Source organism: Thiocystis violascens DSM 198, assembly GCF_000227745.2.
Lineage (GTDB): Bacteria > Pseudomonadota > Gammaproteobacteria > Chromatiales > Chromatiaceae > Chromatium > Chromatium violascens.
This window is the reverse complement of record NC_018012.1, coordinates 115,344-346,029: the sequence shown is the minus strand read 5'-3', so window position 1 is coordinate 346,029 and position 230,686 is coordinate 115,344. Positions and strand designations below refer to the sequence as shown.

General features: G+C 62.2%; 221 protein-coding genes, 2 tRNA genes and 7 pseudogenes (2 of these 230 only partly in view). 108 read left to right on the top strand and 122 right to left on the bottom strand.

Going from position 1 to position 230,686, the window contains the following annotated elements:
- From THIVI_RS01595 to THIVI_RS01460, 28 genes are all read right to left on the bottom strand, one after another.
- Positions 1-39 carry the beginning of an STAS domain-containing protein gene (locus tag THIVI_RS01595; protein ID WP_014776904.1) on the bottom strand. It extends 819 nt beyond the left edge of the window, so 39 of the gene's 858 nt are visible here — the first part of the coding sequence; the start codon lies at positions 37-39; the stop codon falls past the left edge of the window.
- 396 nt (positions 40-435) lie between these two features.
- Positions 436-1,704 (bottom strand): methyl-accepting chemotaxis protein, encoded by a 1,269-nt coding sequence (locus tag THIVI_RS25975; RefSeq protein ID WP_014776903.1) that lies wholly within the window; start codon positions 1,702-1,704, stop codon positions 436-438.
- A gap of 13 nt (positions 1,705-1,717) precedes the next feature.
- Positions 1,718-2,092, bottom strand: coding sequence for a response regulator (locus THIVI_RS01585; RefSeq protein WP_014776902.1), 375 nt, complete (start codon positions 2,090-2,092; stop codon positions 1,718-1,720).
- On the bottom strand, positions 2,067-2,339 hold the full coding sequence (locus THIVI_RS01580; protein ID WP_014776901.1) for a hypothetical protein: 273 nt from the start codon (positions 2,337-2,339) through the stop codon (positions 2,067-2,069). Before THIVI_RS01580 ends, THIVI_RS01585 begins: the two co-directional genes overlap by 26 nt.
- A gap of 190 nt (positions 2,340-2,529) precedes the next feature.
- Positions 2,530-5,238: a chemotaxis protein CheA gene (locus THIVI_RS01575; RefSeq protein ID WP_014776900.1), complete on the bottom strand. Its 2,709-nt coding sequence runs from the start codon at positions 5,236-5,238 to the stop codon at positions 2,530-2,532.
- Complete coding sequence (locus THIVI_RS01570) at positions 5,235-5,651, bottom strand: response regulator (RefSeq protein ID WP_014776899.1); 417 nt, start codon at positions 5,649-5,651, stop codon at positions 5,235-5,237. The genes THIVI_RS01575 and THIVI_RS01570 overlap by 4 nt, the downstream gene beginning before the upstream one ends.
- Positions 5,648-6,493 (bottom strand): CheR family methyltransferase, encoded by an 846-nt coding sequence (locus THIVI_RS01565; protein WP_014776898.1) that lies wholly within the window; start codon positions 6,491-6,493, stop codon positions 5,648-5,650. Before THIVI_RS01565 ends, THIVI_RS01570 begins: the two co-directional genes overlap by 4 nt.
- A gap of 91 nt (positions 6,494-6,584) precedes the next feature.
- Positions 6,585-7,208, bottom strand: coding sequence for a HEAT repeat domain-containing protein (locus tag THIVI_RS01560; RefSeq protein WP_014776897.1), 624 nt, complete (start codon positions 7,206-7,208; stop codon positions 6,585-6,587).
- An 18-nt stretch (positions 7,209-7,226) separates the two neighbouring features.
- Positions 7,227-8,309 (bottom strand): chemotaxis-specific protein-glutamate methyltransferase CheB, encoded by a 1,083-nt coding sequence (gene cheB, locus THIVI_RS01555; protein WP_014776896.1) that lies wholly within the window; start codon positions 8,307-8,309, stop codon positions 7,227-7,229.
- A gap of 126 nt (positions 8,310-8,435) precedes the next feature.
- Positions 8,436-10,019 carry a chemotaxis protein CheW gene (locus tag THIVI_RS01550; RefSeq protein ID WP_014776895.1) on the bottom strand — a complete coding sequence of 528 codons (1,584 nt, stop codon included), beginning with the start codon at positions 10,017-10,019 and terminating at the stop codon, positions 8,436-8,438.
- A 29-nt stretch (positions 10,020-10,048) separates the two neighbouring features.
- Entirely contained in the window at positions 10,049-11,965 is a 1,917-nt protein-coding gene (locus THIVI_RS01545; RefSeq protein ID WP_014776894.1) for a methyl-accepting chemotaxis protein, read from the bottom strand.
- Positions 11,966-12,190: 225 nt separating this feature from the next.
- The gene (locus tag THIVI_RS01540) at positions 12,191-13,309 is read right to left on the bottom strand and encodes a protein-glutamate methylesterase/protein-glutamine glutaminase (protein WP_014776893.1); all 1,119 of its coding nucleotides are present in this window, start codon (positions 13,307-13,309) and stop codon (positions 12,191-12,193) included.
- Between the two features lie 17 nt (positions 13,310-13,326).
- Positions 13,327-13,923 carry a chemotaxis protein CheD gene (locus tag THIVI_RS01535; RefSeq protein WP_014776892.1) on the bottom strand — a complete coding sequence of 199 codons (597 nt, stop codon included), beginning with the start codon at positions 13,921-13,923 and terminating at the stop codon, positions 13,327-13,329.
- A gap of 36 nt (positions 13,924-13,959) precedes the next feature.
- Positions 13,960-14,829, bottom strand: coding sequence for a CheR family methyltransferase (locus tag THIVI_RS01530; protein WP_014776891.1), 870 nt, complete (start codon positions 14,827-14,829; stop codon positions 13,960-13,962).
- Positions 14,816-16,840, bottom strand: coding sequence for a chemotaxis protein CheA (locus THIVI_RS01525; protein WP_014776890.1), 2,025 nt, complete (start codon positions 16,838-16,840; stop codon positions 14,816-14,818). The genes THIVI_RS01530 and THIVI_RS01525 overlap by 14 nt, the downstream gene beginning before the upstream one ends.
- A 67-nt stretch (positions 16,841-16,907) precedes the next feature.
- Complete coding sequence (locus THIVI_RS01520; RefSeq protein WP_014776889.1) at positions 16,908-17,873, bottom strand: diguanylate cyclase domain-containing protein; 966 nt, start codon at positions 17,871-17,873, stop codon at positions 16,908-16,910.
- Positions 17,873-18,487 (bottom strand): chemotaxis protein CheX, encoded by a 615-nt coding sequence (locus tag THIVI_RS01515; RefSeq protein WP_014776888.1) that lies wholly within the window; start codon positions 18,485-18,487, stop codon positions 17,873-17,875. The genes THIVI_RS01520 and THIVI_RS01515 overlap by 1 nt, the downstream gene beginning before the upstream one ends.
- 4 nt (positions 18,488-18,491) lie before the next feature.
- The gene (locus THIVI_RS01510) at positions 18,492-18,857 is read right to left on the bottom strand and encodes a response regulator transcription factor (RefSeq protein ID WP_014776887.1); all 366 of its coding nucleotides are present in this window, start codon (positions 18,855-18,857) and stop codon (positions 18,492-18,494) included.
- An 88-nt stretch (positions 18,858-18,945) separates the two neighbouring features.
- Positions 18,946-19,272: a DMT family transporter gene (locus tag THIVI_RS01505; protein WP_014776886.1), complete on the bottom strand. Its 327-nt coding sequence runs from the start codon at positions 19,270-19,272 to the stop codon at positions 18,946-18,948.
- A 196-nt stretch (positions 19,273-19,468) separates the two neighbouring features.
- Positions 19,469-20,014, bottom strand: coding sequence for a chemotaxis protein CheW (locus THIVI_RS01500; RefSeq protein ID WP_245537346.1), 546 nt, complete (start codon positions 20,012-20,014; stop codon positions 19,469-19,471).
- A gap of 27 nt (positions 20,015-20,041) precedes the next feature.
- Complete coding sequence (locus THIVI_RS01495) at positions 20,042-22,000, bottom strand: methyl-accepting chemotaxis protein (protein WP_014776884.1); 1,959 nt, start codon at positions 21,998-22,000, stop codon at positions 20,042-20,044.
- A 36-nt stretch (positions 22,001-22,036) separates the two neighbouring features.
- Positions 22,037-24,241 (bottom strand): chemotaxis protein CheA, encoded by a 2,205-nt coding sequence (locus tag THIVI_RS01490; protein ID WP_014776883.1) that lies wholly within the window; start codon positions 24,239-24,241, stop codon positions 22,037-22,039.
- A complete protein-coding gene (locus tag THIVI_RS01485; protein WP_014776882.1) occupies positions 24,238-24,567 on the bottom strand; it encodes an STAS domain-containing protein in 330 nt (109 codons plus the stop codon). Before THIVI_RS01485 ends, THIVI_RS01490 begins: the two co-directional genes overlap by 4 nt.
- 37 nt (positions 24,568-24,604) lie before the next feature.
- A complete protein-coding gene (locus THIVI_RS01480) occupies positions 24,605-24,973 on the bottom strand; it encodes a response regulator (protein ID WP_014776881.1) in 369 nt (122 codons plus the stop codon).
- A 17-nt stretch (positions 24,974-24,990) separates the two neighbouring features.
- Complete coding sequence (locus THIVI_RS01475) at positions 24,991-26,199, bottom strand: methyl-accepting chemotaxis protein (protein WP_014776880.1); 1,209 nt, start codon at positions 26,197-26,199, stop codon at positions 24,991-24,993.
- Between the two features lie 237 nt (positions 26,200-26,436).
- Complete coding sequence (locus THIVI_RS01470) at positions 26,437-27,594, bottom strand: DUF5610 domain-containing protein (RefSeq protein WP_014776879.1); 1,158 nt, start codon at positions 27,592-27,594, stop codon at positions 26,437-26,439.
- Between the two features lie 56 nt (positions 27,595-27,650).
- Positions 27,651-27,875, bottom strand: coding sequence for a DUF2835 domain-containing protein (locus THIVI_RS01465; protein WP_014776878.1), 225 nt, complete (start codon positions 27,873-27,875; stop codon positions 27,651-27,653).
- Between the two features lie 62 nt (positions 27,876-27,937).
- Positions 27,938-28,234, bottom strand: coding sequence for a PilZ domain-containing protein (locus THIVI_RS01460; protein ID WP_014776877.1), 297 nt, complete (start codon positions 28,232-28,234; stop codon positions 27,938-27,940).
- Positions 28,235-28,448: 214 nt separating this feature from the next.
- Here THIVI_RS01460 and aroA point away from each other — a divergent pair, with 214 nt between their 5' ends.
- From aroA to THIVI_RS01420, 8 genes are all read left to right on the top strand, one after another.
- Entirely contained in the window at positions 28,449-29,783 is a 1,335-nt protein-coding gene (gene aroA / locus THIVI_RS01455) for a 3-phosphoshikimate 1-carboxyvinyltransferase (RefSeq protein ID WP_014776876.1), read from the top strand.
- Positions 29,780-30,448 carry a (d)CMP kinase gene (gene cmk, locus THIVI_RS01450; RefSeq protein WP_014776875.1) on the top strand — a complete coding sequence of 223 codons (669 nt, stop codon included), beginning with the start codon at positions 29,780-29,782 and terminating at the stop codon, positions 30,446-30,448. The genes aroA and cmk overlap by 4 nt, the downstream gene beginning before the upstream one ends.
- A 166-nt stretch (positions 30,449-30,614) precedes the next feature.
- Complete coding sequence (rpsA, locus tag THIVI_RS01445) at positions 30,615-32,294, top strand: 30S ribosomal protein S1 (RefSeq protein WP_014776874.1); 1,680 nt, start codon at positions 30,615-30,617, stop codon at positions 32,292-32,294.
- A gap of 78 nt (positions 32,295-32,372) precedes the next feature.
- On the top strand, positions 32,373-32,711 hold the full coding sequence (gene ihfB / locus THIVI_RS01440; protein WP_014776873.1) for an integration host factor subunit beta: 339 nt from the start codon (positions 32,373-32,375) through the stop codon (positions 32,709-32,711).
- A gap of 284 nt (positions 32,712-32,995) precedes the next feature.
- The gene (locus THIVI_RS01435; protein WP_014776872.1) at positions 32,996-33,676 is read left to right on the top strand and encodes a TIGR00153 family protein; all 681 of its coding nucleotides are present in this window, start codon (positions 32,996-32,998) and stop codon (positions 33,674-33,676) included.
- A 60-nt stretch (positions 33,677-33,736) separates the two neighbouring features.
- Entirely contained in the window at positions 33,737-35,002 is a 1,266-nt protein-coding gene (locus tag THIVI_RS01430) for an inorganic phosphate transporter (RefSeq protein ID WP_014776871.1), read from the top strand.
- Positions 35,002-35,664, top strand: coding sequence for an ATP-binding cassette domain-containing protein (locus THIVI_RS01425; protein WP_014776870.1), 663 nt, complete (start codon positions 35,002-35,004; stop codon positions 35,662-35,664). The genes THIVI_RS01430 and THIVI_RS01425 overlap by 1 nt, the downstream gene beginning before the upstream one ends.
- Positions 35,636-37,159, top strand: a complete 1,524-nt coding sequence (locus tag THIVI_RS01420) for a metallophosphoesterase (RefSeq protein ID WP_041446764.1) — start codon at positions 35,636-35,638, stop codon at positions 37,157-37,159. Before THIVI_RS01425 ends, THIVI_RS01420 begins: the two co-directional genes overlap by 29 nt.
- 33 nt (positions 37,160-37,192) lie before the next feature.
- Here THIVI_RS01420 and phoR read toward each other — a convergent pair whose 3' ends face one another.
- Entirely contained in the window at positions 37,193-38,518 is a 1,326-nt protein-coding gene (phoR, locus tag THIVI_RS01415; protein ID WP_014776868.1) for a phosphate regulon sensor histidine kinase PhoR, read from the bottom strand.
- Between the two features lie 38 nt (positions 38,519-38,556).
- A complete protein-coding gene (gene phoB, locus THIVI_RS01410; protein WP_014776867.1) occupies positions 38,557-39,243 on the bottom strand; it encodes a phosphate regulon transcriptional regulator PhoB in 687 nt (228 codons plus the stop codon).
- Between the two features lie 325 nt (positions 39,244-39,568).
- Here phoB and THIVI_RS01405 point away from each other — a divergent pair, with 325 nt between their 5' ends.
- Complete coding sequence (locus THIVI_RS01405) at positions 39,569-40,135, top strand: NUDIX domain-containing protein (protein WP_014776866.1); 567 nt, start codon at positions 39,569-39,571, stop codon at positions 40,133-40,135.
- A 139-nt stretch (positions 40,136-40,274) separates the two neighbouring features.
- Here the strand turns inward: THIVI_RS01405 and rapA are convergent, their stop codons facing one another.
- The 19 genes from rapA to THIVI_RS01330 all read right to left on the bottom strand — a co-directional run bounded on the left by rapA (position 40,275) and on the right by THIVI_RS01330 (position 53,931).
- Positions 40,275-43,064 (bottom strand): RNA polymerase-associated protein RapA, encoded by a 2,790-nt coding sequence (rapA, locus tag THIVI_RS01400; RefSeq protein ID WP_014776865.1) that lies wholly within the window; start codon positions 43,062-43,064, stop codon positions 40,275-40,277.
- A 30-nt stretch (positions 43,065-43,094) separates the two neighbouring features.
- Positions 43,095-43,784 (bottom strand): Uma2 family endonuclease, encoded by a 690-nt coding sequence (locus THIVI_RS01395; RefSeq protein ID WP_014776864.1) that lies wholly within the window; start codon positions 43,782-43,784, stop codon positions 43,095-43,097.
- Positions 43,785-43,948: 164 nt separating this feature from the next.
- Positions 43,949-44,584, bottom strand: coding sequence for a response regulator transcription factor (locus THIVI_RS01390; RefSeq protein WP_014776863.1), 636 nt, complete (start codon positions 44,582-44,584; stop codon positions 43,949-43,951).
- Between the two features lie 86 nt (positions 44,585-44,670).
- On the bottom strand, positions 44,671-46,860 hold the full coding sequence (locus tag THIVI_RS22430) for an ATP-binding protein (RefSeq protein ID WP_014776862.1): 2,190 nt from the start codon (positions 46,858-46,860) through the stop codon (positions 44,671-44,673).
- Positions 46,861-46,870: 10 nt separating this feature from the next.
- Positions 46,871-47,272 (bottom strand): circadian clock KaiB family protein, encoded by a 402-nt coding sequence (locus THIVI_RS25470; protein ID WP_014776861.1) that lies wholly within the window; start codon positions 47,270-47,272, stop codon positions 46,871-46,873.
- Between the two features lie 27 nt (positions 47,273-47,299).
- Entirely contained in the window at positions 47,300-47,620 is a 321-nt protein-coding gene (locus THIVI_RS01375; protein ID WP_014776860.1) for a circadian clock KaiB family protein, read from the bottom strand.
- Between the two features lie 17 nt (positions 47,621-47,637).
- Positions 47,638-49,347, bottom strand: a complete 1,710-nt coding sequence (gene kaiC / locus THIVI_RS01370) for a circadian clock protein KaiC (protein ID WP_014776859.1) — start codon at positions 49,345-49,347, stop codon at positions 47,638-47,640.
- 289 nt (positions 49,348-49,636) lie between these two features.
- A complete protein-coding gene (gene pufA, locus THIVI_RS23265; protein ID WP_014776858.1) occupies positions 49,637-49,798 on the bottom strand; it encodes a light-harvesting antenna LH1, alpha subunit in 162 nt (53 codons plus the stop codon).
- A gap of 27 nt (positions 49,799-49,825) precedes the next feature.
- Positions 49,826-49,951 (bottom strand): light-harvesting antenna LH1, beta subunit, encoded by a 126-nt coding sequence (gene pufB, locus THIVI_RS01365; protein ID WP_014776857.1) that lies wholly within the window; start codon positions 49,949-49,951, stop codon positions 49,826-49,828.
- A 242-nt stretch (positions 49,952-50,193) separates the two neighbouring features.
- Positions 50,194-50,766, bottom strand: coding sequence for a helix-turn-helix domain-containing protein (locus THIVI_RS01360; protein ID WP_014776856.1), 573 nt, complete (start codon positions 50,764-50,766; stop codon positions 50,194-50,196).
- Positions 50,767-51,039: 273 nt separating this feature from the next.
- Positions 51,040-51,201, bottom strand: coding sequence for a light-harvesting antenna LH1, alpha subunit (gene pufA, locus THIVI_RS23260; protein ID WP_014776854.1), 162 nt, complete (start codon positions 51,199-51,201; stop codon positions 51,040-51,042).
- Between the two features lie 27 nt (positions 51,202-51,228).
- Positions 51,229-51,354, bottom strand: coding sequence for a light-harvesting antenna LH1, beta subunit (pufB, locus tag THIVI_RS01355; RefSeq protein ID WP_014776857.1), 126 nt, complete (start codon positions 51,352-51,354; stop codon positions 51,229-51,231).
- Between the two features lie 242 nt (positions 51,355-51,596).
- Positions 51,597-52,169, bottom strand: coding sequence for a helix-turn-helix domain-containing protein (locus THIVI_RS01350; RefSeq protein WP_014776856.1), 573 nt, complete (start codon positions 52,167-52,169; stop codon positions 51,597-51,599).
- A gap of 273 nt (positions 52,170-52,442) precedes the next feature.
- Positions 52,443-52,604 carry a light-harvesting antenna LH1, alpha subunit gene (gene pufA / locus THIVI_RS23255; RefSeq protein ID WP_014776854.1) on the bottom strand — a complete coding sequence of 54 codons (162 nt, stop codon included), beginning with the start codon at positions 52,602-52,604 and terminating at the stop codon, positions 52,443-52,445.
- 27 nt (positions 52,605-52,631) lie between these two features.
- Positions 52,632-52,757, bottom strand: a complete 126-nt coding sequence (pufB, locus tag THIVI_RS01345; RefSeq protein WP_041446763.1) for a light-harvesting antenna LH1, beta subunit — start codon at positions 52,755-52,757, stop codon at positions 52,632-52,634.
- A gap of 305 nt (positions 52,758-53,062) precedes the next feature.
- A complete protein-coding gene (pufA, locus tag THIVI_RS23250; RefSeq protein WP_014776854.1) occupies positions 53,063-53,224 on the bottom strand; it encodes a light-harvesting antenna LH1, alpha subunit in 162 nt (53 codons plus the stop codon).
- Between the two features lie 27 nt (positions 53,225-53,251).
- On the bottom strand, positions 53,252-53,386 hold the full coding sequence (pufB, locus tag THIVI_RS01340; protein ID WP_014776853.1) for a light-harvesting antenna LH1, beta subunit: 135 nt from the start codon (positions 53,384-53,386) through the stop codon (positions 53,252-53,254).
- A gap of 112 nt (positions 53,387-53,498) precedes the next feature.
- Positions 53,499-53,732: a light-harvesting antenna LH1, alpha subunit gene (pufA, locus tag THIVI_RS01335; protein WP_014776852.1), complete on the bottom strand. Its 234-nt coding sequence runs from the start codon at positions 53,730-53,732 to the stop codon at positions 53,499-53,501.
- A gap of 40 nt (positions 53,733-53,772) precedes the next feature.
- Positions 53,773-53,931: a light-harvesting protein gene (locus THIVI_RS01330; protein ID WP_014776851.1), complete on the bottom strand. Its 159-nt coding sequence runs from the start codon at positions 53,929-53,931 to the stop codon at positions 53,773-53,775.
- A 310-nt stretch (positions 53,932-54,241) separates the two neighbouring features.
- Between THIVI_RS01330 and polA the strand changes: the two genes are divergently transcribed.
- Together polA and THIVI_RS01320 are read left to right on the top strand one after the other, a co-directional pair.
- Positions 54,242-56,965: a DNA polymerase I gene (gene polA, locus THIVI_RS01325; RefSeq protein WP_014776850.1), complete on the top strand. Its 2,724-nt coding sequence runs from the start codon at positions 54,242-54,244 to the stop codon at positions 56,963-56,965.
- Positions 56,966-57,341: 376 nt separating this feature from the next.
- The gene (locus tag THIVI_RS01320; RefSeq protein ID WP_041447199.1) at positions 57,342-58,451 is read left to right on the top strand and encodes an IS5 family transposase; all 1,110 of its coding nucleotides are present in this window, start codon (positions 57,342-57,344) and stop codon (positions 58,449-58,451) included.
- Between the two features lie 57 nt (positions 58,452-58,508).
- Here the strand turns inward: THIVI_RS01320 and THIVI_RS25465 are convergent, their stop codons facing one another.
- The 4 genes from THIVI_RS25465 to THIVI_RS01300 form a co-directional block, all read right to left on the bottom strand.
- Positions 58,509-59,156, bottom strand: coding sequence for a hypothetical protein (locus THIVI_RS25465; protein WP_014776848.1), 648 nt, complete (start codon positions 59,154-59,156; stop codon positions 58,509-58,511).
- A gap of 584 nt (positions 59,157-59,740) precedes the next feature.
- Positions 59,741-60,640 (bottom strand): glycosyltransferase, encoded by a 900-nt coding sequence (locus THIVI_RS01310; protein WP_014776847.1) that lies wholly within the window; start codon positions 60,638-60,640, stop codon positions 59,741-59,743.
- A 53-nt stretch (positions 60,641-60,693) separates the two neighbouring features.
- Positions 60,694-62,094, bottom strand: coding sequence for a GH1 family beta-glucosidase (locus THIVI_RS01305; RefSeq protein WP_014776846.1), 1,401 nt, complete (start codon positions 62,092-62,094; stop codon positions 60,694-60,696).
- A gap of 29 nt (positions 62,095-62,123) precedes the next feature.
- Positions 62,124-62,336, bottom strand: a complete 213-nt coding sequence (locus THIVI_RS01300) for a hypothetical protein (RefSeq protein WP_014776845.1) — start codon at positions 62,334-62,336, stop codon at positions 62,124-62,126.
- Positions 62,337-62,467: 131 nt separating this feature from the next.
- Here THIVI_RS01300 and THIVI_RS01295 point away from each other — a divergent pair, with 131 nt between their 5' ends.
- Complete coding sequence (locus THIVI_RS01295; RefSeq protein ID WP_014776844.1) at positions 62,468-63,019, top strand: YaeQ family protein; 552 nt, start codon at positions 62,468-62,470, stop codon at positions 63,017-63,019.
- A 90-nt stretch (positions 63,020-63,109) separates the two neighbouring features.
- Here THIVI_RS01295 and THIVI_RS01290 read toward each other — a convergent pair whose 3' ends face one another.
- The gene (locus THIVI_RS01290; protein ID WP_245537344.1) at positions 63,110-64,396 is read right to left on the bottom strand and encodes an MFS transporter; all 1,287 of its coding nucleotides are present in this window, start codon (positions 64,394-64,396) and stop codon (positions 63,110-63,112) included.
- Positions 64,397-64,819: 423 nt separating this feature from the next.
- On the opposite strand from THIVI_RS01290, the gene THIVI_RS01285 reads away from it, so the two are divergent.
- The 3 genes from THIVI_RS01285 to THIVI_RS01275 are packed head-to-tail and all read left to right on the top strand — an operon-like array spanning position 64,820 to position 70,799.
- Positions 64,820-66,127 (top strand): carbohydrate porin, encoded by a 1,308-nt coding sequence (locus THIVI_RS01285; protein WP_014776842.1) that lies wholly within the window; start codon positions 64,820-64,822, stop codon positions 66,125-66,127.
- Between the two features lie 24 nt (positions 66,128-66,151).
- Positions 66,152-68,683, top strand: coding sequence for a phosphoenolpyruvate--protein phosphotransferase (gene ptsP, locus THIVI_RS01280; RefSeq protein ID WP_014776841.1), 2,532 nt, complete (start codon positions 66,152-66,154; stop codon positions 68,681-68,683).
- A 22-nt stretch (positions 68,684-68,705) separates the two neighbouring features.
- The gene (locus tag THIVI_RS01275; RefSeq protein ID WP_014776840.1) at positions 68,706-70,799 is read left to right on the top strand and encodes a PTS sugar transporter subunit IIBC; all 2,094 of its coding nucleotides are present in this window, start codon (positions 68,706-68,708) and stop codon (positions 70,797-70,799) included.
- A gap of 145 nt (positions 70,800-70,944) precedes the next feature.
- On the opposite strand, the gene THIVI_RS01270 is transcribed toward THIVI_RS01275, so the two are convergent.
- The gene (locus THIVI_RS01270) at positions 70,945-72,849 is read right to left on the bottom strand and encodes an ATP-binding cassette domain-containing protein (protein ID WP_014776839.1); all 1,905 of its coding nucleotides are present in this window, start codon (positions 72,847-72,849) and stop codon (positions 70,945-70,947) included.
- Positions 72,850-73,036: 187 nt separating this feature from the next.
- Here THIVI_RS01270 and THIVI_RS01265 point away from each other — a divergent pair, with 187 nt between their 5' ends.
- The 6 genes from THIVI_RS01265 to cydX all read left to right on the top strand — a co-directional run bounded on the left by THIVI_RS01265 (position 73,037) and on the right by cydX (position 77,982).
- Entirely contained in the window at positions 73,037-73,744 is a 708-nt protein-coding gene (locus tag THIVI_RS01265; RefSeq protein WP_014776838.1) for a Crp/Fnr family transcriptional regulator, read from the top strand.
- A gap of 168 nt (positions 73,745-73,912) precedes the next feature.
- Positions 73,913-74,320: a DUF6858 family protein gene (locus THIVI_RS01260; protein WP_014776837.1), complete on the top strand. Its 408-nt coding sequence runs from the start codon at positions 73,913-73,915 to the stop codon at positions 74,318-74,320.
- 32 nt (positions 74,321-74,352) lie between these two features.
- Positions 74,353-74,748: a NifB/NifX family molybdenum-iron cluster-binding protein gene (locus tag THIVI_RS01255; RefSeq protein WP_014776836.1), complete on the top strand. Its 396-nt coding sequence runs from the start codon at positions 74,353-74,355 to the stop codon at positions 74,746-74,748.
- Between the two features lie 249 nt (positions 74,749-74,997).
- On the top strand, positions 74,998-76,602 hold the full coding sequence (locus THIVI_RS01250) for a cytochrome ubiquinol oxidase subunit I (protein WP_014776835.1): 1,605 nt from the start codon (positions 74,998-75,000) through the stop codon (positions 76,600-76,602).
- A gap of 17 nt (positions 76,603-76,619) precedes the next feature.
- The gene (cydB, locus tag THIVI_RS01245) at positions 76,620-77,762 is read left to right on the top strand and encodes a cytochrome d ubiquinol oxidase subunit II (RefSeq protein WP_014776834.1); all 1,143 of its coding nucleotides are present in this window, start codon (positions 76,620-76,622) and stop codon (positions 77,760-77,762) included.
- A 103-nt stretch (positions 77,763-77,865) separates the two neighbouring features.
- Entirely contained in the window at positions 77,866-77,982 is a 117-nt protein-coding gene (gene cydX, locus THIVI_RS23245) for a cytochrome bd-I oxidase subunit CydX (RefSeq protein ID WP_014776833.1), read from the top strand.
- Between the two features lie 141 nt (positions 77,983-78,123).
- Here the strand turns inward: cydX and THIVI_RS01235 are convergent, their stop codons facing one another.
- The gene (locus THIVI_RS01235; RefSeq protein ID WP_014776832.1) at positions 78,124-78,801 is read right to left on the bottom strand and encodes a YiaD family glycine zipper/OmpA-like lipoprotein; all 678 of its coding nucleotides are present in this window, start codon (positions 78,799-78,801) and stop codon (positions 78,124-78,126) included.
- Positions 78,802-79,070: 269 nt separating this feature from the next.
- Here THIVI_RS01235 and THIVI_RS01230 point away from each other — a divergent pair, with 269 nt between their 5' ends.
- The 3 genes from THIVI_RS01230 to THIVI_RS01220 are packed head-to-tail and all read left to right on the top strand — an operon-like array spanning position 79,071 to position 81,010.
- Positions 79,071-79,643: a DUF2878 domain-containing protein gene (locus tag THIVI_RS01230; protein WP_014776830.1), complete on the top strand. Its 573-nt coding sequence runs from the start codon at positions 79,071-79,073 to the stop codon at positions 79,641-79,643.
- Positions 79,636-80,421, top strand: a complete 786-nt coding sequence (locus THIVI_RS01225; RefSeq protein ID WP_014776829.1) for a DUF1295 domain-containing protein — start codon at positions 79,636-79,638, stop codon at positions 80,419-80,421. The genes THIVI_RS01230 and THIVI_RS01225 overlap by 8 nt, the downstream gene beginning before the upstream one ends.
- A 46-nt stretch (positions 80,422-80,467) precedes the next feature.
- Positions 80,468-81,010 carry a lipocalin family protein gene (locus THIVI_RS01220; RefSeq protein WP_014776828.1) on the top strand — a complete coding sequence of 181 codons (543 nt, stop codon included), beginning with the start codon at positions 80,468-80,470 and terminating at the stop codon, positions 81,008-81,010.
- A gap of 99 nt (positions 81,011-81,109) precedes the next feature.
- On the opposite strand, the gene THIVI_RS01215 is transcribed toward THIVI_RS01220, so the two are convergent.
- Together THIVI_RS01215 and thrC are read right to left on the bottom strand one after the other, a co-directional pair.
- Positions 81,110-82,651 (bottom strand): alpha-isopropylmalate synthase regulatory domain-containing protein, encoded by a 1,542-nt coding sequence (locus tag THIVI_RS01215; RefSeq protein ID WP_014776827.1) that lies wholly within the window; start codon positions 82,649-82,651, stop codon positions 81,110-81,112.
- A gap of 169 nt (positions 82,652-82,820) precedes the next feature.
- Positions 82,821-84,224, bottom strand: coding sequence for a threonine synthase (thrC, locus tag THIVI_RS01210; RefSeq protein ID WP_014776826.1), 1,404 nt, complete (start codon positions 84,222-84,224; stop codon positions 82,821-82,823).
- Positions 84,225-84,602: 378 nt separating this feature from the next.
- Here thrC and THIVI_RS01205 point away from each other — a divergent pair, with 378 nt between their 5' ends.
- The 11 genes from THIVI_RS01205 to THIVI_RS01155 all read left to right on the top strand — a co-directional run bounded on the left by THIVI_RS01205 (position 84,603) and on the right by THIVI_RS01155 (position 97,745).
- Positions 84,603-84,860: a DUF4212 domain-containing protein gene (locus THIVI_RS01205; protein WP_014776825.1), complete on the top strand. Its 258-nt coding sequence runs from the start codon at positions 84,603-84,605 to the stop codon at positions 84,858-84,860.
- A 13-nt stretch (positions 84,861-84,873) separates the two neighbouring features.
- Entirely contained in the window at positions 84,874-86,673 is a 1,800-nt protein-coding gene (locus THIVI_RS01200; RefSeq protein WP_014776824.1) for a sodium:solute symporter family protein, read from the top strand.
- Between the two features lie 232 nt (positions 86,674-86,905).
- Complete coding sequence (locus THIVI_RS01195) at positions 86,906-88,771, top strand: DUF294 nucleotidyltransferase-like domain-containing protein (RefSeq protein ID WP_041447197.1); 1,866 nt, start codon at positions 86,906-86,908, stop codon at positions 88,769-88,771.
- A 21-nt stretch (positions 88,772-88,792) separates the two neighbouring features.
- A complete protein-coding gene (locus THIVI_RS01190) occupies positions 88,793-89,470 on the top strand; it encodes an exonuclease domain-containing protein (RefSeq protein ID WP_014776822.1) in 678 nt (225 codons plus the stop codon).
- Between the two features lie 264 nt (positions 89,471-89,734).
- Entirely contained in the window at positions 89,735-91,681 is a 1,947-nt protein-coding gene (acs, locus tag THIVI_RS01185) for an acetate--CoA ligase (protein WP_014776821.1), read from the top strand.
- Between the two features lie 267 nt (positions 91,682-91,948).
- Positions 91,949-92,782 (top strand): LabA-like NYN domain-containing protein, encoded by an 834-nt coding sequence (locus THIVI_RS01180; protein WP_014776820.1) that lies wholly within the window; start codon positions 91,949-91,951, stop codon positions 92,780-92,782.
- A gap of 13 nt (positions 92,783-92,795) precedes the next feature.
- Entirely contained in the window at positions 92,796-94,511 is a 1,716-nt protein-coding gene (gene pilB, locus THIVI_RS01175) for a type IV-A pilus assembly ATPase PilB (protein WP_014776819.1), read from the top strand.
- 20 nt (positions 94,512-94,531) lie between these two features.
- Complete coding sequence (locus tag THIVI_RS01170; protein WP_014776818.1) at positions 94,532-95,788, top strand: type II secretion system F family protein; 1,257 nt, start codon at positions 94,532-94,534, stop codon at positions 95,786-95,788.
- A 5-nt stretch (positions 95,789-95,793) separates the two neighbouring features.
- Positions 95,794-96,696, top strand: a complete 903-nt coding sequence (locus THIVI_RS01165) for a prepilin peptidase (RefSeq protein WP_014776817.1) — start codon at positions 95,794-95,796, stop codon at positions 96,694-96,696.
- 86 nt (positions 96,697-96,782) lie between these two features.
- Positions 96,783-97,382 (top strand): dephospho-CoA kinase, encoded by a 600-nt coding sequence (coaE, locus tag THIVI_RS01160; protein WP_014776816.1) that lies wholly within the window; start codon positions 96,783-96,785, stop codon positions 97,380-97,382.
- 93 nt (positions 97,383-97,475) lie between these two features.
- Positions 97,476-97,745, top strand: coding sequence for a hypothetical protein (locus tag THIVI_RS01155; RefSeq protein WP_014776815.1), 270 nt, complete (start codon positions 97,476-97,478; stop codon positions 97,743-97,745).
- A 125-nt stretch (positions 97,746-97,870) separates the two neighbouring features.
- Here the strand turns inward: THIVI_RS01155 and THIVI_RS01150 are convergent, their stop codons facing one another.
- The gene (locus tag THIVI_RS01150) at positions 97,871-99,751 is read right to left on the bottom strand and encodes a phosphoenolpyruvate carboxykinase (GTP) (protein ID WP_014776814.1); all 1,881 of its coding nucleotides are present in this window, start codon (positions 99,749-99,751) and stop codon (positions 97,871-97,873) included.
- A gap of 439 nt (positions 99,752-100,190) precedes the next feature.
- On the opposite strand from THIVI_RS01150, the gene pyrC reads away from it, so the two are divergent.
- Entirely contained in the window at positions 100,191-101,267 is a 1,077-nt protein-coding gene (pyrC, locus tag THIVI_RS01145; RefSeq protein ID WP_014776813.1) for a dihydroorotase, read from the top strand.
- Here pyrC and THIVI_RS01140 read toward each other — a convergent pair.
- The gene (locus tag THIVI_RS01140) at positions 101,264-102,982 is read right to left on the bottom strand and encodes a L,D-transpeptidase family protein (RefSeq protein WP_014776812.1); all 1,719 of its coding nucleotides are present in this window, start codon (positions 102,980-102,982) and stop codon (positions 101,264-101,266) included. The genes pyrC and THIVI_RS01140 overlap by 4 nt on opposite strands.
- Positions 102,983-103,150: 168 nt before the next feature.
- Between THIVI_RS01140 and THIVI_RS23240 the strand changes: the two genes are divergently transcribed.
- On the top strand, positions 103,151-104,260 hold the full coding sequence (locus THIVI_RS23240; RefSeq protein WP_041447215.1) for an IS5 family transposase: 1,110 nt from the start codon (positions 103,151-103,153) through the stop codon (positions 104,258-104,260).
- Here THIVI_RS23240 and THIVI_RS01130 read toward each other — a convergent pair.
- From THIVI_RS01130 to THIVI_RS01115, 4 genes are all read right to left on the bottom strand, one after another.
- On the bottom strand, positions 104,166-105,767 hold the full coding sequence (locus THIVI_RS01130; RefSeq protein WP_014776810.1) for a SpoVR family protein: 1,602 nt from the start codon (positions 105,765-105,767) through the stop codon (positions 104,166-104,168). The genes THIVI_RS23240 and THIVI_RS01130 overlap by 95 nt on opposite strands.
- Positions 105,764-107,032 (bottom strand): YeaH/YhbH family protein, encoded by a 1,269-nt coding sequence (locus THIVI_RS01125; protein ID WP_014776809.1) that lies wholly within the window; start codon positions 107,030-107,032, stop codon positions 105,764-105,766. The genes THIVI_RS01130 and THIVI_RS01125 overlap by 4 nt, the downstream gene beginning before the upstream one ends.
- Positions 107,033-107,075: 43 nt before the next feature.
- Positions 107,076-108,998: a PrkA family serine protein kinase gene (locus THIVI_RS01120; RefSeq protein ID WP_014776808.1), complete on the bottom strand. Its 1,923-nt coding sequence runs from the start codon at positions 108,996-108,998 to the stop codon at positions 107,076-107,078.
- A 677-nt stretch (positions 108,999-109,675) separates the two neighbouring features.
- A tRNA-Ser gene (locus tag THIVI_RS01115) sits at positions 109,676-109,765 on the bottom strand.
- 222 nt (positions 109,766-109,987) lie between these two features.
- Here THIVI_RS01115 and THIVI_RS01110 point away from each other — a divergent pair.
- Entirely contained in the window at positions 109,988-110,797 is an 810-nt protein-coding gene (locus tag THIVI_RS01110) for a class I SAM-dependent methyltransferase (RefSeq protein WP_014776807.1), read from the top strand.
- Between the two features lie 7 nt (positions 110,798-110,804).
- On the opposite strand, the gene malQ is transcribed toward THIVI_RS01110, so the two are convergent.
- Positions 110,805-112,316, bottom strand: a complete 1,512-nt coding sequence (malQ, locus tag THIVI_RS01105; protein ID WP_014776806.1) for a 4-alpha-glucanotransferase — start codon at positions 112,314-112,316, stop codon at positions 110,805-110,807.
- 269 nt (positions 112,317-112,585) lie between these two features.
- On the opposite strand from malQ, the gene THIVI_RS24375 reads away from it, so the two are divergent.
- Together THIVI_RS24375 and THIVI_RS01100 are read left to right on the top strand one after the other, a co-directional pair.
- Positions 112,586-112,753 carry a hypothetical protein gene (locus tag THIVI_RS24375; protein ID WP_014776805.1) on the top strand — a complete coding sequence of 56 codons (168 nt, stop codon included), beginning with the start codon at positions 112,586-112,588 and terminating at the stop codon, positions 112,751-112,753.
- Positions 112,754-112,768: 15 nt separating this feature from the next.
- On the top strand, positions 112,769-113,743 hold the full coding sequence (locus THIVI_RS01100; RefSeq protein ID WP_014776804.1) for a metallophosphoesterase: 975 nt from the start codon (positions 112,769-112,771) through the stop codon (positions 113,741-113,743).
- On the opposite strand, the gene THIVI_RS01095 is transcribed toward THIVI_RS01100, so the two are convergent.
- The 4 genes from THIVI_RS01095 to efp all read right to left on the bottom strand — a co-directional run bounded on the left by THIVI_RS01095 (position 113,711) and on the right by efp (position 116,312).
- Complete coding sequence (locus tag THIVI_RS01095; protein ID WP_041446761.1) at positions 113,711-114,172, bottom strand: CDP-archaeol synthase; 462 nt, start codon at positions 114,170-114,172, stop codon at positions 113,711-113,713. The two genes, THIVI_RS01100 and THIVI_RS01095, sit on opposite strands and share 33 nt — an antisense overlap.
- 13 nt (positions 114,173-114,185) lie before the next feature.
- Positions 114,186-114,656: an aminoacyl-tRNA deacylase gene (locus THIVI_RS01090; RefSeq protein ID WP_014776802.1), complete on the bottom strand. Its 471-nt coding sequence runs from the start codon at positions 114,654-114,656 to the stop codon at positions 114,186-114,188.
- An 85-nt stretch (positions 114,657-114,741) separates the two neighbouring features.
- A complete protein-coding gene (gene epmA, locus THIVI_RS01085; RefSeq protein ID WP_014776801.1) occupies positions 114,742-115,743 on the bottom strand; it encodes an EF-P lysine aminoacylase EpmA in 1,002 nt (333 codons plus the stop codon).
- A complete protein-coding gene (gene efp / locus THIVI_RS01080; protein ID WP_014776800.1) occupies positions 115,740-116,312 on the bottom strand; it encodes an elongation factor P in 573 nt (190 codons plus the stop codon). Before efp ends, epmA begins: the two co-directional genes overlap by 4 nt.
- Positions 116,313-116,346: 34 nt before the next feature.
- Here efp and epmB point away from each other — a divergent pair, with 34 nt between their 5' ends.
- The 3 genes from epmB (at position 116,347) to THIVI_RS01065 (ending at position 121,235) form a co-directional block, all read left to right on the top strand.
- Positions 116,347-117,369 carry an EF-P beta-lysylation protein EpmB gene (gene epmB / locus THIVI_RS01075; RefSeq protein ID WP_014776799.1) on the top strand — a complete coding sequence of 341 codons (1,023 nt, stop codon included), beginning with the start codon at positions 116,347-116,349 and terminating at the stop codon, positions 117,367-117,369.
- A 370-nt stretch (positions 117,370-117,739) separates the two neighbouring features.
- On the top strand, positions 117,740-119,821 hold the full coding sequence (locus THIVI_RS01070; protein WP_014776798.1) for an EAL domain-containing protein: 2,082 nt from the start codon (positions 117,740-117,742) through the stop codon (positions 119,819-119,821).
- A gap of 49 nt (positions 119,822-119,870) precedes the next feature.
- On the top strand, positions 119,871-121,235 hold the full coding sequence (locus THIVI_RS01065) for a V-type ATP synthase subunit B (protein ID WP_014776797.1): 1,365 nt from the start codon (positions 119,871-119,873) through the stop codon (positions 121,233-121,235).
- Between the two features lie 60 nt (positions 121,236-121,295).
- Here THIVI_RS01065 and THIVI_RS01060 read toward each other — a convergent pair whose 3' ends face one another.
- From THIVI_RS01060 to rpoH, 3 genes are all read right to left on the bottom strand, one after another.
- The gene (locus THIVI_RS01060) at positions 121,296-122,339 is read right to left on the bottom strand and encodes a cytochrome-c peroxidase (RefSeq protein ID WP_014776796.1); all 1,044 of its coding nucleotides are present in this window, start codon (positions 122,337-122,339) and stop codon (positions 121,296-121,298) included.
- 211 nt (positions 122,340-122,550) lie between these two features.
- Positions 122,551-123,777 carry a phosphoserine phosphatase SerB gene (gene serB, locus THIVI_RS01055; RefSeq protein ID WP_014776795.1) on the bottom strand — a complete coding sequence of 409 codons (1,227 nt, stop codon included), beginning with the start codon at positions 123,775-123,777 and terminating at the stop codon, positions 122,551-122,553.
- 47 nt (positions 123,778-123,824) lie between these two features.
- A complete protein-coding gene (gene rpoH / locus THIVI_RS01050) occupies positions 123,825-124,664 on the bottom strand; it encodes an RNA polymerase sigma factor RpoH (protein ID WP_014776794.1) in 840 nt (279 codons plus the stop codon).
- A gap of 392 nt (positions 124,665-125,056) precedes the next feature.
- Here rpoH and THIVI_RS01045 point away from each other — a divergent pair, with 392 nt between their 5' ends.
- Both THIVI_RS01045 and THIVI_RS01040 read left to right on the top strand, forming a co-directional pair.
- On the top strand, positions 125,057-125,701 hold the full coding sequence (locus tag THIVI_RS01045; protein ID WP_014776793.1) for a biliverdin-producing heme oxygenase: 645 nt from the start codon (positions 125,057-125,059) through the stop codon (positions 125,699-125,701).
- Entirely contained in the window at positions 125,698-126,687 is a 990-nt protein-coding gene (locus THIVI_RS01040) for a YhdH/YhfP family quinone oxidoreductase (RefSeq protein WP_014776792.1), read from the top strand. Before THIVI_RS01045 ends, THIVI_RS01040 begins: the two co-directional genes overlap by 4 nt.
- 66 nt (positions 126,688-126,753) lie before the next feature.
- On the opposite strand, the gene THIVI_RS01035 is transcribed toward THIVI_RS01040, so the two are convergent.
- The 11 genes from THIVI_RS01035 to THIVI_RS00990 all read right to left on the bottom strand — a co-directional run bounded on the left by THIVI_RS01035 (position 126,754) and on the right by THIVI_RS00990 (position 134,833).
- On the bottom strand, positions 126,754-127,275 hold the full coding sequence (locus tag THIVI_RS01035; protein ID WP_014776791.1) for a DUF4381 domain-containing protein: 522 nt from the start codon (positions 127,273-127,275) through the stop codon (positions 126,754-126,756).
- Positions 127,272-128,267, bottom strand: a complete 996-nt coding sequence (locus THIVI_RS01030) for a DUF58 domain-containing protein (protein WP_014776790.1) — start codon at positions 128,265-128,267, stop codon at positions 127,272-127,274. Before THIVI_RS01030 ends, THIVI_RS01035 begins: the two co-directional genes overlap by 4 nt.
- Before the next feature lie 15 nt (positions 128,268-128,282).
- Positions 128,283-128,765, bottom strand: coding sequence for a DUF29 domain-containing protein (locus tag THIVI_RS01025; protein WP_014776789.1), 483 nt, complete (start codon positions 128,763-128,765; stop codon positions 128,283-128,285).
- 64 nt (positions 128,766-128,829) lie between these two features.
- Entirely contained in the window at positions 128,830-129,849 is a 1,020-nt protein-coding gene (locus THIVI_RS01020; RefSeq protein WP_014776788.1) for an AAA family ATPase, read from the bottom strand.
- A 286-nt stretch (positions 129,850-130,135) separates the two neighbouring features.
- A complete protein-coding gene (locus tag THIVI_RS01015) occupies positions 130,136-130,771 on the bottom strand; it encodes an HAD-IA family hydrolase (RefSeq protein ID WP_014776787.1) in 636 nt (211 codons plus the stop codon).
- 54 nt (positions 130,772-130,825) lie between these two features.
- On the bottom strand, positions 130,826-131,713 hold the full coding sequence (locus THIVI_RS01010; RefSeq protein ID WP_014776786.1) for an SPFH domain-containing protein: 888 nt from the start codon (positions 131,711-131,713) through the stop codon (positions 130,826-130,828).
- Positions 131,714-131,776: 63 nt separating this feature from the next.
- Positions 131,777-132,271, bottom strand: a complete 495-nt coding sequence (locus THIVI_RS25970; protein WP_281054929.1) for a DUF4351 domain-containing protein — start codon at positions 132,269-132,271, stop codon at positions 131,777-131,779.
- Entirely contained in the window at positions 132,204-132,656 is a 453-nt protein-coding gene (locus THIVI_RS25455) for a DUF2887 domain-containing protein (RefSeq protein WP_014776784.1), read from the bottom strand. Before THIVI_RS25455 ends, THIVI_RS25970 begins: the two co-directional genes overlap by 68 nt.
- Positions 132,657-132,690: 34 nt before the next feature.
- Positions 132,691-133,665, bottom strand: coding sequence for an SPFH domain-containing protein (locus THIVI_RS01000; protein ID WP_014776783.1), 975 nt, complete (start codon positions 133,663-133,665; stop codon positions 132,691-132,693).
- Between the two features lie 132 nt (positions 133,666-133,797).
- Positions 133,798-134,448 (bottom strand): CDGSH iron-sulfur domain-containing protein, encoded by a 651-nt coding sequence (locus THIVI_RS00995; protein ID WP_014776782.1) that lies wholly within the window; start codon positions 134,446-134,448, stop codon positions 133,798-133,800.
- A gap of 202 nt (positions 134,449-134,650) precedes the next feature.
- Positions 134,651-134,833: a hypothetical protein gene (locus THIVI_RS00990; protein WP_014776781.1), complete on the bottom strand. Its 183-nt coding sequence runs from the start codon at positions 134,831-134,833 to the stop codon at positions 134,651-134,653.
- A gap of 161 nt (positions 134,834-134,994) precedes the next feature.
- Between THIVI_RS00990 and THIVI_RS00985 the strand changes: the two genes are divergently transcribed.
- From THIVI_RS00985 to THIVI_RS00970, 4 genes are all read left to right on the top strand, one after another.
- Positions 134,995-135,771 (top strand): DUF2189 domain-containing protein, encoded by a 777-nt coding sequence (locus tag THIVI_RS00985; RefSeq protein ID WP_014776780.1) that lies wholly within the window; start codon positions 134,995-134,997, stop codon positions 135,769-135,771.
- Positions 135,772-135,919: 148 nt separating this feature from the next.
- Positions 135,920-138,529, top strand: a complete 2,610-nt coding sequence (locus tag THIVI_RS22425; RefSeq protein ID WP_014776779.1) for an EAL domain-containing protein — start codon at positions 135,920-135,922, stop codon at positions 138,527-138,529.
- Between the two features lie 56 nt (positions 138,530-138,585).
- Complete coding sequence (locus THIVI_RS00975; protein ID WP_014776778.1) at positions 138,586-140,061, top strand: DUF4139 domain-containing protein; 1,476 nt, start codon at positions 138,586-138,588, stop codon at positions 140,059-140,061.
- 61 nt (positions 140,062-140,122) lie between these two features.
- Positions 140,123-140,198, top strand: a tRNA-Thr gene (locus THIVI_RS00970).
- A 678-nt stretch (positions 140,199-140,876) separates the two neighbouring features.
- On the opposite strand, the gene THIVI_RS00965 is transcribed toward THIVI_RS00970, so the two are convergent.
- Both THIVI_RS00965 and THIVI_RS00960 read right to left on the bottom strand, forming a co-directional pair.
- A complete protein-coding gene (locus tag THIVI_RS00965; RefSeq protein ID WP_245537343.1) occupies positions 140,877-141,158 on the bottom strand; it encodes a hypothetical protein in 282 nt (93 codons plus the stop codon).
- Entirely contained in the window at positions 141,145-141,384 is a 240-nt protein-coding gene (locus tag THIVI_RS00960; RefSeq protein WP_014776776.1) for a hypothetical protein, read from the bottom strand. The genes THIVI_RS00965 and THIVI_RS00960 overlap by 14 nt, the downstream gene beginning before the upstream one ends.
- A gap of 597 nt (positions 141,385-141,981) precedes the next feature.
- On the opposite strand from THIVI_RS00960, the gene THIVI_RS00955 reads away from it, so the two are divergent.
- The 24 genes from THIVI_RS00955 to THIVI_RS00850 all read left to right on the top strand — a co-directional run bounded on the left by THIVI_RS00955 (position 141,982) and on the right by THIVI_RS00850 (position 166,410).
- The gene (locus THIVI_RS00955) at positions 141,982-142,584 is read left to right on the top strand and encodes a recombinase family protein (RefSeq protein WP_014776775.1); all 603 of its coding nucleotides are present in this window, start codon (positions 141,982-141,984) and stop codon (positions 142,582-142,584) included.
- Positions 142,585-142,609: 25 nt separating this feature from the next.
- Positions 142,610-144,247 (top strand): IS481 family transposase, encoded by a 1,638-nt coding sequence (locus THIVI_RS00950; RefSeq protein WP_014776774.1) that lies wholly within the window; start codon positions 142,610-142,612, stop codon positions 144,245-144,247.
- Positions 144,248-144,252: 5 nt separating this feature from the next.
- Positions 144,253-144,900 (top strand): AAA family ATPase, encoded by a 648-nt coding sequence (locus THIVI_RS00945; RefSeq protein ID WP_245537342.1) that lies wholly within the window; start codon positions 144,253-144,255, stop codon positions 144,898-144,900.
- Positions 144,840-145,217 carry a hypothetical protein gene (locus THIVI_RS25450; protein ID WP_245537341.1) on the top strand — a complete coding sequence of 126 codons (378 nt, stop codon included), beginning with the start codon at positions 144,840-144,842 and terminating at the stop codon, positions 145,215-145,217. Before THIVI_RS00945 ends, THIVI_RS25450 begins: the two co-directional genes overlap by 61 nt.
- Before the next feature lie 638 nt (positions 145,218-145,855).
- A complete protein-coding gene (locus THIVI_RS00940; RefSeq protein ID WP_014776773.1) occupies positions 145,856-146,161 on the top strand; it encodes a hypothetical protein in 306 nt (101 codons plus the stop codon).
- Positions 146,162-146,387: 226 nt separating this feature from the next.
- Positions 146,388-146,582, top strand: coding sequence for a hypothetical protein (locus THIVI_RS00935; RefSeq protein WP_014776772.1), 195 nt, complete (start codon positions 146,388-146,390; stop codon positions 146,580-146,582).
- A gap of 256 nt (positions 146,583-146,838) precedes the next feature.
- On the top strand, positions 146,839-147,888 hold the full coding sequence (locus tag THIVI_RS00930) for a type II secretion system protein (RefSeq protein ID WP_014776771.1): 1,050 nt from the start codon (positions 146,839-146,841) through the stop codon (positions 147,886-147,888).
- A 310-nt stretch (positions 147,889-148,198) separates the two neighbouring features.
- Positions 148,199-149,179 (top strand): type II secretion system protein, encoded by a 981-nt coding sequence (locus tag THIVI_RS00925; protein WP_014776770.1) that lies wholly within the window; start codon positions 148,199-148,201, stop codon positions 149,177-149,179.
- 532 nt (positions 149,180-149,711) lie between these two features.
- Positions 149,712-150,254 carry a hypothetical protein gene (locus tag THIVI_RS00920; RefSeq protein ID WP_014776769.1) on the top strand — a complete coding sequence of 181 codons (543 nt, stop codon included), beginning with the start codon at positions 149,712-149,714 and terminating at the stop codon, positions 150,252-150,254.
- Positions 150,251-151,801 (top strand): prepilin-type N-terminal cleavage/methylation domain-containing protein, encoded by a 1,551-nt coding sequence (locus THIVI_RS23235; protein ID WP_014776768.1) that lies wholly within the window; start codon positions 150,251-150,253, stop codon positions 151,799-151,801. The genes THIVI_RS00920 and THIVI_RS23235 overlap by 4 nt, the downstream gene beginning before the upstream one ends.
- A gap of 416 nt (positions 151,802-152,217) precedes the next feature.
- Positions 152,218-154,077, top strand: coding sequence for a hypothetical protein (locus THIVI_RS00910; protein WP_014776767.1), 1,860 nt, complete (start codon positions 152,218-152,220; stop codon positions 154,075-154,077).
- Positions 154,074-154,688, top strand: coding sequence for a hypothetical protein (locus THIVI_RS00905; RefSeq protein WP_014776766.1), 615 nt, complete (start codon positions 154,074-154,076; stop codon positions 154,686-154,688). Before THIVI_RS00910 ends, THIVI_RS00905 begins: the two co-directional genes overlap by 4 nt.
- Before the next feature lie 8 nt (positions 154,689-154,696).
- Positions 154,697-155,881 carry a type IV pilus twitching motility protein PilT gene (locus THIVI_RS00900; protein ID WP_014776765.1) on the top strand — a complete coding sequence of 395 codons (1,185 nt, stop codon included), beginning with the start codon at positions 154,697-154,699 and terminating at the stop codon, positions 155,879-155,881.
- Positions 155,881-157,506, top strand: coding sequence for a GspE/PulE family protein (locus THIVI_RS00895; protein ID WP_014776764.1), 1,626 nt, complete (start codon positions 155,881-155,883; stop codon positions 157,504-157,506). Before THIVI_RS00900 ends, THIVI_RS00895 begins: the two co-directional genes overlap by 1 nt.
- Position 157,507: 1 nt before the next feature.
- Complete coding sequence (locus tag THIVI_RS00890) at positions 157,508-158,725, top strand: type II secretion system F family protein (protein ID WP_014776763.1); 1,218 nt, start codon at positions 157,508-157,510, stop codon at positions 158,723-158,725.
- Between the two features lie 20 nt (positions 158,726-158,745).
- A complete protein-coding gene (locus THIVI_RS00885) occupies positions 158,746-159,204 on the top strand; it encodes a hypothetical protein (protein ID WP_014776762.1) in 459 nt (152 codons plus the stop codon).
- A 314-nt stretch (positions 159,205-159,518) separates the two neighbouring features.
- The gene (locus tag THIVI_RS00880) at positions 159,519-161,699 is read left to right on the top strand and encodes a DUF3438 family protein (protein WP_014776761.1); all 2,181 of its coding nucleotides are present in this window, start codon (positions 159,519-159,521) and stop codon (positions 161,697-161,699) included.
- 216 nt (positions 161,700-161,915) lie between these two features.
- Positions 161,916-162,155: a hypothetical protein gene (locus THIVI_RS00875; protein ID WP_014776760.1), complete on the top strand. Its 240-nt coding sequence runs from the start codon at positions 161,916-161,918 to the stop codon at positions 162,153-162,155.
- Positions 162,156-162,173: 18 nt separating this feature from the next.
- Positions 162,174-162,323: a hypothetical protein gene (locus tag THIVI_RS24370; protein WP_014776759.1), complete on the top strand. Its 150-nt coding sequence runs from the start codon at positions 162,174-162,176 to the stop codon at positions 162,321-162,323.
- Between the two features lie 13 nt (positions 162,324-162,336).
- Complete coding sequence (locus THIVI_RS00870) at positions 162,337-163,431, top strand: imelysin family protein (protein ID WP_014776758.1); 1,095 nt, start codon at positions 162,337-162,339, stop codon at positions 163,429-163,431.
- A gap of 320 nt (positions 163,432-163,751) precedes the next feature.
- Positions 163,752-164,321: an imelysin family protein gene (locus THIVI_RS00865; RefSeq protein ID WP_083845652.1), complete on the top strand. Its 570-nt coding sequence runs from the start codon at positions 163,752-163,754 to the stop codon at positions 164,319-164,321.
- A 78-nt stretch (positions 164,322-164,399) separates the two neighbouring features.
- A complete protein-coding gene (locus THIVI_RS00860) occupies positions 164,400-164,846 on the top strand; it encodes a hypothetical protein (RefSeq protein ID WP_041446756.1) in 447 nt (148 codons plus the stop codon).
- Position 164,847: 1 nt separating this feature from the next.
- The gene (locus tag THIVI_RS00855; protein WP_014776757.1) at positions 164,848-165,834 is read left to right on the top strand and encodes a DUF1513 domain-containing protein; all 987 of its coding nucleotides are present in this window, start codon (positions 164,848-164,850) and stop codon (positions 165,832-165,834) included.
- Positions 165,835-166,077: 243 nt separating this feature from the next.
- Positions 166,078-166,410: a hypothetical protein gene (locus THIVI_RS00850; RefSeq protein ID WP_014776756.1), complete on the top strand. Its 333-nt coding sequence runs from the start codon at positions 166,078-166,080 to the stop codon at positions 166,408-166,410.
- Positions 166,411-166,587: 177 nt separating this feature from the next.
- On the opposite strand, the gene THIVI_RS00845 is transcribed toward THIVI_RS00850, so the two are convergent.
- Entirely contained in the window at positions 166,588-166,878 is a 291-nt protein-coding gene (locus tag THIVI_RS00845; RefSeq protein WP_014776755.1) for a HigA family addiction module antitoxin, read from the bottom strand.
- 321 nt (positions 166,879-167,199) lie between these two features.
- Between THIVI_RS00845 and THIVI_RS00840 the strand changes: the two genes are divergently transcribed.
- Positions 167,200-167,688, top strand: a complete 489-nt coding sequence (locus THIVI_RS00840) for a flavodoxin (RefSeq protein WP_052314928.1) — start codon at positions 167,200-167,202, stop codon at positions 167,686-167,688.
- Positions 167,689-167,786: 98 nt separating this feature from the next.
- Here THIVI_RS00840 and THIVI_RS00835 read toward each other — a convergent pair.
- A pseudogene (locus THIVI_RS00835) lies at positions 167,787-168,044 on the bottom strand (Uma2 family endonuclease); the annotation flags it as partial.
- Between the two features lie 231 nt (positions 168,045-168,275).
- On the opposite strand from THIVI_RS00835, the gene THIVI_RS00830 reads away from it, so the two are divergent.
- On the top strand, positions 168,276-169,619 hold the full coding sequence (locus THIVI_RS00830; RefSeq protein ID WP_014776753.1) for an SPOR domain-containing protein: 1,344 nt from the start codon (positions 168,276-168,278) through the stop codon (positions 169,617-169,619).
- Positions 169,620-169,653: 34 nt separating this feature from the next.
- Here the strand turns inward: THIVI_RS00830 and THIVI_RS00825 are convergent, their stop codons facing one another.
- Positions 169,654-170,031 (bottom strand): hypothetical protein, encoded by a 378-nt coding sequence (locus tag THIVI_RS00825; RefSeq protein WP_014776752.1) that lies wholly within the window; start codon positions 170,029-170,031, stop codon positions 169,654-169,656.
- A 307-nt stretch (positions 170,032-170,338) separates the two neighbouring features.
- Between THIVI_RS00825 and THIVI_RS00820 the strand changes: the two genes are divergently transcribed.
- The 9 genes and pseudogenes from THIVI_RS00820 to THIVI_RS00785 all read left to right on the top strand — a co-directional run bounded on the left by THIVI_RS00820 (position 170,339) and on the right by THIVI_RS00785 (position 176,256).
- Positions 170,339-170,527, top strand: a complete 189-nt coding sequence (locus THIVI_RS00820; protein WP_157174331.1) for a hypothetical protein — start codon at positions 170,339-170,341, stop codon at positions 170,525-170,527.
- 3 nt (positions 170,528-170,530) lie between these two features.
- A complete protein-coding gene (locus THIVI_RS00815; RefSeq protein ID WP_014776750.1) occupies positions 170,531-171,304 on the top strand; it encodes a nuclease-related domain-containing protein in 774 nt (257 codons plus the stop codon).
- A gap of 59 nt (positions 171,305-171,363) precedes the next feature.
- The gene (locus THIVI_RS00810; protein WP_014776749.1) at positions 171,364-171,615 is read left to right on the top strand and encodes a hypothetical protein; all 252 of its coding nucleotides are present in this window, start codon (positions 171,364-171,366) and stop codon (positions 171,613-171,615) included.
- Positions 171,612-172,493, top strand: coding sequence for a lytic transglycosylase domain-containing protein (locus tag THIVI_RS00805; protein WP_014776748.1), 882 nt, complete (start codon positions 171,612-171,614; stop codon positions 172,491-172,493). Before THIVI_RS00810 ends, THIVI_RS00805 begins: the two co-directional genes overlap by 4 nt.
- A gap of 95 nt (positions 172,494-172,588) precedes the next feature.
- The gene (locus tag THIVI_RS00800) at positions 172,589-173,086 is read left to right on the top strand and encodes a hypothetical protein (protein ID WP_041446753.1); all 498 of its coding nucleotides are present in this window, start codon (positions 172,589-172,591) and stop codon (positions 173,084-173,086) included.
- A 23-nt stretch (positions 173,087-173,109) separates the two neighbouring features.
- Positions 173,110-174,460: pseudogene (locus THIVI_RS00795) on the top strand (IS4 family transposase).
- A gap of 18 nt (positions 174,461-174,478) precedes the next feature.
- A pseudogene (locus tag THIVI_RS23230) lies at positions 174,479-174,796 on the top strand (TIR domain-containing protein); the annotation flags it as partial.
- Positions 174,797-174,973: 177 nt separating this feature from the next.
- The gene (locus THIVI_RS00790) at positions 174,974-175,531 is read left to right on the top strand and encodes a cytochrome b (RefSeq protein WP_014776747.1); all 558 of its coding nucleotides are present in this window, start codon (positions 174,974-174,976) and stop codon (positions 175,529-175,531) included.
- 125 nt (positions 175,532-175,656) lie between these two features.
- Complete coding sequence (locus THIVI_RS00785; protein WP_014776746.1) at positions 175,657-176,256, top strand: YceI family protein; 600 nt, start codon at positions 175,657-175,659, stop codon at positions 176,254-176,256.
- A gap of 152 nt (positions 176,257-176,408) precedes the next feature.
- Here THIVI_RS00785 and THIVI_RS00780 read toward each other — a convergent pair whose 3' ends face one another.
- From THIVI_RS00780 to THIVI_RS00765, 4 genes are all read right to left on the bottom strand, one after another.
- On the bottom strand, positions 176,409-177,104 hold the full coding sequence (locus tag THIVI_RS00780) for a phospholipase D family protein (protein ID WP_014776745.1): 696 nt from the start codon (positions 177,102-177,104) through the stop codon (positions 176,409-176,411).
- Positions 177,105-177,340: 236 nt separating this feature from the next.
- Positions 177,341-178,066 carry a DUF2971 domain-containing protein gene (locus THIVI_RS00775; RefSeq protein ID WP_014776744.1) on the bottom strand — a complete coding sequence of 242 codons (726 nt, stop codon included), beginning with the start codon at positions 178,064-178,066 and terminating at the stop codon, positions 177,341-177,343.
- Positions 178,067-178,180: 114 nt separating this feature from the next.
- Positions 178,181-178,954, bottom strand: coding sequence for a hypothetical protein (locus THIVI_RS00770; RefSeq protein ID WP_014776743.1), 774 nt, complete (start codon positions 178,952-178,954; stop codon positions 178,181-178,183).
- Positions 178,955-179,312: 358 nt separating this feature from the next.
- Positions 179,313-179,831: an RDD family protein gene (locus THIVI_RS00765; protein ID WP_014776742.1), complete on the bottom strand. Its 519-nt coding sequence runs from the start codon at positions 179,829-179,831 to the stop codon at positions 179,313-179,315.
- Between the two features lie 415 nt (positions 179,832-180,246).
- Here THIVI_RS00765 and THIVI_RS00760 point away from each other — a divergent pair, with 415 nt between their 5' ends.
- On the top strand, positions 180,247-181,095 hold the full coding sequence (locus THIVI_RS00760) for a class I SAM-dependent methyltransferase (RefSeq protein WP_014776741.1): 849 nt from the start codon (positions 180,247-180,249) through the stop codon (positions 181,093-181,095).
- 32 nt (positions 181,096-181,127) lie between these two features.
- Here THIVI_RS00760 and THIVI_RS00755 read toward each other — a convergent pair whose 3' ends face one another.
- The 6 genes from THIVI_RS00755 to THIVI_RS00730 all read right to left on the bottom strand — a co-directional run bounded on the left by THIVI_RS00755 (position 181,128) and on the right by THIVI_RS00730 (position 187,647).
- Positions 181,128-182,345: an FTR1 family iron permease gene (locus tag THIVI_RS00755; protein WP_014776740.1), complete on the bottom strand. Its 1,218-nt coding sequence runs from the start codon at positions 182,343-182,345 to the stop codon at positions 181,128-181,130.
- A gap of 20 nt (positions 182,346-182,365) precedes the next feature.
- On the bottom strand, positions 182,366-184,447 hold the full coding sequence (locus THIVI_RS00750) for a transglutaminase TgpA family protein (RefSeq protein WP_014776739.1): 2,082 nt from the start codon (positions 184,445-184,447) through the stop codon (positions 182,366-182,368).
- Positions 184,444-185,397, bottom strand: coding sequence for a DUF58 domain-containing protein (locus THIVI_RS00745; RefSeq protein ID WP_014776738.1), 954 nt, complete (start codon positions 185,395-185,397; stop codon positions 184,444-184,446). Before THIVI_RS00745 ends, THIVI_RS00750 begins: the two co-directional genes overlap by 4 nt.
- A 9-nt stretch (positions 185,398-185,406) precedes the next feature.
- On the bottom strand, positions 185,407-186,366 hold the full coding sequence (locus THIVI_RS00740; protein WP_014776737.1) for an AAA family ATPase: 960 nt from the start codon (positions 186,364-186,366) through the stop codon (positions 185,407-185,409).
- Between the two features lie 146 nt (positions 186,367-186,512).
- On the bottom strand, positions 186,513-186,896 hold the full coding sequence (locus THIVI_RS00735; protein WP_014776736.1) for a DUF4129 domain-containing protein: 384 nt from the start codon (positions 186,894-186,896) through the stop codon (positions 186,513-186,515).
- Between the two features lie 49 nt (positions 186,897-186,945).
- A complete protein-coding gene (locus THIVI_RS00730; protein WP_014776735.1) occupies positions 186,946-187,647 on the bottom strand; it encodes a phospholipase D family protein in 702 nt (233 codons plus the stop codon).
- Positions 187,648-187,684: 37 nt separating this feature from the next.
- Here THIVI_RS00730 and THIVI_RS23225 point away from each other — a divergent pair, with 37 nt between their 5' ends.
- Complete coding sequence (locus THIVI_RS23225; RefSeq protein ID WP_014776653.1) at positions 187,685-188,407, top strand: IS1 family transposase; 723 nt, start codon at positions 187,685-187,687, stop codon at positions 188,405-188,407.
- Positions 188,408-188,625: 218 nt separating this feature from the next.
- Here the strand turns inward: THIVI_RS23225 and THIVI_RS00720 are convergent, their stop codons facing one another.
- A complete protein-coding gene (locus tag THIVI_RS00720) occupies positions 188,626-189,546 on the bottom strand; it encodes a hypothetical protein (protein WP_157174330.1) in 921 nt (306 codons plus the stop codon).
- An 85-nt stretch (positions 189,547-189,631) separates the two neighbouring features.
- Between THIVI_RS00720 and THIVI_RS00715 the strand changes: the two genes are divergently transcribed.
- Together THIVI_RS00715 and THIVI_RS25965 are read left to right on the top strand one after the other, a co-directional pair.
- The gene (locus tag THIVI_RS00715; RefSeq protein WP_014776733.1) at positions 189,632-190,441 is read left to right on the top strand and encodes an ISAs1 family transposase; all 810 of its coding nucleotides are present in this window, start codon (positions 189,632-189,634) and stop codon (positions 190,439-190,441) included.
- A complete protein-coding gene (locus THIVI_RS25965; RefSeq protein WP_014776732.1) occupies positions 190,434-190,817 on the top strand; it encodes an ISAs1 family transposase in 384 nt (127 codons plus the stop codon). Before THIVI_RS00715 ends, THIVI_RS25965 begins: the two co-directional genes overlap by 8 nt.
- Positions 190,818-190,975: 158 nt before the next feature.
- On the opposite strand, the pseudogene THIVI_RS00710 reads toward THIVI_RS25965, so the two are convergent.
- The 6 genes and pseudogenes from THIVI_RS00710 to THIVI_RS00685 all read right to left on the bottom strand — a co-directional run bounded on the left by THIVI_RS00710 (position 190,976) and on the right by THIVI_RS00685 (position 197,606).
- Positions 190,976-192,086: pseudogene (locus tag THIVI_RS00710) on the bottom strand (IS5 family transposase).
- Positions 192,087-192,681: 595 nt separating this feature from the next.
- On the bottom strand, positions 192,682-193,002 hold the full coding sequence (locus THIVI_RS00705) for a hypothetical protein (RefSeq protein ID WP_157174329.1): 321 nt from the start codon (positions 193,000-193,002) through the stop codon (positions 192,682-192,684).
- 81 nt (positions 193,003-193,083) lie between these two features.
- On the bottom strand, positions 193,084-193,494 hold the full coding sequence (locus tag THIVI_RS00700; protein ID WP_014776728.1) for a c-type cytochrome: 411 nt from the start codon (positions 193,492-193,494) through the stop codon (positions 193,084-193,086).
- Positions 193,495-193,500: 6 nt separating this feature from the next.
- Complete coding sequence (locus THIVI_RS00695) at positions 193,501-194,970, bottom strand: di-heme oxidoredictase family protein (RefSeq protein ID WP_014776727.1); 1,470 nt, start codon at positions 194,968-194,970, stop codon at positions 193,501-193,503.
- 50 nt (positions 194,971-195,020) lie between these two features.
- Positions 195,021-196,202 carry an imelysin family protein gene (locus THIVI_RS00690; protein WP_245537339.1) on the bottom strand — a complete coding sequence of 394 codons (1,182 nt, stop codon included), beginning with the start codon at positions 196,200-196,202 and terminating at the stop codon, positions 195,021-195,023.
- Positions 196,203-196,340: 138 nt separating this feature from the next.
- Positions 196,341-197,606, bottom strand: a complete 1,266-nt coding sequence (locus tag THIVI_RS00685; RefSeq protein ID WP_014776725.1) for a Rid family hydrolase — start codon at positions 197,604-197,606, stop codon at positions 196,341-196,343.
- Between the two features lie 396 nt (positions 197,607-198,002).
- Between THIVI_RS00685 and THIVI_RS00680 the strand changes: the two genes are divergently transcribed.
- The 5 genes from THIVI_RS00680 (at position 198,003) to THIVI_RS25025 (ending at position 203,798) form a co-directional block, all read left to right on the top strand.
- Positions 198,003-200,078 (top strand): tetratricopeptide repeat protein, encoded by a 2,076-nt coding sequence (locus tag THIVI_RS00680; protein WP_014776724.1) that lies wholly within the window; start codon positions 198,003-198,005, stop codon positions 200,076-200,078.
- A 3-nt stretch (positions 200,079-200,081) separates the two neighbouring features.
- Positions 200,082-200,852: a hypothetical protein gene (locus tag THIVI_RS00675; RefSeq protein WP_014776723.1), complete on the top strand. Its 771-nt coding sequence runs from the start codon at positions 200,082-200,084 to the stop codon at positions 200,850-200,852.
- Positions 200,853-201,055: 203 nt separating this feature from the next.
- Positions 201,056-201,958, top strand: coding sequence for a glycosyltransferase family 2 protein (locus THIVI_RS00670; protein ID WP_014776722.1), 903 nt, complete (start codon positions 201,056-201,058; stop codon positions 201,956-201,958).
- Between the two features lie 56 nt (positions 201,959-202,014).
- Entirely contained in the window at positions 202,015-203,346 is a 1,332-nt protein-coding gene (locus THIVI_RS00665; protein WP_245537338.1) for a glycosyltransferase family 4 protein, read from the top strand.
- Positions 203,343-203,798: a hypothetical protein gene (locus tag THIVI_RS25025; RefSeq protein WP_169315556.1), complete on the top strand. Its 456-nt coding sequence runs from the start codon at positions 203,343-203,345 to the stop codon at positions 203,796-203,798. Before THIVI_RS00665 ends, THIVI_RS25025 begins: the two co-directional genes overlap by 4 nt.
- Positions 203,799-203,807: 9 nt before the next feature.
- Here THIVI_RS25025 and THIVI_RS00660 read toward each other — a convergent pair whose 3' ends face one another.
- Complete coding sequence (locus tag THIVI_RS00660) at positions 203,808-204,947, bottom strand: glycosyltransferase family 4 protein (RefSeq protein WP_014776720.1); 1,140 nt, start codon at positions 204,945-204,947, stop codon at positions 203,808-203,810.
- 131 nt (positions 204,948-205,078) lie between these two features.
- Here THIVI_RS00660 and THIVI_RS00655 point away from each other — a divergent pair, with 131 nt between their 5' ends.
- Both THIVI_RS00655 and THIVI_RS23220 read left to right on the top strand, forming a co-directional pair.
- On the top strand, positions 205,079-206,503 hold the full coding sequence (locus tag THIVI_RS00655) for a protoporphyrinogen/coproporphyrinogen oxidase (protein WP_014776719.1): 1,425 nt from the start codon (positions 205,079-205,081) through the stop codon (positions 206,501-206,503).
- Between the two features lie 18 nt (positions 206,504-206,521).
- Entirely contained in the window at positions 206,522-206,956 is a 435-nt protein-coding gene (locus THIVI_RS23220; protein WP_083845648.1) for a PD-(D/E)XK nuclease family transposase, read from the top strand.
- A gap of 633 nt (positions 206,957-207,589) precedes the next feature.
- Here THIVI_RS23220 and THIVI_RS00640 read toward each other — a convergent pair.
- The 13 genes from THIVI_RS00640 to THIVI_RS00590 form a co-directional block, all read right to left on the bottom strand.
- Positions 207,590-208,534, bottom strand: a complete 945-nt coding sequence (locus tag THIVI_RS00640) for a glycosyltransferase family 2 protein (protein WP_014776716.1) — start codon at positions 208,532-208,534, stop codon at positions 207,590-207,592.
- The gene (locus THIVI_RS00635; RefSeq protein ID WP_157174328.1) at positions 208,534-209,847 is read right to left on the bottom strand and encodes a hypothetical protein; all 1,314 of its coding nucleotides are present in this window, start codon (positions 209,845-209,847) and stop codon (positions 208,534-208,536) included. Before THIVI_RS00635 ends, THIVI_RS00640 begins: the two co-directional genes overlap by 1 nt.
- A 44-nt stretch (positions 209,848-209,891) precedes the next feature.
- Positions 209,892-212,300 (bottom strand): HAD family hydrolase, encoded by a 2,409-nt coding sequence (locus THIVI_RS24365; protein WP_014776714.1) that lies wholly within the window; start codon positions 212,298-212,300, stop codon positions 209,892-209,894.
- Positions 212,287-213,543 carry a glycosyltransferase gene (locus tag THIVI_RS23210; RefSeq protein ID WP_014776713.1) on the bottom strand — a complete coding sequence of 419 codons (1,257 nt, stop codon included), beginning with the start codon at positions 213,541-213,543 and terminating at the stop codon, positions 212,287-212,289. Before THIVI_RS23210 ends, THIVI_RS24365 begins: the two co-directional genes overlap by 14 nt.
- A gap of 39 nt (positions 213,544-213,582) precedes the next feature.
- Positions 213,583-214,803: a hypothetical protein gene (locus tag THIVI_RS24360; RefSeq protein ID WP_014776712.1), complete on the bottom strand. Its 1,221-nt coding sequence runs from the start codon at positions 214,801-214,803 to the stop codon at positions 213,583-213,585.
- Between the two features lie 11 nt (positions 214,804-214,814).
- Positions 214,815-215,465 carry a class I SAM-dependent methyltransferase gene (locus THIVI_RS23205; RefSeq protein ID WP_014776711.1) on the bottom strand — a complete coding sequence of 217 codons (651 nt, stop codon included), beginning with the start codon at positions 215,463-215,465 and terminating at the stop codon, positions 214,815-214,817.
- Between the two features lie 45 nt (positions 215,466-215,510).
- Positions 215,511-216,734, bottom strand: coding sequence for an ABC transporter ATP-binding protein (locus THIVI_RS24355; protein WP_014776710.1), 1,224 nt, complete (start codon positions 216,732-216,734; stop codon positions 215,511-215,513).
- Between the two features lie 532 nt (positions 216,735-217,266).
- The gene (locus THIVI_RS00615; RefSeq protein ID WP_014776709.1) at positions 217,267-217,605 is read right to left on the bottom strand and encodes a type II toxin-antitoxin system PemK/MazF family toxin; all 339 of its coding nucleotides are present in this window, start codon (positions 217,603-217,605) and stop codon (positions 217,267-217,269) included.
- Positions 217,590-217,832, bottom strand: coding sequence for a CopG family ribbon-helix-helix protein (locus THIVI_RS00610; protein ID WP_014776708.1), 243 nt, complete (start codon positions 217,830-217,832; stop codon positions 217,590-217,592). The genes THIVI_RS00615 and THIVI_RS00610 overlap by 16 nt, the downstream gene beginning before the upstream one ends.
- Positions 217,833-218,030: 198 nt before the next feature.
- Positions 218,031-218,330: a DUF4351 domain-containing protein gene (locus tag THIVI_RS00605; protein WP_041446749.1), complete on the bottom strand. Its 300-nt coding sequence runs from the start codon at positions 218,328-218,330 to the stop codon at positions 218,031-218,033.
- A complete protein-coding gene (locus THIVI_RS00600) occupies positions 218,331-219,212 on the bottom strand; it encodes an ABC transporter permease (RefSeq protein WP_014776707.1) in 882 nt (293 codons plus the stop codon).
- A gap of 38 nt (positions 219,213-219,250) precedes the next feature.
- Positions 219,251-219,814, bottom strand: coding sequence for a hypothetical protein (locus THIVI_RS00595; protein ID WP_014776706.1), 564 nt, complete (start codon positions 219,812-219,814; stop codon positions 219,251-219,253).
- A gap of 229 nt (positions 219,815-220,043) precedes the next feature.
- Positions 220,044-220,427 (bottom strand): type II secretion system protein GspG, encoded by a 384-nt coding sequence (locus THIVI_RS00590; protein ID WP_014776705.1) that lies wholly within the window; start codon positions 220,425-220,427, stop codon positions 220,044-220,046.
- A 322-nt stretch (positions 220,428-220,749) separates the two neighbouring features.
- Here THIVI_RS00590 and THIVI_RS00585 point away from each other — a divergent pair, with 322 nt between their 5' ends.
- A complete protein-coding gene (locus THIVI_RS00585; RefSeq protein WP_052314926.1) occupies positions 220,750-221,121 on the top strand; it encodes an NADPH-dependent FMN reductase family protein in 372 nt (123 codons plus the stop codon).
- Between the two features lie 182 nt (positions 221,122-221,303).
- Here THIVI_RS00585 and fur read toward each other — a convergent pair whose 3' ends face one another.
- Positions 221,304-221,867, bottom strand: coding sequence for a ferric iron uptake transcriptional regulator (fur, locus tag THIVI_RS00580; protein ID WP_014776704.1), 564 nt, complete (start codon positions 221,865-221,867; stop codon positions 221,304-221,306).
- A 482-nt stretch (positions 221,868-222,349) separates the two neighbouring features.
- Between fur and THIVI_RS00575 the strand changes: the two genes are divergently transcribed.
- From THIVI_RS00575 to THIVI_RS00550, 8 genes and pseudogenes are all read left to right on the top strand, one after another.
- Positions 222,350-222,784, top strand: a complete 435-nt coding sequence (locus THIVI_RS00575) for a hypothetical protein (RefSeq protein WP_041446748.1) — start codon at positions 222,350-222,352, stop codon at positions 222,782-222,784.
- A 3-nt stretch (positions 222,785-222,787) separates the two neighbouring features.
- Positions 222,788-223,300 carry a heme utilization cystosolic carrier protein HutX gene (gene hutX / locus THIVI_RS00570; RefSeq protein WP_014776703.1) on the top strand — a complete coding sequence of 171 codons (513 nt, stop codon included), beginning with the start codon at positions 222,788-222,790 and terminating at the stop codon, positions 223,298-223,300.
- A gap of 19 nt (positions 223,301-223,319) precedes the next feature.
- Entirely contained in the window at positions 223,320-224,237 is a 918-nt protein-coding gene (locus tag THIVI_RS00565) for an SDR family oxidoreductase (RefSeq protein WP_014776702.1), read from the top strand.
- 97 nt (positions 224,238-224,334) lie between these two features.
- Positions 224,335-224,574: pseudogene (locus tag THIVI_RS25445) on the top strand (antibiotic biosynthesis monooxygenase family protein); the annotation flags it as partial.
- Positions 224,564-224,821, top strand: coding sequence for a hypothetical protein (locus THIVI_RS25440; RefSeq protein ID WP_052314925.1), 258 nt, complete (start codon positions 224,564-224,566; stop codon positions 224,819-224,821). The pseudogene THIVI_RS25445 and the gene THIVI_RS25440, both read left to right, overlap by 11 nt.
- Complete coding sequence (locus THIVI_RS00560; RefSeq protein WP_342610618.1) at positions 224,725-225,462, top strand: heme/hemin ABC transporter substrate-binding protein; 738 nt, start codon at positions 224,725-224,727, stop codon at positions 225,460-225,462. The genes THIVI_RS25440 and THIVI_RS00560 overlap by 97 nt, the downstream gene beginning before the upstream one ends.
- Positions 225,449-226,543 (top strand): annotated as a pseudogene (locus THIVI_RS00555) (FecCD family ABC transporter permease). The gene THIVI_RS00560 and the pseudogene THIVI_RS00555 overlap by 14 nt, the downstream one beginning before the upstream one ends.
- Positions 226,544-226,578: 35 nt before the next feature.
- Positions 226,579-226,914 (top strand): annotated as a pseudogene (locus tag THIVI_RS00550) (ATP-binding cassette domain-containing protein); the annotation flags it as partial.
- Here THIVI_RS00550 and THIVI_RS00545 read toward each other — a convergent pair.
- The gene (locus THIVI_RS00545; RefSeq protein ID WP_014776701.1) at positions 226,891-227,946 is read right to left on the bottom strand and encodes a transposase; all 1,056 of its coding nucleotides are present in this window, start codon (positions 227,944-227,946) and stop codon (positions 226,891-226,893) included. The pseudogene THIVI_RS00550 and the gene THIVI_RS00545 overlap by 24 nt on opposite strands.
- A gap of 81 nt (positions 227,947-228,027) precedes the next feature.
- Between THIVI_RS00545 and THIVI_RS00540 the strand changes: the two genes are divergently transcribed.
- From THIVI_RS00540 to THIVI_RS23190, 4 genes are all read left to right on the top strand, one after another.
- On the top strand, positions 228,028-228,546 hold the full coding sequence (locus THIVI_RS00540; RefSeq protein WP_245537337.1) for an ATP-binding cassette domain-containing protein: 519 nt from the start codon (positions 228,028-228,030) through the stop codon (positions 228,544-228,546).
- A gap of 388 nt (positions 228,547-228,934) precedes the next feature.
- Positions 228,935-229,060 (top strand): hypothetical protein, encoded by a 126-nt coding sequence (locus THIVI_RS25960; RefSeq protein WP_281054906.1) that lies wholly within the window; start codon positions 228,935-228,937, stop codon positions 229,058-229,060.
- Between the two features lie 90 nt (positions 229,061-229,150).
- Positions 229,151-229,471 (top strand): hypothetical protein, encoded by a 321-nt coding sequence (locus THIVI_RS22410; protein WP_052314921.1) that lies wholly within the window; start codon positions 229,151-229,153, stop codon positions 229,469-229,471.
- On the top strand, positions 229,472-229,879 hold the full coding sequence (locus THIVI_RS23190) for a transposase (protein ID WP_083845640.1): 408 nt from the start codon (positions 229,472-229,474) through the stop codon (positions 229,877-229,879).
- A 584-nt stretch (positions 229,880-230,463) separates the two neighbouring features.
- Here the strand turns inward: THIVI_RS23190 and THIVI_RS00530 are convergent.
- Positions 230,464-230,686: the 3' end of a DEAD/DEAH box helicase gene (locus THIVI_RS00530; RefSeq protein WP_014776700.1), read on the bottom strand. 3,917 nt of this gene lie beyond the right edge of the window; only the last 223 of its 4,140 coding nucleotides appear in the window; the start codon falls outside the window, past its right edge; it ends in the stop codon at positions 230,464-230,466.

Genomic DNA, 230,686 nt, shown 5'->3' with positions numbered 1-230,686 from the left:
ATGCTCGCTTAGCAGTTGCTGAAATACGGTTGTCGTCATGGAATTTTTCTCTGTCAAGAATACGCTTAAGGCGCGCCATCAATTGTATTCGCGTGGGACGATCGCCGCCGCGCCACGGTTCAGGGCTCGGATCGATGCGCGCTCGACGCGGATGTTGCGCGGCATCGCCGTAGGGGCGAATTCATTCGCCCCTGCATCTTAGCCCCCGCATCCCTGCATCCGACGTAGCGAATCAATTCGCCCCGACAGGCATCCGGCTCAAGGGATGGAGATGCCCTTGATCTCCCCGCTCAATGCCACACCACGAGAATTGATGACACACCCTAGCTGATTTCCATGAGGCGGATTTCAAAAACATCTTTTCTGGTCTTGCATCGCGCCTCAAGGGCGATGCCTTCATGGTGCCTGCGATACAGGATGGTCTGGAAAACACGTCTAAAACAGCTCGATGCTTGGCCCGATATCGCTCTTTGCGCCAACGCCCGCGGTGGGACGGACATGTTGCGATTCGGTTTCCAGGTAGTTCACATGCAACTGATTCAGGACATCGGGAAGATCGAGCAGGGTGTCCGAGGGTGCGCCGGCGGCGACCAAGAGATCGGCGCGTTGCCGCAGCACCGCTTGGAGCCGGTTCAGACGCTGACCAACGACATCCTGATATTGCAGGGTGCCGAGCATCTCGGCGATCTGACCGGCCAGACTGGCATTGTGCTGAGTGACGACCGAGAACAGCGTTTTGTAGAACTGGCGCATGTCCTCGTAGTTGTCCTTGAGATGATGCACCGCGTCCACGACATGAGTGGCCTGTTCGAGCTGCCGGTCCGAATCGTTCAGGAAATTGAGTTGCAGACTGCGTTTGACCGCATTCAAGGCGCGGTTGAGCCCGGCTTCGATGGTGTCGGCAGCGGCGGTCGCACGGGTCGCCAGCGCCCGCACCTCGGTGGCGACCACGGCAAAACCGCGTCCGGCCTCGCCGGCGCGCGCCGCTTCGATGGCCGCATTGAGAGCCAGCAGGTTGGTCTGCTTGCTGATGTCCTTGATCGATAAGGCCAGCCCTTCGAGCTGGCCGATATCCGCGACGAGTGACTGGATGGACAGCATGTCGTGACGGATCTTGACTGGCAGATCCTGAATGAAACGGGCAATCTCGGTGATGTCGTCAACACCGTGCGTCATATCCGCTTCCATGGCATTGGCGTTGAGATTTGAATGACCCAGATAGTTGAGCAAGGTGCTGGCCGCCTCGTTCAGCAGCGTCACCCGCTGGATGATATCGAGCGCCGATGTCTCGCTGTCCTGCACCACAGCGCTGATCTGCTCATTGAAGGCGTGATCCTGTGCGGCCGTTTGCAGGAGCGCCGACGCACCCGACTGGCTCATTGCTTCAGCACTCCGCAACGCCACGTCGAAGCTGTCGAGTGCCTGGCTGATGGTGCCGGTCGCACGAAAATTGAGCCGGAAAATCACCAACCCACTGAGAAAATTGGTGGCAAGCAGACTAATGCCAACCAGCAGCGCCTCCAGCAATCCCACGTCGATTCCCATCTGGACTGACGCGGAGGCCAGCCAGTCATGGGTCTGATAGACCAACAGCGACAGCACCAGGGTGCCGACCAGGGTCAAAGATGCGATCGTGCGGCGCAATGCGCGGGACTGCGTGAGGGTCGCCTCAATCAGCGAATGACGTGGTTTGACAAAGGTCATCGAAACGCTTTCCTCAGGCGCCAGGCAGGACTTGCTTGATGACCTTGAGCAGATCCGCCCCGCCCACCGGCTTGAGCAACCAGCCGGTCGCGCCGAGTTTTTTGGCCTCGTCGCGCTTGGCCTGCTGACTCTCGGTGGTGAGCGCCAGGATCGGCGTGAAGCGCAGCCCCGGCAGCGCACGGGCGTTGCGGATGAAGTCGATGCCGCCCATGTTGGGCATGTTGATGTCGGTGATGATGAGATCGGGCTTGACCCCGGATTTGAGCTTAGCGATCGCCTGCACGCCGTCACCGGCGGTTTCGACCTTAAAACCGGCGATCTCCAGGCTGGCCTTGAGGCTCATCACCATCGTCGCCGAGTCGTCAACGACCAGAATTGTCTTGGACATGGGTTGTGTCTTCCTGAATCAGAGCCGTCCGCAGCCAGTCAGCCAAGGTATCCTGACGCGGCCAGACGGCGATCTTGGGTCGGGCCGCCATCAGCACTTGGAGATTGGCGGCGTGGAGATGATGACAGGCGGCCAGGTCGAGCCGCCCGCGTGGATGATTGAGCAGCCAGTCAAGCAGCGCTTCGGCATCCTCGACGCCCAGCAGTTCCGCGGCGACCAGCGTGTTTTTCTTGATTTCGAATGGCATTAAACCGCGTCCAGAGCAATATGCGTGATTTTCATTTTGTGTTTAGCCTTTTGGGTTTTCGCGGCATCGGTGGAGACGCGGTTTAAAATTTTATATTTTTTAATATTTTAAACCGCGCCAGCTCCAACATCTGTGGATGCTGCCGAGATTGATCCAATCCAATAACATCGCATACCGTGCTGGGCGCGGTTTAGAGCAGTTCTCTCGGGTTGAGCACCAGCAACACCGAGCCATCGCCGAGCAGTGCCGAGCCGGCATAGCCGCCGAGTCCGCCGAGAAATCCGGCCAACGGCTTGAGGATGATGTCCACCGTCTCGCGGCAGTCATCGACGATGATACCCAGATAGTCGCCGTCGATACGGACCACCAGCACGGCGAACTCGTCATCGCCGTTGGCGAGTTGCGACGCGTCCAATGCCAGCAGTTCATTGAGCGCGATCAGCGGCACCAAACGTTCACGCAGCACCGTGGCCAAGCGGCGCTTGATGGTGCGAATGGCGCGACGCGGAACGCGCACCGTCTCGACCACCGCATCCATCGGCACCCCGAACCGCTGCCCCGCCGATTCGATGATCATGACATGACTGACGGCCATCGATAACGGCAGCGAAAGCCGCAGTTGGGTGCCCTGTCCGACTTGGCTGCGCAGTTCGATGGAGCCGTTGACCTTGGCGATGGCGTCGCGCACCACGTCCATGCCGACGCCGCGTCCCGATACATCGGTGATCTGCTCGGCGGTCGAGAAACCGGCGGCAAACACCAGATTCACCGCGTCCTGATCGGTCAGCCGTTCCAGCGTCGCTTCGTCAACGATGCCCTTTTCATAGGCTTTTTGGCGGATCACGGCGGGATCGATGCCACGCCCGTCGTCGGCGATCTCGATCAGCACCCGATCGGATTCCTGGCGCGCCTGAATCGTCAGCCGCCCTTCGCCTGGCTTGCCCGCCGCCTGCCGCTCGGCGGGCGATTCCAGACCATGATCCAGGCTGTTGCGCACGATGTGCATCAGCGGATCGGCCAGCGCCTCGATGATGTTCTTGTCCGCCTCGGTCGACTCGCCCTCCATGACCAGGCGCACGTCCTTGTTGAGCTTGTGCGCAAGATCGCGCACCAGACGCGGGAAACGCTGGAACACGAAAGACACCGGCAGCAGGCGTACCTGCATGATGGCGTCCTGCATCTCTTCGGCGATGCGGTTGATGACGCTGTACTGGCTCTTGATCTCGCGCGACAGTTCGCGCACCCCGAACGCAACCTCGGCGCGGCCGGCCAGATAGGGCAGCGCGTTCTTGGCGACCACCATCTCGCCGATCAGGTTCATCAGCCGGTCAATTTTGATCTGATCGACCTTGATGGTGCGCGGGCTGGTCAGTTGATCCTCGGCGCGGCGATTGAAACGAACAGGCTCCTCAGACGGGGCGGAGACGGATGCCGCGGTTGCTGGCGCCTGATGCGCTGGAGGCGACGCGAGCGCGTTGCTCGGGACCGGCGGAACAGCCTGCCGATCAAGCCAGGCGAATAGGGCAAGCGGCGAGCGGGCGGCGATGGCGCCATCCAGCGCCTGCTCCAGCCCAGCCAATTCGGTCTCCCGCCCTAAGCTGACACAGGTACCGGCCAGACTCGCGGCGACCGCCCGCAGCCGTCCGGTCAGCCAGGGCGAACTGTCGGCGAGACTCAGAATTTCGCGTTGCGCTTCCAGCACGACTTGAGCCGACCAGCCCGCTTCGGCGCTGATGTTGGGCTGCGTCAATACCGGGGTACCAGATGCTGGCGGGGTGTCTTCCCGGTTTAGTTCATTTCCTCTCGCCGCTGGGGAGCGGGGATCTTCTCGCGGCTTCCCCAGTGGAGAGCTATGTTGATCGATCGCCAGAATCAGCGCCCGCTGCACATCGCTCGACTGTGGCGCGCAATCCAGCACCAGCAGCAGCCAGCGCAGCGCGGAGGCGATCCAGAGATCGGGAGCCGAAAGTTCGAGCAGCGTGCGGGCGGCTTGAGCAAGCGCGGCGCGGTTGCCGGCGTCGAGCTGAGTCAGCGCGGCGCGGGTGAATTCGGCGGACATCGGCTCGCTCTGAACACGTCCCGTCGGAACGATGAGCGGCGCGGCCGTCAGCGGACGGATGTCCACCTGCTCCGCGACATAGCGGAAATGTTCGGCCAGCGCTTCCGGGCGCTCGTGCAGGATCAGCTCGAAGGTCAGGATGCACTGGTAGGCGTCCAGTTCGCTCAGGGGCGGCCACTCCTCGCGCGCCAACACCCGCCGCCAGACGACGCCGGGAAGCTGGATGACCTGAAAGAAGGGATCCTCGCCCTTGAAAAAACAGTCTTCCGCCGCGTGGTAGAGCAGCCAGCAGAACGTCTCGCCCGCGCACAGGCGACGGTAGAGGTCCATGCGCAGCGTCTCAGGCACGGCATCCAGCCGCCAGGCGTTGGTGTCCATCGCCGCGCCTTCGCGCTCCGGCGGGGCGTCTTCCGACTGACCGCCGACCACGGACAAGGGATCTTTTTCGCCCATCAATCCCCGCAGCAACTCGCCGAGCCTGACCGCCTCGCCCGCGTGACGACTGGTATTCGGCGGTTGATCGGTGTCCGACGCGGCAATTTCGTCGAGCAGCGCGGCGACAAAATCCATCGCTTCCAGAAGCCGATCTGCCAGCGCGCCACTGAAGGCGACGCGACCGTCGCGAGTCGCGTCCATCAGATCCTCGGCGGCATGGAGGACACGGGTCATCTCCGGAAGATCGAACAACCCGCTATTGCCTTTGAGGGTGTGTACCAGTCGGAACAGTTCGTCCATTCCCGCGCTGTTCCGGGGATCTTTCTCAAGCTGAAGCAACTTCTCGCCGATGGACTGGAGGAAATCGCGCCCTTCGGCCAGGAATTGGAGGAGCAGCGGATTCATGACCGCTTCCCTTCGACATCGCTCGCGGAACCGCCGCCAGGCGGCAGCGATGCCAGACCAAGCAGGGTCAGCACATGCGCCAGTAGCCGTTCTGGCCGTACCGGCTTGATGAGATAGAGATTGGCGCCGCTGACGTAAGCGAGTTTCTGGTCATTGGCCGCCGCCTCGGTCGAAACCATGATCGCCGGCGCCTGGGGGATGTCCTTGCCGCGCAGTTCGCGCAGAAACCCGTAGCCGTCGAGCTTGGGCATATTGATGTCAACCAGATAGAGGTCAAACGGCGACTCGGCAACCCGCTCCAGCGCTTCCAGTCCATTGACCGCCTCGCTGACCGCGAATCCCGCCGCTTCCAGGATGTTTCGATGATAAAGCCGCACGGTGGCGGCGTCGTCGATGACCAGGATGCGTTTCATCGTGCCTCCCAGGGTTTCTGATAGACGATGGCCTCGGGAAACTTGCGCACCCGAAACAACGAGGAGATCCGGCTCATGGATTCGGAGTGCCCAAGACAGACGAAGCCGCCCGGATTGAGCGCGTCATAAAAGGATTCGGCGGTTTGTTTGCGCGAGAGATCGTCAAAATAGATCAGCAGGTTGCGACAGAAGATGACATCGAAATGACGATGCAGACGCATATCGGCAGGATCGGTGACATTGACCCGGGTGAACTCCACCGCCTCGCGCAGCGTGTCGCCAATCTGATAATACTCGCCGTCGCGCTGGAAATATTTTTTCAGCAGACCCGCGGGAAGATGCTGGATGGCGCGGGGCGTATAGCGCCCTCGGCGCGCCTGGGCCAGGATGCCGGTGTCGATGTCGGAGGAGACGATCTCGACATCCCAGTCGTTGAGATGCGGCCAGTGTTCGAGCAGATAGATGGCGATGCCATAGGGTTCCTCGCCGGACGACGAGGGCACCGACCAGATGCGGATTGGCGTACTGGCGGTCCGCCGCGCCACGATCTCTTCCAGCAGCGAATTGACCAGACACTCGAACTGATATTCCTCGCGGAAAAAATAAGTTTCGTTGACCGTCATCCCGTTGATGAGCGCCTGCAATTCCTCGCCCGACGCCTGGAAACGCAGCATGGTGAAGTAGCCCCGAAAGCTCTCGCTGCCGGTCACGGCGATACGTTCGAGCAGACGCTTGTCGACAAAATAGCGCTTGCTGTCCTCGAACAGGATGCCGGTCTTGCGGTAGAAAAATTCGCGGAATTTATGGAACTCTTCGTTGCTGATCGTGCCGGTTTCAGTCATGCCAAAGCCCCCGCGCACCAACCCTTCGCGCCACTGGGATGAGGGGTTGGGGTGAGGGGGAACGCTCGCCACACGCAGGACGCATCATCGTTTAGCCTGCGGCGATCCGCGTCAGCGCCAGATCGGCGGCGAACTGAATATAGGGTTCCGTGGCAAAACGCTGCTTGAGCGCCAGTAGCGCGGAGACGGCTGACGCGGTGCCAACCTCGCCGAGCAGATCGACCGCCGTGGCGCAGACATTGACATGCCGATCCTGGGTAATGACTTGGATCAACCACTCCTCGACCTGCGGATGACGCAGCGATTCAAGGACATCGACCGCGAAGATCCGCACGTCGGGGTCGGGATCGTCGAGCAGGCGTTCCATCAGTGGCGCAACCTCGTCCGGGAGTTGCTGCATCGCCTCGATCGCGGCGTTGCGCAGCATGGCGTTCTCGCTGCGCAGACAGTCAGCCAGTCCGGCGACCGCTGGCGTATCCGCGATGCGGGTGAGCGTGGTCAGGATGACCTCGATCACGCTCGGCTCGGTCTCGACCCGCAGCCGCGCGACCAGTGTCGGAGAGGACTCGGGATACTCGGCCAGATCGCGCGCCGCCCAGCGCCGCGCCAGTGGATCGGGTGCGGACAATGCCTGTACCAATCCCGGCAGATCGCGCGGCAAGGTGCGTTCGTCAGCGGTTGCGGTTGGTGGCTGATGTGCTTTTTTCAGTGCCATGGCGTGAGTTCCGTCGCGTTATCGCTCAACCCAGATCCGAATCTGATCGGCGATGCGCTCGGCGGGCAACGTCAAGGTTGCCCCGCCGCGCGCGATCAATTCGGCAGGCATGCCGAAAACCACCGCGGTCGCCTCCGATTCGGCGATGGTCCGGGCGCCGCGCTGCTTGAGATCGGCGAACGCCTGCGCGCCATCGTAGCCCATGCCGGTCAGCAACACCGCGATCACATTGACCGGATCGCAATACTCCAGCGCCGAGCGGCCGAGCAGTTCCACCGAGGGATGCCAGAGAAAGTCTGTATTCTCCGGTCGCGCCAGGGCGGTAAGCTTGCCGACGCGCCGCGCCAGCACCATGTCGGCTCCCCCTTTGCCGATATAAATATTGCCCGCGTCCAGCGTGGTGGGACGACTGACCTCCGCAACCTCGAGCGCGCAGAGGCCGTTCATCCGCTCGGCGAAGGGGCGGGTAAAGCTCGGCGGCATGTGCTGGGCGACCAGTACCGGCCAGGGAAAATCGGCGGGCAACAGTGGCAGAATGTCTTCCAGGGTGCGCGGGCCGCCGGTCGAGACGCCGATCAAAACGACGCCATCGCGTTGCGCTCCGCCGCGCAGGATAGTCGGACGGCTTGGCGTCGAGGCAGGACTCGGCGTGGGTCGGCTGGTCATTCCGCCGCGCAGGCGCGCCGCCAACCCGTGCGACGTCTTGAGACGCGCCCGTGACGCCGCCCGGACCTTGCCGATGATTTCGGTCTCGATCTCGGCAATCGACAGCGAGATGGTCCCGCCCGGTTTGGGGATGTAATCCACCGCCCCGAGATTAAGTGCTTCCAGCGTCGCCAGCGCGCCCTTCTCGGTCAGCGAGGACACCATCACCACCGGCACCGGACGCTCGGCCATGAGCAGCGACAGCGCCGTCAAACCGTCCATTTCCGGCATGTTGATGTCGAGCGTGACGACATCCGGCACGAAGGCAAGATTCTCCTCGACCGCCTCACGACCGTTGCGGGCAACCCGAATCTCGAAACCGCCCGCGTCTTGAAAGATCGTCGTGAGCTGACGCCGCATCAGTGCGGAATCATCGACGATCAGCAGCTTGATCACAGCCGTTTCTGCCTCGCTAAAGACGCATGATTAATGTTGATGAGTACGGGGTGCAAGTCGTTTTCTGCAGACATTGGCCTGCTTTGGAACGACAGCGTGTCGCTTGACGTTGGCAACCGACCCCGCTTAACCGTGCGGTGTCGCGTGACTCAATGCCGCCAGTTGCTCCCGCTGTTCCTCGGCGACCAGATGCGCCGGCTCGATCAACTGGATCATGCGATGCTGCCGCTCCAGATTGGCCACCCGCCCGATCAGCCGCGTCTGTTCGAGCGACAGCCGGGGCGAGGGTTCGATGGCGGACTTGGGGATCTTGAGCACCTCGGCCACCGAATCGACGATAAAGCCGGTACGCACCCCGTCAAGCAGAAACACCATGATGCGCTGACGGTCGTTGCGCTCGACCGTCGCCAAACCGAGCCGTCGGCGCTGATCGATCACCGGCAGCACCGCGCCGCGCAGGTTGATGACACCTTCGACAAAGCTCGGTGCCTTGGGCACATGGGTCAATTCATCGGGAATACGCACGATCTCCTGCACGCTCTCGATCGGCACCCCGAATTCTTCCTTGTCGAGCCGGAAGACGACCACCTGCTCCTCGTCGTCGGCCTGCGCCTCGCCGTCCTGATCGTCGTCCAGACGTTCGTCATCGCGCATGGCTGCAACGCTGGTCAGCGCCTCCTGAATGGATGAATGCCGGAACAGATTGTCGGTGGAAATGATCGACACCAGCCGCTGGCCGTCGTCGAGCCGGCAAATGTCGGCAATGTCGGCCAGATCGCCATGACGCGCCAGCAGCTTGGGCATGGCGTCCACCGCCGATTTCGGCACCCGCAGCACCTCGTTCACGCTGTCCATCGCCAGCCCCACCGACATCTCTCCGAGGCGCACCACCACGATGCGACTGCGCTCATCGGCGGCTTGAGCCGGCAGCTCGAACAGACAGCGCAGCGACACCAGCGGCAGCAGCCGATTGCGCAGCGTCATCACCCCCAGTACATGCGCCTCGGCGCGCGGAACATGCACGATCTGGTCGGGAAACTGCACGATCTCCTGCACGTTCTCGATCAGGATGGCATATTCCTGTTCGGCGACTTCAAAACTGACCAACTGCAGTTCGTCCGTGACGGCGTCCTCTTCCGCGTCATGGCTTGCGATCTCGCCAAAGGACGCCCCGCGACCGGTCTGCGACAGCGCCGCGATGGCGGCAAACTCGGTACGGATCAGACGCTCGAAGTCCAGCACCATCACCATCGGATAGCCGCCGACATCCTTGAGAATACCCGACAGCAGTTCGGTTTTGACCGTCGCCGCCAGGGCATCGACGCCTTCGATGCGCCCTGGCTCGACCCCGACCACGCTACTTACCCGATCCACCACGAAACCGAGCGGCTGACCCAGATCGATGACCAGCGCGCGGGTGGCGTCGTCGTCGTCCTGCTCGGCGAAGCCGAAGAGTCGGCGCAGACTGATGATCGGCAGCACCTTGCCGCGCAAATTCGCCAACCCTTCCAGAGTGGAGGGTGCGAGCGGCACCCGCACCACCTCCGGCACCCGGATGATCTCCTGCACCGGCGTCATATCGACCGCGAAAACCTCGCTGTCGCACACAAAGATCACGAATTGACGGATGTCCGACGCGCGCTCCGCCGCAGTTTCATCCATCCCTGCCGCGCTGATCGACGGCGACGGTTCGACCTGTTCGTTGGTCATCTTGTTCTCCCGCGCAACGGCGATGGATCTCAGGCGCTTTGCAGCTCGTCGGCGAGCGAGGCGATTTCCTCGATGGCTGCAGCCAGCTCTTCGGCGCCCTGCGATTGTTGCTTGGCGGCGGCAGCGGATTCGGCGGATGCCTTCTCGGCTTCCTGGGCGGCGGCGGAGATCTGATCGACGCCGGTTTTGATCTGCACGATGGCGCTCGCAATCTCGCTGGCGGCGGCAAGAATGTCGCCGGTTCCCTGTTCAACCACGCCAATATCGGTTTCGATCGTCACCAGGCTGACGGTGATGGCCTTGGCCTTTTCGGCTTCCGCGCTGGCCGAGGAGATGATTTCTTCCAGATCGCGCCCAACGATACCGATCTGATCCTGCACCGCCTTGACCAGATCCTTGATCCGGTCGGCGTTCTCCGCCGAATCGTGCGCCAGGTTGCGAATATCGGTCGCAACGACCACGAAGCCCTTGCCGAACTCACCGGCGCGCGCCGCTTCGATCGAACCGTTGACGGCCAACATGTTGGTCTGAATCGAGACCGTGGTGATGGCGTCGACGATCTTGTCGATGCGCCGCGACACCAGTTCCAGCCCCTTAATCTGCTTGAGGCTCGAACGCGATGCATCGACCGAATCGGAGACGCCGGCAATCAGCGTATTGATACCGCGCTGATTGGTGTCGAGCAGCGCCCGCATGGCCTGTACTTTATCGCCCGCGAGGCGGGCGCGTTGCAGGGCAATTTCCAGTCCCTTTTCGATTTGGGTGATGGCCGCCGCCGATTCCTCGGTTGCCGACGCCTGAACCTGGGCGCTCTTACGGATCTGCTCGACGGCGACCATGATCTGACCGCCCGAACGGTTGATTTCCTGCACCGCCGAGGACAGCTCTTCAGCCGCCGAGGCGACTTCTTCCGCGCTCTTGGCGATATCGGTCGAATTCTTGAGTTCTTCCGCCAGTTCAGAGAGATTCTGAGCGGCCTGCTCGCATTCGGCCAGCGCTTGCGTTTGCTCGGCGACCGTTTTGGCGGATTCCTCCGCGGCGGCTGACTGCTCTTCGGCGGCAGCGGCGATTTCTTCCGTGCCTTTCAGTGCCTGCATGGCCGCGGCACTGGACTGTTGCGCCCCGGCGGCGATCTCTTGCACGCCACGGGTCACTTCGATGGTATCCACCCGAATCTGCTCAAGCTGGGTGTTGATGGCCTTGCTGTTTTCCACCTCGGCCTGAACCTTCGTCGCGGATTCGTTGATGCCATCGGAGATGGTCTTGACCTCCGACTGGATCTGACCGACCAGATCCTGAATCTGCTTGGCGCTTTTCTCGGAGGTCTCGGCCAGGGTACGCACCTCGTCGGCAACCACCGCGAAGCCCTTGCCGTGCTTGCCGGCGCGCGCGGCCTCGATCGCGGCGTTGAGCGCCAGGAGATTGGTCTGATCGGCGATGCGGGCGACCGCCTTGACAATGTCGCCGATATTGGCCGCCTGCTGTTCGAGTTCGGCCACCATCTTGACCGAATCGTTTTGACGCTGCGCCGCCAATCCCACATTCACGATCAGACCCGCCACATCGTCAGTCACTCGCCCGATCAGCGTCTGCGAGGCTTCGACCTTGGTTTGCGACAGCGTCGCGCTCTCGAGCTGACGCCCCAGCGCCGCGCCGACCTGTTTGAAAGCCGCCAGGGATTCCTGCGCCGCACCCGATGCCTCTTCCGCGCCGGTGGCGATCTGATCGGACGACCGCTTGAGTTCCTCCGCCGCCGAAGCCGCTTCGTTGATCCCCGAAGCCAGTTGCGCGGTTGCCGAGGCGACCCGCTCGGCGGCCTGCTGCTGCTTGGCCAGGGTGCGCGCGCGCTTGCGCTGCGCTTCGGCCTCGCGGGTGGTCGCGGCGTTGGAACGACCCTCGGCGGGCGTCGCAGACGTGGAAAGGCTGGTTTTCTTCACGAGTGCCATGGCGGTGTCCTAAAGCTGAATAACTGGGTCATCATGAAAGAGCGTGGTGGAATTTCAAGCGACTCCGAACCGCCTTGACTCGTCGTCATGCGTTTGGCTAAGAATCATGGTGGCTTCCGACAGCATTGTGCGCCACCGGGAAGCGTGCGTGCAATGACCGCCCATTCCAGTCGGCATAGCGCAAGGCGCCCTCCTTCCCGAAGCACGCGGTTGGGGCGATCCTCATCAAGCGTGCCCGACAGACCGGAGATAGCTCTGCCGGGAAGGTGCCTGCACGATCATCTCCGGAATCCGCGGCAGTCCCACCACGGCGTCGACTCCGCCGAGCTTCACCGCCTCCTTGGGCATTCCGTAAACGATGCAGGTCAGCTCGTCCTGGGCGACCGTGAAGGCACCGGCCTCGTGCATCTCCAGCATCCCGCGCGCGCCGTCGTCGCCCATGCCAGTCATGATGATGCCGACCGCGTTCGGACCGGCCGATTGCGCGGTCGAACGAAACAGTACATCCACCGAGGGACGGTGACGACTGACCAGCGGGCCGTTCTTGACCTCGACCCGATACTGGGCGCCGCTGCGCCGCAGCAGCAGATGGTCGGTTCCCGGCGCGATCAGCGCCAGCCCGGCGATCACGCGGTCGCCATTGCGCGCCTCGCGGACCTCGATCCCGCACAATCCATTCAGACGCGCGGCAAAGGCCGCCGTGAATTGCCCCGGCATGTGCTGAACCACGACGATGCCAGGCGCGGTGCGGGGCAGCCGGGTGAGGACGTATTCGAGCGCCTGGGTGCCACCGGTGGAGGTTCCGATCGCGACCACCCGATCGGTGGTCTCGGCCAGCGGCTTGAAACCGCGCTCCGCGACCACCGCCTCCGCGGTCAGCTTGGGGGCCGCTGCCGACGCCCCCGCCGGAGCAAGGCGTCGCGCCGAACCCAACTTGTCCATCCGGGCATGACTCGCGCCCTTGATGGCATCGCCGAGCAGGGTTTTGGACTCTTCCAGAAACTGACGAAGACCGATCTTGGGCTTGGCGATGATATCGACCGCGCCAGCGTTCATCGCCTGCATGGTGACCTCCGCGCCGCGTTCGGTGAGGGTCGAGCAGATGATGACGGGCGTCGGACGCTCCTTCATCAATTGGCGCAGAAAGGTGATGCCGTCCATGCGCGGCATCTCGATGTCGAGCACGATGACATCGGGCCACTCTTTCTCCAGCATCTTTTGGGCAAAGATGGGGTCGCGGGCGGAACCGATCACCTGAATACCGCCAATTGCGTTCAGCTGTTCGGTGAGTACCTGGCGGACGACCGCCGAATCGTCGACGATAAAGACCTTGACTGCCGCCATCGCGTGTCATCCCTCCTCTAAAAAAATTCGGCTGGAACAGAACGCTGCTGGGTCTGCAGGGCACGCTGCAAATAGGCACGCTCCTGCGCCGCGATCTGTTCCGCGTTGCGTCTGGGGATCCGGCGAAGATAGACCGAGAAATCGGCGCCATGAAAGTGGATCTGTCGTCCACTGTCGCCGCCGAGATCCTGAGCGATCAGCGGAATCCCGTCTTTTTCCAGAAAATTCCGCACGAACTGAACATTGGCCGTACCGATGATAAAGCGATCGGGAAGGTTCCTGACCGACGTGTTCAGCACATTCGCGCCGCCAAAGGCCTTGGCGCGCAGATGCTCGCGCCGGGCGCCCAGATTGAAGAGTCCATTGATCAGAAGCTCCATGGCCCAGAGACCATAGCGCCCGGCATCCGATGCGATCACCGGCTCGAGTCCAGAAGAATTACGCGTCGGCAGCAGAAAATGATTCATGCCCATCACCCGCGCCACCGGATCGAACAGACAGACCGAGACACAGGAGCCGAGAAGCGTCGACAACACCATCGGCTCACGGGTGACGTAATGATCGCCCGGATGGAGAAAATGCTTCTGGATCTGGTTGTCGGCGCTTGGCGGCATGGGGTCGGTGGAGCCTGGTGTTCCATGGTGTCCTGATCAGTCAAGCGGCTTGCGAAACACCGAAGGCCGGACCATTTCCAGTTTCGTCTTGAGCGAATGCAGCGACTCCACATGACTGATGAACAGATAGCCGCCGGGCTGGATCGCGCGAGTCAGGCCATCGATGACCTGCTGTTTGGTGGGGATGTCGAAATAGATTAACACGTTACGCAGAAACACCACATCGAAGAGAGCCCCGTCGGCGGGGGGACGCTTGAGATTGCGCTGTTCCAGTTGGACCCGCGCCTTCAGACGCGGATCGATCAGCAGATTGCCCGCCTGCGAACGCACACCCTTGAGACAATATTTACCCAACCAGTCGGTCGGCAACCGCTTGGCCCGCTCCAGCGGATACAGACCCTGACGGGCCGCTTCCACCATCCGCGAGCTGATATCCGATCCCAAAATCCGCCAGTCGCCCATCCCCAAGCCTTCCGCCAGCACCATGGCCAGGGTATAGACCTCCTCGCCCGAGGAACAGGCCGCGCTCCAGACCCGCATCGGACTGCCGCGATAGGCGGGCAGGATGTCTTTCAGCAGAAACTCGAAATGCGCCGGCTCGCGGTAGAAATAGGTCTCGTTGGTCGTCAGCAGATCGATCAGATGCTGACGCTCGCGGTCCTGACTCGGTTCGGAGACATACTCAAGATAGGCGTGGAAACTGCGCAGCCCCAGATGCCGCAGCCGACGCTGCAGACGCGAACTAACCATCTGACGTTTATGCGGCGTCAGACTGATCCCGGCCCGGTCATGGATGAAACGGCGAAAACGCTCGAAATCCTCCTCCGAGAGCGGGACGGCCTCGACGAGTGGTTCAGACTCCGTCTGGATCGGTTGCGGCTTAACGAGCGGGTCAGGTTTCCACATGGGTTGCGTCCGTGCGTCCAGCAAGATCGGATTTTCGATGAATTGGTGCTCGCCCACCCTGCCCGATGGCGGCGAGTTCCGCCACGTCGAGAATCAGCGCGATGTCCCCGGTGCCGAGAATGGTCGCGCCCGCCACCCCGCGCAGGCGCTCGAACAGCTTGCCGAGCGGCTTGATGACGGCCTGCAATTCGCCCAGCAGGGTGTCGACCACCAGCCCGACCTTGTGATGGCCGAAACGCACCACGACCAGGCTCTCGCGCTGACCCGCCGCGCGTTCTCCGGCGTTGCGGAAGAGGTCGGTGAGGCGAATGAAGGGCAGCACCTCGCCGCGCAGGTTGATGTAGTGTTCGCCATGACGCTTGAGCGTGTCGAGCGCGCTCAGCTCGACGCATTCGGCCACCTGCGCGAGCGGGATGACGTATTGGTCGCGCCCGGCGCCGACCAAGAAGCCTTCGATGATGGCGAGCGTGAGCGGCAGGACGATGGTGACCTTGGTGCCTTGGCCAAGCTGGCTGTCGAGATCGACGGTGCCGCGCAGGGCTTCGATGTTGCGCCGCACGACGTCCATGCCGACGCCGCGACCGGACAGGTTGGTGGCCTCTTCCTTGGTGGAGAGGCCGGGGGCGAAGATGAGGCGCAGGGTGTCTTCGTGGCTGAGGCTATCCTCGGGCTTGACCAGGCCCCGGGCCTCGGCCTTGGCACGAATGCGCGCGGTGTCGAGCCCGGCCCCGTCGTCCTGGATTTCGATGACGATGTGCCCGGAGTCGTGGTAGGCGTTGAGATGCACGGTGCCGGTGGCGGGTTTGCCCTGCGCGCGCCGGACCTCGGGCGACTCGATGCCGTGATCCAGCGCGTTGCGGATGAGGTGGGTGAGCGGGTCGGTGATCTTTTCGACCACGGTTTTGTCGAGTTCGGTCTCGCCGCCGGTGATGACCAGCTCGATGGCTTTGCCGAGTCTCTGGCTGGCGTCGCGCACCACGCGCCGGAAACGCGAGAGGCTGTCGCCGATCGGCACCATGCGCAGTTGCAGGGCGTTGTCGCGGATCTCGGAAACCAGGTAGTCGACGCCGTCGACCACTTCGGTCATGTCCTCGATGCCGGCGCGCTGGACCATGACCCGGATCGCCGCGCTGCTGGTCACCAGTTCGCCGACCAGGTCGATCAGGTGCCCGAGCCGCTGGGCGTCGACGCGGATCTGGCGCGTTTCTTCCGGGCGACGGCTGCGCGCGGCATCCTGGGTTTTGGCCGCCTGTCCGATTACCTCCGGCGTCGCCGACCCCTGCTCGATGAGGATCTCGCCGAGCCGTCGCGTGACCGGCGGACCATCCAACGTCGTCGCGATCCGACTGGCGTCTTCTTGCGTCTTCAGCGCGCGCGCCAGTTCCGCCGGGGTCAGGGCGCCGATGCCGACCAGCAGATCCCCGATGCAGCTCACCTGCTCGTCGGGCGGCAGCGACAGGAGATCGAGATAGCGGGTATAGGCCGATCTGGATTCCGGGAAGCGGATCTGGCCCTGCCCATCGGCAACCGTCGGGGTGTCGATAAGCGTTGTGGTCACATCTGGCGCGATGGTCAACCCGCCACTGACGCCAAACACCGCCCGGCGAGGCTGGCCGATACGCGCCAGCAGGGCATCGCTGGCGCGACGCAGATCCGCGTCCAGCGGGGTATCGCCCTCGCTGTCGGCCACGATGAAATCGATCAGGCGCGCCGTGTGGTCCCGGCACTCGAACAGGGTCGCGATCAAGGCTGGGGTCAAGGCCAGGCGGCCGGCGCGAACCTGCTCCATCAGCGTCTCGACCGCGTGGGCGAAGTCCACCACGGAGCGATACCCAAAGACGTCGACCGTGCTCTTGATGGTGTGCATGGTTCGGAACACCGCGTCCAGCGCTTCCGGACCCTGGGGGTTGTCCTCCAACGCGAGGAGCGCGTCCTCCATCGAGCGAAGCAGTTCCGTCACCTCCTCGATGAATGGCTGCAGGAAGAACAGCCGCGTCTGATCCGGATTCACGCCGAACCATCCGCCGCCGGATCGGCGGTATCGACAGCGAACATCGGTGCGCGCGGCGACAAACCGATCAGCTCCACGCTGGCAGCGCGTCGCGCTCCGGGCCATTGAAAAAACAGCAATTACGCCCTGCGTCCTTGGCTCGGTAGAGTGCTCGGTCAGCTAGGCCGAGCAGGTCGCTGGGAGACTGTTCCGGGCCCGGTATCATGGCGGTGACGCCAATGCTCACGGTCACCCGCGTGCCGACACGCGAGGCGGCATGCGGCAAATCGAGCCCCTCGATCAACAGACGCAGACGTTCGGCGATCGCGCAGGCCATGTCCCGATCAGTCTCGGGCAGCGGCAGGGCGAACTCCTCGCCGCCATAACGCGAGACGCAATCGCCCCGCAGGCGCAGTCCCTCCTGCAAGGCCTTGGCGACCAGGATCAGGCAGTCATCGCCCTTGAGATGGCCGAGACTATCGTTGTACGCCTTGAAATCATCGATATCGATCATGAGCAAGGCCAGGGAACTGCGATTTTTCTGCGCGGTGCTGAAGGCTACCGCCAGGTCATGGTCCAGCCGGCGGCGATTGCCCACCCCGGTCAGCGCGTCGCGATAGGTCGTCGCGATCAGTTGCGTGGATTGGGCGCGCAGTCGATGCTCCCGACGCACCGTCGCGGTCATATCCTGAATCTGAATCAAACAGGCGTATGGCTCATGACGCATGGGCGTGACATAGACGAGCGGCTGCATGCGCCGGGCGAGCCGGCGATCTCCGGGCTGATGATCGAGCGGCAGGATCGCGGCATTCAGTCCGGGCGCCAGCATCGACGACAGCCGAAACCGCAAGGCTTGCTCGATCGCGTCCTCAAGCCGGGTGTGTCGCACCTCGGGGAATAACTCGTCGAGACGCTTGGCCGACACCTCGCTCAAGGTCAAGCGGCTATGCCGGGCCATCCATTGATTCCAGGCAAGGATTCGCCCCCGATCATCGAGCAGGATCACGCCGGACTGCAAATGATCGAGCAATTGCGCGCCGAAATCGCTCTCCATCAGGCGAATCCGAACCGTGCCAGATAGGCGTCGACACAATCCAGCAAGGCCGTCAGGGAGCTGACGTTGAGCAAGAAGATCAGGTGTCCCTGGATGCGTTCCTGGCGCATGGTCAGATGAATCTGGAGCAGCAGGACGACCTGCTCCTCGTCATGACCGAAGATCGGCAGCGAATGGGTATCGCTGAAGTAATGCGTCGGCAGGCCGCCCTGGAACTCGACGCCGAACTCATCGGCCAGGGAGCTGATACAGGCGTTGAGAATGATATTGCCGATCTCGCACATCGCCTCCTGCTCGAACTCGGACAGTTCCTCCGGAGACATCCGCGGATCGAGCATGTGACTGACGATCGCCAGGGCGTTGCGTTCCGGAAACAGCAGAATCGCCTCGGCATCGAAGGGGCCGGCGAAGTCGATCGTCACCATACTCAATTGTCTGAACTCCGACCCGAGCAAGGTGGTGGCAACCTCCGCTGGACGGACCAGCAAGACCTCCGGCGTGGACAGTTCGACCTCGTCCTGGACGATGAGGCTCAAGCTGCTCGCGGCCCGCCCGACGCCCAGGTTGAACAACTCCTTCAGCGCGTCGTGCTGCATTTCGTTGAGTTGAAACACCGGGTTATTCCTCGAACAAGGCCACCATCCGCGCGACCGATGCGGGCGTGATCGGTTTGGCGACAAATTTGACGCCCGCTTTTTCGGCGGTCTTACGGACCGCATCCTGGATGTTGGCCGTGCAGAGCACAATACGAATTTCCGGGTAATGCAAACGGATCCGCCCCGCGACCTCCAGTCCGCTCATGCCGGGCATGTTGATGTCCATGCTGACGAGAGACGGCGGCTCCTGTTCGAGCATGGTCAGCGCCTCCGCGCCATTCGCCGCCTCGGCGAGTCGCCAGTCGGGGCGCAGATCCCGCACGATGTGAGCAATCATCATGCGCGCCATCTTGCTGTCATCGACAATCAGAAGGAGAGGACTAGCCATGGAGATTCGGTTTTACCTTAAGAACTTGAAGTCAGGACGCAACGGACGAGACGGCATGCGAGCACCGACAGTGACTGACACCCGCTGTTCAATGTTTCGTCCCACTGAGAAGCAGGCCGACAATACCGATCACAATCAACAGAATGCTGATGAACTTGAGTAACGTCGCCGGCTCGCGGAAATACAGGACGCCAATTGCGACAATCAGGGCGGTACCGACGCCGGACCACACGGCATAGGCGACGCCGACATCGATTTTCTTCAACGCGAGCGTCAGCGCCGCGAACGAGGCGGCATAAAAGACGAACAGAAAGATCGAGGGCACGAGTCTGGTGAACCCTCCAGACAGCTTCATCGCAGTCGTGCCCGCTACCTCTAGGACGATGGCACTCGCCAGAAAAAACCAGTGTTGCATGAATGCTCGTTCGTTGAGTTAGTCGGCAGGAGCAGGATCTGGAGCTGGCGATCGCCAACTCAACACGGCGAGCACAGCAACGCTCAACGCTTGTCTCCAAGCCGCTTGAATGCGTGAACAGACCATCCTGGTCTGTTCCGTCAGGTCTGCAAGCCCTGAAGACGCAAGTTGTTTCCCGGCACACGTCGGCGGCGCCTTACTCGCCAGCCGCCTCCGGTCCGCTCGCTTCCGCCTCCCCGCTCAATTGCCGCAGGGCCGCCAGCTCTTGCACCGACAGGACATGATCGACGCTCAGGATTATAATGAAGACATCGTCCACCCGTCCCATCGCCTCGATGAAGTCGGTACGGATCTCGGAGCCGAACTCGGGCGGCGGCTTCACGTCTTCCCGCGGGATGTCGAGGATATTTTTCACCTCGTCGACCAGCATCCCCAGCACATGCCCCTCGTCACCGACCTGAACCTCGACCAGCACGACGCAACTGCGCTTGGTCAGGGTCAGCGGGCCGCGCCCCAGGCGCGCGCCCAGATCGATGACCGGCACCACGCTTCCGCGCAGATTGATGACGCCGCGAATGTAGTCCGGCGTCATCGGTACCCGAGTGACCTGCGGGGTTTCGATGATCTCCTTGACCGCGTCGATGGACATCGCCAGGCGCTCATCGGACACCGAAAAGGTCAGGTACTGGGTCACCTCATCGGCGGCGTCGCCGCGGCTCGCGCCGGCCGTCTGTTTGCTCACCACGAGTTCTCCCATATCAGCCTCCGGTCAAAACCGCTCGAAGTCCTTGTGGGCGAAGTCCGCGTCGACCGAGATGTCGGCGAAATCCTCGTTCGCCCGACTGGTCTGCCGAGGCGCGCGCGTCTGAGCGCCGGGTCTTGACTTGGCGCGTCCGCTGGATGCGCCGGTGCGGAAGAAGGACATCGTCTCCTGCAACTGGCTGGCCTGGCCGCTGAGTTCCTCGGCGGTGGCGGCCAATTCCTCGGAGGAGGAGGCGTTCTGCTGGGTCGCCTTGTCGAGCTGGCTCATGGCCTCGCTGATCTGGCTGATGCCGGTGGCCTGTTCGCCCGATGCGGCGGTGATTTCCTCGACCAGATCGGCGGTCTTGACGATGTTGGGCACCATCTGTTCGAGCAGCTTGCCGGCCTCCTCGGCAATCGACACGCTGTTAGTCGCCAACTGGTTGATCTCCTGGGCTGTGACACCGCTGTTTTCGGCCAGCTTGCGGACCTCGGCGGCCACGACCGTGAAGCCCTTGCCATGCTCGCCCGCGCGCGCCGCCTCGATGGCGGCATTGAGGGCGAGCAGGTTGGTCTTGTAGGCGATGTCCTCGATCAGCCCGATCTTGCTGGCGATCTCCTTCATGGCGCTGACGGTGCGCTTGACCGCCTCGCCGCCGCGCCGCGCCTCTTCCGCCGAACTCTTGGCGATGCCGTTGGTGACCCGTGCGTTCTCGGTGTTCTGCTGCACCGAAGCGTTCAGTTGCTCGATGCTGGCGGTGGTCTCCTCGACACTGGCGGCCTGTTCGGTGGCGCCCTGACTCAAGGATTGCGCGGTCGAACTCACCTCGCTGGAGGCCGACGACAGGTTGTCGGCGCCGACCCGCACCTCGCCCACGATCTGACGCAGACGCTCGACCATGCCGTGCATGTCCTTGTAGACGCCACGCAGATTGGTCTGGTCGAACTCGATCGCCAGATCGCCGACCGCGACCTTGCGCGTCACCTCGGCGATAATCGCGGGATCCTTACCCAATTGGCCCATGACGGCACGAATGATCAGCCAGGCGATGCCGATCCCCAGCAGCAGGGCGATGGCGGACAGGACCGAGATCATCAAGATGGCCTGATCGTTGGCGGCCTGCACCTCGGGGCCGAGGATGTCCTGCTCGCCCTTGTAGGACAACTTGACCTCGTCGATATCGGCGGCGAACTTGGGTCCCAGGACATCGAGCGTCTCGGTCACGATTTGGTTACGTTCGTTGGTGATCTGTACCAGACGATCAAAGGCGGTCTTGTATTCGCTCTTGTAGCGCATCACTTCGTCGAGCCAGGCGCGACGCTGGGGATCCTGCAGGGTGGCACCCATCTCGCTCATCTGTTTGTCGAGTTCGACCCACTCCTGATTGACCCGATCGACATTGGCTTGGGCATTGTCGCTCATGAAGCCGCGTACATAGATACGCGCCAGCAAGAGATTGCGCATCCCGCGGGCCGACTTCAGGACCGCCTCGCTGTCACCAGACTGGTTTGCGCTCTCCAGGATCTTGTTCAGCCGCTGTTCGATCTCGCGGCCGGTGACGGTCAGGATCTCGGTTTCGAGCCGGCCGCTTTCGCGCGTCGCGGCGACGACCTGCTCGAACGCCTTAGCATAGGCATCGATGTGCGTGCTTGAGGCATTGAGGATGGCCAACCGCTTGGGATCGCGGACAATCTCCGTGATCTCCTTGAGGATCGCGTTGGTCGCGTCCAGATAGGTCTGGAATTCCTTTACGGCTTTATCGCTGTGGGTCTGGAGAAAATCCTTGACCTGCAAGCGGCCCATCAGCAGGCTGGCCTGCATCTCGCCCATGCGGTTAGCCCTGACCGCCTTCTCGCGATAGGAAGCGAAGCCGGTGGAGGCGCTGTCGATCGTGAAGTAGGACAGGACGCCCACCACGACCAGCAGAGTCAGTACAGTGCCAAAACCGAGGATCAGTTTTTTGGCCATCGTCATGGAATGAAACATCAGGCGCTCCTATTGAATCCATTTAGTCAAACAAGATTAAATCTTTGGCGAACGTGGCGAGGTGGCGTGCCGGCCGACCTGCCCGATGGCGGCCAGTTCGGCGACATCCAGGATGAGCGCGATGTCCCCGGTGCCGAGAATGGTCGCGCCCGCCACCCCGCGCAGGCGCTCGAACAGCTTGCCGAGCGGCTTGATGACGGTCTGCAATTCGCCCAGCAGAGTATCCACCACCAGCCCCATCTTGTGATGGCCGAAACGCACCACGACCAGGCTCTCGCGCTGAACCGCGGCGCGCGCGTCGGCGTTCCGGAACAGATCGGTGAGCCGGATGAAGGGCAGCACCTCGCCGCGCAGATTGATGTAATGCTCGCCGTGGCGCTTGATGGTGTCGTTCGCGTTCATCTCGACACATTCGGCCACCTGCGACAGCGGGATCACATATTGATCCCGGCCCGCGCCGACCAGAAAGCCTTCGATGATGGCGAGCGTGAGCGGCAGGACGATGGTGACCTTGGTGCCCTGGCCCAGTTCGCTCTCCAGCTCGACCGAGCCGCGCAGCGCCTCGATGTTGCGCCGCACCACGTCCATGCCGACGCCGCGACCGGACAGGTTGGTGGCCTCTTCCTTGGTGGAGAGGCCGGGGGCGAAGATGAGACGCAGGGTTTCCTCGCGGCTGAGCAGATCCTCGGGCTTGACCAGGCCCCGCGCCTCGGCCTTGGCGCGGATGCGCGCGGGGTCGAGCCCGGCGCCGTCGTCCGCGATTTCGATGACGATGTGCCCGGAGTCGTGGTAGGCGTTGATATGAACGGTTCCGCTCGCCGGTTTGCCCTGACGTTGCCGGACGTCGGGGATTTCGATACCGTGATCGATGGCGTTACGGATCAGATGGGTGAGCGGATCGGTCATCTTCTCGACCACGGTCTTGTCGAGTTCGGTCTCGCCGCCGGTGATGACCAGTTCGATCTCCTTGCCGAGTTCCTGGCAGACATCCCGCACCACGCGGCGGAAGCGCGAGAGGCTGTCGCCGATCGGCACCATGCGCAGTTGCAGGGCGTTGTCGCGGATTTCGGAGACCAGATAGTCGACGCCGTCGACCACCTCGGTCATGTCCTCGATGCCGGCGCGCTGGACCATGACCCGGATCGCCGCGCTGCTGGTCACCAGTTCGCCGACCAGGTCGATCAGGTGCCCGAGCCGCTGGGCGTCGACGCGGATCTGGCGCGTTTCTTCCAGGCGACGGCTGCGCGCGGCATCCTGGGTTTTGGCCGCCTGCTCGATCACGCCCGGTTTGATCGACCCCTGTTCGACGAGAATCTCGCCAATACGCCGCTTGGTGGGCTTTTCATCCGGGGACGCTGGGGCTTGCGCGGTTTCCTCCTGGATCTTTAGCGCGCGCGCCAGCTCGCGCGGAGTCAGCGCGCCGATACTCACCAGGAGATCGCCAATGCAGCCGATCCGATCGTCGGGCAGCGCTTCCAGCAGTTCGAGATAACGGGCGCGGGCCGAGTCAGGCTCCAAAATGCGAATCTCGCAGTCCTCGTCGGCGAACTCGAAGACTCCGGCAATGGTGGGTTTATCGGCATCGCTGCGAAACGCGATGCCGAAACTCAGATAACAGCTTTCCGGATCAAAACCATCGCCATCGGTCGCGGCGACGGGAAACAGGGTCGCGACATGGACCAGTTCTCCCAACGAACCCAGATAACGCAGAAACGACAAGGGATCCATCCCGTCGCGAAACGCATTGCGCCCGAACTCCAGACTGAGCATCCAGAGGTCGCTCGCCACCGGGAGATATTTCGGATCTTCCTCGACGCGGGGAGGCACGGTCTCGGATGTCGGCTCCTGGGGTTGCCCGAGACGTGCCAGCAAGGCATCGCCGGCTCGCCGCAGATCCTCGTCCAGCGGCGCCTCTCCAGTGGCGTCGGCGGCGATAAAATCGAGCAGGCGGGCGGTATGGTCGCGGCACTCGAACAGCGTCTCGATGAGCGGCTTGGTCAGACTCATCCGACCGGAGCGCACCTGATCCATCAAGGTTTCGACAATGTGGGTGAAATCCACCACGGGCGTATACCCGAAGACCCCGCCCGTGCCCTTGATGGTATGCATGGCGCGGAAGACCTCGTCCAGGGATTCCGGATCCTGAGGATTTTCCTCCAGCGCGAGGAGCGCGTCCTCCATGGATTGAAGCAGTTCGGTGACTTCTTCGAGAAAGGCCTGTCTTGCGCTATCGAGATTCATGCCGGATCTTCCACCGCCCTCGTGGCGGAACCGTCGTCGAAAACCGGTTCAAGCTGCAATATCGCGAGCACCTCGGCGACCGCGTCGCTACGGGCCGCCAGATGGAAACGAGCGCCCTGTTCTGCCGCCGTCCGGCGGGTCCACAGCAGCAATTGCAGCCCCGCGCTGTCGATCTCCGTCACCCCCGCGAGATCCAGTTCGCAGGAGTCATGTTCCTTCAGATACGCCCGCAGCCTCGACAGGGTCTCTGTGACGGTATAGATCGTCAACTCGCCGCCCAGGGTCAGCACCGAATTCTGTGCCGATTTCTTTTTTCCAGCACTCATCGCGCGTGCCTCTCGGTTGATCGACTTGCGTTCGAGCTCAGGGGAGCACCAGTTTGGCGACGGCCTCCAGCAGCATCGGCGGCTGAAAAGGCTTGACCAGCCACGCCTTGGCACCCGCGTCGCGCGCGGCCTGTTTCTTTTCGGGCTGGCTCTCGGTGGTGAGCATCATGATCGGCGTGAACTTGTAATTCGGGAGCTTTTTCAGTTCCTGAACCAGGGTGATACCATCCATGTTCGGCATGTTGACATCGCTGACGATCAGATGGACTTTTTGCCCGGTCAGTTTCGCGAGCGCGTCCTTTCCATCGGCCGCTTCGATCACGTCATATCCCGCACCTTTGAGCGCAATACCGACGACATTGCGCAGGGACGCCGAATCGTCGACCACCATGATGGTTTTTGCCATACCCGACTCCATTCAATTCAAAAGAAGGTTAATTCGGAACCCTCTGCCCGCGTCTCGGACGCGCCGCCGCCTTGGTGCAGGTCGAGTTCCTCGACTGTGCTGTAGGAAGCAAGCATCTGGGCCAGAAGCCGGTCGAGCTCCAGTATATCCTGCTGTTGTTGCGTCATGTCGTGTTGGGAGCAAACCATGAGACGTTCGCTCAAATGTTCGAGCCCTTTGCAGACATGGGCCAGCACCTGGCTGGTGCGATCCTGGAATTGAAGGTCGACCAGCGAGGCCCCGATCTGTTCGCGGATAGCCCCGCCCAGTTGGCGCAGGCGGCCCGCGTCCGCGTTGAGCATTTCGGTGGTCTGACGCAAACGTGACAGCACCTCGCCCACCTTCTGCTCGGACGTCTTGACCAGACCATCCGCGCTCCGCATGGATTCCTGCACCAGCGACTGGGTTTGCGCGAGCGAGCGCGCCAATTCCTCGACCTTTTTGCTGATGCGGGCGCCGGTCTCCGCCGAGGTACCCGCCAGCTTGCGCACCTCATCGGCCACCACCGCGAACCCGCGTCCCTGCTCGCCGGCCCGCGCCGCCTCGATCGCGGCATTGAGCGCCAGCAGATTGATCTGCTCGGCGACCGCACGAACACTCTGCGCCATGTTTTGCATCTCGCCGCCAAAACCGGCCAGGCGGTTGACCTGTTCCGACATGGCCAGCTCGCGATGCAGAATACTCTCGAAGTCGCTAATCACCTCGGTCAGAGTGGCCTGACTCTCCTGAAATTGACCGACGATGAGATGGTCCTGACCGCCGCCAGCCTGCGAGGCGGAGATCACCTGTTCCAGATCGAGCACGAGACCGCTGAAGGTTTGCGACAGATGGATGACGCTGTCCTCGGCGAGACGCCGGGAATGCTCGATATGTCGCACGAAGATCGGAAAGAGTTCGATGCCAAGACGTTCGAAGGCATTGGTCCAGACATCGATCTGACGCGTCTTTTCATCCAGATCGCGCCGCGCGTCTTGACGCGCGGCGGACAGGATCGCCGCGACATCTTTCCACTGAAGATATTCGACCAGCACCGCCAGCAGGATGAACAGAAGCGCAAGCGTCCAGGCGGTCAGGGACGCCGGATTCATGGCCACAAGCGCGAGACTCGCGGCCAGACTGAGCAGAATGACTTTCCAGGGCCGGGGAGGAACGGCATGAACTCGATCCGATTGTTCGCTTTTCGCCACCTTCGACCTCTTAAAGATGAGCGCGTGCGGATATCGGATTCCGTGACTCCGGCCAGGCGCCAGTACCCGGAAAACGAATCATGGAACGCCCTGTCGCACAACGCTGTCGCTGGGCGAACGATCCTACGCTGTATACAAGTTCACAGCAAGATAACCAGACCGTGTTAACCGATAAGGTTCGCCGGAGACTGCGAACCTGGCCACACAATCAACACGGCATCCCAGTCCAGAGGCGTATTAGGCCGATGGCTCCGCGACCGCCTTCAAAAACCGCTCCATGTCGCTCTGATACCTCGACTGCCGCTCGGGAGACGCCTCCTGGAAGCGACTGTCCTGCTCGACCAATCCACGCATGATCTGGCTGGCGGCCTCGCGCGCCTGACTCAGGAACTCCAGGGCGGGATTCTGGAAACTGTCGCTCATCTCGCGCATCAGATGCCCCAGACGGCGGCCGGACTGCGCCTGCTCCGGATTTTCCAACTGCTGGGTCTGTTGATACTGCTGGACGGCGCTGTATTGCTCGGTCCGGCTCATGCGCAGATTCATCGACGCCAGTTGCGAATCGTCGAAGGAGACATCCGACACCTGGGCGAAGGCCTTTTCCACGTCCCCCCGGAAAAAATCATTGGCCACCTTGCCGACATCCTCCACCAGTTTCTGAATCGCGTCGATCTCTTCGACGCTTAGATTCCCTTCAACCTTGAATTGATAGCCGCTGCTCTCGCTCTGGCTGACATCCATCAGCGACACCTGATTGCCCTGCTCGTCCATGACGGTGGCATTGCTCTGCTGGGCGGCAAAATCGCGGCTGAAACTGATCTTGACCGTGTCGCCGTCCTTGGTTTGCAAACTCAGCTCGAAATCCTCGGCACGCTGATAGCGCTGGGCGGAGGCGATTCCGAGCGTCGCCGTTCCGGTGACACCCTGCGACTGATTGGCCGGCGATAACTTTTCCAGGGCGGCAAAGGTGGCATCCTCGGTCGCCTTCACCTGCTCGCCGATGCCGCCGCCGAGCAGATCCAGATTCTTGAGGATCTCCTTCGCCTCCTTGAAGCCCTGTTCGAGGCCCTTCATGGCGCTGTCGTAGAGCGACTGCACCTCTTCCTCCGACTTTCCCTGGGCGCGGGCATTTTCCAGACCCAGCGCGACGAATTGGCCGATCCGGTCGGCAATCTTGTCGGGGGTGTATTCGCTGGCGTCCAGATTATTGAACTCGCTGGCCTCCATGCCGGGAATCTCGCGCGCCAGCGCACTGAGCGCGCCAGAATCCTGAAGGCTGGACAGCGCTTTTGCGGGTTCGTTTAAGGTTTTGAGTCCCTGACCCGCGCCCTGGCTCGCGGTTGTCAGGGAACGGAAATTCGCTTGGGATGCGGAATAGGAATGGATGTTGATCACGGCGTGCTCCGAAAACGATGGACTCGGTTCAACTATCGGCGGACACACCTGTTTCTTTAGGTCTGATCGCGCTCCAGGGAGACCATACGATTATCGTCGTCCACGGTCAGCCGGAACCTGCCCCGCACGCCATCGGCCGCGACAAAGCGACGCAGATTCGATGCCGGCAAGGACAGACTCCGCCCATCCTGGGCACGGACGACCACCCTGGCCGCAGCGCCCCGGTAATAACGCAGATACTCGGATGCCGTGATCTCAAGGCTGAAATAGAATCGCTGCATGATTCTGGCCAGGGTGGTGAGCTTCGATCACGACGGCGGAATCGCGCGCCCGCTCACCGGATTCAGTCGGGATCGATCAAAAATTCGACCGCGATGAGATAGCTCGCCTCGCCTTGCGTCACCCTGACCACGCGCCCGACCCGTTTGAGAGGTTCGATGCGTTTGCTCGTGCCTTGCACCGTGAACTCGATTTCCTCGCCCTGCTCCATGGGTGTCTCGGCGAAAAACGCACACCCTGAAGCGCTCAGATTGACCAGCCTGGTCAACAGCGTCAGACCCGTTGCCAGACGGGTGACGCTCGCATCGGCCTCGGTCGCCAGACGCATGAAATCCCGCCGTTCTTCATCTCGTAACTTCATTATTTGCCTTCCCCCTGAGCTAGCACATGATCGATCAGGCCACTACCTCGCACTTGAACCCATTTTGCCACACCATGACCCTGCACCGTGATCGCAAGATGCAGCGAGTGCCTGGAACAATTTTCCTCCGTTCAATAATTGGTTTACCACTCTCTCTTGCAAGACTAAAATCGCGAGTTTGTCTAAATCCGACCGCGCGAGCGCGGGAGTCCCATTGGCCGCGGTAACCGACCTCCGATTTCAGATCGCGCCTGGCGGCGCCTTGACCGGGCGCCTGCGGGTGCCCGGCGACAAGTCGATCTCCCACCGCTCCATCATGCTGGCGGCCCTCGCCGAGGGAGAAACGCACATCGGCGGCTTCCTCGAAGGCGCGGATTCGCTGGCAACCCTGGCAGCCTTCCACCGGATGGGCGTCGCGATCGACGGCCCCGACGCGGGTCGGGTACGCGTACGCGGCGTCGGCATGCGCGGACTGAGCGCACCCGATGGCGCGCTCGACCTGGGCAACTCGGGCACCTCCATGCGACTGCTGGCCGGCTTGCTGGCCGGTCAATCCTTCCCGGTCACGCTCGTCGGCGACGACTCGCTGTCGCGCCGCCCGATGCGCCGCGTGACCGATCCATTGGCGATGATGGGCGCGCGCATCGACTCCAGCGAAACGGGCACCGCGCCACTGCGCATCGAGCCCGTCCCCCATCTGTCGGGCCTCGACTACGCAATGCCGGTGGCCAGCGCCCAGGTGAAATCGAGCGTTCTGCTCGCCGGTCTCTATGCCGCGGGCGAGACCTGCGTGACCGAACCGGCGCGCACCCGCGACCACACCGAACGCATGCTGACCGCCTTCGGGTATTCGGTTCGCCGTCAGGGTTGCAAGGTGTGCCTGACGGGCGGCGGCCGGCTCAGCGGCTGTCGGCTGGCGATTCCGGGCGACATCTCCTCGGCGGCGTTTTTTCTCGTCGGCGCCAGCATCGCGCCGGGGTCCGATCTGCTGCTCGAAGCGGTCGGCATCAACCCCACCCGTGTCGGCGTCATCAATATTCTGCGCGCCATGGGCGCCGACATCGAACTGATCGACCGACGCACCGCGGGCGGCGAACCGCTGGCCGATATCCGGGTCTGCTGCGCTCGACTCAAAGGCATCCGCATCCCGGTGGATCAGGTGCCGCTGGCCATCGACGAATTTCCCGCCATCTTCATCGCCGCCGCCTGCGCCGAGGGCGAAACCGTCCTGACCGGCGCCGAGGAACTGCGAGTAAAGGAAAGCGACCGGATTCAGGTCATGGCGGATGGGCTGAACCAACTCGGCATCCTCGCCGAACCGCTCCCGGACGGCATCCGCATCGTCGGCGGCCAATTGGGCTCCACCATGACCACGGGCGACATCGACGCGCATGGCGACCACCGCATCGCCATGTCCTTCGCGATGGCCGGACTGCGGGCGAGCGGCCCCATCAAGATTCGCGACTGCGCCAATGTGGAGACCTCCTTCCCTGGCTTCGCGGATCTGGCGGCCGGCTGCGGTCTCGGGATCGAGGAGGTCCGGGCATGATTCCGGTCATCACGATCGACGGCCCCTCCGGCACGGGCAAGGGAACGATCGCCGCCCGGCTCGCCGAGCGGCTTGGCTGGCATACCCTGGACAGCGGCGCTCTTTATCGGGTGCTGGGGCTCGCCGCCGAGCGCCGCGGACTGGCACTCGATGACCCGGACGCCCTGGCGACACTCGCGGCCAGCCTCCCGCTCGCCTTCGCCGACGATCGTTTGCTGCTGGACGGCGACGATGTGACCGAGACGATCCGTACCGAGCAAGCGGGCATGTCCGCCTCGCGCGTCGCGGTCCATCCGCCGGTGCGCGCAGCCCTGATGGATTGGCAGCGCCAGCGCGCCCAGCCCCCCGGCCTGGTCGCCGACGGACGCGATATGGGCACGGTGGTGTTCCCGCGCGCACCCTTGAAAATCTTCCTCGACGCCAGCCCCGAGGTGCGTGCGAATCGTCGGTATAAACAGTTGATAGAAAAGGGGTTGGATGCTAATCTTTCACGTCTGATTGAGGACATTCGCGAGCGGGATACCGCTGACCGCGCCCGTTTGGCCGCGCCGCTGTGCGCCGCCGAGGATGCGGTCATGGTGGATTCAACTGCTCTGTCCATTAATGAAGTGCTCGATCGGGTTCTGGAAGAGGTGAGGCGCGTCTTCCCGGAACTGGTCTTTTGATCTTGAGGGGGCAACGCCGCGCCCGTGATCGAGTTAACTCGATCACGGACCGGACAAGCCCAGACAACGGGGTCGGCGCCGATTGCGCCGGCCTTTTCATTTCAACCATACCCCTCGCTCCGGATGGGGCGGGCTAGCGCGCCGTATTTCAGGATAATTGGATCTCATGACCGAAAGCTTTGCCGAACTTTTTGAACAGAGTCTGAATACCACCCAGCTCCAGCCTGGCTCCATCCTCATGGGCACGGTCGTCGAGATCACGGCGGACAATGTCGTGATCAACGCCGGACTCAAGTCCGAGGGCGTGGTTCCGCGCAGCCAGTTCATCAGCCCCGAGGGCCTCCTGGAAGTCGCCGTCGGCGATCAGGTGGAAGTGGCGCTCGACGCCGTCGAGGACGGCTTTGGCATTACCCGTCTCTCGCGCGAGAAGGCGAAGCGCTTCGCGTCGTGGGATTTCCTGGAAAAGGCGTTCGAGAACGCCGACACCGTCAAGGGCATGATCAACGGCAAGGTCAAGGGCGGATTCACCGTCGACCTGGGCGCGGTTCGGGCCTTCTTGCCGGGTTCGCTGGTCGATGTCCGCCCGGTGCGCGACACCGCCTATCTCGAAGGCAAGGAGCAGGAATTCAAGGTCATCAAGCTTGACCGCAAGCGCAACAACGTGGTGGTCTCGCGTCGTGCCGTGGTTGAGGAAGAGTACAGCGCCGAGCGCGATACCCTGCTCAAGAATCTGGAAGAAGGCATGGAGGTCAAGGGTATCGTCAAGAACCTGACCGACTATGGCGCCTTCCTGGACATGGGCGGCATCGACGGCCTGCTGCACATCACCGACATGGCTTGGCGTCGCGTCAAGCATCCGTCCGAAGTGGTCGAGATCGGCGACGAGGTCACCGTCAAGGTGCTCAAGTTCGACCGCGAGCGTCAGCGCGTGTCGCTCGGACTCAAGCAGATGGGCGAGGATCCCTGGGTCAACATCTCGCGCCGCTACCCGGAAAGCACCCGTGTCTTCGGCAAGGTCACCAACATTGCCGACTACGGCTGCTTCGTCGAGATCGAGGAAGGCGTCGAGGGTCTGGTCCACGTCTCCGAAATGGATTGGACCAACAAGAACATCCACCCGAGCAAGATCGTGTCGCTGGGCGACGAGGTCGAAGTCATGGTGCTGGATATCGACGAGGAGCGTCGCCGCATCTCGCTCGGCATCAAGCAGTGCGCCATGAATCCCTGGGACGAGTTCGCGGTCACCCACAAGAAGGGCGACCATGTCTCCGGCAAGATCAAGTCGATCACCGACTTCGGCATCTTCATCGGGCTGGACGGCGGCATCGACGGCCTGGTTCATCTCTCCGACATCTCCTGGGACGAGGCCGGCGAGCAGGCACTGCGTCGCTACAAGAAGGGCGACGAGCTGGAAACCGTCGTGCTGTCGGTCGATCCCGAGCGCGAGCGCATCTCGCTCGGCGTCAAGCAGCTCGACAAGGATCCCTTCTCCAGCTTCGTGGCCCTGCATGAAAAGGGCTGTGTCGTCACGGGCGTGGTGTCCGAAGTCGATCCCAAGGGCGCGACCATTACCCTGGCCGATGGCGTCGAGGGCTACCTGCGCGCCTCCGAGATCAATCGCGACCGTATCGAGGATGCCCGCGCGGTGCTGAAGGTCGGCGAGGAGATCGAGGCCAAGTTCCTCGGGGTCGACCGCAAGAACCGCACCCTCTCGCTCTCCATGAAGGCGAAGGACATGGAAGAAGAGCAGTCGGCGATCAAGGGCTACTCGCGCGACGCCTCCAGCGGCACCAGCCTGGGCGACATTCTCAAGGAACAGATGGAAGAGGCGCAGCGCGGGAACTAAATCCCTGGGTTTCGCCGTTGCCATTTGGATGCGGGATCCAACGCTGGATCCCGCGGGCTTTTTCCAGGAGTCGATACCATGACGAAATCGGAGCTGATCGACATTCTGGCCGCCGAACAGGACCATCTTCCCTACAAAGATGTCGAATTGGCGGTTCGAAAGATCCTCGAGCGCATGACGGGAGCGCTCGCGTCCGGAGAGCGAATCGAGATTCGCGGATTCGGAAGTTTTTCGCTGCATTACCGCCCGCCACGCATCGGGCGCAATCCAAAAACCGGCGACTCGGTCGCCCTCGCCGGCAAGCACGTCCCCCATTTCAAGCCTGGTAAGGAACTCCGGGATCGGGTCAACGAGGCTTTTCAGGAGTCTCAGGAAGCCGAGGCACCGGTGAGGATTCCTGTCGCCGCCACCCGCTGAGGAATTGATCGGCTCGGCGCCACGACAGGCGTTGCCGATCCCTCGCCGTCAATGATCGCGCCGCGTCCGGATTTCTGGCGCGGTATTTTGTCGTTGACCAAGGCAAATCGTCCAAACCGATCCCGAAGTCCAGCGAAAATCACGCTGCGGGCGCACCCCACAGCGCTCTCCGGGAGCGCCGTGGCGCGACGCGCACCGCAAACACAAGAGAGCGGTTCGCGCGATCACATGACCACCAAACAGGTCGCCCGACCTGACCCCGCGTCAAAGAGGCGTATCCGTCCATGAAATCCACCAATCCAATCGGCGCGTTGTTCGGTCGATCCCCCTTCAAGCCTATGCAGGAACACATGCGTTTCGTCAATGACTGCGTCGCGCAAACGCCCCTGCTCTTCGAGGCGCTCATCGCCGGCGATCCGGACAGTTTGGAGACGATCAAGACGACGATCTTCGCGTGGGAGGATCGCGCCAACGGACTCAAGCATCAGATCCGCCTGCATCTGCCGCGCTCGCTCTTCATGCCGGTCGACCGCCGCGATCTGCTGGATCTGCTCGATCGCCAGGACGCCATCGCCGACACCGCTAAGGACATTGCCAGTCTACTGGTTCAGCGCGAGATCCCGGTTCCCCTGGATCTGCGCGACGATCTGCGAGCCCTGGTGCTGAGTTGCACCGCCGCCTGTGCACAGGCGATGGCGGTCATCGACGAACTCGACGAACTGATCGAAACCGGTTTTCAGGGAGCCGAAGCGACACGGGTGGAGCAAATGGTCGAGGAACTCGACCGGCGCGGACGCGCGGCCGACGCGCTGGGCATGGCGCTGGCCCGCAGCCTGTTCCGTCAGGAAGACCGCATGGATCCGGTGACAGTCATCGTCTGGCATCAGCTGATTCAATGGGTGGGCAATCTCGCCGATGGCGCCGAGAAAGTCGGCGACCACCTGCTGCCGCTGATCGCGCGCTAGGCCATTGCACGGCTCGCGCCGCTCGACCCACCGCCCGCTCGGGCGTCTTCTGGAGACATCGTGGACATCATCAACGAATGGGGATCCGTCTTTCTGATCCTCGCCATCCTGTTCGGCTTTTACATGACCTGGGGTATCGGCGCCAATGACGTCGCCAACGCCATGGGCACCTCGGTTGGCTCGGGAGCCATCACCGTCAAGCAGGCGCTCCTGATCGCCGCGATCTGCGAGTTCGCCGGCGCCTTCATCGCCGGCGGCAATGTCACCGAAACCATCCGCAACGGCATCATCGATACCCAGGCGCTGACCGGCCAACCGGAACTTCTGGTCTACGGGATGCTGGCGGCCCTGCTGGCCTCCGGGATCTGGCTGATGATTGCCTCCGCGCGTGGCTGGCCGGTCTCCACCACCCACTCCATCGTCGGCGCCATCGTCGGCTTCGCGATCGCCGGGATCGGCATCGACTCGGTTCGCTGGGGCATGATCGGCCAGATCGTCGCCAGTTGGGTGATCTCGCCGGTTCTGGGCGGGGGCGTGGCGATTTTACTGATGCTCAGCATCCGCCGACTCATCCTGGATGCGGACAATCCCTTCCGACAAGCCAAGCGCTGGGGGCCGGTCTATGTCTTTCTGGTGGGTTGGATCGTCAGTCTGGTCACGCTCTTCAAAGGACTCGATCATCTCAACCTGCACCTATCGGGCGTCGCGAGCACCATTCTGGCCACCCTGATCGGCCTCGCCACCGCCTTCATCGGCAAGCTGCTCATCGACCGGGTTGAGGTGGACGCGGCCGCCGATCGCAGTTTTCATTTTGCCAGCGTCGAAAAAGTCTTCACGCCCATGATGATCTTCACCGCCTGCGCCATGGCCTTCGCGCATGGATCCAACGATGTCGCCAACGGGATCGGGCCGCTCGCCGCCGTCGTCGGCGTCATTCAGTCGGGCGGCGAGATCCCCCAGGAATCCACGCTCCCGCTCTGGATACTGGTCCTCGGCGGTGTCGGTATCATCGTCGGCCTGGCGACCATGGGCTATCGGGTGATGCAGACCATCGGCACCCGGATCACCGAACTGACGCCGACCCGCGGCTTCTCGGCAACCCTGGCGGCGGCGGCCGTGGTGGTGCTCGCCTCCAAGACCGGGCTGCCGGTCTCCACCACCCATATCGCCGTCGGCGCGGTCATGGGCGTGGGTCTGTCGCGTGGGATCGCCGCGCTCGACCTGCGCGTCATCGGCAATATCGTCATCTCCTGGCTGATCACGCTCCCGGCGGGGGCCATCCTGGCCGCGCTCTTTTTCTATCTCTTTAAGGCGATCTTTGGCTGATGGAGCTTGCGAAAACCTGTCCCTTTCTCCCGCTCGCCCCGGTCGGCGAGTTGGAGACGATTCGGGGAATCGCGATTGCCAAGGGTCTGCATTTCGGTCAGATCCTCGTGACCGGGCCGCCGGGCGCGGGCAAATCCACCCTGGTTCAACGTCTCGGCGGCTGGCCGGAGGAAGGGTATATCGACCTTGGGATCAAAGGCTGGTGGCGCGCCCGGGCGCTGGCCCTGCGCCCGCGCGAAATCCATCTCGGCCTGCCCTTCGTCGGGCAGCCCGCCAGCCTGTCGATCGTCGATGCCGAGTGGCTGGCGCACTGGCGAACGCTGCGTCTCGACCTGGCGCGCATCCGGTTACCGCCGGTCAAGCGGCATTTCTATTCCACCAACTGGCGCCGCTGTTACGCCTTCGAGTTTGTCCTGCCGCCGCCGCCGGTCATCGCCGCCGCGCGCACCGCGCGCGCCCAGCGCGGTACCCATCCCATCGACCAGTCGATCGATCCCGAACAGATTGCCGCGCAGGTCGAGCTGTACGCGCGAGTCGCCCTGCATTTGCACCGTCAGGGTATGATCGTGCACTTGCGCGAACGGGTCGCGGACCCGCCACTGCGGATCGACGACCACACCGGCGACCCGGACCATGGCCCCATCGACATCCCATTCCAGTAAAGGTTTTCTCAAACGCTTCCGCGATCTCATGCAGGGCATGGACGCCTGCGAGGACGTGGAACTGCGCGAATCGCTGCGACTGACCGATGCCAAGGTGCGCATCCCGGCCCCGACCCTCCCGCTCCAGATCATGCTCGGCGGTGAGGAAGGCTGCCGGCTGCATCTCTATCCGGAACTGCGCTTCGACCCGGATGGCCGGCTGCGCCACCAGGGCGACTATCTCCTGTTCGATCCGGTCAGCTATTTTTTCGACATCAGCGGCTTTCTCCGACTCCATCCGGGCGATTCGTTGACCCTCGGGCGCAAGGATCCGCTCCAGCGCCTGCAACTGCATTACCCCAAAGTGGTCGACCAGCAGCATCTGCGTCTGAAGCTCTCCGCCAAGGGTCTGGCGTTACGCAACAAATCGCGTACCGACGGGGCCTGCGTGGCCCCGCTCACCAGCGAGGATGTCGTCGAGCGCATGGCGCGTTGGCGCCGCCAGAAGCTCGCGCGTCTGTTGGAAGTGCTCGGCGGTCCGCTGGAGCCGCCATCGCGGTCCGCAGCCCTGGATCTGATCGAGCAGACGATCGCGATCATGGCGCGCGAACCCTATCGCGTGCCCAACGCGCACGGCCGGCCCAGCGGTCTGCTGGCGTTGCCGAACCGCCCACGTCCGGTTTTCGTCGGCGACCTGCATGCGCGACTCGATAATCTGCTGGTGGTCCTGACCCAAAACGGGTTCCTGGAAGCGCTTTTGGACGGCAGCGGACTGCTGATCCTGCTCGGCGACGCGGTGCAGCCCGACACACCCGGCCAGGAAGACCAGATGGACACCTCCATGCTGATGATGGATCTGATCTTCCGGCTCAAACTGCGATTTCCCGGCCGGGTCTTCTATCTGCGGGGCAATCACGACAGCTTTTCCGAGGACATCAACAAAGGCGGCGTCCCGCAGGGACTCGTCTGGGAAAGGGCGCTGCGCGACGGTCGCGGAGTCCAGTACCAGGAAGCCATGCAGCGCTTCTATGACCACCTGCCCTATCTGGCCATGTCATCCGGCTATCTGGCCTGTCACGCCGGACCGCCGACCGGCAAGGTCTCCCGGGAGGCGCTGGTCGACATCCAGAAACACCCCAGGCTGGCCTATCAACTGACGCATGCGCGTCTGCGCCGTCCGCACTCACCCAGCGGCTATGGCCCCGGCGAACTCGCCCGATTGCGCAAACGTCTCGGGGTCAAGGCGGACACCCCCGTCATCGTCGGTCACACACCGCGCTCCGACCGGGAGACCTGCTGGATGAATGTCGGCGGGATCGCGCATCATCACGTCCTCTTCGGCGCCAACCCGGACTGGGTCGGGGTCATCGCGCATGTCGAGAAACGTCTGGCGCCCTTGATCTACCCGACCGAACCGCTGCTCCAGGTCTATAACCAGTTTGCTCGTGGCGGGCGTTTGAGCGAGAACCAAGCGGCGGTGAACGTCGGAATTGGCGCGCGCCCGGACGCTTCCTGATCGATCGCGATGGGCGTCCTGTCCCCTCGTCGATCATGACGTCTTCCCGCCGCCGTCCGATCGGTCGATTCTCATGTCACGACCGGACGGAAAGCGACAGGAGAAGCGGCTCCCCTTGCCGACCTCGCTGGAGACCAACAAACGCGCATCGTGCCGATTCAGAACGTGCTTGACGATCGCCAGCCCCAGTCCGGTCCCGCCGGAATCGCGCGAGCGGGCGCAATCGACGCGATAAAAGCGTTCGGTGAGACGCGGCAGATGTTCCTGAGCAATCCCGGGGCCATTGTCCTCGACCGTAAACAGCGCCCCCTCGACGTCATGCCGCCAGCCAATCGCAATCCGGCTGCCAGGCGGCGTATGCCTGACGGCGTTGAAGATGAGATTCGAGAAGGCGCTGCGTAGCTCCGGCCGATGACCGACCAGTAACAAATCATCCTCGATCCGGGTCTCGAACTGGTGCTGGCCATTGCTGAGCGCCTGTGCCTCCTGCAGGATCAGATGCAGTTCGTCCGGCACATCGACAGGCGCTTGCGCTTCGGGACTGTCTTGCATCTCCAGGCGCGAGAGGGTGAGCAGATCCTCGATGATCGAGCGCATGCGCTCGGTCTGATGAAACATCAGCGAGAGCGGTCGACGATGGCTGTCCGGCGTGATCGGCGCATCGATCAACGGCTCCAGGAAGCCGGCGATCACGGTCAGAGGCGTGCGCAACTCATGCGAGGCATTGGCCACGAAGTCGCGGCGGATCATGTTCAGATGGTAGATCTTGGTGATGTCGCGCCCGACCACCAGACGCTGCTTCTTGCGCTCGCCGAAGGGGGTGATCCGCAGCGAGAGCATGATGGCGCGATTGTGCGCCGGCGCGATGTCCAGGGGGCGCATGTAGTCGCCCGCCTCAATGAAGTGCTCAAGATCCTGGTTCGTCAGGAGTTCCGTAAAAGGACGCTCGTCATCCTCGGGCCAGTGGATATTCATGAGTCTGGCCGCCGCCGGATTCGCCCAGTCGACGCGAAGTTGTTTATCGAGAATGACCAGCGCATCGGGCACGGCGTTGGCGGCCTCGCGAAAACGCCGCGAGAAGCGGATTTGCCGCTTGCGACTCTTGCGCCCGCGCTGTTGATAGCGGGCGATGCTGCGATAGAGATCGCCCCACACCCCGCGCGGGAAAGGGGGTATCAACCGATGGTGACGGCGGATCAGGATGGCGAGCCGAAGCATATGATAGAAATTGCGCGCCAGATAGGGCAGCAGCGCCAGCGGCCAGACCCAGGCGGGACTGACACCGGACAGCCAGAGTCCGATTCCGATCGCCATCGGCACCAGCAGAAAGCTCAGTTCAAAGAGCAGAGCGCTTTGCATGAATTCTCTCCGCGCCCCGAAGACGGCCGACACAGCGTTCAAGATTTGTCTGAAAAACGGTAACCGACGCCGCGCACGGTTTGCAGAAGGCGATCATGGCCAGAGGTCTCCAGCGCCTTGCGCAGTCGGCGAACATGCACATCCACGGTGCGCTCTTCCACATAGACCTGATCGCCCCACACCTGGTCGAGCAGTTGCGAACGGCTGAACGCACGATCGGCATGGGTCATGAAAAAATGCAGCAGACGATATTCGGTCGGCGCGACCTCGACCGCGCGTCCGTCCACGCTGACCCGGTGACTGATATGATCGATGCACAGACCGCCGATCTCGATCTCGTCGGCCAGTTCGTCGGGCCGGGTTCGGCGCAGCACCGCCTTGACGCGGGCGACCATTTCGCGCGGCGAGAACGGCTTGGCGATATAGTCGTCCGCGCCCGTATCCAGCCCCTTGACGCGATCCTCCTCCTCGCCGCGGGCACTGATCATGATGATCGGCACGCTCCGCGTCCTGGGACTCTGTTTGAGCTGCTGGGCGAGTTCCAGACCGGAGCGTCCGGGCAGCATCCAGTCGAGCAGGATCAGATCCGGGCTTTCGTTGGAGAGCAGCTTGCGGGCATCGTCCGCATGCCCGGCCTCAATGACGCGAAACTGTGCGTTTTCCAGTGCGAAACGGATCACCTCGCGGATATCCGGTTCATCGTCGACGACAAGAATAGTTGCCATAGCCATGGATCCTGAAGGGAGACTGGACGCCACACGTGCGGCGTCGCCAGGGAATCGTGATACGCATCGGGTCAGAGTCCAGCGAAGCCGCCCGTCGTGGATCGATTCGCGCTCTAGTTTATTGACGTCCGGTTACAGTCGGATGACCGCGTCGACCTCGGCAGGCTCCCGTCCCGGACGCATGGGTTGCCGTTGGCCACTGGACCGTTTTCGAGAAGCCGCGTCCGGAGTCCTTTAGAATAGAGATCGGCTGGGACTCAAGCGTTCGGTTCATGGACCGGCATGCCCCGCCCGAGATCGCGCCAACTGTCATGAGGAGATTGCAATGAGCGAAGGCCACATCCTGAAGTGCGAACCGATCTATCAGGGTCGCGTGATCCAGGTTGCCCTGGAGACGGTGGAATTACCCAATGGCGCCCAGGTCGAGCTGGAAATCGTGCACCATCCAGGCGGAGCCGCGGCCGTGGCCCTGGACGAGCAGGATCGGGTTTGTCTGCTGCGTCAGTTCCGTCACGCCAGCCAGGGCTGGCTCTGGGAACTCCCGGCCGGACGGATCGATCCGGGCGAAACCCCCTTCGACACCGCCAGCCGCGAACTCTCCGAAGAGGCCGGATTGCAGGCGGCGGACTGGACCAATCTTGGCATGATGCACAGTTCTCCCGGCATTTTCACCGAGGTGATTCATCTCTGGCTCGCGCGCGGGCTGACCAGCCTGCCGCATGAACACGAACATGGCGAGGTGATCGAAATCCATTGGCTGCCGCTGGGCCAGGCACTGGACTGGTGTCACGATGGCACCATCACCGACAGCAAAACCCTGATCGGACTCTATCGCGCCAGCGCGCTGATCAAAAGTGCGGTCGAAATGCTCGCCGAAGATCCCGGCTGCTAACGGTTGCATCGATTGCCGACCGATGGCGATGTCCCCATTCGCCGCGCCCCCCCGGCGGCCACCATCCGACCGGCGGCGGACGCCAATGACCGCGCTGGCGTGAATGGCGGCGTTGTAGAGACAAGGCATTGCCTTGTCTCTACGCCATCACCACCAGCCGCACCGCATCCAAACGCAGATCCGTCCGGGTCAGCGCCTGTCCAAGCGACTCGCGCCGCGTGCGCAAGCGCTCGATCTCGTCCGGGCGTACCGTTGGATTGACCCGCGCCAGGGCGGTCAGACGTTCCAGTTCCGCGCCGAGCAAGACCTGCATGCGCGCCAGCGCGTCCGTCTCCAACGCCCCAAGCGCCTCGTGCGCCAGCCCCTCGCCACGCTTGAGCAGGGTGGCGAGACGGGACGCCTGGGACTGGACCACCGACCGGGCGAGCTTGAGATTCTGGGTCAGACACTCGCCCTGCAAGGCATCGTGCGCGATCTCGCCGGCCCGATCCCGGCCCTCCGCGTCCAGCAACAGACGTAGCACGGTCGGCGGCAGAAAACGCCCGACCTGCAAATCGGGCGGCGCTGGACACTCGGCCACGTAGAGCATCTCCAGCAGGAGCGTCGGCGACTTGCCATGCCCGTCGCGCACGAGGGTCATGGCGGCGGCGCCCAGATCCGAGGCGGTCAGCAGTTCCATGGTCGCGCGCGTCATGGGATGCTCCCAGGTCAGGAATTCGCGATCCTCGTGAACCAGCGCATCGGCGCGCGCGAAGGTCGCCGTGAGCCCCTCTTCCGGCAGGCCGGGATAGGTTTCGTGCAGCATGTGAAGACCGGGACGCACCACCGCGGAACCGCCGGGGCCGGGCTCATGCTCGACCCCGAAGGCGTCCCAGAAGCGCCGCAGATATTCGGCGGCGTCCCCGCTTGTGTCCACCGACTCGATGGTTTCCACCAGCATGGCGGAGACGGCGGGGCGATGCGAATGCAGTTCCAACAGACGATCCCGCCCGGCGGACAGTTCCGCGTCGATCCGGTCGGTGAGACGACGCCCTTCCGCGAGCAGCGCATCCGTCCTGGCGGGATCCTCCAGCGCGGCCAGGAGCGACCCGCGCAGTTGGGCGAAGACGGCCGACGCGGCCGGGCAGATGACATCGAAAGCGCCCAACCCCTCGGCATACCACCGAAACAGCACCTCACCGGGGCCGCCGGTCAGCACCGGGACATGGATGCGGATGGTCTCGGTCTGACCGATGCGGTCGAGCCGACCGATGCGTTGTTCCAGCAGATCCGGTTCCAGGGGCAGATCGAACAGCACCAGATGATGCACGAACTGGAAATTCCGCCCCTCGCTGCCGATCTCCGAGCACAGCAGAATCTGGGTGCCATCCTCGGCGGCGGCGAAATAGGCCGCGGCCCGGTCGCGTTCGACGATCTCCATGCCTTCGTGGAAGATCGCCGCGTGGATGCCGGCGCGCCGCAGCAGCGCCTCGCGCAGCTCCAGCACGGTCCGGGCGTGGGCGCAGATGAGCAGCACCTTGGCCGGACGCAGCGCGCGCAGGGTGGCGATCAGCCAGTCGATGCGCGGATCGAGTTCGACCCAGTCCGCGCCAAGCGCGCGCTCGGGCGTGAGTCGCGCAACGGCATCCGCCGCCAGCGTGCGATAGACGTCCGGCTCGGGCAAGGCATGGGACAACAACCGGCGTTCAGGAAAACCATGGATGGCGGCGCGTGTATTGCGGAAAAGTACCCGACCGGTGCCATGCCGATCCACCAGATGTTCGATGATCGCCTCCCGGCTCAGTCCGTCGAGATCGCCAGGCAGCGCACGCAACAGATTCCGGTCGGCTTCGCTCAGTTCCGCGCCATCCAGCAGCCGCGCGGCCAGTGCAGCGACCGGCGCATAGCCCGACTCCTCGTCCTGGAACGCCGCATAATCATGAAAGCGCGCCGGATCGAGCAGACGCAGACGCCCGAAATGACCGGCCCGCCCCAATTGCTCGGGAGTGGCGGTCAACAGCAGCACGCCGGGCGTGCGTTCAGCTAGGGAGGCGACCAGCGCGTATTCCGGGCTAGCGCCCGACTCGGACCAGGTCAGATGATGGGCCTCGTCGACCACTAGCAGATCCCATTGCCCGTCCAGCACGGCGCGCCCCGCGTCCGGCCGCGAGACCAGCAGATCCAGGCTACAGAGCACCTGTTGCTCGGCCTGAAAGGGATTGGACTCGGCGATGGCCTCGAAACGCCCGCGGTCGAACAGCGCGAAACGCAGATTGAACCGCCGCCGCATCTCCACCAGCCACTGATGCAGCAGCGGCTCGGGCGTGACGATCAAGACCCGCCGCGCCCGTCCGGTGAGCAGCATCCGGTGCAGGATCAGCCCGGCCTCGATGGTCTTGCCGAGTCCCACCTCGTCGGCCAGGAGGACGCGCGGCGCATCGCGCCCGGCCACCTCCGCCGCGAGCGCAAGCTGATGCGGAATCAGGGCGACCCGCGCGCCCAGCAGACCCAGGATCGGCGAATCGGCCTCCCGCATCCCCTGCAACCAGGTCCGATAGCGCAGCGTGAACCACCGATCGCCGTCGAGCCGGCCGGACAGCAGCCGCTGCCGAGGTCGGTTGAGATGCAGACGATCATCCAGTTCGCACTCCGGGAGTTCGCGGACGTCTCCGTCCGGCGTCTCGCAGCGATAGACCAGCAGGCCATCGTGCGACCGGGTCTCCAGCACCCGCAACGCCTGTCCGGCGCGATCGCGGATCCGCTCGCCAGTGGCCAGTTCGACCCGCGCCAGCGGGGCCTCGCGCATCGCGTAGAGACGGGTTTCGCCCGTCGCCGGATACGCCATCCGAACGTGGCGCCCCTCGACGGCTTCGACCAGGCCAAGGCCCAGTTCGCCCTGGGTTTCGCTCAGCCAACGCTGGCCGGGGAGAAATTCACACGCTGTCAACATAACAAAGTTCGGTATCGCCTCATGATTGGCTCAGACATCGGGGTCGATCCCCAACGCCCGCAAACGCGCGGCCAATTTCTCCGCTCGCCGATGTTCCTGTTCCGCGCGCAGATCGGCCTGTTCCGCGCGCGCCCGCTCTTCTCGCGCCAGGAACGCCATTTCCAGCGGCGAACGAAAGGGACTCCCATCGGGATGAAACACCTCCAAACGCTCCCGGCTCAAGGCGAATCGAATGCCGAGCCGCGGGCTGACCCAACCGTTCAGATGCGAGACCGGCTGCAAGCGCTCGCCCTGTCGCAGCCAGACCTCCAGCCGGTTGCGCTCGGGATCGTAGAGGTAGTATTCCTCGACACCATAGGTTTCGTAAAAGTCGCGCTTGTCGCGCAGTTCCTTGGCGCTGTTCGAGGGCGACAGGACTTCAAAGACGACCTGCGGGGCAATGCCGCCCTCCTCCCATTGTTTGTAACAGCCGCGCGGTCCCTTGGGACGCCCGAAGGCGACCATCACATCCGGCGCCAGAGGACCGGTGATGCGGCGATCCGGCACCGGGTACCAGAACAGATCGCCGGCCACGAAGACATCCGGGCGGTCGGCGAAGCGAAGTTCGAGATTTTCCTTGAGCTTGACGATCCAATCGTATTGCAGGGTATTCTCGGCCATCGGTTCGCCATCGCTCTGCGGATAGGGATCGTCGGGATCGATACGGGACAGGGGATTCATGAGGCAACCTCCAGGCATCGGGGATCCACCGATACGCCATTTAAAAACCGACGGTCGCTGACGAAAACCCTCACCGCAGCGCCGCTCCGGCTGGACGCGGTTTCACCCCGGTACGACCGTGATTGAAAACTCAGTATACGATGCCTCGATCCATCGAGCGCAACTCAACCCGCCGATTGCGAGAGCCGATCCTGAATCGTCACCCGAGCGAGCGTGAGATCGGCGAGATTGTGCATCTGCATCTTCTTCATGATCCGCGCGCGGTGAAATTCCGCGGTGCGAACGCTGATCCCAAGCTCGTCGGCCACCATCCGGTTGCTTTGTCCGGCGGTAATGCACTGAAATACCTGCTGTTCGCGCGGCGTCAGCTCCTGAAAGCGCTGTAACAGCAAATCCGCGCCGGCATCCGGGGCCGCCGCCGGGCTGTAGTCGCGCAGGGTATTCTGAACCAACTCCAGCAGCGCCTGATGGTTCACGGGTTTGGTGATGAAATCGATGGCGCCGAGCTTCATGGCCCGCACCGCCATCGGGATATCGCCATATCCCGTGATCAGAATGGTGGGAATCTCGATGCCGTCCTCGCGCAAACGCTCCAGCAGTGCAATCCCGCTGATGCCGGGCATGCGGACATCGGCCAGCAGGCAGGCGGGGCCAGGCTGCGTCAGCGCGCCCGAGTTGAGCAGATCCTCGGCGCGGGCAAAGACGCTGGCGCGGATTTCCACCGACTCCAGGAGCATGGAGAGCGCATCGCGCAGGGCGGGGTCATCGTCGACAATGTAGGCGATCGGTTCGGTGTTCATTGGTTCCACTTTCGGTGACTGGGGGCGACAACCCGCGCTCGCGGATCGCTTCATCGGGAGATCAATCGACCCGCCTCCCTGCGCTCTCAGTCATTGCGCGCGACATCCATGCCATCATCGCTTGAATGACCCGCGAAGGGTAACGCCCTGCCGCGAAACCGCTCGCGCAGACGATCCATGGCCGTGCCGGCAAGCTGGATCTGTTGATCGATCCCGCGGAGCGCCTCGCACAGACGCGCCGGGTCGCCGCCCGATTTGATGGCCAGGTTACGCGCCGCGACGGCATAGCACCCCACGGTATTCAAGGGTTGCGCCAGATCATGGATCAGCGCGGCGAAGATCGGCTCCATGGCATCGGCCTGCCGGTCGCGCTCGGTATCCGTCTCCTGCTCCTGCTCCAGCGCCCGAATCAGCGTCGCGAATCGCTGCCTCGGCGCCGGCCCGGAGGACTCTGGGCATGCGATCCTTGCGATGCCGGACAACTCGGAATCCCCGGATGGTCGATCCTGAAAGGCCAGCAGCAGGGCGTCCAGGACGTCCAGCGGCACCGGCTTGACGAGATGGTGATCGAACCCGGCGTCCAGCGAGCCCTGCCGATCCGTCTCCTGACAGCGTCCGGTCATCGCAATCAGCGTGGTCTCCCGGCACTCCGGACGCGCGCGGATACGGCGGGCCACCTCGTGGCCATCCATACCAGGCATGCCCAGATCGAGAATCGCCAGGTTCGGCCTGAGTTCGTCCATGACCGCGAGGGCCGAGGGTCCGTCATAGGCGACGTGCACGGCGCCACCCTTGAGTTCGAGCAGCGCCGCCAGGCTGTTCGCGGCGTCCCGGTTGTCGTCGACGACCAAAATACGGCAGTCTGGCGACAAGCCGACACCGTCACGAAGGCGGGGTGGCGCGGGCTTCGCTGGTCGCTGCGAGGTCCGCATTCGCCCTTTCGCAAGCGGAAGAGAGACCACCAGCTCGCTCCCCTGCCCTGGCCCGGCGCTCCGCGCCTCGACCCAGCCGTCATGCAGCTCGACCAGGCTGCGCACCAGCGACAACCCAATCCCGAGACCGCCGTGGACCCGCAACTGGTCTGGATCGCCCTGCTGGAAGAGATCGAACACGCGCGGTAAGAGGTCGGCGGGGATGCCCACCCCGGTGTCGCGCACCGTGACCCGAACCGCCCCGTTTTGCCGCCGGACATCGAGCCTGATTTCTCCCCCTGCGCCGGTGTATTTGGTGGCGTTGTTGAGCAGGTTGCCGAAGACCTGGGCCAGGCGCATCTGATCGGCGCCCAGCCACAGCGGTTGACGGGGCAGCTTTACTCTGAGTCGCTGTTGAGCCGCATCGATCAGTGGGCGAACGGTCTCCACAGCGCTGTCGATGATCGTGGCCAACTCGACCGGCTCCCTGCGCAGCGCGATCTTGCCGCGGGTGATGCGCGAGACTTCCAGCAGATCGTCGACCAGTCGCGCCAGATGCGCGAACTGACGTTCCATGACCTCCCGAGCACGGTTGGCGAGGGGATCGCGGACATCGCTCTGGCGCAGGATCTCAAGCGCATTGAGAATCGCGGCGAGCGGATTGCGCAACTCATGGGCGAGCGTGGCGAGAAAAGCATCCTTGCGCTGATCGCTCTCCTGAAGTTCGCGGGCCGATTGCGCCGCCTGCTCGCGCGCCTCCACCGCCTCGGCCATGAGTTCGAGCGCCTCGGCACGGGAGGCGAAGATTGCCCGCTGCTGCTTTTCGAGCTGCGCGACCAGTGCCCGATCGGCCTCAAGCCGGGTGAGATCGGTGCCAACCAGACAGATCAGAGGCTCCTCCGGGCGATCGAGCCGGCTGGCCCAGAGGTGCAGCGGCACCTCTTCGCCGTCCGCGGCAAGGAACACCACCCGATCGTCCGCGGTTTCCCGTGGCGAGGTCGCCAGCACGGCATGCAGCCGGCGCAAATCCCGAGGCGCCACGAACTCGTCGAGCCGGCGACCCAGCAGGCGATTGCGCGGCCGCTTCAGCAGGGTAGCCGCGCATTCGTTGCAGTAGAGCAGCAGACCGTCCGTGGAGATGGCGAGACCGGCCTCGTTCATCGTCTCGACCATCAACCGGTGCAGGTTTTCGGTCTCCATCAGCGAGAAGACGCGATCGCCCTGGCTGCCGCTCACGATGACGGCGTCGACCTCGCCCTCGCGAATCGCCCGCACGGTTTCCTCGGCCTCTTCGAGACGCGCTCGCAGTTCCGCGTTCTCGGCCTGAAGACTGGCAATTGTGGGGTGGCTGGCTGAACCTGGCATTGGGTGCTCCCTAACCCTTGGTGCTTTTGCCGTCGTTCCTGGCACGCAGATCCAGTCCCACCAGCACCCGCTGCTCGTCGGCCATGTCGCCAATCAGGCGGCGCAGCGGCAACGGCAGTTGCTTGATCAGGGTCGGTGCGGCAACGATCTGCTCGCCCTTGGCCAGCGTCGGATGCTCGTAGATATCGATGACCTCCAACTCATAACGACCCTGGAGATGTTTCTCGCAGACCTCCTTGACCGAACGGATCGCGGCCATGGAGCGTGGCGTCAGGCTGGCCACATAGAGCCTGAGGACATAGCCGGCGCTGGCTTGCGCCTGGGCCGCGACCTCGAAGCTGGCGAGGCCATCGCCTCCTTGCGTCGATCCCGATAAGTCGCCCCCTGTTAACGTCTTGCTTTTGCCCGCCATGGTGACCCCTGATTGATCGGTTGACGTTCAGCCCCGCGGACGCAAATCCAGCCCGACCAGCACCCGATCGGTATTCGAGAGATCGCCGATGATCTTGCGCACCGGTTCGGGAAGTTTGCGGACCAGTGTCGGCACCGCGACGATCTGATCGCCCCGAGCCAGTCGCGGATTCTCGATCAGGTCGATGATCTCGATCTCATAACGACCGGCAAGATGCGTCTCGCACAACTCCTTGAGATTCTGAAAAGCCTGGATCGAACGCGGGCTCTGGCCCGCGACATAGAGTCGCAGACACCAGCACTCGGCGTCCTGATCCTGATGACGCGGTTCCGTGACGGATTGATTCATGGTCTCAACGCTCCGTATCAATCGGCATAACGGGCAAGCTTCATGTCAGCCTCGGTCTGGACGGTCGCCGCGAGGCGCTGCGTCTCTTCCGACTCGGCACTCGCCGCGTCCTCTTCCACCCCGGCAAGCTGCGCCTGGAGTGCCTGGATCCGCGCGGCAAGCACGCGCCGCTCCTTTTCCAGAAGGCGTCGGCGCCGTTCGCTGGCCTGGCGTTCGGCGAGTGCCGCGGACTGGTCGCGAGACTGCTGGGCAAGCCGTTCCGAGCCGGTCTGGAGCAGTCCCGTGCCGGTGTAGACATCGGCCAGATCGATGCCGCGATCGCTGAGCAGCAGTTCCCGTACCTGATTGGAATGCGCCATGCCGCGGCTCTTGAGAACATAGAGCAGACGGTTCCGTTCTCCACCGGACTGAACCATCTGTACCAACAGCCAGGTATCGGTCAGGGTGCTGATTCCCTCGTCGGTCTGCTCCAACTGACCATGACCGCCTCCCTGCGTCAGACTGGTGAAGACCGCCGTGATGCCCTCCTTCTTCAGGAAGTCGATCACCCGCGTCAGCATGATCTTGACCTCGGCGGCATCGCCGACCGCCGCGAAGTTGGTGATGGGGTCGAGGATGACCGCCTCGGGCCGCTGTTCGCCCACCAGCTTATGGAGTCGGACCAGATGATTCTCCAGCCCGTAGAGGGTAGGCCGGACGGCGAAACATTGCAGCAATCCGGACTGGATGTGCCGACCGAGATCGATGCCGATCGAGCTCATGTTACGCAGAATCTGATCCGAGGACTCCTCGGACGACCAGTAGAGACAGCGACCGCCCCGCTGACAGACGCTGTCGGCGAACGCCGCCGCGAGGCTGCTCTTGCCGGCGCCGGCGGTTCCGGAGATAAGCACGCTGCTGCCCTTGAAGTAGCCCTGGCCGCTGAGCATGGCATCCAGCCGCGGAATCCCGGTGGACACCCGCTCGCGCGACGCCCGATGGTCGAGACTGACGGAGCTGATCGGCAGGACGCTGAGACCGAACTCGTCGATGAGCGCGGGATATTCGTTGGTTCCGTGTCGGGAGCCGCGATATTTGACGATGCGCAGGCGGCGCGTGGCGACCTGATTGTTGACGCGATGGTCGAGGAAGATGACGCAGTCGCTCACGTATTCCTCCAGACCATGACGGGTGAGCGTGTTCTCGCCCTGCTCGCCTGTGATGACGGCGGTCACGCCCTGATCCTTGAGCCAGCGGAACAGTCGACGCAGTTCGGCGCGCAGGATCCCCTCGCTGGGCAGCGCGGCGAACAACGCCTCGATGCCGTCAAGGGCGACGCGCCGGGCGCCAACCTGTTCGATCATGCCGCCAAGTCGGATAAAAAGCCCGTCGAGTCCATAATCGCCGGTCTCTTCGATCTCGCTACGTTCGATATAGACGTAATCCAGCGCGACCTGATTCCGGGCGACCAGTCCATCGAGATCGAAACCGAGCGAATGGACGTTTGCGGTCAGCTCGCCCTCGGTCTCCTCGAAGGCCATGAAGACACCCGGCTCATCGAGTTCGCGCGCGCCACGGACGATGAACTCCATCGCCAACAGGGTTTTACCGCTGCCCGCCGCGCCGCAGACCAGCGTCGGCCGCCCCCGCGGAAGTCCGCCCTCGGTGATTTCGTCAAGGCCACGAATACCGGTGCGGCATTTCGCGAGCGAAGGGGAGTCAGGGCCGTTATGTGGTCCAGTCTGCATGGATGTACCTGGGATTTGAAGGTCATTCGTCGCTGTCGCGATCTTAGATGACCGTCTTCGGGAACGAGGGAGGTGATGCTCATCAAGGGCACATAGCCCTCAAGCGCTCGTTATTTTAACCCAGCCAGCAGAGAAAGCGGGAGGCTGTCGCACAGCATCCCTGTATTAATGAGGGTGATTCATGGTTCAACCTGTGGGCAATCCCTTGCCACAGGGTTCGGGATCTACAGGAGATGCGCGGTAGGGGATCGCGGCAATCGCAAGGATCGCGACCATCCCCGCGTCAATGTCAGCCCCAGGTAAACCAGCCGAGCGACAGGACGGTGACATGCACGGTCAGCACGATCAGCAGCACGGCAAACAGGATCGGCATCAGCCAGGTCGACGGATTGACCACCAGCCAGATTTTCCAATCGTCATCGGGATTCTTGGGCTTTGCGATTTCGCTCATTGTCTTGTTCTCGTCAGGTGGTCAGGATTAAAACCAGGGATTCGCGGCAAGCACCATCATGTGCGCCAGGGCCGCAAGGCCAACAAAGGCGGTATAGGTAATCTTGAACTGCTCGTGGAACTCTTTCGCCTGCTGTTCGGTTAAGCCATTCATCGAAGGATCTCCCCATCGGGAATTGATGACACGCTGCTTCATGGATGAAACAACGACCAAAAGTCATGACGGAACTCGCCACAACCAAAAACACATGATCGGAGCCGCCTCGACCGCACTTCGCAAACGCCGCCGACCGATCACGCACTACCGAAATAACGAGTCTACGCCAGTCAATAAAACAGGATAGATACGTGATATTACGTGTCAGATTAGCTTGACATGCCAGGATGTCAAGTTTTTTACACTCGCCAGGCAACGGCGGGAATTCCGGCGTTGTCGCCACCCGCACGGACAGCAGACTGCGGCGCTTCTCGACGCGCATCGCGCAAGAAGGGGTTGGCAGACCAGTGTTTGGCCTGCTTCCAGTCGACTCCCAGCCGCTTCAACACCTGCCGAATCGCTTCAATGCACAACAACCGTCCAGTCAGGCCACGCTCGAAGGCAACTTCAGCGATCAAGGACAGGGTCCAGAGATTGGCCGATTTGCCAAACTCCCGCGGATGAAAGTGGAGTAACGCACGGAGTTGCTCGGCTTGCTCGCCCTCCAGCAAGGGACGGTGGAGATTCTTGGGGCGGCGCGACTTCGCGTTGAGACATTCCAGCCCCTCGACAGCAAAGGCGCGCAGGGCACTACGCGCGGTTTCCGAGGCGCAACCGAGCATGACGGAAAGTTTCGGGGCCGTATGACCATCGGCATTGGACAGCAGAATCTGGCAGCGGCGCCGGATGAAGGAATCGGATGCGCAAAGGCCGGCTTCCAGGGTCTGCCGCTCCTCGGCACTCAGGGGGCGGATGAAAAGGGGCTCTTTCATGGGAATTTGAGTGTCGTTTCACCAGGTCGATAGACAGATCGCGAACGGCCCCACTGACACCACGGCCATTCAGTTAAACCGTTCGTGGTGAGGCCATGGCCATTCAGTTAAGCCGTTCGTGGTGAGGCCCTCGAACCATGAACGGCTTAACTGAATGGCCGTGACCCACTGACACGGGATCGCGACGGACGATCACCGCTGACCAGGGAGACGATGACGCAACAATCTCTTGGGACTGCCGCCGCCGTGGCGACCACAGTCCCTGCAACATCCTCAGCCCCAGGTAAACCAACCAAGGTTCAGGACGGTGATGTGCACGGTCAGCACGATCAGCAGCACGGCAAACAGGATCGGCATCAACCAGGTCGACGGATTGACCACCAGCCAGATTTTCCAATCGTCATCGGGGTTCTTCGGCTTTGCGATTTCGCTCATTGTCTTGATCTCGTTAGGTGGTCAGGATTAAAACCAAGGGTTCGCGGCAAGCACCATCATGTGCGCCAGGGCCGCAAGGCCAACAAAGGCGGTATAGGTAATCTTGAACTGCTCGTGGAACTCTTTCGCCTGCTGTTCGGTTAAGCCATTCATCGAAGGATCTCCCCATCGGGAATTGATGACACGCTGCTTCATGGATGAAACAACGACCAAAAGTCATGACGGAACTCGCCACAACCAAAAACACATGATCGGAGCCGCCTCGACCGCACTTCGCAAACGCCGCCGACCGATCACGCACTACCGAAATAACGAGTCTACGCCAGTCAATAAAACAGGATAGATACGTGATATTACGTGTCAGATTAGCTTGACATGCCAGGATGTCAAGTTTTTTACACTCGCCAGGCAACGGCGGGAATTCCGGCGTTGTCGCCACCCGCACGGACAGCAGACTGCGGCGCTTCTCGACGCGCATCGCGCAAGAAGGGGTTGGCAGACCAGTGTTTGGCCTGCTTCCAGTCGACTCCCAGCCGCTTCAACACCTGCCGAATCGCTTCAATGCACAACAACCGTCCAGTCAGGCCACGCTCGAAGGCAACTTCAGCGATCAAGGACAGGGTCCAGAGATTGGCCGATTTGCCAAACTCCCGCGGATGAAAGTGGAGTAACGCACGGAGTTGCTCGGCTTGCTCGCCCTCCAGCAAGGGACGGTGGAGATTCTTGGGGCGGCGCGACTTCGCGTTGAGACATTCCAGCCCCTCGACAGCAAAGGCGCGCAGGGCACTACGCGCGGTTTCCGAGGCGCAACCGAGCATGACGGAAAGTTTCGGGGCCGTATGACCATCGGCATTGGACAGCAGAATCTGGCAGCGGCGCCGGATGAAGGAATCGGATGCGCAAAGGCCGGCTTCCAGGGTCTGCCGCTCCTCGGCACTCAGGGGGCGGATGAAAAGGGGCTCTTTCATGGGAATTTGAGTGTCGTTTCACCAGGTCGATAGACAGATCGCGAACGGCCCCACTGACACCACGGCCATTCAGTTAAACCGTTCGTGGTGAGGCCATGGCCATTCAGTTAAGCCGTTCGTGGTGAGGCCCTCGAACCATGAACGGCTTAACTGAATGGCCGTGACCCACTGACACGGGATCGCGACGGACGATCACCGCTGACCAGGGAGACGATGACGCAACAATCTCTTGGGACTGCCGCCGCCGTGGCGACCACAGTCCCTGCAACATCCTCAGCCCCAGGTAAACCAACCAAGGTTCAGGACGGTGATGTGCACGGTCAGCACGATCAGCAGCACGGCAAACAGGATCGGCATCAACCAGGTCGACGGATTGACCACCAGCCAGATTTTCCAATCGTCATCGGGGTTCTTCGGCTTTGCGATTTCGCTCATTGTCTTGATCTCGTTAGGTGGTCAGGATTAAAACCAAGGGTTCGCGGCAAGCACCATCATGTGCGCCAGGGCCGCAAGGCCAACAAAGGCGGTATAGGTAATCTTGAACTGTGCATGGAACTCTTTTGCTTGCTGTTCAGTTAAGCCATTCATCGACTTATTCCCCACTTAAGGACTCATGAAAATACCGCTTCATTGATGTATGAGACGGCCACTCCGCGCAACGACACTCGCCGCGACGTTAAAAAGCATTGATCGCCATTCCGACCATCGACGTTGAAATTTCGCAGAACGCATACGAGGTCACGATGCACCCCGCGGGCCGTCAACGCAACGGCGATGCCTGAATCCGCTCTGGCCGAGTAGATCGGATTAGGCCGAAACGGCGATCAATGCTCATCACGCGACCTTCATGGGACTGCCGCCAGCCAGTCGGCGGCCGCAGTCCCCGAACAGCCTCAGCCCCAGGTAAACCAACCAAGGTTCAGGACGGTGATATGCACGGTCAGCACGATCAGCAGCACGGCAAACAGGATCGGCATTAACCAGGTCGACGGATTCACCACCAGCCAGATTTTCCAATCGTCATCGGGATTCTTGGGCTTTGCGATTTCGCTCATTGTCTTGTTCTCGTCAGGTGGTCAGGATTAAAACCAGGGATTCGCGGCAAGCACCATCATGTGCGCCAGGGCCGCAAGGCCAACAAAGGCGGTATAGGTAATCTTGAACTGCTCGTGGAACTCTTTTGCTTGTTGTTCGGTCAAGCCGGATAGCGAGGACATTGATTCACCTTCCCTTCAGGGATTAATGACAATACCGCTTCATTCAATCGCTTCATTTGATTACATAAAGCGGTTACCCAGTCATGACGGAGCCCGTCACAACCCTCTCAATTCACTGCGCGGGAGCCGCAACCGGCGCCGCTTCGACAGCCGGAGCCGCTTCGACCACCGGAGCCGCTTCTGCCTTGGCGCTGAATCCCTGACCCGGCAGGGAAAATGCGTACATGTGCACCAGCAGCGCAATCCCCAAAACAACCATCAGAATCGGGATTAGCCAAGTGCCGGGATTGACGACCATCCAGAACCGGTAATCTTGCTCAAGCGGTTTGTAACCCATGAATTCCATTAGTAGATCCTCTTAAATGCCGAATGATTGGAACCGGGGTTCAAAACCAGGGTTTCGCCGCGAGAATGAACAGATGAACGGCGCCAGCCAAACCGACAAACGCGGTATAGGTCACCTTGAACTGTGCATGAAATTCTTTTGCTTGTGCCTCGGTAAGCCCCGAAATGCTCGAAATACTGCTTTTCTGCTGCTCAGCCATGTGCTGGCCTCCCACTTTGATGACATCGCCCTGACTCCCTTCCCGGTTGCCGTGAGCAACCAGCGGAGAAAGTCGCCGTCGGATCAGGTCCAATGGAAAGACCTAGTTGAATCAGGAGGTCTATCAGTGGACTTACTAGTATTCGCAAGTGATCCTACGTGTCAGGATAGACTGACAGAAAATAATGTCAAGTAAATTTGACAACGTCCAAGACTCCGCCGTCGACGGGTCGAGGTCGAAGAGAACGCGGCTTGTGCTAACGTTCGGGCATTCGTCCCCAGCGGGACGCCCTATCCGATCGAGACGCCACATGCCACCCAAATACCCCCTGATCCTGGTCGACGCCTCCGGCTATCTGTTTCGCGCCTATCACGCGCTGCCCAAGCTGACCAACTCCAGGGGCGAGCCGACCGGCGCCCTGCTGGGCGTGCTCAACATGCTGCGCAAACTGATCGAGGAACATCGGCCGGAATATCTCGGGGTGGTCTTCGACGCCGCCGGCAAGAGCTTTCGCAACGATCTTTATCCCGCGTACAAGGCGCATCGCCCGCCGATGCCGGAGGATCTGCGCGAACAGATCCAACCATTACAGGAAGTCATTCGGGCGATGGGTCTGCCGCTGCTGGTGATTCCGGAGGTCGAGGCCGATGACGTCATCGGTACGCTCGCCACCCAGGCAGCCGCCATGGGCATCCCGACCCTGATCTCGACTGGCGACAAGGACATGGCGCAACTCGTTGACGAGCATGTCACCTTGGTCAATACCATGACCGATACTCTGCTGGACCCGGCCGGGGTGCGGGAGAAATTTGGCGTCCCGCCCGAGCGCATCGTCGATTATCTGAGCCTGATGGGCGACAGCGCCGACAATGTGCCCGGCGTGCCGAAGTGCGGCGAAAAGACCGCCGTGAAGTGGATCGCCGAATACGGCGGACTGGAGGGCGTGATCGCCAACGCGGGGACGATCAAGGGTAAGATCGGGGAAAACCTGCGCGCGGCGCTCGACCAGTTACCGCTGTCGCGCCAGCTCACCACCATCAAGCGCGATGTCGCGCTTGAGTATGGCCCCACGGATCTGCGCCGAACCCCGCCCGACGTGGAAACCCTGCGCGGCTGGTACGAACGCTTCGAATCGCGCCGTCTGCTCGCGACCCTCGACGGAATCGCCCAGCAGGCCGACACACCGCCAGCGCCAGAGCCAGTGCCCCCGGCGGCCCTGCCCCACGTCGACTATGATCTGATCCTCACCCCGGACGCCTTCGAGATCTGGATGCGGCGCCTGGAGTCGGCCGCGCTGTTTGCGTTCGATACCGAAACCACCGGTCTCGACTACATGCGCGCCGACCTGGTGGGTCTGTCCTTCGCCATCGAGCCCGGCCAGGCGGCCTATGTTCCGGTCGCCCACGCCTATCCCGGCGCCCCGGATCAGCTCGACCGCGACCGGGTTCTAGCCCGATTGAAACCGCTGCTGGAGGACGCCAGCCGCTCCAAGGTTGGTCAGAATCTCAAGTTCGACATGAGCGTACTGGCCCGTCATGGCATCGAACTGCGCGGCATCGCCCACGACACCATGCTCGAAAGCTATGTGCTCGACAGCACCGCCACCCGGCACAACATGGACGCGCTAGCCAAGAAATATCTGGACTACGACACGGTGCATTTCGAGGACATCGCGGGCAAGGGAGTCAAGCAGCTCAGCTTCGATCAGATCCCGCTGGAGCAGGCCGGCCACTATGCCGCCGAGGACGCCGACATCACGCTGCGGCTACATCGGGCCTTCTGGCCCCGGCTGGAGGCGACCCCCTCGCTGGCCCATCTGTATCGTTCCATCGAGATGCCGCTGGTCCCCATCCTGTCGCGGATCGAGCGTACCGGGGTGCGGATCGACAGCGGCCTGCTGGCCCGTCAGAGCCAGGATCTGGGCCGGCGCATCGCCGAGCTGGAGACCCAGGCATACGCGAGCGCCCGCCATCCGTTCAACATCGGCTCGCCCAAGCAGATCGGGGCCATATTCTTCGAGGAGCTGGGTCTGCCGGTGGTCGCCAAGACCCCCAAGGGCGCGCCGTCCACCTCCGAGGACGTGCTGGAGCGACTGGCGGCGGACGGTCATGAACTCCCCGGTCTCATCCTCCAACACCGCAGTCTTTCGAAACTCAAATCCACCTACACCGACAAGCTGCCCCAGATGGTCAACCCCGAAACCGGGCGGGTGCATACCTCTTACCATCAGGCGGTCGCCGCCACCGGGCGCCTGTCGTCCAGCGATCCGAATCTACAGAACATCCCCATCCGCACCGAGGAAGGCCGGCTGATCCGTCGTGCCTTCATCGCGGAGCCGGGATACCGGATGCTCGCCGCCGACTACTCGCAGATCGAGCTGCGGATCATGGCCCATCTCTCCGGCGACGAACGGCTGCTCAACGCCTTCGTCACGGGCCAGGACATCCACCGCGCCACGGCGGCGGAGATTCTGGGTCTCGCACCCGAGTCAGTGACCAGCGAACAGCGTCGTTCGGCCAAAGCGATCAATTTCGGGCTCATCTATGGCATGTCGGCCTTTGGACTGGCGCGTCAGCTCGGCATCGAGCGGGGCGCCGCCCAGGAGTACGTGGACCGCTATTTCGCCCGCTATCCGGGGGTGCGGGCGTTCATGGACCGCATCCGCGCCCAGGCCCGCGAAGACCGCTATGTCGAAACCCTGTTCGGGCGTCGGCTCTATCTCGCCGACATCGGCCACAGCAACCAGGGGCGACGCGCGGGCGCCGAGCGCACCGCCATCAACGCCCCCATGCAGGGCACCGCCGCCGACATCATCAAGCGCGCCATGATCGCGCTGGATCAATGGATTCAGTCGGAACGCCCGCCGGTTCGCATGATCATGCAGGTCCATGACGAACTGGTGTTCGAGGTGGCGGAGGATGCCGTCGAGATAGCCAGCGTGCGGATTCGGAGCGCCATGGAGTCGGCGGCCGAACTGGCGGTTCCGCTGATCGTGGATATTGGCGTTGGCGAGAATTGGGACGAGGCGCATTGAACCGCGTCCGTCACGGACGCATCGTTACGCGCGATTCGTGGTGACATTGCAGCCGTTCGTGGTGACATTGCAGCCGTTCGTGGTGACATTGCAGCCGTTCGTGGTGACATTGCATCCGTTCGTGGTGAGCTTGTCGAACCATGAACGGATGCAATGTCGGCCTCGGAGCGAGGTTTTCCGTTCGTCCCATTCGACAAGCTCATGACAGGCTTCGACAAGCTCAGGACGAACGGAAAACCGGTCAAATCTTTTCCGGAAAATCACCCTGTCGGACAAATATCGGGAACCTGTAAATGAACAGTTTCTTAGAGGGTGTAGACAAAAATAATTGAGCTGCTATTTGTATACCAGTCTACAACTGAGCTGGTGTGCGCTGATGTCGAAAGCTGGTCGTCCCCCCAAGATTCACGAGGCGGAGCAAGCGGTATTGCGTCAAATTGTCACGGATCGCCCGACCTCCACGCTGTCAGAGATTGCCCGGGAACTCGCGGCACGGACGGGAATCGAGGCTCATGAAGCAACGATTCGCAAGTCCTTGCGGGAGGCGGGCGTCACGCGCCTCCGGGGCGAGAGTGGTCTCGAGGCGCAAGCGCGCGCAACGCCGCGTCGGTATGGGTATACGGATGCGCATCGTCGCCACGACCCCGACCAAAGCTACCCAAGTTGTCTGACCGATGCGGAGTGGGACTTGGTCGCCGCTCTCTTTGAGATGCCGGGCGGGCGGGGTCAACCGCCCCGCGTGTCGCGCCGGAGCATCCTGGAGGCGTGTTGCTACGTGGTGCGCACGGGGTGCGCGTGGCGGATGCTGCCGCACGATTTCGCGCCTTGGCAGAATGTCTACAAGACGTTTCGCCGTTGGAGTGCGGCTGGGAAGTTTGAGCAGATGCATGATCGACTGCGGGGGCAATGGCGCGAACGCGAGGGGCGTGAGATCGCGCCGACGGCGGCGGTGCTGGATGCGCAATCGACCCGCGGCTCGCCGCAGGGTGGACCGAGCGGCTTTGATGCGGGCAAGCAGGTCAAGGGGCGCAAGCGCAGCCTGGTGGTCGATACCTTGGGGTTCGTGTTGGCGGTGAGCGTGGTCGCGGCCAATCTTCAGGACCGCGATGCCGCCTCGGGCGCCGTCGCTGACACGGCCGCCAAGTACCCCCAGATCAACACGCTGTTTGTCGATAGCGCCTACGCCGGTCAATTTGCCCAAACCACCGAGCAGACCCACGCGATCCGCGTGGAAGTCGTGCGCCATCCAGCCAACAAAAGCGTTGGCTCCTGGCACGTGGACGGGGCGCCTGACCGAGTGGTGATCGCCAACGCCGACGGCTTCGTTCCGCTGCCGAAGCGCTGGGTTGTCGAGCGCACCCATGCGTGGAATGAGCGTGCCCGTCGATTGATCATGCATCATGACCGTCTGCCAGCGGTCTCCGAAACCTGGGTTTGGCTGGCGGAGGCGCGCATCCTGCTGCGGCGGTTGACCACAACGGTTTGATTTTGTCTACACCCTCTTAATGGCAGTGGATGAAAGGTGGGAGGCAGAGCGCGGACGCTAGTCCGATCCGATCCGCGCGAGGTTCAACGCCAGCAGGCGGCGCAGAATCTCGGCGTCGGACAAGGCCGGCGTGTCGTCGCTCCAGCCGTAGGCGTTCGCCACCGCCGTATCGAGTGCTTGATGGTGATTGACCAGCCAGGCCGGGGGCGTGTTGTAGAGGTTGGTGAGGGTGCGTTTCTTCAGCTCGGCAGCGTGTTCGGTCTTGGGTACGATCCGCTCCGGGTAGCCGGGGACGACTTCGGGGATGCGTTCGATCCACTCGGGCGGGTTCAGCCAGTTCTCGCGCAGTGCGTTGAGACGGTGCGCGGCCTCGGCGATGGCCTGGGCGTGTGGCCGACGCTCGGTGTCGACGGTCGGGATCACGGCGCCCGATTCGAGTGTCTCGGTTCCTTGGTTGGTATTGGCCGGGGTCAGTCCTTCGGGGAAGGGGAAGGTCCGAAAAGTGCTGGACGATGTATAGCGGAGGCGATCCTCAAGGCTACTGCCCATCTGCAATGCCCATCTCTCATGGAGTCGGGAGTTGTCGGGATCGCGCGGCTTCTCGACGCTGAGCAGTTCGCAGAGGTCGCTAAAGTTTTGTTGCGCGCCGGCACGTTCGTTGAGCCGGTTCCCTTTCCAGTTTGCGATAAATTCTTCCGGTGTCATCCTGATGGTTCCGTGGTGGGCGCGAACAGAACAAGGAAAGCCAGTGCGACAAGCCACGGTCCGCGGGGCATGGCGATGTAATATTGCATCCGTTCGTTGCGACATTGAATCCGTTCATGGTTCGACAAGCTCACCACGAACGGATTCAATGTCGGCTTCGGAGCGCGATTTTCCGTTCGTCCTGAGCGTATCGAAGGATGAACGGAAAATCGGTAAAGTCTTTCCCGGAAATCGCCTTAACTGAATGGCAGCGCCTCGAACGGTACGGAGATCGTTTAGATGAACGGATCGTCCGACTGAACCCATGAGACCTTCGGCTTCGCTCAAGACAGGCTTTGGGACGAACAGATTCAATGTCACCGCGAACGGATCAAGTTTGGGTTGACGTTTCCCGGAAATTCCAAATTCCCAAGAAGATTTCGGACAGCGCCCGCGGAACTTCGCCAAGTGACTCCGGTCACATTTTACGAGCGAAACGGGGCTGTTCATCCCCCTGGCAGCCTCAAGTACCGGCAGCTCTGCCGGGAAAGCATTCCCCCGACGTCTTTACCCCAGGGCGTCGGGGGTTCTTTATGCGACTCGCATCAGCGTGACAGATAGGCCCGCACGGCCTCCTTCAAGGTATCGAAATTGCGCCTGAGTTCGGCCATGGCGTCCTGCACCTCCGGTGCCTGCTTCACGTCACGCGCGACTCGCTTGAGCGTCGCGGCATGCTCGCGTCTCCAGACCGCCATCCGCTCGATCAGCCGCTTCAGTCCCTCGTCCGCTCCGTTATTGTTGCCCGAGGGCGCGTAGCCAAACTGGTAATCGACGATGTCTTCGGTCACCTCGCCCTTGAAAAGTCGGTGCAGTTCGACCTGGAGACACTTGGCGCTGTAGCTGAAGCGACCGTCCTTTTCCAGACGCCGCACGCTCATGCGAATCTGGGTGGATTCGAGCAGATGCAGCGGGGCATGGCGGGCGGCGCGCTTGACGAAGTCGTGATCCTCGGCCAGCCGGAGCGCTTCGTCGAAGCCGCCGACACGGTCGAAAAGTTCGTGATCGACGAAAATGGCGAAACCGCCGGCATGCGGCGCGGTCTTGAGACTGAGCTTGACGAATTGGTTGGCAAGCTCGAAGAGAAGCGCATCGAGCGGATTGTCGGAATCCGGCTCGAACCAACAGGTCGCGAGTCGAATCCCCTCCGCGTCCATCTCTCCAAGCGCCTTTTCCAAAAAATCCGCCGGCGGCAGGACATCGGCGTCGAAAAAAAACAGCCGCTCGCCGCGCGCCACCGCGGCGCCGCGGTTGCGGCCCGCTGCGGGCATTCCGCCCTCGGTCAGGTTCACGCCTCGCGCGCGGCAGATCGCGCGCGTCTCGTCGCTCGACCCGGCATCGGCCACGATGATCTCGAAGTCGCGGAAGGTCTGGCGGTCGAGCCGATCCAGCAATCCGGGGAGGAGTTCGGCTTCGTTCAGGGTTGGGATGATGACACTGGCCTTCATGTTGTCCCCCGATGAAATTGAATCGCGTCTCCAATGACAGGCGCTGGCGCGGGTTAGATCAGTTCCAGCGAGTCGTCGAGCGCCGTGTCAAGCAGCGATCGATACAGAGAGTCGTCGAGATCGAAACCGCCGGTGCGGCACACGTCCGCATACCAGCGCGCACTGAGCTTGGGTGTCCGCCGCAGGCTTCGATAGTCGACATGGATCAACCCAAAGCGCTTCGACAGGCCCAGGGACCATTCAAAATTGTCCAGCAGGCTCCAGACGAAATACCCGCGCACATCGCTGCCCGCGTCCATGGCGCGGTGCAGCATGAACAGATAGCCCTCCAGATAGTCGCGCCGCTGCGGGTCGCGCACGCTCCCGTCCGACTCGACCCGATCGACGAAGGCCGCGCCGTTCTCGGTAATATAGACCGGCGGATTGCCGTAACGCTCGCGCAGCCAGGTCAGGGTATCGAGAAAGCTGCGCGGCTCGATCTGCCAGTCCATGTCGGTGTGCCGGGCGTTCGGATCGAGGCTGCGCGCCAGCCGAAAACCCAGCCAGGGCAGCCAGTTGCGTTCCACGATGAGGTGCGAATAGTGGTTGACGCCGACGAAATCGACCGGCTGGCCGATGAGCGCCAGATCGCCCGGACGCAAGGTCCGTCGGTAGACGGTTAGCAGACGCCGGAGCGACGTCGGATAGCGTCCGGCCAGGATCGGATCGGCGAAGAGTCGATTCGCCAGTGCATCGATCCGCTCGGCCAGACGCACATCCGAGCGCCGACACGGGAGCACCGGGAAGAGGTTGAGCGCCGGCCCGACAGCGGCATCGGCGACGTGCGCGCGCAGACGCTGAAGGCCGGCGCCATGGGCCAGCAGGAGGTGGTGGGCGACGCGAAAGGCGCGCAGCGGATGGCGTCGACCGGGCGCGTGGTCGCCGGAGACATAGCCCGCAGTGGCGATCGTGAGCGGCTCGTTGATGGTGACCCAATGCTTGACCCGATCGCCTAGGGCGCGCGCGACCGCCTCGGCATAGTCGGCAAAGCGCCAGACGGTGTCGCGCGACTCCCAGCCGCCGCGCTGCTGCTCGAACCAGGGCAGATCCCAGTGGTAGAGGGTCGCGAACGGTCGAATCCCGCGTGCGAGCAGTCCATCCACCAGCCGGTCGTAAAAATCGAGGCCCAACCGATTCGCCCGCCGCGCGGGGCTGGAGATCACCCGCGGCCAGGAGATGGAGAAGCGATAGGCGCCCAATCCAAGCGCCGCCATGAGATCCAGATCCTCGCGATAGCGCCGGTAGTGGTCGCAGGCAACGCTGGCGTCCGTGCCGTCCAGAATCCGGCCGCGCCGCGCCGTGAAGCGATCCCAGATCGACGGCGCCTTGCCATCCAGGTCGGCGGCCCCCTCGATCTGAAAGGCCGCCGTCGCCGCGCCCCAGATCAGATGGTCGGGAAACTGGATGCGTTGCATGCGAGCGGCGGCCAGGACTGAATGCAGCGTCAGTCGAGCGACTTTTCGCAATCCGCGATCAAGGCATCGAGCAACTGCACCGACGATGTCGCCTCCTTTTTGATTTCTTTTAGAAAATCCAGTTCGCTCTTGGAAATCCGTCCGTCCGCGAATAACGCCTTACGCAAGACGTCGACTTCTTTCTGACTGATATGGCCATCGGCCAGGGCAAACGCTTTCGCAACGTCACGCCATTGAGCCATGGGAACACCTCATCTCCGATGAATGAATGATCGGCATGACCAAGGATCATGCCGGTATTGGCGCGCTTTCGCGGTTACCATGAGCGTCTGCCCCGCTTGGGGCGTCACTCACTCATTCCAGGATAGACTCCATGGCCCTCAAGGCAACCGTGTTCAAGGCGCAGGTTCAGATCAGCGACATGGACCGTCACTATTACGCTAGCCATGCGCTCACTCTGGCTCGTCATCCCTCCGAAACCGATACCCGGATGATGGTCCGGCTGTTCGCCTTCTGTCTCTTCGCCGACCCGCTGTTGAGCTTCACCAAGGGACTGTCCACCGACGACGAACCGGACCTCTGGCAGCGCAGCCTGAGCGGCGAGATCGAGCGCTGGATCGAACTGGGTCAACCGGACGAGCGGCGGCTCCGCCAGGCCAGCGGACGCGCCCAGGACGTGGTGACGATCAATTTCGCGGGCCGGGCGGGCGACCTCTGGTGGCAACAGAACGGCGCGAGCCTGCAACGTCTGCGCAATCTCCGGGTGCTCGACCTGAACAGCGTCGAGGTGCAGTCACTGACCGGACTGGTGGCGCGCTCCATGGATCTCCAGTGCACCATCGATGGCGGTCAGGTCTGGATCGGCAACGGCCAGACGACGGTGGAGTTGACGCCGACCGTGCGGCAGGACAGGAGCGGCCGATGAACGTCCGCCAACCAAACGCCGACGGTCGCCTGACGCGATAACAGCGGTCAGCGTCCAGCCGCAAGCCATTCGAGATCAGACCGTTATAGACTACGCCCGACCGTTGGAACCGCCAGGAACGACCTCCGGTTTCACCCGCCACAGCAGGAAGCCACCAATCAGAAAGAGGAGCGATAGCGACAGGATGCTGTCGCGCGGACCAGCGCCGGGCACCACCAACGGGGTCAGCGCGATCAGGAGCGGCCCGAGGATTGTGGCGAATTTTCCGACCATGTTGAAGAACCCGAAGAATTCGGCGCTCTTGTCGACCGGGATCAGGCGGGCATAGAGCGATCGCGACAGACTCTGCACGCCGCCCTGCACCAGTCCGATCGCGATGGCGAGGATTAAAAAATCCTCCGCGGTGCGCAGGAAACGCCAGGCATAGACGATCGCCAGAAAATAGACGGCAAGGCCGATGAGGATCGCTGGCCGCGCGCCGATTCGCTGACCCAGCCAGCCAAAAAGGAGTGCGGCGGGAAAGGCGACGAACTGGGTAACCAGCAGCGCGGCGATCAGGGCGCTCTGATCGAGCCCCAACACCCGATCGCCGAAAAACACGGCGGTCTTGATGACCGTGTTGACCCCGTCGATATAGATCCAGTAGGCCACGAGGAATAACAGAATCGCGCGCAGCTTGCGGATTTCCGACAGTGTGCGCCGTAACTGTCGCCAGCCCTCGCGTATCGCGCGCGCCGGCGGCGCCGGATCCTGGGTGGGCGTCTCCTTGACGAACCGCAGCAGCGGCACCGTGAACAGCGCCCACCAGACGGCCACGGAGAGAAAGGAGACGCGAACCGCCTCGCCGGGGTCCGAGAGACCGAACCACTCGGGGTTCTTGACCATCAGCACATTGACGGCAAACAGCAGTCCCCCGCCCACATACCCCAGCGCGTAGCCGAAGGCCGAAACGAGATCGAAATCGCGCGCGCTTGAGACATCCGGGAGCATGGAGTCGTAGAAGACGTTGGCGCCCGAGAACCCCACGGTCCCCAGCGCGAAGAGCGCGAGTCCGAGCGGCCATTGTCCAGCATGGACCCAGACAAGACCGGCGGTCATGAGGATGCCGATCATCGCGAACAGGGCGAGAAAGCGCTTGCGGCTACCGCCGCGATCCGCGATGGCGCCTAAAATTGGAGCGGCGATCGCCACCAGCAGGCTGGCGCCGAAGAGCGCGACGTTGAACCAGAATTGCGCGTCCTGGATGGACAGATCGCCGCTGATGGCGCTGTAGAAAACGGGAAAGAACCCCGCCATCACGGTCGTCGCGAAGGCTGAATTGGCCCAGTCGTAAAGCGCCCAGGCCAGAACCGGGCGATGCATCAGGATGCTCGACACGCTTGAATACATCCGCCGGAGGCTGTGATTGAAAGGTCGGAATGATAGCCGCATCCGCCGTGTCTGGGAAAAACGCTGACATCCGCCATCGTAGGAGCCCGCTTGCGGGCGACATGACCTGTCAAACGCCTATGGGTCTGCCGACCCCGTCGCCCGCAAGCAAACCCGCAGGTCCGCAAGTCGCCCGCAAGCGGGCTCCTACGTCAAAAATCGAGAATTACTGGAGGCATCCCGGCAGACTCGACAGACATGCGTGGAAATGACAGGATGTGGCCGGAACGGCTTCAAGCCGCCGCGACGAGAATCACAACCGGTGCGGGACGTCCGAGGGGATATCGTCCATGGGTCAAGAGCGGCCCGCCGAATCAATCGCTCTCCCCCGCCGCGCCGCCCTCGTGTCAACTTGATCGGAGCGCAGATCGCATGATGGATTGTCCGCACCCTAAATTCGATTTGGCGGCACTGACGATTGCCGCGGCCCTCGCCGCGCCGATGGCCGCGGCAACCGACTTTCCAAATAGCGATTATCTCACCGGCAACTGGGGCGGTGCGCGCGATCGCTGGAAGGAACAAGGCGTGACCATCAATCTGGGCTATACCGCCGAGCCGATGGCCAATGTCTCCGGCGGGGAGATAAAAGGCGGAACCTATGCCGACAATATCGGCCTGAATTTTGGTTTCGACCTCGAACGCCTCCTGGGCATCGGCGGGACCGACCTGCTGATCCAGGTCTCCAAACGTGACGGTCTGAGTGTCTCGGAGCGCTTCGTCGCCCCCTCCGAGGGCGGCAACCTCTTCACCGTCCAGGAACTCTATGGCGGCCAGAACGTCAAGCTCGCCAATGTCCAGTTCAATACCCGCCTGCTCGATGACCGGCTCAACCTCGCCTATGGGCGTCTGATCGCGAACGACGATTTCCTGCGTTCGCCGCTCTACTGCCAGTTCTTCAACAATTCATTCTGCGGCAGTCCCAAGCCGGTGTTCCTGCAGAACCCTTTCACCTTCACCGCCTATCCGCTGGCGACCTGGGGCGCGCGGGCGCGCTATGACACCCCCGCGAGAAACTGGACCATTCAGGCGGCCGTCTACGACGGTGACCCCGAGGGTAAGGAAGGCGACCCGGCGAGCCCCAGCCACAACGATCACGGCACCAGTTGGGGCTTCGGCGACAACGGCGTGACCCTGGCGGGCGAGATTCACTATCACGTCAACCGCGATTCCAAGGACGCCTTGCCGGGGGTCTATAAGATCGGCGGCTACTACATGACCGGCGAGTTCCAGAATGTCGGGCGACTCGACAACGCCACCGAGACGGGCAACGCCATGGGCTGGGTGCTGGCGGATCAGATGCTCTACCGCGAGAGCGCCGGCGCGGATCGCGGGCTCTCAGGCTTCGGGGCGGTCGTCTTCAGCCTGACCGACGACGTCAATCCCATGACCTGGTACTTCAACACCGGCCTGATCTATGAGGGTCTCTTCCGCGCGCGTCCCAGGGACACCACGGGGCTGGCGATCACCAGCGGCTGGTTCGGCGACCGCGTCAATGTGGCGCGTAACGCCCAGGATCTGGCCGAAAAGGATTACGAGGCGGTGATCGAACTCAATCACAAGTTCGTCCTGGGCCACGGCATCGCCATTCAGCCGGATCTTCAGTATGTCATCCGTCCAGCGGGCACCGGCGATATCGACAATGCGCTGCTCATTGGCGCCAAGGTGAGCGTGCAATTCTGACCGTCCATCCACAGGAGAATCGCAGTGGTTACACTTGAGCTTCGCGCGCCCCTGGACGGGATCATCCTTCCACTCGAACAGGTTCCGGACCCGGTTTTTTCGCAGAAAATGGTCGGTGATGGACTCTCGATCGACCCCCTGAGTCAGGTGCTCACGGCACCCTGTCCGGGGACGATCAGCCAGCTCCATCACGCCGGTCATGCGGTGACCCTGACCACCGGCGAAGGAATCGAGATCCTGATGCACATCGGTCTAGACACCGTGACGCTGAAGGGCGAGGGCTTCACCCCGAAGGTGACGCTGGGACAGCAGGTCGCCACGGGCGATGCGCTGATCGCCTTCGAAGCCGACTTTCTGGCCACCCGCGCCAAGAGCCTTCTAACGCTGATGATCGTGACCAATGGCGAGGCGATCGCCGGGATGGTCCAGGCGAGCGGACGGGTGCGGGGCGGTCAGGATCCCTGTCTGACGCTGACCCTGGCGGAAGGCGCTGGCGCTGCCGCCGAGATCGCGGGCAAGCGCGTGACCTCCGACGCCATCCTGATCCCCAATCCAACCGGCCTGCATGCCCGCCCGGCCGCCGTGCTCGCCAACCTGTCCAAAGGGTTCGCGTCCAAAATCCTGCTCCAGCGCGGCGACGATCAGGCCAACGCCAAGAGCGTCACCTCCATCATGGGACTCGAAATCGCCCTGGGGGACAAGGTGGTGCTGATCGCGGAGGGTCCGGACTCCCAGGTGGCCATCGATGCACTCGCGCCGGAGCTGGCCGCCGGACTCGGCGACGAGGGCAGTCGGCCCGCCCCGGCCCCAGCCACCACCGAACCCGATCCGGCCAAGGCCCCGGCCCCCCGCCCCCTGTCGGACGATCCGAATCTGCTGCTGGGCGTAGCCGCGTCCCCCGGCCTGGGGGTCGGCAAGGTCTACCAATTGCGCCGCGAGGAGATCCAGGTTCCCGAGACCGGCGACACCGACCCGCGTAAGGAGCGGCGCAAGCTCGAAGACGCGCTCGACCGTGGCAAGAACGAGCTGGAGGCGTTGCAGACCGAACTGAAGGCGCAGTCGGACGCCAAGAAGGCGGCCATCTTCGCCGCGCATCAGGAACTGCTGGGCGATCCGGACCTGATCGACATCGCCGAGAGCGCCATCGCCAAAGGCAAGGGCGCGGCCTTCGCCTGGCAGCGTGCCTACACGACCCACGCCGAGCGTCTGTCCAGGCTCAAAAACGAGATCATGGCCGGTCGCGCCGCCGATCTGCGCGATGTGGGCCGACGCGTCCTTGGCATCCTCACCGGCCAGCCGGTCGAGGAGCCGAAAATCCCCGCCGGTTCGATCCTGATCGCCGAGGAACTGACCCCATCGGACACCGCCCAGCTCAACCCGGCGGAGGTGCTGGGCTTCGCCACGGTCAGTGGCGGAGCGACCTCGCATGTCGCCATCCTGGCTCGGGCGCTCGACATCCCCGCCGTGGCCGGAATCGAGCCGCGCGCGCTGGATCTGCCGAATGGTTCGGATGTGATCCTGGACGGCGGCCGAGGCCAGTTGCGCATCCATCCCGAGCCGGCTGAGATCGACCGCATCCTCGAGGCCAAGGCGCGCCTGGCCGCGAAAAAGGCCGCCGATCTGGCCGCCGCCTTCGAGCCGGCGACCACTCGCGATGGTCACAACGTGGAGGTCGTGGCCAACATCGGCGGGATCGAGGACGCGCGCAAGGGCATGACCCTGGGCGCCGAAGGGGTCGGACTCCTGCGCTCCGAGTTTCTCTATCTCGACCGCTCTACCGCCCCGACGGAGGACGAGCAGACCCAGATCTATAGCGACATTTCGGCGGCCCTGAACGGCCATCCGCTGATCATCCGCACCCTGGATGTCGGCGGCGACAAGCCGCTGGCCTATCTCCCCATGCCGCGTGAGGAGAACCCCATGCTCGGTATTCGCGGGGTGCGGATCGGGCTCGACCGACCGGAGATCCTTCGCACCCAGGTCCGCGCCATCCTGCGGGCCGGGAAGACCGGCAAGATCCGCATGATGTTCCCCATGATCGCGACCCTGGACGAGATCCGCTCGGTCAAGGGGCTGGTGGAGGAAGAACGGGCCAAGCTCCCCGACGCCGGCGACGTCGAGCTGGGCATCATGGTCGAGGTGCCCGCGGCCGCCGTGCTGGCGCGGCAGTTCGCCCGCGAGGTGAGTTTCTTCTCGATCGGCACCAACGACCTGACCCAGTACGGGCTCGCCATGGATCGCGGGCACCCCAAGCTCGGCGCCAAGGCCGATGCCATGAACCCGGCGATCCTGCGGCTGATCGCGCTCACGGTCGAGGGCGCGGATGCCGAGGGTAAATGGGTGGGCGTCTGCGGCGGCATGGCGAGCGATCCGCAGGCGGTGCCGATCCTGGTCGGACTCGGGGTGAAAGAACTCTCGGTCAGCGTCCCGGCGATCCCGGCCATCAAGGCTGCGGTGCGCGCGCGCGCCTTCGCCGAGTGCCAGACCCTCGCCCAACAGGCACTGGCCCAGGGGACCGCCGCCGAGGTGCGCGCCCTGGTTCAGAGCGATGACTGAGGCGACCACGGGAGACGCAACCATGAGCATTTCATCCGTTTGGGGCAATACCTTCGGCGGTCTGCAAAAGATCGGCAAGGCACTGATGCTGCCGGTGTCGGTGCTGCCGGTCGCCGGCATCCTGCTCGGCGTCGGGGCCTCCATCGCCCGCGAGGCCGGCCCCCCCTGGCTCGCCGAGATCGGGCGGGTCATGTCCGCCTCCGGCGACGCCATCTTCATGATCCTGCCGTTGATCTTCGCCATCGGCGTGGTTCTGGGCTTCACCAAGAACGACGGCGTGGCGGCGCTCGCGGCCACCGTCGGTTATTTCGTCATGCTGGCGGCGCTGGGCGTCATCGGTCTGCAATTCATCGGTCTGACGGCCCCCGTCGAACCGTTGCGGATCAGCGGCGAGGCGGGCAAGGCGATCTATGTCGAGTACGACAGCGCGCGGGCGCGCTTCCAGTGTCTCGACAAGGATGGACGAACGCTGGAGAAACTCAGGGCCGACGAGGTCAAGGACGAGACGCTGGTCTGCGACGGCGCGAGCGTGCCGTTCGCACTCCAGTCTGGCGCGGGTGAGGGCGCGGGTGAGCAGGGCGCCATCGCGGTCTATGACGCGGGCCAGGGCGAGATGGTCACCTTTCCGCCGGCCAAGAGCCGCGCCGAGATCAAGAAGATCTTCGGCATCGAGTCCATCGACACCGGTGTCTTCGGCGGCATCCTCATCGGGCTGATCGCGGCCTATCTGTTCAACCGCTACTACCGTATCTCGCTGCCGCCCTACCTCGGATTCTTCGCTGGCAAGCGCTTCGTGCCGATCGTCGTCTCCTTCGCGGCCATCGGGCTGGCGGCGGTGCTCGCCGTCATCTGGCCGCCGATCGGGGCGGGCATCCGCGACTTTGGCGACTGGGCGGCCTACGGCAATCCGGCGGCGGCGGTCACCATCTACGGCGTGGTGGAGCGCATGCTGTTGCCCTTCGGCCTGCATCACATCTGGAACGTCCCCTTCTTCTTCGAGGTGGGCACCTATGTCGATCCGGAGACCGGCAAGACCGTCCACGGGGTCATCAGCCGCTTTTTCGCGGGCGACTACGAGGCGGCCATCCTGGGCGGCGGTTTCGTCTTCAAGATGTTCGGTCTGCCCGCCGCCGCCTTCGCCATCTACCGGAGCGCCAAGCCCGAGAACAAGGCGCGGGTCGCCGGCATCATGGGCTCCGCCGCGCTGACCGCCTTTCTGACCGGCATCACCGAGCCGCTGGAGTTCGCCTTCCTGTTCGTCGCGCCGCTGCTGTACGCGGTCCATGCCGTGCTGGTGGGCGTGGCCTATCTCATCACCTATCTGCTCGACGCCCGTCTGGGATACAGCTTCAGCCACGGCTTCATCGACTACGCGCTCTACTACGTCAACGACATCCGGCCCTGGGTGGTGCTGATCCTGGGTCCGATCTTCGCGGCCGTCTACTATGTCAGCTTCCGCGTGCTGATCCTGAAGCTCGATCTCAAGACGCCGGGGCGCGAGACGGAAACCCCGGAGATGGCCGATATCAAGTCCGTCATCGCGGACGACTTCACCAAGGAACTGGTGCTTGGCTTCGGCGGCAAGAGCAACATCCTGGGACTCGACGCCTGTATCACGCGACTGCGGGTGGAGGTCGCCGACATGGGCAAGGCCAACCCGGACAAGCTCAAGGCGCTGGGCGCCGCCGGCGTGGTCACGGTCGGCAATAATCTCCAGGCCATCTTCGGACCCAAATCGGACAATCTGAAGACCGACATGGAGGAATATCTGAGCACCGCCGGACCCGAGGCCGAGCTACCGGAGGGCGCCGCCGCGCCTCGGGTGCGCTACAAGAGCGATGACCTCAAGCCGCGCCATCGCGATCCCCTGGCACCGCAAAACGCCCGCGCCATCCTGGCTGGACTGGGCGGGCGCGAGAACGTCCAGTTGGCCGAGTCCTGCGCCGAGACCCGCGTGCGGGTCACGGTCGGCGACGGCGCGAAGCTCGACGAGCCGGCCCTGGCGGCGGCGGGTGTCCAGGGCATCCTCCGGTTGCCGGACAATGTCCTGCATCTGCTGGTCGGATTGAATGCCGATCAGTATGCGGCGGAGATGAAGGCGGCGATGGCCGGGTGATTCGGACACCCGGCACCCGTCGTTGCCAGCGTCGGCGGGTGCCGTGGCTGTTCGGTTAGTACAGTCGCGCCTAAATTTCAGTATGAATCTCGCGATACCGCTCTGCGGTGTCGCGAGTGAACGGTGATTGGAACTTCGGCGAGATCTAACGCCGTGCCTCCAGCGTCTCCCAGCGCGCGTAGGCATCCTCCAGCGCCGCGTCCACGACCTCCAGCCGGGTCTTGACCTTCGCGACCTCGCCCCCGTCCGTCTGATAGAGCGCGGGATCGGCCATCCGCGTGTGCAAAGCCGACTGTTCCTGCTCCAGCGACTCGATGCGCGCCGGCAGTTCGGCCAGTTCGCGGGTCTCCTTGAAACTCAACTTGTCCGCGCCGCGCTTGGATTTGGCGGTCTCCGGGCCGGATTCCGCGGGTTTCGGCTTGGTCTCGGCGGGTCGGGCGGAGGCAACCGGGACTGGACGCTGGCGCAGCCAGTCCTCGTAACCGCCGACGTAATCGTTCACCCGCCCGTCGCCCTCGAACACCAGGGTGCTGGTGACGACATTGTCCAGCATGACGCGGTCATGGCTGACCAGCAGGAGGGTGCCGGCGAATTGCACCAGCAGTTCCTCCAGCAGTTCGAGCGTCTCGGTGTCGAGATCGTTGGTCGGCTCGTCGAGCACCAGCAGATTGGCCGGGCGGGTGAAGAGCTTGGCCAGCAGCAGTCGATTGCGCTCGCCGCCGGACAATGCCTTGACCGGCTGGCGCGCGCGCTCGGGCGTGAAGAGGAAATCCTTAAGATACGAAAGGACATGCCGCGACTGGCCGTCGATCTCGATCTGATCGCTGCCGCCGGCCACGTTGTCCTGAACGCTCTTTTCCAGATCGAGCTGGGCGCGCAGTTGGTCGAAATAGGCCACCTGGAGATTGGTGCCGCGCTGGATGCGTCCGCCTTGGGGCTCCAGATCGCCCAGCAGCAGCTTGAGCAGGGTGCTCTTGCCTACCCCATTGGGTCCGATGATACCGATCTTGTCGCCGCGCAGAATCAGGGTGCTGAAATCGCGGATGACCGGGCGCTCGCCCCAGCCGTAGGTGACGCCCTCGGCCTCCACCACCAACTTGCCCGAGCGCTCCGCGTCGCTCACACGCAGGCGCGCGGTGCCCTGCTGCTCGCGCCGCTCGCGCCGTTCCTCGCGCAGCGCCTTGAGCGCGCGCACCCGGCCTTCGTTGCGGGTCCGTCGCGCCTTGACGCCCTGACGGATCCACACCTCCTCCTCGGCCAGTTTGCGGTCGAATTGCTCGACCGCGATCGACTCGGCGTGCAGACGCTCTTCGCGGCGGCGCAGATAGTTGGCGTAGTCGCCGGGCCAGTCGGTGATGCGCCCGCGATCGATTTCCAGAATCCGGGTCGCGACCCGTTGCAGAAAGCGCCGGTCATGGGTGACGAACAACAGCGAGCCGGGAAAATCCAGCAGAAACTCTTCGAGCCAATTGATGGATTCGATATCCAGATGGTTGGTCGGCTCGTCGAGCAGCAGCAGATCGGGCTCGATGACAAGCGCGCGGGCCAGCAGCACACGGCGTTGAAGGCCGCCCGAGAGCGACTGGAACTGGGCCTCGGCATCCAGTCCGAGCCGCGTGATCACCCGCTCGGTGCGCCGCTCGATCTCCCAGCCGTTGCGATCCTCCAACTGCTGCTGAACGCGCGCCAAGCGGTCGAGTTCGCCCTCGCTGGCACTGGCGCCGAGACCATGGGACAGCCTGAAATATTCCTGCACCAAACCGCCAAGGTCGCCCAGTCCATCCGCGACCACCTCGAAGACCGTGGCGTTAGTCTGTTCGCGCGGAATCTCCTGGGCCAGCTTGGCGATGGTCACGCCCTGCACGACCCGGACCTGGCCGCTGTCGGCCTGCGCCTCGCCGGCGATGATCCGCAGCAGCGTGGACTTGCCGGCACCGTTGCGGCCGATCAGACAGATCCGCTCGCCCCGGTCGATGGTCAAGGTGACATCCTCCAGCAGCGGCGGCTGGCCATAGGAGAGAGAGATCGAATCGAGATTGAGCAGTGGCATCGGGTTTCCTGAAGGTTGAGCACGAGCGACGCCATCCGGTTGCGTCCGAACGGCGGGGCATTTGATTTGCGATTTCGCAATAAGGCGATGATAATTGTTTCTTTGTACGCTTGGTCCGGCAAATAGGGCATCCCGCACCTTAGGTGCCCGCAGGCAGACTTGGTTTTTCAGGAATGACCTTAACCCGATGGCGAAAAGTGTGACATTACGGGATGCCTGGTCCGGCGAGGCAAACTGCCAAAACTGTTCGCTCCGAACGTCGGTTCTCTTTGCTGGGCTCAAGGAATCCGACTTCGAGCGCATTCACGATCCCATCGACCAGTTCACGCTGAGGCCCGGGACGAGCCTCTACCGTGCCGGCGACACCGGCGACCACATGTTCACGGTCCGCGCCGGCGCACTGAAGCTGGTCCAGTATCTGCCGGACGGGAGCCAGCGCATCGTGCGGATTGTCCGCGCGACCGACGTGCTGGGCCTTGAGGCCATCCTTGACGATGCCTACCACCATGACGCCATCGCGCTGCATGTCACCGAAGTCTGCCGCTTTCCGGCGCGGCTCGTGCGCGACCTGGGACGCGAAAACCCGGACCTGCATCACGAACTCATGACACGCTGGCAACGTGCCTTGACCGAGGCCGATGCCTGGCTGACCGAACTCTCCACCGGCGCGGCGCGCCAGCGGGTCGCGCGTCTACTGCTGCGCCTGGTGCTGGATCGCGAAACCAGTGAGTGCAACCTCTTCAGCCGCGAGGACATGGGCGCCATGCTCGGCGTGACCACCGAAACCACCAGCCGCACCATCGCCGAATTCAAGCGTCAGAGTCTGCTGGTCGAAACCGCGCCTAACCTGTTTTTGCTCGACATCCCCAATCTGCGCCGCATTGCCGAGGATTGAAGCCAACCCGTCTCCGGGATTTCCAGTTTGACTGATTTCAATGCCGCGCGTCGAAACAACTCGTACTCTCCGCCTGTTGTGTCGCTCACGGCCGCGCTCCCATCCAATGCGACCGGCGGCAGGAACGAGGTAACCGCCAGAATCCAATCGTTGTCGATGGAGATCGTCATGAAACAAACCCTCACGCTCGCGGAATACCCGCTGTTCACCCTGGAGATCGAGCGCGAGGAGACCCGTTTCGATTCGGTCGACGCGATCTGCGCGTATTTCCGGGACTGTATCGAGTTGCATCGCGGGGCGCAGTTCATCGCCGAGTTCGACCATTACGCGCACACCAGATCCCTGCCGGAAGGCCATATCGGCGAGGGAATCCTCGCCGCCAAGAATGTCGTCTTCTGTCTGGGAATCGCACTGCCGAATCCGCATCTGCTTGCCGACCGTCCGAGATCCATCGGCGTCGCCGAGACCGTTCAGGGTTTCCTGATTACCTTTCTGGAAGCCCCCATGCCGGTCGTGAACGCCGCCATGGAGGATTGGGCGCTTGGACTCTGCGACCGACCGCCGGCATCGACCTGACCCGCTTCAACCCTTCAGCCCTGGAGTCACCCATGCGCATCGCCGTCACCAGCCAGAACTTTCGCACCATCACCGGCCACGCCGGCAAGAGCAGACGCTTTCTCATCCTGGAAGCCGATGGCGTGACCGCCCCGGTCGAGATCGACCGGCTGGATCTACCCATGGATCTGTCGCTGCACGACTATCATGGCGACGACCATCCGCTGTTCGAGTTGCAACTCGATGCCATTGTGACCCAGGGCGCCGGTCAGGGCTTCATCCAGCGGCTGTCGCGTCATGGCATTCGGGTGCACACGACCAGCGCCACCGACCCGGTCGAGGCCGTCAACGCCATCGCGACGGGGAAAGCGCTGCCCGTCGCCGCGCCGCATGAGCATGACCACGAACCTGGCCGTCCGCGCATTTCGCTCTCCACCGACACGCATTAATCCCGCCCCGAGCGGCAGCCACCCGGAACCCCGACGATGCGAGTCATTTTGATGGGGGTATAAAAAGATGCTGCGCTACACTTTGCTTCGGGTCATTCCTGACAACTCCGTTATGGCTTAACCTCTCGCGGTGGAACATCCGGCATAACGCGCGAGACGCCGCGCCAAACACAGGCTCGGCGCTGCAAAAACACCGCCGGATCGTGACTTATCTCTCTTACTTGACGGCTTGGATCAGGAGAATCGTTCATGCTCGACAGCGCCATGGTTGAACTCTCGCGATGGCAGTTCGCCAGTACCGCGATGTATCACTTCCTGTTCGTTCCCCTGACACTGGGGCTCTCCTGGATCCTGGTGATCATGGAAAGCGTCTATGTCATGACCGGACGGGAAATCTACCGGGACATGACCAAGTTCTGGGGCAAGCTCTTCGGCATCAATTTTGCGCTCGGCGTCACCACCGGACTCACCATGGAGTTCCAGTTCGGGACCAACTGGGCCTATTACAGCCACTATGTCGGGGATGTCTTCGGCGCCCCGCTGGCCATCGAGGGTCTGATGGCCTTCTTCCTGGAGTCCACCTTCATCGGGCTCTTCTTCCTCGGCTGGGAGCGTCTGAGCAAACGTCAGCATCTGGCCGTCACCTTCCTGATGGCCTTCGGCTCGAACCTCTCCGCGCTCTGGATCCTGATCGCCAACGGCTGGATGCAGAATCCGGTCGGCTCCGAATTCAGTTTCGAGACCATGCGCATGGAAATGACCAGCTTCGGCGAACTGCTGATGAATCCGGTCGCCCAGGTCAAATTCGTGCACACCGTCGCCGCCGGCTATGTCACCGCCACCATGTTCGTGCTTGGCATCAGCGCCTGGTACATGCTGAAGGGACGGGATCTGGCTTTCGCCAAGCGCTCCTTCTCGGTCGCCGTCGGTTTCGGACTGGCATCGATCCTCTCGGTCATCCTGCTCGGCGACGAGTCCGGCTACGAGGTGGGCGACATCCAGCGGGTGAAGCTCGCGGCGATCGAGGCCGAATGGGAGACCGAGAAGGCGCCCGCCGCCTTCACCATCTACGGCAACCCGAGCAACGAGGACGAAGAGACGCATAACGCCATCAAGGTGCCCTGGCTGCTCGGGCTGATCGCCACCCGCTCGCTCGACACCGAGGTCAAGGGACTGAAAGACCTGATGGTCGATCACGAGGTGCGCATCCGCAGCGGCATGGTCGCCTATGAATACCTGGAGCGTCTGCGCGGCGGCGAGGACACCCCCGGCAACCGCGCCAGCTTCGAGGAGCATAAAGCCGATCTGGGCTATGGCCTGCTGTTGAAGCCCTATACCGAGAATCCCGCCCAGGCCACCGAGGAACAGATCCAGATGGCGGTCAAGGATTCCATCCCCGAGGTCGCGCCCATCTTCTGGGCCTTCCGGGTTATGGTCGGGGCCGGCGTCTGGATGCTGCTGCTGTTGGTGCTTGGTTTCTACTACAACGCCAAGCGCGTGATTCAGGAGAAACGCTGGCTGCTGCGTCTGTTCCTGTGGAGCATCCCGGTGCCCTGGCTCGCGGTCGAAACCGGCTGGTTCGTTGCCGAGTTCGGACGTCAACCCTGGGCCATCGGCGAGGTGCTTCCCACCAGTATCGCCGCGTCGAGCCTGACCGCCAACGACCTCATCATCAGCATGTCCGGCTTTCTCCTCTTCTATACCGTGCTCTTTATCATCGAGATGTTCCTGATGGTCAAATTCGCCCGTCAGGGACCCAGCTCGCTACATACCGGGCGCTATCATCACGAGTGCGAAACCGGCCACGCAGGCGGCATGACACCCGCGACGGCCCCTCAGAAACAGGCTGACTAGCCCCGGAGCGATTGACCATGATTCTTGATTACGAAACGCTGAAGTTCATCTGGTGGGTGCTGGTTGGCGTGCTCTTCATCGGCTTTGCCGTCACCGACGGCATGGACATGGGCGTCGGCACGCTGCTGCCGTTCCTGGGTAAGACCGACGACGAACGGCGCGTCATCATCAATACCATTGGCCCGCACTGGGACGGTAACCAGGTCTGGCTGATCACCGCCGGCGGCGCGATCTTCGCCGCCTGGCCGTTGGTCTACGCCGCGGCCTTCTCCGGCTTTTACTTCGCCATGCTGCTGGCGCTCTTCGCGCTCTTCTTCCGGCCGGTCGGCTTCGACTACCGCAGCAAGATCGAGGATAAGCGCTGGCGCAACGCCTGGGACTGGGGTCTGTTCGTCGGCGGCGCCGTACCCGCGCTGGTGTTCGGCATCGCCTTCGGCAATCTGCTCCAGGGAGTTCCTTTCCATCTGGATAACTTCCTGCGGCCTTTCTACAGCGGCGGTTTCTTTGGGCTGCTGAATCCTTTTGCCCTGCTTGCCGGGCTGATCAGTCTCGGCATGCTGACCATGCATGGCGCGATCTGGCTGCAACTGCGCACCGCCGATCCGATCGCCTCGCGCGCCAAGGTCTGGGCCAAGAAGGTTGGGCTGGCGACCATCGTCGGCTTTGCCATCGCGGGCGTGTGGATGAGTCTGGGTATCGAGGGTTTCCGGGTGGTCTCCATGCCCGAGTTGGGCGCAACCCCGAACCCGCTGACCAAGGAGGTGGTGCAGGAAGCCGGCGCCTGGCTTGCGAACTATGGCAGTCATCCCTGGACACTGATTTTCCCGCTGCTGGGATTTGCCGGACTGGGGCTTGGCGTTCTGTGGTCGATGTCCGATCGGCCCGGACTTGGGCTGGTCGCGAGCAGTCTGGGCCTGACCGGCGTGATCATGACCGCGGGCGCGGCCATGTTCCCCTTCATCATGCCGTCGAGCACGAACCCGAACAGCAGCCTGATCGCCTGGGACGCCGTCTCCAGTCACCTGACACTCACCGTCATGTTCTGGGCCGCGATGATCTTCGTACCGCTGATTCTCGCCTACACCACCTGGACCTACGCCAAGATGTGGCGGCGGGTCACGGTGGAAGAGATCCGGGCGCAGGACCATCTGGCGTATTAGCGCCCAGACCGATCCGCGCGGTTGCGAGCCGTCGCACGCAACCGCGCGGTCACCCAACCCTCGTCAGCCAATTTATTGACGACCGAATCGAGAGGAACATTCCATGTGGTATTTCGCCTGGCTCCTGGGCGTCTTTCTGGCATTGGCCTTCGGCATCATCAACGTGATGTGGTATGAATCCGAGCAGTGCATGGGCGCGAACGACGACCAACCGACTTGACCCGTCCTTGATCGAGACAGAAAAAAACGCGGCTTCGAGCCGCGTTTTTTATGGGATCGATCAGCCCATCTCCATCCCCTTGAGCAGGATGCAGACCGATGCCTTGTAGGGGCGAATGAATTCGCCCCTACTGGAAACCGCTTAAGTCGCCGTGATCGGCACAATGATGATATCGACCCGGCGATTCAAACGCCGACCTGCTTCGGTCGAATTGCTCGCGACCGGCTTGTTCATGCCAAACCCGGCGGACGCGATGCGTTCCTGATAGACGCCAGAACCGGTGAGATAATTCTCGACCGATCCCGCGCGGCGCTCCGACAGAAGCTGATTATGCTGGGCCGATCCGGTGCTATCGGTATGCCCCGCGACCGCCAGCTCGGTCTTGCCATACTGGTTCACGATGGCGGCGATCTTGTCCATGGTGCTGTAGAAACCGGGCTTGATCCGATCCGAATCCACCTCGAAGGCGGTCTCGCCCGTCATGCCCACCAGCAGTTCGTCGTTGGGTAATTTCTGCACCCGAATCATGCCGTTGGCAATCTCGTCGGCCAGCGCTTTCTGGAAGTCCTGATGCTGCTGCTCCATGTAATGACCAACCGCGCTGCCAATCAAGGCGCCACCGACCGCGCCGATCAGGGCGCCGCGTCCCGCGTTGGCGCCCAGCGAGCCAATGAGCGCCCCAGCGGCGGCGCCGGTCGCGGTGCCGATGGCCGCGCCCCGGCCGGTCTGGGACATGCCCGAACCATCGGCAGCACAACCGGCAATCATGACGGCCACGGTTGCCGCGACAGCAATTCGTTTGGAAAAATCTACTTTCATTCGAGACTCCTTGCGGTATGGACAGTGAAGCGCGCGCCAGCCGCTCCGGACAAAAATGGGGAAAACTCCGATGCTCGAAAACCCTGTCGATGGCGGATTGGCTGACTCTAGGTATTGATACCGATCATAACAGAGCATCCCGCGAAGTCGGATCCCCGCAAAATGTCCAGAACCGTTTGGTTGCAACGTCGACTCACAGGGGCCTTGCATATCGAGACCCTGGACATCAATTGGACGAATACCGCGCCGACATTCTCCAAGGAGACCGAGTGACCCGCATCATCACGAACTTGATCGCCTTCCAGATTGGCTGGTTCGCCTGCGTGCTCGGCGGCGCCAACGGCCTGCCCTGGATCGGCGTCGGCGTCGTCGCGCTCGTGGCGGGGCTGCACCTGTCGCAGTCGCGCCATCCCCGGCGAGAGTCGGCGCTTCTGCTGACGATCGGTCTCCTGGGCGCCGGCTGGGACAGCCTGCTGGTCCGCCTCGGATTCCTCGACTATCCCTCCGGCATGCTTCTGCCCTGGCTCGCGCCAGTCTGGATCATTGCCATGTGGATCGCCTTCGCGACGACCCTGAACGTCTCGCTGGGCTGGCTGAAAGACCGCTGGTTTCTCGCGACCGTACTCGGTGCCGTGGGCGGTCCGCTGGCCTACTACGCCGGCCACAAACTGGGCGGGGTACAGTTTCCAGATGTCTTCGTCGGCATGGCCGTGCTGGCCGGCGGCTGGTCGTTCCTGATGCCGCTGTCCGTCTGGATTGCGAAGAAGATCGATGATGTTGACCGGTCAGAACCCGGTCCCTCCGAAGCCTCGAACCTTGATGGAGCATGCCGGCATGTTTGATCTCCAGATCTACAGCCTCGGCCTGGCCGCGGCCCTGACGCTTGGGCTTGGCGGCTGGATCGCGAGCCTCCCGCTGAAGGATGTCAGCATCGTCGACTCGCTCTGGTCGCTGTTTTTTCTGTTGATGGGCGGGATCTATCTGCTGCTTGCCCCCGCGTGGGGAGCACGCGCGCTGCTGGTCTTTGCCTTGATCGCGATTTGGGCGATCCGCTTGAGCGCCTACATTACCCGCCGCAACCACGGCCATGGCGAGGATCGACGTTATCGGGCGATCCGCGCCGATCACGAACCCGGTTTCTGGTGGAAAAGCAGTTATATCGTCTTCGGTCTTCAGGCGCTGCTGGCCTGGGTGATTTCGCTGCCGCTGCTGGCCGCCCTGCTTGGGCAGTCGCCGCTGGGCTGGCTCGATGCCGTGGCCCTGGCGCTCTGGCTGGTCGGTTTCTTCTTCGAAGCGGTGGGCGACCGACAACTCGCCGATTTCAAAGCGCGTCCCGAGAACCGGGGACAAGTCATGGATTTGGGGCTCTGGCGCTATACCCGTCACCCGAACTATTTCGGCGAAGCCTGCATCTGGTGGGGATTTTTTCTCTTCGCGCTGGCCGCGGGCGGCTGGTGGTCCATCCTCGCGCCCATCCTCATGACCTTTTTGCTGCTGCGGGTCTCTGGCGTCTCGCTGCTGGAGAAAGACATCCAGGAACGCCGACCCGCCTACCGGAGCTACATCGAGCGTACCAACGCCTTCTTTCCTGGGCCGCCCCGGCGCTCCAGCGAAGGTTGAGCCCTGGCCGAATAGCGGTTTTTCATGTCTCAACCGGAGGATTGCGATGCAACGCATCCTGGCACTAACCATCGTCGCATTTCTGCTCGCCCTGACGAGCGCCTGTACCGAGGAAGGGGGTTCACCAATGAAGACGGTCAGTCACGTCGATCTCGCAAGCTTCATGGGCGACTGGTATGTCATCGCCAACATCCCGACCTTCATCGAGAAGGGCGCCCACAATGCCGTCGAATCCTATGCCCTGAATGACGACGGATCGATCGCAACGACCTTCCGGTTCAATCAGGATGCCTTCGATGGTCCGGTGAAAACCTATCATCCCACCGGGTTCGTGCGCGATACCTCATCCAATGCGCTCTGGGGAATGCAATTCATCTGGCCCTTCAAGGCGGATTACCGCATCGTCTGGTTGGAACCGGACAACAGCATCACCGTCATCGCCCGCGCCAAACGCGATTATGTCTGGATCATGGCCCGACAGCCCCGGATTCCCGACGACAAATACGCCGAGATCGTCGATTTCATCGGCAAACTCGGCTATGACACCGGGAAAATCGAGAAAGTGCCCCATCAACCGCGTTCGGGATAAACAGGATAGAAGTGATTTAAACCGCGTCTCCACTGAGGCTGGTGAAATTCCCAGAGCCAAACACAAACTGGAAATTACGCATATCGCGCTGTACGCGGTTTAACGCGGATTCATCGCCCGATGCATCAGAATGTTCAACATCCGTAGCGTCGCCGCGATGGCGGCGAACACCTGATTGGCATGGACGCCGCGGGTGCGCAGCTCGCCCTGCCCGGTGTCCCAGGTAATGCTGCATTCGGTCAAGGCATCGGTACGCCCGCCCCGAGGAATCCGCACCTCGTAGTTCGCCAGCGACGGAAGGCTCAGACCGCGCCGTTTTACGACCTTCGCCAGCGCACTCACGAAGGCGTCGAAGCCACCATTGCCGCTACCGACGGCGGTATAGATCTCGTCGTCCAGACGCAGCCGGATACTCGCGGTCGATTCCAGATCCAGGGTCGAGGCCACCGAACAGGCCAGCAGTTCGGCATGGTTGTAGTCTTGACTCTCCAGCACCTCGGCGATGATGAAGGGCAGATCCTCGGTGGTGATGCTCTTTTTGGAGTCGCCCAGTTCGACGATACGCTTGAGCACCTTGCGCTGATTGTCGTCCGACAATTCGATATCGAGGCGTTCCAGATTCTTGGCGAGCGATGCCTTGCCGGCCAGTTTGCCGAGTGCGTAGTTACGCCGCCGGGCGAAGCGCTCGGGCGACAGCCGGCTGTGATAGAGACTGCCCTTTTTGTCGCCATCGGCATGAATGCCAGCGGTCTGGGTGAAAACATCGGCGCCGACGATGGGGGCGTTGTCGGCGATTCGCTTGCCGGAAAAATATTCGACCAGTTCGCTGACCCGCGCCAGATGGGTCTCGTCGACCCCGATCTCGAACCCGAGTTGGTCGCGCAGATTGACCGCGACCTCGGCCAGCGAGGCATTGCCGGCGCGCTCGCCCAGACAATTGACCGTGCAGTGCACCGCCGCCGCGCCCGCCTGGGCCGCGGCGAGCACGTTGGCGGTGGCGAGTCCATAATCGTTGTGCGGATGGAAGTCGAAGTGCAGAGCGGGAAAACGCCCGACCATGTCCGAGATCGCGGCGAACACCCGCTCCGGGGTCATGACACCGAGCGTATCCGGCAGCATGAAGTGACCGATCCCGCACTCGGCGAGCCGCTCGACCAACTCGAAGACATAGGCCGGACAATCGCGGTAGCCGTTGGACCAGTCCTCCAGATAGAGGTTGACGGCCAGCCCGCGGTCCAGCGCCAGCGCGATGGTCTCGCGCACGTCGGCGACATGCCCGTCGAGCGTCTTGCCCAACTGACCGTGGCAGTGCTTTTCGCTCCCCTTGGCGAGCAGGTTGATGACCCGCCCGCCGGCGCCCTGGATCCAGTCGACGCTGATGCCGTGATCGACGAATCCCAACACCTCGACGCGCTCCGCCAGCCCGCGCTCCTCGGCCCACTGGACGATCCGCGACACCGCGTCGGCCTCGCCGGAGGACACGCGCGCCGAGGCCACCTCGATGCGGTCGACCCGCACCAGTTCCAGCAACGCCTTGGCGATATTGACCTTCTCGTCCGGCGAAAAAGACACGCCCTGAGTCTGCTCGCCGTCGCGTAGCGTCGTATCCAGAATGCGCACGTAGCGGCCAGTCTCGGTCATAACAGCGATCTCATTGAAAAACAGTGTGGACAATTAAACCGCGCCTAGCGCGGTATGCGATGTTTTTGGATTGAATCCAATGTCGGCAGCATCCACGACCGCCGGAGCTGGCGCGGTTTAAAATATTAAAAAATATAAAGTTTTAAACCGCGTCTCCACCGATGCCGATTCAGGCATCCCCGCCCGCCAAAGCGCCAAGCGTCACTTCGAGATGGCTCTTGACGGCCCCGACCGTCGCCTCCAGTTCGGCGCAACGCACCTCCTTCTCCATCAACCCCCGCAGCGACGGCGGCGCCGCCGCCTCCCGCCCGATCGCCGCAGTCACCGCCTCGTTGAACTTGGCGGGATGGGCCGTCGCGAGACAGACGACACCGTCCCGGTCGCCCGCCGCCCGCACCCCCACGGCCGTATGCGGACAGAGGATATAACCGCTGGCCGCGTGCGTGGCGCGGATCTGCTCCAGGGTCTCGGGATCGCTCACCGCCACGGCGTCGAAGTCCGAGCGGACCCGCGCCTGCCGCTCGGGCTCGATCTCCAGCCGCCCGGTCGCTTGCAGATCGGCCAGCAAGGCGCGTATCCGAGCCGTGTCGCCATCGTGCAGGAAATAGAGATAGCGCTCGAAGTTGGATGCGATCTGAATATCCATCGCCGGACTCAGAGTTTGGTATACCTCATCCCCGACGGCATAGGCGCCAGTGTGCACGAAGCGCGTCAGGATGTCGTTCCGGTTGGTGGCGATGATCAGACGATCGATCGGTAGCCCCATCCGCTTGGCGAGATAACCAGCGAAAACATCGCCGAAGTTGCCGGTGGGCACCGCGAAACTGACACGCCGCGCGGGATCGCCGCCGCTGATCCGGCCCCAGGCATAAAAGTAGTAAACCGTCTGGGCCAGGATCCGCGCCCAATTGATCGAGTTGACCGCCCCGAGACGATAGGCGGACTTGAAGGGCAGATCGTTGAACAGCGCCTTGACGATATTCTGGGCGTCGTCGAAGGTTCCGCGCACGGCGAGATTGTGCACATTGGCATCCAGCACCGTGGTCATCTGCCGTTCCTGGATCGGCGAGACCCGGCCCTTGGGGTGCAGGATGAAGATCTGGATGCGCTGCTTGCCGCGCACGCCATAAATGGCTGCCGAACCGGTATCGCCGGAGGTCGCGCCGACGATATTGAGCGAACCGCCGTCGCGAGCCAGCAGAGACTCGAACAGATTTCCGAGAAATTGCAACGCCACGTCCTTGAAGGCGGCGGTCGGTCCGTGGAAAAGTTCGAGGATCCGGACGCCGTCGGCCTCCACCACCGGCGTCACCTCGGGGTGCGAGAAGGTCGCGTAGGAGGCGTCGATCAGCGCGCGCAGATCCGCGCGCGGGATCTCCTCGCCGACAAAGGGCGTCATCACCTCCAGTGCCAGTTCCTGGAAGCGCAGCCCCGACCACGCACGCAAGGTACCGGTATCGATTTGGGGAATGTCGGCGGGCACCAGTAGCCCGCCATCGGTGGCGAGCCCCATCATGACCGCGTCCGTGAAACCGACGGGGGCGATTCCGCCCCGTGTGCTCAGATAATGCATGCTGTTCTCTGTGCTGTAATAACGATCGGGTTGTCCAGGCAGCCGTCTGGCGTTTAGCCGGCCAGAGTAAAAAACCCGGCACCGATTGGCAACCGATGTCCGCGAATGATCGAGCTAGAATCCGTTCGATTGCTCTCAAGAGACCCGCCGCGCCTTCCACGTCAATGGCCCTGATCGCGTCTCGATCATTGACAGCATACCGAAGGTGCCCAGAGAATGCCCCGAGCCGCCACACTGGCGGCCAACGCGAATGGAAGAATAATCATTAATCAGGGCGCATTGCCCGTCTCGCCGACACTTGCCGTCAAGACGCAATCGCCGCCCAATGCACACACCCATTTCCGTTCACTAAAAAAACCGATACGGAGTGACAACGCCATGACGCCCGATAAACGCTCGGACTACTGGAGGGCGAACCTACGTCTTCTCGCGGTCCTCTTGATCATCTGGTTCATCGTCTCGTTTGGGTTCGGCATCCTGCTCGTCGAACCGCTGAACGCCATCTCGCTCGGCGGCTATCCGCTTGGCTTCTGGTTCGCTCAGCAAGGTTCGATCTACATCTTCGTCGTGCTCATCTTCGTCTATGCGGCATTGATGGGTCGGCTCGACAAAAAATTCGACGTCGAAGAAGACTAAGGGAGCACACACCATGACCGAACTTGAACTCTGGAGCTACGGTGTGGTTGGCGCGACCTTCGCGCTCTACATCGGCATCGCCGTCTGGGCGCGCGCGTCAACCACCAGCGAATTTTATGTCGCCGGCGGCGGCATCCATCCGATCGCCAACGGCATGGCAACTGCGGCCGACTGGATGTCGGCGGCATCCTTTATCTCCATGGCCGGCATGATCGCCTTCGGCGGCTATGGCGGCTCGGTCTTTCTGATGGGCTGGACCGGCGGTTATGTGCTGCTCGCGCTCCTGCTGGCACCGTATCTGCGCAAATTCGGAAAATTCACGGTGCCGGAATTCATCGGCGACCGCTATTACTCGAAATCCGCGCGCGTAGTAGCCGTCATCTGTCTGATCCTCGCCTCGGTGACCTATGTCATCGGCCAGATGACGGGTGTCGGCGTGGCCTTCTCCCGCTTCCTAGGCGTCTCCTACGAGATGGGCATTCTGGTCGGCATGGGCATCGTCGCCGTCTACGCGATCCTGGGCGGCATGAAGGGCATCACCTACACCCAGATCGCGCAATATATCGTACTGATCGTCGCCTATACGGTCCCTGCCGTCTTCATCGCGCTAACCCTCACCGGTGTCGCCATCCCGCAGATCGGCCTCGGCGGAACTTACATCGGCGACGACAGCGGTCTCTCATTGCTCGCCAAGCTCGACCAGGTGGTGACCGATCTCGGTTTCAAGGAATACACCACCCAGGTCATGGGCAGTTCGCTCAACATGTTCGTCTATACCCTGTCGCTGATGATCGGTACCGCCGGACTGCCGCACGTCATCATCCGTTTCTTCACCGTCCCCAAGGTCAAGGATGCCCGTTACTCGGCGGGCTGGGCACTGGTCTTCATCGCTCTGCTCTACACCACGGCCCCCGCGGTCGGCGCCATGGCGCGTCTGAACCTGATGGATACCATCCAGATCGGCCCAGTCGGCAGCGAAACCGGCAATCTGGTCTATGACGAGCGCCCAGAGTGGTTCAAGCGCTGGGAGACCACCGGGTTGCTCAAGTTCGAGGACAAGAACAACGACGGCCGCATTCAGTACTACAACGACGCCAACCCGGACTTTGCCTCTAAGGCCGAGGAATTCGGCTGGAAAGGCAACGAGATGGTGACGGTCAACAACGACATCATGGTGCTGGCCAACCCGGAGATCGCAAATCTGCCGGCCTGGGTCATCGCGCTGGTGGTCGCCGGCGGTCTCGCCGCGGCACTCTCCACCGCGGCCGGTCTGCTGCTGGCCATCTCCTCGTCGATCTCGCACGACTTGCTCAAGGGCGTGATGATGCCGAAGATCTCGGAAAAGAGCGAACTCATGGCCGGGCGACTGGCCATGATCGGTGCCATCGTGCTGGCCGGCTATCTCGGTCTGAATCCGCCGGGATTCGCCGCCGGGACGGTCGCCATTGCCTTCGGTCTGGCGGCCTCGTCGATCTTCCCGGCGATCATGCTGGGCATTTTCTCGAAGCGGACCAATAATATCGGGGCGATCGTCGGCATGATCACCGGCGTGACGGTGACACTGCTGTATGTGTTCCAGCACAAGGGCATCTTCTTCGTCAAGGGCACCGAGTTCCTGATGCCCGAACTCGGGATGGGCGCCAACTGGTTCTTTGGCATCACGCCCGAGGCCTTTGGCGCGATCGGCGCGCTGGCGAACTTCGTGGCCGCCATCCTGGTCTCCACGCTCACCGCGCCGCCTCCGGAGCACATCCAGCATCTGGTCGAGGATGTGCGGATTCCGCGAGGCGCGGGAGTCGCGACCGGCCACTGATCCACAATCCGGCCATAGCAACCGCAAAGGCGCGACGAACATTCGCGCACTTTGCGGTTCGACAGCGATTGACAGCAGCCCCGCCCCGGCGGGGCTTTTCATTGCCTGACAGGAAGACTTGCCACATACGCCGCGCGACTTTCGGATAAGATCGCCTGAACGACCCATCCCGAAGCCGCTCGCCGCGCCGGGATTCAGTCGCTATCCAAACGAATCCATGGGGTATCGCGCGATGGACATCGAACTGATCGAGATCCAGGAGTTTCTAGCCAACCATCCTCCTTTTGATCAGCTCCCGGAGGAGACGCTCGCACGCCTGCCAAAACGGCTGTCGGTCCGTTATTTCCGTCGCGGCTCGCCGTTTCCGCCCGAGGACGCCGATCAGCCCTATCTCTATATTCTGCGCAAGGGTGCGGTGGAACTGCGCGATCCCCAGGGCGAGCTGGTCGGTAAGCTGGCCGAGGGCGATCTGTGCGACATGCAATGCCGTCAGTCCTCCCAGAATCCCAACGACCAAGGGAGTACCGCCGAGGATACCCTGGTCTATGCGCTACCCTGCACGGATCTGGCGCAACTCTGCCACGATCATCCCGCCTTTGCCGAACACTTCGAGCAATCGGTCTCGAACCGTCTGCGCAAGGCGCTGGATGTCATGGTCGATGCGCCTGCTACCGGCACCGGACTGATGACCGTGCGGGTGCGGGACATGGTCAATCGCGCCCCGATCGTCACCGCGCCCGACACCAGTATCCGCGAGGCGGCCCGGATCATGTCCGAGCATCAGGTCTCCTCGCTGATCGTCATGGACGGCGAGCGTCTGGCCGGCATGATCACCGACCGCGATCTGCGCGGGCGCTGTATCGCCGCCGGTCTGCCGACGGATCGGCCGGTGCGCGAGATCATGACCGAGAAGCTCAAAACCGTGGACATGGACACCCTGGGTTTCCAGGCGCTCATCGCCATGACCCGACTGAACGTCCACCATCTGCCGGTGCTCGACGAGGGGCGCGTGGCGGGGCTGCTGTCATCCACCGATCTGACGCGCTTCCAGAGCAGCAATTCGGTCTATCTGGTCGCGGACATTCACCGCGCCAAATCGGTCGAGGTGCTGGCGCGGATCGGCGCCAGGATCGCGGAATTGCAGGTTCATCTGATCACCGGGGGTGCCACCGCCAACCAGGTCGGACAGGCGGTGAGCGCGATCACGGACGCCATCACGCTACGTCTGATCGAGCTGGCGGAGGCCGAACTCGGCGCGCCGCCCGTGCCCTACGCCTGGCTGGTGGGCGGCTCGCAGGCACGGCGCGAGCAATCATCCCATTCGGATCAGGATAATGCGCTGCTGATCGCGGACCATGCGCGGCCCGAGGACGATGTTTATTTCGCTGCGCTCGCCAAGTTCGTCAACGATGGCCTCGACGCCTGCGGTTTCATCTATTGCCCCGGCGACGTGATGGCGTCCAATCCCAAATGGCGTCAGCCGCTGCGCATCTGGCACAAATATTTCGCGAACTGGATCGTCAAGCCGGAGCCCATGGCTCTGATGCTCTCCAGCGTCTTTTTCGATCTGCGCCCGCTACACGATCCGGAAAATCTCTATGCCGAATTGCAGGAGCGCATGCTGGAAAAGACCAGGTCAAACCGGATCTTTATCGCTTATCTCACCGCGAACGCGGTGAAAAACCGTCCGCCGTTGGGCTTTTTCCGCAATATCGTGCTGATCCATGGCGGCGACCATAATCATACCTTCGACATCAAACACCGCGGCACGGTCCCCATCATCGATCTGGCGCGGGTTTATGCGCTGTCCGCCGGCATTCCCGAGATCAATACCATCGAGCGCCTGCAGGCCGCCGCCGAGTGCGGCGCGCTGAGCAAGGATGGGTCGGCGAACCTGATCGATGCGCTCGAATTCATCGGCACCCTGCGCATGCGCCATCAGGCGCGTCAACTGCGCAACGGGCAGAAGGCCGACAATTTCGTGTCGCCGGACGATCTGTCGCCGCTGGAACGGGGGCACCTCAAGGAGGCGTTTCTGTTGATCAACACCATGCAGGAATCGCTGGGGCAGCGTCATCAGGCCGGCCGCTTCGCCTGAACGCCGCCGCGGGAATCCGACATGCTTTCATTGCTCGACTGGCAGCGCCGCTGGCGCCTGCGCCGCGCGCCGCCAGGCCCCTTGCGCGACTATCTGCAACAGCCCTTCGCGCATCCGCGAACGGATTATCGCGAACTGGAATATCTGGCCATCGATCTGGAGACGACCGGACTCGACAGTCGCCGCGACCTGATCCTGAGCGTCGGCTATGTCGTCGTGCGCGGGGTCCGGATCGACCTGTCCACCGCCCGGCACCAGGTGGTGCGCATCGACCGTTCCATTCCGGAGGCGAGCGCGGTCATCCATCAGATCACCGACGACCAGTCGGCCGATGGCTGCGAACTCGTCGACGCGATCGCGGAACTGCTGCCGGCGCTGGCGGGCAGGATCATGATCGCCCATCATGCCAGCATCGAGCAGAGCTTTATCTCCAATGCCTGCAAACACGCTTGGGGGCAAGGGCTGCCGATGCGGATCGTCGACACCCAGGCGCTGGCCCTGCGCACCTTCGAGCGGCGGCAGATCCCCTTCAAGGTCTCCGATCTCCGTCTGCATGCGCTCGGCAATCGCTACAATCTTCCCCGCTACGGCGCCCACAACGCCTTGAGCGACGCGCTGGCCGCCGCCGAGCTGTTTCTGGCCCAGGCAGCCTATCGGGACGATGGTCGGGGCCTGCCGCTCGCCGATTTCCTGTGTTGAACTCCTAGATACTGATAGTGCGACAGTTTAGTATTGTCGGCCAACGCGAGTACAGCGGCGCCTGCTTGTGGGCAAACGTCCCGCGTCGTCAGGATTTCCAGACCTGACGGGACAGGCCAGGATGGCACTTCTTAGGCAAAGAGCAAGCTTCGTCAGCAAGAGTTAAGCGCAACGGTACTCGCCGGTCATCGGCTTCGAGGATGCCTGGTATGGTATCCACTGACCCCGATCAACACGCAACCCAGAACCGAGGAGACGACACCTATGTCGGAAGAAAAGGTCTATGCAGTGCCTGCGGAAATCGCCGCGAAAGCCCATGTCAACGCCGAGCAGTACGCCGTCATGTACCAACGCTCGGTCGAGGATCCGGCGGGCTTCTGGGCCGAGCAGGCCGAGCAATTCCTGACCTGGTCCAAGCCCTGGGACTCGGTGATGGACTACAGCTTCAAGGCAGACGATCTGCATATCAAGTGGTTCCAGGGCGGCAAGCTCAATGTGTCCTACAACTGTCTGGACCGCCATCTGGCCACACGTGGCGATCAGGTCGCGATCATCTGGGAGAGCGACAACCCCAACGAGGATCGCAAACTGACCTACCGCGAACTGCACGCGGAAGTCTGCAAACTGGCCAATGTCTTCAAGTCGCGCGGCGTCCAGAAGGGCGACCGCGTCTGCATCTACATGCCGATGATCCCCGAGGCCGCAGTCGCCATGCTGGCCTGTACCCGCATCGGCGCGGTGCATTCGATCGTCTTCGGCGGCTTCTCGCCCGACTCGCTGCGCGACCGCGTACTCGACTCCGAGTGCAAGCTGGTCATCACCTCCGACGAGAGCGTGCGCGGCGGACGCCACGTCCCGCTGAAGAAGAACGCCGACACGGCGATGCTGGAATGCCCGAACGTCGAGACCGTGGTCGTGGTGCGGCGCACCGGCGGCAAGGTCGAATGGACCGAGGGCCGCGACATCTGGTACCACGAGGCCATCGCCGCCGCGTCCGCCGAGTGCGTGCCCGAGGAGATGGACGCGGAAGACCCGCTGTTCATCCTCTATACCTCCGGCTCCACCGGCAAGCCCAAGGGCGTGCTGCACACCACCGGCGGCTATCTGGTCTATGCCGCCATGACTCACAAGATCACCTTCGACTATCAGGAAGGCGAGGTCTACTGGTGCACCGCCGACGTCGGCTGGGTCACCGGACACACCTATATCGTCTATGGTCCGCTGGCCAATGGCGCCACCTCGCTGATGTTCGAGGGCATCCCGAACTACCCGGACATGTCGCGTTTCTGGGAGGTCATCGATAAACACAATGTCGCCATCTTCTACACCGCGCCCACCGCCATCCGCTCGCTGATGCGCGCCGGCGAGGAGCCGGTCAAGAAGACCTCGCGTAAGTCGCTGCGGGTGCTGGGCTCGGTCGGCGAGCCGATCAATCCGGAAGCCTGGGAGTGGTACTACCGCATCGTCGGCGACGAGCGTTGCCCGATCGTCGATACCTGGTGGCAGACCGAAACCGGCGGCCATCTCATCACCCCGCTGCCAGGTGCCACGGCGCTCAAGCCCGGCTCGGCCACGCGCCCCTTCTTTGGCGTGGTTCCGGCGCTGGTCGACCCGGCGGAAGGCACACTGATCGAGGGGCCTGGCGAGGGCGCGCTGGTGCTGTCGCGTCCCTGGCCGGCGATGATGCGCACGCTCTATGGCGATCACGCGCGCTTTGCCGACACCTATTTCAGACAGTATCCAGGCTATTACTTCACGGGCGACGGCGCACGCCGTGACGCGGACGGCTATTACTGGATCACCGGACGTATCGACGACGTGCTGAACGTCTCGGGTCATCGTCTCGGCACCGCCGAGATCGAATCGGCGCTGGTACTGCATCCGCATGTCGCCGAGGCCGCCGTGGTTGGCTATCCGCACGACCTCAAGGGTCAGGGCATCTATGCCTATGTCACCCCGATGGCCGGTGTCGAACCGACCGACGAGCTGAAAAAGGAGTTGGTCGCCATGGTACGCGGCGAGATCGGTCCGATCGCCATCGTCGACATCATCCAGTGGGCGCCCAGCCTGCCCAAGACCCGCTCGGGCAAGATCATGCGCCGGATTCTGCGCAAGATCGCCGCCAACGAGATCGACTCGCTGGGCGACACCTCGACCCTCGCGGATCCGACCGTGGTCAACGACCTGATCGAGAATCGCGCCAACCAGTAAGACCGTCCATGCGTCAGCGATGCGCTCCCCGAAAACTCGGAGAGCGCATCGCTGTCTTGAGTGCAATCGCCATCGAATCCATATCACTGAGTAAGGAGCGCCAACGCCGGCGCACGATTTCCTCGCCGGTATCGATTGAGGGTCGTTTTTTGTCTTCATGCAAACATCAGGAAGCACGGATGCCGCACAGGAGTTCGCGACCGCACCCGGTATGCGTACAACGCGCGCCGGGGGTCTTCCTCTTTTTTTAGATCACCGAGGTTTAGTTTGAGTTCTCATTTTCGAGTTGGGGTGTTCGTCGACGCCGAAAACGTTCGTTACAACGGCGGCTATCAGATGCGTTATGACGTGCTGCGCCGCTTCGCGGCCCGTGAGGGCGGCATTCTGCAGCGACTGAACACCTATATGGCCTTCGATGCCGAGCGCGCGCGCGAGGATATCGACTATCGCAAGAAGGCGCAGACCTACCAGCAGATGGTCCGCGATTTCGGCTGGAAGATCACCGTCAAGCTGGTGCGTCGCTATACCGACGAGGCCGGCAATGTCACCACCAAGGCGAACGCCGATCTGGATATGGCCGTGGATGCCATGCTGCAGGCGCAAAAACTTGATCAGGTGCTGCTGGTGACAGGCGACGGCGACTTTCTGCAGGTCGTCGAGGCGCTTCAGAATACCGGCTGCCGGGTCGAGTTGATGGGCTTCAAGAACGTCTCGCGCCAGCTCCAGCAGCAGGTGGATGCCTATTACTCCGGTTTCCTGATCCCCGACCTGCTCCCCGTCTCCTACGAACCCCGCAACGAATGGGGCAAGCCGGGATCCTGCGTGCGTGGGGTCTGTACCAAATGGTTCGCCGACAAGGGCTATGGGTTTCTGCGCATCATGACGGTCATTTCGCCGAATCTCTGGATCACGGACCCGCGCGAATCGGATTCGCCTTATGCCAGCGTCTTCTGTCATGCCAACGAGCTTGCCGAGGATGTCAATGAAGACCTGCTCGCGAATCGGGAGACCGTGCTCGAATTCTATGTCAACGAGAGCGACCAGAAAGACAATGGACTGGTCGCGAATAACGTCAGACTCGCGTTCACGGTGAATCGGTAAACGGAACCGCCCCATGTCAAAGGATCAAGCCACGATCAAACCCTCGGGACTGGCCTGGCGACTGGTCAAGGATCATCTGCTGACCGAACAGCAGATGATGACCGCCTATGAGGAATCGACCCGTCAGGGACGCGCCTTCGTGCGCCATCTGATCGAACAGAAGCTGCTGGACAGCCGGCGCATCGCGGTGGCTGCCTCGCATGAGTTCGGCGTCCCGCTGCTCGATCTCGGCGCCTTTGACCTCGCCTGTCTTCCCCTGAATCTGGTCGACGAACGGCTGATCCGCAAGCATCGCGCACTGCCGCTGCTGCGCCGGGGCAACCGTCTTTTCCTTGCGCTCTCCGACCCCACCAACGACCAGGCGCTGGAGGAAATCCGTTTCAATACTGGACTCTCGACCAGCGCGATCCTGGTGGAAGAGGATCGGCTCAACGTAGCCATCGAAACCGCGATCGCCGCGCAAGACACCACGACCATCAGCGAATTCGTCGATGGGGATCTGGAAAAGCTCGACATCGCGCCGGAGGATGACGAGCAGCGCGACGAATCCGAAGCCAACATCGACGACGCGCCCATCGTGCGTTATGTCAACAAAATCCTCGTGGACGCCATCACGGCCGGTGCCTCCGATATTCATTTCGAGCCCTTCGAGAAATTTTTCCGGATCCGCTTCCGGCAGGATGGCATGCTGCGCGAGGTCGCCAGCCCTCCGCTAAATACCGCCGGACGTCTGACCGCGCGTCTCAAGGTCATGTCGCGCATGAACATCGCCGAACGGCGCGTGCCCCAGGATGGGCGCATCCGGCTGAAGTTGAGCCGTTCGCGCGACATCGATTTCCGTGTCAATACGCTGCCGACGCTCTATGGCGAAAAGGTCGTACTGCGGATCCTGGATTCCTCCTCGGCGCAGGTCGGCATCGAGGCGCTCGGCTTCGAACCCGAACAACGTGAGGCATTTCTCGGCGCGATCAAGAAACCCTATGGCATGATCCTGGTGACTGGCCCCACCGGGTCCGGCAAGACGGTCTCGCTCTATACGGCGCTCAATCTCTTGAATCAGCCCGAAATCAACATCTCCACCGTCGAGGATCCGGTCGAAATCCAGGTGGCCGGCATCAATCAGGTCAACCTGAATCCCAAGACCGGGCTCACCTTCGCGTCCGCCCTGCGCGCCTTTCTGCGCCAAGATCCGGATATCCTCATGGTCGGCGAGATCCGCGACCTGGAAACCGCCGAGATCGCGGTGAAGGCCGCACAGACCGGACATCTGGTGCTCTCCACCCTGCATACCAACGACGCGCCGCAAACCCTGACCCGTCTGGCCAACATGGGGATCCCGCCCTTCAACATCGCCTCCTCGGTGCTGTTGATCATGGCCCAGCGGCTCGCCCGGCGGCTCTGCGTCCATTGTCGGAAGAAACTCGATCTACCGCGCGAGGCGCTGCGCGAAGAGGGGTTCTCCAATGAAGAAATCGACACCGGACTGACCATTTACGGCCCGGTCGGTTGCGAGAAATGCAACAAAGGTTATAAAGGACGGGTTGGGATCTTTCAGGTCATGAAGGTGACGGATGCCATCACCCGCTTGATCCTACAGGGCGGCGACGCCATGCAACTGGCCGATCAGGCACAACGCGAGGGGGTTTCGGATCTGCGCCAGTCCGGTCTGCGCAAGGTCAAGGCCGGACTGATCGGCCTGGAAGAGCTCAATCGGGTCACCAAGGATTAATTCACCGCGGAGTTAGCACCATGGCACTGGCAGTCGCAAGCAAGGTCAAACCGAAACCCAAGGCCGAGGCCGAAAAAGCCCGTGTCTTTGCCTGGGAGGGCATGGATCGGCGCGGAGCCAAGGTCAAGGGCGAGACTCGCGCGGCCAATATCAATCTGGTGCGGGCCGATCTGCGCCGCCAGGGCGTGAACCCGACCAAGGTCAAGATGAAGCCCAAGCCGCTGCTGGGCGGCGGCAAGAAAAAGATCACCAGCGCGGATCTTTCGATCTTCACCCGCCAGTTGGCCACTATGATGGGCGCGGGCGTCCCCTTGGTGCAGGCCTTCGATATCGTTGGACGCGGCCACGAAAACCCCTCGATGCAGGATCTGATCCTGTCCATCAAGGCGGACATCGAGAGCGGCACAGCGATGGCGCTGGCCCTGGGCAAGCATCCGCTCTACTTCGACGATCTGGTTTGCAACCTGGTCGCCGCTGGCGAGCAGGCCGGTATCCTCGACAATCTGCTCGACAAGATCGCGGTCTATAAGGAAAAGACAGAGTCCATCAAGGGCAAGATCAAGAAGGCCATGTTCTACCCGACCGCCGTCATCGGGGTGGCCGTGATCGTGACCGTGGTTATCCTGCTGTTTGTCATCCCGCAGTTCAAGGAACTCTTTTCCAGTTTCGGCGCGGATTTGCCCGCATTCACCCTGATGGTCATCGGACTCTCCGATCTCCTCAAGGAATGGTGGTGGGCCTTCTTCATGGGCATCGGCGGCTTCATCTACAGCTTCGGCTATGCCTACAAGCGCTCGCGGGGAATGCGCGAGGCGATCGATCGCATCGTCCTGAAGATCCCAATCATCGGCACCATCCTGAACAAGGCCGCCATCGCCCGTTTCGCGCGCACCCTCTCCACCATGTTCGCCGCGGGCGTACCGCTGGTGGAGGCGCTCCAGTCGGTCTCGGGCGCGACCGGCAACATCGTCTATCAGGATGCCGTTCTGAAGATGCGCGAGGAGGTCGCCACCGGCCAATCGCTGCAGTTGGCCATGCGTCAGCGCGACCTCTTCCCCCACATGGTGATCCAGATGACCGCCATCGGCGAGGAATCGGGCGCGCTCGACTCGATGCTGGCCAAGGTGGCCGATTTCTACGAGGAACAGGTGGATAACGCGGTGGACAGCCTGAGCAGCCTGCTCGAACCCATGATCATGGTCGTCATCGGCGGTCTGGTCGGCAGTTTGGTCGTTGCCATGTATCTGCCCATCTTCAAACTCGCGTCGGTGGTCTGAGCGCCATGTCCGCATTCGCCTGGATCGAACTACTCGAACAGAACCCCGCGCTGCTCGCCGTCGTGGCCATCCTGTTCGGCCTGATTATCGGCAGTTTCCTGAACGTCGTGATCCTGCGTCTGCCCAGGATGATGGAGGAGGAATGGGCGCGCGACTGCGCCGAACTTGCCGCAGACCGCGCTGCTGCCAACGCGACTGTGCCGGAACCGTCCACGCCCCGGCTGTCGCTGTCCGCGCCGCCCTCCACCTGCCCGGCCTGCGGGCACCGCATTCGCGCCCATGAGAACATCCCGATCCTGAGCTATCTGCTTCTGCGCGGGCGCTGTTCGTCCTGCGGCGTCGGCATCAGTCCGCGCTATCCCATCATTGAGGGCTTCACGGCCCTGCTGACGCTGGCCGTCGTGATGCAATTCGGCCTGACCTGGCAAACGCCGCCGGCCCTGCTGTTGACCTGGGCGCTGATCGCCCTGGCACTCATCGACTACGACACTCAGCTTCTGCCCGACAGCATCGTCCTACCCCTGGTCTGGCTGGGCCTGATCCTGAGCCTGTTCGGACTCTTCGCCGACAGCCAGGCCGCCATCGTGGGCGCGGTGGCCGGGTATCTGAGCCTGTGGAGCGTCTTTCAACTCTTCCGGCTCGCCACTGGCAAGGAGGGCATGGGCTACGGCGACTTCAAGCTGCTGGCGCTCTTTGGTGCCTGGCTCGGCTGGCAGTTCCTGCCGCAGGTCATCCTGCTCTCCGCCCTGACCGGCGCGCTCTTCGGCGTGATCCTGATCGCCGTCGGGCGCCACCACAGGGATAAACCCATGCCCTTCGGCCCTTTTCTAGCCGCGGCGGGCTGGATCAGCCTGATCTGGGGAGACGCGATCAATCAGGCGTATCTGCGAATCAGCGGACTTGGATAGCGGCACATGTCCGCTCCAACCTTGATTGATTCATGCGCCCCCGAGCCGATACACCAATGCGACGGAAGGTGCCGGAGGCGGTTTCGATGTTCACCGTCGCACTGACCGGCGGCATCGGCAGCGGAAAATCCACCGTGGCCGATCAACTCGGCGCGCTCGGCGCGGGCGTCATCGACACCGACCTCCTGTCGCGCGAGCTGACCGCCGCCGGTCATCCGGTGCTGGAACGCATCGCGGCCGTGTTCGGAGATTCGATCCTGCGATCCGACAGTTCGCTCGACCGCGCCGCCTTACGCGAACGGGTCTTTCGCGCGCCCGCCGAGCGTGCCCGACTGGAGTCCATCCTGCATCCGGCCATCAAGCACCTGATGCTGGAACGGCTCGCGACACTCGACGCGCCTTACGCGGTGCTCGTCATCCCACTGCTGTTCGAGACCGGCCAGCACACCCTCGCCGACCGTGTCCTGGTCGTCGATGTCCCCGAACACGTTCAGATCGAGCGCGTCAAACGCCGCAGCAATCTTACCGAGGACGAGATCCTGCGGATCGTCGCCAGCCAGTGTCCCCGCCAGGAACGCAACGCCCGCGCCGACGACATCCTCGACAACCGCGGCGACCCAACCGCGCTGTCCTCCCAAGTCAGGCATCTCCATCGCCGCTATCTCCAACTCGCCAAATCAAAATAATTGCTTTATTGGCGCTTCCGTTTTATGGTCCAAAACACGCGACAGAATCAACGTCGCGTGGTATCCACAGGGATTATTAGAGAGGAAACACCAATGAAAAAAACCATTTTGCTCGACTCCGCACGGATCACGCTGTTCTCTTCCTTACTCATCGCCCCCCTGGCCTGGCAACCGGCCAACGCGGCATCCGCCTGCAAGGGCATGGAGCAGACCGCCTGCGAAACGAACGCGGAATGCCGCTGGCAGGCCGGCTACACGCGCAAGGACAACGTCCAGGTCGCAAGCCACTGCCGCGCGTTACCGAAGAAAAAAGAGGCCGCCACCGAACCGGCGAAGACCGTCGATAAACCAAGCACGCCTTAACGGCCTGCTGTCTGGCCGATCCTGCGGGATCGGCCACCGCTTGTCCCGCGTCCCCCCACGCATCGCTAGGTCGCTTTGCACATCAGGCGACACGGAATGTCCGGATGCCACTTACGCCGTTCGCGTCATTTCGGCGCTTCTGTCTCAGGCGAACCGGAAACCACCGACAGATCCCAGATGGATGGCGAATGGAAGAGCCGCGAGAGCTGAAGTTCGCGCTCGATCTCGATCTCGCGGGGCAGATGATCGCCGAACCGCGTGAAGAGTTCCTCCTGATCGTTGGTCTCCTGCCGCGCGACCTCGCGATCGATGTTCATGATCGCGTAAAAATCGTCACGACTGAAATCCAGCCCCTCCCAGTTGAAGGCGTCGTAGTTCGGAATCCAGCCCAGCGGACTCTCCACCCCCGCACCCTGATGATTGCAACGCTTCACGATCCACTCCAAGACCCGCATGTTCTCGCCGAATCCCGGCCACATGAAACGCGAGTGGCTGTCCTTGCGGAACCAGTTGACGCGGAAGATGCGTGGCGGCGTGGCGACATGACGGCGCCCCATCCGCAGCCAATGGCGCCAGTAGTCGGCCATGTTGTAGCCACAGAAGGGCAGCATGGCCATGGGGTCGCGCCGCATGGCGGCCTGGCCGATGGCGGCGGCGGTCGCCTCCGACCCCATGGTCGCGGCCATGTAGACGCCGTGCTCCCAGTTATAGCTCTGGAACACCAGCGGGAAGTGCTTGCTGACCCGACCGCCGAAGAGGAAGGCGCTGATCGGCACGCCCTTGGGGTTCTCCCACTCTGGGTCGATCGAGGGACAGGCCGAGGCCAGCGCGGTGAAGCGGGCGTTCGGGTGTGCGGCCGGGCGACCGCAACCGGGGGTCCAATCCTTGCCCTGCCAGTCGATCAGGTGCGCGGGCGGCTCCTCGGTCAACCCCTCCCACCAGATGTCGCCATCGTCGGTCAGGGCGCAGTTGGTGAAGATGGCGTCACGGCTGGTGGCGGCGAGCGCGTTGGGGTTGGAGCTTGCATTGGTGCCGGGCGCAACGCCGAACAGACCGTACTCCGGATTGATCGCATAGAAGCGACCGTCAGCGTTCGGCTTGATCCAGGCGATATCGTCGCCGATGGTGGTCACCTTCCAGCCCTCGTAGCCAGCGGGCGGGATCAGCATCGCGAAGTTGGTCTTGCCGCAGGCGCTCGGGAAAGCCGCCGCCACATAGAGTTTCTCGTGCTCGGGTGACTCGACTCCCATGATCAGCATGTGCTCGGCCAGCCAACCCTCGTCGCGCGCCATGACCGAGGCGATGCGTAGCGCCAGACACTTCTTGCCGAGCAGCGCGTTGCCACCATACCCGCTGCCGTAGGACCAAATCTCGCGGGTCTCCGGGAAGTGGGTGATGTATTTGTCCTCGATGCGCGCGGCGCAGGGCCAGGGGACGTCCTCCTCACCGGGGTGCAGCGGGGCGCCCACCGAATGGATACAGGGCACGAATGCGCCGTCCGGACCGAGCACGTCGAGCACGGGCTGACCCATGCGCGTCATGATGCGCTGGTTCACGACCACGTAGGGCGAGTCAGTGATCTCGACACCGATATGGGCAATCGGCGAGCCCAGCGGCCCCATGCTGAAGGGGATCACGTAGAGGGTGCGGCCCTGCATACAGTCCTTGAAGATCTCCTTGAGCAGCGGCTTGGCCTTGCGCGGGTCCATCCAGTTATTGGTTGGGCCGGCGTCCTCCTCGCGTGTCGAACAGATGAAGGTGCGGTCCTCGACCCGCGCGACATCGCTAGGGTGCGAGCAGGCCAGATAGGAGTTGGGACGCTTCTCGGGATTCAGTCGGACGAAGGAGCCGGTCGTGACCATCTCCTCGCAGAGCCGGTTGTACTCTTCCTGGCTGCCATCGCACCAGTAGATGCGGTCGGGGCGACAGAGCGCGGCGATCTCATCGACCCAGTCGAGCAATTTTCGATTACTGGTGCGCGTGGCGCCGTCGTGGGAACTGGTCATAAGTCATGGATTCCTGAAAAAGCGGTTGGAAGGATCGGGCGATCGGCCGAATCGGGGCGTTCGGAGAATGGCGAGGTTGTAAGAATGGGGTCTGACTCCACGAGGCTGTCGAGTCGACACGGGCCATGTGGGCTCGCTTAAATCTGACACCAGGAGTTAGACCCTGGATTGAAGCAAAACTGGCGCCAAAGAGCAAAAGGCCCATTGATGACGGTATCCGTTAAGGACTGGCGCGGTTCTTGAGTCGTGATCGCGCATCGTGATGAAGCGTCAGGATACCCGACACGCACCAAAAATGCCCGCGCCAACCATTGGGGTTTGAGTAAAATCATGCGATGTCAGCGCGTCGGAAGGAAGGGCACGAAGCTCGAGGATGGGTAGAGTCGCTGCATTTCTGTCAAAATAACAACACGAAAGGACCAACAACCCGCAGATCGAAATGAACCAACCCGACGAAATCGTCATCGCCCATCCCGACGACTGGCATCTGCATCTTCGCGATGGCGCGGCGATGGCGGATGTCGTCCGGCACACCGCCCGCCAGTTCGCGCGGGCCATCGTCATGCCCAACCTCAAGCCGCCGGTGGTCGACACGGCTCAGGCGCTCGACTATCGCGCGCGGATTCTGGCCGCGCTGCGCGCGGATAGCGCTTTCCAGCCGCTGATGACGCTCTATCTCACCGACCAAACGGCGCCCGAGGAGATCGCCACCGCCAAGGCGAGCGGCGCGGTGGCGGCCTGCAAGCTGTATCCGGCGGGGGCGACCACCAACTCGGAGAGCGGCGTGACCGACCTGGTGCGTCTCTCTCCGATCCTGGAGGCGATGCAGATCGAAGGTCTGCCGCTGCTGGTGCATGGCGAGGTGACGGACCCCGAGGTGGATATCTTCGACCGCGAACAACGCTTCATCGCGAAACGTCTCGACTGGATCGTGACGAATTTCCCCGCGCTCAAGGTGGTGTTCGAGCATGTCACGACGGCGGACGCGGTGGAGTTCGTCCGCGCGGGGCCGGACACGCTGGCGGCAACCATCACGCCACACCATCTGCTATACAACCGCAACGCCATCCTGGCGGGCGGCATCCGCCCGCATTTCTATTGCCTGCCGGTGCTCAAGCGCGAGCGCCATCGTCTCGCTCTGCTGGAGGCGGCCGTCAGCGGACATCCACGTTTCTTCCTGGGGACCGACAGCGCTCCCCACGCTCTCGGGGATAAGGAAAACGCCTGCGGCTGCGCGGGCGTTTACAGCGCCCATGCCGCGCTCGAACTGTACGCCGAGGCATTCGAGCAGGCGGGCGCGCTGGATCGACTGGAAGGGTTCGCCAGCCATCATGGGGCGGATTTTTATGGACTCGCCCGCAATCCGGGGACCATTCGGCTGCGCCGCGAACCTTGGCAGGTACCTGAGCAGTATCCCTTCGGCGTAAGCCGAGTCGTCCCGCTGGCAGCCGGGGAACATCTGAACTGGCGGTTGGTCGATGAAGCCGCGTCCATCGCCAAAGTTGACGCGGTTTAAGGCGCCGGACTCTCAGTCTGAGTCAACCGCACGGCATTCGATGCTGGCGGAGCGTCAAGTTCGGGATCGGTCGGTGCTGGCGGCAAGGCTGGCGCGGACTCGGAATCCGGCAGAGCTGGGGGTTCCGGGAAGGCGATTCGAGTACGGAGCACCGGACCAGCAAACATCTCCAGCAGGCTTTGATCGCGTCCGTAAATATCCGGCCGAAAGCGGACCGCGCCATGCTCGTCGGCGCGGGCGGTCAGATAATAGAGCAACACCGGCAAGGTTTTCTCAAGGTTGACGTACCGAGTACGGCTGCCGCCAAGCACCTGGTCGATCCTGCCGCGGCTCCAATCCGACTCCTGAAGCAGGATTTCAGCAAGCCTGACCGGATCCTGGACCCTCACGCAACCATGACTGAGCGCGCGACGATCGCGCGCGAAAAGGCCCTTGTTGGGCGTGTCGTGCAGATAGACCGAATGTCGGTTCGGAAACATGAATTTGACACGCCCCAGGGCATTGCGCGGTCCCGGTTGCTGGACGACTTGGTAACGCTTGTAGTTGCTCGCGTCGCCGCCGCTGGACTTGCGGCCCGTCTGACGATCGACCAGCGTGTAGCTTGAAGAGACCAGCCCCATCTTTTTCTGAATCGAGATCGGCACCGTCCAGGTCGGATTGAAGACAAGATGATCCATGGTGTCCCGGAACATTGGCGTCTGGGCGTCCTTTTCGCCGACGATCACGCGCGTACTCCAGACGATCCCGCCGTCGCGCACCACATGCGCCTTGTAGTCGGCCACATCGACGAACACGTAATCGGCGCCCAAGTCATTGTAGAGCCAGCGCATGCGCTCCAGATTGATGCGAATGCGCTCGATCTTCCCAGCATCGAACGGCTGGTTCAGGGCGGCGATCGTCGACGGACCCACCGCGCCATCCGCGGACAAGCCGAATCGCCGCTGAAAAGCGACCACTGCGGCGTGGAGCGACTCATCGAATCGCGTTGCGTCCGCCGCCGGCACCGGGATCTCCTGATCGCCGATCAACCCGAGTCGTTCCCGCACCAAGACCACCCGAGGATCGCGGTTGCCCTGTCTCAAAATGGCTCCGACCGGCAGTGGCGCGAGCCCCTCCAGATTCGCCTTGCCCAAATACCTTGCAAGCCCGCGCTTGAGATCCTCGTACCAGAAGGGATGCCGGAGCCGGGAAGACAGAAAGGCGTCTGGATCGTCGGCCTCCACCGCCCCCATCATGTCGGCGAGTAGCTGTTCGGCGGGAACTGGCTTGCGATCATTGCGTTTCGGATCGACCGCGACGGGATCGAGCTTGCCGAAACGGGTGTGATGAACATAACGTAGCAGCGCGTCGCTGAGCTTGATGTCCGCGCCGATGCGCTCCGCCTCGGAGAGTGCGTCGAAGGCATGCGGAAGACTCAGCTCGCGCAAGGTCTCCACATGAAAATCCTGGGGTGCGAAGCCCTCCAGGCGACTCTCCTCGACCAGGAGCAGAAGGGCGTCGATCCGTGCGGGCTCGGTCCAGACGAGTCGATGCTCCCGCAGCGCGTAAAACTCGGCGAGCAGACGTCCAGAGAGCAGGTGAACTCCATCGACGGCGGCGGTCTCGGACTCGCGCAACGACTCCAGGGTGCGGCCCAACAGCGAGGAGGAATGCGCCAGCGCGGGCAGAAAGGCGAACAGGAGCACAAAAATATTCGAATAAACAGGGAACTTCATCGCCCGTCCTCAAGGACCATCGCAAAGATGGCCACTATACCGTTTCTGGAAAATCCGCTTGTGTCTTCAAAATGAGACAGAGACCGAAAGCGCTCGCTCAGAGGGTGTAGACAAAAATAATTGAGCTGCTATTTGTATACCAGTCTACAACTGAGCTGGTGTGCGCTGATGTCGAAAGCTGGTCGTCCCCCCAAGATTCACGAGGCGGAGCAAGCGGTATTGCGTCAAATTGTCACGGATCGCCCGACCTCCACGCTGTCAGAGATTGCCCGGGAACTCGCGGCACGGACGGGAATCGAGGCTCATGAAGCAACGATTCGCAAGTCCTTGCGGGAGGCGGGCGTCACGCGCCTCCGGGGCGAGAGTGGTCTCGAGGCGCAAGCGCGCGCAACGCCGCGTCGGTATGGGTATACGGATGCGCATCGTCGCCACGACCCCGACCAAAGCTACCCAAGTTGTCTGACCGATGCGGAGTGGGACTTGGTCGCCGCTCTCTTTGAGATGCCGGGCGGGCGGGGTCAACCGCCCCGCGTGTCGCGCCGGAGCATCCTGGAGGCGTGTTGCTACGTGGTGCGCACGGGGTGCGCGTGGCGGATGCTGCCGCACGATTTCGCGCCTTGGCAGAATGTCTACAAGACGTTTCGCCGTTGGAGTGCGGCTGGGAAGTTTGAGCAGATGCATGATCGACTGCGGGGGCAATGGCGCGAACGCGAGGGGCGTGAGATCGCGCCGACGGCGGCGGTGCTGGATGCGCAATCGACCCGCGGCTCGCCGCAGGGTGGACCGAGCGGCTTTGATGCGGGCAAGCAGGTCAAGGGGCGCAAGCGCAGCCTGGTGGTCGATACCTTGGGGTTCGTGTTGGCGGTGAGCGTGGTCGCGGCCAATCTTCAGGACCGCGATGCCGCCTCGGGCGCCGTCGCTGACGCGGCCGCCAAGTACCCCCAGATCAACACGCTGTTTGTCGATAGCGCCTACGCCGGTCAATTTGCCCAAACCACCGAGCAGACCCACGCGATCCGCGTGGAAGTCGTGCGCCATCCAGCCAACAAAAGCGTTGGCTCCTGGCACGTGGACGGGGCGCCTGACCGAGTGGTGATCGCCAACGCCGACGGCTTCGTTCCGCTGCCGAAGCGCTGGGTTGTCGAGCGCACCCATGCGTGGAATGAGCGTGCCCGTCGATTGATCATGCATCATGACCGTCTGCCAGCGGTCTCCGAAACCTGGGTTTGGCTGGCGGAGGCGCGCATCCTGCTGCGGCGGTTGACCACAACGGTTTGATTTTGTCTACACCCTCTAAGGCTTCGCCAATCAATTGCGCCCGACCATCCTCGTGAACCGTCTCCAGACGCACGGTGAAACCCCAAAGGCGTCGAATATGGCGCAACATCTCATCGATCGAGTCGCCCAGGGGACGACGACGATGCGAAAAATGACGCAGGGTCAGCGAGCGATCTCCCTGCCGATCCACCTTGAAGACCTGAATATTCGGCTCGCGGCTGCCGAGATTATATTGCTCCGCGAGCCGCAGACGCAGTGCCCGATAGCCCTGTTCCTCATGGATTTCCGTCACTTCCAAGTGCTCTTCGCGATCGTCGTCACGAATCGCGAAAAAATGAAAATCCCGCATCAGGGTCGGCGACAGATACTGGGCGATGAAACTTTCGTCCTTGAAATTGCGCATGGCGAAATCCAGCACCTTTCGCCAATCGCCGCCAGCGATGTCCGGAAACCATTCGCGATCCTCGGCGGTCGGCCGTTCGCAGATGCGGCGGATGTCGCGCATCATCGCAAACCCCAGCGCATAGGGATTGATGCCGTTGTAATACGGCACATCGAATGACGGTTGAAACACGACCCCGGTATGGGATTGCAGAAACTCCATCATGAAACCGTCGGTGACAAAGCCATCGTCATAGAGATGGTTCATGAGGGTGTAGTGCCAGAAGCAGGCCCAACCTTCGTTCATCACCTGGGTCTGGCGCTGCGGATAAAAATACTGTCCGATCTTGCGCACGATCCGCACGATTTCGCGCTGCCAGGGTTCGAGCAGCGGCGCGTTTTTCTCGATGAAATACAGCAGATTTTCCTGCGGTTCCTCGGGCCAGCGCGATTCCTGCCGGGCACCCTCGACACCGCCCGCCGTGGGAATGGTCCGCCAGAGATCGTTGATCTGCGACTGAAGATAGGTCTCGCGCTCGCGCTGACGGCGCTGTTCCTCCGCCATGCTGAGCGGGGCCGGGCGTTTGTAGCGGTCGACGCCATGATTCATCAGCGCATGGCAGGAATCGAGCAGAAGCTCGACCTCCTCCTGACCGTAACGCTCCTCGCATTGAGCAATGTACCGGCGGGCAAAGACCAGATAATCGATGATGGCGTCGGCGCTGGTCCAGGTACGAAAGAGATAATTCCCCTTGAAGAAGCTGTTATGACCATAGCAGGCATGGGCAATGACCAGCGCCTGCATCGGTAGCGTATTCTCTTCCATCAGATAGGCGATACAGGGGTCGGAATTGATCACGATCTCATAGGCCAGACCCATCTGACCGCGCCGATAGGTCTGCTCGGTCGCGACGAATTGCTTGCCGAAGGACCAGTGCGGATAATTGATCGGCAGACCCACGGAGGAATAGGCGTCGATCATCTGCTCGGAGCTGATCACCTCGATCTGATTGCGATAGGTCTCCAGCCCATAGACATTGTGGGCGAGATTCCCGATTTCCCGGTCGAAACGCTCCAACAGAGGGAAAGACCACTCCACGGATTCGGAAATGATGTTCTGGCTCATGCCTCCTGCCTCTTGAAGAGTTCCCGGAACACGGGAAAGATGTCATCCGCGCCGTCGATTTCCTGCATGGCGAAATGAGGGTAAGCGGCCATGACTTCCTGATAGGCATACCAGAGACTTTGATGCTGGCGCGGCGTGATCTCGACATAGGCGTAATAGCGCATCAATGGCATGAGTCGATCGATCAGAAGATCCCGGCAGACGCCCGAATCCGAATCCCAGTTATCGCCATCCGACGCTTGGGCGGCATAGATGTTCCAAACGCTCGGATCGTAACGCGCGCGCAGAATCTCATCCGCCAGATTCAAGGCGCTGGACACCACCGTGCCGCCGGTCTCGCGGGAATAGAAAAACTCCTGCTCATCCACCTCCTGGGCGATGGTGTGATGACGGATGAAGACCACCTCGATCTTGTCGTAATTGCGCTTCAGAAACAGATACAACAGGATGAAAAACCGCTTTGCCAGGTTTTTGCGCGCCTGATCCATGGAACCTGAAACATCCATGATACAGACCATCACCGCCTTGCTGGTCGGCTCCGGCTGTTTCACGAAACTCTGGTAGCGCAGATCGAAGGTATCGATAAAGGGCAGCGCGGCAATACGGGTCTTGAGCCGGTCGATCTCCTCGCGCAAGGCGCACAGTTGCGGGTCATCCTCGGCGATTCCGGTGGCCAGCAGGGTCTCGATCTCGGACTCCAGTTCGCGAATGCGCGCACGCAGGGGCGCCCCGATGGCGGTCCGGCGCGCGATGGCACCTTTCAGCGAACGAACCACATCGATATTCGAGGGTGGGCCGACGGTCGCATAGCCAGCACGGATCGACTTGAATTCGGTCGTGCCAATCAGTTGATTACGCACCAGATGCGGCAATTCAAGATCCTCGAACAGCAGATCCATGAACTCCTCGCGCGACAGCTCGAAGACGAAATCGTCGTCTCCCTGTCCATCTTTGCTGGCCTTCCCCTGTCCCGAACCCTCGCCGCCGCTCTCCGGACGACGCAGGCGATCACCCTTCTGAAAATCCTTGTTGCCGGGGTGCACCATGTCACGGACCCCGCCCTTTCCATGGTGGAAGACCGGCTCCGAAATATCCCGCGACGGAATCCCGACCTTCTCGCCGGAATCGATGTCGGTAATGCTGCGCCGGTTGACCGCATCCGCCACGGAACGCTTGAGCTGGGTCTTATAGCGTTTGAGAAAACGCTGGCGATTGACCGCGCTCTTGTTCCTGCCATTCAGACGCCGGTCGATGAAGTTTGACATAGGTGCTCGCTTGGAACTGCCGCTTATCGTTCAAACTCGGAAATCAACTCGACTTCCTGACCCGCAGATACCACTCCGACAGCAGTCGCACCTGTTTCGGCGTATAGCCCTTATCGGTCATGCGATCAACAAACTGATCGTGCTTCTTTTGTTCGTCCACCGATGACTTGGCATTGAACGAGATAACCGGCAACAGATCCTCGGTATTGGAAAACATCTTCTTCTCGATCACCACGCGCAGCTTCTCGTAACTGGTCCACTTCGGATTCGCGCCGCCATTCTTGGCCCGTGCCCGCAGCACGAAGTTCACGATCTCGTTGCGGAAGTCCTTGGGATTGGAGATGCCCGCCGGCTTTTCGATCTTCTCCAGCTCCTCGTTCAGCGCCACGCGATTCATCATCTCGCCGGTATCCGGATCGCGGTATTCCTGATCCTGAATCCAGTAATCCGCATAGACGACATAGCGATCGAAGATGTTCTGTCCGTACTCCGCATAAGACTCCAGATAAGCCGTCTGCAATTCCTTGCCGATGAACTCGGCATAGCGTGGCGCGAGATATTGCTTGAGATAACTCAGATAGCGTTCCTGGGTCTCCGGCGGCAATTGCTCGCGGGCGATCTGGCGCTCCAGGACATAGAGCAGATGGACCGGATTGGCCGCCACCTCGGTGTGATCGAAATTGAAGACCTGAGACAGGATCTTGAAAGCGAAGCGGGTCGAAATTCCGGACATGCCCTCGTCGACCCCAGCATAGTCGCGGTATTCCTGCACCGACTTAGCCTTGGGATCGGTGTCCTTCAGATTCTCGCCGTTGTAGACGCGCATCTTGGAAAAGATGCTGGAGTTCTCCGGCTCCTTGATGCGTGTCAGGGTCGAGAACTGGGCCATCATCTCCAGGGTGCCGGGCGCGCAGGGCGATTCGGCGAGCGAACTGCCGCGCAGGAGTTTGTCGTAGATCTTGACCTCCTCGTTGACCCGCAGACAGTAGGGCACCTTGACGATAAAGACCCGATCCAGAAAGGCTTCGTTATTCTTGTTGTTGCGGAAGGTCTGCCATTCCGACTCGTTGGAGTGGGCCAGAATGATCCCCTGGAAGGGCAACGCCGAAAGACCCTCGGTGCCGTTATAGTTACCTTCCTGGGTCGCGGTCAGCAGCGGATGCAGCACCTTGATCGGCGCCTTGAACATCTCGACGAATTCCATGATGCCCTGATTGGCGCGGCACAGGGCACCGGAATAGCTATAGGCATCCGCGTCGTTCTGCGCGAACCGCTCCAACTGACGGATATCGACCTTGCCCACCAGCGAGGAAATATCCTGATTGTTCTCGTCCCCCGGCTCGGTCTTGGCGATCGCGACCTGTTCCAGCATCGAGGGATACAGCTTCACCACCTTGAACCGAGTGATATCGCCGCGGTATTCCTGCAACCGCTTCACCGCCCAGGGCGACATGATGGTGCGCAGATAGCGCGACGGAATCCCATAATCCTCTTCCAGGATGGGGCCGTCCTCCTCCGGCGAAAAAAGACCGAGCGGCGACTCGAACACCGGCGAGCCATGAATGGCGTAGAAGGGCCGCTCCTGCATCAGTTCCTTGAGCTTCTCGGCCAGGGACGACTTCCCGCCGCCCACCGGCCCGAGCAGATAGAGGATCTGTTTTTTCTCCTCCAGACCCTGGGAGGCGTGCTTCAGATAGGACACCAGATGCTCGATCGGCTCCTCCATCCCGTAGAACTCGGAGAAGGCCGGATAGCGCCGCAGCATCTTGTTCTGAAAGACCCGGCTCAAGCGCGGATCGTCGCGGGTGTTGACCATCTCCGTCTCGCCGATCGCCATCAGCAGACGCTCCGCGGCGCCCGCATAGGCGCTCGGGTCCGACTTGCAAAGTTGCAGATACTCGTCCAGGCTCAGCACCTCCTCGCGGGAGGCTTCATAACGTGCCTGGTAGCGTTCGAAGATCGACATAGACGTAACCTCACTCGGAAACTGATGGTGCCCACCCGGCCCGATGTCGAAAGCGCCAATTGCAATAAATGCTCGGGGCGATGAGGGTGAAAGACAAGGCTTGGTCTAAACTCAACGCAAAAATTGCGCCATTGCCAGTCAAACCGAGTCAGCGACGATACCCGAGGCTTCGGGCGCAGTTCGGCCGACGCATCAATAACGCATCGGATACCCGAAGCGGTTCAACCCCCGCGCCACAACTGGCAAAGTAAGGGGACTGGAACCAGTAGAAGCGATGCCGGATGACCAAACCTAATCCGCACGAAACAAGTGCGTCAAGCACCAGAAGGTAGGTTGGTCTTTCGACCGGCCCGCCCTGAATCAGGGCGTCTTCACAGCGACTATAGAACGCGCGCGATGCAACAGGTTCAGTGTCCGCTCATCATGAGCGCATTCCGATCCGGCCACTCCCACAGCGAGTCCAGCCGAGTCTCAGAGTCTATCCAACTCAAAGTCTAAGCCGGGTTACTGAGAGTTATCGAGAGCAGCCAAAGCGTCAGATTGCGACAAAGACAGAATGTAGGAGTCTTAATGGCGAATGTCGCCTGAGCCAATGTCGAAGCGGAGGGAGGCAATTGGGGGCCGCTTAAAAAAATGCGACATAAGCGGTTGAACTAAATATTGTTTTTTTATGGGATTGGCGGAGAGGGAGGGATTCGAACCCTCGATAGGGATTAACCTATACACACTTTCCAGGCGTGCTCCTTAAGCCTCTCGGACACCTCTCCGGGGTGTGATCACAGACGTTTGTGCTGAACGGATACCGTTGCGGCCGATGCAACATGGGGCTGTCCGCTCGATCTTCCCTGTCGTCTGTAAGCCGACTAAGATACATCAACAGCCGGACGCTTTCAAATGAAGCTTCGTCCAATGAACGGTCAGCGGCGGATCGCCAGTGATCGGACAGAACGGGACGTAGCACACTTCCGATCCGGCTCGAGTCGTGAATCATGCCGGTTGCCGCAAGTCGACCCGATCGCCATCGCCTCTATGAGCTTGCGGTCCAGAATCCGTCCGCGGAGGTGGACTTCGTGGACCGGACCTATCGGATGATCCGCTGCCGTGGCGCTCGGATTCTGAGGGAGGACTTTTGCGGTACGGCCGCCATCTGTTGCGAATGGGTGCGCCGTCGCAAGACCAATCATGCCTTCGGCGTGGATCTGGATCCCGAGGTGCTCGACTGGGGCCTGCGCCATAATCTCCAAACATTGCCGGAACACCAGCGTTCCCGGGTCGCCTTGCTCCAGCAAAATGTCCTCGCGGCGCAGACACGCCAGCCGGATATCGTGCTGGCGATGAACTTCAGCTATTGGCTATTACGCGAGCGCGCCGCTCTGCTCCAGTATTTTCGGCGGGTCCGGGCGACACTGAAGGACAGCGGCGTGTTCTTTCTGGACGCCTATGGCGGCTACGATTCCTATCGTCTTCTGGTCGAGGAGCGCCGAATCCATGACCCGGTGGGCGGCGACTTTACCTATGTCTGGGAGCAGGCGGCTTATGAACCGGTGACCGGACGGCTCGTGTGTCATATCCATTTCCGCTTCGACGACGGCTCCGGACTGGAACGTGCGTTCAGCTACGACTGGCGCCTCTGGACCCTGCCCGAGGTCCGCGAACTGCTCGACGAGGCCGGATTTTCCCGGATCCTCGTCCATTGGCAGGGCTGGGATGCCGACGGCAATCCGGACGGAGTCTTCGTGCCCGTCGAGGCCGGCGAGCCGGATGCCGGATGGATTGCCTATCTGACAGCGGAGAAATAGCGAGCCCTCAGGTCGCCGAATAGGGTAGCCGCCCATAGAGTCGGGTCAGTTCGCGCAGACGCGCGGCGTTGGCCTCGCTGACCATCTCCTCGCGATACCGCCACGTCCAGTTCCCGTTGGCCGTGCCGGGACGATTCATGCACGCCTCGGCGCCAAGTCCGAGGACATCCTGCATGGGGAACAGGGCCAGCGCCGCCACGGAAGAGAGCGCGGCGCGGATGAAGTCCCAATTCAGTTCCTCGCCGTTGCTATTGAGATAGACGCGGGCATTGTGCCGAATCGCGTCATCCTTGTCCGCCCACCAGCCAAGCAGGCTGTTGTTGTCGTGGGTACCGGTGTAGACGGCCAGCCGCCGGCGATGATTGTGCGGCAGAAAGGCGGAGCGTCCGAAGCCGCCCTCGGTATCCTCGAAACCGAATTGCAGAACCGCCATGCCGGGCAGTTTCAAGTCGTCCCGCAGTGCTTCGACATCCTCGGTGATGACTCCAAGATCCTCGGCAATCAGCGGCAGGTCGTCGCCGAGCGCCTCGCGGAGCGCATCGAACAGCGCCATTCCCGGACCCGGCACCCAACGGCCGCTGATCGCGGTTTCCTCCGCGGCGGGAATCTCCCAGTAGGCCGCGAAGCCGCGAAAGTGATCGATCCGCACCAGATCGACCAGTTCGAGCACCCGGCGCAACCGCTCGACCCAGAAACTGTAGCCGTCGGCCGCCAGCGTCTCCCAACGGTAGAGCGGATTGCCCCAGCGCTGCCCGGTACTGCTGAAATAATCCGGCGGAACGCCCGCGATCACCGTCGGGTGGCCGTGATCATCCAGTTCGAACCATTCCGGATGGGTCCAGACCTCGCTCGAATCGTGGGCGACAAAGATCGGCATGTCGCCGATCAGATGGACACCCCGCGCCCTGGCATAGGCCCGTAGTTCGCCCCACTGGCGAAAGAAGACGTACTGAATAAAGCGCTGGAGTTCGAGTTCGCCAGGGTTGGCCTTGGACCAATCGGCTAACGCCCCGGGATCGCGCAGGGCGAACTCGGGCGCCCAGTCGGTCCAGGGGCGAAGCTCGTGGTGGACCTTCAAGGCATGATAGAGCGCAAAATCTTCGAGCCAGATCCGATGGGTCTCGCAAAAATAGGCGAAATCGTCACGATCCGCCGCGGTCGCGTCCGCCTTGAAACCATTCATCGCCCGCTGAATCAGGTTATGTTTCCAGACATGAACGGCGCCAAAGTCCACTTGATCCCGCGTGAATTCAGGCGGATCGAGATCGCTCTCCTGGATCCAGCCCGCCTGCAGCAGCAGGTCCGGACTGATGAGGAGCGGATTCCCCGCGTAGGCCGAGGTGCACTGATAGGGCGAATCCTGATAGCCGGTCGGCCCCAATGGCAGCATCTGCCAAAGACCTTGCCCCGCTCCTGCGAGAAAATCGATGAAACGGTGCGCGGTCGGCCCGAGATCGCCAATCCCGTAGGGACCGGGCAGCGAGGTCGGATGAAGCAAAATGCCGCTGGTGCGGTGCATGAAAGAAGATCTCCTGACTGGCTCGGATCGAAACCCCGGAAGTCTACCCAAAGCGCGACCGAAAAGCCTTCCCGGAAACGAAATAATGCTGAAGCCAGCCTGCCAGGCGCCACGAGCACACGCGACCTCGTCGCTGGTTTCTGGCGCTTGTCCGAGCGGAGCCGCGCGGCGCCGTGTCTTGCTATCCGCCGCATGATTCGCAATAGTCACCCCCGGATCGGCCCGATCCAAATGATTTCCACGCAGGTCAACCATCGCGAGGTACGCACATGGACGCCGGATCCGGCAAAGCGATCGAGCTGATCGTGATCGTTGCGATTATTCTGGGATTTTATGTTCAGCAGCGCGCCGCCCTCGACCGCCTGAAACAAGCGCGCGAAGAGCGGCAACCGGCAGATCGGGAGACATCGGCAAGCGACGACGCCAAGCCCTCCTAGGGGCGAAGACGACCCATGGAGCCTCGCGACATCGAAGCCTTAACCGCCCGCATCGGACGCAGCCATCTGCGACAGCGACTGGGCTTGGAAGGCGATCACGAGGTCTTCGTCCTCAATCGCCCTGGGGCGCACTTTTTCTACCCGGAAAACTGGTATTCGGTGCATGGCGTCATTCGCCACTGTTTGCGCCTGAGCGGACTCTACGAACGCGCCCAGCGCAATGCCCGCGCGATCCGGCTCCGGCACAACCGGGTGGTGCTGTCCGGCCTGCCGGATGCCTTCCGGGGCTTCCGGATCCTGCATCTGAGCGATCTGCATCTGGACATGGATCCCCGCAACGCCGACGCCATCGGCGCAAGCGTCCGGGATCTGGACTATGATCTCTGCGTGCTGACCGGGGACTATCGGGCGAAAACCTTCGGTCCCTTCGAGGCGGTTTTGAGGGCGATGGCGGCACTGCGGCGCAACCTGAAGGCGCCCATCTACGCCATCCTGGGCAATCACGACACGCTCAGACTGGTTCCCGGACTGGAGTCAATGGGCATTCGCGTCCTCCTGAACGAAACCGTTCTCATCGAGCGGGACGGTCAGGCTCTCTATCTGGCCGGCATCGACGACGCCCACTACTATCGGGTCCACAACATCGACAAGGTCGCGGCGAAGATTCCCGAGGACGCAGTCTCGATCCTGCTCTCCCACACCCCCGAGATCTATCGGCACGCGGCCCACAGCGGTTTCGACCTCCTCCTCTGCGGCCATACCCACGGCGGCCAGATCTGCCTGCCGGGCGGCTTTCCGTTGACCTGGGACGCCCGCTGTCCGCGCCGACTGGCCGCCGGTTCCTGGCGCCACGGCAACCTCATCGGTTATACCTCGGTCGGCGCCGGAACCTCGGTGGTCAATGCCCGGCTCAACTGCCCACCCGAAATCACCCTGCATGAGTTGCAGACAGGCGAATTACCGCAAGCGACGGGCAACCGGGGTCAGTAATCGGTCGACCATCCAAAAACCGCCCACCACGAATGCCAGATCGATCGGCGTCAGACTCATCGGAGACTGCAACGCCAGGGCGGGAATCAATGCCTCAGGAACCTGATCCAACACCGGGACTGACGCACCCGAACGAACGTCGAAGCGCCGTTTAACGAAACTGGCCACCGCATCGCCCAGCATCGCACCCAAGGCCACCGTCAGCCCAAGCGCCCAGGGCCATCCGAGGATCGCCGCGATCCAGGGCGTCGTCAGCACACAGGCGAACCATCCCCGCCAGGTCTTGGAGGCACCGAGCCAGGGGCGCCCATCATAAAAAACGGCGCCGCCATCGACCGGCGCCGCCCAGCGATCGGCAAGCGCAAGACGTGCCGCCACCGGGACGGCGTTCGCCCAGATCACCAACAAAAGCGCGTCGAGCACGGCCATCCTGGCGCGCCAATTAAAGATGCACCCCAACGTCAACCGGTTCAGCCTCATCCAGGAGGACGTCCAGCTGCTCGCCGCCAACCCGGATCAGGGTCTCGTGATCGCCAGACTCGAAAAAGATCTCGGGCTGCTCCAGCAACTGCCTGTCGATCAGGGTGCGCCGGCCAAAGGCCGCGCCGATTGGCGGCACCGCGCCAGACTCGCAATCCGGGAACAGATCCTTCAGTTCCTGCTCGGATGCAAGCTCCGCGGCATGCCCCAGGTACAGGTGCAACCGCCCGAGATGAACGTGATAATCGGATGGAACGACAACCATCAGATACTCGTCGCCATCCTTCACCACTACCCCCTTCGCCAGTCGGTCGCCTGGCACATGCGCCACGGCCGCCGTGTCCATACTCGATGCCGTGTGCGGATGCCGCATCACGGCATAGCCGATCTCCCGCTCCATCAGATACGCCTCAAGCATTTTTGACATGGGCATGACGATGTCCTCCACGGTTGTTACAAGACTGATTTTAGTCGTCCGCTGAAGATTCGACAGGGCAAGGCGGATGCGGACGGTCCAGTCATGCCCGCTCCACCGGAAAGGCAAGCACGGCGTCGATATGCCCGGCGCCGGTTGCCATCATCAGCAACCGATCGATGCCAAGCGCCACGCCCGCGCACTCCGGCATTCCCGCCGTCAGCGCAGCGAGAAAACGCTCGTCGAGCGGAGGTTCGCGCTGTCCGCGCTGGCGCCGTGTCGCCAGATCGGCCTGGAAGCGCGCCCGCTGCTCGACCGGGTCCGTGAGTTCGCCAAAGCCGTTGGCCAGTTCGACGCCCTCGATATACAGCTCGAAACGCTCGGCCACCGGGAGCGAACCGGGACGGATGCGGGCCAGCGCCGCCTGACTGGGCGGATAGTCGACCAGAAAGGTCATGCCGCCCCGGCCCAGGCTGGACTCCAGGCAATGGGTCAGCAGCAGATCGAGCCAGGCGTCCGCGTCCAGATCGAGCCGCGCCGCGTCGGCAATGCCCGCCGCCAGCGCCGCGCCGCGCAGATCCTCGACGGTCGCCAACCAGGGATCCAACTCCAGACCCTTGAGGAACAGCTCCCGATAGCCGATGCGCTCCACCGGCATCGCCGGGCGTTGGAGCGCCGTGCGCACCAGCTCGGCGACCTCGTCCATGAGTCGACGATGATCCCAACCGGGACGGTACCATTCCAGCAGGCTGAATTCGGGGTGGTGGAAGCGACCGCGTTCGTCGTCGCGGAAGACTTTGCAGATCTGATAGATCGGACCGCTACCGGAGGCCAGCAGTCGTTTCATCGGGAATTCGGGCGAGGTCTGAAGATACAGCGTTCGGCCTGAACCGCCCCCCGCTCCGGCCGCGCCGACGGCCAGACTGGCCAGCGCCGGATCGGTGACCGCCGCCTGAGAGAGGATCGGCGTCTCCACCTCCAAGACGCCCGCGAGCGCGAAAAAGCCGCGCAGGCGCGCGAGCAGATCCGCGCGAGCCTGGAGCATGGCGAGCGCCGCGCTTGAGCGCCAGTCGTTGGGAAGTCGCCCGGCCGGATCGTGGTTCATGCGTCCTTGACGCGCGAGACGTATTCTCCGATGCGGGTGTCGACCTTGACCAATTCGCCCGACTGGACGAACAGCGGCACGCGCACCACGGCGCCGGTTTCCAGCGTGGCCGGCTTGCCGCCGCCACCCGAGGTATCGCCCTTGAGCCCCGGATCGGTCTCGACGATCCGCAGAACCACGAAATTGGGCGGATCGACCGCCAGCGGAGCGCCGTTCCAGAGGGTCACCTTGCAGACATCGTTATCCTTGATCCACTTCGCGGCCTCGCCGACCGCGTTCGCATCGGCGGTCATCTGCTCGAAGCTACCCGGATCCATGAAGTGCCATTCCTCGCCGTCGTTGTAGAGATACTGCATCTCGGTATCATGGACATCGGCCGCCTCGACGCTATCGCCCGACTTGAAGGTCTTTTCCACGGTTCGCCCGGTCTTCAGATTGCGCACCCGCACGCGATTGAAGGCCTGGCCCTTGCCGGGCTTGACGAACTCGTTCTCGACGATGTTGTACGGATCCCCGTCCAGCATGATCTTGAGCCCGCCCTTGAATTCACTGGTACTGTAAAAAGCCATGCCATCCTCGTTTTCTGTGAAGCCAAATCGCGCCATGGTAACGCGAAGCCTGGCGACTTGTCAGACCAAACCCTGTCAGAGCGAATCCTGGCGGCATTCCCTCGCCGCGTCCTTCACCGATGTCGCGGCCCTGCTTGAGTCGCTCGGACTGCGCGAGGCGGACATCCCGGATCTCGACCGTGCCACCCCGCCTTCCTTCAGAGTCCTGGTCACCCGCGAATTCGCCGCCTTGATGCGACCGGGCGACCCCGAGGATCCCTTGCTCCGACAGGTTCTGCCGCTCGCGCTCGAACAGGCGAGGATCCCTGGCTATGTCATGGATCCGGTCGACGACACCGCCGCGGATCGCGGTCACGGCCTGCTGCAAAAATACGCGGGGCGCGCCTTGCTGATCGCCACCGGCGCCTGCGCGATCCATTGTCGTTACTGTTTTCGGCGTCATTATCCCTATGCCGGCCTGGGCTCCGCGGCGGCTCGCAGCGCCTCCGCGCTCGCCCGGATCGCCGCGGATCCCTCGCTGTCCGAGGTCATCCTCAGCGGCGGAGACCCCTTGATGCTGGCTGACGATCAACTTGAGAGGCTCGTCGCCCAACTCGATGGCATCGGGCACCTGCGTCGGTTACGCATCCATACGCGGCTGCCTGTCGTGCTGCCCAATCGGGTAACCGAGCGATTTTGCGCGATCCTCGCCGATTCGCGTCTGGACGCCGTGGTTGTGATCCATGCCAATCATCCCCAGGAATTAGGGGCGGATGCCGAACAGTCGCTAGGATTGCTGCGCCGCGCCGGCGTCACGGTCCTCAATCAGAGCGTCCTGCTGCGGGCGGTCAATGACGACAGCACGACGCTCGGCCAACTCAGCGAGCGGCTGTTTCGCTGCGGCGCCCTGCCCTATTACCTCCATCAGCTCGATCCAGTCTCCGGAGCCGCCCATTTCCAGGTCAGCGACCAGCGCGCGTGCCGGCTGATACAAACCCTGCGCCAACAGCTACCGGGCTATCTAGTGCCGAGACTGGTACGCGAAGTGCCAGGGGCGGACTCGAAGATGCCGATTTAAGGGGCAAGGGGCAAGGTGGCAAGAGCATTAACTATGGAGCCGTGATGCCCCCTGCGCCCTTCGTGGTGTCCTTGAAGCCGTTCGTGGTGAGGTTCTCGAACCATGAACGGCTTCACGCGCCGAGGCCCGGGTCGAAAAATTTTTTTCCGCAAATCGTCAAAAATTAAACTGGTACGGCCGCCACGCAAACAAACACAATCTTGCCCCTTGCCCCTTGCCCCTTGCCCCTTGCCCCTTGCCCCTTGCCCCTTGCCCCTTGCCCCTTGCCCCTTGCCCCTTGCCCCTTGCCCCTTTTTCCCTTCCCCTAACCGCCCGTAAAGGCCGATAATCAGGCATCAGCGATTTATCGGGCTACGCCGGCACGCTTGGGATGTCTGTGCAAAATCAAACCCTCACACTCTTGATCGTTACCTCCGAGACAAGCGAAGCCGAGCGGTTGATCGGCACCTTGCGCGAGGACGGTCTGGCGGCGACAAGTGTCACGATTCCGCAGGCGGATCGCCTTCAGGATGTCATTACGCAGCGTTCCTGCGACATGATTCTCTGCTGCGGTTATGATCGGGACGTGGATCTCGATCACGTCTTCGCCGCGTATCGCAAGCTGGATGCCGATGTTCCGTTCATCGTGATCGGGGAGGCGGATCGTCATGCCGGAGATCTGATCAAGGCGCGACGTGGAGGCGCGCGGGATCTGATCGGACGCAACGATAACGAACACCTCAAGCTCGCGGTCTCGCGCGAATTTACCGATCTGCTGAAACGACGCGAAGCCCGCGCGCTGAACGAACGTCTCCGGCTCTGCGAACAGCGCGACCGCGAGTTGATCGACGTCACCAGCGCGGGCGTCGCCTTCGTCCAGGACGGTCTGCATATCGATGCCAATCAGGCCTACCTCGACCTGTTCGGCTACGCTGATCTCGATGAACTGCAGGCGACGCCCTTTCTTGATCTCTTCATGCCCGAACAGCAAAAGCAGATCCGCGATCTTCTGCGCGGCGGCGATGCCTCCTCCCTAGGCGAGCCATTGGAACTCACCGTCGCCTGCCGGCGCGCCGACGTCAGCCAATTCAAGGCGCGTCTACTCGCCGCGCCCTCCGAAGTCGACCACGAACCCTGTCTGCGACTGATCCTGAACGCAATCGACGCCCCCGCCGGAACGGCGAACACTGGCGCCACTCAACCGGCGGCGACCAGCGAAACGGGACTCGCCAGCCTGCTGACCGAGATCGACGCGCATATCGATTCGGAGCGCATCGTCGAACGGCCATTCGCGATCTTCTATCTCCGCGTCAAGAGTAGCGCACGGCTTCTCCGCGATTTAGGATTGATTCATGGCCTTGAAAAGCTGAAGGAGTTCGCTGAAATCCTGACGTCGAGCGTCGCCGGACGCGGCTTTCTTGCCCGCGTGAACGATGACGGTTTCGGTCTGATCGTCGACGGCCTGAGCGAGTTCGAGGCCAAGGCGTTTGCCGAACGCCTGATCGCGACCGCCCGCCTGACGGGCCAGGCCGCCGCCAGGGACGGCGAAGAACCCGACTGCGAGATCGGTTATTACCTCGTCAGGGATCGCGCTGCGGCGGCGGAAGACATCCTCGATGCCGCCTATCGGCTGTGCATCGGTCATGACTTCGCCGCCCAGGGGCAGACATCAGGACAGTCGCCCAGTTCGCTGGCCGCGGGCGCCCACCAGGAGGGAGAGGAAGGGGAAGCCGACATCGTGCGCAAAATCGAATACGCATTGCAGAACGATCAATTCAAGCTCGTCTATCAACCCATCATCAGTCTCATGGGCGACAATCAGGAAAACTACAGCGCTCTGGTGCGCCTGTTCGACGAGCACGAAACGCTCTACGAGGCCAAGGATTTCATCGACCCCGCGATCCGCGCGGGCCTGATCGAACAGATCGACAAATGGGCGATCCGCGCCGCGATTCAGGTCATCGGCGAACAGCGACGCGCCGGGCATAACATCAGTTTATTCGTCAACCTGTCCGAGGACACCTTCCGCAATCCCAATATTATTTTGTGGATCTGCGATTGCCTGCGTGAATTCGATGTCCGCGGCAACTGGCTGACATTTCAGTTCCAGGAAGAATTAGTCGTCGGCAATCTGGCAAGTATCGGCAAGCTGGTTGAGACGCTCAAAAAAATCAAATGCCGTGTCGCGGTGAATCGATTCGGCTCGATCGAACGCCCCGAGTTGCTGCTCCAGGGGCTGAAGCTGGACTATGTACTGTTACAGTCCAGCTTCGCCCAAGAGCTGGCGGACGACCCGGCCAAGCAGCAGCAACTCATCGCGCTTGCAACGCTCGCGCGCGAATTCAACGTCAAGAGCATCGTGACGGGCGTCGAGGACGCCCGCGCACTCACCGTCCTCTGGACGGCTGGCGTCGACTATGTGCAGGGAAATTTCCTGCAACGCCCGTCACCCACGCTCGAAGTGCAAACCTGAACGTCCGGCATGCCACTGCCTTCCGCCCGTCCACCCGAGGTATCGCGCCTTGACTCAAACCCTAGCCCGCTACTCCAAGGTACTGGAAATCGTCGGGGACATTCTGAAGGTTCGCGTACCGCCCTCGGCGAACGCGCGGATGCGAGTCGCGTTCGACGATCTGGCGCTGGTGGAGGATCCCGGCGGCTTCACGTCGCTCGCGCGCGCGATCAAGTTGGATCGCGACATGGTCTCCCTGCAAGTCTTCGCCGGGACCAAGGGTCTCTCAACCGAGGCTTCGGTGCGCTTCCTCGGGCATCCGATGCGGGTCACCTACTCGTCGAATATTCTTGGTCGCGTGTTTCGTGGCGATGGCGAGCCGCTGGATACCGGACCCGACCTGTCGCAGGATCCCAAGCTCCCGATCGGCGGTCCCTCGGTCAATCCGGCGCGTCGGCTGCTTGCCTCCAAAATGATCCGCACCGACGTGCCCATGATCGACATCTTCAACTCGCTGGTGGAGAGTCAGAAGATCCCGATCTTCTCGGTCGCCGGCGAACCTTACAACCAACTGCTGGCGCGCATCGGCATTCAGGCCGATGCGGACATCGTCGTCTTCGGCGGGCTGGGACTGATTTTCGACGACTATCATTTTTTTCTGCGCCGCTTCGAGGACGCCGGCGTCTTCGCCCGTACCGTGATGTTCGTCAACCTGGCCTCCGATCCGGTGGTCGAACGTCTGCTGGTACCAGACATGGCGCTCGCGGTGGCCGAGAAGTTCGCGGTCGAGGAAGGTAAGCGGGTGCTGGTGCTGCTCACCGACATGACCGCCTACGCCGACGCGATGAAAGAAGTCGGCATAGCCATGGAGGCCGTGCCTTCCAACCGCGGCTACATGGGCGATCTCTATTCGCAACTGGCGCGCCGCTACGAGAAGGCCGCCGACTATAAAGATGGCGGCTCGCTGACCATCCTCACAGTGACCACCATGCCCGGCGACGACGTCACCCATCCGGTCCCGGACAACACCGGCTATATCACCGAGGGTCAGTTCTATCTGCACAATGGCGAGTTGGACCCCTTCGGTTCGCTATCGCGCCTGAAACAGCATGTGATCGGCAAGGTCACCCGCGAGGACCACGGCCAGATCATGAACACCATGATCCGCTTCTATTCCAGCGCCCGGGATGCCGAACAGAAACAGGCGATGGCCTTCGAGTTGTCCGAGTTCGATCACCAACTGCTCAAGTTCGGACGGCTGTTCCGCGAGCGCTTCATGAGCATCGAGATCAGTCTACCGCTCGAAAAGGCGCTGGATCTCTGCTGGCAGACCCTGGCCGAGTGCTTCGATCACGAGACGCTGCTGATGAAAAAGGCGTTGATCGATAAATACTTTCCGACACTCGATCCCGAAGGATCGGAAATGGCGGCCTAGCCGACGAAGCGGTCGAAGGCTTTTTCAAAGGGGGGCAAGCCCCCCACAAACCGGGATCGATCAGAACTGCGGGCGGGGCGTCTCGGCGGTTTCCATCGGTAGGATCGGATATTCCACCTTGGGCAGTTCGCCCGTCAGCGATTCCAGGAAGGCGACGATCTTGCCCGCCTCCTCATCGCTGATTTCGGTCCCAAGCTGCGCCGTGCCCATCACAGCCACCGCCTGCTTGAGATCCCAGACCTGCCCGGAATGGAAGTAAGGCGCGGTCAGGGCGATGTTGCGCAAGGGCGCGGCACGGAAAACGTATTCGTCGGAGACGGAGTTGGTGACCTGGAAGCGACCCTTATCCCCCGGGGGCAGGATATCCGCACCGGGCCGCTTGATCAGGCCAAAGGGAAAATAGTTCTCGCCGCCAACGTTGACGCCACTGTGACAAGCAGTACAGCCGCGTTCGACAAAGAGGTTGAGCCCCTCCTTTTGTTCTGTCGTCATGGCCGCGTCATTGCCTTCAATAAACTGATCGAAGGGCGAAGCCGGCGTTACCAACGTCACCTCGAAAGCCTCGATGGCCTTGGCCATGTTGTCGAAGGTGACAGGATCCGCTTCGCCGGGGAAGGCGCGTCCGAAGCGCTCGACGTAGTCCGGCATGCTCTTCAGGGTCGCGACAACCTGTTCGGGATTGTTGGCCATTTCGACGCCCGCCTGGACCGGCCCCTTGGCCTGAGCCTTCAGATCCTCGGCGCGCCCGTCCCAGAACTGAGCATTATTGAAGACCGCATTGAAGACAGTCGGCGAGTTGCGCGGACCCTTTTGCCAGCCATGCCCGACCGAGGTCGGGAGATTATCGTCACCGCCGGTGCCCAGGTTATGACAGGTATTGCAGCTGATCACCCCGCTGGCCGACAGACGCGGATCGAAAAACAGCATCTTGCCAAGCTCGATCTTCTCGCGGGTCATGGCGTTATCGTTCGGTTGCTGGGGGCCATAAGGCAACGCCTGCAAACCGACCGCGGCGGCCTTGGCGCGCAATTCCTGATCGGTCGCCGCGACTGACGAGGCGGCGACGGCCGCCAGCGCGGCAAGCAGAAGGATGGATTTCGACATCAGAGAACTCTCCCAATGAGTGCAAGTGGCGAGGCGCGATTCCTGAGCATCCATGTCGGCGGCTCAGGCGGATTGCCGGATTGGCATTTCCAACCGTAGTGAAAATAAGTGTTTCTGGCAAATTCCGATGATCGATCAGGATGATCGTTGCGACCGATGGAGAGGGTGTTGAGCCGGCATCCGCCAGAAACCGCTGGCCGCTCGGTGCGTGTTAGGTTTCAACCAGCATTGCGACATCTCGGTCGCGCATCCCAAGCAGATAGAGGATGCCATCGAGCCCGACCGTGGCGATGGAGTGCCTGGCCTGGCGCGTGACGATGGGCTTGGCGTGGAAGGCGATGCCGAGTCCGGCGATGGAGAGCATGGGCAAATCGTTGGCGCCATCGCCGACAGCGATGACCTGCTCCAAGCGGATCCCCTCGCGAGCGGCGAGTTCGCGCAACAGGGCGGCCTTGCGCGCGCCGTCGACGATCTCGCCCGACACCTCGCCCGTCAGTTTGCCGTCGCGAAATTCCAGGCGATTGGCGAAGACATCGTCGATCCCGAAACGACGCTGCAGATGCTCGGCGAAATAGGTGAAACCGCCAGACAGGATGGCGATTTTGTAGCCCAGCCGCTTGAGTGTCGCGATCAGTCTGTCGGCCCCATCGGTGATCGGCAGCCGCTCGGCGATCCCGGCCAGCACGGATTCGTCCAGCCCCTTGAGCAGGGCCATGCGACGACGGAAGCTCTCCTGAAAGTCCAGTTCGCCGCGCATGGCCGCCTCGGTGATGGCCGCCACCTCGGCGCCAACGCCGGCCACGACGGCAAGTTCGTCGATCACCTCGGTCTGGATCAGGGTCGAATCCATATCGAAACAGACGAGACGACGATTCCGCCGGAAGATGTCGTCTTCCTGCACGGACACATCGACATCCATGACCTGACCCAGCGCCAGGAGGGCGCCATGCAGATCGGAGAGATCCTCGACCGCGCCCCGCACCGAGAGTTCGACCGACGCCAGCGGATGCGGGTGTCGATCGCGACGCGAGATGCGTCCGGTCAGTCTCACGATATGGTCGACATTGAGCCCCCGCTCGGCGACAACGGCAGAGACTTGCGCCAGGTGTTCGGCATCGATCTGGCGACCGAGCAGCGTGATGATGTGCCGCGGCTGACCCTGTTCATGCACCCATGCCTCGTAGTCGTCGGCGTCGATGGGCGTGAAACGAATGTCGAGCCCCAGACCATGCGCGCGAAACAGCAGATCCTTAAAGACCGGACAGGCGCTGCCGTCGCGCGGCAGTTCAACGAGCAGTCCCAGCGTCAGGGCATTGTGAATGGTCGACTGGCCGATATCGAGGATGGGGATGCGATAACGGGCGAGGATCTCGGTCAAGGCGGCGGTAATGCCCGGCCGATCCTCGCCCGTCACATTGATCAGGACGATTTCGCTCATCGCGGATTTGCTTCTATCCGTGCCAATTTGACGCAAGCATGCGGTTGCTAGACCTCCAATTGCAAGCGCATCTTTTTCATGGCGTTCTTCTCGATCTGTCGAATCCGTTCGGCGGAAACCCCGAACTGTTCGGCCAACTCGTGAAGCGTCTGCTTTTTTTCCGACAGCCAGCGCTCATGCAGAATGGTCTTGCTGCGCTCGTCCAGGCCCTGAAGCGCGGCATAGAGTCGTTCGCGCCGATTGCGATCCGTATCCTCCAGTTCCAGCATTTTTGCCGGTTCCATGCGCGTATCGGGCAGATAGGTCGAGGGTGCCGTGGGGGAATCGTCGTCGTCGTCTTCCAGACCGTCGAAGGACAGATCCTGGTTCGACAGACGCGATTCCATTTGCAGGACGGTTTCCGGCTTGACGCCGAGATCCGCCGCCACGTCCTCCACTTCCTGCCGGGTAAACCAGCCAAGACGCTTTTTGGAACTGCGCAGATTAAAAAACAGCTTCCGCTGTGCCTTGGTGGTCGCGACCTTCACGATCCGCCAGTTGCGTAGGATGTACTCGTGGATTTCGGCGCGGATCCAGTGCACGGCGAAGGACACCAGGCGCACGCCCATGTCGGGCTCGAAGCGGCGCACCGCCTTGATCAGACCCACGGTGCCTTCCTGAATCAGATCCGGCAGCGGGAGCCCATAACCAAGATAGCCGCGCGCAATGCGAATCACGAATCTCAAGTGGGAGGTGACCAGGCGCCGCGCCGCGGCCATGTCGCCATGGTCGCGCAGCTGCATCGCCAGCGACTTTTCCTCTTCCGGAGTCAGGACCGGAATCTGATACGCGCTGCTGATATAGGACTCGATCGTGCCTGTCGGCATTAGAGAGAAATCTTTAGCCATGATCCAATACCTGAGTTGTGTCTTTGAAAAAGCCTAGCAATAAAGTAGGAAATTTGCCAGCACTTTCGGCGTGGTTTTCGAGGCTGGGCCGCGACAAAAGTTTCATGAACTCTAGGTAAGACTTGGCCTTTGCACAAGACATCAGGGCAGTCAAAAGGGATCGTCTGTTTCGATAAGAACCATCGGCGATGATTATAATTAAATTATTGTTCTTATAATCAGTTGATTGCAGAAAAACGGGGCGCCTCACGGAGCGTTGTCCCTAGGATCGCCGTGCGGCCATGCGCGATGTTCATATCATGCACAGATCCAGGCATCATGGCGGCCGCAGACGATTCCCGGCCAGCCCACAGTGCTAAAATGCGCCAGCAATCATTGATCCGGAGAGGCAAATGCACCATCCCGACCCACCGAATCCTCTTCCTTCCCCCGCATCCAGAACGAATCTGACCGCGACCCTGCGCCAGGCGACCGCCGAGACGCACGCGACCGTCGAACAATTGCCCATCATGCTCCGCCTGACCTCGTCGTCGGTCACCCGCGACGACTACCGACGCTATCTTCAGACCCTCGCCATCCTTTATGCCCGCGTGGAAGCGCCCTTTTACAATGGCCTTGACGATGCGGTGCGCGAGCGTTTAGGGGTCCGCCCCAAGCTGCCCGCGTTGCTCCGCGATCTGGAAGAGCAGGGAGATCCGGCGCCGACGGCGATCGTCGAGCCGGATCCACAAACGCCGAACGTTATCAAGACGCGAAGCACAAGCGCACTCGTCGGCGGCCTCTATGTTCTGGAAGGCGCAACATTGGGCGGACGGACCATCGCCAGACATTTACGTCGAGTCCTGGGGGATGGACTTGGCGCAGCGTCCTTTCTCGACTTCCATGGCGAGCAGACGTCCGCGGCCTGGAAGCGTTTTTCCGGCGCGCTGGATGAACTCTGCGCCGACGGGACACTGCTGCCAGAGGCGGTGATCGCCGGCGCACTTGTCGCCTTTCAGGACATTTACCGTCGACTGGAGCAGGCATCGAAACCGTGAAACGCTATTCCGCTTTCCGTATCCATCGCGACGACCGGGGTCATCACGCCGGAATCGAAACCCTGACCCAACCCGAACCAGCCGCTGGCGAGGTACTGATCCGGGTCAGTCACTCCAGCGTCAACTACAAGGACGCACTCGCGGGCACCGGCCAGGGCAAGATTCTGCGAACCTTTCCGCTGGTCGGCGGGATCGACGCCGCCGGGCGGGTCGAGCGTTCCAATCACCCCGATTTTCAACCCGGCGATGCCGTGATCGCCACCGGCTGGGGCATGAGTTTCGATCATGACGGCGGTTATGCCGAGATCCTCTGCGTCCCCGGCGACTGGCTGTTGCCGCTCCCGGACGGACTCGATGCCGCCTCGGCCATGATCCTGGGCACCGCCGGCTTCACGGCGGCACTGGCCGCGCACCGCATGCTGACCAACGGTCAGCGCCCGGAACTGGGTCCGATTCTGATCACTGGGGCTAGCGGTGGGGTCGGTTCGATGGCCATCGCCCTCTTCGCCCGGCTCGGTTACGAGGTCGTCGCCATCTCAGGCAAACCCGCCCTGCATGGCTGGCTGCGAGGTCTCGGCGCCAACCGCGTCCTCGACCGCGAGGCGCTGGCCGAGGCCAAGCGCCCGCTGGAAAAGGCGCAATGGGGCGGCGCAATCGACACGGTCGGCGGCGACCTGCTGGCCCAAATCACCCGCACCATGGCGCCCGGCGGCAACATCGCCGCCATCGGACTCGCCGGCGGCCATGAACTTCACGCCAGCGTCATGCCATTCATCCTGCGCGGCGTGAGTCTGCTCGGTTGCAACTCGGTCGACATCCCCTCCCCGCTCCGCGCCGAACTCTGGCGGCATCTGGCGAGCGACTGGCGCCCGGCCCGACTTGAAACCATGGTGACCGAGACAATCGATCTCGAAGGTCTGTCCGAGGTCTTCGCGCGAATGCTCGCCGGCCGGACACATGGGCGGATTCTGGTGCGGATGGAGTGATCCGCTGCCATTGCATGGTCTCGGCATGTCCATACGCTCAGGCACAGCGGCGAATCATGAGGTTTTTCAAAGCGTCTTGCCGCGCATCCCTGGATTGGCCCGAGCGCGAATCCAGTCGGCGGCGAGCCTGCTCAGTCGTTCGGGATCGAACGCCCCCTCGGACTCGTGGTCCGGGAAGGCGTCCGGGCGATAGGCCGACTCGGCGAGTACCCGACCCGCGCCGCGCGCAAAGCCGCCGCCACCTCCGGTCGCATCCAGAAAGGCAAGCCAAGCCTCCCCACTGAGCCCGGCGACCTGTTCGCGCGGATACCGGACCAGCGCCACACGGCGCAGCAGTTGAGAGACACCCACGACGAAGCGGCGTCGATCACCGTCGCGCGCCAGCGCCTTCCCGAGTCCGTCGAGTTGCCGGAGCGCGGCTTGCGTACTGGAACCCTGCCGACGCCAGCCGCGCCCGCCGCGCATCGCAAACCAAAGACCCACCAGAAGCAGCCCGGCCAGCAGCCACCAGCCGGGTGCGGGCGGCCACCAGGACACCGGATCGGGCAGATGCCAATCGCGCAGATCGGTCAGCGGATCGGGGTTCATCGCGACCCACCCGCCATGCCGGCGCCAGACCGCGCGCCCAGTCCGCGCGCCAGCGCCGGTCCCACTGGCTCATGGGTCGTCAGTCGCAGCAAATGCGCGCGGTCGCGTCGGGCCAGCCGCTGCAAGATCTCCCAGCGACGTTGGAAATGTCCCAGATAGGCGTCCCGCAGGCGCGCGCTAGTCAGATCCAGGATGCCGGTTCGCGCCTCGGCGAGCGATGCCTGCCGCGCGCCATCCGCTACCGGGTAGCGTCCGGGCGGCGGGACTTCCGACTCAATCGCGTCATGTACCAGGATCAGCAGCAGTTCGCTGCCGGCGCCCAGTTGCGCGAGCCAGCCACTGTGATCAATCCGGATGTCCGCGAAATCGCTGATGACCGCGACCAGACTGCCAGGGCGGATCAGACGGGTGAGATGTTCGGCGGCCGCGACGATGGAGCTATGACCGACACCGCCGGGCTCGCCCGGAGCCGTGCTTAGCGGCGCGGTCAGCCGATCAAGCAGCGGGAGCAGCCCGGCCCCTCGGGCCGCGGGCCGGCGTTCCAGATAGCGGGTTTCGTCGAACACCAGCCCACCGACCCGATCGCCCCGGTCGACCGCCGCCCAGCCAAGCAACGCCGCCGCTTGCGCCGCGATGACGGACTTGAAGGCGACCCGGGTACCGAAGCGCATGGACATCCCCTGATCCACCAGCAACCAGACCGGACGCTCGCGTTCCTCGCGAAACAGCTTGACGTGAGGCGTGCCGGCGCGGGCCGTCACCCGCCAGTCCATGTTGCGCGGATCGTCGCCCGGCTGATAGACGCGCGATTCGTCGAACTCCATGCCACGTCCGCGAAAGCGCGAGAGATGCCCCCCGCTGCGGGTCGCCAGCACCCGCCCGCGCGGCGCGAGATCGAGCCGCCGCGCCTGTCCGCGCAGGGCGATCAGCTCCTTGAGGTCGGGGCGGATGCCGGCGGTGGCATCAGTCTGGCGTGGAGTGACAGTCGTCATGAAGGCAGAGGCGGATCAGTGATCCTGTGTGTCGGGTGCTGGATAAAAGCCTTTGTCGAGCAGCTGATCTGCGGGATAGGGACAATCGGCCGGAAAGGTCTCGGGCGGCAGGCCGGTTTCGTCGCTGGCCAATTGAAAGGCATCGACATAAGCCTCGGCAATCGTTTCGGCAAGCAGTGACTTGAGACCGGGCGATTTTTTCAAATGTTTTGCCACGCGGTTGCGCTGTTCGATGATGGTGGCACGCCAACTGCAGCTATCGAATTCGCGCCAGCGCTCGGACAGAGTCTGGAGTTGATATTCCCATTTCAACAGATGCGCGAGGAGGATGGTCAGCCGGTTTTCCAGTTCGTGCCGATCGCTTTTGCTCATGTCGCTCAGTTCTTCCAGAAGGTGCTCGACATCCAGTTCCGCGTAGCGCCCGGCGCGCAGCAACTCGGCATTCCGAGTCGCCCAGGTGGAATAATCGGTTTGATAGAGTGTGCTGAGTTCGGTCATTTCGTTTACCCGACAGGATTGGGAGAGTGTCTCGGATCGACAGTCAAAACCCGCCAAACGCCGTTTAAGGGGCTGGCACGCGCGCCAGCAGGGCGGCGATGAAATCGTCGGGTCGGCGACCCTCCGCCTCGGACTCATAGGACAACAGCACCCGGTGGCGCAGAATATCGGGCGCGACCGCCTGGACATCCTCCGGCGAGACATAATCGCGACCGTTCAGCCAGGCCAGTGCGCGCGAACAGCGATCCAGCGCGATGGTCGCGCGCGGACTGGCGCCAAAGCGCAGCCAGCCGTCCAAGTCGCTGGCATAGGCGCCGGGGTTGCGCGTAGCCATGACCAGATGCACCAGATAATCCTCGATTTCGGGCGCCATGTAGAGCCCGAGAATGGCGCGCCGCGCGGCGAAGACATCGGCCTGACTGACTGCCACCTCGGAATCGGTCGCCCGCCCGTCGCGCGCCTCGTCACGATTGAGCCGCAGGATCGCCCGCTCGGTCTCCAGGTCCGGATAATCGACCCGCACATGCATCAGGAAACGGTCGAGTTGGGCCTCCGGCAGCGGATAAGTGCCTTCCTGCTCGATCGGATTCTGGGTCGCCATGACCAGGAACAGGCGCGGCAGCGGATAGGTTTCGCGCCCGACCGTCACCTGACGCTCGCCCATCGCCTCCAGCAGCGCGGACTGCACCTTGGCCGGAGCGCGGTTGACCTCGTCGGCCAGCAGCAGGTTGTGAAAGATGGGTCCGCGATCGAAGCGGAAGCTGCCATCGTTGGGTCGATAGATTTCGGTGCCGGTGAGATCCGCCGGGAGCAGATCCGGGGTGAACTGGATACGATGGAAATCGCCCTCCAGTCCGGCCGCCAGATCCTTGATGGCGGTGGTCTTGGCCAAACCCGGCACGCCTTCCACCAGCAGATGCCCATCGGCGAGCAGCGCGATCAGCAGCCGGTCGATGAGCGTGCGCTGACCGAGGATGGTCCGGGCGATCCGCTGGCGCAGGACGGCAAACCGGTCCGCCAGATGGACCTGGGAGGTTGCGCCGGGAGCCGCCGCGAGCGGGTCTGGTTTGAGTGTCTGGTCCAAGGGTGTTGGGTCTCCATCTGAATCCGATCGGTGTGGCAGTCGGAGCCTGTCAGTGTTCCGAAATATCGAATGCGGAATCCTTTCGATCTCGGTCATTCGACGGTTGGATAATACTCGTCGCTCAAAAGTCAGAAGATCCGTCAGTTTCGACTGCAAGGCGGGTGATTGACGCAGCCGCTTGGCAATGCGGGTGCGCTGCTCGATGATCATGTAACGCTAGCTTCGCCAGTCAAACTCTTTCCATCGCTCAGAAAACTGCTGGGACTGTAAAATGCGCTTAAAGCGTTCATTGATTCCTCCAATTCCAGATCAGTTGCTCCAGCAAATCTCCAGGACGTTGAAGGAGCACGTCAGGTCCGGCGGCGGCCAGCCGCTCTAGCGACGTGTAGCCCCAACCGACCGCGGCGAAGCGAATCCCGACGGCGCGAGCGGCCTCCAGATCGCGCAGTTCGTCGCCGACATAGAGCAGATCCCTAGACTGAATCCCCTGCCGGCGCAGCAAGATCCGCAGGGCATTGGCCTTGCCGAACAGTCCGGTCCCGGCGACGATGAAATCGAACGCATCCAAACCATACCGTTCGCAATAGTCGCGCACGCTGGAAAGCGCGTTCGACGACAGTACGCCGAGCCGGAAACCGCGTCGGGAGAGTTCCTCCAGCACCCCGGCGATGCCTTCGATCGGCGGCGTTTCCAGGAGTTTCTCGCGCATTGCGCCGCGCATCCGGCTCGCGAGTCGGGGCACCCGATGGACGGGAACGCCAAGCGCCCGGATCACCTCGCGGGCATGCAGTCCGCGCAGTGCATCGAGCCGCTCGCGGGTCAGCGGCGCGCAACCGAATTGCGGTCCAACCTGCTGGAAGGCATGGAAGACGGCATCGACGCTGTCGACCAGCGTGCCATCGAAATCGAAGCAGACGACCATTGAAACCGCGTTCGGCGTCAATTCACGAGCAACGCCTGTCTCGCCACTCACGATTTAACCGAGCTGCACCATCAAATCCGCCCCCGCCGGCAGCATCTCGACCTTCGCCCCCGAATGGATGAGCTGCTCGGTCTCCATCACCTCCATCACGGCATCCAGTACCTCGGGATCCTGTTGAGCAATGGCGTTGAGTGCCTCGCCGACGATCGCCGGGCGGGTCGCGGCGGCTTCCGCCATCTGTTGCGAGACATTGAAGGCAGTCTCGCTCTTGATCAGACCGACCCGATTCTCGCCGTCCTGCTTCATGGCGCTGGTGACCTGCACCAGACGCTTGACGACCTTCTCGGTGATGTTGTCGACCATCTGACGGTCGGTGAAGGCAACCTTGCGGATATAGACCGAGCCCAGCTGATAACCCCATTGTTCGGAGAGCGGCGAGACGGTGGCGCGGACCCGTCGACTCAACTGGTGGCGGTCCTCCAGCATTTTGTCCATCTCCAGATTGCTCAGGGTCGAAATGGTGGAACTGGCCACGTTGGCCTGAAGCGATGCGTCCGGATTGGCGTTGCGGAAGAGATAGGCGACCGGATCGCTGACCCGCATTTCGTACCAGATACCGACACCCATCGGCGTGCCCTCCTCCGAGTTGACCATCTGATCGCGCAGATAGTGCTGGCGCAACGTGGTCGACACCCGATAGAGCTTGCCGAAAAAGGGCACCAGCAGTGCCTTGGGGCCGAAATAGCCCAGCGGAAACCGCAGACCCGGCTCGTCCAGCGTCCCGATCACCTTGCCGAACAGGGTAAAAACCTGCGCCTCGCGTTCGTTGACGATGGCATAGAGCCCCAGCGCGCGGGCGATGGCGAGCAGCAGGGGGATATAGAGCAGGCCGACGATAAAGGCGACCGACAGACCGAGCGAGCTATCGATATCGAACAGCATGCTATCTCTCCAAATTAGGCACGGAACTCGGGAGGCGGGGCATCGTCTCGGTCAGGCATTGCGCTACTGGGTAGTCGCGGGCGGTTCGTCCAGGAGCGACTCCAGGCGGTCGGCATCGAAAAGACCGTCGATCCAGAGATCCAGGCGCGTCACCTCGGCCGTGTCGATCCGCTCGCGCGCCCATTCCGGCAACGGGCCGAAGCGACGGGTCAGCAGACGTTTGAGCGTCTCGGCCTTGCCTCTTGCCTCGCCCCTTGCCTCGCCTCTTGCCTCCCCCTCGGCTTTGGCCTTCACATAAATGGACTGATAGGCACGGGTTTCCTCTAACGGGGTCGTCAGGTTCAACATGGTCCACAACTCCTCGGCCGTGAGCGACCGAAAACGTTCAAAACACCAAAATTCAAAGATGCGCAGCAAGGTCTCGCGCACAGGCGGCTCCAGCGGCGCCTCGCACAGCGTCCGCCACAACACCGGGGCGCGCTGACGCAAGTCATCGTCCTCGGCCAGAACCAGCGGTGCGAAGACGGCGAGATAGGGATTGTTCGGTTCCCGCTCCAGCCAGTCGGGCAGAAACTGCTCCAGGTAGACCGCGCGCCACCGAATCCACGCCTCCGATCAGCCGTGGCAGACGAGGATCATCACGAATTCGGGTAAAAATGAGGATCCCGCGCACATCGCGGCGCGGATGTTCCTCCCCATACAGACCAATTTTCGCCAGCAGGTTATACCAGGCTCCCGGTACCGGCTGCGCCTGATATTCGATCACATAGACCGGGCCGGCGTGCCCGTCCGGTTCATAGACGCCATCCAGTCGCCGCTCGATGCCCTTGAGGGTCAGCGAGCGAAACCGATAGGGGCCGATGAGCACCAGGCCTCCGGTTAGGATGCGTAGTGCCTCCGCACCGGTGGCCAGAAACTCGTAGATCGCGGGGTCGATTTTCATGGCTGGGTGGCACGGTCCGTCACCATGAATCGCATCACGACCCCATGCGCACGATACGCGTGGCGCGACCCAGCAGCGGCACCCGCAGGTTGCGCAGATAGGCATACAAGGCCGCCGGGCCGCCGCTCGCCTTGATCCGCGTCAGCGTCTGCGCCAATTCCTTCAAGGGCGCAACCTCGGCCTGGGCGTTGTTGCGGGCGATCTCCACCGCGCGCTTGCTCATGGTGACCTGCTGCTCGGCGTCGGCGCGGGCGGTACTGATGTCGGCGGCGACCTGATTGCGGGTGGTGTTGATGGCCGAGAGCGCGCGATCCACCTCCGGCGGCGGATCGATCTGGGTGATGAGCGCGGCATCCAGCTCGATGCCATAGCGCGTCCCGGTGGACCGGCATTGCTGCTCCATGTAATCGTTCAACAGGGGCAGATTCTTGCGCAGATCGTTGATCGACACGCCCTCCGCCAGTTCGGTCGGCCCGCCGCCCCCGGCAATCTCGGCAGCGCCCACCAGACTCTGTCCCCTGGGATCGACGAAGTTGGCGATCCGCTCGCGCAGCACCGAAATGAAATAGCCCATCACGTGTTCCAACGGGCTGTCGACGCCGAAGCAGTAGGCGTAGAGATTGGATTCGGCGACCCGGAAGCGGATCTGACCGCCCACCCCGGTGGTGAGGTTGTCCTTGGTCACTGACTCGATGGTGCTTTGCGTCTTGGTCGGATCCCAGGTCAGATCGATGGCCTCGGTGACGACCCGGACCTTGCGCACCTCCTGCCAGGGCCACTTGAAATAAGGGCCGCCGGGGCCGATGGTGCGCAGACGCGGCACCCGGTAACGTTCCATTTCTTCCTCGCTCAACGAATCGTCCGTAATCATGAGATCGCCCAGGCGCTGTGCGCGACCGAAGGAGGCGATGACCGCCCGCTCATCCGGCCTGACGGTGTAGAAGGCGCGCAGAAAAACCTTGTAGACGACAAACGACAGCAAACCCAACAAAAAGGCGGTCACATACATGACGATCCCCTGGCGGCGGCACCTGGTGGAAAATTTCGCTGATTGAAACCGCGCCCGCCGATCGCCGATCGCCGATCGCCGATCGCGAGGTCACTCGAAAGAACGTGGATCACGCTGGACACGGCTTCGATTTTACTCGCTTTTGAAACTGACGACGCGATGACTGCCATCGCAGAAAGGCTTGTTTTTAGAGGCTCCGCAGCGGCAGAGATAGGCCGTGGTACCCTCCCAGGCGACCCGGCCGGTCGCGGCGCGAATCGTCAGGTTGCCGTCGAGCCGCACACAGCCGTCGGGCATGGGTTTCACGGTCAGCGGTCCGCCGGTCTCGGTCAGCCCCGGCCCTTTCTCGCCCACCGCGCCAAAGTCCTCGAACCTGGCTTCCAGATGACTGTTATCGCAGAAGGGCTTGTTTTTGGACGCGCCGCAGCGACACAGCGCCGCGCGGGTGCGCAACCCGGGTTGATCCTCGGCGACGCCCTCGATCCGGAGATCGCCGGTCAGATAGAGCGGACCGTTGTAGACGACCGTCACGGTATTTTCGGCGGGCGCCGACTCGGGCAGCCCGGACTTGTCGGTATAGCTTAGCGCGCCGCTCGGACAGCGTTCCACCACCTCGCGGACCTCCGCACTGCTCGCCGCATTGGGGATACACCAGGGCTCTCGCCCACCGACGAAAAGATCGCCCTTGGCCTGGCCGCACTCCCCGATATGAATACAGAGCCGCTCGTCCCAGCGGACATCGATCTCCTCGCCGGGATAGTCGATCGCCTGTTTGTCGCTCATGCCGATTTCCTCATCGTGACGTTGTGAACGGAACGGAGATCGGTCGCACCTCGGGTTGCAGACCGAAATCCGTTCACTGACTTGTGCGAACGACTCGCCCGAGTTTCAATCCATGTCCCCCGCAAGAAGGGCTCACGATCGCGTGGCGCCAATCGAGGCGACCGTGAGTAGGAACCCGCTTGCGGGCGACGGGCGGATCGACCTACGGCAGGCGGCCACCGTCGCCACGCTCCTGCCCACTCACGACATTGACCAGCCAAAAGACATGCATCAAGCCCATGATCGCGTAGGGGCCGGCGATCCAGAGTGCGTTACCGAGCGGCTCAACCGCTCGGCAGCGGAAAAATCCGACAGGCTGCTCGCGGTTGAACTTCAGACAGGCCAACGAATCCCATTTCCTGTGACGACCAGACCGGTCGCATCGGCAATTCAGTACGCGCAAACGCCCTTGCCTTGGCGGGCTGGACGCCAACCGTCCGCTCCAGCCCGGACGGGCAGCGGCTGGTCATGACCCGACCCATCTCCCCGTCAACTGGAGTCTTCGCCATGAGAACCAATGCCGTCCAACCGAATCGTTCGACCCTCGTCAGCGCACCCACCATCCGTCGCGCGGATCTCGCGGAGCCGCTCGACTGGCTCGCCGCCGGCATCCGCTCCTTCGCCGCGGCTCCGGCCGGCAGCCTGCTTTATGGCACATTATTCGCGGCCGCCTGCTGGTCGACCCTGGCGCTCACCAGGTCGCTGCCCTGGTTCGCCCTCGCCTTTCTGACCGGATTGATGCTGCTTGGCCCCTTCCTGGCCGCCGGGCTCTATGTCGCGGCGCGTCAGCAAGATGCCGGCGAACCGATCAGCATCCGGGGCAGTTTCGCGCTGCTCTGGGAGCGGCGGACCAATCTCAGTCTGTTCGCGCTCTTTCTGGGTCTGATCGCCGCGGCCTGGGTACGGCTATCGGCGCTGCTGTTCGCAATCCAGTTCACCACGCTGTCCCCAAGCACGAACGATTATCTGGGGCTGCTCTCCGGACACTTCGATCCGGTCGTGACCGGCTTTTTCGTCGGCATCGGACTCCTGCTGGCCGGCACCGTCTTCGTCACGAGCGCGGTGGCCATCCCGATGATTCTGGATCGCGACGTAGGCCCGATCACCGCGATGCAGACCAGTTATCGCACCGTTCTGACCAACTGGCCCGCCATGCTGCTCTGGGCCGCGCTGATCGTCCTGCTCAGCGGGATCGGCCTACTGACTCTGTTCGTCGGGATGATCCCGCTCTTCCCGGTCCTCGGGTATGCCACCTGGCACAGCTATCGGCGGCTGGTCGCCTGACACGACATGAAGGGTCGCGACCCGGCGCGACGTCAGCCTGCCGTCACGCCAGTCGCGACTCGCCGCCGCCAACCCGATCCAGCCATTCAAGACACTGGTATCGACCTGCCATTGTCGGTATAAAGCCCGATAAATGAGCTCAGACGACATGGATCGGGTTATGGATAAACAGTGTCTGAACGACAACGCCCACGAACAAACGGCCGAGGAGCGCCTGCGCGAGAGCGAGGTTCAACTCCAGGCGATCTTCGATAACGCCTTCGTCGGCATCATGCTCCTGACCGGCGAGCGTCTCATCGCTCGCGCAAACGACCGTGTTGCCCAGATTCTCGGCTACCGGGATCCAACGGAATTGATCGGTCTCAGCGTCCGCTCGCTGCATCTGTCCGAGGAACGTTTCGTCGAATTCGGCAAGAGATTCTTCGAGCCGCTGCGCAACCGCGAACAACCGCATGTCGAATATCAGTTGAGACGCCGGGACGGCAGCCCGTTTTACTGCTCGCTCTCGGGCAGGGCGCTCGATACCGCCGTCCCCGCCGATTTATCCAAGGGCGCGATCTGGATCCTCGACGATATCGACGAACTCAAGCGTATCGAGCGCGCGCTGCGCGAGAGCGAGGCCCGCTACCGCGCCCTGTTCGAGTCCGCCAGCGAGGGGATGCTGATCATCCGCGATAGCCGTTTCGTGTCCGCGAACCAGGCGGCTCAGCGCATGCTCGGTCTGAATCTGGTGGATGGCCGCTGCGATCTGTCGCCCGCGGAACTCTCGCCGCCCTACCAGCCAGACGGTCAGGAATCCGCCGTCAAGGCCGGCCAGTTGATCGAACTGACCCTGCAACAGGGTGCGCATCGCTTCGAATGGGAACATCAGCGTGGAGACGGCGGGCGCTTTCAGGTCGAGGTCACTCTGTCGCGGGTCAGGCTCGACGACAAGGATGCACTGCTGGTGAGTTGGTACGACCTGAGCCGTCAGCATCAGATCGACTATCTCAGCGACCACGACCAACTAACCAATCTGCCCAATGCGCGCCTGCTGCGCAAACGCCTGATCCAGACGCTCAATTTCGCTGGCTTCGCCAATGCCAGGGTCGCCGTCCTGACGCTCGATCTGGACGGCTTCAAACACGTCATGGACTCCCACCGGCATGAGGTCTGGGAGCAGGTGCTGAAGACTCTGGCGAGTCGGCTCGTAGCCAACTCGCCACCCGCAACGATTGTGGCGCGCATCAGCGGGGATGTTTTCACCCTGGTGCTGGAGAACGCGGTCGATAGCGCTTGGACAACCCAGCAGGCCCGGCGGATTCAAGACTGCCTGTGCGCGCCGCTCCCGCTGCTCAATGGCGGCGAACTCTGCATGACGGTCTGTATTGGCGTCGCGCTCTATCCCGACGACGCGCACGATGCCATCGAATTACTGCGAGACGCGGGATCGGCGCTGCATGCGGCCAAGCGCGCCGGCCCTGGCTCCCTCGCCTTCTACACCCCCGAGATGACGGTCTCCTCCGCCAATCGGCTGCAGCTGCTTCAACAGCTTCGTCAGGCACTGCAAGAGGACGAGTTCGTACTCCATTATCAGCCGAAGATCGATCTCGCCACGGCGACCATCATTGGGGGCGAGGCGCTGATTCGCTGGCGGCGCCCGGACGGTGCGATGATCTCGCCGGGAGACTTCATCCCGTTGGTCGAGACCACCGACCTGGTGCATCCGGTCGGGCAGTGGGTACTGCGAACAGCGCTACACCAGATGCGCATCTGGTCGGCCGCGTCGCTGCCGCCCCAGCAGGTGAGCATCAATATCGCCGGGCCTCAATTCGCGAGCGAAACCCTGCCGGACGAAATTGCCGCCATGCTGGCCGAGACTGGGATCGCGCCGCACCTGTTTCAGATCGAACTGCTGGAAAGCCTGCTGCTGGACGATCCGGAGAAGGCCCGCCGTCAACTCATCGCCATCCGCAAACTCGGCGTCACCGTGGCCCTGGACGATTTTGGCACCGGCTATTCCAGCCTCGCGTATCTCAGCGGTTTTCCGGTCGACATCCTCAAGATCGACCGCAGCTTCGTGAACAATCTGGCCGAGGACGCGGGCAACCTGGCGATCATCCGCGCGACCATCGCCATGGCCCACGGTCTGGGCATCCGCGTGGTCGCCGAAGGGGTGGAGACGGACGCCCAGATTGCCCTCCTGCACCGCCTTGGCTGCGATCTCGTGCAGGGATATCGCACGGGCAGACCGATGCCGGCCGGTGACTTCGCGCGCCTGATCGCGGCCGATCCCGTGACGATGCTGCCGCCCGCGCTCATCAAGTTGACAACCCAGGGCGTGCTGATCGTCGAGGACGATCCAGTACAGCGCCGGCTCCTGAGCGCGCAGCTCGCCAATCAGGGTTTGGCGATCTTCGCCGTGGATTGCGCGGAGGCGGTGTGGGAGATTCTGGCCGACGAGCAGATCTATTTGTTGATTGCCGACTACGGCCTGCCTGGGATGGATGGCATTACCCTGATGGAGCAAACCCGCGAACGCCATCCGGACATCGTCCGCATCATGCTGTCGGCGGCCAGCGAGGCCGCGATCCCGTCTGGCGCCATCAACCGCGGCGGGGTGTTCCGCTATCTGACGAAACCCTGCCGCACCGAGGATCTGCGCGCGGCGGCGCACGAAGGCGTGCAGTTGGCCAGGATGCTGCGACAAACGCAGAACGAATTCGCACCGCGGAGCGAGATGCCACCCCCGGTCAACCGAGGCCAGCCGCGGCCTTGATTTTTGAATCGCCAGCCCAAGCCATTCCGAAGCGACGAAATTCACGCGAGAACAAGATGCCGACAGAACACGCCTTCCGCCCATTGCAGCGCCCGCGCTCCCGCACCGCCTGCGGACTTTCGCTCACCGCTTTGAGTCTCATCCTTTTCTCCTCAGCGGGAACCGCCATGGACCAGGAACAACGCATCGACGACAGCAGCCAGCAGGCGCTGGCCGTCACCATCTATAACGACGATCTTGCACTGATCAAGGACCAGCGGAAGGTCACGCTGGAGCCCGGCGAAAATCGCCTCGCCTGGCGCACCGTTTCGGTACGGATCCGCCCCGAGACGGCCTTGCTCAAGGAAACCACGGGGCAACTCGCCCTGAGCTTGCTGGAACAGAATTTCGACTTCGACCTGCTCACGCCCGCCAGTCTGCTGAAGAAATACGTCGGTCGCACGGTCCAGGTCATCCGCGCCAACGACGCCGGCGAGCGGACCGTCGAGACCGCCACCGTGCTGGCCGTCAACGACGGCGTGGTGCTGCGCTATGACGACCGCATCGAAACCGCGGTGGTCGGCCACCTCGCCTTCCCCGATGTCCCCGAGAATCTGCGCGATCAACCCACCCTCGTGCTGCATCTGGAGAGCGCGCAGGCCGGCACGGGCAATCTCGAACTCTCCTATCTGACCGGCGGCCTGTCCTGGAAAGCGGATTATGTGGCCGATCTCGCCCCGGACGGTCAGACCATGGATCTCAACGGCTGGGTGACCCTGACCAACGACAGCGGGATCGCCTATCGCAAGGCGCAGGTCCAATTGGTAGCGGGCGAAGTGAATCAGGTCCAGGAGATCATGCCGATGCCGCCCATGGCGCGCGCGATGGCCCTGCCCGCGGCGGCGCCCATGCCGGAGGAAGAAAGTCTGGCGGAATACCATCTCTACACCCTACCCCGTCCGACCGACATCCTCCATCAGCAAACCAAGCAGGTCGCGCTGCTGTCGGCGCCCAGGGTGCCATTCGTCAAGGAGTTGATCGTCAGGGGGCAACCCTACGCCTACCAGACGCAGACCGGGGATGGCTGGACCAAGCTGCCGGTCGCGTCCACGCTGAAGTTCGTCAACCGGGACGGCAGTCTGGGGATTCCGCTGCCCAAGGGCGTGATTCGGGTCTATTCGAAAGACAGTCGCGGCAACGCCCAATTCATCGGCGAGGACGCCATCGACCACACCCCGAAAAACGAGACGGTCGTTCTCAAGCTTGGCGAGAGCTTCGATGTCACCGCGCGCCACAAACAGACCGGCTTCAAAAAGCTGGGCGGCTCCACGGCCTATGATTATGCCTATGAAGCCGCCTTCGAGCTGGAACTCAAGAACGCCAAGCCCGAACCGGTGACGGTCAAGGCGCTCGAAACCATCCCCGGCGATTGGGAGATGGTCAAGGAGAGTCAGCCGCACACCAAGGAGGCATTCAATCTGGCGTCCTGGCATGTCGAGATCCCCGCGGAAGGTTCAACGACGCTGAGCTGGCGGACGCGGATTCGGCATTAGGGAGACTTTACAAGCCCGCTTGAGGCTGTCGACGAAAGCCTTTATAATGCCGCGCTGATTTGCCGATGTAGCTCAGTTGGTAGAGCAACGCATTCGTAATGCGTAGGTCCGCGGTTCGAATCCGCGCATCGGCTCCAAAAAATCAATGACTTACAAGCGCAAGGATCGCGCTAGTTTGCCTTAAATCGCCTAAATCGCGTCCTGTAGTGGTACCTAGATTGGTACCTGACAAAAAAGAGCAATCTAAGCGGTTCCGGGCTTCGCGTTGCATCAGTGGTACCTGACTGGTACCTGCCCACAAAAAACCGCCACGCGGTCTATCCTAGCCACAGTCGGCAGCATCAAACCCCGATCCAGCGCCGCGACTCCGGGTGTAGCATCCGCCCCATTTTGTTACTTTATAACGCTCCAGCATTGGACCACGCAGGCGGATCGATAGCGTTCCATCGGCGATGACCTTCGATGATCTGGGAGTCGCCTTCGATCTGGTGGACGATCAGCGCCGTGACCGCGCGGTGTGTCGGTCGCCTATCATCGTTTCTTCCTATCGCTTAAAATTTAACAATAGATTTTTCCGACATCCGCGCTTATATCTGTACCCGGTGCGCTCACAAACAGTACGTGTTAAATTCGCAAATATCCCCCCCTATCGCGAGAAGCCTCATGGCAAAACGCAGCCGTCCAGGCCGAAACGAACGCGAGCGCAGGCCGATTCCTCCACCGCTTTAGACACAAAAAAACCCGCCGACTTGGCAGGTTTAGCGCCCGTCTTTCCGGGCTGTCGGACCACCCCATCGACTCACTTTGGGATTCGTTTAACCCAGCCAGCCGCCCTTGTTCTGCACTACCTGATAGACGCGCGGCGGATCGGGGCAGGGTCCGGGTTCGCTGGGGCCATCGCGATACGGCAACCCGGAATCGATGATCGCCTGAATCAGCGCGTCGATTTGTTCGGCGAATTGGGGATGATTGCCGCGCCACATGTTCGCTTCCATCCGCAGGTTATCCAGCGTCAACGGCATGGAGTCGCTGGAAAACCGATCTAGGACTTGGCGCAGTTCGGGGCTGATGACGGCTTTCATTTCAGCGTTTTGCACGGAATTTCCCCTTTGATGTTGCCGTTTCCGCGCGTTTCACGGATCGCGCGAGTTTTTCGAGAAGGGACCGGTCCTCCTCGCGTTTCTCAAGGTATTCCAACCGTGCGCGGTTGAGCGCCCGCGCGGTTGATGCGTCAGTCTCGATTGCGTCCATCCGGCTGGTGAGTTCTGACAGGATTCCGCGCAGGGCTTCCTTTAATTCTTCAATGTGTTCGCCGGTCGTCATCGGGTCGTCCTCATCAAGTCGGATTTGTGCAATTCAATTCGCGCCGCTTTCACTTGCTCTGCATCTTCCACAACCGGCAACGCTACCTGTAGCGGCCTGCAAACATCCGCGGCCCGACCTGCAAACATCGCAATTTTCGACCCGAATTAACTGCAAATATCGGGGGTCCAGGACCCGGATTATTTGCAAATGAGCCGACATTAACTGCAAACAGCCTGCAAACATCCGCGCCGGCCCAGATTATCTGCAAACGACGCCCGCGCCTTTCTTGACCAACGGGTTGGCGCTGATCGGCCGCCGTCGCTGGAGGATCAGTCGCCGCCGCACGGTCATCCAGGATCCAGGTGAAACCGTCTGGCCGCCGGCGCGGCGGGCGGGCGCAGTCCTGCCGCCCCTGCATTGAGCCGCACTCGCCGGCCACTATCGGTTCGGCAAAACGAGGGTTTTTCCGGACCGTCAGCAGACCGCCAGTGCCACCCGACTGCACCGCCTGAAACCCCGGTCTCACGGTCCGGATAACCGGTTGTGGAAATCTGCGACCGCTTTTCCTAAGCTACGACGAGTAAATCAAACCACCAGCCCCTCGCGGAGCGGCAGATGGACATCGGCTATGCCCGTGTCAGCACCAAAGACCAGAGCCTGGACCTGCAGGTCGACGCCTTGCGCCGCGCCGGGTGCGCGAAGGTCTACCAGGAGGTCGTCAGCGGCGCCAAGGTCCCGCGTCCGGTCCTCGATACCCTGCTGGGCGAGCTGCGCCCGGGCGACGTGCTGGTGATCTGGAAACTCGACCGTCTCGGGCGTTCCCTGCGTCACTTGGTCGAACTGGCTGGCGTACTGCTGGAACAGCAGGTCGGGCTCAAGAGCCTCAACGATCCACTGGACACCACCACCTCCCAGGGTCGGTTGGTGTTCAATTTGTTCGCCGCGCTGGCTGAATTTGAAAAGGATCTGATCCGCGAACGCACCCAGGCCGGGTTGGTCGCTGCGCGTGCTCGCGGTCGCCTGGGCGGGCGCCCCAAGGGCCTACCGCCCGAGGCTGAGAAAACCGCCTGCGCCGCCGAGACCCTCTACCGCGAGCGGCGCCTATCGGTGCGCGAGATCGCCGCCCAGCTTGGCATCGCCAAAAGTACCCTCTACGACTACCTGCGCCACCGCGGGGTGCCGATCGGCACCCCGGGCCCGGCCGCGCAGGGCCGTTAGGGCGTCGCCCGGGAGTGGTGCGTCCATGACGCGTCACCAACTCCCGCCGGAAGCCCTGCTGGACCTGTGCCGTCGGCGCGCCGCATTGGCGCCGCGCAGCCCGGAGCGCCGGGCGCTGATCCAGCAGACGGCCGCTCTGTACGGGGTCTCGGAGGACGCGCTCTATCGGGCACTGCGCGCACGCGCCCGGCCCAAGGCCCTGAACCGCGCCGACCGCGGGGTGCCGCGGGTCCTGCCCCCGGCGGAGCTTGAGCACGACTGCGAGGTGATTGCGGCGCTGAAGATCCGCACCAGCAACAAGAAGGGGCGCCACCTCTCCACCGTCCAGGCCATCCGCTTGCTCGAAGAGCATGGTGTGGAGACCCCCGCGGGGCTGCTGCGTGCCCCGGCCGCGGTGCTGACCCGTAGCACCGTGAATCACTACCTCAAGCAGTGGGGCTTCGACGACCGGACCCTGACCCGGGTCCCGCCGGCGGTGCGCTTCGAGGCCCGCCACAGCAACGACTGCTGGCAGTTCGATCTGAGCCCGTCGGATCTGAAACAGGTCGCGCGCCCGGCCTGGTTCGAGGAGGGCCGCGGGCATCCGCTGCTGATGCTCTACAGCGTGGTCGATGACCGCAGCGGGGTCGCCTACCAGGAGTACCACGGCGTCTATGGCGAGGATGTGGAGGCGGCGCTGCGCTTCCTGTTCAACGCGATGGCCCCGAAGTCCGACCCCGAGTTGCCATTCCAGGGACGCCCGGCCATGCTCTACATGGACTCTGGGCCGATCGGCAAGAGCCTGATCTTCCACCGCGTCATGGACTACCTCGGGATCGAGGTGCGCACCCACATGCCCAAGGACAGCGACGGGCGGCGTCCGACGGCCCGGGCCAAGGGGAAGGTCGAGCGGCCCTTTCGCAGCGTCAAGGAGATGCATGAGACCCTCTACCACCTGCACGCGCCGGAGACGGAGGCCGAGGCGAACGCCTGGCTGCTGCGCTTCCTGATCCACTACAACCGCATGCCCCACCGCCGCGAGCCCCATGCGCGGATCGATGACTGGCTGGCCAACCTGCCCCCGGATGGGGTGCGCGCCATGTGCAGTTGGGAGCGCTTCGGCACCTTCGCCCGCGAGCCCGAGCGGCGCAAGGTCGGGGTCGACGCCCGGGTCTCCCTAGAGGGGACCCTCTACCAGGTCGACCCTGATCTGGCCGGCGAGGACGTGATTCTGTGGTGGGGACTGTTCGACAACGCCCTCTATGTCGAGCACGGTGAGCGGCGCTTTGGCCCCTACGACCCGGTCGGCGGGCCGATTCCCCTGCATCGCTACCGCTCGTTCAAAAAGACCAAGACCCAGCAACGCGCTGAGCGCATCGCAGCCTTGGCTGAACAACTGGCCCTGCCAGGGTCCGTGTGGGGCGGTCCAGCCGCCTCGGTAGGACTGGCGCCAGGGCCCGTCGTCGCGCAGACGCCCTTCGTCGATCCGGACCCGTTCCAAGATCTGGCCTTTCCTACGGCGGTCGCGGCAAAACGCGCCATCGCTGAGTACCTGGGCACCCCCTTGGCCAAGCTGCCGGCAGAGGCGCTGGCCGCGCTTGATGTCGCCTTGGCCGAGTCACTGCGTAAGGTCGACGTCATCGACGACGCGCGGACCCATCTGAAACCCCTGCGCGGAGGCTGACCGGCATGCAGAGCGAGGTGATGAAGCACTTTGGGCTAACCCGCGGACTGCCGCGCGCCGGCTATTTCGAAACCGCCCAGCAACGCCGGGTCTTCGACGATATCAAGATCGCCATCCATGGCGGTCAACTCCTGGCCCTGGTCGGACTGGTCGGCTGCGGCAAGACCACCACGCTGCACCGGCTGACCGAGGCCCTCAAGGACGAGCGCGAGATCCTGGTCTCCCAGTCGCTCGCGGTGGACAAACATCGGATCAACCTTGGCACCCTGATGCTGGCCCTGTTCTACGACCTGTTGACCGAGAAGGACTTCAAGGTCCCCACCCAGCCGGAGAAGCGCGAGCGCAAGCTCATCGAGGTCATCGCCAAGCGCAAGAAGCCGGTCGCCCTGTTCGTCGATGAGGCGCACGACCTGCACCCCAAGACCCTGGTCGGGCTGAAGCGCCTGATCGAACTGGTCCAGAACAACGGCGGCACCCTGTCCGTGGTCCTGGTGGGTCACCCCAAGCTCAGGACGATCTGCGCCGGCCAGCCCTGGAGGAGATCGGCGCCCGGACCACCCTGTTCTGGCTGGACGGGATCAAAGGGCAGGAGTTGGCCTATCTGGACTGGTTGCTGGAGCAATGCGCCCCCGCAACGGCGGCCGATCTGCTGACCGCGGAGGCCCGCGAGCGCCTGGCCGCAGCACTGTCCACCCCGTTGCAGATCGAGCAGTACCTGACGCTCGCGCTGGAGGCGGCCTATCAGGTCGGGCAGAAGCCGGTGACCTTGGAGGTCATCGAAGCCGTCCTGGCGGCCGACATTGATGCCCTGGAGGCGACCCTGACCCGCTACGGCTACAACACCCGGGCGTTGGCCGATCTACTCAACGTCCGCCCGGCGGAGATTCGCTCCTTTCTGCACGGCCAGTTGGCACCGGGGCGGACCCAGGAACTGCATGGCCAGTTACTGGCTGCGGGGCTGCCGGTGTGAGTGTGGCCGGCTCATTCAGCCGTTTGCAGTTAATCTGGGCCGGCGCGGATGTTTGCAGGCTGTTTGCAGTTAATGTCGGCTCATTTGCAAATAATCCGGGTCCTGGACCCCCGATATTTGCAGTTAATTCGGGTCGAAAATTGCGATGTTTGCAGGTCGGGCCGCGGATGTTTGCAGGCCGCTACATCTAGCTGTCTAGCTGAACCTTACCCCGAAGCCGACCTTGCTTTACCCCGCCCAACACCCTGCTTTACCCCGCCCAACACCCTTTTTGCGCCAAATCAACAAACGCGAATCACCCTCATTGCCACCCGCTGACGAGGCTGTTAATCTTGCGCCCATGAGCGGATACCCCCGGACGCGGCGCCTGGCGCCGGCTGGGGGGTATCGCTCCGACAGCATCCAGCATCCCACCCAACCCTCTCGGCTCCCGAGGCCGCGGCGACCGCAAGGCACGCAGCCCTCGCACACCGATGGCCAGGCAGGTATCCGGAGGCATGAGCCCAAGACCGATCCGCCCGGAGTCCGCGCCCCAAGCCCCGACTCCGACCCGATCGCGCCGCCCGCTCAAGCGCCTTTCCGGAAACGCACGCCCCACACGGACGCGCGCCCGCAAACCCATCGCGAGACCGAGAGCCATGATACTCAAGCACATCGCCGCCCTGGCCGTTTTACCCCTGCTGCTGACCGCCTGCGGCAGTCCCGATACCGAAAGCATGCGCGCCGGACTCCAAAAATCCGGCCTGACCGCCGCCCAGGCCGACTGCCGCAGCGACGCCCTCGCCGGAGCGCTCGACGCCGACGCCTTCAACCAGATCGCCGACTATCTCAACCAGGGCGAAAGCTTCGACGAAGCCGCCCAGCGCACCCGCCGCAAATTTGGCGCCGAGTTCCGCGAGCAGCTCACCGCCGTCAAAGGCGCCCTTGCCGCCTGCGGAGGTTGAGCAAATGGCCGACCCGTGCGCGCCGCACAGCCTTCAGTCAAGCCGTTCGTGGTGAGCCCTGAGACTATCGAAGGGTCGAACCGGCTTGACTTAATGGCACAGCACCTGCCCAAACGAACACCAAAAAACAACAAAAATCTCAAAAACACAAACAAGAACGATTTACATTTGCGCAAAACCCGGTTATGCTCTCACCTGAAATCGGACAACGGATCACAGTTCACCCGTGCAGCAGACCAACACTCACGAAGAGGTTCTCGCCAAGGTGAGCGACCTCTACGCCGACCTCACCGACCACGACGGCTATGGGGAACTGCGCATCGAAGTGCGTCTGCTCAAGCGGGGACAGAAAGAAGTCATCGTTCACTGCGGTAAGCAATACCGCTACATCGTGAACCACAGGTTCACGGACGAGGCATAGCGCCAGCAACGGTCGGGGGAGCCCGGCCAGGCGCGCCTGACGGGGCCTGATCCACAGGCTCCTGGACGGCACCGCTCCAGGGATGGGCGGGGCCACGGCGGAAGGCCGGTTTCGGCGACGGCGTGGGGCCGTGTCGAGCGCGACGGTGCGGCGCGGGAAGCGCGCACCGATCGGCATTCAAACCATTGACACAATCCCCGGCATCCGGGCGCCCCGCGGCGGGGGGACGGAGCTCATTCAATCGAGACTGAATGTTATGAAATTCACCCGTATTGCCAAACTCGCCACCCGCCTCCAGAGCCGTCGCGCCAAACGCGGCCAAAAGGGTTTCACCCTGCTCGAACTGCTGGTCGTGGTCGCCATCCTGGCCGCCATCGCCGGTACCGCCACCATCGCCCTGCAAGACACGGACGCCCGTGCCTCCGCCGCCGCGCATGTCGCCATGATGGATGAGTTGAATAAGGGCATCGCGACCTATCGCGTCTTGAACCGCAATGTGCTGCCGAGCGATTGGGATTCACTGCTGCAAGTTACTACGGTGCCGACGCTCACCAACGGCGCCACAGATGATGTGATCACTGGCGCCGAGTGGTACGACATGGTCGCCTTCGATAAGGCCGATTTCACCATCACAGCACTGCCCAATTCTGCGGCAGCGGGCATGTTTGCGGGCGGTATCGAGGGTCTGCGCTACGTCGCCAAGAACTCCAGCTTTACGCCTGAAGACAGCAGCGGAAAGACCTGCGCGACTCCGGAAGCGCTCATCCTGGCGCGGACCAACGCCGTCGTTCCCGGCAACATCTACCTGAGTCCGGACGCAAATGGATGCGGCTTTAGCTATAACTTCCCGAATGACGGCAGCGACTTCAGCGCGACCGCATATGGCACGACGGGTCTCGACGTCGCCATCTGGACAGGCAACTACGAGCGCATCCTGGGCTCGTCCGGCGCCTTGTCCGGCAGCGGCACTGTTCCTGCTGGCAAGCCCATCATGATGGCCGTCGGCATTGGCCCATCATCGACCCTGTTCAAGAACGGCACGCTCGGCAGCATGACATCGGTGCCCGTTTACCGGCATGTCTCCGGCGCGGAGTACAACCGGTTCATTGCCCTCTTCCAGGTCGGAACCACCACCGAAGCAACTGTTGATGCTGGTAGTGGTGCTGTCTCTGATGGCGCTATTGGCGCGACCTTGCCTACCTGGGAAGCTGCCGATCAGGTCAACCTCGTCACCGTCATCGACGGCGCGGGCGACACCAAGGAAGAAGAGCTGGGCGAATGGGATGGCTCGCGCAATACCATCTAACCGGAGCCTAGCTGGGCTCGCTTGAGTCCTAGGCCGCAGGGACGCGGGGCCGCAGGGAGGCGGCCATTTGAATTCCCGACGGGGGCCGGCTGGTCCCCGTCGAACCACAGTGACATCCAGGACTGGCCGTGCCTCCGCAGACCCTTGCGCATCCGGCGCCAACCCATTGAGAGACTGGGGCGAGAGCGGGAGGAGCGGACGCGCCACGCCTCGCGGAACCGAGCACGACACGCATCCCATCCGCCTGTCCCGGTCCCGAGCCTCGCCAGGCCATCGCTGGTTCGCCACCGCCATCCAACTCGGGACACGCATGATCCACGCCCCACTTCGACACCCGCCCGACACCCAGCGCGGCATGACCCTGCTGGAACTGCTGGTGACCGTCGCCATCCTGGCCGCCGTCGCCGGCATCGGCGCGCTCAACCTCACCGGCGTGATCGAAGACAACAAGGAACAGCTCGCCCGCGTCGAGATGCAGGAGATCGCCAAGGCGATCCGGCAGTTCAAGCAGGATACGGGGTATTACCCGAAGCAGGGGCCGTTTGGGTTGGCGCTAACGGTTGGCTCCACGACCTATTCGGGTGGTGTGAATGAATCAACGATTCCCGATCATGCGAGCAGGACTCCCGCGGAAAACGCTGCATGGTTCTATTCACCAGCCAATTTTTGGCAGTTGTTCGAGTGCCCGATCATCACGAACCCATTACCGCCACCTGCGCCTCAATGGCCGGTATGGCTTGGCTGTACTGGTAGCGAAGAACAAAGTTGGGACGCTAGCCGTGGCCGTGGCTGGCGCGGTCCCTATCTCCGGCGCGATTCGCAAAGCCTGGTCGACCTTTCCGATGACCTAAAGACCAACGGCATCGGCAGCCCGATCGAAGATGGCGGCACAGCCAAACTGGTCGCGGAAGCTATTGGGATCGCCGACCCCTTTGGCGACACCGACCCGGTGAAAGCCGACCCGAATTTCGATGTTTTCCATAAATTTGACGACGGATCGAAATATGACCGTTGGCTGCTGGACTGGCGCAGCACACACAACGCTTACCCGCGCGAAGTCGCCATTAACAAGAAAATCAACGGCTATTACCTCGGACGCATAGGCGGACCCTATTTCGTTTTCGACCTAGCAGAAACCCCGGCTGGTCTGCGACCACGCCTCGTCAGCATGGGGCAAAATGGTCGTTACGGCGGCGTCAACGGCGTCGACCCCTGCGAACGCGGCAACAGTGGGGACGAAGGAAACGACCCCGACGACGACCATGACGACATCGTCCTCTGCCTGGAATAACCCAGCCGATGCGCGCGACCGCTACTCTCGCCCCGTTCACGCTGGCTCCCACGCTCCAGCGTGGGAACGAGCGCAAATCCGGGCCTCGGCGCGTGAATCCGTTCATGGTTCGAGTGCCTTGCCACGAATGGCTTCAGGTGGGGTGTTAGGAAGTTTAGCGAGCAGGCGGTCAGGCGGTCGAACGCTCGGAGGATTTCCCGTTCGTCCTGAGGCTCTCGAAGGACGGACGGGAAATCCGGGCCTCTGCGCGTGAAGCCGTTCATGGTTCGAGAACCTCACCACGAACGGCTTCAAGTGAGGTTCGAGTGCCTCACCACGAACGGATTCAGGTTGGCTCACGCTCGCTCCCACGCTCCAGCGTGGGAGCCGTTCGCGACGCTCCGGCGTCGCGTGGCCGATGGGCGGCGCGCCAAACGGACGCACCGCTGGCGCGGTGCGGCGGCATTCCCACGCGGGAGCATGGAAACGCGTGGAACGAGTAAACCAGGGGGGCGCTCCGCGCCCGCGACCTCAGACAACCCGAGATGACAGCATGAAGAACCGCATCAAGACACTGGCCGCGCGCATCGGCGCCCTGAGCCTGGCCCTGGGCCTGCCGCTGATGACGCCGGGCGGCGCGGCGGCGCAGACCGCGCCGGCGGCGCCGGATCAGCCGCCGACCGTCGCACAGCCGCAGGCAGAACCCCAATACCAGGACATCGACATCGACCAACTGATCAAGGGCGCGCGCCCGGAGAAAAAGGGCACCAGCGCCTTCTTCAAGCCCTCGCCGGTGCGCTTCGGCGCGCGCATCAAGCAGGAGCCGCGCAAGCGCGACACCGACTATCTCTACACCGCGCTGAGCTTCTTCCCGCTCGACCCCGAACCCAAGGTCTCGCACCGCATGTTCGTCGAGACGCCGGGCGGTCACATCCTGCCGGTCTATGTCGAGGACACCCAGGTCGAGGGCATCAAGCGGCTCGGCGAGGGCACGGCGACCCTCTTCACCGGCTGGCATGTCTACAACTACTCGAAAGGCCCGGCGATCCTGATCGTCGGCTACGAGCGCGCGCCCCTGGCGATGGTCCAGCCATGAACGCCCGGCCGACCGCGATGGACCGCCCGCCCGCCCGCCGCCCCCAGCGGGGCATGACCCTGCTGGAACTGCTGGTGGTGGTCGCGCTCATGTCCGTGGTCGGCTTCATGGCGCTGTCGCAGGTGGGGGACGATCTGGGGCAGGCGCGGTATCAGGATACGAAGAACCGTCTGGAGATGATCCGCAAGGCGATCATCGGTGACACCTCGCGTACGCTCAACGGACAGCCGGAGATTCGGGGGTTTGTTGCGGATATGGGGAGGTTGCCGCGCAACCTGACCGAACTGCTGACACGGGAATACTGCCAGGGTCATCGCGAGGTTCGGACTCAGACCGATTGCGAAACTTATTATCCCGCCACTCCCAGCAACTGGTTAGAGCTACCCGAAAGCACAATCAATGTTGACACAGGTCTGCGGGCAGGCTGGAACGGCCCTTATTTGGTCGCAACTGCGGATGAGGATGGAGCCCCGGTTTATCGGGATGGATGGGGCAACGACGATGGTACGGATAACTTTGGATGGCGGTTTGATCCGCTTGTACCACCATCAACCCCTTATGACTTAATCATTCAGAGTTATGGCATGGATGGCAAGCCAGGTGGAGATTTGCTTTATGAAGAGGATTACCCGCCTGCGGGTTCAGAGACCCTTGTTTATAATAATGAATATTGTGTCTTAATTACTGATTGGGACGGCACACCTTCTGATGACAACGGCCAAGGGATTACCGTCGATTTCGGCAGCTATGGTTCATCGGTTTCATGCAGCGATGGCGGCTTTGTCGATGCGGCGACTTGCCTACGTTATGGTGGCGCTTGCCGTGTAATAAACTATTGGGATGATGGCATGGATACATCTAATGACTGCAATAATTATGGTCAAGATATAACCACCCAATGGGTAACGCAGATCAATCAAGGATGGTCATGTGATCCTCCCGCAAAAGATGAAGCCCAATGTACTGGAACATGGGAATGGCGAATCAGGCCTGGCGGTGTTTGCAATTTACCCGAGAGACGCACTCCAGCCGACTGCGAAGGTGATGCTAACGGCGTTTGGGTAGCACCGGCAAACGTCTGTCGCAACTCAACAAACGGGGACATTGTTGGCTTCCAAGCTAATGGTGATTACTCTATTGTAGATCAAGCAGATTGCTCTTTGAGTAATCAATTCTGGTCTTTGATGCCGGCCGCCTACATTCTCGGCACCGGCACTGCAAATAATAACCTGTGCCTGCGTGTCGCATATCGTGAAAACGGCGAAATCAAACAGATGCCATCAAGCGGTAGTGGCAATCAATTAGAACTCAACTCAAACGGAAATAGGCAGGTGCATACCTTCACATTTGGGGGCGACACGGATCCATACGACACAGATACGTATCTTCATCTCGGTGAAATGGCCTATAGATTTTACCGTATTGATAATACTGATTGCAGTATATCCCCTTCGACGGTACCAGTTGTTATGACTACATGGCGCCGATTCACGCTCATTCCGGGCACGGTCCGGCTAGTCCTACCCGGGTCTTGGCCCATCAACTAAGCCAAATCGCGCCATGACAACTCAACCCTTACCCCTTGGAAACGCGGCAATCACAACCGATGCGGCGATGGCTCGCCCTTCGCCCCTCGCCCGCTTCGGCTTCGCTCAGGACAGGCATCTCACCGCTGGCGAGCGGGGCTTTGGAAGGCAGCCAACCGGCGCACCCCGACCGGACGCCTCGCCCGTATCGCCCGCCAGCGGGCTCCGACGGCTTGCTTGGTGCTCGCGGTCGATGGGTTTCGTGACCGGCCACCCTCGGCGGGCTGGCGCCAGCCTCGGCGGGCTGGCGCCAGGTCGGCGCGCGGTCACTCTACCCATCCTACGCCTTGCCCCTTGCCCCTTGCCCCTTGCCCCTGACAACCGACAACTGATAACTGATAACTGATAACTGATAACTGATAACTGATAACTGAATAATGAAAAACCCCCTCTCCCAACTCAACACCATCCAGATCGGCAAGCCGGGCCGGGTGCTGGTGCTGCACAGCGATGGCTATCGCCTGACGGCGGCCCTGGTGCAGACCGGGGTGACCGGCGCGACCATTCGTGCCCGCGCGCTGTCGCTCGCCATCGATCCGCAGGTCGCCGTGGCGGAGGCGCTGGAGGGGCTTCGCGCGCGCGGGGTGCGGCGACTGCCGAAAAAGGCTGTGCTGATGAGCGCCTCGGCGGTCACGGCCCTGCTGGATCTGCCGGTGGACCCGGAACATCCGCGCCCGCGCGAGCAGATGCACGAACTGGTGCGCTGGGAGCTGGAGAGTCTCTTCAGCGAGCAGAATCTGTTCTGGACCATCGGCGCGCCGCTGATGGGGCGCGGTTATCTGACCCCGGAACAGCGCTCCGCCGTCGCCGAGCGGCAGGCGCTGCAGGCGCTGGATGCGGAGGCGCTCCCCAAAGAGGCGGGACCGCGCGTCAAGGCGCGGTTCGGCGACGTGGCGGTCGAGGCCGAACTGGTCACCCGCGATCAGGTCGAGGAGTGCGTGGAACTGCGCGATCAATTGTTCCGCGCCGACGATCAACTGGTGTGCGGCTGGGTGGGTCAGAGCCGTCCGCTGGAAGAGGATTCCGACGACGACGAGGAGGACGCGCGGGGCTTCTCCTGGCTGGCGCTCGCGGTGCCGGAGAGTCTGCGCCGCGCCTGGGTCAAGGCATGTCAGCGCCAGGGGATCTTCCTGGACACGGCCTATGCCATCCTGGGCGCCGGCTTCGTCACCCTGGAGGCGTCGCCGGGGGCGGAGACGCTCTATCTGGAGGTACACCCGGAACAGTTCGCGGTGATGCGCGGACGCCCCGGCGCGCTACGCAGTCTGCGCGTGGGCAATACCCGTAACGGTCGCCTGCCGCCGGAGGACGCGGCCGGGCTGTGCCGCGAGGAACTGACCCCGGAGATCCGCCAGATCCATCTGCGCGCCCCGGAGGATCAGGCGGCGGAACTATCCGAGGCGCTCGCCGACCTGCTGGGCCTGGAGGTGGTGCGGGCCGGCGACGACGCGGCGCTGTCCGAACCCGAATCCGCGCCCGTGTCGCTGGACAAGGGCGCCCGGCGGTTCTGGCGCGCGCGCGCGGCGGACACGGCCAGCGCCCGGCCGGCGGCCGCGCCGGAAACCCCGCCGCGCGATGCGATCGCCGACGAGATCCTGGCGGTGGCGCGTCATGTGCTGGGCACGGTGCCGCGCGCGGCGCTGGCCTCGGTGGCGGCGCAGCCGGCGCGCGCGCCGCTGTGGAAGCGCCGCGATCTGCTGCCCTACGCGGCGGCGGCGGCGGTGCTGATGGCGGTGCTGGCCAACGATGTGCGCATGCGCGTCGCGATTTGGGACAACGACCGCGAGCTGGAGCGGCTGGATGCGCTCTACGAGGAGCAACTGGAGCAGAAGCGGACCGCCAACGAGATCCTGGCCGAGGCCAACCGGCTACAGGCCGAGATCGCCGCCGCCGAGCGCGTGATCGCCGACCTGACCGGCAAGGTGACCGCGATGGAGCGGCTGGCGGCGCGGCGCGAACGGCTGCCCAGGGTGCTGGAACAGATCGCCGCCGCCTGCGGCGACGAGCTGTATCTGCATGAAATCAAGCTGCCGCCGACTCCGGGGGCGCTGGTGCAACTGCGGGGCTGGGCGCTGAACAGCACCGCCGCGCAGCTCTTCGTCACCAATCTGAACAATACCCTGGGGGAACTCAAGGGAACGGTGCGCAACTCGCGCATCGTCGCGGGGCCAGGGCCGCGCGCCATCTCCGGCTACCAGATCGAGGTGTTGCTGGCCTTCGGGGAGAGCGGGACATGAAGCTGAAACAGACCTGGCAGGCACTCCCCCCGGCGGACCGACTGCGCTGGCTGGCGATCGGCACCGCCATCGCGGTGGGGCTCTACGGGCTGCTGATCTTCCCCTTCGCGAACCGGGAGCTGACCAAGTCCACCGCGCTGGTCGCGCGGCGTACCGACCGCATCGAGAAGCGCGCTCAGGTGCCCCAGGTCGATGTCGGCACCGCGGCCGCGCTGCAAGGCAAGCTCCCCAAGATCGTCAAGCAGAAGGAGGCGCTCGAAGCCCGTTACGGGGAACTCGCCGGACGCTTCACGCCGGGCGACACCCCCGGCGCGCATCAGCTGCTGCTGCTGGAACTCAACACCCTGGCGGAGTCGAGCGGCATCCAACTGCTCAAGCAGGGCGACGAGAGCGACGGGCGCCGGGGTTTGACCCCGCTCAGGGATCAGGAATCCGGGCGGCCCTATATGCGGGTGCAGGGCGCGGGCGATTACTGGGGTCTGCTCGCCTTTCTGCGGGGACTGGGCAACCTGAACTATGCGAGCGCGCCGCTGGGCGTGGAACTGCGCACCGAGGGCGAACCCAAGGCCCAGCAGAGCATGCTGAACATCAGCATCGACGTGACCCTGTGAGCGGCGCCATGTCTGTGACGGCACTGGAGCCCGTGGGGCTGAATCTCGATGCGCTGCTCGCCGCGGGCGTGTCGCTCGGGGCCTCGGACCTGCATCTGACCGTCGGCAGCCGCCCGAGCTACCGGATTCTCGGCGAACTGGCGCCGGCGCCGCCCGAACTGGGCGAGGCACTGGTCGGGCACGACGCCATGGAGCGGCTGGCGGCGCGCCTCGCCACCGAGCGCCAGCGCGAGGATCTGGCGCAGACCGGCCATCTGGATCTGGGCTATGGCGCGCCGGACGGCGAGCGGTTCCGGCTCAATCTCTTCCGCGAGCAGGGTCACCTGGCGCTCGCCGCCCGTCATCTGGACCAGGGGCTGCTGTCGCTCGACCGGCTGGGCCTGCCCCCACAACTGGAAGAGGTGGGGCGGCTGAACGCCGGGCTGGTACTGGTGACCGGGGCGACCGGCAGCGGCAAGTCGACCACGCTCGCGACCCTGCTGGATCGGATCAACGAGACCCGCGCCGCGCACATCCTGACGGTGGAGGATCCGGTGGAGTTCGTCCATCGTCCCAAACGCTGCGTGGTGCATCACCGCGAGCTGGGGCGGGACGTGGCGAGTTTCGCGGCGGCGGTGCAGGCGTCGCTACGCGAGGATCCGGACGTCATCATGATCGGCGAGATGCGCGACCTGGACACCATGCGCGCGGCCATCACGGCGGCGGAGACCGGACATCTGGTGTTCTCGACCCTGCACACCGCCGAGGCGGTGGGCTGCGTCGAGCGGCTGGTCGGGAGTTTTCCCGGCGGCGAGCAGGACGTGGCGCGCCACCGCATCGGCATGTCGTTGAAGGCGGTGATCGCCCAGCGACTGCTGCGACGCTCCAGCGGACGCGGACGGGTGGCGGCGGTGGAGATCCTGATGGTCAACCCGGCCGCGGCCAATCTGATCGAGCAGGGCAAGACGCGCCAGCTCTTCTCGCTGATCGAGAGCAGCGCGGCCGAGGGCATGCGCACCATGGATCAGTCGCTCGCGGAACTGGTCCATCGGGGCATCCTCAGTCGCGCCGAGGCGCTGGTGCATTGCAAGGACGCGCAGACCCTGGAGCGTCAGATCGAACGCGCCGCCCGGCTGGTCGAGCAGGCGGCGCTGGCCGAGCAGACCGCGGCCAAGCGCGGCGGACTGCTGCCGCGCCCGCGGAGACAGCCCTGATGGCGGTCACCGAGGCGTCCCTGATCGAGGCCGGCATCGCCGCCGGACTGGTCGATCCCGAGACCCTGCCGACCCTGCGCCTGCAAGCACGGCGCGAGCGTATCCGGCTGCTGGAGGCGGTGACGCGCGCCGGGCGTTTCCCGGAGGCGGCGCTTTATCAGGCACTGGCACGCCAGCGCGGCATGATCTTTCTGCTGCCGAAGGATCTGGTGGCGGTGCCGGAACTCCTGGAAAAGCTGCCGGACAACGTCCTGCAACGCCGCCCCATGCTGCCGGTGCGCCGCGACGGGGAATTGCTGCTGGCGCTCGGCGACCCGGATGATCGGCTGAGTCCGGAGATCGCCGAGCGCGCCACCGGCGAGCGTCTGCGCCCGGCGCTGGCCGCGCCGGAGGCGCTGCGCGCGGCGCTGCGCCGCCAGCGCGGCGGCGGGCCGCTGCTGGCGACGCCGGAGGCGAGCGGGCAAGACGCCACCGGGCTGCTCGACACCCTGATGAAGGATGCCTATCTGCGCCGCGCGACCGATCTGCACTTCGAGCCCGAGCAGTACGCGGTGCGGGTGCGCGAGCGCGTCGACGGCCATCTGCTGGAGTATCCGCGCCCGCTGACCCTGCAAGAGGGCGAGGCGGTGGTGACCCGTATCAAGGTGCTCGCCAACCTGGACATCGGCGAACAGCGCCTGCCCCAGGACGGCTCCATGAGCTATCGCCTGTCGCAGTGGGACACCCCGCCAATGGATGTGCGCGTGGCCACCGCGCCGACCCGCTGGGGCGAGCGGGTGACCATGCGTCTGCTCGGGGCGGGCACCACCGGGCTGAATCTGGAGCGGCTCGGCATGCCGCCGCCGATCCTCGGTCCCTTCCGCGAGGCGATCAACCGGCCCTACGGCATCATTCTGGTGACCGGCCCCACCGGCAGCGGCAAGTCGACCACGCTCTACGCGGCGCTGCGCGAGCTGGACGCGGACGATCTCAACATCCTGACGGTGGAGGATCCCATCGAGCAGGTGGTGGCGGGGATCTCGCAGGTGCAGGTGAGCACCAAGGTGGATTTCGCGCTGGCGCTGCGCTCCTTTCTGCGTCATGACCCGGACGTGATCCTGGTCGGCGAGGTGCGCGACCTGGAGACCGCCGAAACGGCGATGAAGGCGGCCATGACCGGGCATCTGGTGCTGGCGACCCTGCACACCAACGACGCGGTCGGGGCGGTGACGCGCCTGGCCGACATCGGGGTGCCCTACTATCTGATCGGCGCGACCCTGATCGGGGTGATGGCGCAGCGGCTGGTGCGCCGGCTGTGCCAGCAGTGCCGGGAGCCCTATACGCCGGACGCCGACGAGCGCCGGCGGCTCGGCGGCACGCTGCCGGAGGAGCTGACGCTCTATCGCCCGGTCGGCTGTCCGGCCTGTCTGGGCACCGGCTTCGCGGGACGGGTCGGGCTCTACGAGGCGCTGTGGGTGGACCGCCCGCTCGGCGAGCTGATCGCGACCGGCGCGCGCGAGGATCTGATCCGCCAGACGGCGACGGACCGCTACTACACCCTCTGGCAGGACGGGTGCTCCAAGGTGCTGGAAGGCGCGGTAACGCTCGCCGAAGTGGAGCGGCTGGTGCCGCCGGACGCGCGTTGAGATGCCGGTCTTCGAATATCTGGCGCTGGATGCCAGCGGCGCCGAGCGGGTCGGACACATCGAGGCCGCAGACGAGCGCACGGCGGCGCTGCAACTGCGCGAGGCCAAGATCTTCGCGCTCTCGATCCGCGATCCGCAGGCCGCCGGGCGCGACGAGAGCGGGGTCAGCCGCTTCGCGCCCAAGCGCTATCTGAGCACCAGCCAGGGCGATCTGGTGTTTCTGTTCCGCCAGCTCGCGCTGATGCTGCGCGCCGGACATACGGTGGTGCAGGCGCTGGAGGCGAACCGCGAGATGGCGGTGAAATTCCAGTTGCGCAAGGCGCTCGGGCGGATGCGCGACCTGATCGAGGACGGCGGCAGCCTGTCGCGCGCGCTGGCGGCGGAGAAGCAGGTGTTTCCGCCGATGGTGTCCAAGCTGATCGAGGCCGGGGAAAAGAGCGGCGAGATCGACGACATCCTGGAGCGTCTGGCCGACGACATCGAGCGGCGGGTGGACATCAAGCGTCAGCTCATGACGGCGCTGACCTATCCGAGCCTGGTGTTCCTGGTGGCGGTGGGGGTGTCGGCGGCGCTGGTCGGCTGGGTCATCCCGCGCTTCGCGGTGTTTCTCGGCGCGCGCGGGGTGGAACTGCCGCCGGTGACGCAGTTCCTGATGGATCTGGCGGGCTGGTTCCAGGATTGGGGCGCGATCTTCGGCGGCGGCGTGGGGCTTTTCATCTTCGCGGCGCTGGCGTCCTACACGACCAAGGGCGGCAAGCGGGTCATCGACGGTCTGATGCTGAAGATCCCGGTGGTGGGCGGCACCCTGCGCTCGGCGTCGCTGGGTCAGGCGGCCTCGATGCTGGCGATGCAGTTGCGCAGCGGCATCACGCTGTTGCAGAGCCTCTCGATCGCCGCCGGGGTGATCGGCAATCAAGCCTTTGCCGATGCCTTCGAGCAGGCCGGCGAGCGCATCCTGGGCGGGCAGCCGCTGTCGATCGCGCTGCGGGCGAAGGTGATGCCGCCGCTGGTGCGGCACATGGCCGCCATCGGCGAGCGCAGCGGCGAGCTGGAGGCGGTGATGCAGTCGCTGGCCGATTACTACCGCAAGGACTTGCAGGCGCGCGTCAAGGTGATGGCGGCCTGGGTCGAGCCGGTGATGATTCTGATCGTGGGCGGCATGGTGGGGACGGTGTATCTGGCCTTCTTCCAGGCGGCGCTGAAGGTCTCGACGAAATAGTGCAGGAGTTAAACGTTCGCATGCAGCTTCATGAGGTCCAGCGCGCGCGCCGCCGCGCGCGCGTTCTGCCGTCCGCGGCGGCGATCCTGGCGGTCCTGCTGGCCGCGCCCCAGTGGAGCGGTGTCCGGGCGCAGACGGCCGACCGGCCCGGTTATCGCGGCGACGCGCGCAATCCCTTCGATCTGACGGCGCCCATCCTCAAGCGCTTCAGCGACAGCGAGGCCAAGGTAGGCTTCCAGAATGCCGAGGGCAACGCCCCGGCGCCCAAGATGAAGCTGAAGGGCATGGTGATGCTCCAGAACGGCAACAAGGCGGCGCTGCTGGAGGTGCAGGGGGTGGGCACGCATGTGGTGCGCGAGGGCGACACCATCGGTATCAACGTGGCCTCTCCGAACGCGGTGATCCGGGTCAAGCGCATCGACCGGATGCAGATCGAGGTCGAGGTCGGCTCCATGCGGCAGGTCATTCTTGTTCGGTGAGAGGGGCAGGGAGCAAGGGGCAAGGGGCAAGGGGCAATGGGGAGATCGCTTAGGGGGCGTCATCCATGATCGGAACATCTGTGAGGCATCCCTCAGAAATCCCGAAGGATCAGGGTTGGCGGTTTATCGCTACCGCGAAACCGCGCCCGCTCCGACACTGCCATTCAGTGAAGCCGTTCGTGGTGAGGCCCTCGAACCACGAACGGCTTCACTGAATGACGGTGCCCCGCTCCGAGGGTCGCGGAGGCGGCCGTTGGCCGAGCCAATCCAACAAACAATACCGCGCGGGGCGCGGTTCAGGACAACCGGAATCCATGAGACATCTGCTTTTTTTCATTGCCTGTCTGAGCCTGTGCGCGGTCGCTCCGGCGCACTCCGCGGCGAGCGACGTGACCATGCCGCTGCGCGAGATCGAGTTCAGCGATGCCAGCGTGCAGGACGCGATCCGCGTCATCGCCGAGCAGACCGGCGTCAACATCGTGGCGACGCGGGAGGCCGGAGGGCGGCGCTTCACCCTCTTTTTGCGCGCGCTCACGGTGCGCGAGGCGATCGACAGCATCGCCCGGGTGGCGGGTCTCTGGTACCGCTTCAACGACAAGACCGGGGTCTATCTGGTGATGACCACGGAAGAGTACTTCCGGGACATCACCGTCTTTCGCGAGGAAAAGACCGAGGTCTTCACGCTCAAGTTTCAGAATGTGCTGAAGGTGGCGAACACCGTCCAGGCCATGTTCGGCGAGGATCGGGTGAGTCTCGACGTGGACAACTCGAACGACGATCTGGATCTGCCAGGCGCCACCCTGAACGCGGAGTTTTCCAACTCGACGAGCGGGCGCGGGCGCGGCGGCTCGCGCGGGCGGAATACCAGCCAGGGGCGGGGCTCCGGGCGCAAGGCTTCCGTCGACGAAACCCTGCAAGGCATGACTCAGGATCAGATTCAGCGGCTTGAGCAAACCAAGCTGGCCCCCGGTGAGGATCCGCTGATGCTCTCCGAGGAGACGATCATCAAGGTGCGCAAACAGGAAAGCCAGTCGCCTATCTACCTGGCGATCAACCGCGAGCACAACCAGTTGTTCGCGCGCACCTCTGACGAGCAGGCGATGGTCGAGATCCGTCGCCTGGTCGCCGAGTCCGACCGCCCGACGCCGCAGGTGCTGCTGGAGATGAAGGTGCTCTCGGTGACCCTGGACGACGAGTTTCAGTACGCCTTCGATTTCAGCTTCGGGAGCGAGGTGAAACTCACCGGGCCCAACGACGGACAGCCGCCGAATCCGCTCTCGCCGGAATCAGCGCTTGGCTCGGAGGGAACGATCGGATCGGTCAATAGTTCGCTCATGGCAGGCAGTACCTTCGTTTTTCAGGCGATGAACGACAAGGTGCGCGCGCGCCTGCAGCTGATGGAGCGCGACGGACGGGTGAACATCCTGGCCACGCCCCTGCTGCTGGCGGCCAATAACCGCCCGGCTAAGATCTTTATCGGCGAGCAGGCGGTGCTGACCACGGGCTTCACGGCCCAGACCTCGACCTCGGCGGGCTCGGGGGGCGTCGGCAACACCTTCATCACGACGCCGGTTCCCGAGACGGAGACGGTGGAGGTCGGCAACACCCTGACCATCCTGCCCAGCATCAACGCCGACCGCACGGTGGTGATGCGGATGCTCCAGGAGGCATCGCGAATCAAAACCGACGGCGGCATGATCCCGGTCGTGGCCGGTGGCGCGGTGACCCAGGTCGCCATCGATACGGTCGACATCTCGACCATGGAGGGCACGGCGATGGCCAAGGACGGGCTGGCGGTGGTAGTGGGCGGCATGATCACCGAAACCACGTCCAATGGCGAGCGCAAGGTACCGGTGCTCGGCGACGTGCCCATGCTGGGCGCGCTCTTCAAGCAGGTGGATCGCACCAAAAAGCGCGAGCAGCTCATCCTGCTGATCACGCCGCACGTCTTCAGCACGCCCGAGGAGGCGGAGGCGGTGTCGCGGCATCGGCTGGGGGATGTGGCGCGGACGCCGAGCGAGATCGATGTCTATCTCGACCGGCTGGAGCGCACCCGCTCGCGCAACGCGCGCGGCCGGGTCGACAACGCGGCGATCCGCGCCGCCGCGCCCGAGCCGATCGCGCCGCGCTCGGCGCGCGAGCCCGCCTATCTCGCCCTGACCCGCTTCGCGGCCGAGCGCATCCGTTCGCCGCGCCTGTTGCAGCGCGCGCATGCCAATGTGGAGAACGTGCAACTGACCAACAACCGTCCCTTCCATCTGGTCGCCGACGCGACGGTGGAGGCGACGCCCAAGCGCGGCTGGCGCGACGGCGGGCTCTTTGTGACGGCCGTGGTGGCGCGCAACCGCGGGACGCTCACCAATACCCTGGACGAACGGCGCTTCAAGGGCCAGTGGCTCGCGGCGGCGGCGCAGACCCCGACGCTCGCGCCGGGCGAGCGAACCCATGTCTTTCTGATTTCCGACCGGCCGTTTCATGAGGTGGCGGTGCCGTGATCGCGAACTGGTCTTCGTTCCCTCCCCTTTGGATCTGGAGCCTGAAGCCGTTCATGGTTCGACCCTCAGGACTCAGAACGAACGGAAAATCCTCGAACTTGGAGCCTGAAGCCGTTCGTGGTGAGGCACTCGAACCACGAACGGCTTCAGGCGGGGCGAACGCGATGCGCTGGTTCGGACAGCATTTGAATGACACGAAATAATGGAGAGGATTCGATGAGAGGTTGCATTCCCGGTGGGAGACTGTGCGGGGCGGTCGGGGCGTTGTCGGCGTTGCTGCTGCTGGCGGGTTGCGCGACGCCGCTGCCGGCTGGCGAGGATCCCGACTCGACCCGCTACACCGATCCCACCGTTGCTCAGGCGCTGGAGCGGGAGGGCTATTACGTGGCGCTGGGCGACGGCATGACGCTGCCGGAACGGGTGTTTATCTACACCAGCGGCGAGGCCGCGCGCTAACCGGGCAGGGAGGCAGTCATGGGCGAATCCGATACCTTCGCGCCGGGGAGCGCGCCGGTCCCCGTCCTCCCTCTGCCCTGGCTGCCCTATGGCGAGGACGACATGAGTTTCATGCGCCTGGATCAGGCGGATCGCGCGGCCCTGCTGTTTTTTCTCGAATCGCTGTGAGACTGGAGTCACTATGACACGAAACGCCGACTATCCCGCCGCCTTGCCGAGCCTGTCGGCCCTGACGCTGACGGCGCTGCTGCTGACGCCCGGCACGCCAACCGCCGCCGACAGCGCCGCGCCGACGGAATCCCAGGTGCTGGCCACGTTCTCGCTGACCGGCGTGCGTCCGACGCTGTCGGACCTGGCGAACGCCGGGGCGAACCTGACCGGGGCCGTGCGGGCGCTCTGCGAGCGGCCGGACGCCGCCGGCCTGGAGCGGGCACGCGCCGCCTGGCGCACGGCCTATCTTGCCTGGCGCCGCGCCGAACCCTTTCAGTTCGGCGCCCTGAAGGCGTTGGAGCTGGGCAAACGGATCGGCAAGGAACCGGCGAATACCACGGTCTTGGACGGGGCGGTGACATCGCCCGAGCTGGGCCATCTGTTGCGCTCCCCTGACGCGCGCGGCTATGCGGCGGCCGAGTTTCTGCTGTTCGTCCCCGGCGATGCGCGGACGGCGACCCGCGACCAGCGCTGTGCCCATCTGACCGACACCACCGCCGAGATCGCCGATCTGACCGCGCTCGCGCTCGCGGTCTGGCGGCAGGAGAGCGAGTCCGGTTTTCGCGCCGCCGGCGACGGCGCGCCCTTCCTACTGCCGGGCGATGCCCTCAGCCTGCCGATCGCCGAGGCACTGAACGTCACCGAGCGGATGCTACGCGATCGCATCGGCCCGGCGAGCGGTTTTTTCGAGGGACCGGCCGACCCCGAGCGACTGGAAGCCTGGCACAGCGGCACCTCGCGCGAGGCTTTGCGGGCGAGCCTGGAGGGACTGCGCCTGCTGATGCTGGGCGACGGCGCGACCGGAGTCGCGGCCCTGGTCGCGACCCGTGACGGCGTGCTGTCCCGCAAGGATCCCAAGCTGGCCGCCCGACTCGAACGCCGGTTTGCCAAGTCCATCGCGGAGCTGGATGACACCGGGCGTCCGCTGCACGAAGAACTGCGCGACCAGCCCAACCGGCTCAAGCGTCTCTATCGCGAGGTCGAGCGTCTGCAGAAAGACATCGAGGAAGTCACCCTGGTGCTGGAGTTGGATGTGCTGCCGACCAATATGCAGCCGGCTTTTTAGGGGCAAGGGATAAGGGATCAGGTAATTTGAAGCCGTTCGTGGTGAGGCCCTCGAACCAACCTGAAGCCGTTCGTGGTGAGGTTCTCTAACCATGAACGGCTTCACGCGCCGAGGTTCCGGATTTCCCGCGCGTCCCATTCGACGGACCTGTCCTTGCAGCGAGCGGACTCGGGACGAACGGAATCACGGTCAGGTTTTTTCGGAAATGACCTGATGCGCCGGGTCCGACTTGACCCCAAGGATGTTTACACCGCGTCCGTCACCGCTTCAGCGGCGGGGCCAAACGCTCTTTCACGCTTGATCGACTGGAGTTTTCCTGCATGATTCGTCGCCACCCGCCTTCGGGCGTTCCGACCGGTTTGGTCTGGCTCGCGCTCGCGGGCGCGCTCGCCGCGGCCGGCTGCTCCGATCCCACCGCGCCCATCGCACCGGCCAAGCCGCAAGCGGTGTTGAGCGCGCTCGTGAATCAGGGCGCAGTCCCGACCATGACCCGGCTCGCCAAAGAAGGGAAGACGCTCGACGAAACCGTCCGCCAGCTTTGTCGCCACCCCGCGGACGTAGAGCTGGAGCGGGCGCGGGATGCCTGGCGGTCGACCTATCTCGCCTGGCGCGCCGCCGCGCCCTATCTGTTCGGACTGGCCGACGAGGTGACCATGAAACGCCGACTCGGGAGCTGGCCGGTGAACGCCGTCGTGCTGGATCACGCGGTGGCCTCCGACAAGTTCGGTCACATGCGCGGGGCGGACGACCTGCGCGGCTATGCCGCCGTCGAGTACCTGCTGTTCCTCCCGGTCGAGGCCGGGGCGGCGACCGCCGACCAGCGCTGCGCCCATCTCACCGACCTGACCCGCGAGATCATGGATCTGACCGCCGGGGTCAGCCAGCGCTAGGCCGGGGATTACGGGCGCGCCTTCGCCGACGCCGGCGCGCCCGGCTCGCCCATCCCCAGCCAGAAAGAGGCGCTCGCCGTGATCTTCGCCGAGGGACTCAACGTCACCGAGCGTCTGCTCTGGGAGCGCATCGGTGTACCGAGCGGCTTCTTTCGCGGCGAGTCCAGTCTCAAGCTGGAGATGATCGAGGCACCCCACGCCGGGATCGCGCGCGCGGGTCTGCGCGAGACCCTGGAGTCGCTGCACCGGCTGGCGGCCGGCGCCGAGGGACAACCGGGGCTGGCCGCCCTGATCGCCGGTCTGGAGCCCGAACGCGCCGCGGACATGATCAGCCGCGGCGAGCGCGCCCTGGCCGAGTTGGAACCGGACACGGCGGAAGCGGCGGAGACGCTGTCCGCCACCCTGCACCGCGAGCCGTCCCGGCTCAAGGGAGTCTACCGTCAGGTCCAGGCGCTGCAGGACCAGATCGCCGGCACCGGCGAGACCCTGGCGCTGCCGATCCAGACCCATCAGGACGGAGACTGAGATGCGCGATCCGCTCGACCGTCGCCGCCGGCGGCTACTCGCCGGTCTGGGTCTGGCCGCGCTGCCGCTGCCGCGCCTGGGCTGGACGAAGAGCGCCGAGGCGCTACCCGAGGGGCGGCTGGTCTCCGCCTTCTACGCCGGCAAAGGCGAGGCGCGCCGCGACTGGCTGGTCTGGAGCGAGCCCGCCGGGACGCGCGGCGGACGGCTCGAACTGCCGCTGCGCGGTCACGGGCTCTGCCGCCACCCCGGCAAGCCGGATCACGTCGTCTGCTTCGCGCGGCGGCCGGGCGACCGCCTGTGGGAGATCGACCTGAAGCGCGGCGCCATCACCGCCGACGTACCCGCCGACGAGGGGCATTACTTCTTCGGCCATGGCGTCTTCAGTCACGACGGGACGCGCCTCTATACCACCGAGAACCGCTACCGCGACAGCACCGGCCTGGTGCGGGTGCGCGACGCCCAGGACTACCGCGTGCTGGATGAGATGCCGAGCGGCGGCATCGGCCCGCACGACGTGCGCCTGCTCTCCGACGGGCGCACCCTAGCGGTCGCCAACGGTGGCATCGAGACCCACCCCGACCTGCGTCGGCGCAAGCTCAACCTCGCCACCATGGATCCCAGCCTGGCCTATCTCGACAGCGCCAGCGGCCGGATTCTGGAGCAGCATCGCCTGCCCCACCACCAGCTCAGCATCCGTCACCTCGGCGTCGGCGCCAGCGGCACCGCCCTGGTCACCTGCCCCAAGAGCAACCTCGTCACCCTCTGGAACCTGACCGAAGCCCGCCTCATCGCCAGCTATGACATCCGTCAGCCCTACGGTGCCGCCCTCGCCTGCGACGGCGCCTACCTCATCACCGGCGCCACCGGCGAGGTCCACCGCCTGATCCCCGGCGGCACTCCGGAACGCATCCACACCGCCACCGGCGTCTGGGACAACCACCTCCTGTGGCTCGACCCGACCCAGGCTGCGCGGGATGGCGTGGCGTAGCGTCACTGCCATTAAGTTAAGCCGTTCGTGGTGAGTCCTGAGCCCGTCGAAGAGTCGAACCATGAACGGCTTAACTTTCAGGCGCCCAGGATTTTCCGTTCGCCCTGAGCTTGTCGAAGGGCGAACGGAAAATCCTTAACTTATTGCAGTGTGGCGTAGCGTGGGTAGAGCGAAGCGAAACCCACGGGGGGTGACGGGTAAAAGAGGCTTTTGTCATTCACCATCTTGATCCAGGAAAACTGCATGCTCAAGAAACTGTTGCTGGTCGTGGCCCTGATCATCGTCGTCGGAGGCGGTTACCTGCTCTATGAAGGGCGTATCCTGGAGCGGAACTCCACGCTTTCCGATCAGGTGTCGGGGCTTGCTTACCGGACGGGGCTCGATGGCGCGCTCGGCTCGCTACGCGAGCTGATGGCGAAGGCCAGCGCGTTCATTTCAAACCGTGGATTCGAGAGACAGTCAGAGCGTACCTATCGCGAGAGATGGTGCCAGCGCGGGGATCGCACGGCCTGCACGGAGCTTTGCGATCAATTTGGCGACCTGTTCGCCTGTGAGAGGTTTAAGCGGCGCGAATAAGCGGCTGCTCGATGCGACCAACGCCGTTTTCGTCAGCGCCGCCAGCGCCTAGGAAATCGCGACCAAACCCTTCCAAGTCGCACTGACGGATCAGCCCGAGTAGGCTGGGATGAACGAGAGTGAACCCTAGCATCCAGGTTCGACATCACGCCGAGGTTCGCGCTCCAGCCGACGGACTCAGGCGGCCAGCGGTTGAATCCGTGACAACTCATCGCCCCGAGCGCGCAGCACTTCCTCAGTGTCGTAATCGGCCTGTAAGGACAGCCAGAAGCCCGACGTCGTACCCAAGGCACGGGAAAAACGCAACGCGGTGTCGGCGGTGATGGCCCGCTTCCCGGCGCAGATTTCGCTGATCCGCATCGCCGGAATGCCGATCTGTTTTACCAGGCGGTATTGGCTGATGCCCATCGGTTCCAGGAATTCCTCGCGGAGCACCTCGCCGGGGTGGATATTCTTGATCCTGTCCATGCCGTTGCCTCAATGGTAGTCGCAAATCTCAACGCGGTCGGCGTTGCCGTTGTTCCACACGAAAGCGAACTGTGCCTGCTCCATTGGTCGCAACCTACGGATCACGGACTCATGGACCCCAGCGCGGCGGGCCGCGTCCATGCCGCCTAGGCGGTGTCCACCTCTTCGTCGGCATCCTCCTTGATCCAGGGACGGGCTTGGCCATATAAACGAGAATGCTTTACACTTATATGATCATATTCTTCGACATGAGGGCAGGCTCTTGGCACGCATCGGCATTTTTTCGGTACTACCACCGGTCAAACGCGCAAGGTCGCAAAACTGATCAAGAAACGCTTCGACGACGAGACCATGGACGCACCGGTCAACATCAACCGGGTTTCGGCGGAGCAGTTCTGCTTCTATTCCCACCTGATCCTTGGCACGCCCACCATGGGCGAGGGCCAGCTCCCTGGCCTTGGCGCGGCGTGCAGCGAGGAGAGTTGGGAAGAGGCCCTAGATCGCTTCGCGGAGGTCGACCTGACCGGGAAGACCGTCGCGCTCTTCGGGCTCGGAGACCAGGTCGGGTATCCCATGGAGTTCGTCGACGGACTGCGTGACCTGTACGACTTCATCGTCGAGCGCGGCACCACAGTGGTGGGGGCCTGGCCCACGACAGGTTACGACTTCGAGGCGTCCAGGGCGGTCAACGACGAGGAGACGCATTTCGTCGGCCTCGCACTCGATCAGGACAACCAGGCCGACCAGACGGCCGAGCGCCTGGAGGCGTGGCTCGCGCTCATCGCGCCCGAGTTTTCACTGAGCCTCTAAGCTGGAGACCATGGCCATGACCGAGGTCATCGACGCACAACAACTGGTAGCGCGAACTCTCGGCCTGCTGTCCCGCGCGGCGATCCAGGGTGTCTGCAGTAGCAGCCGCGCCGCCCCTTGGGACGGCCAAGCACGACCATCACGTCGGGCGCGATCGGGCCGGCGACGCGCCGGTCCGCCACCGGATACCAGAACAGATCTCCGGCCACGAAGACATTCGGCTCCGCGGCGAACAGGATCTCCAGGTTCTCCTTGATCTTGACCAGCCAGTCATACTGCTCGGCGTTCTCCGCCATCGGCTGGCCATCGCTCTCCGGGTAGGGGGCGTCGGGGTCGTAATGCGGCAGCGGATGCATGGGTTGCTCCTCTGCGTCCGGGTTAACTGCGCAAAGCATACACCAAGCCAGTCAGCGCGCACGGACTGCCTTGAGACGCATTGGCGGAGGCTGACGGCCAGAAGCTGGCACGCCTTCAATCAAGATAAAATACCAGCTTAATAGACGTGGTTTTAATTGCCGTCGTCGATGCGGATGCCGATACTTACCGTCGATCAGGTCGAAATACATCAGCATCGGGATGCATTGCTCATGGGAAACGAGAAAAAAATCGATCCTCGCGCTCAGACCAATAACGCGGAGACGACACTGCCGCGCTCTGCCGTCACTCCGACAGCGGGCGACACGCTATCCGGTCGGAACTCGCCCCTCGGTCAGGCCGCCAGGGGGGCGGGTATCCCCCCCGTCGGCGGACGAGACGCCCAACTCGCGCATGATCGGGATAGCCGCAAAGATGAGCGGGGCTGGCCAGCCGCCGCCCGTGGCAATGACGCGGCTCCGGGTTACGAAAGCCGCGATCTGCTCAGACGGCTGACGGAGCAGGCGACCCAGATCAATACCCTCAAGTCCAGTGTGGAGCAACAGAGGGCCGATATCCGAAAAACCGAGTCGTCGCTCATGACACGCCTTGCCGGCGTCGATGAGGACCGGCGGCTGACCGCGAGTCAGTCCCAGAAAACCTGGCAGAGCAATCGCGAGGAGATCGACGGCAGCTTGAGGCGTCAGGGTACGATGACGGCGATTGGCTTTCTCCTCTTTGGGGTTCTGGTCGCGGTTGCCATGGCCTTTTTATATTCCAGGTTCGAGAATGGCCGGAAGGCTGCGGTCGACGAAATTGCCGAACTCCGACAAGCGATTCAACAGGTCCAGGTCAAGCTCCCGGACAACGTCGCACAGAACCAACTGACCCAAGAAAAGCTGTTGAATCTATCCCTTGCGATCAAATCAATGTCCAAGACGCTGGATAGCCTCGGCGAGGCTGCGCCGGTATCGGAAGCGAGCGGTAAGGAGCCTGCGGACTCTGGCTCCAGCACGGACGCAACTCAACAGGAAGCGAAAGCGAAAGCCGATGCGGAAATGATCGCAAAAGCCGAAGCGGATGCGCGGGCCGCGAAAGAGAAGGCCGAGGCGGATGCGCGGCAAGCGAAAGCCGAAGCTGACTCCCGACCGCTCCAGGCCCATGAGCCAACGCCTCCACGCGAACCATCGCGAGCGAGTGAATCCGCGCCGACACCGAATGAAAAAGCTCCTGATACTCCCTTGGTTTCAAACGCTGCCGAATCTGCTGCGGAGCCGGTTTCAGGGAACATCCGTGTTGGCGAAACGCCCTATTCGCTGCAGTTGATCGGTTTCTTTTCGCTCGAAAAACTCCTGAGTTACACGCGCATCGCCCCACTTCCATCCAGGGTGTATTACAAGCAGGAAACCTATCGGGGCCGTCCCTGGTTCGCCCTCATTCACAGCCTGCATGCCAGCCGCGAATCGGCAAACGCGGCGATCTCCGACCTTCCCGCCGAATTGGCCAAGTTGGACCTCTGGGTTCGTCAGCTTGATCCCAACTCAAGTTTGACGCCATTGAAGGCGGATTCCGATTGACAGGAAATCGACTTGTCTCGATCCGGCGAACAGATCAATCGTCATGCCGCCGCCCGCGCCCCCGGCGGCGCTCGGGCTTGATGCGTCGCTCCAGCCGAAAGTCGCGCCGCTGGCTCTTGTTCCGGCGCGGGCTGCCATCGTCGCGACGGTCGAACGTCGAGCGACGCTCAGGCCCCCGATATCCGGGATCGCCGGGGCATTCCTCGATCACCCGGTAACGCTTCCGCGCGTTCCGACTCGATGGCGCGACGACGAGGTAGCGGTACTCCCGGCCGCAGCGCAGCCGCACCTCTTTCTTCCTGCCAGGCAAGAGGCGGATATTGACTTCGATATCCCCGTAGCCGTCATGCGCGATGATCTCCTGATAGAGCGCGACGAAGGTCTTGAAAAACGAAAGGCTTGGATCGCTCATGTAGTCCGGTTGCCGGTTGTCTTCGATTCGACCTGGAGGTGGCGACTCGCGTCGCCTCGCGGGCGCTCTGCCAGGCCGAGGAGCGGGCAAGCGCCGTGCGACCAGCCGCGCCTCCCGGCGCGGCGCGATACCGCGAAGCAGCGTACTGGCGGCGGTTACTGCCATAGGGTCAGGGTATATTAACGCGAATGATTCGTGATATTCTACTGGCTGTCAAGATTTGAACCGGGCCGATGGAGCCTCCGCACCGCATGAACATCAGCCGAACCCGCGGTTGGCCCGCCAGCGCATGCGTGGCTGCGCGGACATGATCCTCGCTCATCTCCCGGCGGGCTACCGGCTGGCCCACTGGCGCTTGCGGGCGCGGATCCCTAGCCGCCAGACCTTCATGTTCTGGGGGCTTGCGGGATCGATCGCGCCCGATTTGGACATGCTCTTGGAAAGCCTGATCCTGCCGACAGCGCTCTGGGTGCGGCGGCATGAGACGAGGGCTTGAGCCATGGACGTCTTCCTCATTGTCGAACAGATCCTGGGTCTCGTTTGGTGGCTGATTCCGCTCGCGCTCCTGGTCGGCCTGCTGAAGTCCCCATCCGTGAAGGGCTATCTGGGGGAATCGCGGGTCCGCCGAATCGCCAGGACCAGGCTGGACCCGATGACTTATCACCCTTTGCACAATCTGACCCTGCCGACCCCGGACGGCACGACCCAGATCGATCATGTCTTCGTCTCGCGCTTCGGACTCTTCGTACTGGAGACCAAGAACATGACGGGCTGGATCTTCGGCGGGGAGCACCAGGCACAGTGGACGCAGAAGATCTATCGCCGCACCACCCGCTTTCAGAACCCTTTACGCCAGAACTACAAGCACCTCAAGGCGCTGGAGCGCGCGTTGCCAGTTCCGCTTGAGACCATCCACTCGGTCGTCGCCTTCGTCGGCGACAGCACCTTCAAGACCGAGATGCCGCCGAACGTCACCCAGGGGAACGGCTTCGTCCGCCATATCCAATCCTTCCGCGAGCCGGTCTTCACCGAGACGCAGGTCGTCGAACTGGTGCGGCGGCTCCAGGACGGGCGCTTGGCCCCGACTCTGGCGACGCACCGGGCACACGTCCGATCACTCAAGCAACGGTCGAATCCGGACGCATCGCAGCGGTGCCCCAGATGTGGCCGTCCGATGATCCTCCGCACCGTGAAGAAGGGCACGCAAGCCGGTCGGCGCTTCTGGGCCTGCTCGGGCTTTCCCGACTGCCAGTCGACGCGGGATCTGCCCTGACGCCTTGGCCGGAGCAGACGCTTCGCCCTTTCTGTCTCAAGTTCAGGATTCAAGCGCCCATGACCACGCCCAAAGGGACACGCTGCCGCAAAATCGGACTTGTCGCGGACGGCTGTATCCATGTCTACAGCAACTCGCGAGGGCTGACGCTTCAAGTCCGCCGGTCTGTCCCCACCGAAGAGGACATCCTCGCGCCCTCGTTCAAGGTCGCGGTGCCGCTGCGCCCGAGCGAGGCCATCGAGCTGGCCGCCGAACTGCTGGCAGTGGTCTCCAACGACGCCGAGCGTCTGCGCAAGGAGGGGCTGGAGTGACACCGCGACGCGCATCGGATGGCGCAAGACGGCGGCCATGGTGGACGCTGGCCCGCGCCGCGCCGCTCCTGTGGCTCTGGCTGGCGAACGCGCCGGCCGCGACGACGCTCGATCCCTGGTTCGAGCAGGCGGTTCAGAATCGTGAAGCCTACCGGCTCACCGCCTGGGGCAAGCGCTACGAGGCCGGCGTCGGCGTCGACCAGAGCGCGCGCAAGGCGATCCGGCTCTATTGCAGGGCTGCCATGCAGGGGGATGCCGAGGCCAAGTATCGGCTCGGTCAGGTCTATGCGTTCGGGCGCGGCATCCCCAACGACGCGGATCTGGCCGCCGCCTGGTTCTACGACGCAGCCCAGTCGGATCACGCGAAGGCGCGCAAGATCCTTGAGACGCTGAAGATCGCCGAGCGCCCCAAGCGCCGCCCGTCGTGTATCGATAAAGGCGGCGAGCTGGTCTCGCCACCCACCCGCACTGTGGCGCGGCGGTCGATTCGACCGCCCGCCGAGATCGAGCGTCTGGTGCATGCGCTGGCACCGCATTACGCACTCGATCCGGGACTGGTGCTCGCCCTGGTCGAGACCGAGTCCAGCTTCGACCCGAATGCCCGCTCGCGCAAGAACGCCCAGGGGCTGATGCAACTGATCCCGGCCACGGCGCTGCGTTTCGGCGTGCGGGATGTCTGGGATCCCGAGCAGAACCTGCGCGGCGGCATGGCCTATTTACGGTGGCTGCTCGACTATTTCGACGGCGACCTGAAGCTGGCGCTGGCCGGCTACAATGCCGGCGAGGGCGCCGTCCGGCGTCACGGCGGCATCCCGCCGTATCGGGAGACGCGGGACTATGTGGCGCGTATCGTGGGGCGGTTGGAGGGCGCGCGGTAGTACCGTCTGTTGCGCGGTTTTGTCTAGCCAACTGTTAGGGCTAACATGAACGCAACTACACGGTAACCCCCAACATTCGTAACTAGGAGGACCACTTGACTCCAGAGCAGATCATCGCAGAGATAAAGAGGTACGAAACCGAGCTTTTTCGAATGTACAACTCGTTTACACACACACGAGAGGGCATCTACATAGCTAAAGGCGACGACGCATTGTACCGTCAGTATGTTCGTGAACTGCTTGATCTCTACAATGATGCCCTTGGGCGTAATGTGTATGCGGCTCAAATTGCGCATGAATTTCAGAACGGATTCGGCTACCTGGGAAGCCCTTCACTTAAAGGAGTGGAGAACGTGCTCGGGGTGGTGCGCGCTTCGTTAACGCGCCTTAACAGAAACCCCGATCTGCTTATTTCGCGGAGATCCCAGGAGTCCACCAGAAAGCGCGAGAATCTGTTCATAGTTCACGGGAGGGATGAAGCGAAGTGGAGGGAGCTAAAAGACATCGTGCAGAGCGAATTTCGGCTGAATCCAATCATCCTGATGCAGCAGCCAAACTCATCCCATTACACACAACTCCCCGTGTGCGGGTAAAATCGGTTTGAGCATTCACGTTCATTGGGGATCGCATGGGCTGGGCAGAAGACGAATTTCGCGGGATCGATCTGGGCGACGCGCGTCGCGACCGCCGGGCGGTGCAGTTGGTGGAGCGTCTGGCCGAGCGGCCCGCGGCGAGCCTCCCGGGCGCTTGCAACGGTTGGGCGGAAACCCAGGCGGCGTACCGCTTTCTGTCCCAAGATCGGTTCGATTGGATGGACATTCTGGAGCCGCATCGCCAGTGCACCCGCGAGCGCATGGCGACTCAGCCGGTGGTGTTGTGCGTACAGGACACCACCGAACTGAACTTCAACGGACAGGCGATTGACGGACTGGGTCCGCTGAGCTTTAGAAGCCCAGCGCGGGATGTACCTGCACCCGACGTATGCCATCACCCCCGCGCGCGAGCCGCTGGGCGTGGTGGATGCCTGGATGTGGGCGCGGGAGCCGAAAGCGCCCGACGGCACCCGTCCGGGAATCAAGGAGAGCGTGCGCTGGGGCGAAGGGTACGCGCGGGTCGCCGACTTGGCCGCCGACTTGCCGCAGACGCGGCTGGTCTATCTGGCCGATCGCGAGGGCGATCTGCTGGACTTGATGGTGCGCGCCCGCGACCTGGGCCACCCCGCCGACTGGCTGCTACGCGCCAAGCACAATCGCGCCCTGCCCGAGGGGCAGCGCCTGTGGGCGCGGGTGCTCGCGAGCGACCCGCTCGGGGAGATCCGCTTCGTCCTGCCGGCGGGGCGCGGGCGGGTGGCGCGCGAGGTCCGTCAACAGCTCTACGCGCAACGGGTTACCCTCTCGGATGGACGCCGCGGCACCCTGGAGGCGACCTGTGTGATCGCCCGCGAAACCAACGCCCCGGTGGGGGTGAAACCCATCGAATGGCGCCTGCTGACCAATCGCGAGGCCACCACCCTGGAGGCCGCCGTCGAACTGATCGCGTGGTACCGGGCACGCTGGGAAATCGAGATGCTGTTTTTGGTGCTCAAGGAAGCCTGCCGCGTCGAAGCCCTGCAACTGGGCACGATGGCGCGTCTCGAACGCGCCCTGGCGCTGTTCCTGGTGGTGAGTTGGCGCATCGCCCGTTTGATGCGCCTGGGGCGCACCGTCCCCGATCTGGACGCTAGCTTGTTGCTGGAAACCGAGGAGTGGCAGGCGGCGTACATCCTGGCCAAGAAACCCATCGCCAAGGATCCGCCACGTCTCAACGAAGTGATTCGCCTGATCGCCCGCTTGGGCGGATTCCTCGGTCGCAAAGGCGATGGCGAGCCCGGCTTGAAGACCATCTGGCTGGGCTTGCAGCGCGTCATGGACTTCGCCGCTGGGATCAAATATGCCAGGGAGATGTCGGACACGGAGAGTTGTGTGTAATGGGATGAGCCAAACTCTGGCGCGGAGACCGTTATAGAAAAATTCGAGCGTCATGCTGAAACTTGCTCATTTGCCATAGCGGTATTCACTCCAGACGATGAAGTTAAATCGGCAGAGGACAGCTATCTTCAGGCACGCCCAAACGTCATCTATGAGATGGGCTGGTTTTGCGGGCGTTTAGGTCGTGGCAACGCGATGCTGCTGCTACGTGAAGGAACATCAATGTTCTCAGACTTCGGTGGCATCATCCAAAACCGCTTCAAAGCAAATGTTTCCGAGAAGCTGATCGACATGCGGAAAGATCTTGAAGCGGCTGGCGTGCTGCCATCAACGTAGCAAGGCAGAACATACTAAGGATTGGTAGAGAGATAGCGAAACCCATCAATCCCTAAAAGCCCCATCAACCCAACAGCATTTCCAGAAAAGGAAACAAATTGATTTTTGGAGAAGACGCCGTGAACAATCGATCAGTCGCTCTTTTTTCGTCGCACTATCTCCATCAAGGTGAATCGCATGTGGCGTAACACCGAGGAAACCTATGGTCTGATCGCCGTGCTGCTGCACTGGCTGATCGCGGTCGTCGTGGTCGGGCTGTTCGCGCTGGGGCTCTGGATGGTCGATCTGACCTATTACGACACCTGGTACAGGCGGGCACCGGAGCTACACAAGGGCGTCGGGGTACTGCTGCTGTTGACGCTGCTGCTGCGTCTCGGCTGGCGGCTGATCAACCCCGTGCCGCGCCCGGAGCCGGATCAGTCGCTCATCGAGCAGCGCCTCGCGCGCCTGATGCACGGCCTGCTCTACCTGCTACTGTTCCTGGTGATGACGAGCGGTTATCTGATCTCAACGGCCGATGGTCGGGCGCTCGACGTCTTCGGTCTGTTCAGCGTCCCGGCGACCCTGACCGGGCTGCCGAATCAGGCCGATCTGGCGGGCGAGGTCCATCTGGTCCTCGCCATCGCGCTGGTGACCCTGGCCGCGATCCATGCGCTGGCGGCGCTGAAGCATCATTTTATCGACCGCGATGCAACCCTGCTGCGGATGCTGGGGCACCGTCCCGCGCGGCGCTAGCCGCGCCTTCCGCCAGCCAGGCCGTCATCCCGGCGGCCGCGCCAGCCTGCTGTCCGCGCCCGGCGGGCGTTTCCGCCGAGCTGATCTCAGTGTTTTTCGACCGTCAACTCAAACAGAGGAAAACCATGATGACGAGCAAGCGATTCCCCACCCTTCCCTTCTCCGCCCTCACCCTCGCCGCCGCGCTGGCCATGCCCGGCCTGGCGATGGCCGAAAACTATGTGATCGACACCGAGGGCGGCCACGCCTTTGTCCAGTTCCGCATCCCCCACCTCGGCTACAGTTGGCTCTATGGCCGCTTCAACGAGTTCTCCGGCGACTTCAGTTACGACAAGGACAACCCGAGCGCCGCCAGGGTCGATGTCACCATCAAGACCGCGAGCATCGACTCGAACCATGCCGAGCGCGACAAGCACCTGCGGGACAAGGATTTCCTGGATGTGAGCAGGTATCCGGAAGCGACCTTCAAGAGCACGTCCTTCACCGCCAAGGGTGACGGCACGGCCGTCCTCAAGGGCGATCTGACCCTGCGCGGGATCACCAAACCGGTGTCGATCGATGTCACCGAGATCGGCGAAGGCCCGGATCCCTGGGGCGGCCACCGGCGCGGCTTCCAGGGCAGCACCCGCTTCGCGCTCAAGGACTTCGGCATCGAGCGGAACCTCGGCCCGGCCTCGCGCGATGTCGAGATGATCCTGAGCATTGAGGGGATTCGCCAGGATTAGACGTAGCGGACCCTGCCCGGCTCGGGCGGCACGCCCGAGCCGGGGATTGTGGTTGAATTCAGGCACCGCATCGTTCGCGATTGATCAGACACCATCCAGCAGCACCGTCTGCATATCCTGAGGGGTCGCGAAGCCGGCGCCGGTTGAATGCTTTATGGTTTGAAATCATGTGGCCAGAGAAAATATGGGCCATGCTTCGGGCTCATACGAAACTCACCGCCTGAATCCTTGCCCTTTGGCGTGAGGTAATGTTTCCCCTCCCTGATCTCCAGATAACCAAGTGATACCAGCTTTTCCATCAGCTCCGTGGTCTTGAGTTTGAGGCGCTGACCGAGCTTGGACGACGTAAGCTTTGCGGTTGGTTCATCTTCATCCGATTTTTCCACATCACCCGGCGCGGCGACACGCTCCAGCGTAATTCTGACCTCCTCACTGATACGGATGATGCGCTGTGATTCTTCGTAAGCATCACGGTAAAGCTCGGCGTCCTCCGAGCGGCGGATCAGCACACCCATCTCGTTGTTATTGACCTGACTGAACTCATAGAGGTTGAGGCTCGTCACAATGCAAAGTTCTTCATTCATGTAGCACTTGGCGTGCAGGTTGCGGCAAAAGCTGGTGCGAACATAGGAAAGCGCGTTGAGCCAGCCAATCTCTTCCGGTTGCAGTTCGCTCTTGCCATAGACAATTCTGACGTCGATCTTGAGACGGTTCTTGTCCGCGAGGAGCTCCTTGACGCGATCATTGAGCCGGAGGAAGGGGCTGATAAGAATGAGGCGATCTTTTGCGTCCTTGATCATTTCCTCAAGGAAGTAATTCGTCGCACTGGTGTTCAGGAATTTTGCCATTGTCAGACCGTCATGAAGGCTAATGCGAGGGCTGGGAAATTAGATTAATCGGCGCCGTTGTACAATGTTGCATGACGAGCACTGCGCCGCCCGCGAAGTCAGCTCTATGAGTCGCTTGCAAGGCATTGATGGGTTTCGCTATCGCTCTACCCATCTACCTTGCTAACGCTCAGCTTCACGGGACGCCCGCAAGCGCAGCGAGTGGGCGGTCAGGTGGAAGCGATGGCTAGACTGCACTATGTGTACATCGGTGTTCCAAGCATGCTTGTAACTCTGATTCGGTCTTCAAGGCCATGGGTCTTCGCAGCGACCCGAATAGCTATGGCATCATTCTCAGGCAGCAACGGACCGAGGTAAATATGTTCGATTAGTTGCGGAATATCGAATTCGACCTTGACTCCATGCTCGGGCACTTCAACACCGAACTCCTCTGCAATGCGGACCGACACTGCCAAACGAAACTCCTGCTCCCAAGCGAATGCCATGTGCTTGTACCAAAAGCGATCCATCATACTTACGCGAAGCCGCTCCTTTAGTAGGTCGACGTATGTCACGTTTCCTGCCCAGAGGTCTTCTTGGCCGTACTCGGGCTTTAGGTGGAACGGCTTGACGGCAGCTCGAATTCTGTCAGGACTCGTGCGCACAGCAACCCCTTTTCGTGAACCAGCGTACAGCTGCCACATCGCATCGCTTTCGTAGCTGGCACGGTGCCAGCAACTGACTTTTGTAAGACGCCGAAGTTCTTCGAATGCCTTCTCGCCGAACTCGGGCTCTGCATAGCGGGGGTCAATAGGGAAACCTGGAGGGAGCATAGCAACTGCTCCTTCGAAAGGATCTTCAAATTGGCGAGCTGAAGCGAAGTAAAGTTGGCTGGAATCCAATAACTCCAAGAATCTATCTGTCTTGAAATACCGCCATAACGGCTCGTTCATGTCGAGCTCTTGATTGCCGATGATACGCACGACGTCCCCTGTGCTGGCTAGCGTGTTGGCTAGCCGGCCCAATGCCGCGGCGGCAGGGCGTTGAAGTTCTGCGCCAAGCTCAGTGCGCGGCATTGGGCCGGGCTGAGCCTCGTGTTAGCTCTTGTTGAACTCATATTTCTTATCACCTAACGTAATCACGGTATGAATTCCGCTCTTTATAAGCTCCATACCCAAATTAAACGGCATTTCTTGGTTATCGGGCAAGAAAGCGATGAAAATATCAACTCCGCCGTAGAACACCAACTTCATCATGTATAGGCCAAACTGGTCCGTTTCGGAGAACTGGTAGTAGAAAACGTCATCGTTGCTTCCGTGCTTTTCTGCAGTGGCTAGATCAATTGATACCTTGTCTTTTATGAACTCGATAAAGGTTCTGGAGTCTGCATCCTCGTTGTGCAAATATCCCAGAAGTATTTTTGTTGCTCCAGAAAATCGACGGCCGAAATGATGGTAGTGGAGCCCATATGCGATATGCTCAAAACACTTCTCAAGGCGAATCTGATCAGGTGTTCCCCATATAACTTCAAAGAATTTATTGTCAGCAGCTTCGTAAAGGTAACGCTTTTTCCTGAGGAACACCTTGTCGAGCAGCCTCTCGGAGGTTCTTCGAATTGCCCTATCCACTTTTCCTAGCTTATGCATGTAGCCGATAGAATTGTTCCCAAATATGCCTGCCAGGCTAACCATCAAGAATTCGTCATCATGCGATTTCTCAAGGTTATGGACCTCACACGATGGGACCGTAATTAAATTTTTTCTGAAGTTTTCTCCACCCATATCTTTGCTTTCGGGAAAGATGCACTTGGGAGGGACATGCTCCCTGGTCGTGGCAGGATGGCCGCACTTATAGCAAGAATCTTGTGTCACGCTTTCGTCTGCGTTTCTGGGCTAACTAGTTGATTAGACAAAATCCGTAATTATGGCACTAGGATTCCGTGATTTCCGTACCAGACAGAATCGGTCTAGCATCAAGCCCGTTACCTCGGCACGGGTGCTCCAAGCACTCGAAAAACCCATGCGCATCAATGGATGCTGAGCTTGAACAAGACGACTTCCGCATGCCCTGACCGACTCCCCTGCCGGAATAGATGGAACAACCTTCCGCTTCCTGGATAAAAACTGACCGGGCGGAAAAACGAAACAGACCACATTTCATCGCTGAATACGTTGGACTGCGATCACGCTCATCCACCCGCCCTGATCGGTTTCATAACCAGCGCCCATGTCATGCCTGCCGATCGAATCGCACCGGCTCCGGCCCTCTATTCTTCTCGCGCACGACGACCGTGCCGGCGAGCTTGTCATGCCACCCCTGCTTTCGCCTGTCGAACGCCACCCAGATCAGGCCCAGCAGAAACGGGATTCCAGAAACGAAGTAGCCGAAATACCGGCCAATGAGCTGGCCCGTCGATGCCCGTTCGCCTGTGCGTGCATCGACGATTCGCGCGGAGACGAGCATCTTTCCCGGAGTCGCCGATTTGTAGATCCAGAAGACGATGACAGCGATTGCCGGCAAGACCCATGAAATGAGGAAATCCGCAGTACCCGCCACGAATCCGGTCTGTTCCGGATCGAAGTACTCGACTCCGTAAATCCATAGCAGCAAGGGCAGCGTGACCAGCACGATCAGGATCGAGTCGATGAGGCTTGCGACAACCCGAATCCAGAATCCCGCGTACTCCAGCGTCTGTTCGCGATTGACATCCTGCAAAATCGCTTGTGGCGGTTCATCGTGATTCGTCATGGCACTCATCTCGCTCTGTGACAGAAACCGGGACAGGCCAGGTTCCCTCCGGTTTGTGCGCCTTTTGCGCTGTTGATGGACGCAGACTGACGCCCTTCTATGGTCCGTTCCCGTCTCGGCATGCCCGATCATCGACACGATGACAGGCTACCCGCCAACGGCATAACCCAGCCCCTCATCGCAGACCAAAACAGGTTAAACCGCGCCCAGAGCGGTATGCGATGTTTTTGGATTGGATCGACCTTGGCCGCATCGACGATGCGTCGGAGCATGCGCGGTTTAAGTTATTAAAAAATATAAAATTTTAAACCGCGCCCCGGCTAAGGGTCGTGGATGTGCCAAACGTCGAACTCACTCGAAACGCAGCATCTCGCTCTGGACGCGGTTTAATGAGAATTGAAGTTATTAGTCGAATTTGTACCATCCTTCCCGCACTGTCGGCAAGGCAATCTCGTGCCAGGATCCCACCTGCGGACAGCCTGATCCGCACAAGCGACTATGGACGCTGCACAACCGCGCGTCCGAGGCCGCCCGTCCGGATGGCGTCATCCGTGACGAGCTGGCGTTGCAGATCTATCGCTCGCTGCACTACGACTTCGTGCGCTCCTTCGGGCCGCCGGACGGCTCGCACGGCATCCGCTCGGCCCTGTTCGACGCGGAGCTGCGCGGATTCCTCGCCGCCCACCCGGACGGCGTCATCGTCAATCTGGGCGAGGGGCTGGAGACGCAGCGCTTTCGGGTCGACAGCGAGTCCGCGCTCTGGCTCAGCGTCGATGTGCCGGAGGCCATGGCGGTGCGGGAGCGTTACATCCAACCGGATGCGCGCCATCTGCACCTGCGGTTGAGCGCGCTGGATCCGGCCTGGATGGATCAGGTTCCGTCCGGGCGGGCCGTCTATGTCACGGCACAGGGGCTGCTGATGTATTTCACGCCGGAGGAGGTGGAGACGCTGTTCCGCCATCTGGCAACACGGCTGCCCGGCGCCTGGTTCGCGTTCGACCACATCCCCGGCTGGCTCTCGCGCAAGACGCTGCGCGGCTGGTGGAAGACCCCGCATTACCGCACGCCGCCCATGCCCTGGGGCATTGGCCGTGATCGCATGGCGCCGACACTCCGCGCCTGGGTGCCCGATCTGGCCGAGATCAACAGCCTGCCTTTTGTCTTCCCACGCGGCTGGTACAGCCTTCTCTCGTACACGCTGATCTACGCGCCCTGGCTTGGAGACCAGATGCCGGGCATTACCCGCGTTCGCTTCGGCGGTTAGGCAGGACCCCGAGCAGATCGACGCTGCTGGTATTACTCGCCTTGCGTCACCGTTGCGGCCTCCCGCGCGATGGCTCTTCTTTCTTTCAGTTTCATGGCGACCCAGCCGAACGGGAGCAGGGCCAGGACCAGCAACTGGGCGAGGATGCTTTCCTGACTCGGGAAGATCCCGAGCCAACTGATCATCGGCCAGCCCTCCAATCTGGTCGTGGGCACCAGACCGCTCACCTGAAGTTCCAGCATGCCCTGGCCGGTGAAGACGAAGGCCATGAGATAGAGCAGGATGGCGGTGCCGCCGAAGAAGATGCCGATGGGCAGCCGGATGGAGGCGAGGCGCACGACCAGATAGACCGCCACCAGGGCGGCGGCAGCAATGGCCATGCCGGTCCAGACCGCATTCAACTGGCCGGATGAGCCGCCGATCAGGGCCTGATAGAAGAGGATGGTCTCCGCCCCCTCGCGGAAGACGGCCAGGAAGGCGACGAACCCGAGGGCGAACAGCGAGCCCCGGCCAATGGCCTTGTCCATCTCGTCCCTGATGAAGGCCTGCCAGCGGTTGGCGTCCCGCTTGGCGGTCAGCCAATAGCTGACATAGATCAGCACGGACGAGGCGATCAGCATGGTCACCCCTTCGATGGCCTCCTGGCTGGCGCCGCTGACGCTGACCACCCGGTTCAGCAGCCAGGCCGCGCCGATGCTGGCGACCAGGGCCAGGGCCACACCCTGCCAGATCGTCCTGACCTTGTCGGGATAACCGGACCGGCGCAGATAGGCAACCAGGGCGGCCACCACCAGCATGGCCTCGACACCCTCGCGGAAGAGGATGACGAACGACTGCACGACCCGACCCCAGAAGGTCGCATTCTCGCCGGTGGAGTAGCGTTCGACTGCGTCGTCGAGATCCTTCTTCAGCGAGACCCAGGATGTCTCGACGACATCCCGCGCCTCGCCACGCATCGCCTGGCTGATCACCAGACTGAAACCGGACTCGATCCGCATCATGAAGGCGTTGTCCTTCAGGCCGAGCGTGAACTCCATGCCGCTGCTTTCGAAGACATCGAAATAGAGCCGCGAGAACAGATTGCCGGCGATCACGCCCTCGGCCGGGTCATAGGTCGCGATGGCCGCGTCGCCGCGCTCGACGATCTCGGCCACCACGGGTTCGTAGTACTCGGTCACGCCCTGGGCGGCGAACGCCGCCGCAGGCAAACAAGAGAGCATCAAGACGGTCAGCAGGAGCCGGGTTTTCATGGATATCTCGTGGTTGAATGTCATGTCATGGACAGGAAGCGTTCGACCTGCCGGATGAAGACCGCATCGGCCTCCCGCGAAGGCCCGCCGCCATAACGAATATCGATATAGCGCCCGATGATGTCCCGGGTGGCGGGGGCCATCTCCGGCTGTGCATCGCCGACCCGGTGCATGAAGTCCCGGGGGCACTCGTGCGGATCCCTGTGCAGACCGAATTTTTCCAGCCGACGGCAGAATCGGCCCCAGGCCCCGGCGACCCGGTCGATCCGTTCCCTAGCGGCGAACCATGCGATGGCGAGGTAGCCGCCGAGAATGACCGCCAGGCCGAGCAGGGTGCCGAGCATGAGGTCGAACCAGTTGCTTTTTTCGAGCCCCACCCCTTTCATGATGTCGATCTGCCGGTCCGGGTTGTAATCGATCACCCACTTCTGCAGGTTCCCGAGAAAGGCCGTCCAGTCGGGCAGTTGCCAGCCCGTCCCGGGTTGGGCCGGCGCGGGCGGCGGCGCCCTGGGCGGGTCTCCGGGTCGCCCGTCGTCCGGCACGGGCTGGGGTTCCTTCTTCACCTCCATCTTGACCGCCGCCTGCCTGTTCTCATCGATCTTCGTCGCCTCGCGCTTCTCGTCCGGCGCCACGACGATGTCCTTGGGCTCGACGCGGAACCAGCCGCGTCCGTCGTCCCAGACCTCGACCCAGGCATGGGCGTCCGATTGCTTGACGATGACGAAGTCGGTCAGCGCAATGATGGTGCCGCCGCGAAAACCGGCCACGAGCCGCGCCGGAATCCCGGCGGCACGCATCAGCATGACCGTGCTGCCGGCGAGATATTCGGCCCCGCCGCGCTTCTCGTCGAAGAAGAAGCGGTCGAGCAGATGATCGCCGGGCGGCAGGATATGGCCGGGATCGAAGCGATATTCGCCGACCCTCAGCATGGCGTAGATCTCGTGAACGATGTCGTCCGTGGTCGAATGGCGTTCCCGCAGTGTCTGGCCCAGAGCCAGCAGGCGGGGATTCTGACCCTCCGGCCAGCTCAGTCCCCGGGTACGCTGTTCCTCGGTCAGGGAGGCGCCGACGCTGTAAGTGAGAAAGGCCGAGGTCTGAAGTCTTGGCTCGGAATCGTTGATGCGACGAATGGAGAGCAGTTGGAACTCGTCCGAGATGAAGGTCTCCGGGCCGGCCTCGGCAGGCAGATCCAGACCGTAGAGCCAGCGTCCGCCGTTGGGCATCACCCGCAGGGTATAGCGGATCGGATCCTTCTTCTCCCGCACCTCCCGCTCCCACTGCGCCTTCGTCCTGAGCGCCCGGCCGAGCAGACTCGAACGGGAATCCCAGTCTTCGGGCAGATTCCAGTTCTGGCCGTCGAACTCCCAGAAGACGGGGCCGCGCCAGTAAAGCTGGCTCTTGAAGGGCACCGCACCCTCGAACTCGGCGACCAGGACGTTCTGGTTCTCGTTGGCCGCCCGCGAGATACCACCGGGCTGAAGCGACGTCATCCTGCCGAATTCGGTCTTGCTGCGATCCATCATCGCCTTGATCGGCAGACCGAAGGCCAGACCGACATCCCAGAGCGGTCCCGGTATGCGCGGGAAGAAGAGGAACAGCAGCAGCATCAGCGGCAACGCCAGCGCGAAGATCCGCCCTGTCCGCGACAGCAGGAACGTCATCCGCGACGGCGAGGCGTCCAGGTGCAGGGCCATCAGACTGACGACGAGCAGGAACACGACCAGGAACATATGCAGCATATTGAGCATATTCTCCCAGTAGAGCGTGCCCACCGCCGCCAGGATCACGGCGGCGAAGATCAGCAGCAGATCGTCCCGGCGGGTCGTCGATTCGCCCCATTTGAGGAAGACGACGGCGATGAAGAAGCTCAGGATCCCGTCACCGCTGAACCAGGTCTCGAAGCTGAACCAGATTCCGGCGATGGCGGCCGCCAGGAGCGCCGCCGAGAAGATCCTGCCGGACCAGCCGCGACGCCAGCGTCCGGCATAGTGGAGGACGCCGCCGGCCAGGGCGATCGCCGCCACCCACCAGGGCAGACGCAGAAAGCTCGGCAGGGCGGCCATGACCAGGGTCAGAAGCACCCAGTTGCGATACCCGGTCATGACGCCTTCTCCGCGCCGCGATAGAGCGCCAGGATCTCCAGACAGCGCCGGACATGGGTCTCGTCGCCGGCCGGCTCGACCGAGACATCCGGCAGTTCCAGACCGAATTCGCGATTCTGTTTGCGAACATCGAGGATCCAGCGGCACAGTTGCGACAGCTTCTGCTCGACGCCGGGCGCCCGCACATCGTCCCAGCGCAGCCACAGGGCCGGCAGACCCTGCGCCCCGTCGAACTGCTTGGTATAGAGTTCACCGGTTTTGGCGAATGCCCTCCAGGAGATTCGCGACAGCGGATCGCCCGGCGCATAGCGCCGCATATCGGTATAGCTGCCGGATTCGCTCCGCAGATGCGCCTGCCGGCCCGATGCCTGGTCCGGTAACGGCTGGTCGCCGGACGGTTCCGGCCAGACCAGACAGGCCGGAAGCCTGCCGGTGATCATCCGGGTCCGCGTCGTGCCCAGGGGAAAGGCACTGCGAAGATCGGCGGCTGCGGGTTCGAGCAGACCGCGCCTGGTGGTCCGGCGATAGAGAACGAGTTCGGCTTGCGCCTGGCCGTCGAGATGGACCGCTTCGGCCCTGTCCGCCTGCGGCGAGAACGGCAGGAGGCCGTGGCGCATCCGTTTGGATGGATTGTCCACGCGCAGCGAACAGCGCACCCGCTGCCCGGCGAACGCCGGCTCGGCCCGCCAGTCCCCGCAGATCAGACCGCTGACGTTGGCCCGCGTGTCATACCAGCCGACCATGGCGATGGAGACTAGGAGGAAGGTCATGGCGAAGATGAGATTGTTGGAGAAATTGACCGACATCAGGAAGCCGCAGAGGACGAGCAGCCCGAAGCCCCAGCCGGCCGGGGTGATGCGGGTCATGACCCGGCCCCGCTCCGGCCTGAACGGACGGCCCAGCGGAATCCGCATCTCCAACAGCCGGGATGCATGCTGACGAATATTCATGGCGGACGGCTATTCGACCGGAACCCTGGCGATGATCTCGTCGCCGATGCGCTGCGCAGACAGACGCCCGGCCAGCGGCACCAGCCGGTGACCGACGGTGGGGCCGAGCACCTTCTGGATGTCGCCCGGCAGCAGTCTGTCCTGGCCGTGCAGCAGCGCCCAGGCCTGAGCGGCGCGGAGCAGACCGAGTCCGGCCCGGGTGGAGAGACCGACCTGGAACATCTCCGAGGTCCGGGTGAAATCGATGAGGCGGTACAGGTAATCGAGCACCGACTCGGACACCTTCACCGTCTCCACCCGGCGCTGCATGGCGCTCAACTGCCTGGCCGAGACGATCGGCTCCAGCGTTTCAAGCATCCTGCGCCGGTTCTCGCCGCGCAGCAGCTCCAGTTCGGCGCTGCGGTTGGGGTAGCCCATGGAGATGCAGAGCAGGAAGCGGTCCAACTGCGACTCGGGCAGCGGATAGGTGCCGATCTGTTCGGTCGGGTTCTGGGTGGCGATGACGAAGAAGGGTCTGGGCAGCTCGCGGGTGGCGCCGTCGGCGCTGACCTGTCGCTCTTCCATCGCCTCAAGCAGGGCGCTCTGGCATTTCGGCGTGGCGCGATTGATCTCGTCGGCCAGCAGGAGCTGGGTGAACACCGGCCCCTGGCTGAAGACGAAGACGCCCTTGTTCCTGTCGTAGATCGAGGTGCCGATCACATCGCCCGGCAGCAGATCCGAGGTGAACTGGACCCGCTGATAAGACAGACCGAGTGTCCTGCCCAGCGCATGGGCCAGCACCGTCTTGCCGAGGCCGGGGATATCCTCGATGAGCAGATGGCCGTCGGCCAGCAGGCAGGTGAGCGCCAGCCTGATCTGCTCCTCTTTCCCCAGAATGATCCTGTTGAGCTGCGCGATCACGGGGATGAGCCCGCTCTCAGGCAGCCCGTCTTCGATCGCCGCCACGCTCTGTTCTGTTCGCTCTAGCATCCTTCGATCCTGTCTGTGCATGTTGCCGTTTTCCTCACGCCGCGAGCCGCTTGCGCTCGCCATGAAGGCGTTTGTCTTCGCCTGTCGCCGATGGGTCCGGAAAGACCGCCCGTGACCATTCGCCTTTCACCTTCAGCCTTTCACCTTCAGCCTTTCACCTCCCCGACCTTCAAAGCCCGGATTCGTCTGCGTAGCTGACGCAATGCACGCGGATCGGCCTGACGCTCGTGCTGTCGATAGCGCAGCCGCTCGTAACTGGAGAAGATCTCGGCGAGGATCCGCGGGTCGAACCGACCCGTGCCCTCCAGGCGGCGCTGCAATGACTGATGCGGCTCGTGCGGCTCCGCATCGATACCGGCACTGGCCAGTCGCTTGCGGAATTGCCGATAGAGGGCGCGAGCGGGCCGGTCGGGGTCGCGCGCGCCCAGCCGCGCGCGCCGCAGCGCCACCCCGACGGCGAGCAGCAGCGCCCCGGTCAGGACCGCCAGCGCCAGACCGTAAGCCGCCAGCCAGCCGTCGGCTGCATCCATGAGCAGACGCTGCCGCTCGTGATCGAATGGTCCCTGCCGGTTTTATGCTTTATGGTTTGAAATCTTGTGGCCAAAGAAAGTATGGGCCATGCTTTGGACTCATACGAAACTCACCGCCAGAGTCCTTGCCCTTTGATGTGAGAAAATGCTTCCCCTCCTTAATCTCCAGATAGCCAAGTGACACCAGCTTTCCCATCAGTTCCGTGGTCTTGAGTTTGAGGCGCTGACCGAGCTTGGACGAGGTGAGCTTTGCCGTTGGTTCATGTTCATCCGTTTTTTCCACGTCACCTTGGGCAGCAACACGCTCCAGCGTAATTCTGACCTCCTCACTGATGCGAATGATGCGCTGTGATTCTTCGTAGGCATCACGGTAAAGATCGGCGTCCTCCGAGCGGCGAATGAGTACGCCCATCTCGTTGTTATTGACTTGACTGAACTCGTAGAGGTTGAGGCTCGTCACAATGCAAAGTTCTTCATTCATGTAGCACTTGGCGTGCAGGTTACGGCAAAAGCTAGTGCGAACATACGAAAGCTCGTTGAGCCAGCCAATCTCTTCCGGTTGCAGCTCGCTCTTGCCATAGACAATTCTGACGTCGATCTTCAGGCGATTTTTGTCCGCGAGAAGCTCCTTGACGCGATCATTGAGCCGTAGGAATGGGCTGATAAGAATGAGGCGATCCTTTGCGTCCTTGATCATTTCCTCAAGGAAGTAATTCGTCGCGCTGGTGTTCAGGAATTGGTAGTGCCCCAATCTATAGGATCTAAAATCTGACTGGATTTATTCAAACATGAATCACTGCCCAACTTGCAACACCACCAAGATCGTGAAGAATGGATTTAATGCAACCGGAAAGCAAAACCATCTTTGTCGGGAATGTGGCCGTCAATTCGTGATTGACCCCTTAGTTTCAGCGATTTCTGAAGAGACCAAATCGCTGATCGATCGACTGCTTCTTGAACGGATTGCGCTTGCTGGTATCGCGCGTGTTGCAAATGTCTCTGAATCCTGGTTGCAAATCTATGTCAATCAAAAATACGAGGGCGTTCCGCGCCAATTAAACGTGCCAAAGTTGTCTGATTTTCGACTGGTTGTCGAGTGCGACGAACTGTGGTCATTTGTTTTGAAAAAAGATGAAAAACAATGGGTTTGGATCGCGAAAGATCGTGACTCTGGATATGTTGTCGGACTTTATATCGGATCTCGTGGCATTAAGGGTGCGCAAGGATTATGGAATTCATTGCCACGCGATTATCAAGAATTGGCCGATTTCTACACCGATTTTTGGGAAGCTTATCAATCCGTTTTTCCAGAATTCCGTCATTACGCTGTCGGTAAGGAATCGGGAAAGACAAATCATATCGAACGATACAACTGCACACTCAGGCAACGTATTTCCAGGCTCGTACGAAAAGCACTTTCTTTCTCAAAAAAGCTTGAGAACCATATTGGAGCTATTTGGCATTTTGTCCATCATTATAATAGCACTCTCTCAGTTAAAGCTCATTCGTGAAATCATATAGAGAAGGGCACTACCCAGGAATTTTGCCATTTTCAGACCGTCATGAAGGCTGGTGTGGGAACTAGGAAATTAGATTAAACGGCACCGCGGCACAATGTTGCATGACGAGCACCGCGCCGCCCGCGAAGTCCACTCTATAAGCCGCTTGCAAAGTATTGATGGGTTTCGCTATCGATCTACCCATCTACCTCGCTATTTCGGTTTTCCCTTTAGCCGAGATTGCGCAGATGCTCACGTTGGATGTCTTCAGGTATCGCTGTTTTATATTCGTGAATATTGATGATACGACTCCACCACTCAGTGCCCTGACTTCCGCAGACTGACCAAGGAAAAAGATAGGCATCAACAACTTCTCCTTTCTTGACTATCAATACGCGCAAGTCAAAAGATAAATCCTGATCCGCATATTTAGCTGCAAGGTCACTCCGCATTAACATCAGATCAGCGAGAAGTGGATCAGAACCCGTCAAATATACTCGCACACATGTATGGAATGGTGGCCTCTGGTTTAAAGACGGCAACCCATGCAATGCCGCTAGTTCATCCAAGTTGTACCTCAATGCTTTTTCTTGAAAATCATCGATACGCCAAGTACCGTCGACATACCTAAGAATACTCACTATCGCAACGGCGAGCTTTCTAAGATTGTAAGCGCTGATCTCAACTAGCGGCCCTATGGTTCCTTTCTTCGAACTAGCCACTCGGATGCCGCCGTCAGTGGCAGTGAAATGCTTGTCATGGATGATCGTTCCGCGGAGTGGTTCTAGTGTGCTGTAAAAACCAGCGAGACGCTCCCGTAGCCAAATTCGAGACTCAATGAAAGGTGGAAAGACGTGTGAACGCTTAAGTTCTTTCAACTTCTGATCAAAACGAAAGGTCGATGTAACTTTGTTCTCTTCGAAAACCCATTCGATGAGCATATCGATAAGCTTGAAGGTCGAAACAAAGACTAACGGCGCCCCTGCATTCAAAAAACCGGGCCTCCAGTCGCCGAGAATGATATTCATGCGTGCATGCACAAAAAACTGAGCTTTTGATTTCCCCAGTGGGTAAATCACCCCATCAGGCCACGATTGAAATAGTTCTTGTTGGACAATTGCGTAAACGGCCTCAAGAAGCAGGGCAATCACATCAACGCATTAGCGCATACTGTTAGACAATCCGTACTGCGGCCCCAATGATTTGAGTCTTTAGAATCTTGGGGAGATCTCGCCGATGTGCGACTTGAGTGTGGAGCGATCGATTGCGCACCATTTTGCCCCGCTGGACGAGCCGCGCAGCGCGATCCAACGACGGCACCTCTTAAGTGAGATGATCGTGATCACCATCGCGGCGTCCTTCAGTGGCGCCGACGGTTGGGTGGGTGTCGAGACGTTCGGACAGGCCAAGGAGGCGTGGCTGCGCACGTTTCTGAAACTGCCCGCGGGCATTCCGTCGCACGACACCTTCGGGCGGGTGTTTGCGCTCATCGATCCCGCACAGTTTGCCGCCTGCTTTCGCCAATGGAGCGCGTCGGTGGCCGAACTGATCCCCGAAGAGATCATTGCCGTCGATGGCAAGACCCTGCGCCGCTCCCACAGCCGCGGCAAGGGCTTGGCGGCGTTGCACCTGGTCAGTGCCTGGGCGACGGCCAATCGGGTGGTGCTCGGACAGGTCGCCACCGACGCCAAATCCAATGAGATCACGGCCATTCCACGTCTGCTGGAGTGGCTGAAGCTGGAGGGCTGCATCGTCACCATCGACGCCATGGGCTGCCAGACCAAGATTGCCGCGCAGATCATCCACCAGGGAGGGGACTATGTGCTCGCGCTCAAAGGCAACCAGGAAACGCTGGCCGCCGAGGTCGAGGAGGCGTTCATCGACGCCGACGCCAGAGGCTACGCCGGTGTCGATTCGGCATTCCTCGAAACCGTCGAGCGAGGGCATGGTCGTCTCGAAACCCGTCGCTACCAAACCTTGGGCGATCTTTCCGGCGTGCCGCACAGCGCCTCGTGGGAGGCAATGAACATGATCGGCAATGGTTGAATCGCGCCGTGAGGTCGCCGGCAAGGTCTCGGTCGAGACCCGCTATTTCATTGGCAGCATCGGCACCAGCGCCGCGCGCTTTGCCCACGCAGTACGCGGTCACTGGGGCATCGAAAACGGGTTGCATTGGAATCTCGATATCGCCTTTCGTGAGGATGAGTGCCGTGTCCGCGATCCGGTGGCGCGCGAGAATCTTGCCGTCCTGCGTCACCTCGCCCTCTCGCGCCTCAAGAATGACGGCACCAAGCTCGGCATCCAGAACAAACGCTTGAAAGCCGGTTGGGACGAGTCCTACCTGTCGAAATTGCTCTTCGAGTCGCCTCAGAGGAAGGGCGACGCTGATACATCGGTACCCGCTAATGTTAGCAGCGCTTGATGCGATTGCCCTGCCTCAAGAAGCCAGACTTCATATTCAGTACGCTCAGCGAGTTTGATAAGCGATGTGTCGTCGAAGGCTGACTGCGCAGTCATGGCTTTGTCCTAGGAAAAAGGGGTCAGACCCGAATGGCACGGACTTAGAGGGTGTAGACAAAATCAAACCGTTGTGGTCAACCGCCGCAGCAGGATGCGCGCCTCCGCCAGCCTAAACCCAGGTTTCGGAGACCGCTGGCAGACGGTCATGATGCATGATCAATCGACGGGCACGCTCATTCCACGCATGGGTGCGCTCGACAACCCAGCGCTTCGGCAGCGGAACGAAGCCGTCGGCGTTGGCGATCACCACTCGGTCAGGCGCCCCGTCCACGTGCCAGGAGCCAACGCTTTTGTTGGCTGGATGGCGCACGACTTCCACGCGGATCGCGTGGGTCTGCTCGGTGGTTTGGGCAAATTGACCGGCGTAGGCGCTATCGACAAACAGCGTGTTGATCTGGGGGTACTTGGCGGCCGCGTCAGCGACGGCGCCCGAGGCGGCATCGCGGTCCTGAAGATTGGCCGCGACCACGCTCACCGCCAACACGAACCCCAAGGTATCGACCACCAGGCTGCGCTTGCGCCCCTTGACCTGCTTGCCCGCATCAAAGCCGCTCGGTCCACCCTGCGGCGAGCCGCGGGTCGATTGCGCATCCAGCACCGCCGCCGTCGGCGCGATCTCACGCCCCTCGCGTTCGCGCCATTGCCCCCGCAGTCGATCATGCATCTGCTCAAACTTCCCAGCCGCACTCCAACGGCGAAACGTCTTGTAGACATTCTGCCAAGGCGCGAAATCGTGCGGCAGCATCCGCCACGCGCACCCCGTGCGCACCACGTAGCAACACGCCTCCAGGATGCTCCGGCGCGACACGCGGGGCGGTTGACCCCGCCCGCCCGGCATCTCAAAGAGAGCGGCGACCAAGTCCCACTCCGCATCGGTCAGACAACTTGGGTAGCTTTGGTCGGGGTCGTGGCGACGATGCGCATCCGTATACCCATACCGACGCGGCGTTGCGCGCGCTTGCGCCTCGAGACCACTCTCGCCCCGGAGGCGCGTGACGCCCGCCTCCCGCAAGGACTTGCGAATCGTTGCTTCATGAGCCTCGATTCCCGTCCGTGCCGCGAGTTCCCGGGCAATCTCTGACAGCGTGGAGGTCGGGCGATCCGTGACAATTTGACGCAATACCGCTTGCTCCGCCTCGTGAATCTTGGGGGGACGACCAGCTTTCGACATCAGCGCACACCAGCTCAGTTGTAGACTGGTATACAAATAGCAGCTCAATTATTTTTGTCTACACCCTCTTAAGAGATCACCATTATCTCGGGTAGGTTGCGGAAAAAGGGACAGATTTATTTGTTGCTCTCGCTCCGATGTCGTGAACCTAGAAAATAAATCTGCCCCCTTTTCCCTGCCGCGCTGGAGGCCGAAGAGGTGTTCACGCAGCGGGCCGCGCGGGCCGACAGCGCGCGCTTCCTGGACGTGCTGGCGCGTCTTGGCAGCGAATCGCCACGAACGGTCGATGAACTGGACACCGACTGAGAAACCAGCCGTCGTGCTCATCGCGTGCTCCCATCGAGAGATATCCTCTCGATCTTTTGTGTTTCTAAAAAGTGGAAGGGTAAACGGAAAATCGCACTCCGAGGCTGACATTGAAGTCGTTCATGGTTCGACAAGCTCACCACGAACGGCTTCAATGTCACCACGAACGGATGAAGCTTGGGTATGAAATTTTCCGGGGATCGCCTTATTCCGGACATGGACGTCATTCTCGACCAGTTGGCCGCCATGCTCATTGCCCTAGTCATCGAAACGCAAGATGGGCGCGCCCTCACCAACCGCTGACACCCCGCCAGAGGTCGGGGTGATAGATCACCCAGGCGCCGGCCACCGCGATCATAAGAATCACGCCGATCAGCAGAAGGACCGGCAGAACAGGGCGTGGCACCGAGTCGGCATTTGATTCGTCCAGGTCGCGCACGACCGTGGACGATGGTTTGCGCAGCAACTCGTCGAACGATGTCGGTGGCTGTCGAACGCGCTGCGGTGCGGCTTGGCGCGGCGGCGGTTTCTGGTCGATCCGGTCCACCTGCTTCCAGTACCAATCGCGATCATGAAGACCCATTGCTCTGTCCCTCTCACGTAAAATCATCGACGCAGTGCCAACCGAATCCAATCGGGGGTTACCCACGTCCCAGACAAAAACAGTCCGATCTATTTTTCATTATCGAGATCAGTTGCCCCGCGCCAACTCTGTATGACCGCCCTGCAAGGTTCCGAGATACGCCAGCAGATCCCCAATCTGCGCATCCGTCAGGCCGCTCTTGAACTCCGCCCACCAGGGGGTGTCGTCCGTAACCTTTTGGTATTTCCTGAGCATCCCCATGATCTCGTCCGCCGTGAGATCCCGCAGCGGTCTGGATCGCTTCTTGGCGGACAACTCGCCGTAGTCGCCATGACAGTCCAGGCAGAGTTCCAGATAGAGCGCCTGGCCCACGGCCGGGTCTCCCGTCCGCCCGCCCAAGTCGCACCCGCTCGACAGACAGGCGGCGATCAACAATCCGGTCGCGGCACGGCGCATGGCCCACTTCTCGCCCCGACCCGACGGGTTCTCGGTCCAGCACCAGCCATCCCCGATACCCATCCCGTTTCAGATCGACTTGACGAATTCGATGAGCGCCGCACGGTCTTCCGCCGGCAGGTTGCGGAAGATCTCGCGCGCACCCTCCGCCTCGCCGAAGTGCCAGAGGATCGCCTCCTCGAAGTCGCGCGCGCGCAGGTCGTGGAACATGTCGCTGTGGTCGACGGTGGTGCGCATCAGCCCGCGCCCCCAGAGCGGGGGCGTGCGGTAGGTTCTGAGCAGCCCGCGATTTTCCTCGCCCATGTCGTGCATCAGCATGTCGGTGTAGGGCCAGATCGTCTGACCGGCGTAGGCGGGGATGAATTCATCGGGGCCGGTCGTCCAACAGGGCTTGTGGCACTCGACGCAGCCGGTTTTGTGGAAGAGCGCGCGACCGCGCTTGACCCTGGGCTTGTCGAGATTGCGCGCGGCGGGGACGCCGAGTCCGCGATGCCAGACCATCAGTGCATCAAGCTGTTTCTGGCTGATCTCGACCGGCTGCGCGTCCTTCAGCGCGGACACGTCCAGGCCCAGTGCGGCCTGTTTATCGATCCACTGCGCGGACGCGAAGAGCTGCGGGCGGTCCTCCCGATTCAGGTTGAAGACATTCCACATGCCATTGAAACCGGGACCGTTCTGCAGCGTGGCGCGCGTGTTGTGCCAGGTGAATTTTCCGATGTGCTCCCGACCGTCGTGGGACTCGATCATGCGTTTGCCGAGTTGCCCCTGGATCGCGCCGCCCGCCGCCTTCTGACGCTCGTGCTCGGCGACGATGTCCTCGTCGCGGATGGCGTCGAGCAGTCCGGTGCCGTAGAGTCCGATGGTCGCCTCCAGCGAGACTCGATAATCCTCCGGCAGCGGGAGCAGCGGCTCGACCAGATCCGCGGTGGGATAGGTCAGGGTACCCTCGGTCGGTTTACCCTGGTTGTAGGGCGTGCCGTCCGGATATCGGTTGCCGTAGCGGTCGACGAAGGGCTTCCAGGCGATCGTCACATCCTTGGCGAGCGGCACGTAGGGCGGCACCGTCATGGTTTGCAGCATGAAAAGATAGCCATCGACCAGCTTGCCGTCCGGGGTATGCACTAGGGCGGTGTAGCCGTTGCCGAACTGGGTCGTCCATTTGTCCACGCGCCGCGCCCGTCCGTAGTTGGGATGGCAGTTCATGCAGGAGATGTTGTTGTAGATCGGCCCCAGACCGCCGAAGGGCGCGTCGGGGTCGGTCACATAGTCGGCGTCGAAGATGACCTCGCCCTCGGCGAACAGCTCCGAGAGTCGAGGGTCGGCGTTGATCGCCGGCGAAGGCAGTTCCATGGCCCTGGAGGTAGCGCTGAAGACGGTTCCCTGACGACCGCCGGCATAATATTCATCCGCCAGACTGGGCGGACTGCCGAGCGGTTTGTGCGCCTGGACCGCTTGTCCCGCCCCAGCCAGCGCGGCGGCGGCCAGAACGTGTGCCCAGGTGCGGGGGATGGTGACGGTGCGTCGCGACGGATTGCGCATGATGGCGATGATTCCAGGGCGGATGGATGGAGTTGAAGGGCGCGCCGGCCTCACAGCATGGATGGCATCTCATAGACCCCATAGATCGCCCAGGGGAGTGTGCTGGGATGCATGGTGATCAGGGGCACGGCGAGATCGACGCGCGCGACCAGCTTCGCGCAGGCGGAGACGGCCCGTCGCACCTCCAGTTCCCGGCCTTCGCCATCCGCGGACGCGCGGTAGGGATCGCCGACTGCGGCGATCCGGTAGGCCGTGTCCGCCAGCGCGATGCGGATGCGCCGGTCCAGCACCTCGTTCATGCCAGCCACCAGATCCGACATCGAATGACCGCGCTTGCCCTCCAGTCCGCCGAGATAGGCGTTTTCCAGACTCCGGAGCGTCCCCTGGAGATCGGCCAGACCGTTAAAGCTGTACCAGGTCTCGCTGGCGCGCGGGTCGGCCGAGCCCAGCACCTCGTCGATCGCCGGGCACAGTTCCTCGACCACCGTAATCGCGTCCTGCATGATCTCCTGCAACGGGGCCGAGAGAGATGGGTAGCGGCTGGCGAAATGGCCGGGGCGTGTGAATTCGTCCGCATACGCCTTTCTTAGCGCGATGCCCGCCGCGGCGAGTGCCTGAGCCTGGTGGGCCGGCAGGGCGTCGGTGCCGATCCAGGCGGCGAGGAAATCCGTGGCCTCCAGGCGCATGACCTCAACGGTCACCGCCAGGTAGTCCAGCTCGAACGCCCGCAGATCCGCCGCCGGACGCGGTTGGCCGTCGCGGAACAGCAGATATTCGGCCGCCAGGAAGCCGCGCCGCGTGGAATAGACCTGGTTGCGCAGATAAACCGCGTTCAGCTTGAGCCGGCCGACCGCCATTTCCGCCAGGGTGTGATCGACCAGCGGTCGGTCCAGCGGCCAGGTATTGAGCTGCTTGTCGAAGTTGTAATGCGCCGCCGGGCCAAATCCGAAGGCAGTCGTCAACTGAGCGGTGGCGCGGGCGGTTCGCCAGGCGGAAGCCGCCGCCGCGACCTTGGCGTCGGTCGGCGCGTCGCGCAGCCGGCGCACGGCAACGTCCAGCGCCTCGACATTCGCGACCAGGCGCGCGAGCGTGGCGACGATATTCCTTTCCGCGTAGTCTTCGACCGCGCGCTCGACGCTACGCTGCACCAGGAATTCCCGGATGCTCGCGCCAGGCTTGGCGAACAGCACGACACCGCTGACCAGACAGACCAGGATCAGCAGGTACAGCAAATTTCTGAGGTTCGACGTCATAATTCAGTGCTTGGTTGTGACCAGAAAGAGCCCGCGCGGCCAAGGCTGGCGCAGCCTGTCGCCGCCGGGGCCATGCGCGAAGACCGCATCCAGGGGCGCTGCAAAGACTGACGGGAATCAGAACGCCGGCAGCTCGGGGGCGTCGTCGGGGATGGCCGCGATCCCTTCGACCTCCACTAGCCAACCGGGCCGACACACGGGAGCCCGCACGAAGACCATGGGCGCGGATCCGTAGCGCCCGCGCATCTGCGCACGCACCCTCGGCTCGTCGCTGTCGTCGCGCAGATAAACGAGCCAGTGACACATATCCGCTGATGTGGCGCCCCCTTCGGCGAGCAACGCCTCGACGTTCTCCAGGGTCCGCGCCAACTGTCGATCCACATCGCCGAGATGAAGGATCTGGCCGCTCGCGTCGATGCTGGCGGTGCCGGAGATGATGAGATGCGCGCGGTCGCGGTAGCGGATGGCCGTCCCGCGCTCGAAGGTCACGCCATAGACATTGGTCGGGCTCAGGTGATCGAGCGCCTTGAGGTAACGCACCTGCTCCGACCGAAGACCGGAGATGGCCCAGGCGTCCAGCAGAACCAGGGCCTGAGTGTCGGGCGCATCGGCGCCGATGCCGGAACTGGCCGTGTAGTGCGTGTCGGCCGTCAGGCCATGCGCATCGAACAGCTCGCGTCGCGCCTTCACCAGCCCCTGGTAATTCACGTCCACGTCGCGCACGAAGAACCAGGTGCGCATCAGGTGGTCGGCCAGGGACAGCCCGCGGGATCGCAGTTCGCCGAGATAGGCGTTTAACAGACGCTCCGACTGAGCGTAGGAGTCGGAACCATTGATGTCCGTGAGCCCGGTGGTCCAATAGTGAACGAGCGAATCGCGGCGCAGCGCGAAGGTCGCCCCCTCGCGCGAGCTGTCGAGCGGCCCCGCCGGATCGACCAGATGATAGGCCCAGAGCGCAACCTTGCCCGGTCCGGCGGGTGCCTGACCGACCAGCGAGACGGCGCAGTCGTCGCCCAGTAGACCGCTCGCGTGCAATGCCTCCGCCTGATTGGCCGGATCGCTGCAGAAGAGACGCCGGAAGACCGCCGAGGAGCGGTCCGTTCCGGCGCCGGAGAGGGTCTCGTCATAAGCGCGGGAAAGCCGCTGCAACTGTTCGTCGATGTTCAGGGGCACCGCGACCGTGAGGGTCAGATTAATTTCGGCGGCCGCCCCCGGCCTCGGCTGAAAAACGGAAACGCTGACATCGACCTCGGAAGCGCGCGCATCGGTATGCCGACGCTGGAACGCATCGCCCTCCCTCCGATCAAATGATGCGCACCGGCAACTCGGGCCGCAACCTTGATGACCGCCGCTATCCGATCTTTCCACGTCACTCTCGTTCATAGTCTGGGCTCGATATGGACTCGCCTCTGACCCTCAGGGCATCGCGCCAGCGCGCTCAACGCCGTCATCGGCGAGGGAAAAGGGGCATCCGCGAGGGTCAAACAAGGCAGAGATGTTAACGAGATCGTTTAGCGTTTGCAAGTAAGGCGGCTCGTCGCCGTAATTCTCATTTTGACGTAGGAGCCCGCTTGCGGGCGACTTGCGGGCCTACGGGTTTGCATCCGGGCGATGGCGTTTGCAGGCCAAAGGCGAGTGGCAGCGCATGTCGCCCGCAAGCGGGCTCCTACGGATGGCGCCAAATTAGCTGGACTCGTCAACCCATATAAATATTGCGGATAGGAATAGTTTACGTTAACTTTAACGGCGAATACCGCCCGATTTCTAACCGAGCCCCCGATGCGCCTGAGCCGATTTACGCCCCCCTTCGATAGCCTCGATCAATTCCTTGCCCAGCGCACCCATGGATTCCTGGTGTCCGTGCTCCTCTGCCTGGTCGCGCTGGTCTATGTCAACAGCCTGGATGCCTCCTGGATCTTCGACGACCTGCCGAACATCGTTGACAATCCCCGACTGCATCTGAGCAGTCTGGACTGGACCAGCCTCTCGGGCACCTTCATCGGCACCCGTGACGACATCAACCGACCGCTGGCCTACCTGAGCTTCGGACTCAACCACTACTTCCACGGCCTGGACGTACTCGGCTATCACCTGGTCAACGTCACCATCCACGCCCTGACCGCGCTGACGCTCTATGTCTTCCTGCTCAAGACGCTGCAACTGCCCATGCTCCAGAGCCGTTACGCGGAGCGCGCCAAGGCCATCGCCTTCCTCGGCGCCCTGCTGTGGGCGACCAGTCCGATTCAGGTGACCGCCGTCACCGTCATCGTGCAGCGCATGGCTTCGATGGCGGCCTTCTTCTTCCTGTTCTCCATGCTCTGCTACCTGTTCGCCCAGCTCACGCCGGACTGGCGCCGCCGGTGGCTTTGGCTCGCGCTCTGCGTCCTGTCGGGTCTGCTCTCGCTGGCCACCAAGGAAAACGCGGCCATGTTGCCGCTGGCGATCTATCTGTATGACGTGCTGCTGATCCGCGAGGTCGACCGGGTGGCGCTGAAGCGTCAGCTCAAGCTCGCCGCCATTCCGCTCGCCGTCCTGGCGATCCTCACGCTGATGCTGATCGATCCGGCGAAGATCTTCGCGGGCTACGACCACCGCCCCTTCACGCTGCTGGAGCGCCTGCTCACCGAGCCGCGCGTGCTGCTGCTCTATCTCACGCAGATGCTGGTGCCGATCCCGGCCATCTTTGCCCTGATCCACGACATCCAGGTCTCGACCTCCCTCTGGAACCCCTGGACCACGCTGCCCGCCATCCTCTTCTGGACCGGCTGGCTCGGGCTCGGTCTCTACCTGGCCGATAAACGTCCCCTGATCGCCTTCGCGCTGATCTTCTTCCTTATCAATCACGCCATCGAGAGCACGATCATCCCGCTCGAACTGGCCTACGAGCACCGCAACTATTTACCCTCCATGATGCTCTACCCGCTCGCCGCGATCGGCATCCTCTGGCTCGGCCGGACGCTCGCCAGGCCTGCGGCGCGCGGCGCGGTCGCGTTCGGCGTCGCCGCCTTCCTCGTTCTCCAGGGCTACACCGTCATGGATCGCAACGCCATCTTCGCGCATCCGATCCTGGTCTGGACCGACAACCTCGCCAAGGCGCCGGGGCAGAGCCGGGTCTACACCAATCTGGGTCAGGTGTACTCGCTCATGAACATGCCCGAGAAGGCGCGCGAGACCTACGAAGCCGCGCTCGCGGCGGACAGCTACCACCGTCCGCACCTGCGCGCCGTGCCGCTCGGCAATCTAGGCAACGGCTACCTGCGCGACCGCAAGCTCGATAAAGCCAGGGAGTATTACGCCCAAGCCGTCGAGATCGATCCGGGCAACATGAAATATCGGATTGGACTGATCGTTTCGCTGATGGGCCTTGGCGAACTGGACGCGGCCAAGCCGGTCGTGGAAGCGGGACTCGCGCAACTGCCCGACGATCCCGGCCTGCTCTCGCTCTACGGCACCGTCCTCTTCAAGCTGGCGGATTACCCGGCCGCCATCGCGGCGGCCGACAAGACCCTCGCGCGCGATCCGACTCACGAGTACGCCCGGAAGATCCTGGGCGAGGCGCACCTGCGACTCGGCGAATACGCCGAGGCGGGGCGCTACTGGCGCTCCGTCGCCGATACCAACCCCAATGACATCGAGGCCAATCTCGCCCTCCTGAAGCTCGCCGATCTGAACAACGACGAGGCGGCGCTACGCCGAGCCGCGCGCCGGCTCCAGGCGATCCGGCAGGACCGCACCTGGGAGTCACTGCTCGGGCGCCTGGCAAGCATCCAGGCCAATCATGGTCCGGTCTTCATTGCCGACCCCAAGGGTCTGCTGCCGCTGATCGAACGCGCGCTCGCGGATCGGGCGGGCTGAAGGATGCGCGGCCCGGTCACCGCCCTGCCCCGCCGTCCGTTCGGTGCGTCCGCCGTCCTGCTGTTCGGCGTCCTGCTCCTGCTCGCCGGCTGCGCGACCACGACATCCCCCGCGCTCGAAGCCCGGAAGCCGGCACCGGGGACCGAAGTGGCACCGCCACCCGAGGGCGGTCAGATTTACTGGTGGTACAGCCGCTTCCGCCTCGCCTGGCCGGACGGCGAGCCCGCCCCCTGGCACCCGGACCTGCTGCTCGCGGATCTCGTCATCCGCCCCATCCTGGAAACCGAGCGCGACCGCATCCCGCTCTGGCGCTTCCACCGCCGCGCCGCGCGCGACGCCGCCGGACGTCAGTTCAGCTTCATCTACCGCGCCACGCCTGCGATGGCGCGACGCATCCAGGCGCGGATCGACGCCGACCCGCAAGTCGCGTGCCTGCTGCGCAAGGGCACCCTGCTCCAGGTCAGTCACGACGATCCCGCCCAGCCCCAGCGACCCGGCATCGGCGACACCTCCGACCCCGCCTGGCCCCCCGAGATGCAGCGCGCCTGGCCGCACTTCATCCTGGGCGCCAGCCAGCTCTGGCTGGAACTCATCCGCGAACTTGGCCAATCCGGCAAGCTCCCGCGCGGGACCGACGCCCACTACGCCGCGCTCAACGAACAACTGGAAACGCTTTGGCGCGACCAGGGCGGCCACGCCCTGCTGCATCACCTGAGCGCCGTGTTCGGCTACCGCGAACTGCTCGTCACCAGCCGGGGGCTCTTGAAGCTGTAGGTGTGATGAAGCGAATGGCATGCGCATGTTTCGGAAATGTCTAGCCCCCCGTAGGAGCCCGCTTGCGGGCGACGGTAATCGCAAGAAAGGCATCTTGGCGCACGAAAGGCATCTTGACGGATCACGTCGCCCGCAAGCGGGCTCCTACGGACAAGATTTTCGCGGAAATCGCATTAACCCCTAAACCATGAACTCGTGAACCCATGAAACACGCCACTCATGAATCGACACCAGACACACGGGAAGTCTCGCTGTCGATCATCCTGCCCGCGAAGAACGAGGCACCGACCATCGGCCCCCTGCTCGACAGCATCGCCAAGTTCTATCCGCACGCCGAACTGTTGGTGGTCGACGACGGCTCGACCGACGGCACGCCCGACATCGCCCGCGAGCGGGGCGCGCGCGTCATCACTCATCCCTACAGCCTGGGCAATGGCGCCTCGGTCAAGTCCGGCGCGCGCGCCGCGCGGGGGGACGTTCTGATCTTCATGGACGCCGACGGCCAGCACGACCCGGCGGACATCCCCCGCCTGCTCGCCCGCCTGGAGGCCGGCTACGACATGGCCGTCGGCGCGCGCGGCAAGGACTCGCAGGCCAGCCCAGGACGCCGCATCGCCAACGGCTTCTACAACTGGTTCGCCAGCCTCATGACCGGCTTCAGGGTGCGGGATCTCACCTCCGGTTTCCGCGCCGCGCGCGCCGAGCCCTTCCGGCGTTTTCTCTACCTGTTGCCCAACGGCTTCTCCTACCCGACCACCATCACCATGGCCTTCTTCCGCTCCGGCAACCCGATCGACTATGTCCCCATCGTCACCGCCCGGCGCGGCAGCGCCCGCGGCAGCCACATCCGCCCTATTAAGGACGGCATCCGCTTCCTGCTCATCATCTTCAAGGTCGCGACGCTCTACTCGCCGCTGAAGCTGTTCTTCCCGGTGAGCCTGGCGTTCTTCCTGGCCGGCGCCGCGAATTACCTGAATACCTTCATCACCATGCACCGCTTCACCAACATGAGCGCCCTGCTCTTCAGCGCGGCGGTCATCGTCCTGATGATGGGATTGGTGTCGGAACAGATTACGGCGACCAGCTATCGGGAAGCGGATCGGTGATGGCGAAAAAGCCCGACACAAAACGCCTCTTGCTCCCACGCTCCCGCGTGGGAGCAGTGCGCGACGCTCCCGCGTCGCGTCCCCGACAGGCACCGCTGGAGCGGTACGACGGCATTCCCACGCGGAAGCGCGGGAACGAGCAAAAGACTGGCCGGGTGCTATGCGTCACATCGAGCTTCCCGCGCTGGACTGGCGACAACACCACCCCTTTCGTGTTGAATCTGGCGCAAGACCTTCAGTCGCTCGGCTGGCAGGTTGACGTGCTCGCGCCCCATGCTCCAAATGCCGCCGTGTCGGAAAGGCTCGACGGGGTCAATGTCGAACGCTTCCGCTATCTCTGGCCCGCATCGCTCGAAACCGTCTGCTATCAGGGCGGGGCGCTCGTCAATCTGCGCAAGCGTCCACTCGACAAGCTCAAGCTGCCGGCCCTGGTGGCCGCCGAATGGGCGGCCGTCGCGCGCCGGCTCGCCACCCGGCGCTATGACGTGCTGCACACCCACTGGATGCTGCCGCAAGGGTTCGTCGGCATCCTGTCGCAGCGGATCGGCGGCCTGCCGCACGTCAATACCGTCCATGGCGGAGATCTCTTCGGTCTGTCGGGACGCCTGCTACAAGGTTTCAAACGGATGGTGATCCGTCACGCCGACGCCGTCACCGTCAATAGCCGCTATACCCAATCCGCCCTGCTCGAACTGGCGCCTCAACCGGCGCAACTCATGCGCATTCCCATGGGTGTCGCGACCAACCCGCCCACCCATGCCGAGCGCCAACAATCCGTCGAAATCCGGGCGCGTTATCGCCGGGGCAATGGCCCACTGCTGGCCTTCGTGGGACGAATCATCGATGAGAAAGGACCGGAGGATCTGATTCGGGCGGTTGCGCTGCTACGCGCCGAACTGCCGAACGTCACCGCTCTGATCATTGGCGCGGGACCGGAAGCCCCCGAATTGGAGCGACTGGCCGCGACGCTGGGGCTCGGTGAGCACATCCTCTTCCCCGGCTGGGTCGAGCGCGCCGAAATCGGCGCCTGGATGAGCGCCGCCGATTACTTCGTCGCGCCATCGCGTCGCGCACCGAACGGCTGGGTCGAAGCGCAGGGACTCACCATCATCGAGGCCATGATCGCCGGAACCCCGGTCATCGCCACCCGGCTGGGCGGCATCCCCGATGCCGTGATCCACGAGCGCACCGGATTGTTGATCGACGAGCGTGCTCCCGAACAGATCGCCGAGGCCATTCGTCGTCTGGTCGCCGAACCGACCCAGGCCCGATCCCTCGCCAACGAGGCGCAGCGTCACGCCGCGACGAATTTCTCGCGTGCAGCGAGCGCCAGGGCATTCGGAGATCTTTTCAGAGAGCTAATGGATCGTAGCGGGGTTCGACGTTGAGCGACCTTAAACGCCAACCCCATGCCTTCACCGACCTGTCATCGCGCCACAAGAAGGCACGGAAGATAGAGCAACTCCTATACTTGGCAAGCCGTCGACAGCCGCTGACTCTGCTCGAAGTCGGAACCGGCTGTGGCGGCATCGCTCATTACTTCGCCACGCATCCCGAGTTTCATAGGGTACGCATCGCGTACCGTTCCGCCAAGGCATCAAAAACCGCCGCGTTCCGTGAGGAAGCGCGGCGGTTGAAGCAAGCGATCCGTTTATCCAAGCAGCGTCCGTGCCGATTGCGAGGGCGTAAGGTACGCGATGCGTACCCGGCTGTAGGGGCGAATGAATTCGCCCCTACAAGGATGCCGCGCAACACTCGCGTCGAGCGCATCGATCCCAGCCTTGGAGCATTGGCGGGGCGGCGGTCATCCCACGCGAATACAATTGATGACACGCCCTAAATGATCCCTTCACGAAATACAGGCTCGCCTACCCCCAAAACGCCCGCAGGCATCAGCCAACACCCCCTCTAGCCTCACCGCCTGCTCCCGCCAGCTTGGAATCTCGATCTGCGGGATCACAGGCGCTGTCAACTGACCGCGAATCCGTGTTTCGAGTTCGGCCTGGTCATCGGGAGCATAGAGGCAATCGGGATAGTTCGCCAGCGTCTGTGCCAGTGCACCGACCCGCGCGGCCAGGATCGGGGTGCGGCAGCCCATGATCTCGTAGGACTTCTGCGGGAAGGCATAGCGACCGAAAGGCGTGTCGAGCATCGGGACCAGGGCCAGATCGAGCGCGCTGTAGAAATTCGGCATCCGTTCGTGCGGGATGCGGCCGAGCTTTAGCAGACGCGGGTGATCCGGCGGCGGCTCATGCGGATCGGGGTCGCCGGCCAGAACGAGATGCAGGGTCGGATCGGATGCGGCGAGTTGCAAAAAGGCGCGATAGACCAACCCGATGCCCCGACTGCGATCAAGCCCGCCGCAGACGCCGATCAGCCGACCATCGGCAGGCAACCCGAGCAGATCGCGCGCGGCCCGCCGATCAGAGGGCACGAAGACCCGTGGGTCAATGGTGCTCTCCAGGGCGATCGCCAGCACACCCGGCGCCAACTCCCGAACATAGTCCGCGAGCGAAGCGCTGACCGCACTGATGGCGCGCGCCTGCCGCAGCGCGCGCCGGTAGAGCGGGAGCAGTCCGGGCAAACGGGTCAGGCCGAAGCTCTCGAAATTGTCGTAGAGATCGATGACGTAAGGAATGGATAAACGACTGGCGAAAGAATGGGTCAGCACGACATGCAGGGCATCGGATCCGCCGAGCAGCACATCGGGTTTGAAGGCGTGCAGTTCCGTAATCACCACGCGCCGGTAACCGGGAAGACCGCCAATCACGAATGGACCGGCATTGTAACCCTGCCAGGTCAATTCGCCCGGCGCGGCAATCGCATCGACACGCCGCACCGGACTAGTCCGACGATAAGCGAGACAGAACACCCGTACCGCATGCCCCGATTCCGCCAGTCCGGATGGTAGTTCATACAGCCGCGCATAACGATCGGCAATCACGTCATGTCCCATATAGCGGCGCTTCCAAAGGACACCAATACGCATGGCAAAACACCCTTAATTCAATAACACATGACGCTCAACATTCATCGGATCAATTCGACGCGGACACATCGAAATACCGACTTTCAATAGACTAACACAATAGACGCCAACCTCTCTCATTTGGAATCAAAATGCCATCCGAACATCATCGCTTTCTCATTCTGGGCGCCGGCCCGACCGGCCTGGGCGCGGCATTGCGCCTGCTCGAACTCGACGGGACCGATTTTCTGTTGATCGAGGCGGCAGGCCAGGCGGGCGGTCTTGCGGCCTCCTTAGTCGACGATCAGGGATTCACCTGGGATCTGGGCGGCCATGTCCAGTTCTCGCACTACCAGACGTTCGACCGCTACATGGAACTGGCGCTGGGTCGGGAGGGTTGGATCGACCACCAGCGCGAAAGCTGGGTGTGGATGCGCGAGCGCTTCGTGCCCTACCCCTTCCAATACAACCTGCACCGTCTCCCCGGCCCGGAGATGTGGAGCTGTGTGCAGGGTCTGATGGCGGCGGCGGAAAGCGCGTCTGGCGAGCGCCCGGCGGACTTCGAGCAATGGATCCTGCGCACCTTCGGCCAGGGCATGGCGGACATCTTCCTTCTGCCCTACAACTTCAAGGTCTGGGCCTATCCGCCGGCGATGATGAACGCGCACTGGGTCGGCGAACGGGTCGCGGTTCCCGATCTGCGCGCCGTGCTCAAGTCCATCTGCCTGGATGAAGACAACCTGAGCTGGGGTCCGAACAACACCTTCCGCTTCCCGCTGCACGGCGGCACCGGCGCCATCTGGGACGGTCTGGCCGCGCATATTCCGGAGCGGCATAAACACTTCGGCGACGGCATCGTCGCCCTCGATGCCGAGCGTCGCCACGCCACCACGGCCAGCGGCGCCTGCTTCAGCTACGACCAACTCATCAGCACCCTCCCGCTCGACCGCCTTTGCCAGCTCGTCGGCGATCCGGCCCTGATCGAACGGACCGCCCGACTCAAATACTCCAGCGTCCATGTCGTCGGCATCGGGTTACGCGGCCAGCCGCCGGAAGCGTTGCGCACCAAGTGCTGGATGTACTTCCCCGAGGACGACTGCCCCTTCTACCGCGTCACCGTTTTCAGCAACTACAGCCCCAACAACGTCCCCGAACCCGGCGCCACCTGGTCGCTCATGGCCGAGGTCTCCGAAAGCCCCTGCAAGCCCGTCGATGCGGAGCGCGTCGTCGCGGATGCCATCCGAGGGATGCGCGCCACGCATCTGATCGGCGAGGAAGATCCGATCCTCAGCCGCTGGCATCGGCGCCTCCATCACGGCTACCCCACGCCATCGGTCGAGCGCGATGCCATCCTGCGTGACGTGCTACCCGCGCTCGAAGCGCGCGACCTCTACGCGCGCGGACGCTTCGGTGCCTGGACCTACGAGGTGAGCAATCAGGATCACTCGCTGATGCAGGGCGTCGAGATCGCCGAACGGCTGGTGAACGGCCGCGAGGAGCTGACCTTGTTCCAGCCGAACCTGGTCAACGGCCGCTACAATGTCTGGCCTTATCCGGAGTGGATGGAAAAGAGGTAGTGCCCCCACCGCTACTGTCTGCGCGACGAGCAGGGGCGGACGCTCATCGACCACGGCTCAATCCGACTTTTCGAACTGGGCAAATTCCATGTCCAGCAGGTCTCCACCGAGACCGAGCGCTGGCTAAAATTCCTCAAGGACGGCGAACATCTCGACCCCGCCCGTCTTCCCGACTGGATGCAGCATCCCATCATGAGGCACGCCATGAGCACCCTGAACGGCTTTTCCGAGAAAGAACGCGACTACCACCGCTACCAGTCACGCCAGGAGGCATTGCGCCTGCAGCGCGCTGTCCAGCGGGCGCTGGATGAGAAACGCGCGGAGGCCGATGCGGGGCGCCAGGCCAAGGAAGAGGCGCTCCAAGCCAAAGAGGCCGAGCGCCAGGCCAAAGAAGAGGCCCTAGCCGAAGTTGCGCGGCTCCAGGCGCTACTGAGCCGGCGAAACGAAGGTTGACGCCACGCGGGCGGTCGCGCACCGGCAGGCCATGAAGACTCCGTTCGGATTTACCGAGGAAGAGCGCGCTCGTTTTCTCCACAGGTCGCGCCTGGATAAACTGCGCTGGCAGCGCACCATCCAGCGGAATTTGAAACAGGTGCGAGAGGGGGGTCGCAAAGCGCTCCTTCGTCAAGGGTTGCGGACAGCGCTGCACGGCTTCTTCAAGCGCCTGGAGATGACGGTCGCACTCGTCGAACAGTTCCGCCAGCGGCCTCATATCGGTTCCCCCGTCTGTCTTGCATGCTCTTGAATCGCAGATGGCGTGCTTGTTCCCACCACGACATCGATTTTCCGATCGCCGAGTTCACGTCGTAATTCCGCACAGAAACGCAAACGCCGAGTGACAAGCTCATCGGCGGACCAGTTCCCCGGAATAAAGAGATCAATATCCCCGCCGTGAAGATGATCATCCAGCCGAGAGCCGAATAATCGAGGGACGACTCGAAAATGTCGCAGCCCCGCATTGCGGATTATTTGCTTCTGGTCTTCAGTCAGACGCATCGTTGCGACCAAAAATAATCATGCATGCCTGTGATTCCAAGACGGTATATCTACCCGGCTACCCGGCTTGTTTCGATTTTGCCGAAAGCATCACGGCGGCGCCCAACGCATCCCCAGCCGCCCGGTCAGGCCATCGAAGATCCCGCGCGCGAAGGCCGCCGACTGCGCCCGTCGATTCGGCTGCACCGCCAGCGTCATCAGCCAGCGCAGCAGGGTGCCGGGCAGCGCCTCGGTCCACAGCCAATGCCCAAAATGCCACTTCGCGATCACCAACCGATTGCGGGTGTCGTAATAGCGCCGCCAGGGCGCCAGGGCGATCACGCAGAATTTCCGCCGACCCACTTGAAAACAGCGCCGCTCGATGCGCGGATGACGGACCACGGCCGAGGGCACCAAACGTACCCCGCTGGCCCGAGCCCAGGCGCGGGCGCACATCTCGCCATCCTCGAAGCTGACGAAAAAATCCTTTTCAGGCAGGCCGATCCGCTCGATCAGGGTACGGTGGAACAGCATCCCGATGAAGGGCGCATTCACCACCGGCACCACCGGCCCGGTCAGTTCATCGACCCGCATCAGGATTTTGTCCTTGTCATCCCCTGCAACCAGAGCCGCCGGCCACACGAACTCGCGCGGGTCGCCCGAATCGACCAGCGCCGCCGCCGCATGAATCGCCGCCGGGTTCGGATCGACCGCCATCAGACGTTCCAGGGCATCAGGCGCGGGGCAACCATCGTCATCCATCACGAAGATCCAGTCGCAACCCTGCTCCATCGCGCGGGCGATACCAGTATGGAAACCACCAGCACCGCCGGAATTGCCCTCAAGCCGCACATAGTCGATGCGCGGATCAGCAGAGAAGGGACCAGTCTGGAAGAGCGAGGACGTGTCATCCGCCGAGCCGTTATCGACGACGATCAGGGTTTCGGGGAGCCGTGTTTGATTCAGCAGACCGTGAAGGCAGCGCTGCAAAAGCTGGAAACGATTGCGGGTGACGATAACGCATCCTAAATCACCAAAGGAACTCTGCAATGTCATTATTTGGTCCTAGTCCATTTCAACGAGCGATCCAACCAGATGCGCAACGAATCGAAGGTTCTGCTCAACGCGCTACCCGATATGATAACGATCCGAACAGGCCAACTCGAAATCGCGGCCGAGCCTCCCACCCATGAAAACCTAAGCTGATCGCTGTCCTCCGAGCGCCCAGTCAGATAATCACCAACAACCCTGAGAAACAATCGCATATCTATCCGGACAGCAAGCTGATTCCAATGCTCTTCACCGTGCGTTTGATCGTCGTTGATGGGCAATAAGGCAATCCCCATCACGTCGATAGGCTTCGGATACAGACAAAACCGTTTCATCATCATGATGGATCGACGCTGAAAATCTTCGGATTCCGGATCCACACTTCTGGTACTCGCCAACTCATTTACATAAGCCAAAACCGTCGCGTGAACGATCCTAGCAAGCGACCCACCTTCACGCTTTTCGACAGCGTCTTTAAAAATTGGCTCGACACGCGAACTGATGCGACGATAACCACACACTGAGGCATAATCGGAAATGACGAAAAAATTCTCGATGACAGCGACCGTCGAGCGCTTGAAGATCCAGTCTGCCTTTAGCGTACTGCGCAGCCGAGATCTGCTGTGAGAAATAAAAGGATAGACAGCACCAGCCTGTTCCAATGGAGCATGATCAGATGAAACACCGAAATAATAACCAGTGACATCAGGAATCGCCTCTGTATATTTCATAACGCGAGACAAGGAATGTTGACAGTTCAGCTTCCAACCAATATCAACCAGCGCCCAATTCGCCCCATCAAGACAGTCCTCCTGTCTCAGGTACTCCAACAGAAGCATCCGTCTGGTTTCTGCCTTCCTTAAAAGTAGCGATGCAATCGGCTCTTTTCTAATCAAAGCCTTGATGCGCTCAAGTTCATTTTCATCCAGTTGCCGCGCCAGGCTTGCTTCATCAAAACCTTCATGCGCCAGAATGGACAAGACAGGTTCTTCGTCGATTTCCAATCGCCGCAGAATGTCGCGCCCCGACCGCGACAAGCCTTTCATCCAAGCCCATTTCAGTGATTCTTCATCGAGATTCCGAACCGACGGCAGAAACCAAGCCTGTCTGGATCCGTATAGATACCGGCATTCCGGATCGCCATCCCGACGCAGCACGGATGCGATCAATTGAAGAATCTGACCGTCCCGCGAGACGAAATACAGCCGTTCGATCTGATGTCGACGGGCGTGCTGTAATATCCAGGCGACGTAGGCGGTCAAAATCGGAGCGATTACTTCTTCCGTAACCGTGGCAATATTTGTCCATTGCGTAATCAATTGGACTGTATTCCGCATAGGTGCTCCCGATCAAAAAAGACAGGTCATGCGGTGATCCATCGCTTTACGCGTCGAAGTAAACGCCCGAACTTCCCATGGACCGGCAGCCGGATATATATCTCGCGCCATAGCCAGGCGCGCAAAGGAAGCAGGTCAGCCGGAAACTGATTCAGCTTTTTTACTGAGAGATATAAATTCGTTGCCCGAAGCCCCAGGTGAAGCATGGCTAATTCAAAAGGAGTCAAAGGACTTCGATAGGTTTTGTGAAGAGATGCCTCGCGACCTTGCTCAAGCAACACAAATGAGCGATTCCGCACATCCGTTTCAAAACCATGAGGGAGTGGGCTAAAAGGATTCCAGGCGGCTATGCTTGCTCCGTCATGTATCCGTTGTTCTTCGATCTGTGAAGGGAGCGTCCTAGATATCCTTGGCGCCTGAAACAAAGATAGCAACAAAGCGCCAAAGCGGCCAAGTCCTAATGCAGCTGCACCCTGCCGCCAATGAGAGTTATTAACTGCATCAAGAAATTTCTTGCCCGATAATATCGAAGATACTTTAGCAAGTTGCAAGTGTTCGCTGCTACCAAAGTTAGCAATATGGTTTAATGAAGAAAAGAAAAAAAGTTCAGACCGTCTAGGGAAGCGCACAATACGCGCAACAATATTTATTGCATAAGTCTTAGCATGATCCGCTGAGGTTTTCGTTATTGCCGCATATCTGGCATAGTGCAACATGTACTCACATATACCTTCTTGCAGCAAAGCTATACGCGGTTCGTCAGAATGTTCTGGTGTACGTTCAGCACTATCTTCAGACGCGAATAACGGTTCACCCTGGTTGTGCCCTAAGACAGTCCCATGCAGCGCTCGGCTTGGTATTTCAAACAGTTCAACAAATTCAAATGTTGCGGAACCTAACCAATCGTACTGCTCCATATCAGCAAGATACGCACGGATATTCAATCCTGACCTTCTCCGCTCACCAGCAAGCTGGTTAGCACCCAGATAATAAACATTGATTATGGGAGCAGGACTATCTGAAAGTGCGATTTTAAGTCCTTCTTGAATCTGACCTGCCCAACCGACATCGACAAGCACAACACTCCTTGCATTAAAAAATCCCCGCTTTTCGAGATACTCATGCAAGGCGTTGCGCGCATTTTGACCTAACCGAATTGCCCGATCCTGCAGTATCGGGTGAGCAACCAAACGAGCAATAGTTGGAGAATCAATTATAAATTTCTGATCAATATCGCTAATGCCGCATTTGCCCGCAATAGACGCTAATTCATCTCGCGAAAAACCTAACGGAGAGAAAATAGAAGAAACGGTAGGTTTATTATGAGAGCCAAGTTTTAGCGTAATCTCGCGCCAGCCAAAACTGCGCATAGCTGCAACGGCTGCATTCAAACGTGATGTACAAAGATAACCACCGGAAGGCAGTGGAAGCTGCAAAGTTGCGATTAGCTGATCGTAAAGATCTTTGAGCAGTAGCCCTTCTCTGGATAGAAAATACACTGCATCCGGACGGATACGCATGCAGTATTCGGCAAGTCCATGGATGAATGCAGAAAATGGAGGGCCAAGTACATCACGGCCTATCGTATGAAGCTCCGGTTCGACCTGCTGTAGCGATGCGGCGGATGCGAAACTGGCGGCGTTGTATCCCAACCACCGCCGATCTTGAAGCGCATAATTGTGGTCGAATCGCATCCGCTTGAGCGGGATGTCGCGCTCCCGAACGACAATTGCTTTAATGCCATGTTCGATGGCGCGTCGCCCGTCTGCATGGGGGTTATCTCCAATGTGCAGCATCCGGCTACCATCGATTCCCTCCTTTTCTAAGACATGCTGGAACAAGCGCCCCGAACTTTTGGTGAGTGCAATGTCTCCTGACACGTATCCAGCCGAGAAGAACTGGCGCAAACCATTAGCCGTCAGCAAGTCGGAGACAATTGCTTCACCAAGATACATATCAGAAACGAACACCGCCCGCTTGCCAGTGCCTGCAAGACGCTGCAATATCGGAACGGTGGCTGGATTTGGGAAACACGCCCAATGTTCATATCGAATCTTTGACTCGCGTGCGACAGCCGCCAAGTCCGACCAGCGACCCGGTTCATTAGGTGCTAATCGCTTCACCCAGGCTAGATTGATGTCGTCCAGGTGGGCATCTTTGTCAAAACCTTTGAATTCATTTTCGGCAGCTGCATCAAAATACGCCTGTTCGCGCACCCTCAGTATAGCGATATCTGATGATTCATCATTACCGAGAGAATGACCAAGTGCCCTAGCGACACCCAACTGAACATCATCAGCATCACATCTTCTAAACAGCAGAGTGTCAAATACATCGAATGCAACAACATCCGTGTTCCGCAATAGCGACGAGCCAAACAGCTCTTTGTCTAGTTGCTTAAAATTCGCGATCTGCTTTAGCCTAATACGAGACATGAGCAATTTCCTGCCTGCTTAAGATAGCGTCATACAATTCTAAGTGTGCGGCCAAATGTACTTCCTGAGAATGATACGACTCTATCCTTTTGCGCGCTGCGCGCCCCAAGTCAGTCGCGATTCTCTCTCTCAAAACAAAGCGCATCACTTCGATTAGCGAAGTCATATCTTCAGGCGGCACCAGTTTACCGCATACATTGTCTATTACTAATTCAGGGATACCACCGCAAGCAAAACCAATGACTGGCGTACCGCAGGACATGGATTCCAGGACGGCTAACGGCTGATTATCCGCAAGCGAGCAAAAAAGAAAAAAATCGGCACAGGCATAATACTGCGCAGCCTGTGCAGGATCCGAAATATAACCAGTCGAAAACCAGCGTAAACCCTGAAACAAACCTTCGTCGTCCCTGTGCATTGCGCCCATCGCTAAAACAACTGGACGGAACTCTCTATCGATCGCCCGCACAGCCTCTAACGCAAGTTGAATACCTTTTCTTGGGTCACGGATATGCCCCGCCGACACCAATAGAATCGGTACATCATCACGCAATCCTAAACGCCTCCGAAGCTCCGAAAAATTGGCGGCCGGCTTATAGGTTTCGGTATCCACACCATTCGTTATGACCATTGGCTCTGTGGAAAGCAGACCGCTCGCCATCGCCATCTGCGCCATCCATTTCGACGGAGTCACACACTGCACCCGACCTGTTCGATGAATACGCCGCTTCAAAGCGCGGGAAAGACGTGTCCCGTCAACAACAGAATCCAAAGGCCATGAGCCTATCTGTGGGCAGGAACCACATCGAGACTTATAACCTTCACAATCCATGGGATAAAGACATCCACCTGTAAACGGAGAGCAATCATGAACAGTCCATACCACCGGCATGGTGCGTGACAACCAGGCGAGCGTCAATGGCGACATTGCCGACGATAAGTCATGAAAATGCAGAATATCAAAGCTTTTGATGTTTCCGGCTAACAAAGCTGGCAGTTCTAATGGCACAAGTTCGGAAAGACCAACTCTCCGTAGAAGATGATGGGCGCGCCTTGTATTCCTATTGATAAATGGATTTGATCCGTAGAGCGGTTGACGCTGCTGGTTATACCCTTTCGACGAGTAAGAAACATAGTGAGTCGCGCAATGTCCTGATTTATTCATAAGTATTGTCAAGTCTTCTGCAACGCGACTTGCGCCACCTCCGGCGCTATCCGCCTTACTAATCTGCGCGATTTGCATATTCCGCTCTTGTGATTGTCGAACAATCAGAAAAGATTATTATTTGTGAACAAAAAGATTAGGATTAATTATCCGAGCCCAAATGCGAACAATAGGGCCTAAAACAATATGCGAAATGATCCTGCGCAGTTTCTGCTGATGATCTTCTAGCATGTGCCGTGTTTCTTCCAGTTTAATTCGCGTTTCGAGCAATGCTTTGTGTGAAGCATCTAGCTCATATTGTAATAATGATTTAGGAGACATGGCGAACGCACTTAGTTGCGAATGATAGAGTCTATAATCAAGTTGACCACAGGGATCGCGCATCGGTGCAGGTGAATTCATGTTCTTTTTTTCCATAACTGCCCTTAATATAACATCCGCAAGTCTTTGAGAAGCAGAGCCGAATTCAAGTTCGTCCTCAAGACAATGAGCCTGATATGCCAGCTTGTGATCCGGAGGGTATAGAAGCTCTTGTATAACGGATTCAATATGATCAGCGCATCGTATTTCCCAAGCTGTCTGCACATAGATTGGTACTGAACGATAATCGACTTGTGCGGTTGGCAACCCTAACAACATCGCCTCCAAAAGCGAAGTTGATGTGAAAGACAATAATCCAGCGGCGTCCCTTAATACGTCTACCATACTCCCTTCCGTTTGAGGACAAATTCCGAGTTCGTCAGCTAACTCATGTGAAATACGCCACACAGATTCCATCCATTGATTTTCATCAAAAAACAACTTCAAGTCCATTACCGCTCTTTTTACCGCCAGCTTATGCTCCAGATTGTGAGAGTAGGTTTTTGCAGTTGCAATGACTATTTTTGGTTTATTTCCTGCGATCTGGCATCTGTAGCGATCTATGCCATCCAGTCGCGGGAGCCCAACAATATTGATTCGATCAGCAAGCCCAAGTGAAGCGAGTATTCTCGCTGGATGCCTGCCTATAACGCACAGATAGTTCGCTATTAAAGGTTGCAATACCGTCCCGTGAGGCAAAACAAAACTTTGATTATTCCAAATGTATGACCATTCGATAACACCATCCATAACATAGATAATAGGTATATTTTGTCGCCTGAGTTCCGCAGCGGCTAATCGTATATCAGGATTCCACTCTCTAGAAAGGATGACTGCATCTGGCCTATCGCTTGAAAGTTGTTCAAGCGATCCCGGGTAATAATAAACGGGATCCGTACCTATAATATTAAAAGCATCTCCACAGATTATACCCTCATGACTTTGTGTGCCGATAACAGAAATATTCATTTTATTCATGGAAAAATAAGCTATTTAACAAAATACCAGCTTGGATATTTGTCTTCTGGATTACATGAATTAACACCTGGTAATAGCAATATGGTATTGCCAGTTGCGCGAGCAAATCGATCAACAACTTCTACTGTTTTTGGCCATTCCTGCGAATCATAATCATGGCCAGAAAAGATCCCGCCATCTTTAATTTTTGGGTACCACTTATTTAATATATCGCCATCTTGCTGCCCAGTATGGGCATAAGCATCAATATAAATAAAATCAAAGAAACCGTCGGAAAATAAAGGAAGAGCGTCATCAAAAAATGAACGCATCACAACACTGCGAGTACCGTATTTTGAAAGCCTTGCAACAGCGCGAATATATTCAGCACTATCATGATGGTCCGCCCAGCAATCGACTGAATAAAGTCTTACAACTTTTTGAGATGCAAGTATGGCATCTGAAAAATACCCTTCGGCTACACCAAGCTCGATACCTACAGCATCACAAGGAATCAAATCAGGAAATGCCAAACGGCCAGGCCCAGAATCATTGAATAACTCTGTATCTTCTGAATATTTATATTTGAGTTGACTACAAATCAACTCTATTAAGTTGTCCGGTGAAACTCGGTAGTAACCAAAAGAATTGATAAAGCGCCTTGCGCTTCTATGAAATTTCACTTTGCTAATCCTGGCCAGCTATTAACATATATGTTCTTTGCCTGCTCAGCCAATTCCGCTCGACCATTCATGATCAAATGCAATTGAATGACACAATCCATATCCAAGCGTATCGATTGGAGGGGCGTCTATATGGAAACGGGCGACATTAATTTGTTGATGCCAGTAGTCAGATACACCAGGACCATAAAGACTGAAATTAAAACTATAACCTCCTATCAACAGCGGAATAGATCTAATCGTTAAAATAATTTGAGTTCCAGAGTTATCAACTTTAATTGGAAGCCCCTTATGATAAGAGGAAAAAGATCCTAGTATTCCGGTAGTCGCTGAATTAATGTGAACGATGAGCCGAGCATTTTCTACAAATATTCGGCTTCTGAGACGGATATCGATAACGATGTTTTCTCCTGTATGAAAACTGCATTTAGGACGGCCGGACTCATCAATTAATGATGCGGATTCAATCCATGCGGGAGATTCAGAATGCGGCTTTTCACATGATGCTTCTAGTACATCTTTCTCATAGATGCCAATCGCAACTTCTACTAGACCTTCAAATACTATTTGCCCACCTGTAACAACGATCGCCCTTTCGCAGATACGTGGAAGCTCTATCATGCTATGAGTAACAAAGACGATAACAACCCCCTTTTTTTTCAACTGAAGCATATGTTCAAAGCAGCGCATCCGAAACCCAACATCTCCAACCGCCAACACTTCATCGACGATGAGAATATCTGGGTTCAGATGAGCGGCAACGGAAAAACCAAGGCGGACAGCCATCCCGCTAGAATAATTTTGTACTGGTGTGTCAATAAATTCTTCAATGCCAGCAAACTCGACGATATCGTCAAACCTGGCATCAATTTCCTGTTTGCTGAAACCGAGAATGGACGCATTTACATAGAGGTTCTCCCGCCCCGTCAACACCGGATTAAACCCTGCCCCCAACGCAATCAAAGCACCCACCCGCCCACGCATCTCGATCCGCCCCCGGTCCGGCTTGATCAGCCCATTGAGCATCCGCAACAGCGTTGTCTTGCCCGCCCCATTTCGCCCGATCAGCCCCAGACACTCCCCCCGCTTCAGCTCGAAGCTGACATCCTTGACCGCCCAGAATTCGTCGGGACGCAGTTCGCCATCGCCGCCGTGACGCCGTCCGCGCAGTTCGTTACCGAGATCCTGCATGCCGTACCACAGCGATTTCTTGAGGCTGCGGCAGAATTTCTTAGAGACGTTGTCGACGGTGATGAGGGTTTCGGGCATCAGGTGAAGGATCAAAGGTGAAGGATTAAGGGTGAAGGCGCGGCTGTGTCCGACGTGCCGTCTTCCCGATCCCGCGCGGCCGCTGTCGGTGATGGGCGCTCGGAATAGACGCTGCCCCATCGCGTCCGGTCGAGCGCGCCGTTGCAGGGGCGCGGCTCGACCGGCGGGATGGGGGCGAGAGGATCGCTGCACATCACCGGTTGCGGATGATAATGGATCTTATCTGCAAAGTGAAGGCTTATCTCGCCGCCAGGCGGCGCTGGCGCGGTACGAGGGAATTTCCAGGCGGGAGCGTCACGGTGACGGCGCACATATCCGCGTGCGATTGCGCGCGATGGCGCGTTCGATGGCCGGCGCCAGCTTCGTCGGGTACGCATCGCGTACCGTTCCGCCAAGGCCGCAAAACCGCCGCGTTCCATGAAGAAGCGCCGCGGTTGAATCAAACGATCCGTTGATCCAGGCAGCGTCCGTGCCGTTTGCAAGGGCGTCAGGTACGCGATGCGTACCCTACCCGGCTACCCGGCTAACGCCGTTAACCACCGATAATCTCATTCAGCCCTTCGATGACATGGGCAAGCTCGTCTGGACTGAGGCGATCAATTTTCTTTCCGATGCGCTCAGTCGATAGTGTCCGAATCTGACTGATCTTGGCCCACGACCGCTTTGGCGGCCTGGAAGCAAGAATCTCGTGTGTCAACGGGAAGCCTGCGCGCTGCTCTTGGCTAGTCAGCGCCATTGCCATGACTGTGCCAGAGCGCTCATTGAAAATGTCTTGGCTCAGAATGAGAACCGGCCGCTCACCGGATTGCTCGCGCCCAATGGTCGGATTGAGATCAGCCCAGCGAATCTCGCCTCTCAATATTTTGGCCATGCGTCCAGCTCCTGAGACAATCCTTCGTCAGCCATGGCCCTCTCAAAGGCAGGATCCAGTTTGGCACACTCCTCCGCGAGGCGGTTCCGCTCAAGCCGCTCCAGCTTTTCGAGAACAGCCTCTTGGATGGCGCGGCTACGATTGCTAAATACCTTGCGTCTGACCAGGGCATCGACTTTGGCAAGAACACCATCCTCAATGGTTATTGCGACCTTCCTCTGACTCATGACAGCGACCCTCTTTGGTATGACAAAACATCATACTTGCGGGTTGGCGCAGTGGCAAGGCGAGGCGAGGCGGTTAACGTTTTAGGTGAAAGGTGCGCGATGCGTACCTACACGGCCATTCCGCGAAGCCGTTCGTGGTGAGGCCCTCGAACCACGAACGGCTTCGCGGAATGGCCGTGCTGTCGCGCAGGGGAGCAATCATCCGGCGCGGAAGACCGCATCGAGGGTCGCGGCGTCGAGCAAACGCTCGCCCCAGGTCTCCAGTTCCGATGTGCTCGCCTGCGTCAGACGCGCCTCGACCCACTCCGGCAGCGGGCCAAAGCGGCGCGCTAACTGACGCCGCAGCAGGCGTGACTCTCCGCGCGGGATGCCCTGCTCAATGCCCTGCTCAATGCCCTGCTCAATGCCCTGCTCGATGCCCTGCTGAATGCCTTTTTTGATGCCGATCCGCTCGGCGGTGGTGACGTACTGCATCTGCTGCGCCTCTTCGATGTTCAATCAGGCACTCATGCGCTCAATCAGAATGGGCATGGCGAGTCGATAGACCACCCAGACCATGAGCAGCAAAACGAGGGCGAGCAGGTTCACGGTCACGAAGGCACCGAGCAACTCGGGCGGAAGTCCCGTGAGCCAGTCGCGAGCGGTGACGATGAGCGGGGTGAGCGGGTTGAGGTTGAAGAGGGTCGCGGCCAAGCCTTCCTTGGGCATGGGGAAGACAACCGGGGTGATGTACATGAGGAACTGCATGACCAGCGGCAGTCCGCGGCCGATGTCGCTGTAGAGGATGCCGACGGGGGTGAGCAGCAGTCCGACGGCGGTGCCGACCAGGATCAGCGAGAGGACGCCGAGCGGAAAGAGCAGCAGGCTCCAGTCGGGATAGACGCCGAGCCAGAGCAGTGCCGGGAGCAGCAGGGCAATCTTGATGCCGGCGTTGAAGAGCGTCTGGTAGATGCCGGAGACGATCAGGGCCTCGCGCGGGAAGTTGAGCTTGGCCAGCATGGATTTGGCGGCCGCGGTCTGTTGCAGCGGGGCGTTGAGGGCGTCCATGAAGATGGCCCAGAGCATGGCGCCGGTGAAGACGTAGACTGGATAGGGCAGCGCCGTGTCGCCGACGGCGACGACGCCGCTGGCGCTGAGGAAGATCCAGGTGAGGGTGTTGGCGAGCGGCAGGATGAAGGCCCAGAGGAGGCCGAACACGGCCTGACGGTATTGGGCGCTGATGTCGCGCACGGCGAGCCGCCAGGCCAGTTCGCGCCCGGCGGCGAGATCGCGGAACATCTCGCGCAGCAGGCGGCCGGGGTGCTGGAGCCGGCTGTCGGGGGTGTAGAGGGTCACCGGCAGGGGCGACGGGTCGTGATCGGCGGTCATCTGGAGCGGCATGGGTGGCACCTGGTTGGCGGTTATGGGGCAGGATGCGGTCAAGACGCTTCGGGCGTCGCCAGGGCCGGCTCGGAAGGGCGGTCGAAGCGGCTGACGATCGTCTTGATCTCGTCGAGCAGTTGCGCGTCGGGCGTCCCGCGCGACTCGCCCCGCGCGACGACTCCTCTCAGCGCCGCCAGGAGCGCCGCGTCTTCCGCGCACTCCAGCGCCTTCAACCGTTCCAGGCAGCGATTCAGGGGGGCGGCCAATTCGCGGAAATAGTCCGAGCGTCTGAAGTCGACTTCCCGCTCTGGAAGCACCCCCGCCCCCGCGTCGTCCAGGATCCGATGCAGCTTTTTCAGCATGCCGGCGACCATGCGGCTGCGCCGCAGACTCAGGAGCATCGCGCTCAACATGACGATCAGGATCAGCGTCAGGATGTAGATGGGAATGCGCCGGTTGTGATCGTAGGCGATCGCGCCATCCCATTCCAACAGGTAGAACCAGGACAGGAGCGCCGCCATCAGGAGCGCGACCAGGAGGTTGGCGGCCACCACGACGCCGGCCTGGGTGAGCTGATAGCCGCTGTCGACCAGGTATTTCCTACGGTAGGTGCTCTTCATGTGTAGCTGCTCTAATAGTCTTCATCTCAAGTTGAATGTCCGCCGCCCTTGACCACCTTGGGAGCGCGGGCGTCCCGTCCTCGCTCGGGGCATGGCCGGTCGTGCGGCGGACCAGATCGGGAAGGCCTGGACGGGTCTTTTCCTCAATGGCACCGAGGCGTCGGTCTTGGCGGGCGACCGGCACGCGCCGCGCGCCAAAGGGACCGACATCCGTCATGCCGGACGCCGCTCAGGGACCATGGATCGTCAGGTCGTCCACCGTGCCGGCGATCCCGTCCGGGCCGACGCTGCGTAAGGAGTAGGTGCGTTTGTTTTCCGAGAGTTGGTAGATATAATGATGTCCCCAATGGTCCAGGGCCAGATCCTTGATGCTGTTCTCCTTGAAGGCCCGGTTCAGCCAGGCATCGAATCCCGCCTCGTCCGGCAATCGCCGATCCATCACATAACCCGCATCCAGCATCACGGACATGGAATGCAGATCGCCCGCCGTGACAGCCTGCTGGGCCGCGAGCAGGGTTTCCTCAAGGATCGTCAGAAATTGCTCCGGCACGTCCAGCGATATGGCCGAGACGGACCCGATGAGCATCGTGACGCCCAAACCCAGATGATTCATCCTGCAACTCCGTTCATGAGGCCCGGTTGAGACGTGATCGATGACGCGGAGCACCGGAGATGGCCGTGACGAGGGGCGTGGGCGACCGTCCAAGGGCATTTTCCGCGATTGATACGCGGACAGCATTCCGTCGCGCGCCAGCCCTGCCGCTAATAGGAATGATTACCAATATACTTCCTGTCGCTGACCTCCGCAACCGAGCCTTCATCAGTGCCGCATCCGCACGCGGCGCCTTTCCGCCAGGGAAAGGGTCACGTCGACGTTTTCTTCAATATCCCGCGCGGCGGATCCGCGCGTCGCGTCTGCCCGTCGGGTGTGCGCGATGCCGGATCCTTGCGCCCTGAGCGAAACGAGCAAGGATGGCGTCCGGGGCAAAACGGGCGCGCTGTTCGGGCTGGGCGATCAATCGGGCTATCCGCATGAACTCGCGGATGCCCTGGGTCTGCTGTGCGAGGAGTTGGAAGCGCGCGGCGCGCATGTGGTGGGGGACTGGCCGACCGAGGGGTATGACTTCGATGCATCCAAGTCCGACCGCGGCCAGGGCTTTTTCTGCGGTCTGGTACTGGACGAGGACAATCAGTTCGATCTGACGGAATCGCGCCTGGATGCCTGGATCGAGCGGATCGCGCCAGCGATGCTGTCCGTCATTGGGCCGAGGATTCCGGCGCGGGAGGAAGCCGACGCCGTCGGTTGATCTCGATCCTTGTCCGGGCTGAACGCTGCCGCGTTCAGGGGGACTGCCCGGCGCTCCATAGCATCGTCACCAGCGGCCTCCGGGCAGTTCCCGAAGCCGCGCCGCGCTCCATCGGCAGGTGACGAAATGCTTGGAAATGGATCGAAGAGCGCGGGATGGCCGAAACCGCACGGCCGCCCTGCTTACCGGGCAGATGTCTTGATCCCAGGATCCAGAAACGGTCGATCGCCCGGCGTGTCAACGGTCGCGCGGGGCGCGCGGATTGCCATCCGCCGGGCTCCGGGTTCAGGCGTGGGGTCGGGACGGACGTCAAAAGGCGCCGCGTCGCGCGCCAGGCTCCGCTGGCAGTTCCTGCAAAGGCCATAGGCCACCAGCGAGTGATTGCGGATGTCGAAGCCGTGCTTGCGGGCGATGTCGCTCTGGCGCCCGGCGATCAGTCCGTCGGCGAACTCGACAATGCGTCCGCACCGATCGCAGATGAGGTGGTAGTGGTGTTCCCCGCGATTCAGCTCGAAGACCCAGTGGCCGCCATCGAATGACTGCCTGGAGACCAGGCCTGCTTCCACGAAATGAGTGAGGACACGGTAGACGGTCGCCTGGCCGATCTCCGCGTCGTCGCCTTGCAGTTCCCGATAGACCTCGTCGGCGCTCATATGCCGCTTGCCGCTGCGCGCGAGTATATCGAGGATCTTCGCCCGGGGGGCGGTCATCCTCAGTCCTGCCTGTTTGATGATGTGATCAGCCAATTCGATTCCCCAACGCGCGGCGCCTCGCTCGGAGGCTTGGGTACGCGGTCCGCCGTCTCATCTCAGTCGCCGTAGCGGGGGAGTCATCCGTCCCGCCAGCCAGAATGCCAGGCTGGCACCCCCTCTATTAAGAATGGCTCTTATTATCTTCGAATGCCTGGCAGACTTCAATGCAATATTACAAAAAGGACGCGCGCGGGATCTCGACCGCGACAAGGCGCGCGCGGCCTGGTAAGTAGGACGCTCGCACGGCGGTCGGCCTGGGCCTGGATGGGACGGGTCTCTACGCGCTCAAGCTCATGGCGTAAACGCCGCTGGTGAGTGCCACGCAAGCCGGGACGCTCGATCCGGCGCCGCTGGAGTCGTACGGCCCCTAATTTACGCCTGCGGCGCGGAACTGATGGCGGAGGCGCGTTGGGAGTCGCTCTCGTCCAGTCATTGGCGCGAAGGAACCCGGGAGCGCAGCCTTTACAACCTGGGAGGTGAAGGCCGGCGCCAACTGTCTGGCGTTCGGCGCGGGGGTCGGCGGCTTCCTGGCGGGCTATTACGTGAGGGAGTGCGCCGACCGCGTGCGACAGGGCCGGTCACCGATCAGGGGGTTGATGCGCCAGTCGCCCTATCATCGGCTGTTCAACTTTATCAAGAGCAGCCTGGAACGCGGCCGGCCGGACCGGTCGGCGCTCGCCGAGCGGCTCGGGGCCGCCACGGGGCTGGATCTGGACCGCATCGCCGGTCCGCTGATCGCCCAGTGGGTGCAGGCGGGACTGCTCAACGTCGAGGGTCGCTGGCTCGACCTCACCCTGGCGGGCCGCTTCTGGCAGGTGACGCTGACCCAGAATCTGCTCGACTGGCTGGAGCAGTCTCTCCGCGAGTGTCATGCCCGGCAGACCGACCCGCCGCACATGTCCGAGGATTGATCGATGACACCGACGAACACACAGATCGACGCGATCCGCGCCGCGCTGCATGCCAACCCTGGGGCCGTGCTGGAGGATCTCGCCAAGGCGCATGGCGTGACCACGCGGGACGTCCTCGCGCTGCTGCCGGAGACCGAAGCCGTCTCGGTCGACGGCGACCGCTTCGAGCAGGCGATGCGCGAGATGACGACCTGGGGCGAGCTGACCCTGGTGGTCAATACCGGCGACGTCATCCTGGAGGTCAGGGGGCCGCTCCCCGAGGGCAGTCTTGGTCAGGGTTACTACAACCTGCACGGCAAACCGATCGACGGGCACCTCAAGGCGTCCAACTGCGACCTGATCGCTTTCGTCTCGCGCAAGCTATTCAGTTCCGACACCCACTCGGTGCAGTTCTACAACCGCCTGGGGGATTGCATGTTCAAGGTCTATCTCAGACGCGACGCCCAGCGCCAGCTCATTCCCGAGCAGGTCGAGCGGTTTCGGGCGTTGCGGGATGGACTCATCGCTGACCACTGAGCACTGGCCACTCTAACTCATGACGACTCCATCTCTCTTCTGCTTCGGCCTCGGCTACACCGGTGTCCGTCTGGCGCGAACCGCGATCACGCGCGGCTGGCGGGTCGCGGGCACCTGCCGCAGCGCCGAGAAGGCCAGGGCACTCCGCATGCTGGGCATTCGGGCGATTCCTTTCGATGGCGAGCGTGCCAGCCCGGAGGTCAAGGACGCCCTGGCCTGGGCGACGCATCTGCTCGACGCCATCCCGCCCGGAGAGGACGGCGACCCGGTACTGCGGCTGCACGGCAACCACCTGGAGGCACTGGCCGGATCCCTGAAATGGGTCGGCTATCTCTCCACCACCGGCGTCTACGGGGATTGCGGCGACGACTGGATCGACGAGACGCGCACGCCGAGCCCGGCCACCCTGGAAAACCAGCGCCGCCTGGATGCCGAAAGCGCCTGGCTGGATCTCGGGGCGCGGACGGCAACGCCCGCGCACATCTTCCGGCTGCCGGGGATCTACGAACCCGAGGGGCGCAGCGCCATCGACTCGCTCGAATCCGGCCGTGCCCGGCGGATCGTCAAACCTGGGCAGGTCTTCAACCGCATCCATGTCGACGACCTCGTCGCCGTCCTGCTGGCCTCGCTGGAGCGACCGCGGGCTGGGCGGATCTATAACGTGGCCGACGACGAGCCCGCCCCGGCGGACAAGGTACTGAGTTATGCCGCGGCACTCATCGGCGTCGACCCGCCGCCGGAGCCCTTCGCCGAGGCCGAACTCTCGCCCTTCGCGCGGCACTTCTACGCCAAGTGCAAACGCCTCTCCAATGACCGCATCAAGCGCGACCTAGAGATCCAGTTGCGCTACCCGACCTACCGCGAGGGGCTGCGCGCCATCGCGGAGGCGTGCACCGGAACCGGGACACTTCCCGCACCAGTGGAACCGCAGACCTGAGGAGCCAGACACCATGTTCATCGCCATGAACCGCTTCCGCATCAACCACGGCTTCGAGGCCGATTTCGAGCGCCTCTAGCGCGAGCGCGAGTCCTCTCTCTCGGAGCTGGACGGCTTCATCGCCTTTCATCTCATCAAGGGACCGGACGATGGCGAATGCACCCTTTACGCCTCGCACACGACCTGGGCGAACCGCGCGGATTTCGAGGCATGGACCCAGTCCGAGCAATTCCGCAATGCCCATGCGCAGGCCAGGACGCCCAAGGGAACCTACGCCGGTCATCCGGTTTTCGAGGGTTTCGATGTGCTGCTGGAGGAGCGAAACGATGCGTCTTGAGATCCTCGCGACGCGACGCCTGCCCTGGCGCGCGCTTCTGGGCATGCTGACGCTGTCCCTGGCGACAGACGCGGCGCTGGCCGCCGAGCGGCTGGTGTCGGTGGACGGCGCCATCACCGAGATCGTCTACGCCCTGGACCGGGCTCGCGGCTGGTCGGCGTCGATACCACCAGCACCGATCCGCCCGAGTCCAAGTCGCTGGCGAGCGTCGGCTACAAGCGCGCCATCTCGGCAGAGGGACTGCTGAGTCTGGCACCGGATCTGGTGCTGGCGACCGACGAGGCGGGACTGCCGGAGGTGCTGGAGCAGATTCGCGCCGCAGGCGTTACGGTACGCCAGGTTCCGAACGCGGCGACACCGGAAGGGTTGCACGAGACAATCCGCGCGGTCGCGGCGACGCTGGACACCGTCGAGCCGGGCGAGCGTCTGATCGGACGCATCGAGCTGGAGCTGGCCGAACTGGCGCGGCGGATCGGCCAGGTCGAGAAACGGTCGCGCGTCCTCTTTCTCATGGTCGTCGGCGCGGGCATCGACCATTCGGCCGGCCAGAGCACGCCGGTCGACGCACTGATCCAGCTCGCCGGGGGCGAGAACGTGCTGCACGACGCGGTCGAGGGCTACAAGCCACTGAGCCCGGAGGTCTCGCTCGCAGCGGCGCCGGATGTCATTCTGGTCTCCCAGCGCGGTCTGGATGACCTTAAGGGCATCGACGGCGTGCTCGGCCGGGCCGGGCTCGCCGCGACGCCGGCCGGACAGGCGCGGCGGGTGATCGCCCTGGACAGCGGGCTGCTGTTCCATTTCGGACCGCGCCTCGCCGAGGCCGCCACAGAGCTGGCCGAGAAGCTCGGCACCCTGGATCGTCCCAAGGTGGCCGATGTCGGCGAGTGACGCGGCACTCGCACCCATCGCGATCGCCAGTCTGCTACGGCGCGAGCACAGACAGCGTTGGACCTTGCTGGCGCTGCTCCTGCTGATGCTTGCGGTCGCGCTGCTCTCGGTGGCGATCAGCCCGGTCACCATTCCGCCCGGCGAGGTGCTGCGGGTGATCGGCGCGCGTCTCGGCCTGCCGGTCGGGGAGATCGCGCCCCAGCACGCGGCGGTCCTCGAGACCATCCGTCTTCCACGAACCCTGCTCGGGCTACTGGTCGGCGCCGCACTCGCGGTGGCCGGGACGGCCATGCAGGGACTCTTTCGCAATCCGCTCGCCGATCCGGGGCTCATCGGGGTTTCGGCTGGCGCGGCGCTTGCGGCGGTCAGCGTCATCGTGCTGGGCAGCCAGGGACTGGCCTTCCTGACCACCATGCTCGGCCCCTTCACCCTACCGCTCGCGGCCTTCGGCGGCGGACTGATCACCACCCTGATCGTCTACCGCCTCGCCAGTCGCGAGGGTCATACCTCGGTCACGACCCTGCTGCTCGCCGGAATCGCCATCAACGCACTCTGCGGTGCCGGCACCGGGCTGCTGACCTATCTGGCCGACGATCAGCAGTTGCGCAACCTGACCTTCTGAAGCATGGGCAGTCTGGGCGGCGCGACCTGGAACCAGGTCGGCACCGTCGCGCTGCTGATCGCCCTGCCGCTCCTCGCGCTACCGCTGCTCGCACGCACCCTGAACGCCCTGCTGCTCGGCGAGGCCGAGGCGGGTCATTTGGGAATCGCGGTCCAGCGGATGCAGCGGATCATCGTCGCCCTCGCCGCCCTGGCGGTGGGCGCGGCCGTGGCGGTGAGCGGTCTGATCGGCTTCGTCGGGCTGGTGGTGCCGCACCTGCTGCGGCTCGCCATGGGACCGGATCACCGTTTTCTGCTGCCGGGCGCGGCCTTGCTCGGCGGCAGTCTGCTGCTGCTCGCGGATCTGCTGGCGCGCACCCTGGTCAGCCCCGCCGAATTGCCGATCGGCATCCTCACCGCGCTGCTGGGCGGCCCCTTCTTCCTGGCCCTGCTGATGCGTCAGCGGGGGGTGGCGGCATGAGCCTGGACGCGCATGGACTGCGACTGACGCGGGGCGGGCGCGCACTGATCGACGGGGTTAGTCTCACGCTACATCCCGGAGAGGTGCTGGTTGTCCTGGGCGCCAACGGGGCCGGCAAATCGACCCTGCTGCGCTGTCTGAGCGGCGAACTCAAGCCGGACGCCGGCGAGATCCGCCTGAACGGCATTCCGCTCGGACACTGGTCCGCCGCGGACTGCGCCCGGCGGCGCGCCATTCTGCCCCAGCAGAATCCCTTGAGCTTCCCCTTCACCGCGCTGGCTCATCACCTATCAGTTACTCACGGGCATGAAAAGCGGGCAACGGGAGGTCGTTTTGAAGGCACCGCTTCAGACGGCGCAGGCCGCGCGTGAACCACGAGACCAGGCTACGATAGAGTTTCCTGAAGCTCCAATGCGCGGGGTCGTTCTGCGCCTGGACTTTTTTTCGAGTGGTGTCGGATCGTTCAGCCCCTCGTCTCGGCCGGCGCGAACACACCAGTACATGACCAAGGCCATGATGAGCACCAGTCGCTCCAAACGCTCGGCATGCTGGAGTTGCGAATCCTCCAAGTCGAAGCCCCGGCCCTTGACGTCGGAGAACATCGGTTCGATGGCCCAGCGAGCAGCGTCGTCAAGCACGCTTGCCCGTGTCGGGGCGGCGTCCATGGCAATGATCCACGGCTCGGGGTGGCCATCCTCGTGCAGGATCCCGAGGTTCGTGATCACCCCCTGCGCAAACAGGCGCACACCGGTGAAGTAACGTTCCGTCACCCCGTGTGCCAACGCGCCCGTCGTCGTCTCATCGCCCTGCCCGGTATCCGTTAGCACGTTGCTCTTCAGGCGCAGCCGGTAGCTCCAGCCCCGGGCTTGGAGCCACCCGAACAGGCCCGCCGACGGATAGAACCGGTCCGCCGATAGCAGCACGCGCGCCCCGGACGGCAGCCAGGCCAGGAGCGGCTCCAACACCACCTGCTGGCCCGCGAAGCCGAGATTGGCCGCCCCTTCCTCAGCCCGCCACGCCAGCGGTATCGCGCGATCACCCACCCGCAACGCCACCATCAGCAGCGCCATCCGATCACCCAAATCGGTTTGGTCCAGGCTCAACAACACCGTCTGACCATGGCTGGCCGCCTTCGCCAACTCCGCTCGTGCAAAGGGCTCAATCACCATTCCCGGACCCAACCGCGGATTCTTCAGCAAACGCCTCAGCCATTGCTCGCGCATGTCCTGCCGCTCGGTGTCCAAGGGCAGCAGATTGGCCAACTCCACCGTGTTCGGGGTTTGGCCTTCGATCATCGCCCCGACCGCCAACGCCAGCTTGCTCACCACCGTCTTGCGCAGACGCGGGTGCACCTCGCGCAGCCCGCACGCCACTTCATCAGCCAATCGTTTGACGCTTCCCATGATCCTCAATCACCTCAACATCGACTGAGCGGCAGTTTGCCAGAATGTGATAGGTGATGAGCCGCGCTGGAGGTCGCCGCCATGGGGCGCATCCCGCACGGCGGATCCGGACCCGGCGACACCCGAATCGCCGCCGAGGCGTTGCTGGCCACCGAGGCGGATCACCTGGCCGAGCGGCGCTACACCACCCTCTCCGGTGGCGAACGCCAGCGCGTCCATCTGGCGCGTATTTTGGCGCAACTCTGGACGCCGTTGCCAGACGACGAGCCGCGCTACCTGCTGCTCGACGAGCCCACCGCCAGCCTCGACCTGGCCCACCAGCACGCCACGCTCGCCCTCGCGCGCCGCTGGACCGATCGGCACATCGGCGTCCTGGTGGTGCTGCACGATCTCAACCAGGCCGCCCAGTACGGCGACCGCATCGCACTCATGAAGGCAGGGCGTCTGCTCGCCGTGGACCGGCCTCGGGTGCTTCTGGAGCCGGAGAATATCGAGCATGTCTTCGGCCTGCCCGTGCAGGTCATCCCGCATCCGGAGTTGGATTGTCCGCTGGTGATTGCACGGCAGGCGTCCACACAGGGCTTCCGGGCAGGCCGGTGAAGGGAGATCCTTGGAGGTCTGCGTCTCGCACCCCGATCTTTTTAGCGAACGGATATTGAGCTGGAGATCGAGCGACACGGCGACGAACTGCGCATTCGAATCATTTAAAAATCCGGCAGTGCCCTTCTCTATATCCTGAGCCGGTGAACTGAATGAGCAGAAAATAACAAAATAACTCTAAATAACAAAAAGATAAATTTAAAATAGCCCTGTTTTCGAACTCACCCGGCAGGTGCCACGTTGCGACGGCCCATCATCACCGAATCCGAGGCAGATCTCACCTCCTACGCGGGGCTTGGGCTCATTGGCATGGCGCTGCATCATCAGACCAACCGTCGACTTTCTGCGCCGAACCGGCGCTCAGCTCATGCCGCTGGACAACGGCTTGATGCCCTTGGACGGCGCTGTCACCCCGTTCTACAACTCCGACTCGAAGAAGGAAGGGGTTTCGCGGACTTACAAGGGCATGGACGGCTACGCCCCCATGGCGGCCTATCTCGGACAGGAAGGCTAGTGCCTGGAACTGGAACTGCGCGAGGGCAGCCAGCACGGTCAAAAGGGCACCCCGGCGTTCCTCGATCAGATCCTCGAGAAGGCACGCCGTTTGACCCAAGCCCCGCTGCTGGTGCGCCTTGACGGCGGCAACGACGCCCTCGAGAAGATCGCCGTGATCGAGGCCCACCACGAGGCCAACGACGCGAAGGCGCCGGTCCACTACCTCATCAAGTGGAATCCCCGCCAGGAACGCCCCGAGAGCTGGCTAGCCCACGCCGAGTGGAGCACGCCGCGCCCGGGCAAGCGCGTCGCCCTGTTCGACGTGTTCGAGACGCGCACGGACGGCCATCACACGTACCCGCTACGCCGCGCGATGCGCGTCATCGAGCGCACCATCGACAAGCGCGGACAGCATCTGCTGGTCCCGTAGATCGAGATCGAGGGCTGGTGGACGAGCCTGGCGTGGTGCGATGCCGAAACCGTCATCGCCCTGTACGCCGACCACGGCACCTCCGAACAATTCCACAGTGAATTCAAGACTGATCTGGACATCGAGCGTCTGCCCTCGGGCAAGTTTGCGACCAACGCCCTAGTCCTCGCCCGCGCTGTCTTGGCCTACAACATCCTGCGCTGGATCGGGCAGAACGGTCTGCTCGGCGCCGATGCTCCGCCGCGTCATCCCGCCAAGCGCCGGCGTCTGCGCACCGTCATGCAAGAGCTGATGTCTCTGGCCGGACGCCTGATCCGAACCGGCCGGCGTCTGAAGCTCGCCCTGGCCTATGGCTGCCCGGTGGTGTCCATCTTTCAACGCCTCTATGCCCGATTGGCCTGCACATGAGTGGCCTAGACACCCGCTTGCAATGGTCCGCGCCGGGGCGCGGCGGGGTTCTATTGCCTGGCGGTCGCATTCAAAGCCTTTCCAGGCATCGGGACTCGAAAAAGGCGCGTATTGAAGCCTATTCGGCACATCGCTCGCCTGATTCTTACAGATAGAATGATGCACGGCGTGGTTCATGACCCAAAACGGAATGATCTCGTCATTAAATTCACGGATTCAGGCTTTTGACAGGCGGCTTTCATAAATGGCGGTGAGCGCTTCGCAGGCTTCGTATGCTTCTTTCAGTGTTGGTGAATGGATAAATAAGCGATTGAGAAGACGACGCTCATCGGCATTGAGGTCGGAGCGGCGATGACGCAGGATTCAATGCGCGTTCTTGAGCTGATTCAGAGCCGCTTTGGAGAGCGTGCGACGTAGGCGTTTCAATTCGCGTTTGCGCATGCAACGTCGCGTTTACATAAGCACTGATTACGACCACAAAATCACGATGGCCTTTCTTCAATGCAATCTCGTCGATACCAATCGCTCCAGCTCGCGCGGATTGAGTCACAAGAAATCGTGTCAGGCGGGAGCGCGAACCCGAATCAACCCTGCTCTCGAATCAAGGCCAGCATGTCCTCGTAGCTCAAGCGCCCGCCGTCGCCGGCGCCTTCCAGCAGTCCGTCGGCCAGGTCGCGCTTGCTGGCGTGCAGGGCGATGATCTTTTCCTCGATGGTGCCTTTGGTGATGAGCCGGTAGATGGTGACTGGGCGTTCCTGGCCGATGCGGTGAGCGCGATCGGACGCCTGATCCTCGACCGCCGGGTTC

Bases quoted from the DNA above. Each gene is read 5' to 3' on its own strand.
- THIVI_RS25975 (WP_014776903.1), bottom strand. From the start codon at position 1,704: ATGACCTTTGTCAAACCACGTCATTCGCTGATTGAGGCGACCCTCACG.
- THIVI_RS01585 (WP_014776902.1), bottom strand. From the start codon at position 2,092: ATGTCCAAGACAATTCTGGTCGTTGACGACTCGGCGACGATGGTGATG.
- THIVI_RS01580 (WP_014776901.1), bottom strand. From the start codon at position 2,339: ATGCCATTCGAAATCAAGAAAAACACGCTGGTCGCCGCGGAACTGCTG.
- THIVI_RS01575 (WP_014776900.1), bottom strand. From the start codon at position 5,238: ATGAATCCGCTGCTCCTCCAATTCCTGGCCGAAGGGCGCGATTTCCTC.
- THIVI_RS01570 (WP_014776899.1), bottom strand. From the start codon at position 5,651: ATGAAACGCATCCTGGTCATCGACGACGCCGCCACCGTGCGGCTTTAT.
- THIVI_RS01565 (WP_014776898.1), bottom strand. From the start codon at position 6,493: ATGACTGAAACCGGCACGATCAGCAACGAAGAGTTCCATAAATTCCGC.
- THIVI_RS01560 (WP_014776897.1), bottom strand. From the start codon at position 7,208: ATGGCACTGAAAAAAGCACATCAGCCACCAACCGCAACCGCTGACGAA.
- THIVI_RS01550 (WP_014776895.1), bottom strand. From the start codon at position 10,019: ATGACCAACGAACAGGTCGAACCGTCGCCGTCGATCAGCGCGGCAGGG.
- THIVI_RS01545 (WP_014776894.1), bottom strand. From the start codon at position 11,965: ATGGCACTCGTGAAGAAAACCAGCCTTTCCACGTCTGCGACGCCCGCC.
- THIVI_RS01540 (WP_014776893.1), bottom strand. From the start codon at position 13,309: ATGGCGGCAGTCAAGGTCTTTATCGTCGACGATTCGGCGGTCGTCCGC.
- THIVI_RS01535 (WP_014776892.1), bottom strand. From the start codon at position 13,923: ATGCCGCCAAGCGCCGACAACCAGATCCAGAAGCATTTTCTCCATCCG.
- THIVI_RS01530 (WP_014776891.1), bottom strand. From the start codon at position 14,829: ATGTGGAAACCTGACCCGCTCGTTAAGCCGCAACCGATCCAGACGGAG.
- THIVI_RS01520 (WP_014776889.1), bottom strand. From the start codon at position 17,873: ATGGAGAGCGATTTCGGCGCGCAATTGCTCGATCATTTGCAGTCCGGC.
- THIVI_RS01510 (WP_014776887.1), bottom strand. From the start codon at position 18,857: ATGGCTAGTCCTCTCCTTCTGATTGTCGATGACAGCAAGATGGCGCGC.
- THIVI_RS01505 (WP_014776886.1), bottom strand. From the start codon at position 19,272: ATGCAACACTGGTTTTTTCTGGCGAGTGCCATCGTCCTAGAGGTAGCG.
- THIVI_RS01495 (WP_014776884.1), bottom strand. From the start codon at position 22,000: ATGTTTCATTCCATGACGATGGCCAAAAAACTGATCCTCGGTTTTGGC.
- THIVI_RS01490 (WP_014776883.1), bottom strand. From the start codon at position 24,241: ATGAATCTCGATAGCGCAAGACAGGCCTTTCTCGAAGAAGTCACCGAA.
- THIVI_RS01485 (WP_014776882.1), bottom strand. From the start codon at position 24,567: ATGAGTGCTGGAAAAAAGAAATCGGCACAGAATTCGGTGCTGACCCTG.
- THIVI_RS01480 (WP_014776881.1), bottom strand. From the start codon at position 24,973: ATGGCAAAAACCATCATGGTGGTCGACGATTCGGCGTCCCTGCGCAAT.
- THIVI_RS01465 (WP_014776878.1), bottom strand. From the start codon at position 27,875: ATGCAGCGATTCTATTTCAGCCTTGAGATCACGGCATCCGAGTATCTG.
- THIVI_RS01460 (WP_014776877.1), bottom strand. From the start codon at position 28,234: ATGAAGTTACGAGATGAAGAACGGCGGGATTTCATGCGTCTGGCGACC.
- cmk (WP_014776875.1), top strand. From the start codon at position 29,780: ATGATTCCGGTCATCACGATCGACGGCCCCTCCGGCACGGGCAAGGGA.
- rpsA (WP_014776874.1), top strand. From the start codon at position 30,615: ATGACCGAAAGCTTTGCCGAACTTTTTGAACAGAGTCTGAATACCACC.
- ihfB (WP_014776873.1), top strand. From the start codon at position 32,373: ATGACGAAATCGGAGCTGATCGACATTCTGGCCGCCGAACAGGACCAT.
- THIVI_RS01435 (WP_014776872.1), top strand. From the start codon at position 32,996: ATGAAATCCACCAATCCAATCGGCGCGTTGTTCGGTCGATCCCCCTTC.
- THIVI_RS01425 (WP_014776870.1), top strand. From the start codon at position 35,002: ATGGAGCTTGCGAAAACCTGTCCCTTTCTCCCGCTCGCCCCGGTCGGC.
- THIVI_RS01420 (WP_041446764.1), top strand. From the start codon at position 35,636: ATGGCCCCATCGACATCCCATTCCAGTAAAGGTTTTCTCAAACGCTTC.
- phoR (WP_014776868.1), bottom strand. From the start codon at position 38,518: ATGCAAAGCGCTCTGCTCTTTGAACTGAGCTTTCTGCTGGTGCCGATG.
- phoB (WP_014776867.1), bottom strand. From the start codon at position 39,243: ATGGCAACTATTCTTGTCGTCGACGATGAACCGGATATCCGCGAGGTG.
- THIVI_RS01405 (WP_014776866.1), top strand. From the start codon at position 39,569: ATGAGCGAAGGCCACATCCTGAAGTGCGAACCGATCTATCAGGGTCGC.
- rapA (WP_014776865.1), bottom strand. From the start codon at position 43,064: ATGTTGACAGCGTGTGAATTTCTCCCCGGCCAGCGTTGGCTGAGCGAA.
- THIVI_RS01395 (WP_014776864.1), bottom strand. From the start codon at position 43,784: ATGAATCCCCTGTCCCGTATCGATCCCGACGATCCCTATCCGCAGAGC.
- THIVI_RS01390 (WP_014776863.1), bottom strand. From the start codon at position 44,584: ATGAACACCGAACCGATCGCCTACATTGTCGACGATGACCCCGCCCTG.
- THIVI_RS22430 (WP_014776862.1), bottom strand. From the start codon at position 46,860: ATGCCAGGTTCAGCCAGCCACCCCACAATTGCCAGTCTTCAGGCCGAG.
- THIVI_RS25470 (WP_014776861.1), bottom strand. From the start codon at position 47,272: ATGGCGGGCAAAAGCAAGACGTTAACAGGGGGCGACTTATCGGGATCG.
- THIVI_RS01375 (WP_014776860.1), bottom strand. From the start codon at position 47,620: ATGAATCAATCCGTCACGGAACCGCGTCATCAGGATCAGGACGCCGAG.
- kaiC (WP_014776859.1), bottom strand. From the start codon at position 49,347: ATGCAGACTGGACCACATAACGGCCCTGACTCCCCTTCGCTCGCGAAA.
- pufA (WP_014776858.1), bottom strand. From the start codon at position 49,798: ATGAGCGAAATCGCAAAGCCCAAGAATCCCGATGACGATTGGAAAATC.
- pufB (WP_014776857.1), bottom strand. From the start codon at position 49,951: ATGAATGGCTTAACCGAACAGCAGGCGAAAGAGTTCCACGAGCAGTTC.
- THIVI_RS01360 (WP_014776856.1), bottom strand. From the start codon at position 50,766: ATGAAAGAGCCCCTTTTCATCCGCCCCCTGAGTGCCGAGGAGCGGCAG.
- pufA (WP_014776854.1), bottom strand. From the start codon at position 51,201: ATGAGCGAAATCGCAAAGCCGAAGAACCCCGATGACGATTGGAAAATC.
- pufB (WP_014776857.1), bottom strand. From the start codon at position 51,354: ATGAATGGCTTAACCGAACAGCAGGCGAAAGAGTTCCACGAGCAGTTC.
- THIVI_RS01350 (WP_014776856.1), bottom strand. From the start codon at position 52,169: ATGAAAGAGCCCCTTTTCATCCGCCCCCTGAGTGCCGAGGAGCGGCAG.
- pufA (WP_014776854.1), bottom strand. From the start codon at position 52,604: ATGAGCGAAATCGCAAAGCCGAAGAACCCCGATGACGATTGGAAAATC.
- pufB (WP_041446763.1), bottom strand. From the start codon at position 52,757: ATGAATGGCTTAACTGAACAGCAAGCAAAAGAGTTCCATGCACAGTTC.
- pufA (WP_014776854.1), bottom strand. From the start codon at position 53,224: ATGAGCGAAATCGCAAAGCCCAAGAATCCCGATGACGATTGGAAAATC.
- pufB (WP_014776853.1), bottom strand. From the start codon at position 53,386: ATGTCCTCGCTATCCGGCTTGACCGAACAACAAGCAAAAGAGTTCCAC.
- pufA (WP_014776852.1), bottom strand. From the start codon at position 53,732: ATGGAATTCATGGGTTACAAACCGCTTGAGCAAGATTACCGGTTCTGG.
- THIVI_RS01330 (WP_014776851.1), bottom strand. From the start codon at position 53,931: ATGGCTGAGCAGCAGAAAAGCAGTATTTCGAGCATTTCGGGGCTTACC.
- polA (WP_014776850.1), top strand. From the start codon at position 54,242: ATGCCACCCAAATACCCCCTGATCCTGGTCGACGCCTCCGGCTATCTG.
- THIVI_RS01320 (WP_041447199.1), top strand. From the start codon at position 57,342: ATGTCGAAAGCTGGTCGTCCCCCCAAGATTCACGAGGCGGAGCAAGCG.
- THIVI_RS25465 (WP_014776848.1), bottom strand. From the start codon at position 59,156: ATGACACCGGAAGAATTTATCGCAAACTGGAAAGGGAACCGGCTCAAC.
- THIVI_RS01310 (WP_014776847.1), bottom strand. From the start codon at position 60,640: ATGAAGGCCAGTGTCATCATCCCAACCCTGAACGAAGCCGAACTCCTC.
- THIVI_RS01305 (WP_014776846.1), bottom strand. From the start codon at position 62,094: ATGCAACGCATCCAGTTTCCCGACCATCTGATCTGGGGCGCGGCGACG.
- THIVI_RS01300 (WP_014776845.1), bottom strand. From the start codon at position 62,336: ATGGCTCAATGGCGTGACGTTGCGAAAGCGTTTGCCCTGGCCGATGGC.
- THIVI_RS01295 (WP_014776844.1), top strand. From the start codon at position 62,468: ATGGCCCTCAAGGCAACCGTGTTCAAGGCGCAGGTTCAGATCAGCGAC.
- THIVI_RS01285 (WP_014776842.1), top strand. From the start codon at position 64,820: ATGATGGATTGTCCGCACCCTAAATTCGATTTGGCGGCACTGACGATT.
- THIVI_RS01275 (WP_014776840.1), top strand. From the start codon at position 68,706: ATGAGCATTTCATCCGTTTGGGGCAATACCTTCGGCGGTCTGCAAAAG.
- THIVI_RS01270 (WP_014776839.1), bottom strand. From the start codon at position 72,849: ATGCCACTGCTCAATCTCGATTCGATCTCTCTCTCCTATGGCCAGCCG.
- THIVI_RS01265 (WP_014776838.1), top strand. From the start codon at position 73,037: ATGGCGAAAAGTGTGACATTACGGGATGCCTGGTCCGGCGAGGCAAAC.
- THIVI_RS01260 (WP_014776837.1), top strand. From the start codon at position 73,913: ATGAAACAAACCCTCACGCTCGCGGAATACCCGCTGTTCACCCTGGAG.
- THIVI_RS01255 (WP_014776836.1), top strand. From the start codon at position 74,353: ATGCGCATCGCCGTCACCAGCCAGAACTTTCGCACCATCACCGGCCAC.
- THIVI_RS01250 (WP_014776835.1), top strand. From the start codon at position 74,998: ATGCTCGACAGCGCCATGGTTGAACTCTCGCGATGGCAGTTCGCCAGT.
- cydB (WP_014776834.1), top strand. From the start codon at position 76,620: ATGATTCTTGATTACGAAACGCTGAAGTTCATCTGGTGGGTGCTGGTT.
- cydX (WP_014776833.1), top strand. From the start codon at position 77,866: ATGTGGTATTTCGCCTGGCTCCTGGGCGTCTTTCTGGCATTGGCCTTC.
- THIVI_RS01235 (WP_014776832.1), bottom strand. From the start codon at position 78,801: ATGAAAGTAGATTTTTCCAAACGAATTGCTGTCGCGGCAACCGTGGCC.
- THIVI_RS01225 (WP_014776829.1), top strand. From the start codon at position 79,636: ATGTTTGATCTCCAGATCTACAGCCTCGGCCTGGCCGCGGCCCTGACG.
- THIVI_RS01220 (WP_014776828.1), top strand. From the start codon at position 80,468: ATGCAACGCATCCTGGCACTAACCATCGTCGCATTTCTGCTCGCCCTG.
- THIVI_RS01215 (WP_014776827.1), bottom strand. From the start codon at position 82,651: ATGACCGAGACTGGCCGCTACGTGCGCATTCTGGATACGACGCTACGC.
- thrC (WP_014776826.1), bottom strand. From the start codon at position 84,224: ATGCATTATCTGAGCACACGGGGCGGAATCGCCCCCGTCGGTTTCACG.
- THIVI_RS01205 (WP_014776825.1), top strand. From the start codon at position 84,603: ATGACGCCCGATAAACGCTCGGACTACTGGAGGGCGAACCTACGTCTT.
- THIVI_RS01200 (WP_014776824.1), top strand. From the start codon at position 84,874: ATGACCGAACTTGAACTCTGGAGCTACGGTGTGGTTGGCGCGACCTTC.
- THIVI_RS01195 (WP_041447197.1), top strand. From the start codon at position 86,906: ATGGACATCGAACTGATCGAGATCCAGGAGTTTCTAGCCAACCATCCT.
- THIVI_RS01190 (WP_014776822.1), top strand. From the start codon at position 88,793: ATGCTTTCATTGCTCGACTGGCAGCGCCGCTGGCGCCTGCGCCGCGCG.
- acs (WP_014776821.1), top strand. From the start codon at position 89,735: ATGTCGGAAGAAAAGGTCTATGCAGTGCCTGCGGAAATCGCCGCGAAA.
- pilB (WP_014776819.1), top strand. From the start codon at position 92,796: ATGTCAAAGGATCAAGCCACGATCAAACCCTCGGGACTGGCCTGGCGA.
- THIVI_RS01170 (WP_014776818.1), top strand. From the start codon at position 94,532: ATGGCACTGGCAGTCGCAAGCAAGGTCAAACCGAAACCCAAGGCCGAG.
- THIVI_RS01165 (WP_014776817.1), top strand. From the start codon at position 95,794: ATGTCCGCATTCGCCTGGATCGAACTACTCGAACAGAACCCCGCGCTG.
- coaE (WP_014776816.1), top strand. From the start codon at position 96,783: ATGTTCACCGTCGCACTGACCGGCGGCATCGGCAGCGGAAAATCCACC.
- THIVI_RS01155 (WP_014776815.1), top strand. From the start codon at position 97,476: ATGAAAAAAACCATTTTGCTCGACTCCGCACGGATCACGCTGTTCTCT.
- THIVI_RS01150 (WP_014776814.1), bottom strand. From the start codon at position 99,751: ATGACCAGTTCCCACGACGGCGCCACGCGCACCAGTAATCGAAAATTG.
- pyrC (WP_014776813.1), top strand. From the start codon at position 100,191: ATGAACCAACCCGACGAAATCGTCATCGCCCATCCCGACGACTGGCAT.
- THIVI_RS01140 (WP_014776812.1), bottom strand. From the start codon at position 102,982: ATGAAGTTCCCTGTTTATTCGAATATTTTTGTGCTCCTGTTCGCCTTT.
- THIVI_RS23240 (WP_041447215.1), top strand. From the start codon at position 103,151: ATGTCGAAAGCTGGTCGTCCCCCCAAGATTCACGAGGCGGAGCAAGCG.
- THIVI_RS01130 (WP_014776810.1), bottom strand. From the start codon at position 105,767: ATGAGCCAGAACATCATTTCCGAATCCGTGGAGTGGTCTTTCCCTCTG.
- THIVI_RS01125 (WP_014776809.1), bottom strand. From the start codon at position 107,032: ATGTCAAACTTCATCGACCGGCGTCTGAATGGCAGGAACAAGAGCGCG.
- THIVI_RS01120 (WP_014776808.1), bottom strand. From the start codon at position 108,998: ATGTCGATCTTCGAACGCTACCAGGCACGTTATGAAGCCTCCCGCGAG.
- THIVI_RS01110 (WP_014776807.1), top strand. From the start codon at position 109,988: ATGCCGGTTGCCGCAAGTCGACCCGATCGCCATCGCCTCTATGAGCTT.
- malQ (WP_014776806.1), bottom strand. From the start codon at position 112,316: ATGCACCGCACCAGCGGCATTTTGCTTCATCCGACCTCGCTGCCCGGT.
- THIVI_RS24375 (WP_014776805.1), top strand. From the start codon at position 112,586: ATGGACGCCGGATCCGGCAAAGCGATCGAGCTGATCGTGATCGTTGCG.
- THIVI_RS01100 (WP_014776804.1), top strand. From the start codon at position 112,769: ATGGAGCCTCGCGACATCGAAGCCTTAACCGCCCGCATCGGACGCAGC.
- THIVI_RS01095 (WP_041446761.1), bottom strand. From the start codon at position 114,172: ATGGCCGTGCTCGACGCGCTTTTGTTGGTGATCTGGGCGAACGCCGTC.
- THIVI_RS01090 (WP_014776802.1), bottom strand. From the start codon at position 114,656: ATGCCCATGTCAAAAATGCTTGAGGCGTATCTGATGGAGCGGGAGATC.
- epmA (WP_014776801.1), bottom strand. From the start codon at position 115,743: ATGAACCACGATCCGGCCGGGCGACTTCCCAACGACTGGCGCTCAAGC.
- efp (WP_014776800.1), bottom strand. From the start codon at position 116,312: ATGGCTTTTTACAGTACCAGTGAATTCAAGGGCGGGCTCAAGATCATG.
- epmB (WP_014776799.1), top strand. From the start codon at position 116,347: ATGGTAACGCGAAGCCTGGCGACTTGTCAGACCAAACCCTGTCAGAGC.
- THIVI_RS01070 (WP_014776798.1), top strand. From the start codon at position 117,740: ATGTCTGTGCAAAATCAAACCCTCACACTCTTGATCGTTACCTCCGAG.
- THIVI_RS01060 (WP_014776796.1), bottom strand. From the start codon at position 122,339: ATGTCGAAATCCATCCTTCTGCTTGCCGCGCTGGCGGCCGTCGCCGCC.
- serB (WP_014776795.1), bottom strand. From the start codon at position 123,777: ATGAGCGAAATCGTCCTGATCAATGTGACGGGCGAGGATCGGCCGGGC.
- rpoH (WP_014776794.1), bottom strand. From the start codon at position 124,664: ATGGCTAAAGATTTCTCTCTAATGCCGACAGGCACGATCGAGTCCTAT.
- THIVI_RS01045 (WP_014776793.1), top strand. From the start codon at position 125,057: ATGCACCATCCCGACCCACCGAATCCTCTTCCTTCCCCCGCATCCAGA.
- THIVI_RS01035 (WP_014776791.1), bottom strand. From the start codon at position 127,275: ATGAACCCCGATCCGCTGACCGATCTGCGCGATTGGCATCTGCCCGAT.
- THIVI_RS01030 (WP_014776790.1), bottom strand. From the start codon at position 128,267: ATGACGACTGTCACTCCACGCCAGACTGATGCCACCGCCGGCATCCGC.
- THIVI_RS01025 (WP_014776789.1), bottom strand. From the start codon at position 128,765: ATGACCGAACTCAGCACACTCTATCAAACCGATTATTCCACCTGGGCG.
- THIVI_RS01015 (WP_014776787.1), bottom strand. From the start codon at position 130,771: ATGGTCGTCTGCTTCGATTTCGATGGCACGCTGGTCGACAGCGTCGAT.
- THIVI_RS01010 (WP_014776786.1), bottom strand. From the start codon at position 131,713: ATGCTGTTCGATATCGATAGCTCGCTCGGTCTGTCGGTCGCCTTTATC.
- THIVI_RS25455 (WP_014776784.1), bottom strand. From the start codon at position 132,656: ATGAAAATCGACCCCGCGATCTACGAGTTTCTGGCCACCGGTGCGGAG.
- THIVI_RS01000 (WP_014776783.1), bottom strand. From the start codon at position 133,665: ATGTATGTGACCGCCTTTTTGTTGGGTTTGCTGTCGTTTGTCGTCTAC.
- THIVI_RS00995 (WP_014776782.1), bottom strand. From the start codon at position 134,448: ATGAGCGACAAACAGGCGATCGACTATCCCGGCGAGGAGATCGATGTC.
- THIVI_RS00985 (WP_014776780.1), top strand. From the start codon at position 134,995: ATGAGAACCAATGCCGTCCAACCGAATCGTTCGACCCTCGTCAGCGCA.
- THIVI_RS22425 (WP_014776779.1), top strand. From the start codon at position 135,920: ATGGATCGGGTTATGGATAAACAGTGTCTGAACGACAACGCCCACGAA.
- THIVI_RS00975 (WP_014776778.1), top strand. From the start codon at position 138,586: ATGCCGACAGAACACGCCTTCCGCCCATTGCAGCGCCCGCGCTCCCGC.
- THIVI_RS00960 (WP_014776776.1), bottom strand. From the start codon at position 141,384: ATGACGACCGGCGAACACATTGAAGAATTAAAGGAAGCCCTGCGCGGA.
- THIVI_RS00955 (WP_014776775.1), top strand. From the start codon at position 141,982: ATGGACATCGGCTATGCCCGTGTCAGCACCAAAGACCAGAGCCTGGAC.
- THIVI_RS00950 (WP_014776774.1), top strand. From the start codon at position 142,610: ATGACGCGTCACCAACTCCCGCCGGAAGCCCTGCTGGACCTGTGCCGT.
- THIVI_RS00945 (WP_245537342.1), top strand. From the start codon at position 144,253: ATGCAGAGCGAGGTGATGAAGCACTTTGGGCTAACCCGCGGACTGCCG.
- THIVI_RS00940 (WP_014776773.1), top strand. From the start codon at position 145,856: ATGATACTCAAGCACATCGCCGCCCTGGCCGTTTTACCCCTGCTGCTG.
- THIVI_RS00930 (WP_014776771.1), top strand. From the start codon at position 146,839: ATGAAATTCACCCGTATTGCCAAACTCGCCACCCGCCTCCAGAGCCGT.
- THIVI_RS00925 (WP_014776770.1), top strand. From the start codon at position 148,199: ATGATCCACGCCCCACTTCGACACCCGCCCGACACCCAGCGCGGCATG.
- THIVI_RS00920 (WP_014776769.1), top strand. From the start codon at position 149,712: ATGAAGAACCGCATCAAGACACTGGCCGCGCGCATCGGCGCCCTGAGC.
- THIVI_RS23235 (WP_014776768.1), top strand. From the start codon at position 150,251: ATGAACGCCCGGCCGACCGCGATGGACCGCCCGCCCGCCCGCCGCCCC.
- THIVI_RS00910 (WP_014776767.1), top strand. From the start codon at position 152,218: ATGAAAAACCCCCTCTCCCAACTCAACACCATCCAGATCGGCAAGCCG.
- THIVI_RS00905 (WP_014776766.1), top strand. From the start codon at position 154,074: ATGAAGCTGAAACAGACCTGGCAGGCACTCCCCCCGGCGGACCGACTG.
- THIVI_RS00900 (WP_014776765.1), top strand. From the start codon at position 154,697: ATGTCTGTGACGGCACTGGAGCCCGTGGGGCTGAATCTCGATGCGCTG.
- THIVI_RS00895 (WP_014776764.1), top strand. From the start codon at position 155,881: ATGGCGGTCACCGAGGCGTCCCTGATCGAGGCCGGCATCGCCGCCGGA.
- THIVI_RS00890 (WP_014776763.1), top strand. From the start codon at position 157,508: ATGCCGGTCTTCGAATATCTGGCGCTGGATGCCAGCGGCGCCGAGCGG.
- THIVI_RS00885 (WP_014776762.1), top strand. From the start codon at position 158,746: ATGCAGCTTCATGAGGTCCAGCGCGCGCGCCGCCGCGCGCGCGTTCTG.
- THIVI_RS00880 (WP_014776761.1), top strand. From the start codon at position 159,519: ATGAGACATCTGCTTTTTTTCATTGCCTGTCTGAGCCTGTGCGCGGTC.
- THIVI_RS00875 (WP_014776760.1), top strand. From the start codon at position 161,916: ATGAGAGGTTGCATTCCCGGTGGGAGACTGTGCGGGGCGGTCGGGGCG.
- THIVI_RS24370 (WP_014776759.1), top strand. From the start codon at position 162,174: ATGGGCGAATCCGATACCTTCGCGCCGGGGAGCGCGCCGGTCCCCGTC.
- THIVI_RS00870 (WP_014776758.1), top strand. From the start codon at position 162,337: ATGACACGAAACGCCGACTATCCCGCCGCCTTGCCGAGCCTGTCGGCC.
- THIVI_RS00865 (WP_083845652.1), top strand. From the start codon at position 163,752: ATGATTCGTCGCCACCCGCCTTCGGGCGTTCCGACCGGTTTGGTCTGG.
- THIVI_RS00855 (WP_014776757.1), top strand. From the start codon at position 164,848: ATGCGCGATCCGCTCGACCGTCGCCGCCGGCGGCTACTCGCCGGTCTG.
- THIVI_RS00850 (WP_014776756.1), top strand. From the start codon at position 166,078: ATGCTCAAGAAACTGTTGCTGGTCGTGGCCCTGATCATCGTCGTCGGA.
- THIVI_RS00845 (WP_014776755.1), bottom strand. From the start codon at position 166,878: ATGGACAGGATCAAGAATATCCACCCCGGCGAGGTGCTCCGCGAGGAA.
- THIVI_RS00830 (WP_014776753.1), top strand. From the start codon at position 168,276: ATGGGAAACGAGAAAAAAATCGATCCTCGCGCTCAGACCAATAACGCG.
- THIVI_RS00825 (WP_014776752.1), bottom strand. From the start codon at position 170,031: ATGAGCGATCCAAGCCTTTCGTTTTTCAAGACCTTCGTCGCGCTCTAT.
- THIVI_RS00820 (WP_157174331.1), top strand. From the start codon at position 170,339: ATGATCCTCGCTCATCTCCCGGCGGGCTACCGGCTGGCCCACTGGCGC.
- THIVI_RS00815 (WP_014776750.1), top strand. From the start codon at position 170,531: ATGGACGTCTTCCTCATTGTCGAACAGATCCTGGGTCTCGTTTGGTGG.
- THIVI_RS00810 (WP_014776749.1), top strand. From the start codon at position 171,364: ATGACCACGCCCAAAGGGACACGCTGCCGCAAAATCGGACTTGTCGCG.
- THIVI_RS00790 (WP_014776747.1), top strand. From the start codon at position 174,974: ATGTGGCGTAACACCGAGGAAACCTATGGTCTGATCGCCGTGCTGCTG.
- THIVI_RS00785 (WP_014776746.1), top strand. From the start codon at position 175,657: ATGATGACGAGCAAGCGATTCCCCACCCTTCCCTTCTCCGCCCTCACC.
- THIVI_RS00780 (WP_014776745.1), bottom strand. From the start codon at position 177,104: ATGGCAAAATTCCTGAACACCAGTGCGACGAATTACTTCCTTGAGGAA.
- THIVI_RS00765 (WP_014776742.1), bottom strand. From the start codon at position 179,831: ATGACGAATCACGATGAACCGCCACAAGCGATTTTGCAGGATGTCAAT.
- THIVI_RS00755 (WP_014776740.1), bottom strand. From the start codon at position 182,345: ATGAAAACCCGGCTCCTGCTGACCGTCTTGATGCTCTCTTGTTTGCCT.
- THIVI_RS00750 (WP_014776739.1), bottom strand. From the start codon at position 184,447: ATGACCGGGTATCGCAACTGGGTGCTTCTGACCCTGGTCATGGCCGCC.
- THIVI_RS00745 (WP_014776738.1), bottom strand. From the start codon at position 185,397: ATGAATATTCGTCAGCATGCATCCCGGCTGTTGGAGATGCGGATTCCG.
- THIVI_RS00740 (WP_014776737.1), bottom strand. From the start codon at position 186,366: ATGCTAGAGCGAACAGAACAGAGCGTGGCGGCGATCGAAGACGGGCTG.
- THIVI_RS00735 (WP_014776736.1), bottom strand. From the start codon at position 186,896: ATGGATGCAGCCGACGGCTGGCTGGCGGCTTACGGTCTGGCGCTGGCG.
- THIVI_RS23225 (WP_014776653.1), top strand. From the start codon at position 187,685: ATGAATCACTGCCCAACTTGCAACACCACCAAGATCGTGAAGAATGGA.
- THIVI_RS00715 (WP_014776733.1), top strand. From the start codon at position 189,632: ATGTGCGACTTGAGTGTGGAGCGATCGATTGCGCACCATTTTGCCCCG.
- THIVI_RS25965 (WP_014776732.1), top strand. From the start codon at position 190,434: ATGGTTGAATCGCGCCGTGAGGTCGCCGGCAAGGTCTCGGTCGAGACC.
- THIVI_RS00705 (WP_157174329.1), bottom strand. From the start codon at position 193,002: ATGATTTTACGTGAGAGGGACAGAGCAATGGGTCTTCATGATCGCGAT.
- THIVI_RS00700 (WP_014776728.1), bottom strand. From the start codon at position 193,494: ATGGGTATCGGGGATGGCTGGTGCTGGACCGAGAACCCGTCGGGTCGG.
- THIVI_RS00695 (WP_014776727.1), bottom strand. From the start codon at position 194,970: ATGCGCAATCCGTCGCGACGCACCGTCACCATCCCCCGCACCTGGGCA.
- THIVI_RS00685 (WP_014776725.1), bottom strand. From the start codon at position 197,606: ATGAACGAGAGTGACGTGGAAAGATCGGATAGCGGCGGTCATCAAGGT.
- THIVI_RS00680 (WP_014776724.1), top strand. From the start codon at position 198,003: ATGCGCCTGAGCCGATTTACGCCCCCCTTCGATAGCCTCGATCAATTC.
- THIVI_RS00675 (WP_014776723.1), top strand. From the start codon at position 200,082: ATGCGCGGCCCGGTCACCGCCCTGCCCCGCCGTCCGTTCGGTGCGTCC.
- THIVI_RS00670 (WP_014776722.1), top strand. From the start codon at position 201,056: ATGAAACACGCCACTCATGAATCGACACCAGACACACGGGAAGTCTCG.
- THIVI_RS00660 (WP_014776720.1), bottom strand. From the start codon at position 204,947: ATGCGTATTGGTGTCCTTTGGAAGCGCCGCTATATGGGACATGACGTG.
- THIVI_RS00655 (WP_014776719.1), top strand. From the start codon at position 205,079: ATGCCATCCGAACATCATCGCTTTCTCATTCTGGGCGCCGGCCCGACC.
- THIVI_RS00640 (WP_014776716.1), bottom strand. From the start codon at position 208,534: ATGACATTGCAGAGTTCCTTTGGTGATTTAGGATGCGTTATCGTCACC.
- THIVI_RS24365 (WP_014776714.1), bottom strand. From the start codon at position 212,300: ATGTCTCGTATTAGGCTAAAGCAGATCGCGAATTTTAAGCAACTAGAC.
- THIVI_RS23210 (WP_014776713.1), bottom strand. From the start codon at position 213,543: ATGCAAATCGCGCAGATTAGTAAGGCGGATAGCGCCGGAGGTGGCGCA.
- THIVI_RS24360 (WP_014776712.1), bottom strand. From the start codon at position 214,803: ATGAATAAAATGAATATTTCTGTTATCGGCACACAAAGTCATGAGGGT.
- THIVI_RS24355 (WP_014776710.1), bottom strand. From the start codon at position 216,734: ATGCCCGAAACCCTCATCACCGTCGACAACGTCTCTAAGAAATTCTGC.
- THIVI_RS00615 (WP_014776709.1), bottom strand. From the start codon at position 217,605: ATGGCCAAAATATTGAGAGGCGAGATTCGCTGGGCTGATCTCAATCCG.
- THIVI_RS00610 (WP_014776708.1), bottom strand. From the start codon at position 217,832: ATGAGTCAGAGGAAGGTCGCAATAACCATTGAGGATGGTGTTCTTGCC.
- THIVI_RS00600 (WP_014776707.1), bottom strand. From the start codon at position 219,212: ATGCCGCTCCAGATGACCGCCGATCACGACCCGTCGCCCCTGCCGGTG.
- THIVI_RS00595 (WP_014776706.1), bottom strand. From the start codon at position 219,814: ATGAAGAGCACCTACCGTAGGAAATACCTGGTCGACAGCGGCTATCAG.
- THIVI_RS00590 (WP_014776705.1), bottom strand. From the start codon at position 220,427: ATGAATCATCTGGGTTTGGGCGTCACGATGCTCATCGGGTCCGTCTCG.
- THIVI_RS00585 (WP_052314926.1), top strand. From the start codon at position 220,750: ATGCCGGATCCTTGCGCCCTGAGCGAAACGAGCAAGGATGGCGTCCGG.
- hutX (WP_014776703.1), top strand. From the start codon at position 222,788: ATGACACCGACGAACACACAGATCGACGCGATCCGCGCCGCGCTGCAT.
- THIVI_RS00565 (WP_014776702.1), top strand. From the start codon at position 223,320: ATGACGACTCCATCTCTCTTCTGCTTCGGCCTCGGCTACACCGGTGTC.
- THIVI_RS25440 (WP_052314925.1), top strand. From the start codon at position 224,564: ATGCGTCTTGAGATCCTCGCGACGCGACGCCTGCCCTGGCGCGCGCTT.
- THIVI_RS00545 (WP_014776701.1), bottom strand. From the start codon at position 227,946: ATGGGAAGCGTCAAACGATTGGCTGATGAAGTGGCGTGCGGGCTGCGC.
- THIVI_RS00540 (WP_245537337.1), top strand. From the start codon at position 228,028: ATGGGGCGCATCCCGCACGGCGGATCCGGACCCGGCGACACCCGAATC.
- THIVI_RS25960 (WP_281054906.1), top strand. From the start codon at position 228,935: ATGCCCTTGGACGGCGCTGTCACCCCGTTCTACAACTCCGACTCGAAG.